Below are 228,387 nucleotides of genomic sequence, written 5' to 3' on the forward strand. Positions count from 1 at the left end.
CCTGACCCGTTACGACATCCGCAACATCGCAGCCCGTTCCTTCCGTTAATCCCCGACGGATGGCAGGCGAGACCTGCCTCGTGGAACAGAGGCCCGACGCTCACGCGTTCAAATGGACGCATGAACACGCGGAAAGTCTTGGGACATGGCATCGAGACCGCTGAAGATCGCCCGGATCTTCGCCTCGATGCCGGGACCGAACATCCAAGGATGATCAAAGGCACCTTTCGAGGTGCCTTTTTGATTCCTGTCTTCCGCAGCTCGTGATAATGACGCGCCCCATGACAGATACATCCCATTCCCCCATTCACGTTGTCGGCGGCGGCCTTGCCGGTTCCGAAGCCGCCTGGCAGATCGCCGAGGCCGGCATTCCGGTCATCCTGCACGAGATGCGCGGCGTGCGCGGTACCGACGCGCACAAGACCGACGGGCTTGCCGAGCTCGTCTGCTCCAATTCCTTCCGCTCCGACGACGCAACCGCCAATGCGGTCGGCGTCATCCATGCGGAAATGCGGCTTGCCGGATCGCTGATCATGGCCTGCGCCGACAAGAACCAGGTGCCGGCCGGCGGCGCGCTTGCCGTCGATCGCGATGGTTTCTCCGACGCCGTCACCGCGGCGATCTCCGGCCACCCGCTGATCAGCGTCGTCCGCGAAGAGATCGAAGGCCTCCCGCCGGAAGACTGGGATCTTGCCGTGGTCGCGACCGGCCCGCTCACCTCGCCTGCCCTCGCATCCTCGATCCAGCAGCAGACCGGCGAGAACCAGTTGGCCTTCTTCGATGCGATTGCGCCGATCGTGCATCGCGATTCGATCGACATGGATATCTGCTGGTACCAGTCGCGCTACGACAAAGTCGGCCCCGGCGGCACCGGCAAGGACTATATCAACTGCCCGATGGATGAGGCGCAGTACAACGCCTTTGTCGACGCGCTGATCGCCGGCGATACGGTCGGTTTCAAGGAATGGGAAGGCACGCCCTATTTCGACGGCTGCCTGCCGATCGAGGTCATGGCTGAGCGTGGTCGCGAGACGCTGCGCCACGGTCCGATGAAGCCGATGGGCCTGACCAATTCACACAATCCGACCGTCAAGGCCTATGCCGTCGTCCAGCTTCGCCAGGATAATGCGCTCGGCACTCTCTATAATATGGTAGGCTTCCAGACCAAGCTGAAATACGGCGCCCAGGCGGAAATCTTCCGCATGATTCCGGGCCTGCAGAATGCCGAATTCGCCCGCCTCGGCGGCCTGCACCGCAATACCTATATCCAGTCGCCGATCCTGCTCGACAGCTCACTGACCTTGAAGAGCCGCCCCGGCCTGCGGTTTGCTGGCCAGATCACCGGTTGCGAGGGCTATGTGGAAAGTGCTGCGATCGGGCTTCTCGCCGGGCGCTTTGCGGCGGCTGAACGCAAGGGCGAAGCTGTCGTTCCACCACCGCCGACCACGGCCTTCGGCTCGCTGCTCGGCCATATTACCGGAGGCCACCTCATCCATGACGAAGAGCCCGGCAAACGCTCCTTCCAGCCGATGAACATCAATTTCGGCCTGTTTCCGGACCTGGAGCCCGGCTCGATCGTCAAGCCGGAAGGCGTCAAGCGCTTCCGCGGCAAGGACAAGACGATCATGAAGCGGCAGCTGATGTCAGCCCGCGCGCTGAAGGATTGTGCTAATTGGCTCGGTCGGGATTGACCGGGCTGCCTTCGGCAACCGCCATCTCGGTGTCGGTTGCCGGTTTCCCGTCATGGCTCGGCTCGCCGTGCCGCTGTTCCTCTTCGTGGTCGATGACGCTCGCATAGTTGTCGAGCAGCCAGAGCGAGACCTCCGCAGCCTCCCGCTCGCTGGCGAAGACGAAATCACCGTTCTGGATCGGTGCATCGAGAAATTCGGCGGAGAATCCCTTGGCATCAGCATGCGGCACCAGCCGCACGCGGCCCGGCTGCACCAGATTACACGCATAATGGTTGTTGCGGTTGCGCATGAACCCGGTCTTGTTTTCATGCAGACGCACGAAAACCGCATTGCCGTTTGCCGTTATATGCAGACTGCGGATCGCCTCACCCGGAAAGGCACGGCCGAATTCGAGAATGGCCGTTCCCACGTCATGGCGATCCTGCTCCGCATTCTTGCGGCCGATCCGCCGGATGTAGAAAACCAGCATCAGGATCAGGCCGACAATGACGATCCATGCAATAAAGGGGCTCAAACCGATTCTCCTTCGGCATAACGGGCCATGTATTGCATTATGCCTAGTCTGCGAGGCTTGCGCGAATGTTATCTGATCTCAGAGCCGGCGCAGGAACGCAACTTTCATCATCGTCACCTGGCGGCGCCATTGTGGCTGCTGCAGCCCGCCTTCGAATGCGCCAGCGCCTATTCTATGCGCACGCACGAGCACGGCCTCGCTGAGGCTTGCCGGAAAGAAGGCCGGAGAGACGGAGGCCGCAAGCCGTCCGGCACGACGCGCCTTCTGCAGGTGTTCGAGCCCGAGCCCCGCAAATGCCTCGATCGCCGCCGAGATACGCACCTTGTCCTCACCCGCCAGAAAACTGTCGCGATCGAGGCCGGTGGCCGACAGGATATCGAGCGGCACGTAAAGCTGGCGCCTTCGCACATGGATCGGCAGAAGCATCAGGAACCCGGCGATCGACTGGGCAACCCCGGCATGGCCTGCCGCCTCCGCCGATTGCGCTGCATCTTCCGCTGAAAGAACGAGGCTCGCGAGCTGTATCAGCGCCGAAGCGGTCTCGCCGGCATATCCTTCCAGCGCGTTGCGATCCGGCAGGGGATCATCATAAAGGTCGAAGATCCGCGCCTCGGTCATGGCAATGAGCGTCTGCTTCGGCAGGCGGTACCGTTCGACCGTCTCCATCAGGGCGGCCGCCACCGGATTGCCGCTGCTTTCGCCGGACGCATTGCCGTCGATCAGGTCACGCCACCATTGCAGGCGGATCTCACCCGGCAATGCTTCGCGCACCACATCCCGCACACGGGCAATTTCGGCATTGAAGGCATAAAGCGACGCCAGCGCGCCACGTTTTTCCTCAGGGGACAGCAGGCAGGCAAGATAACGATCGCGATCCGTCTCGCGCAGCATGGAAAGGCAATGCGTGCCGTTATCGGTCTGGCCGGAAGATGCTGCCGCCATTTCAGACCGCGATCAGTGCCGCGGCGACCGCGCGGTCTTCCAACAGCATGACATTGAAGGTTCTGACTGCGGCGCCCGTGCTCATCGGGTCCGCCGAAATTCCGCTCGCCTTCAGCGCAGCCTTGAGGTCCGCAGGCAGGGGCTTGAAGCCGATACCCGTCCCGACCAGCAGCACTTCGATTCCGGATGCCTCGTTCAGCACCTGCTCGAAAGCCGCCACCGTCAGGGCGTCGCTCTCTTCCGTCTTCCAGCCGTGAATACCGGACGGAAGGCAGAGAAGCGAACCGCGATGCGACATGTCGGCAAATCGGAAGCCGCCATTGCCATAGGCGTCGATCGGCGCACGGCCGGGAAAATGAGCCTCCCTGATCTCGATGCCTCTCGCCATGACGCTATACCTTCTTCAAATAAAGCTTTGCCCGGATACGGTGCCTGCCAAGCCGGCAGGTGCGATCCGGGCAATGAGTGTTACCGGCTCACGCATGAGCCGGACGATATTGCTTACTTGGAAGGGGCCTCGGTCTTGACCGGCTCGCCCTTGACCTTCACCTCGGCAATATAGGAGCGCATGGCGCGAACCTTGACACCTTCGGCGATCTCGACTTCGAGTTCGTTGTCGTCGATGACCTTGCTCACCTTGCCCATCAGGCCGCCACCCAGCACCACCTGGTCGCCGCGACGAACTGCATTCAGCGTCTCCTGACGCTTCTTGGCATTGGCGCGCTGCGGACGGATGAGGAAGAAATACCACACCACCATCAGGGGTGCGAACAGCATCACCATCTGCAGGATCGAATCCGTGCTGGAAGTACTTGCTGCGCCACTCGCCTGGGCGAATGCATCGGTAATGAACATCGAGAACTCCTAAGACTACCGGAGACTCCCCGCCCCCGTTCAAGTCGCCGGAATATAGTTGCGATGGGTCGGATTGCAACAGAAAGCGGCACTTTGCCGTACCGAATCCACGGCTGAAAGCCTTTCTGGGCGATGACTTGCATGTTACCGCGGCGATAAGTAACGCCGATAATGGAGGAAAGGCCCGATGAGCAGCGAGATGAGCGACAATTTCAACGCACAGGTCCTGGCCGAAATCCGCCGCCTCGCCGATGCCGTCGAACGGCTGGCCGGCCCCGCTCCGGCCGTCAACGACTGGGATACAGCCGACTGTTTCGCCTGGGTTCCCGCCAATCAGCGGCTGCAGCCCGTTCCAAGACCGAACCGCATCGCACTCACACTGATCCGCGGCGTCGACCACGTCCGCGACATCCTGCACGAGAACACCCTGCGCTTTGCCGAGGGCTATCCGGCAAACAATGTTCTCCTCTGGGGCGCGCGCGGCATGGGCAAGTCCTCGCTGGTGAAGGCCGTCCATGAAGATGTGCGCAAATCCTCCGGCATCTCGCTGAAGCTGGTCGAGGTCCATCGCGAGGACATTGCTTCGCTGCCGGCCCTTCTCGATATCCTGAAAGGCTCAGGCCACCGCGCCATCCTGTTCTGCGACGACCTGTCCTTCGATCACGACGATACGGCCTACAAGTCGCTGAAGGCCGCGCTCGACGGCGGCATCGAAGGCCGTCCCGACAATGTCCTCTTCTACGCCACCTCGAACCGCCGCCACCTCCTGCCCCGCAACATGATGGAAAACGAACAGTCGACCGCCATCAATCCGTCGGAAGCGGTGGAGGAAAAGGTCTCTCTGTCGGATCGCTTCGGCCTCTGGCTCGGCTTCCACAAATGCAGCCAGGACGACTATCTGGCGATGATCGACGGCTATGCCAGCCACTTCGATCTCGGCCTCGATCAGGAAACCTTGCACGCGCAGGCTCTGGAATGGGCCACCACCCGCGGCGGCCGTTCGGGCCGCGTCGCCTGGCAATATATCCAGGACCTTGCCGGCCGCCTGCGCAAGCCGCTGGATCGGGCCTGACGAAAAAGCAGGATCAGAATACAAAAAAGCCCGGCACTGCCGGGCTTTTTCGTCGTCCCCTTGAAACGCACTACATTATTCAAGGTAGGTGATCGGGTTGACCGGAGTGGCATCCTTGCGCACTTCGAAATGAACCTGCGGGCGCTGGGCGTCGCCGCTCATGCCGGAGGATGCGAGCGTCTGGCCGCGGGTAACCTTCTGGCCACGGCTGACGTCAATCGCACCGGCATGGCCGTAGACGGTGACCTTGCCGTCGTCGTGACGCACCAGAACCGTGTTGCCGAGCTGCTTGAGGCCGTTGCCTGCATAGATGACCACGCCGTTTTCGGCCGCCTTGATCGGCGTGCCTTCCGGAACCGAAATGTCGATACCGTCATTACGGCTGCCGTTCACATTGGCACCGTAGCCGGCGATGACCGCACCGTTGACCGGCCAGCGATACTTTTCGATGCCGGTCGATTGCGGAGCCGTCGAACCGGTGTCGGACTTTTTCTGGACATCGCTGAGCGACGCCGTCTCGGTTGGCGCAGGCTTTGCCGGAGCAACAGCAGGCTCTGCCTTGGCGACAGCCGGCTGAGGAGCGGCAGCCTTCGGCGCCACAGGCGCCAACTCGGCCGGCTTCTGCGGGATGGAGGCGGTGCGAACCGGATCCGTCATGCCGTTTGCGACCTTCAGTCGCTGGCCGACGCGAACCGTGCCCTCGTTGAGCCCGTTGGCAGCCTTCAGCGCATCGACGGACGTGCCGGTTTCGCGGGCGATCTTGGTCAGCGTATCGCCGGGCTTGACCGTGTAGCTGCCGTCAAGCGGCTTGCCGCCGGGAGGCGTGATCTTTGCCGGCTCGGCAAAGGACTTGTCGCGCGTGGCCGACGGCAGCACGGCAACCTTCTGCTCCGGCTGGTTCGAAGGCTCCGGCGCGCGGTTCTGCAGATCGATATCGGCAGCAGCCGTCTTGGCGGAATTGCGGGCGGGACCGAAGGTCGGAATGATGACCGACTGGCCGGCTGCGAGCGAACCGCCGTTTGCCCTGAGAATTTCCTTTTCCGGAACGCCGTAGCGGTTGGCGAGCGTCTTGGCCGTCTCGCCCGGCTTCAGCATGACGTGCGGCGCATTGACGGTCGACCAGCCGGACATCGGCTTGACCGTGCCCGTCGTCAGATTGTCTGCCGTGTGCATTGCGGCCGGTGCAGCGGCGCGCATGCTCGACTGCTGCGACGGGAAAGGCTGCGCCATTGCCTGCTGTCGAGCCGGCGATTCGATGCTGCGCGAAGAGGCGACCGGAGGAAGATCGCTCGGCGCAGCAAGATCAGACCGCTGCACGCTTACAGGCGCGGATTCGACGCGCGCCGGAGACGCGTAGCCGCCGGAAGAACGATAAGGCTGCGAGGACGCAACATTGCCCGAACCATAGCCGTTCGAACCGTAAGAGCCCGAACCATATCCCTGTTGCGGCGGCAAAGCCTGGCCCGAACCGAGATCACCCTGCGGCACCGGCGCCTGGCCGTACGCACCGGCACCCTGGCGCTGCGGTATCGACGCAGTCGTCATCGTGTCGGTTTCGTTGAACATGCCGGAAAAACGGGTGGCATCGGAGCTGCAGCCTGTTGCGGCACCGGCCAAAAGGGCAGCCGCTGTGAACTTTACAACGGATATACCGAACTTGGGTGTACTCTTAAGACGCATTGACTCGACCTACTCAGACGCAACCATCATGCGATGTATTAAAGCCTGTTAGTCTTACCGGTCGGTTAAGGCGCCACCTCAAATATCAGTTTTTTGTCAATTCGCTAACCATGTGAGCCCTCGCTTCAGAGAGCGGCAGCGATGTGCGGAACCAGCGGAAGGAAGGGGGCTGTGAACAGATCCTCGCGCTCGAAACGGCTTCCCGTCTTGGTCAGGCGCACCATCAGGCATGTCTCGTCATCGATCACCAGAGGCGCGATCATCGACCCGCCATGGGTCAATTGTTCCGCGTAGAACCGCGGCAGAGCGGTAAAGGCAGCGGTAGACAATATGCGGTCGAACGTGCCCTCGCCCGGCAGGCCGTTGCTACCGTCGGCATGACGAATGATGACATTGCGCAGGTTGAGCGCATCCATCCGGGCGCTGGCCGCCGTTGCCAGCGTCTTGTAGCGCTCGACGGTCATCACCCGCTCGGCAATCCGGCCCATCACGGCGGCCGTGAAGCCGCTGCCGGTGCCGATCTCGAGCACCCGGTGGCCGGGCTTGACCTGCAGCCGGTGCAGAAGCCGCACGGCCATATCGGCACCTTCCATGAAGGCACCGCAATCAATCGGGATCGTCCTGCTGGAATAGGCTTCTTCGGCAAGCGGCGCCGGCACGAATTGCGAGCGCGGCGTCTGTTCGACGGCTGTCAGGAGGTCGAGACTGGAAATCCCCTCCGCCCGCAATCGAAGTACGAGCGCGGCAAACCCTTCCTTCTCGACCATTCCAGGTTTCAACCGGCCACTCCTGCTCCCAATGCCGACGCAAGCCGATCCTGAACCGAATAATCCGTCAGGTCCAGCTTCAGCGGCGTCACCGAGATTCTGTTCTGCTTGAGCGCCTGAATGTCCGTTCCGTCGCGGAAATTACCCTTACGGTCGGAGAACTTGAGCCAGTAATAGGGACGGCCGCGGCCATCTTCGCGCGCATCGATCGTCAGGCCGAAATCGAGCTTGCCCTGCGATGTCACTTCGACGCCCTGCACATCCTCCTTGGCGCAATGCGGGAAGTTGACGTTGAGCAACGTGCCCTCCGGAAGATCGACCTCAATCAGCTTGCGTAAAAGATCCGGTGCAAGCGTCTCGGCCACGTCCCATGGCGTGAAGCGGCCGTCTTCCTTGCGGGCAGCCTGGCTGAGCGCGATCGAGCGAATGCCCTGCAGCGTCCCCTCGATGGCACCGGCAACCGTACCCGAATAGGTCACGTCGTCTGCCATATTGCCACCGTCATTGACGCCAGACAGGACGAGATCGGGCTTGCCGCCCATGATCTCGGCAATCGCCATGATCACGCAATCCGTCGGCGTGCCGCGCAGCGCATAGCGCTTGTCGTCGATCTTGCGCAGCCTGAGCGGTTCCGACAGCGTCAGCGAATGCGCCAGCCCGCTCTGGTCCGTTTCCGGAGCCACGATCCACACGTCGTCGGACAAGGTCCGTGCAATCCGCTCAAGAACCGCAAGGCCCTCCGCATGGATGCCGTCGTCATTGGTAAGCAGGATGCGCATGCCGTTAATCCCTCAAGCCTTTTCGATCTTCATCAGGCCGCCCATGTAGGGCAGAAGGGCATCCGGAATTGTGACAGAACCGTCTTCGTTGAGGTAATTTTCCAGAACCGCGATCAGGCAGCGGCCGACCGCCGTGCCCGAACCGTTCAGCGTATGGACGAAGCGCAAGGCCTTCTCATCCTTCACCCGGTAGCGGGCATTCATCCGCCGACCCTGGAAATCGCCGCAGACCGAGCATGACGAGATTTCGCGATAGGTATCCTGCCCCGGCAGCCAGACCTCGATGTCATAGGTCTTGCGGGCGCCAAAGCCCATGTCGCCGGTGCACAGCGTCACGGTGCGGAAATGCAGGCCGAGACGTTTCAGCACGTTCTCGGCGCATTCGGTCATCCGCTCATGCTCGGCAATCGAACTGTCCGCATCGGTGATCGACACGAGTTCGCATTTCCAGAACTGGTGCTGGCGCAGCATGCCGCGCGTATCGCGACCGGCCGATCCGGCTTCCGAGCGGAACGATGGTGTCAGTGCCGTGAAGCGCAGCGGCAGCTTTTCCTGCTCCAGCATCTCGCCGGACACGAGATTGGTCAGCGTCACTTCCGCAGTCGGGATGAGGTAGCGGCCATCCGTAGTCTTGAACAGGTCTTCCTCGAATTTCGGCAGCTGGCCGGTGCCATACATGGTCTCGGCCTTCACCATCAGCGGCGAAGACACTTCCGTGTAGCCGTGCTCGGTCGTGTGCATGTCGAGCATGAACTGGCCGAGCGCGCGTTCCAGCCGGGCGAGCTGGCTGGTCAGCACCGTGAAGCGCGAACCGGAAATCTTCGAGGCGCGATCGAAATCCATGTAGCCGAGCGCTTCGCCGATATCGAAATGCTCCTTGGCCGGATGGTTCCAGCCCGGCTTCTGGCCGACGACACGAGTGACCACGTTGTCATGCTCGTCCTTGCCGACCGGCACGTCGTCGAGCGGAATGTTGGGAATGCGCGACAGGGCGTCGTCGAGAGCGGCAATCGCCTCGCGCTCCTCCTGCTCGGCGGCAGGCATGGTTTCCTTGATTTCGGCGACTTCGGCCTTCAGCTTTTCGGCAAGTTCAAGGTTCTTCTGACCCATCGCAGCGCCGATTTCCTTCGACGCGGCATTGCGGCGGGACTGCATGTCCTGAAGCTTCTGGATCACGGCGCGGCGGCGATCATCCATCGCCACCAGCGTTGCAGCCATCGGCTCGACGCTGCGCTTGGCAAGCGCCTCGTCGAAAGCCTGTTCGTTTTCACGGATCCACTTGATATCGAGCATCGTCCCTAAGCCTTCAATGCGAACAGCCGCACGCTTGCTGGACGAAAGACCTCAGGTCTTCTCTGTCTCCGTCTCGGCAACCTCCGACGAGGCCTGCTCATGCTCGGCGTCTTCGGCACGTTTGCGCTCGACGAGTCGTGCGGCATAGATGGAAATCTCGTAGAGAAGGATGGTTGGCAGCGCAAGGCCGATCTGGGACATCGGGTCCGGAGGCGTCAGCACCGCAGCCGCAATGAACGCCAGCACGATCGCATATTTGCGCTTTTCCTTCAGCCACTGGCTGGTCAGTAACCCGACGCGCGCCAGAAGCGTGGTGACCACCGGCAACTGGAACACCAGGCCGAAGGACAGGACCAGCGTCATGATCAGGCTGAGATATTCCGATACCCGCGGCAGGAGCGAAATGGCCACGTCACCATCGCCACCGGACTGCTGCATGGCAAGAAAGAACCACATCACCATCGGGCAGAAGAAGAAATAGACCAGCGCACCGCCCATCAGGAACAGGATTGGAGAGGCGATCAGGAACGGCAGGAAGGCCGAGCGCTCGTTCTTGTAGAGGCCGGGAGCGACGAACTTGTAGATCTGCGATGCGATGACCGGGAATGCGATCACCAGCGCGCCGAACATCGCCACCTTCACCTGGGTGAAGAAGAATTCCTGCGGCGCCGTATAGATCAGCTCCGACTTGGTCACATCGAGGCCTGCCCAAATGACAGCCCACTTGTACGGGATAACCAGCAGGTTGAAGAGGTGTTTTGCAAAGAAGAAGCAGATGATGAAGGCGATGAAAAACGCACCGATCGACCAGATCAGGCGTGTGCGCAGTTCCATCAAATGTTCGATGAGCGGCTGCGGCTTGTCCTCGTAGTCTCCGCTCATGCTTCATCCTTCGGAGTATCGGTCTTCTTGGTCGCGCGCTTGCGAACAGGAGCAGCAGTCGCGACTGTTGTCGCCTCGGCAACCTTGGGAGCAGCACGGCTGCGCTTCGGCTTGGCTGCGGCTTCGACGACAGGCTCGGCGGCCTTGACCTTGGAAACCTTCGCGGCCGTTGCCTTCGGTGCCGCAGCCTTCTTGGCGGCGGCAGGCTTCGCTGCCTTCACCTCAGTCGGGGCAACAGTGGTCTCAGCCACAACGGCCACAACCGGTTCGGACGTTTTCGCAGCCGGCTTACGCGGCGCACGCGTCTTTGCTTTCGGTGTTTCGGTTGCCGCAACGACAGCAGGCGTTACCGCAGCAGCAGCAGGCTTGCTCTCGGCAGTCACAGGACTCGCCGGCGCAGCAGGCTCGATGCTTGGCGGCACTTCCGGGGTCACCGAGGCAGGCGCCGTACCTTCAACCGTATGCTGCGCGTCCGCGTCCGTCGGGCTCAGCAGCGTGGAATTGGTCTCGACGGAGGTCGGAACCTGGGTCGCCTTCTGCAGGTCAGACTTGATATCCTGCCCCATCTGCCTCAGCGGATTGATCGCGTCGCGAAGAGCACTGGTCGGATTGAGCTTCTGCGCATCCGATATGGTCTTGCGCACATCGTCCATATCGGCTTCGCGCAGTGCCTCGTCGAATTGCGCCCGGAATTCTCCGGCCATTTTGCGAAAATTCGCAGTCATCTTGCCGAAGGCGCGTATCATCGGCGGCAGGTCCTTGGGACCGACCACGACAATAAGCACGACCGCAATGACGAGCAGTTCGGTCCAACCGATATCAAACATGCAACGAGGCTCCTGAAACCTGCGGCCCGGTCAATTAAGAGCGGGTGGTTTCCTTGACCTCATCAGCCTTGTGGTCGACGGTCTTCGCAGTGGTCGTCTCAGGAGCGTCTTCGTCGGACATGCCCTTCTTGAAGCTCTTGATGCCCTTTGCGACGTCGCCCATCAATTCCGGAATCTTGCCGCGTCCGAAGAGAACGAGGACGATCGCCAGAACGATCAGCCAATGCCACACACTGAAAGAACCCATAAGTCCAACTCCAATTCGAATTTCGTATTCGATGTAAGCTCTTTGTGGCGCTTTTTCAAACACCAATATTGCATGATACAATAGTAATCACGCCGTCGTTAGCAGCGGAAGTCTTTCCGTTTGACGAAATGGGCCCTAAGCGCCGCGCCTGCGACTATTCGTCTTCCACGCCACCGGGGCTGAGCAGGCCGAGTTCCTCCAGATCCATCTGGGTGATCGGATCCTCGTCATCCGCCGCATCATCGGAAATGCCGGGCATTGGAATATGGAAGCCCGGCGGAATGCGGCCGGAAAGCAGGCCCGCACCTTTAAGCTCTTCGAGACCCGGCAGGTCACGCAGTTCCTCGATGCCGAAATGGTCGAGGAAATCAGTCGTGGTGCCGAGCGTCACCGGGCGGCCCGGCGAACGCCGGCGTCCGCGAAAACGCACCCAGCCCGCCTCCATCAGAACATCGAGCGTTCCCTTGGACGTCTGCACGCCGCGGATATCCTCGATCTCGGCGCGGGTGACCGGCTGGTGATAGGCAATGATCGCCAGCACTTCGAGCGCCGCGCGCGACAGCTTCTTCACCTCGTTGTCATCCTTGCGGATGACGAAGGAAAGATCGGCAGCGGTTCTGAAAGCCCAACGGTCGGCCGTGCGCACGAGGTTGACCCCGCGCCCGGCATAGATTTCGGCCAGCCGCGCCATCAGTGCGCCGATATCCGTTCCCTTCGGCAACCTGTCGGCGAGAAAGCTTTCCGGCACGGGTTCTGCCGATGCAAAGACCAGAGCTTCGGCGATCCGCTCTGCTTCGAGATCGGAAAACGGCACGACATGGCCATCCTGCAAGTCTTCGGCGATCTCGTTCATCGTTTCAACGTCATCCATCATCGCGGTCATTCCGCCTCTCCGCTCGCCGTCGCAGCAGGTGCGGAACGCGGCCGTGTGCCCGCCCTCAGATAGATCGGCTGGAACGCACCATCCTGGCGGATATCGAGCTTGCCCTCACGCACCAGTTCCAGCGAGGCTGCAAAGGCACTTGCGGTCGCCGTCACTCGATCTTCCGGCGGAAGATAAGGCAGGAGATAGGTCTGCAGCGCCGTCCAGTCGGCAATCTCCCCAAGCATCCGCGTCAGCAGCTCGCGTGCATCGACCAGCGACCAGACCTTGCGCTTTTCGATCGTCACCTGGGTGATCGCCGTGCGCTGCCGCAGATTGGCATAGGCCGACAACAGGTCATAGAGGCTGGCATCATAGGCCGACTGCACCCGATGCGGGATATGCTCCGGTGCGCCGCGGGCAAACACGTCGCGGCCGAGACGATTGCGATTGACGAGCTGGTTCGCTGCCTCGCGCATGGCTTCGAGACGACGCAGGCGGAAGGCCAGCGTCGCCGCCATTTCCTCACCGCTCGGACCATCGTCACCCTTGATCTGCTGGGGAATGAGCAGTCTGGATTTCAGATAGGCGAGCCAGGCAGCCATGACGAGATAGTCGGCCGCAAGCTCGATGCGGACACGGCGCGCACTGTCGACGAACTGGAGGTATTGCTCGGCAAGCGCCAGCACCGAGATGCGCGACAGATCGACCTTCTGGCTGCGGGCAAGATGCAGCAGAAGGTCCAGCGGACCTTCGAAACCGGCCACGTCGATGACAAAAGCGGGATCGTCGGCAGCACGCTCGCTCACGTCCTGCCAGAGCTTGTCCATCGGAATGGCGCCCTGCCCCGAATTCACCGCCAATCGAAAACCTCTCTCGCCTGGCGGTGCCGTCCGTCAGGCGACCGCCGTTAACTGATGAAACTCGTCCCGCAGCGCCGTTTCACTGGAACCGTCCGGTCGCGCAAATCCACGTTCGACCGCTTCGACACGGGCAAGCGGCTTGCCCGCCAGCGGCACCACTTCCCTCACCACGGCCTTCATTTCGTCCATCAGGCCGTTGCAATGCAAGACAATATCGCAACCTCCCCCCATGATTCGTGCCGCACGCTCGCCGATCGTACCCTTCAGCGCATTCATCGATGTGTCGTCGGAGATCAAAAGCCCGTCGAAACCGATATGGCCGCGGATCACCTCGTTGATCACGATCGGCGAGATGGTCGCCGGATCGCGGTCGTCATAGGCGGTGAAGACGATATGCGCGCTCATCGCCATCAACTCGTCCTTCATCGATATGAAGGGCAGGAAATCATGCGCTTCGAGTTCGGCGCGCGAGGCAGTGACGACCGGCAGTTCGTGATGGGAATCGGCCATGCCCCGGCCGTGGCCGGGCATATGCTTCATCACCGGCAGCATGCCGCCCGCCTTCAGCCCTTCGGCCGCCGCCTTGCCCATCTGCCCGACGGTCTTCGGGTCAAAGCCATAGGCGCGATCGCCGATGACGTTGCTGGCCCCCTCGACAGGCACGTCGAGCACCGGCAGGCAGTCCGCGGTGATCCCGAGCTTCAGGAGATCGAATGCATGCAGGCGCGACATCAGCCAGGCGGCGCGAAGTCCCTTGTCGCGATCCTGCCGATAGATTTCTCCAAGCACCGCCGCCGATGGATAGCGCTCGATCATCGGCGGGCGGATACGCTGCACGCGTCCGCCTTCCTGGTCGATGAAGACCGGCGCGTCGGGGCGTCCTACTGCATCGCGCATGGCGGCGGTCAGATCGCTGATCTGGTTGAGCTCGAGGCAATTGCGGGCAAACAGGATGAAGCCCCAGGGCCGCTCGTCGCGATAGAGCGAAATCTCGTCTTCGGTCAGCGTGGCGCCGCTTGCGCCGAGGATCATGGCCTTGGATACAGTCATGTTGGATAATCCGCAAATCGGGGGATGAACGAAAAACGGGGCGCAGCGCGCCCCGTCAGTCTCAGAGATGAAGCCTGTCAGCGGGCCACGATGCAGCTGCCGCCGGCTGCGCGGAACTTTTCGCACAGCGCCACGGCCTGATCCTTGCTGCCGGCCGGAATGCGGACGCGGTAGAAGGTGCCCTTGCCGGCAATCTCGGCGGCCTTGATGTCGACGCCACGTCCACCGATGACGCTGCCGAACTTGTTCGACAGGTTCTGGTAGGACTTCTGCGCATCGGCCTGGGTCGGAAGCGATGCGACCTGGATCACATAGCCACCATCAGCGGCAGAAGCGACCTGAGTGTTCTGCGCCGCGGCCGCAGGAGCTGCAGCGGGTGCCGCTGCAGGAGTACGCACGGTGCCCTGCCCGCTTACGCTAGCCACGACATTGGCCGGCTGCTGCGAAGGACGTGCCATCGGCACGGGCGCCTTGACGGCGGCAGCAGGCGCGGTATCGGCAAGCTGATCGATGGTAGCCGGGGCCTGGGCAGACTGCGACATGGCCGAGGCAACATCGGCCGGAGCAGACGCAGGCACGACGCCTGCCGGCTGCGAACCAGCCGTCGGGAATGCCGCAGCACTCTGGCCAGATGCATTCGAGGCCGGCATGTCGGTCTTGCCGGCTGCGCCAGCAACCTTTTCTGCTGATGCCGCATCGACATCCTGCTCGACCAGCGTACCGTCGGCGCGCACGATCATCGTCTTGACCTTGCGCGGCATGACCGTCACGGCCTGCTGCTGATCCTGCGGCAACAGACGCGGATCCTGCGTATCGCCGCTATCGGCTGCGTCGTCATTGCCGCCTTCGCTGTCGACAGGCGCGGTATCAGGCATCAGCGTCTTCTGCACGACATCGACCGGCTCTTCGCTGCTCGAAATCAGCTGCTGCTGCTTCGGCGTCTCGGATGCCGTTCCACCGACGCGGTCGTAAACGGCCTTGTCCTGGTTCGGCACCGTCTTGCCGCCCGGATTTTCAGGAGCAACCTTGACCGGGTCGGTATCGGCGGCAATCACCACCGGTTCGCCACTTCCGCCAATGCCGGAAGAATGGCCGAACCAGGCATAGGCGCCTGCACCACCGAGAACCAGCATGCCGACGGCAGCCAAAGGCGCGATCCAGCGACGAGAGGACGACGTGCCCTGCTCGTCGTCGATATCCTGATCTGCCTCGTCGGCCGCCGCATAGCGATCGTCGGCAGCAAGCGGCGTTGCCAGGCTGCGGCGGAAATCTTCTTCCAGCGCCCGCTCGAAATCGTCGAGATCAGCATAGACCGACTGGGGCTGGGCTGCGGCCTGCGTTGCGGCCGGCTCGGCCTTCGTCGCAGCGCTGGCACGCGGTGCCGGTGTAACGTCTTCCGGAGCTTCCAGAAGCGAGGCAAGCTCGGCGTCGATGTCGAGATCGAAATCGTTGCGATAGACCGGTTCCGGCTTTTCCTCGACCGGCAGGGCGGGAACATCGAGTTCGGCGATCGCTTCGGGCTGCTCTTCCGAATCGGCGATCAGGGCCGGATCGAAGGGAACATCGTCATCGAGATCGACAGGCTGTTCACTCGCCCGATCCTTCGCCATCGGCGCCGAAAAAGTCGAAGCAGCGGCCAGAGCAGGAGCCGCAGCCAGAGCGGGAGCCATGACTGGGGCAGCGGCCAAGACTGGGGCAGATGCAGGTGCAGGCGCCTTGGCCGGCTGAACCGAAATCTGCGGCGCTACGGCTGCTGCATCAGGCACAACCACTTTGCTGTTTTCCGAAACCACCATGTCGGCGAGATCGAGTTCCAGATCGTCCAGCGCCAGTTCGAATTCCATGTCGGCGAACGGGTCAAGCTCGTCTGCCACTGCCGCGGGGGCAGCAACGGTAACCGGTGCAGCGACGGGCGCGACCGCAGGCTGCGGCTTGGCCGGTGCGACAGAAACGGCTGGGGCAACCGGAAGCACAGGCGCCGCAGGAGGTACCGGCGGCGCATAACGATCGACGTCGCGGAACAACGCGTCGAGTTCGGCAAAGCGGTCACTATTGTTTTTGGCAGGTGCTTCGCTGCGCGCGGCTTCGACAGTGCGCACAGGCTCTGCCGGACCGGCAAGCGGGATGTCCATCGCCGGCACCGAGGGCGCGAGCGCGTCAACGACTGGCGCCATCACCGGAGCCGGAGCGGCCACGGGCATTTCAACCTTCAGCTCGGCGACAGGCTCGACCCTGGCCTCGACCTTGGGCGCAGGCGGCTGGTGCGAGGCCACGCCGGCCCCCGACTGGAAATTCGCCAGCGGCATGCGGAAGCTCGGGGTGAATGCCGCAGGCTTCCGTTTCATCTCGGCGACAGGCTGCGCGGCAGACACCGGCGCGGCCACGATCGAGGTCTCGAGCTCGGCGGCGAGATCGAAATCGTCGAAGGACGGCTCGGGCTCGACAGGAACGGGAGCAGCGACGACCGGCGCGGCAGGCGCCATGTCCGCGACGACGACCGGAGCCGGCGCGCTGGCGACAGACGGAAGTTCGAAACGAACCTCGTCCTCGACGACCTGCTGCGAGGAGAAGACATCGAAGCCACCGTCGTCATTCGAGACGACAGGCTCACGCGGCGCTACGTCGACATCGTGGAAACGGTCCTGAGCCGGCTCAACGCGTTCGGCAACAGGGCGATCGGAGACCGGCTCGATCATCGCCCACTCGTCGGCGACCATTGGCGCAGGCTCTTGAACCGAAGAAGCGGGCTCGAAGAATTCCGGTGGCAACGGCGACAGGGCCGGAGAGGCAGGCTCTGCCGGAGCCTCGAGGGAAAAGCCAGGAAGAGAAACGGGCTCGGCACGCGAAACCGGCTGGGCCGCGACCGGCTCCGCGACAACGGGAGCCAGATCATCGACGGGATCGAGCCTCGGCGCATCATAGCGCTCGAACTCTCTCAGCAGCTCGTCTTCCAGATTGAAGACCGGGTCGTTGCGAACGGGCGCTACGGGTGCGGTGATGGCCGGCTCGGGTTTTGCAGCAACCCGTTCCTCATAACCGACAATCCGAGCGAGTTCAGCCAACGGGTCACCATCGGCAAAGAAATCCGGTACGTCATTCCGGCTACGCGCAAGGTTGTTATCAGCCATTACCTCGTCCACTCACCTACATTGCTACGCTCTGCCAGAGCAATGTGGGCAAATGAGGGCGTTTTACCGCATTTCCTCTGGTGCAGCAGTGCCCGTAATGGTGAGGCCAGACCTCAATACGGAAGCGACAGCACGCACCAGCCCAAGTCTGGCGACGCTCAATTCTCGGTTTTTATCGTTAACAAAACGTAATTCAGGTTGTTCTTTACCTTTATTCCAGTGCGCATGGAAGAAGCTGGCCAGGTCATAGAGGTAAAATGCGATGCGATGCGGCTCCTGCGAAAGCGCGGCGCTCTCGACGATCCGCGGATATTCGGCAAGCTTCGCGACAAGCTGAAGTTCGTTCGGATCGGTGATTTCGCCGACAGTCGAGGCAAGGTCGAGCGAATCGACATCGAGATCCGGGAACGCGTCCTTCGCCTGCCGGAACACCGACATGCAACGGGCATGCGCATACTGTACGTAGAAGACCGGGTTATCTTTGGACTGCTCCGTCACCTTGGCAAAGTCGAAGTCGAGCGGCTCGGAATTCTTCCGGTAAAGCATCATGAAGCGAACCGAATCGCGTCCGACCTCGTCGACGACCTCGCGCAGCGTGACGAAATCGCCGGAACGCTTCGACATCTTCACCGGCTCGCCATCGCGATAGAGCTTGACCAGCTGGCACAGCAGCACCGTCAGCTTCGCTTTGCCGTCCGAAACGGCGCGTGCGACAGCTTCAAGCCGCTTCACATAACCGCCATGGTCGGCACCAAGCACATAGATCATCTCGTCGAAGCCGCGATCATACTTCTCCTTGAAGTAGGCCACGTCGGCGGCGAAATAGGTATAGCTGCCGTCCGACTTGATCAGCGGCCGGTCGATATCGTCCCCCACTTCGGTGGAGCGGAACAGCGTCTGGTCGCGATCTTCCCAGTCTTCCGGCAACTGCCCCTTCGGCGGCGGCAGCTTGCCCTTGTAGACATGCCCCTTGAAGGTCAGATCGTTGATCGCAGCCCGGATCGCCTTGGCGCCGTCCGCATGCAGGGTGCGCTCGGAGAAGAACACGTCGTGATGGACGTTGAGCGCTTCGAGATCCTCGCGGATCATCACCATCATCGCGGCAACCGCGCGATCCTTGACGATCGGCAGCCATTCCTCTTCCGGCATGTTGTGCAGGCGCGGGCCGTATTCTGCAGCCAGCTCCTTGCCGACCGGCACGAGATAATCGCCCGGATAAAGCCCGGCCGGGATCTCACCGATATTTTCACCGAGCGCTTCGCGGTAACGCAGGAACACCGAGCGCGCCAGCACCTCGATCTGCCCGCCGGCGTCGTTGATGTAATATTCCTTCGTCACGTCGAAGCCGGCAAAGCCCAACAGGTTGGCCAAGGCATCGCCGACAACCGCGCCACGGCAATGGCCGACATGCATCGGGCCAGTAGGGTTGGCGGAAACATATTCGACATTGGTCTTCTTGCCCGACCCGACCTTCGAGCGGCCGTAATCCGTACCCTGCTCTATCACCGAAGCGAGCAGGCGCTGCCAGTAGCCGGTCGACAAACGGATATTGATGAAGCCCGGCCCGGCAACGGAAACCTCACTGACATCGGGGTCGTTGCGCAACGCCACCGAGATCAGGTCCGCCAGCGCCCGCGGATTGGTGCCGAGCGGCTTGGCCAGCACCATCGCCGCATTGGTGGCCACATCGCCATGGCTCTGGTCGCGCGGCGGCTCGACGGTCAGGCGTCCGAAATCGACCTCTCCGCGCTTTTCCTTGACGATATCAATCGTTTCCAGCGCATTCTTAATTCTCAGATCGAAGTCAGCAAAAAGGTTCATATCTCTTATCCGCGCGACATGCGTGCGGACCCTTGGAAAACGGTTGGTCTTTGACGCGAGGGCCTAGCGCAAATCGGGAGTCTGGTCAAACAACTCCCCATGCACCCGGATCGCGTAAGTGTCGGTCATGCCGGCAAGATAGTCGGAGACGTGGCGGGCCTTGGCGGCAAGCTTCAGCCCGGAAATGTGATCGACCCAGTAATGGCTGCGCATTAGCGTCGGATCGTTCATATAGGCCTCGAACAGGTCCGTGACGATTTGCGAAGCACCGGCGCGGATGCGCATGATGTCCGGATGGCGATAAATGCGCGAAAACAGAAGCTTCTTGATCTGCCTGTCGGTCTCGGCCATCGCCGGGGAGAAGGTGGCGATCACCCTGCCCGCTGCCCGCACATCGGCAGCGCTTTGCGGCTTCACGGCAGCAAGATTGGCCTGCGCCACGCCGATCACGTCCTCGACCATATGGGTGATCTGCCGGCGCGTGACCTCGTAGGCGAAACGGCTGGCCTCCAAATGCGGATATTTCTCCCGCACCTGTCGCATCAGCCCGGCAAGGAACGGAACCTCTTCCAGCATCTCGAAGGTCAAAAGCCCCGAGCGCAACCCGTCATCGATATCATGGGTATTGTAGGCGATATCGTCGGAAATCGCCGCGACCTGCGCCTCCAGGCTGGCAAAGCTTGCAAGCTCCAGGTCGTGCAGCAGGCAGTAATCGCGGATCGGCTGCGGCACGGGGCCTTTCAGCCCCTCGCCATCCGCCGTCATCAGCGGGCCGTTATGCTTGACCAACCCCTCAAGGCTCTCCCAGGTCAGGTTGATGCCGTCGAATTCCGCATAGCGCCGTTCCAGCTTGGTGACGATGCGCAGCGACTGGGCATTGTGGTCGAACCCGCCATAGGGCTTCATCACCTCGTCCAGCGCGTCCTCGCCCGTATGACCGAACGGCGTGTGGCCGAAATCGTGAACGAGAGCGACGCCTTCGGCGAGATCCTCGTCGAGTTTCAGCGCACGGGCGAGCGCTCGGGCGATCTGCGCCACCTCGATCGTATGCGTCAGCCGGGTGCGGTAATGATCGCCGTCGGGGCTGATGAACACCTGCGTCTTGTGCTTCAGCCGCCTGAATGCCGTCGTATGGACGATCCGGTCGCGGTCGCGCTGAAACTCGGAACGTGTCAGGCTGCCGTCTTCGGGAAACATGCGTCCGCGGGAGGCCCAGGGGTCGGATGCATAGACGGCACGCTCGCCGCCGCCGAAGCCAAGTGTCCGGGTATCGATTGTCATGCCTTCACCTGCATTCGCGCCGTCCTGCGGCATCAATGGCACAGAGCATTGCGTCAGAACCATTGACGTGCCCTTCACGTCTTCATACCTATAGTGCGGCCGTGCGCAACGGCGGTGACATCTATCTTCGAGTTATTTGGGCCGATGCCTGAAACTCACCGGGCCTTCACCCCGGCAGGAGACGAAATATGAGTGAAAATGTAACCCTCTCCGATTCGGCCGCCAAGCGGATTGCCGAAATTGTCGCAGCCGACGGCGTCAAGCAGGCGCTGCGCGTCTCCGTCGAAGGTGGCGGCTGTTCCGGCTTCTCCTACAAGTTCGACCTCGCGGATGCCCCCGAGGCCGACGACATCGTGGTCGAGAACGGCAGTGCCAAGGTTCTGATCGACAGCATGTCGCTGGTCTACATGGCCGGTTCCGAGATCGATTTCGTCGACAACCTGCTCGGCCAGTCGTTCCAGATCAAGAACCCCAATGCGGTTGCAAGCTGCGGCTGCGGCACGAGTTTTGCCATCTGACATCGCTTTGTTGAGGCTTTTCAGGCAATCCGGCTTTTCTCTCGCGCATGATCGGCTAAAAGAAGCGGATCGTGTACGAGGGTGAAGGCATGAAGATCGCGACCTGGAACATCAATGGCGTCAAGGCACGCATCGATAACCTGCGCCAGTGGCTGGCCGACAGCTCTCCCGACATCGTCTGCCTGCAGGAAATCAAGTCCGTCGACGAGGGATTTCCGCGGCTTGAGATCGAATCGCTCGGCTATCACGTCGAGACCCACGGCCAGAAGGGCTTCAACGGCGTCGCGATCCTGTCGAAGCAGAAGCCCGATGAAGTCATGCGCGGCCTGCCGGGTGGCGAAGCGGCCGATGGCACGGTGGACGAGCAGTCACGCTATATCGAATGCGTCTTTTCGGTCGAAGGCGGCGCGATCCGCGTCGCATCGATCTACCTGCCGAACGGCAACCCGGCCGGCGACCCGGACAAATATCCCTACAAGCTCGCCTGGATGGAACGCCTTCGCCGCCACGCCGAAACCTGCCTCGCGCTCGAAGAGCCGCTGATCCTGGCCGGCGACTACAATGTTATCCCCGAACCGCATGACTGCTTCGATCCCGCCGTCTGGGCGACCGACGCGCTGTTTCTGCCCAAGACGCGGGAAGCCTTCCGCCGTCTGGAAAACCTCGGCCTGACCGACGCCGTGCGTGCCACGACGGACGCGGCCAAGCTTTATTCTTTCTGGGATTACCAGGCCGGCGCCTGGCCGAAGAACAACGGCATCCGCATCGACCACCTGCTCCTCTCCCCGGAAGCGGCGGACCGCCTCAAGGCAACCTCGATCGAAAAGCATGTTCGCGCCTGGGAAAAGCCGTCCGACCACGTTCCGGTGGTCGGCATATTCGACTTCGCTACGCAGTAAGGGCCGACAATAAGGGCTCCAGCGGCAGGCGCCGCTAGTCTGGTGCTAGGGGCAATAGGTCCGGTTGAGACGGCCGATCAGTCTTCCGAGGCGACCATCTGATGCGATAGGGTGACAGCGCCGCGGCGATCCTTCTCGTCGGCAACGGAGAAGGCCTGTTCCTGCAGCTGTTCCATCCAGCCGCAATCCTTCGGTGCACAACGGTCAAGCGCCGCCGTCATGAAAGCCAGCCCCCGCACGCTCTGGCCTTCCTGGAACAGGATATTGCCGAACACGGCCATGGCGCCCGGATGACCGCTCTTGCGTGCCTGGTTCAGCCACTTCTTGGCCTGCTGGATATTGGCATTGCCGCCCTCGCCCGACAGCATCATCTTGGCGAGCTGATACTGCGCCTCGGCGACACCGAAAGTCGACGCCACCTGGAAATAGAGCTGGCGGGCCTGATAGAGGTCCACCTTGACCGGGCTGCCCGGAATGCCGTGGCTGTAGTAATTGGCAAGCGACAGAAGCGCGTTGACGAAGAAGCCGGTATCTTCCGATCCGGGCTCGACGCCCTGCGCTGCAATTTCGTTATAGATCTTGAAGGCGGCGTAATCGTCCTTGGTCACGCCGTCGCCATCGGCATACATGTTGGCCAGCGCCCAGCGCGAGCCCGTATGTCCTTTTTCCGCCGCGTAACGATAGGCCTCGACCGCGTCTTCCTTCTGGCCATTCTTGTAGGCCTTGAAGCCGAACTTGAACAGGTCGAACGGGCCGGACTCCTTCGTCACCCCTGCCTTGATATCGAAGGCAAAGGCAGACCCGGCGCACATGACCGCCAGTGATAGTCCAAGAAGCAATACTCTCATGGATCCGGTGTTAGACCTTGGCATGGTTCAGTTTCTTTCGACCCGCGCACAGGACGTTGCCGCGGCGTGCATTATTGGCCTTGCGGATAGAAATTCCGGACGACGTGTTCCGAAACTTCCGCTCCCTGACAGGCGAGAGAAACTGTAGGTACCATTTTCGGCAAGACTAGGACCCTGCCGAAAAGCTGCATCATGACCGGAAAGCGAAACAGAAATTCGCTCGCCCGGACAGACAACGCCCCGTTTATCTTTGGAAAACCCGCCCATCATACTCCAACATGCACAGCCAGCCCCCGCAAGCCGCGCTCTTTACTTAGCTATCGCTGCGCTCCGTTTGTGGCGGGAAATGGACAAAAGTCCTACCCCTTAAGCGCGGCGCGATCGTCACAAACAAATGTTGCTAAATCGTCACATTTTTCCGATGTCACGGAAACGTTTCGCAAGAAAAAGCCCGGTCGAAACCGGGCTTTTGTGGCGTGGTAAAAGAAATGCTCAGAAGCGAACCTTGAGCGAGGTCGACAGGGCTACGGCGAGATCGCTGTCGTACTTGTAGGTGGCGTCTTCACCGATCGTGCCACCATCGACGGTCATGGACTTGGAAGTACCGCTGGTCATAAGTCCGATCACGCCACCCAACCGGATCTCGACATTCTTGGTCGGAGAATAAGCAACACCGGTGCTGAGCAACCAGGTATCGGACTGGCTGCCATAGGCCTGAGACGTGCCACGATCCCAGGTGATGCTGGCCGCAGCACTCCATTGATCGTTGAATTTATGGCCAATACCGCCGGTGATCGTCCAGCCGTCGCGATAGCCGAGTTCGAGATCAGTGATCTTCGCGCCGCTCGCGCTATAGAAGGGAATGGTCTGCAACTGGCTCCAGTCGGTCCATTTGACCGAACCGAAAGCCAACCAGTCTGGCGCAATGCCGCTTTGCAGCTTGAGTTCCAGCGCATCCGGCATCGCGGTCGAACCGCTAACCGGGATGACCGACCCGCCCAGCGGGCTGACTGCGCTCGGCACCTGCGTCAGGTCGACGGTACCGGAGACGTCATTGAGCTTGACCTCGCTGTAATAGACGAGGCTGGCGCGAAATGCATATTCGGGGATTTCGTAGGCGGCGCCGGCGCGCCATCCCCAACCATGGCCGGAGAGATCAAGACGGCCTGTACCGTTATAGGGAAGGCCACCGAGCACTTCCGGCGCGATGACCAGGCTTTCCTTGAACCCGTCCATTTCCAGATAATTGCCGCCGCCGATGACGCGCAACTGGCCGGGTCCCATGTCGAACCGATACGAACAGGTCAACGCATAGTTGTCGCTGTTGATCTTGGTCTCGATATTCTGATAGGCGCCGGCCCAGTTGGCACCCGGCTTGGTATGCGCACCATAGGGCTGCGAATAATCGAACATGCAATCGGCATTCTCGTAGCCGATCTTGCCGCCGATACGCGGCGACCAATAGCCCTCGTCCTCTTTCCCGGAGGATGAATAGCCCAGTGCGTTCAACGAGAAAGGCGTCGTTCCGCTGGTATCCTGAACGTTTTTCAGCTTGCGATCCGGCATGACGAACGTCGCCGTCGATTCGAACGCCGCCTGCGAAGGATCGAACAGAAGGTCGATATTATAGCCGCCCCGCTCCACGCCGCCTGCGAATGCCTGTGAATGCAGCCCCCCCGCTGCCAACAAGAGCGCCGCAGACCGTGTGATGTATTTTCCTACCATGTCGTCTCCCACTCCTGGTAAGTTCTACCAAGCCCACTGTAGATGGATCACTCTAAACAACAACTTTCGGCTGCCGGGACGATTGCGGCGCACAACCGCTCAAAATTTACGTAAACCCATCAACAACAGAGTGAGAATCGACCGGAGCAGGATAAAATTACCTGCAGAATTGACGGATCGCAGCTACCGCTAGAATTTTATGTTGTGGGAACCTGCACCTGTGGCGATAGCGCAACAGATCGGCTTTCTCCCCCTGAGCAACCGCACAATTTTCGAATTCACGCCGAACGGCACAGGCATCAAAAGAAATGCCGCACCCGTTCCCGGATGCGGCATCTGATTGTCGGAATCGTTGAGGAAATTCAGCCTGCTTCGGAAATCCGCAACAGCGCGATCTTGAGATTGGCGAGCTGAACTTCGAGTTCGGCATAGCGTTCGCGGTCGGCTGCGACCACGTCCGGATCGGCATTGGCGATGAACTTCTCGTTGGAAAGCTTCTTGTTGAGGCGCTCCATCTCCTGTTCCGTCTTGACGATCGCCTTTTCGATGCGGGCCTTTTCGGCGACGAGATCGATCAGGTTGCCGAGCGGCAGGCAGACGGTCGCCTCGCCGACGACGATCTGGGCGGCCCCCTTAGGCGCAACATCCGCAGGCTCGATGCTTTCGACACGCGCCAGTCGCTTGATCGCAGCCTCGTGGCGGCGCATGCGGAATGCGGTCTGCTCATTGGCACCGACGACGATCAGAGGCGCTATCGCGGACGGCGGCACGTTCATCTCCGAACGGGCCGAACGCAGGCCTGAAACCAGATCGACCAGCCAGTTGATCTCGTCGGCCGCTTCCTCGTCGCCGAAATCGGCAGCCGGCCAGTCGCCATGCGCCAGAAGACCGTCGCGCTCGGCCGTATGCGCCCACAGTTCTTCCGTCATGAACGGCATGAACGGATGCAGCAACGCATAGGTCTTTTCCATGACATAGGCCATGCAGGCCTGGGCTTCCGCCTTCGCCTGCTCGTCCTCGCCCATGAATACCGGCTTCAGGAGTTCGACATACCAGTCGCAGACCTGGTTCCAGACGAAACGGTAGAGACCGCCGGCCGCCTCGTTGAAGCGGTAGGTCTCGATCGCCGTCGTCACCTCATCGACAGTTTTCGACAGCTCGGTCAGTATCCAGCGGTTGACCGTCAGCTTGGCGTCGTCCGGCGAGAAGGAAGCGTTGCGCGCAACACCGTTCATTTCGCCGAAGCGGGTGGCGTTCCACAGCTTGGTGCCGAAATTGCGATAACCGGCAATGCGGGCCGGATCGAGCTTCACGTCGCGGCCCTGCGCTGCCATGACGGCCAGCGTGAAGCGCAATGCGTCCGCGCCATATTCGTCGATCAGTTCGAGCGGGTCGATGACGTTGCCCTTCGACTTCGACATCTTCTGGCCGTTCTTGTCGCGAACCAGCGCGTGTACATAGACCGTGTTGAACGGCTCGACCGGATTGCCTTCCTCGTCCTTCATGAAGTGAAGGCCCATCATCATCATCCGGGCAACCCAGAAGAAGATGATGTCGAAACCGGTGACCAGCACGTTGGTCGGATAGTAGCGTGCCACTTCCGGCGTCTTGTCTGGCCAGCCGAGCGTCGAGAAGGGCCAGAGCGCCGACGAAAACCAAGTGTCGAGCACGTCTTCGTCGCGGGTCAGGATTTCGCCCGGCTCGAAGTTTTCAAGCTTCTCCTGCACCCAGGCCTTCCACGGGCCTTCATGCGCCAGATAGTGCTGGACAGCGGCTTCAAGCGCCTCTTCTTCCGTCTTTTCGACGAAGCACTGGCCGTCCGGACCATACCAGGCCGGAATCTGGTGTCCCCACCAGAGCTGGCGCGAAATGCACCAAGGCTCGATATTTTCCATCCATTCGAAATAGGTCTTGTCCCAGTTCTTCGGCACGAAGTTGGTGCGGCCTTCGCGTACAGAGGCGATTGCCGGCTCTGCCAGGGTCTTGGCATCGGCAAACCACTGGTCGGTCAGCATCGGCTCGATGACGACGCCGGAGCGGTCGCCGAACGGCTGCATGATCTTTTTCTTCTCGACGTAAGGAATGTCGTTGCCTTCGGCATCCCTGACCGTGACGGCAAGCCCCTCGGCATTGATCGCCTCGATGATCTTGGCGCGGGCAACCATGCGGTCGAGACCGCGATATTCTTCCGGAACGAGGTTGATCTCGTCGACGTCGCTCTCGCTTGGCAATTCGCCCGACCTGGTAATGGCGGCGGCCCGTGCGGCGCATTCGGCATAGCTGTCGCCATCGGCACGCATCGCAGCAACCGTATCCATCAGGCGGTAGAGCGGGATCCTGTTGCGCTTGGCGACCTGATAGTCATTGAAGTCATGCGCGCCGGTGATCTTCACCGCACCCGAACCGAAGGTCGGATCCGGATATTCGTCGGCAATGATCGGGATCAGACGCCGATGTTCCTTCGGCCCGACCGGGATTTCGCAGAGCTTGCCGACGATTGGAGCATAGCGTTCATCCGACGGATGAACGGCGACCGCACCATCGCCCAGCATGGTTTCCGGACGCGTCGTGGCGATCGAGATATAGTTGCGCTCTTCCGACAGGACGACGTTTCCGTCGGCGTCCTTCTCGACATAGGTATAGGTCTCGCCGCCGGCCAGCGGGTACTTGAAGTGCCACATATGGCCGTCGACTTCGCGGCTTTCGACCTCGAGGTCGGAAATCGCCGTCTCGAATTTCGGGTCCCAGTTGACCAGACGCTTGCCGCGATAGATCAAGCCTTCCTTGTAGAGCGAAACGAAGACTTCGAGCACGGCCTTTGACAGGCCCTCGTCCATCGTAAACCGCTCGCGCGACCAGTCGCAGGAAGCGCCGAGGCGTTTCAGCTGGTTGAAGATCAGCCCGCCGGATTCAGCCTTCCATTCCCATACCTTGTCGACAAAGGCGTCGCGCCCCATGTCGCGGCGGCCGGGCTGCTGGCGCTCGGCAAGCTGACGCTCGACGACCATCTGTGTCGCGATACCGGCATGGTCCATGCCCGGCTGCCACAGCACGTCCTTGCCGCGCATGCGCTCGAAGCGGACCATGATGTCCTGCAGCGTATTGTTGAGCGCGTGGCCCATATGCAGCGAGCCGGTAACGTTCGGCGGCGGGATCACGATGGTGAAGGTTTCCGCACCCGGCTTGGCATTGGCGCCGGCGCGGAATGCATCCGCATCGTCCCAGGCTTTTGCGATCTTCGGTTCGACGGCGGCGGAATCGTAGGTCTTCTCGAGCATTTCCTGACCCGTTTTTATTTCTGAATGAGATGCAGGGTTGTTAAAGACGTGGGGGGTGGCAAGTCAATAAAAAAGCCGCCCCGTTGCCGGAGCGGCCATATTCATTGACACATGCGGCAGAATTAGCGGCCCAATTACCTGCGGGGACCGCGGGCCACGCGCTCGATCTCTTCGCGCACGAGGCGCTCGACCAGCGTCGGCAGGTTGTCGTCCAGCCATTCCTGCAGCATCGGCCGCAGCATTTCCTGCGCCATGTCCTCGACCGAGCGGCGTTCAAGCCCGTCGAAAACCTCGGCGAGTTCGCCGAAGGACTTGGCCACCTGGGCACCAGCCGCCTCGGACAGAAGCCCGGCCATGGCGGACATCGAGGTGATCGCCGGCGCGGAAACCGGAGCAGAAGAGAGATCTGCGGAAACGGTCGGCTCAGCGACAGGCTCGGGAGATACGACGGCAGGCACAGGCGCGGAGACCGGCTCCTCTGCCGTCATCTCGACGGCAGCTGCCGGTTCCGTTGCGACAGACACCGGCTCTGGCAAGACCGCAGGCACGCTCTGCAGCGGTTCAACCAGCGCGGGGCGCAGCTCCGGCATGGGCAGCGAAACGATGGAAGCGGAGGTTTCGCGGAAAGGCGTCGGCTTTGCGAAATCCACCTCGGCAGCGCTTGGCTGCAACGGGGGTAGCCCGGCGTCCTCGTCGCGTGTCGTCGATCGTGAGGTCGCCATGTCCTGGTGTCGTGCAGAAGCGGCGCGAACGCGGGCCGCAACATCGGCAAGCGACATCGACTTCTCCGCGGGTGCGGAAACCACGGCAGTGGCAGCGACAGGCTCCGGCGCGCGCGGCAGGCCGGGATCATTGGCCACCATATCCGGTACGAAGGAGCCCTCGTCGAAATCCTCGATCTCGTCGTCGGCATAGGAGGATGACGCGTCGTGAAGCGCAGCCGCATCCGATGTCGGATCGTTGCTTTCGATGATCCTGCGGATCGATGCCAGGATCTCCTCCATGGAGGGTTCACGCGCTACATTTGGCTGAGCCATTTCGTCCTCGTAATTGGCGAGTGCCTCTGGCCCGATGATCAGGGCCGAACTCGCTTTACTGTAGGCGCTTGGCCGTCAGACACAATGAGACGCAAAGCGCGAGATGCGGCGATACACAGATTTTGCGCGCATCTGAGTCTCTCCCGCCACAGGCGAGCGGCTGAAATAGCGGGCAATAAAAAAGGAGGCGACCGGCGCCTCCCTGTTACGTCGCGTCAACCTGTCAGGCCTCAGAACACGAATTCCTTCGCCTTCACGAAGCCCGGCAAAGGCTTGATGGAGAGATTGAAACGGGAGCTTTCCGAAATCGCGCCATGCTCGCGAAGCAGCACCTTGGCCTGCGCCGCATTGCCGTAACCGACGACGGCGACAAGCCGCCCGCCTTCGGAAAGCTGCTCGAGAAGCACCGAAGGCACTTCCTCGATCGCACCGTCGACGAAGATCAGCTCGTAGGGAGAAGACGCCGCATGCCCCTGCGCCATGTCGCCAGTGACGACCGTCACATTAGGACAGTTGAACGACGCCAGATTGGCGCGTGCCTGCTCGGCAAGGCTGGCATCGACTTCAAGAGCAGTCACAGAACCGGCAAGCTGCGACAGCAGCGCCGCCACATAGCCGCTTCCGGCACCCAGAAGAAGAACACGGTCGTCCTTGGAAATCTCTGCTGCCTGCAACAGCTTTGCCAGCGGCGATGCATCCATCATGTAACGGCCCGGAGCCAGCGCGATATCCGCATCGGCATAAGCCAGTGCCTTGACCTTTTCCGGCACGAACGCCTCGCGCGGCACGGACAGGAAGGCCCGCAGAACGGAGTGCGACGTCACGTCAGTTGTCCGGATCTGGCTTTCCACCATCTTAACCCGGGCGGCCTCGAAATCTATCATGTCCTGTGCCTCGAATACGGTCTCACGACTGCTCACCACCCGTCTTACTGGCGAGCGGCGGTGGTTTCAAGACAGCGCAGGCCCGCACAGGAAAAAACCCGTCCTGCGGCCGCCGCCGGCCATGAGCCAGGCCGTCCAGATGTCGCCAAAGCCTATCCCGGCGTGACACGAAAACCTCTTCGCAAGCGCACAAGCGTCGCTGGCGGAGGTCACGATTCGACGCGAACCTGTCACGAAAGATATCAGTTGTTAACAGCAGAATAGCGATTTTTAACCGCCGATAAACCATGATGAAAACAGGAATAATACAATAAAAACAATTTCTTATCGCAAAAAAGCAAATTCGGAGACCGCCGCGGCGCTGCGTCGCAGCACAAGTTTATGCTTCCCATTTGCCACAGAAGCGACATAAACTCTGACAGTCAACGCAAGGAGGCAGACATGGGACGTACTTACCCCCTCAATCTCCTGGTAGTCGGTGCAGCCTTTGTATTCGTGGTCTCGATGCTGTTCATCTAAGACCTGGGCTACCGGTCGTATCTTGCATCCATCAACGTTCGATATGATCCAACATTTCGAAGAACGCACGTTCCCCTTGGAGCATGCGTTCTTCTCAAAATGGAAGCGTCAGGCGGCAGCCACGGCCTTGGTGGCCTGCGGCTTGTAGCCGATATTGTCGAGCACGGCGGAAACCAGCGGCGAGCGGTTCATCGTGTAGAGATGGATATGTGAGAAGCCGCGTCGGCCGAGATCCTCGATCTGCTCGGCGGCAACCTCGGCCGCCACCTTTGCACGCTCTTCCGGCTTCTCGTCCAGGCCCTCGAATCGCGCATCGAGAAAACCCGGAACGGTGGCGCCGCAACGCTTGGAAAACCGCTTGAGCTGCGTCAAGTTCTGGATCGGCATGATGCCCGGAATGACGGGCAGCGTGATGCCGGCGGCGGCGACCGCATCCATGTAGCGGGCAAATATTTCGTTATCGAAGAAGAATTGCGTCAGCGCCCGCGTGGCGCCGGCATCCGCCTTGCTCTTCAACACATCGATATCCGCCGACATGTCAGGGCTTTCCGGATGCTTTTCCGGATAGGCGGAAACCGAGATATCGAAATCGCCGTAATCCGCCAGAGCGCGGACCAGATCGGCGGTCTGGTTGAACCCTTCAGGATGCGGCGTGTAGGCGGTACCGATTCCGGCCGACGGATCGCCGCGCAATGCCACGATGCGGCGAACGCCTGCCGCTCGATATTCCTCGATCACGGCACGGACCTCGTCCTTCGAGGCATCGACGCAGGTCAGATGCGCGGCAGTCGGCATTTTCGTGCCGTCGATGATCTTTGTCACCGCAGCCAGCGTCGGCTCCTTGGTCGATCCGCCGGCGCCATAGGTCACCGTCACGAATTCCGGCTGAAAGAGCGACAGTTGCTCGACGGTTTCCCAGAGCTGCGCCTCCATCTCCTCCGACTTCGGGGGAAAGAACTCGAAGGAGATCTCGAACCGCTGGTCTTTTGTCTTGTCGTTCATGATCACCCTTCCTGGAGAACGGAAATAGCTGCTGCCGGTGGCGTATCGGCCATCAGCATGCGGCGATCCCTCGCCAGCCATATTGTCACTGTCAGCCCGTCATCCTTGTCGGGCGCGATATCGATGGTCTTGTCGAGCTCAAGCCCGATCTTCTCCAGCCAGTCGCTGATCATCTCATGCGAGAATCCGAGACGGACATGCGCATGGTCCTCACGCAGATGCTCCATCTTGTGGGGCGCGAGGTCCACGATCATCAACCGCCCGCCCGGCCGCAATATCCGCGCGGCTTCGGCAATGGCAAGCTCCGGCTGATCGAGGAAATGCAGCACCTGGTGGATCGTCACGAGATCGAAATCCTGCCCCTCGAGCGGCAGGTTGAGAATATCGGCATGCCGGACCGACGCCTTCAGGATGCCCGCCTTGTCGAGATTGGCCCGCGCCACCGACAGCATGTCGCGGCTTGCATCCACCCCGATTGCCCGCCGATAGCGCGGCGCCAGCAGTTGCAGGATCCAGCCGGTACCGGTGCCCAGATCGAGCAGGCTGTCGATCGGCGCAGTCCCCACCAGCTTCAACAGCGCCTGCTCGACGGCAGCGTCGCTTGCATGCAGCCGGCGCAGCTCATCCCATTCGGAAGCATTGCGGCTGAAATAGGCCTGCGCTCGCTCGGCCCGCTGGCGCTTGACGGCGGAAAGCCGCTCTCCGTCGCGCAGCAGAACCGGATCGTCGGCCGCAGCCGTCGAAAGCAGCGTGCGCACCAGCGTCGCCCCTGCCCCATCCTGCTGGAGGCGGAAATAAGCCCAGGCGCCCTCCTGGTAGCGATCGATCAGCGCATCCTCGGCTAGAAGCTTCAGGTGGCGGGAAATACGGGGCTGTGACTGGCCGAGAATTTCGGTAAGATCGGTCACCGTCAGGTCGCCCCGCGAAAGAAGCGCAAGCAGGCGAAAACGCGTCGGTTCTCCAACGGTCTTGAGCACGTCTACGAGCGTATCGAGCGGTAGCGACATTCAGCCATCCCTATAATCAACATATAAAGATATCTTTATGTGATTTAAGGTGCATTTGCAAGCTGTAACTCGTGGCTTATCCCTCTGAAAAACGACAAAGGGCGGCGTCGCCGCCACCCTTCGCCTGCCTGATGATCTTGAGACGCCGGATCACGGCATCCTGGAATTCAGAACTCCTGCCAGTCGTCGGTCGCAACAGCCGCAGCCGCACCACCCCTTGCGACACGAGCCGCAGGAGCGGACGAGCGCATTGCCTGCCCCTGCTGTGTAGCGACCCGACCTTGAGGTGTGCCCGCACGCATCTGGCCGGCAACCTTGCGCAAGCCGTCGGTGGGGCGGGAGCCGAGGGTGAAGCTGGAAATCAGCCCCTCGAGATTGCTGCTCTCCTGCGCAAGCCCCGCACCGGCCGCACTCATTTCTTCCACCATAGCGGCATTCTGCTGGGTAGCCTGGTCCATCTGGTTGATCGCGGTGTTGATTTCCGCCAGACCTACCGACTGCTCCTGCGCCGCCGTGGCGATCGCATCCATATGGCGATTGACCACCAGCACCAGCTCCGCGATCTGGGTCAAACCGTCGCCGGTATCGCTGACCAGCTTGACGCCCTCCCCGACAGCAACCGCGGAATTCGAGATCAACCCCTTGATCTCCTTCGCAGCCGTGGCCGAGCGCTGCGCAAGCTCGCGCACTTCCTGTGCAACCACTGCAAAGCCCTTGCCCGCTTCGCCCGCACGTGCGGCCTCGACGCCGGCGTTTAGCGCCAGAAGATTGGTCTGGAAGGCAATCTCGTCGATGACGCTGATGATCTGGCTGATCTGTTGAGAGGACTGTTCGATCCGCTCCATGGCAGCAACCGCATCGCGGACAACCTTGCCGGAGCGATCGGCCTTCGCCGTGGCATCGCGCACGACGTCGCGCGCTTCGCCGGTCCGCTTCGACGTATTGGTGACGTTGGAGGTAATCTGCTCGAGGGCGGCAGCCGTTTCTTCCAGCGATGCTGCCTGCTGTTCGGTGCGCTTGGAAAGCGTATCGGAGGCCGCGGAAATCTCGTCGCTACCGCTTGTGACGGTCGAGACCGACTGCCCCACGCTGAGCAGCGTCGAGCGCAACTGACTGACCGAAGCGTTGAAGTCCCGGCGAAGCGCTTCGAACTGCGGCGCGAATTCCGCGTTGATTTCGCAGACCATGTCGCCGGATGCGAGACGCTTCAGCCCTTCGGCCAAAGAGCCTGTCGCCTGATTGAGGCGTTCTTCTGCATCGGCCTCGGCACGGCGCTGCGCTTCGATGCGTTGCTGCTCGGCGGTCAGGCGATCCGCCTCGGCCGACGCCTCAAGTTCGCGATTGCGAATTGCCGATTGGCGGAAAACCTCGACGGAGCGGGCCATGTTGCCGATCTCGTCCTTGCGCAGAGCGAACGGGATCGCGGCATTCGTATCGCCTTCCGCAAGCATGCTCATAGACTTGGTCAGCGCGCTGATGGGGGCGATGACGCGGCGCAGGACGACGGCGAAGACAACGGCGGCCAAGATCACGACGCCGGCAAGCAGTAGGCAATAGAAGATCATGTTGCCGAACGCCGCCGAAGCCGCATCGATGGCCGTCTGGTTCAACGTATTCATGGCAAGCAGCGCGACATCCGAGATGGTGCCCTGGCTGATCGTGCTGGCAGCAATCCAGTCGTCATAGGTGAGGTTCGGCGCATTGCCGGCGACCAGGCTCTTGATGGCCGCAGTCTGCATGGCAGCGAAACTGCCGCTGAAGAAGCCGTCATCCGCCTTGGCTGCCGCTGCTTTCAGCTCACTCGACACGGACGGATGATTGATGAGCACACGGACCTGAGCCCAGGCAAAGTTCGTCTTCGTTTCGGAAGCAAGCACATCGGTGACTTCGGCCGGCGACAATGGCTTGGCCGTTGCCGTTGCCTTGTTGACAGCCGTTCCGATGCCACCGGAAGCCGCGCGGGCGGCCCACGCAGTCGCACGGATCTGAATAAGATCAACCAGTCTGTTGTCGAGCGAGCGGATTTTCGCCTCGGCGGAATTGGAGGCCTTCTCAAGCTGCGTCAGATAATCGTTGCCAAAGTTCATCCCCCGCGGGCTGACCGCCGGATCGCGCGATTCGAATGGCATGGCGAGCTGACGATCAACCTCGGCACGCAGAGCAAGATTGCCGTCGGTGGCGGTCTTAAGCTGGCTCAACATCGGCGCCAATTCGCTGTCGTTGAGGTCTGCCATGGCGGCGACCACTTCGGCCCAGCCCGCATCGACCTTGGAACGGTAGCTGTTCAGGGCCTGAATTGTGTTCTTGCCGCGCTCGATGCTCATCGACAGCGCCGTCGCAGTCTGGCCGCGTTCCTGGCGATAATTCACCAGCACATCGAACAACCCCTTATCGAGAACCGTCAGGCGCGCAACCTTGTCGAACACGACTCTGTTGTTGTAGGAATGTTGCAGCGACGTGATGGACATAAAGGCCAGCAACAGGCTGACGACAGAAAAGGCGGTTATCAGTACATTTCTTAATGAAAACATAGACTTGCCTCTAATTTTCTTCATATATAATGAAAGATAATTTTCCCTTCGCGACTGTAGCGAGGCGCGTCTAACAAGCCGTTAATTTTAAATTTTCAAGCCCATTTGCGCAGACAAATTGCCGCAGGCCGTCAATAGTAAGCTCAAACGCAAAAAGGCCCGGACGAGCCGGGCCTTTTGTAAAGCAAAGTTCCGAATTGGAGGCCTTATCGCGTCAGGCGCTTATAGGCTTGGCTGCCGGGGTTGAGAGCATCCGGGCCAAGACGACGAACCTTGTCCTGCTCGTAGTCTTCGAAGTTGCCTTCGAACCACTCCACATGGCCGTCGCCTTCGAAGGCGAGGATGTGCGTCGCCAGACGGTCGAGGAACATGCGATCGTGGCTGATGATGATCGCGCAGCCGGCGAAAGCTTCCAGCGCGCTTTCAAGCGCACCGAGCGTTTCCGTATCGAGGTCGTTGGTCGGTTCGTCGAGCAGCAGCACGTTGCCGCCGGCCTTCAGCATCTTGGCAAGGTGAACGCGATTGCGTTGGCCGCCCGAGAGATTGCCGACCTTCTGCTGCTGGTCGCCACCCTTGAAGTTGAAGGCGCCACAATAGGCACGGGAGTTCATGTCGAACTTCCCGAGCTTGATGACTTCGGCACCTCCCGAGATTTCTTCCCAGACGGTCTTGTTGCCATCCAGCGCATCGCGGCTCTGGTCGACATAACCGAGATGAACCGTGTCGCCGACGCGGATCGAGCCGGCATCTGGAGTTTCCTGGCCCGTGATCATCTTGAACAGCGTCGACTTGCCGGCGCCGTTCGGACCGATAATGCCGACGATGCCGCCAGGGGGCAGCTTCAGCGACAGGTCGTTGATCAAAGTGCGGCCGTCAAAGCCCTTCTTGATGCCTTCCAGTTCGATGACCACGTTGCCGAGGCGTTCGGAAACCGGAATGATGATCTGCGCGTCGCCGGGGCGGATGCCCTCGGCCGCGTCGACCAACTGTTCATAGGCCTTGATACGGGCCTTCGACTTGGCCTGACGTGCCTTCGGGCTGGAGGCGATCCATTCCTGTTCGCGAGACAGCGCCTTCTGGCGGCCGGCTTCTTCGCGCGCTTCCTGCTGCATGCGCTTGGCCTTCGCCTGCAGGTAGGCGGAATAGTTGCCTTCGTAAGGAATGCCACGGCCGCGATCGAGTTCGAGGATCCAGCCGGTGACGTTGTCAAGGAAGTAGCGGTCGTGGGTGATCATCATCACGGCGCCCGGATAATCGCGCAGGTGCTTTTCAAGCCAGGCGATGGTTTCGGCGTCGAGATGGTTGGTCGGTTCGTCGAGCAGCAGCAGGTCTGGCTGCGACAGCAGCAGGCGGCAAAGCGCGAGACGGCGGCGTTCACCACCCGACAGATTGTCGACGGCCGCATCCTTGGGCGGGCAGCGCAAGGCTTCCATCGCCATCTCGACCTGCTGTTCGAGGTCCCAGAGATTCTGGCTGTCGATGATGTCCTGCAGCTTGGCGCCTTCATCCGCAGTCTCGTCGGAATAGTTCATCATCAGTTCGTTGTAGCGATCGATGACGGCCTGCTTGTCGGCAACGCCTTCCATGACGTTTTCGAAGGCGGTTTTGTTGGGATCGAGCTTCGGCTCCTGCTCCAGGTAGCCGACAGTCGCGCCCTCGGCGAGCCAGGCTTCGCCGGTATATTCCTTGTCCTGTCCGGCAATGATGCGAAGGACGGTCGACTTACCGGCGCCGTTCGGGCCGAGGATACCGATCTTGGCATCGGGATAGAACGACAGGTTGACGTTCTCAAGGATCTTCTTGGCGCCATAGGACTTGTTCAATCCCGACATGTGATAGATGAACTGACGTGCCATACGTAAAAACGCTCCGGAGGGCTTGGGGGGCTTTTGTTTGCCCGCTATGTAGGCGAAGAAAGGCAAAGGGGCAATGCGAGAGCGGGCGGAGGTGCTAAAATGAGCTTGGATTTTGCGTGGGAAACCTCAAAATTGCAGAGCCCGACAGGTGCTTCGATGGCCTGCCACCATCTACCCGCCGTCGTAACGGAGATGCATCCCGCGCGCGGAATACTTTTGATCTGTCACGGCCTTGCCGAACATTCAAAACGCTATCGCGCCTTCGCCTCTGCCATGGCAGCCGCAGGTTTTCACGTCTATGCCTGGGATCACCGCGGCCACGGCGAGACGACGGCACGGGACGCGCCGATCGGCCGTTTTGCCTTGAAGGACGGAGCGCGGATCGTCATCGAGGATGTAATGGCGGTGCGGGCGCAGGCGGTCCTGGCCCATCCGGGCCTTCCCGTCATTCTCTTCGGTCACTCCATGGGCGGCCTGATCGCACTCAACGCCGCCGTCGATCACCCGGACGCCTTCGATGCCGTCGCCGTCTGGAACTCCAATTTCAATCCCGGCCTTGCCGGCCGCGCCGCACAGGTCCTGCTCAAGATCGAGCGTGCGCTGAAAGGTTCGGACACGCCGAGCGGCCTGCTGCCTCGCCTCACCTTCGGCGCCTGGGGCAACAGCATTCCCGACCATCGCACCACCTTCGACTGGCTGAGCCATGATCCGCATGAGGTCGATGCCTATATCGCCGATCCGCTCTGCGGTTTCGACGCGAGCGTTTCCCTTTGGCTCGATCTCTTCGAACTGACGTTTCGCGCCCCCCCGATGGTCGGCAGGCTTCGCAGGAACCTGCCCGTCTACCTGCTCGGCGGCGGCGAGGACCCGGCCACCAACAAGGCCGAGGAAATCCTCTGGCTGTCGGGGCATCTGCGCCGGAATGGTCTTACCAACGTCATGACCCGATTCTGGCCCAATGCCCGCCACGAGACGCTGAACGACACGATGCGTGTGGAAGCCACCGCCGAATTTGCGGCATGGGCCACGAATGCATTCCACCCGGTCGCCCAATCGGCCTCCCCGTCGGCCACCGAGTCGCCTATATCGCCCGCAGCGGCAGCGCCCGCGGAATGAGGTCATGACTTTTCTTCACGTGCGCATAATGTCGCACGCGGCTATATCCATGCCATGAGCGCAGCCCAGACCATGTCACATCCGCAAGCACAGACGACCAGCATATCTGCAGGCCTCGGCCTGATGATACTCGCCATGCTGCTCGCGCCGCTGATGGACGTGTTTTCCAAGCTCGCGACCGACACCGCGTCGCCGATGATGATCACCACCGCCCGCTTTGTGCTGCAGGGCCTGTGCATGACCCCCTTCGTTCTCGGTTCGGGCGCATGGCGCCGTTTCTCCTGGCGCATGAGCTTTTATCATGCCATTCGCGCCGCGGTCGTCGCACTGTCGATGATCTGCTTCGTCGCCACGCTCGCCGTCATGCCCGTTGCCGATGCCGTTGCGATTTTCTTCATTGAGCCGATTATTCTTACGGTTCTCTCCAGCATCTTCCTCAAGGAGACGATCGGCTGGCGGCGCTACACCGCCTGCGCCGTCGGCTTCATCGGCGCGATGATCGTCATCCGCCCGAGCTTCCAGGAAATCGGTGCAATCGCACTGCTGCCGGTCGTCACCGCCTTCTGCATCGCGATCTTCGCCATGATGACCCGTGCCTTGTCGCAGCGGGAGGATCCCTGGACGATGCAGTTTCAGATGGCGCTCTGGGGCGTACCGATCTGCGCCGTCCTTCTCATCGCAGGCCACGAGGCCGAAATCGATTTTCTCGCCCCGTCCCTGCCCGACGTCACCACCCTCACCTGGCTGCTGGGCGTCGGCATCTTCGCCACCCTCTCCGGCCTGTTCAGCGTCTATGCCTACCGCGCAGCCCCCGCCTCCGTGCTGGCGCCGATACAGTATTTCGAGATCGTCTCCGCCACCCTGTTCGGATGGCTGGTCTTCGATGATTTCCCGGATCCGATCAAATGGCTCGGCATCTCGATCATCATCGGCTCTGGCCTCTACATCATCTGGCGCGAGCGCCGTGTCGCCTCGACCAAGCCCGTCACCACAAGCGAAACCACATCGGTATCCCCCTGACCATGGACATCGCGCAGAAGAAGCCACCGCTCGCCGGCATCCGCGTCCTCGAACTCGCTCGCGTGCTGGCCGGTCCCTGGGCTGGCCAGATGCTCGCCGATATGGGGGCCGACGTCATCAAGGTCGAAAACCCCGAGGGCGGCGACGATACCCGCGCTTGGGGGCCGCCCTTCGTCGAGAGCCGCGACGGTGAAAACCTCTCCGCCGCCTATTACCACTCGACCAACCGCGGCAAGCGTTCGATCGCCGTCGATCTCAAGACCGAGGAAGGCCAGGCGATCGTACGGCGCCTCGCCGCCCGGTCCGACGTGCTGATCGAAAACTTCAAGATCGGCGGCCTGAAGAAATACGGGCTCGACTACGAGAGCCTGAAGGCGGTCAACCCGAAGCTCGTCTATTGCTCGATCACCGGATTCGGCCAGGATGGCCCCTATGCCGCGCTTGCCGGCTACGACTATATCGTCCAGGGCATGTCCGGCTTCATGTCGATCACCGGCGAACCTGAGGGCCAGCCGATGAAGGCCGGCGTGGCGATCGCCGATATCTTTACCGGCATCTATGCCGTCACCGCCATCCAGGGCGCGTTGATCCATGCGATGAAGACCGGCGAAGGCCAGCAGGTCGACATGGCGCTTCTTGACGTCATGTCGTCGGTTCTCGCCAACCAGAACATGAACTACCTGATTTCCGGCATTTCGCCGGTCAAGCTCGGCAACGCCCATCCCAACATTTCGCCCTATGAGGTGATCCCGGTCCATGACGGCCACATCATCCTTGCAGTCGGCAATGACGGCCAGTTCCGGCGGTTTTGCCGCATTCTGGGCATCGAGCAAGTGGCAGATGATGAACGCTACGCCACCAACAAGGCACGCGTCGCCCACCGCATCGAGGTGCGCAGCCTGCTGGTCGCCGAAACGACGAAATGGTCGAAGGCCGATCTTCTCGCCGCCTGCGGCGACAATGCCGTACCGGTCGGGCCGATCAACTCGATCGGCGAGATGTTCGAGGACCCGCAGGTCAAGGCCCGCGGCCTTCGCATCGATCTAGAGGCCGACGACGGCACGGTCATTGCGGGTGTGCGGAGCCCGATCATGCTGTCTGAGACACCGCTCAGCTATCATCGTCCGAGCCCGGCACTCGGACAGCATACGGACGAGATACTGGCCGAACTGAAGAAAATGGAGGAGGATTCCAAGTGACGAAGACCGGTGGCCAACTGATCGTCGAAGCCCTGAAGGCAAACGGCGTCAGGCAAGTGTCCTGCGTACCCGGCGAAAGCTATCTCGCGGTACTCGACGCACTCTATGAAAGCGGCATCGACGTCATGGTCTGCCGCCAGGAAGGCGGCGCCGCGATGATGGCCGACACCTGGGGCCGGCTATCCGGCGAACCAGGCATCTGCATGGTCACGCGCGGCCCCGGCGCCACCAATGCCTCTGCCGGTCTGCATATCGCCCGGCAGGATTCGATCCCGATGATCCTCTTCGTCGGCCAGATCGGCCGCGACATGAAGGAGCGGGAAGCCTTCCAGGAAGTCGAATATCGCCGCGCCTTCACCGAATTCGCCAAATGGGTCGGCGAGATCGACGATGCCCGTCGCATCCCCGAATTCGTTACCCGCGCCTTTGCCGTGGCCACATCCGGCCGCCCCGGCCCCGTCGTCCTGACCCTGCCCGAAGACATGCTGGTCGATGTAGTCGAAGCGCCACAGGCACGAGCTTATACACGCGTCGAAAGCCATCCCGGTCCCTCGCAGATCGCACAATTCGACAAGCTGCTGAAGGAAGCCCAGCGACCGATGATCATCCTCGGCGGCACCCGCTGGAATGAGCAGGCGGTGGCCGACATCGCGGAGTTCGCCGACCGCTTCAAGCTGCCGGTCGGCTGCTCCTTCCGCCGCCAGATGCTGTTCGACCATCTCCATCCCTCCTATGCTGGCGATATCGGCATAGGCATCAATCCGGCGCTGGCAAAGGAGGTCAGGGAGAGCGACCTTTTGATTCTCGTCGGCGCCCGCATGTCGGAAATGCCCTCGTCCAGCTACACGCTGATCGACATCCCCTATCCGGCCCAGAAGCTCGTGCATGTCTTCCCGGATCCGGAAGAACTCGGTCGTCTCTACAGACCCGATCTCGCCATCTGCGCCGGCCCGGCAGAGTTTGCCGCCGCCGTTCAGTCGCTCGAACCGCCGGCCCGGCCGATCTGGGCCGAACGCAAGTCGGCCATGCATGACGCCTATCTCAAATGGTCGACGCCGCCCGGCATCGGCCCCGGCAAGGTCCATATGGGCCCGATCATGGACTGGATCGAGGAAAACGTCGCCGAGGACACGATCTTCACCAATGGCGCCGGCAACTACGCCACATGGCTGCATCGCTTCCATCGCTTCCGCAAATTCAACACCCAGTCCGCCCCGACCTCCGGCTCGATGGGGTACGGCCTGCCGGCTGCGGTCGCGGCCAAGAAGCTGTTTCCCGAGCGCGAAGTCGTCTGCTTTGCCGGCGATGGCTGCTTCATGATGCACGGCCAGGAATTCATCACCGCCGTCCGCTATGACCTGCCGATCATCACCGTCCTCGTCAACAACGGCATCTACGGCACGATCCGCATGCATCAGGAGCGGGAATATCCCGGCCGCGTCAGCGGCACCGATCTCATCAATCCGGATTTCGTCGCCTATGCCAAGGCCTTCGGCGGACATGGCGAACTGGTCGAGCAGACCGAGGATTTCGGCCCCGCCTATCTGCGCGCAAGAGCAAGCGGCAAGCCGGCTATCATCGAGGTCAGGCTCGATCCGGAAGCGATCACGCCGGCAAAGACGCTGACCCAGATCCGCGAAAAAAGCTGACGCCCGGTGCCAGGCATTCGTCATGAAAGCTCGGAACCATCTGACCGTCATGCCGTTTGGTCTGCATGGCTAGTGAAACAAAACGAAAAGCACTTGGAGGGATGTCGACCTTCGTCGTCGTCATCTTCCTCATCGCGGTCGCCCTGGCAGCCTTCTATATGTTCGGCATGACGCCCGGCGAACCCTGATGCTCAGTCAGACGCGGAAAAAGGGGCTGGATATTCCGGCCCCTTTTTCACATCCAAAGCTTAGGGTCTCTTTCCACTTCGGGCAGAGAAGACTTCAGTCAGCGCTTGAGTTCGGTTTTGAACATCTGCGCCAGCCGATTGCAGAATGCGACGGTAAAATCCGCCGTGGCCTTGGCATAGGCACGCGTCGTGGCGGTTTGGGCCTGATTGAAGGCTTGATTCGTGACCGCCATGGGATCTGCATAGGTCTTGCTGGCGTATTTGAAGAAGAGGTTCTTTGAATCCCACACCATGGCGGGCCGCTTGTAGCGGATATCGCAGGCGCGCGCATAGACCATAGCCTGCGCCGCCACCTGCAGTTCCGATCCCGACGGGATCGCAGGCAGGTTTTCGGAACGGGCCGCGGATGCCATGAAACCGGCGGCAATTGCAATCGCCATCAGACCAGTCCTGAACATCCGCGGTCCCTCTTGATCAGATCGCCGCAGTGACGACGAATTCGACCTTGTACTTCGGCGCAGCGAGCTTGGCTTCGCTGGTGGCGCGGGCCGGCGTGTTGGCCGGATCGACCCAGGCTTCCCAGGCAGCGTTCATTTCGCCGAAATAGGACATGTCGGAGAGATAGATGATCGTCTGCAGGATCTTCGACTTGTCGGAACCGACGGCAGCCAGCAGGCGGTCGACTTCAGCCAGGGCGTCCTTGCACTGTTCGGTCACGGTTTCGCCGTCGCCAACCTGGCCGGCGAGATAGACGGTGTTGCCGTGGACGACTGCGCCGCTCATGCGTGCGCCGGGGTCGATGCGCTTGATGCTCATGGGAATGCTCCTGAATGCTGAGCTTTGGGATAACATGGCGCGAAGCGATCGCACCATGCGCGAAAAGATGTGCCGGGCCTGAAGCGGAGAGCCTGGTCGGGTCAGCCCTTGAAGCGCTGCGCCTGTTCGTAGATCGCGGTCGAGCGGGCGCCCGAACGGCAGAAGCCGAGCATCGGCGTCGGAAGATCCTCGACCGCATCGACCATCTCGGTCACACCCTCCGGCGTCAGGCCCATGCGGCCGACCGGGATATGGCGGATTTCCAGGCCAAGTTCCTTGGCGCGCGCCTCGATATCGGCGTAATGCGGCTGGCCGGGCTCTTCTTCGTCGGGACGGTTGCAGACGAGCGACTTGAAGCCGAGTGCCTTGATCTCGTCGAGCTCGTCGACGGTGATCTGTCCGGAAACCGAATACTCGTCGTTGATCTGGCGGATATCCATGGCGCAGCCTCCATTTTTCTGTCGGGCGCCAGCATTACGCGGTGGCTCGACGAGCGTCAACGGAAGAAGGACGCTTATCAGGTGAAAGCGAAACGCAGCGCATAGTCGGCGCTTTCGCCCGGCTGCAGCCACTGCAATTCGCCCGTCCCGGCAAGCTCGCTGCGGCTGGCCAGACGATGCGAAACCGGCTCGATGCCGAGCACATGGGCAGGCGCCTTCTGGTTTCGCCAGATCTGCAGATAGGGCAGTGTATCGGTCCTGAACCTCACCTTCAGCGTTGAGCCGCCGATCGCCGCAATCGGCCCGAGTGCCACCTCCGCCCATGCCTCGCCCTCCCGCGCCGCCGGCACGCAGAAGACGCTGCCGGGCTCCGGCCCGAAATTCCACGGCATCTGCCCATCCTCGAACATCGCGCCGGACAGATGCACCGCATCGTCGAACAGCCATGCGCCGATATTCATGTGATACATATGCACCCGCGCAATCGGCTTGTCCCCGGTATTCGTCACCCTGTCCTGCAGGCAGACTTCGCCCGTGGCGCTGTCGATCCGCCAATGGCGTTCGAGCAGCACCCTGCCGCCATCTGCGGTGACGACAGGCACATGCGCATGGCATTCCGCATCCTCTCCCTGCATTTCCCAGAAGGTGATCTCGGCGGGATGGGACGAAAACGAACCGTGCAGCGGATATGCCCTGCCATCGGTCTCGCCGGCGATCTGGTCGGGATGGCGGATGTGATCGGGACCGCAGGTGAACAGGAACCCCTCGAGCGAGTGATCGATTCGCGGGTCCCCGTCGTCGGGGATCGCCCTTCCCGGCGCGATATCGACATCGTTGACGAAGCAGCCGCCGATGTCGAGCACCGAGCTCTCGTCCAGCAAAATCCGCGGACCAAGCGCTGACGCGAAGGATTTCATGGGCATTTCCTCCTCAAGCTCGCCTCGTGGTTACCGAGGGTGAGCAGAATTTAATGATTCATTCATCGCAAACTGGGATTCTTCCACAGAAGCGTCAAATTTACCTTGTCAATCATCGCACTTAGCAAACGGGAACCAAGCACCCACATTCCCGATTACTTGTATGTGGCAACATTATAATCGGTGAGATCGTGAAGCGCTCCCTCTTCGTCGGCATCAGTCTTATGGTTTTTTCAGCCGCGCTGGCAGAGCCTGCGGCCGCACAGTCGCGTTATGGCTATGGCGGCGGCGCGGTCCTCGTCGCCCCGGACGGAGCCATCCTCGATTACACCCCGAACAGCCGCGACGTGATCGTCAGCCGCGACAGCGCCGGCCGCCGCGTCTATATCGATCGTTATGGCAACATCCTTGCGACCGAAGTGCGGCAGGATGGCTACCAGCAGCGTAACGACCAGTATCCGCCGGCACCGCGGGGCTATGGCAACGGCAGCCAGGCGGATGCCTATCCCTCGACCTACAGCAATCGGGGCGGCTATCGCGACTATCGCCAGTACCGGCCGGAAGAACCCGGCGCCGTGACCGGTTCGATCGGCGGCCAGGTCACCCGCGCGCCGCTTGACGACCAGCAGCAACAGGACAGCGACCAGACCTATCCTCAGGAAGCGTCGCTTGAACCGAGCGCGCCCGCCACCGAAGCCATTCACTCGGCAAAGCCAGTGATTGCCGTCACCAAGAAGCCCCAGGCTGAAATCGTGGCACTGCAGGTCTTCCTCGATCGCGAGGGCATTTCCCCAGGCGTCATCGACGGCCATCTCGGCGACAACGTCAACAAGGCGGTCGCGGCCTGGCAGGAAATGACCGGCGAGACGCTCGACCCGAACAATTCCGAAGACATCATGCAGCGGCTTTCCTATTCCGGCGGGCTGCCATTCGTCGACTATACGATCACCGCAGCCGATGCCGCCGGCCCCTACGTCGCCTCGATCCCGGAAGACTACGCCCACAAGGCGGCGCTGCCGGCCATGGCCTTCACCTCGGTTACCGAAAAGCTCGCCGAACAGTTCCACATGGACGAGGGCTATCTGAAGTCGCTGAACCCGAATGTCGACTTCACCATTCCCGGCACCATCATCAAGGTCGTCAATCCCGGCGCACCGAAGACCGGTCAGGTGACCCGCATCGTCGCCGACAAGGGCCGCAAGCAGGTCTTCGCCTATGGCGCCGATGGCAACCTGATTGCCGCCTATCCGGCCACCATTGGCTCCTCGGACACGCCCTCCCCCTCCGGCACCCACACGGTCGAACGCGTTGCGCTCAATCCGGGCTATACCTACAATCCGAAGATCAACTTCACCCAGGGCAACAACACCCAGATCCTGCAGATCCCGCCGGGTCCGAACGGCCCGGTCGGCACCGTCTGGATCGCCCTGTCCAAACCCACTTACGGCATTCACGGCACGCCGGAGCCCTCCAAGATCGGCAAGACCAGCAGCCACGGCTGCGTGCGCCTGACCAACTGGGATGCGACCGAGCTCGCCAAGATGGTGAAGCCTGGCACCACGGTCGAATTCGTCGAATAGGACCAATCGCCGACGCGATACCCCGGAACGACAATGGCCGGCTTTCGCCGGCCATTTGCTTCATGAATGCTGCTGCGGCTCAAATGCCCCGGCCGAGCCCGATCAGCCGGGAAACCGCTGATCGCGTCACCTTCACCGGCATCAGGCGCAGCACTTCCGTCGCGTAGGCGCGGGCGTTCTCCTTGGCCTTGTCGAGATTGCTGACCTTGGCCGGATCCATCATATGCAGCGACCCGCCGGTCTCGAACAGTTCCTTGAATGCGTTGCGTTCGCCGATCGGTGTCGTCATCACGTTGACGCCCTTGGCGGCCAGCAGGCCCTTGATCGCCAAAAGGGCCTTCGTCGTGACCATTGAGGTCACGCGGGTAAGGACTACGGAATGGTCGATATCGAGCTTCGCCTTGTCCTTCATCGCCGCGAGCAGATCGAGGATCTGCGCCGCCCCCTTCGCGTCCATCGCCGACCCCTGGACCGGTATGAAGACATGATCGGATACGCCGAGCGCCGTCGTCACCAGCGCGTCTCGCGCACCGGCGAGATCGATGATGAAATAATCCGTCGAAGACGCCATTTCGCGCAGATGACATTGCAGCGAGGCGATCGAGACTTCGGATATGACCTCGATATTGCGGACCCTGCCCGAAATCTCCTGCCACTGGCTGATCCAGCGCTGCGGGTCGGCGTCGATAATGGTGATGCGAAAGCCCTGATGGGCAAGCTCGGTGGCAAGCAGCAGCGCGGCGGTGGTCTTGCCGGCCCCGCCCTTGGCATTGGCGAATGAAATTACGGGCATTGTCCGTCCTTGGAGGGCAATCTTGAGCCGCATCGCTCTTGCGGCACCGGGAGCATGGTGCCTGAAGCCGCATCCTCCCCAAACATGGTTAACCGAGATTTAAAGCGGCACCCATCGCGATAGCAACTGGGTCGTGTGCGGTACAGACGTTAGAAGAAAAAGGCGGCCATCCATGGACAGCCGCCTCTCACCACAGACAGGATTTACAGACAAGGCTCAGGCGAGCGAGGCCGCCTCCTTGTGCTGCATGGCGAATTCTTCCTCTGGCGACAGGATCAGCCGATGGCGTCCGACCAGCGCGAAATAGGCGATCGCCACCGCGAACCACACGACCACCCAGACGACACCCTTGAAGAAGTTCGGGTCCTGTACCTGATAGAGCAGCGTCACAACGGCGATAATGATCGTCAGCACCGCGCCGGGAACACCGAGCGGCGAACGGAACGGCCGTTCGATATTCGGCAGTTTCTTGCGCAGGATGATGAACGAGATCGCCTGCATGATATAGGAGAACATCGCCCCGAAGACCGCCATGTTGAGCAGCACGCTACCGATGATGCTGCCGCCCTCTTCCGCTCCAAGCGCAAACCAGATCACCAGCATGACGGCAAGCCCGACGACGGCACCGGCCACCATCGCCACGTAAGGCGTCTTGTAGGTCGAGTGGGTTATCGACAGCACCGTCGGAAAATAGCCGGCCCGCGACAGCGAATAAATCTGCCGTCCCTGCGCATAGAGGATCGTGTGGAAGCTGGCGATCAGCCCCGTCAGCGCGACAAGACCGAGAAGAACCACGCCGCCATCGCCATAGACCGCCTTGAAGCCATCGAGCAGCGGCTCGAGCGCCGAACCGAGATGGAAGGCGCCGACGCCCGGCAGCGACGGGTTGAGCAGGATGATCATGAAGGCCGACAGCATCAGAGTCGCCATCCCGAGAATGATGCCCTTCGGCATGTCACGCTTCGGATCGACCGATTCTTCCGCAGCCAGCGGCAGCTGCTCGATGGCGAGGAAAAGCCAGACTGCAAAGGGCAGCGTGGCCAGGACGCCGGACATGCCGAACGGGAAGAATTCACCGTGGCCCTCCGGCAGTTCGACGGCCGCGCCATCCGGCCCGACGCCGATATTGAGCGCCCAGCGCGAAAAGTCCATGTTGGGGATGGCGCTGATCCAGAAGAAGACCAGCACCGCAAGCGAGATGACCGTGATCACCAGTGTCACCTTGAACGACAGTTCAAGCCCGAACACGTTGAGAGCCAGGAAGATCGCATAGAACACGATCCAGATGATCGGCGAATAGACGGCATCCAGTCCCAGGATGGAATTGACATAGGCCGTGATGAAGGTGACGACGACGGCGGGCGTCAGCACATATTCGACGTTCTCGCAAAGCCCGGTCAGGAACCCGCCCCACGGTCCCATCGCCGTGCGGGCAAACGAATAGGCCGCTCCCGTGTGCGGCAATGCCGGGCTCATCTCGGCGATCGAGAAGGTCAGGCCGAGATACATGATGGCGATGATGGTGCCGGCTACCAGCATGCCGCCCCAGCCGCCCGTCGCAAAACCGAAATTCCAGCCCGAAAAATGGCCGGAGATGACAGCGCCAACGCCCAGCGCCCATAGCGACCACACCCCGGCATATCGGGAGAGGCCGCGCTTGTCGAAATAGGATGCGTCAGCCTTCTTGTAGCTGACACCGGCAGATGAACTTTCCATTCCCCTTCTCCTGCTCAAAGCAAAGGGCTCCGGCCCCAGCGGCCGGATGTGCCCATCGGATAGCCGGGCCCGATATTTCGGTGCCGGTACCGCACAGCTTTGACTGTTCCCCGGGGATCTTTTGTCGCACCGTGATCGGTGCACCATGCCGGACAGCCGCGATCCCTCGATCTGTCCGTTGCATTCCAGCCGCTCTTGATTGCCTGATAAATCAGAAAGGAGGCCTGATCAGAACGTGTTCTAAAATTTGAATAAATAGCGCAGGTAGAGAATTCTTCACTTTCGACGCGTCGTCAAACGAAAGTTTCAACTTCTCGTGACGCATTTGCGCCGCGACTGTTCCACCAGCGACAGCTCCTCCGGTTTATCCACAGCGAACCGCACACACTGGCGTGATCGCAATCAAAAAACGCTTTCACATCTGCAACTTATTGACCGAAAGTCTGCGCCGGGCCTGTCACATACTGTTCATCAAACGGCACTACCAGTTGCCGCCGACACGATAAACCTCAGGAGGACATCCGTGCTCAAGAACGCTCATCGCCTGCTCTCGCTGACGACCGCCGCCGTCGTCGCCTCCACCTCGTTCGCCTTTGCCGAGCCGAGCGCCGAACTGATCGCCGCCGCCAAGAAGGAAGGCTCGCTGACCACGATCGCCCTGCCCCACGACTGGTGCGGCTACGGCGACCTGATCGCCGGCTTCAAGGCCAAGTATGGTCTCGACGTCAACGAACTGAACCCGGATGCGGGCTCCGGCGACGAAGTCGAAGCCATCAAGGCCAACAAGGGTAATTCCGGCCCGCAGGCTCCCGACGTGATCGACGTCGGCCTCTCCTTCGGCCCCAAGGCCAAGGCCGAAGGCCTGCTGATGCCCTACAAGGTCTCCACCTGGGACTCGATCCCGGATACGGCCAAGGATGCCGACGGCGCCTTCTACGGCGACTATTACGGCGTTCTGTCCTTCGTCGTGAACACCGACATCGTCAAGAACGTCCCGAAGGACTGGGACGATCTGAAGAAGTCCGAATACGCCAACTCGGTCGCCTTCGCCGGTGACCCGCGCGTGTCCAACCAGGCCGTCCAGGCCGTCTACGCTTCAGGCGTCGCCTCGGGTGAAAAGGACGCCGAGAAGATCGGTGAGGCTGGCCTCTCCTTCTTCGCCGACGTCAACAAGGCAGGCAATTTCGTGCCGGTCATCGGCAAGTCCGCTTCGCTCGCCCAGGGCTCGACCCCGATCATCGTCGCCTGGGACTATAATGGTCTCGCATGGCGCGACACGCTGAAGGGCAACCCGCCGGTCGAAGTCGTCGTGCCGCAGAAGGGCGTCGTTGCCGGCGTCTACGTCCAGGCGATCTCCGCCTTCGCACCGCACCCGAACGCTGCCAAGCTCTGGATGGAATATCTCTATTCCGACGAAGGTCAGCTCGGCTGGCTGAAGGGCTATTGCCACCCGATCCGCTTCAACGACCTCTCCGCCAAGGGCAAGATCCCGAAGGACCTGCTCGACAAGCTGCCGCCGGCTGAAGGCTATACCAAGGCCGTCTTCCCGACGCTCGAAGAGCAGGACAAGGGTTCGAAGGTCATCACCACCAAGTGGGACCAGGTCGTCGGCGCCAACGTCAAGTAATCTCTGATCCAGCCCTTCCGCCATCGGCGGGAGGGCATCCCTCCTTCCGGCGGATGCTTTCATGACCACAGCCACCATGCCTTTGATCGATCGCCGCAAAGTCGTGGACTGGCTCGGCATCGCGCCGTTCATGATCTTCGCGCTGATGTTCCTGATCGCACCGACGCTTTATCTCGTCGTCGGAGCCTTCTTCACGCCGGATGGCCAGTTCACCTTCAAGAATATCGGCGACCTGTTCACCCCCACCATCCTGTCGGCCTACTGGATCTCGATAAGGGTCTCGTTCGCGTCTTCGGTCGGCGGCGCGCTGATCGGCTTCTTCCTTGCCTGGGCCATCGTGCTCGGCGGCCTGCCCGCCTGGATCCGCTCCGGCCTCCTGACCTTTTCCGGCGTCGCCTCGAATTTTGCCGGCGTACCGCTCGCCTTCGCCTTCATCGCCACGCTTGGCCGCACCGGCCTCGTCACCGTCTTCCTGCGCGACTGGTTCGGCTTCAATCTCTACTCGACCGGCTTCAACCTCCTGTCCTTCTTCGGCCTGACCATCACCTATATGTTCTTCCAGATCCCGCTGATGGTGCTGATCCTGACACCCGCACTCGACGGGCTGAAGCGGGAATGGCGCGAGGCGTCCGAAAGCCTCGGCGCTTCGGTCTGGCAATATTGGCGCATGGTGGCGATGCCGATCCTCTGGCCGAGCCTGCTCGGCACCTCGCTCCTCCTGTTCGCCAACGCCTTCGGCGCCATCGCCACGGCCTATGCGCTCACCGGCTCCTCGCTCAACATCGTGCCGATCCTGCTCTATGCCCAGATCCGCGGCGACGTGCTGCACAACGCCAATCTCGGCTATGCGCTGGCGCTCGGCATGATCGTCATCACCGGCATTTCCAACATTCTCTATATCTGGCTGCGCATGCGCGCCGAACGCTGGCAGAAGTGAGGGCGCGCGACATGAAGCTCACCAAAGTCTTCGCCTGGCTCGCCATCGCCATCGGCGTCATCTATTTCTTCGTGCCGCTGCTCGGCACGTTCGAATTCTCTCTGCGCATGCGCCGCGGCCAATATTCCTTCGATGCCTATGGCTCGGTCTTTTCCGATGCGCAGTTCCGGGAGACCTTCGGCTTCTCGATCATGATGGCGCTGTTCACCATCATCTTCGGCATGCTGCTGGTCGTGCCGACCGCCTACTGGGTCCGCCTTCGCCTGCCGCAGATGCGGCCCGTCGTCGAATTCGTCACCCTGATGCCGCTGGTCATCCCGGCCATCGTCGTCGTCTTCGGCTATCTTCGCCTCTACAATTCCTCGTCCTATATCCCATTCACCGGCTCGACCTTCGGCACCAACGTGCTGCTCGTCATGTCCTACATCACCCTGTCGCTGCCCTATATGTACCGTTCGGTCGATACCGCCATGCGCACCATCGACGTGCGCACCCTGACGGAGGCCGCCGAAATCCTCGGCGCCAAATGGCCGACCATCCTGTTCCGCTGCATTTTCCCCAATGTCATGTCGGGCGTTCTGTCGGGCGCCTTCATCACCTTTGCCATCGTCATGGGCGAGTTCACCATGGCGGCACTTTTGAACCGCCCGGCCTTCGGCCCCTATCTGCAGCTTGTCGGCGCTAACCGGGCCTATGAACCCTCCGCACTCGCCGTCATCGCCTTTGCCATGACCTGGCTATCCATGGGCCTCATCCAGATCGTCACCCGCCTCACCAAGATGACGCCGTCGCGCGCCTGAAGCCGCCCTCAAAGGAAATTCCGTCCATGTCCTTCCTCGTCCTCGACAGCATCAAGAAGAACTTCGGCGCGACCCAGGTCGTGAAGGATTTCCACATGTCGATCGAAAAGGGAGAATTCGTCTCCTTTCTCGGCCCGTCCGGCTGCGGCAAGACGACGATCTTGAGGATGATCGCCGGCTTCGAGACCCCGAGCGACGGCACGATCACCATCAACGGCCGCAACCAGTCGGGTCTGAAAACCAGCCAGCGCAATATCGGCATGGTCTTCCAGGCCTATGCGCTGTTCCCCAACATGACAGTCTTCGACAATGTCGCCTTCGGCCTCAAGGTCGCCGGCAAGCCGAAGAACGAGATCGAGGCACGGGTGAAGGAGATGCTGAAACTCATCCATCTCGACCATCTCGCCGATCGTTACCCCTACCAGATGTCCGGCGGCCAGCAGCAGCGCGTCGCGCTCGCCCGCGCGCTGGCGCCGAAGCCGCAGGTGCTTCTGCTCGACGAGCCGCTGTCTGCCCTCGACGCCAAGATCCGCGTGTCGCTGCGTGAGGAAATCCGCCTCATCCAGAAGCAGCTCGGCATCACCACCGTCTTCGTCACCCATGACCAGGAAGAGGCCCTGTCAATCTCCGACCGCATCGTCGTCATGAACGCAGGCCGCGCCGACCAGATCGGCACGCCGTCGGAAATCTACAACCGACCCGCCACCCGTTTCGTCGCCTCCTTCGTCGGCACGCTCAACATCATCGACGCCATCGTCGCCGATCCCGCAGCCAACACGGTGAAGATCGGCGATAACGTAATCGCCCTGCGCGAGCCGATCGGCGCCCTGAAGGGCGGCGACAAGGTCTCGGTCGCCCTGCGTCCCGAGGCGGGCTCGCTATCCGAAAGTGCGACCGGCGACACCGCGCTCACCGGCAAGGTCGTCGCCACCCACTTCCTCGGCTCCGTCATCCGCACCAAGATCGATGTCGGCGGCAACCATATCTCTTTCGACATGTTCAATGCCCCCGACAGGATCCTGCCGCAGCCGGACGAGACGGTGACGCTGCGTTTCAACGCCGGGGATCTTCTGCTCGTCAAGGAGTAAGGCCGGACCGACCGCAACCTTGCCCGCACCGCTGTTGCCCATCCGCACGGATTCCGCGACAAACGCCAGGATTGCATGGCCTTTCACCTTGAAATGCCGGCCGTAATGCCGCATTGCGGAAGAGCCGTTTTTGACGGCAAGACCTCCTATTGCACAGTCAGTTGAGTTCCATGTCCACGATCGCCTCTTCAGCGCCGCCCCGCCGCCTCACCGCGCAGGATTTCCGCACTCTCGGCCTTGCCGCCCTTGGCGGCGCGCTGGAGTTTTACGACTTCATCATCTTCGTGTTCTTTGCCGCCGTCATCGGCAAGCTGTTCTTCCCGCCGGACATGCCCGACTGGCTGGTGCTGATCCAGACCTTCGGCATCTTCGCCGCCGGCTATCTGGTGCGCCCGCTCGGCGGCATCGTGCTCGCCCATTTCGGCGACATGTTCGGCCGCAAGAAGGTCTTTGCCTTCTCGATCCTCCTGATGGCCCTTTCGACGCTCGGCATGGCCTTGATGCCGACCTATGCGACGATCGGCGTCGCCGCCCCGATCCTGCTGATCGTCATGCGCATCCTCCAGGGTGCGGCGATCGGCGGTGAAGTGCCCGGCGCCTGGACTTTCGTCGCCGAACACGTGCCGTTCCGCCGCGTCGGTTTTGCCTGCGGCTTCCTCTGCTCCGGCCTGACGCTCGGCATCCTGCTCGGCTCCTTCATCGCCACGATCGTCAACACCGTGTTCACGCCGGAAACCATCCATGACTGGGCCTGGCGCATTCCCTTCCTGCTCGGCGGCATATTCGGCCTTCTGGCCGTCTGGCTGCGACGCTGGCTGAAGGAAACCCCGATCTTCACCGAGATGCAGGCCAGCCGAAAGCTTGCTCCGGAACTGCCGCTGAAGACCGTGCTGCGCGACCACACCCGCGGCGTGATCATCTCGATCCTCCTGACCTGGATCCTCTCGGCCGGCATCGTCGTCACCACGCTGATGACCGCGACCTTCCTGCAGAAGCTCTATCACTACACCGCCCAGCAATCGCTGGCCGCAACAAGCTTCGGAACGCTGTTCCTGATCGTCGGCACGGCAACGGCGGGCGCCATCGTCGACCGCATCGGCTCGGGCCGTTTCTTCACTGCCGCCGGCATCGTCTTCGGCGCCGCCACCTGGGCCTTCTATAGCTACGCCTCGGTATCGATCGAGGTCGTCTTCGTCCTCTATGCGGTGATGGGCCTCGCCGTCGGCATGGTCGGCGCCGTGCCCTATGTCATGGTACGCGCCTTCCCGGCCCGCGTCCGCTTCTCGGGCCTCTCCTTCTCCTACAACATCTCCTACGCCATCTTCGGCGGCCTGACCCCGATCGCGGTCACCACCATGCTGCCGCTCAACCCGATGGCGCATGCCTGGTACCTGCTGTTCATCGCAGCGCTCACGACCGGCCTCGGCGTCTACCTCACCTTCCGCGGTGAAACGGTCGAATCCGAAGCCGGCATCGAGGAACTGACGGCGAGAATGGCCAAGGGGTGACTGGTTCCGTCATGCTCGGGCTTGTCCCGAGCATCTGCGACCGGCGCAGCACAACCGACCGCGCTGCAGATCCTCGGGACAAGCCCGAGGATGACGGAGAAAAACTCGCATAACAGTCAAAAATAAAGGCCGGAGAGAACATCTCTCCGGCTCTTTCTATTTTCTCTGACAGAGGGCAAACCTTACGCCGCGTCGTCCACCTTCGTAGCCGCCCCGCCCGGCACATAGTTCAGAACCGGACCGAGCCAGCGCTCGACCTCCTCGATCGCCATGCCCTTGCGGCGCGAATAATCCTCGACCTGGTCGCGCTCGACCTTGGCAACGCCGAAATAATAGCTGGCGGGATGGCCGATATAGAGGCCCGAGACCGACGAGCCCGGCCACATCGCATAGCTTTCCGTCAGTTCCACCCCGGTCGCCTTGGTCGCATCGAGCAGCGAAAACAGTGTCGCCTTCTCGGTATGATCGGGCTGCGCCGGATAACCGGGTGCCGGACGGATGCCGGCATATTCCTCGTGGATCAGCTCGTCATTCGTATAGGTCTCGTCGGCCGCATAGCCCCAGAACTCCTTGCGGACCCGCTGGTGCATGCGCTCGGCAAAGGCTTCGGCAAAGCGGTCGGCCAGCGCCTTGACGAGGATCGACGAATAATCGTCATTCGCACGCTCAAAACGCTCGGCAATCGCCACTTCCTCGATCCCGGCCGTGACGACGAAGCCCCCGACATAATCGCCCTTGCCGCTGTCGACCGGTGCCACAAAATCCGACAGCGCCACGTTGGGCCGCCCGTCACGCTTCGACAGCTGCTGACGCAGCGTATAGAAGGTTTCGAGCTCCTTCGACCGGCTTTCGTCGGTATAGAGCTTGATATCGTCACCGATGGCATTGGCCGGCCAGAAGCCGATCACCGCCCGCGGCCGGAACCATTTCTCCGCAATGATCTTTGCAAGCATCGCCTGCGCATCGGCCCAGAGCTGGCGTGCCGCCTCGCCCTGCTTCTCGTCTTCGAGGATGGCCGGATAGCGACCCTTCAATTCCCAGGTCTGGAAGAACGGCGTCCAGTCGATATACTGTGCCAGCTCTTCGAGATCATAGGTTTCGAACACCTTGGTGCCGATAAACTGCGGCTTGACCGGCGCGTAAGCGGCCCAGTCCACCTTTTCCGCATTGGCGCGGGCACGCGCGATCGGCAGGCGCTGCTTCTCGGCCTCGGCCTTGGCGTGGGCTGCCGCCACCTTGGCATATTCGCCCCGAACACCATCGACATAACCGCCCTTCTGCTCTTTCGACAGAAGCTGCGACACGACACCGACGGCGCGCGACGCATCCGTCACATAGACCGCCTGTCCCTTTTCGTAGCGCGGATGGATTTTCACCGCCGTATGGACACGGCTCGTCGTCGCACCACCGATCAGAAGCGGGATATCAAAACCCTGCCGCTCCATTTCGGATGCCACATGCACCATCTCGTCCAGCGACGGGGTGATCAGGCCGGAAAGCCCGATGATATCGACATTTTCCGCCACAGCCGTCTCGAGGATCTTCGTTGCCGGCACCATCACGCCGAGATCGATGATCTCGTAATTGTTGCAGGCGAGCACGACGCCGACGATGTTCTTGCCGATATCGTGGACATCGCCCTTCACCGTCGCCATCAGCACCTTGCCGGCCGACTTGCGCTCGTCGCCGCCATTGAGGCGCTTTTCTTCCTCCATATAAGGCAGAAGCACGGCGACCGCCTGCTTCATCACGCGGGCGGATTTCACCACCTGCGGCAGGAACATCTTGCCGGACCCGAAGAGGTCGCCGACCACGTTCATGCCGGCCATCAGCGGGCCTTCGATGACATGCAGCGGACGCTCCGCTTTCTGCCGGGCCTCTTCCGTATCGGCCTCGATATAGTCGGTAATGCCGTTCACCAGCGCATGCGACAGCCGCTCCTCGACCGGCCTTTCACGCCAGGCGAGATCCTGCACCTTGGCTTCCCTACCCGGTCCACCGCGGAATTTCTCCGCCACTTCAAGCAGCCGCTCGGTGCCGTCCGCACGGCGGTTCAGCACCACGTCCTCGCAGGCCTCGCGCAGTTCCGGATCGATCTGGTCGTAGACCGCAAGCTGCCCGGCATTGACGATGCCCATGTCCATCCCCGCCTGGATGGCGTGGTAGAGGAACACGGCATGCATTGCCTCACGCACCGGCTCGTTGCCGCGGAAGGAGAAGGACAGGTTGGAGACGCCGCCGGAAATATGCACGAGCGGCATCGTCTTGCGGATCGTCCGCGTCGCCTCGATGAAGTCGACACCGTAATTGTTGTGCTCCTCGATGCCGGTCGCCACAGCAAACACGTTCGGGTCGAAGATAATGTCTTCCGGCGGGAAACCAACCTGCTCGGTCAGGATCTTGTAGGCGCGCGCGCAGATCTCGACCTTGCGCTCATAGCTGTCCGCCTGGCCCTTCTCGTCGAAGGCCATGACGACGACAGCCGCGCCGTAATTGCGCACCGTCCTCGCATGATCGAGAAACTTCTCCTCGCCTTCCTTCAGCGAGATCGAGTTGACGATCGCCTTGCCCTGCACGCATTTCAGGCCCGCCTCGATGATCTCGAACTTCGAGCTATCGATCATGACCGGCACGCGGGCGATATCCGGCTCGGCGGCGATCAGGTTCAAAAACTCGACCATCGCCTTTTCCGAATCGATCAGGCCCTCGTCCATATTGATGTCGATCACCTGCGCACCGTTTTCCACCTGGTCGCGGGCAACGGCGAGTGCAGCCGTATAATCGGCATTGGTGATCAGCTTGCGGAACCTCGCCGAACCGGTGACGTTGGTGCGCTCGCCCACGTTGACGAAGGGAATATCCTTGGTCAGCACGAAGGGTTCGAGGCCGGACAGCGACATGAACGGCACATGCTCGGGAAGCGCGCGCGGCTTGTATTTCGATACGGCCTCGGCGATCGCGCGGATATGATCCGGCGTCGAGCCGCAGCAGCCGCCGACCACGTTGACGAGGCCTTCGCGGGCAAAGCCCTCGACCTGCCGCGCCATGATCTCCGGCGTTTCGTCATACTGGCCGAATTCATTGGGCAGGCCGGCATTCGGATAGGCGCAGATGAACGTGTCGGACACCGCCGACAGTTCCTGCAGATGCGGCCGCATCGCGTCGGCGCCGAGCGCACAGTTGAGGCCGATGGTGAACGGATGGGCGTGCGACACCGAGTTCCAGAAGGCGGACGGCGTCTGGCCCGACAGCGTGCGGCCGGAAAGGTCGGTGATCGTGCCGGAGATCATCACCGGCAGGGTGACGCCCTTTGCCGCAAAACGTTCCTCGCAGGCAAAGATCGCGGCCTTGGCGTTCAGCGTATCGAAAATCGTCTCGATCAGGATGATGTCGGCGCCGCCATCGATCAACCCGTCGATCTGTTCGCTATAGGCGATCTTCAGGTCGTCGAAGGAGACGGCGCGGTAACCGGGGTTGTTGACGTCCGGCGAAATCGAGGCCGTCCGGTTGGTCGGGCCGATGGCACCGGCAACGAAGCGGCGGCGACCGTCTTCCTTCTCGGCACGGATCGCCGCACGGCGGGCAAGCCGCGCACCGTCGCGGTTCAGGTCGTAGACCGCGCCTTCCATCTCGTAGTCGGCCTGCGCGATGCGCGTCGATGAAAACGTGTTGGTTTCGAGAATATCGGCACCGGCCATCGCATAGCGATAGTGGATATCCTCGATCGCCTGGGGCTGGGTGAGGATCAGAAGGTCGTTATTGCCCTGCTGGTGACAGGCGCAGCCGATGAAGCGCTCGCCGCGAAAATGGTCCTCGTTGAAACCGAGGCCCTGGATCTGGGTTCCCATCGCGCCGTCGATGACGAGAATGCGCTCGCTGGCAGCTTTCTTGAGGGCGTCAAGAATTTCCGCGCCGTCGCGGCGAGCACCTTCGGGACCGAACAGTTCATCGAACAAGGCAAACACTCCTGATAGAGATCAAGGCAACATTTCATAATCATATAAAGATGCCTTTATGTGAAGTCCAGCGCAGACGGCGCAATTACTCTCGGATTTGTCGCAGCGATTCGCCTGTTGAATTATTCATGACAGCTATGGCCGCCATCACTATAGCCTCTAAGTAAAGCACTGACTCACAAGGGAGAAGAGAATGAGCGAAGCCGGTCAGCCATCGAAATTCTGGAGCGAGCTTCCCTATCATCGGCGCTGGCTTCTTGGCCAGGCGGAAGGCCTGATGGATTTCTTCCAGTATCGCGCCATCAATCCCAAGGGCGGCTTCTACGATCTGGATGACGAGGGCCGCCCGCTGCCCGGCAACAACCCGGTGCGCGGCATCCATGCCTCCGCCCGCATGGTCCACTGCTTCTCGATCGCCTACATGCTGGGTCGTCCGGGCGCAGGCGATCTCATCGACCACGGCATGAATTTCCTCTGGAATGGCCATCGTGACGAAAAGCACGGCGGTTACGTCTGGTCGATGAACGACGACGGCCCGGCCGATACCAACAAGCAGGGTTATGGCCACGCCTTCGTGCTGCTCGCCGCCTCTTCCGCCAAGGTGATCGGCCATCCGCTCGCCGACAGGATGCTCGCCGATATCACCGAGGTCCTCGAAACCCGCTTCTGGGAGAAACAACACGGCGCCATCGCCGAGGAATTCACCGCGGACTGGGGCCCGATCGACGGCGGCAGCTATCGCGGCCAGAATTCCAACATGCACCTCACCGAAGCGCTGATGGCAGCCTTCGAGGCGACCGGCGAACAGCATTATCTCGACAAGGCGGAATCGATCGCCGACCTCCTCATCCGCCGCCTTGCCGGTTCGACAGGCTTCCGCGTCGGCGAGCATTTCGACGTCAACTGGATCCTCAACAAGGATTATTACCACCCCGACGAGATGTTCCGCCCCGCCGGCACCACGCCCGGCCATGCGCTGGAATGGGCCCGCCTGACGCTGCAGCTCTGGGTACTTGGCGGCAAAAAGCATGCCTGGATGCCGGATGCGGCGAAGAACCTGTTCATCCAGGCCATGTCACTGGGTTGGGACAAGGAGAAGGGCGGCTTCTTCTACACGCTCGACTGGGATGACAAGCCCGCCAAGACCAACAAGCTCTGGTGGCCGATGTGCGAGGCGGCGGGCGCTGCCCACTATATCAACCAGCACCTGCCCCGCGATCCGTTCTTCGAGGACAGCTACCGGCTGATCTGGAGCACCATCGCCAACCGCTTCATCGACCACAGACATGGCGGCTGGCACGAGGAACTGACGGAGGACCTCGCCCCCGCCCACACGCTCTTCCCCGGCAAGGGCGATATCTACCACGCCTTCCAGGCCTGCCTCATCCCGCTCTATCCGGCAGACGGCAGCCTGACCAAGATGATTGGCGAGGCGGAAGGCAATATCTGACTGGAGAACGAAGCACGCCTTGCTCTCTCCCTCATTCCTGTGCTTGTCACAGGAATCCAGCCAGCCCAAGTCCTTGGGCTGGAAAGACTTCGGTTTCAGAAGCCCTGTTCCGAAAAAGGTAAATAGCGACGCTACCGATGCCCGGCCACCAATTCCGCAAGCGCGGCACGCATCTCGGCCACCACGACGGAACTGGTCCGGTGCTGCTGCCGGGCCGCAAAGCCGAAGCCGACAAGCGCCTCGTCGACAAAAGTCACCGGCAGGCGACAGGAGGCATGAACCTCGCTGACGCCGGTTGCAGCAGCGATATGGGCGACGTTGCCCGGCGTGATCCCGCTGCCCGCCATGGTCGAAAGCCGCCCGTCTGCCCGCTCGACAAGGTGATGAAGCATCGCCATGCCATCCGGCGCCTTTACAGCCAGCCCCGATGTCAGGATGCGCTCGAAACCGAGAGCGATGGCCTGCTCCAGAGCCTCGTCCGCATCTGGAACCAGATCGAAGGCCCGATGCAGGGTCCGGCCCATCCCCTCGGCGCGTTCAGCAAGCGAGGCAAGCAGATCGACATTCAGCCGACCATTACCGAGACTTGCACCGAGAACCACGCCGGCAAGCCCGCTTTGCCGCGCCGCATCGATATCGGCCAGCATCACATCCCGCGAGGCGGCATCGAAGACGAAATCGCCTGCCCGCGGCCGGATCATCGCATAGGCCGGCACCGGCATCCTGGCGGCCAGTGCCATCAACCCTCTGGATGGCGTCAGCCCGCCGAGATCGAGCGCCGAACAAAGCTCGATCCTCTCAGCCCCGCCCTCGATTGCGGCGGCAAGCCCTTCGGCGCTGTCGACACAGACCTCAAGCAGAACCGGCATCGGCCACTCCCTGTCGCGCCAGTACGGCGGCACCCATCAGTCCGCCATCCTCGCGCCGAACTGCAGGCACGAGCAATGAGCGCTCGAAACGGTTCAATATGCGCGCCCTCACCGCCTCGTCGAGCGCCGCGATCAGCGCCCCGGCAGACGCGAGCCCTCCGCCGACCGGCACGATCGACGGACCGACCGTGTTGATCGCCACGGCCAGAGGATCGGCCACCAGCTGCAGATAGGCCTCGATCGTCTCGCCAGCCTTGACGTCCCCCGCCTGCCAGCCGTCGACGACCTGATGGCTGCTGCGCTCCTCGCCATGAAACAGCGTGTGCAGCCGCTCGATCCCGCGCGCCCCGCCGATCGCGTCGACGCAGCCCGATTGTCCGCAGCCGCAGGAAAAGCGCGGTACATGGCGAAGCTTTCCGCCGATCTCGACGCTCGTATTCGTCGCCGGGCCATGGCCCCACTCGCCGGTCACCCCACCGGCACCCCGCAGGATATGTCCGTCAACCGCAATCCCGCCGCCGATCCCGGTACCGATGATGATGCAGAACACCACCGCATGGCCGCGCCCAACGCCGTCATTGGCTTCCGCAAGCGTCAGGCAGTCGGCATCGTTTGCGGCAAACACCGGACGCCCTGTGACCGACGCCATCGATGTCGCGACCGGCAGCCCGGTCAGGCAGGGAACATTGGCAGAGAGGCCGGCACCCGTCACTGGATCGACGAGCCCCGTCACCGAAAGCCCGATCGGCATCTTCCCGGCGGGATCCGCCTCGTCGGCCAGCATGCGGAGTGCGTCAGCGAGAGCCCGCCAATCCGACCTCGGCGTCGGCACCCGGTCGATCTCCTCCACCTCGCCCGCTGCCCGCGACAGGCCGAACTTGATGAAGGATCCGCCGATATCGGCACAGAGGACCGAAGTACCAGCCGTCACGCCATCCGCTCCTTCAGCCAGTCTCGGGCAATCGCCTCGTCCTCTGGCCCGATGCCGTGATTGGTATCGAGCACCCTGGTCGTCAGCTCTGCCCCCGCCGAGCGCAGCCGGTCTTCCAGCTCGCCCGCCAACGGACCATAGAAATCGTCGGTCGCGCTCAGCGACAGAACCTGCACGCCGGAAAAATCGACTGTCGGCCGTGCCTCCAGCACGTTCATCGAGCGCAACAGCACCGCCCTGGCGATCACCTCCGGCCGAAGCTGCATCACGGCACCCAGCATATTGCCGCCATTCGAATAGCCGACGAATGCGATACGGGCGAGATCGGCCCCATAGGCCGGTCCGATATCCTCGATGAAGGCGACGAAGGCCTCGACCTCCGAGGCAATCTCCTTCTGGTCGAATGTCGTCTGGCTAAAGCGGCGGAAGAAGCGCGGAGAGCCCTCGTCGGTGGAACGCCCCCGCAGGCCGATCAGCATCGCATTCGGTGCCGCCTTGCGCCCGAAGGGCAGCATCGCCGTCTCGTTGGCACCGCTGCCATGCAGCAGAACCAGCGTCGTCCCGTCCCAGTTTTCCGGCATATGGACGCGATGCACGAATGGTAGGTCGCGATAGATGACCCGCTCTTCGCCCGGCAGGCCGAATTGCGGCAGCATCACCTTCAGCGCCTCGTGATCGGCCTTGAAATGCTTTGGAATGAAAAGTTCAGACCCGAGCGTTTCGAGAGGCTCGTCGGCGGTAAAGCCCGGCGCATCGGTCGCCACCTCGATCAGCGTCCCGCCCGGCTCGCGCACATAGAGCGAATAGAAATAATGCCGGTCATGGACATTGATGTCGCCGGCATTCTCGGCTTGAAGCGCCTTGTGGAGATCATCGACCGCCTCGCGGCTTACCGCACGCACCGCCACATGGTCGATCGTCCCGGTCCCCGGTGCCGCCGTCCAGAACCCGCCGGCATTCCTCACATCGATGATCTGGCCGCTCTCCGACGTGAGCCGCTGCACCGCGCCTTCGACCGAGCCGGGCACGAAACCCGTATGCCGTTCCAGGAAGGCCGCCGTCTCATCCGCCTTTTCCGAAAGGATGGTCGCGCCGCGAATGCCGCGGATCGCATCGGCCTGCCCAATGCCGCCCTCGCTCCACCACACCCAGTCGTCATAGGCATCGACACCCACCAGCTTGACGATGATCCCGTCGGGATCGGTCAGCCTCAGCACCGGCTCGCCGAATTCCTGGCTCGGCCCGGTCATCTTCACATTGCAGGCGAGCGCCCTTGTCAGCCAGAAGCCGATCGCTTCGCGGTCGACGGCAAAGCTGATCTCGCTCGGCGCCCCATGCCCGACACGCCCAAGCGACCCGTCTTCCCAGGCCAGAAACGTGACCAGCGAACCGGGTGTCGCAGCCCCGTCGCCATAAAACAGGTGCAGCTGCTGCGCATCCTCGAAACCGGCCGTCCGCTTGACCAGCCGAAGTCCCAGAAAGCCGACATAGAAATCGACATTCGCCTGGATCTTTCGCGTGATGGCCGTGATGTGGTGAATGCCGCTGGTCATGATACCTCTGCCTGCTGTTATTTCGGCCAGTCTTTTATTTGGGCTCGAGCGACATCATCAGGTTCGCCAGAAGCGCCGTGCGCGGCGCAAGGCTGCTGACGAAAATGTATTCGTCGAACGTATGGGCGCCTGCGCCATCCGCACCGAGCCCGTCCAGCGTCGGCACGCCGAGTGCTGCGGTAAAATTGCCGTCCGAGCCGCCACCGGTCGATACGCCGACAAGCGTGATCCCGAGTTCGGCGGCAATCTCCGAAGCCGCGTCGAACAGCTTCACACCCTCTTCCGACTGGGCGAAGGGCGGCCGGTTCATCTGGCCGTTGATCTCGAAGGTGATATCCGGATCGACCGGCTTCATCGCTGCGATCTTGCCCGTGATTTCCGTCGCGGCTGCGCCATCCGGCACGCGCACATCCACCAGCATCCGGCATTCCGCCGGGACGGTATTGCGGCCCGTGCCGCCATGGATCGTGCCGACCGTGACACTCACGCCGCGCTCCGCATCATTGAGCGCCTCGAGATCGAGCACCAGCCGGGCTGCCGCGCGAATGGCGCTGCGTCCATCCTGCGGCCGCGTGCCGGCATGCGAGGCGCGGCCGCGAATGACGATGTCGTACATGGCTACACCCTTGCGGGCGATGACAATCTTGCCGCCGTCGCGGGCAGGCTCGACGACCAGCGAATAGCCGGCGCTTGCCGCAAGCTTTTCCATGAAGGCGCGCGACGAAATGCTGCCGATCTCCTCATCCGGCACGAAGACCAGATCGATCGGCATCCGGCTGCCCTTGGCGACCGCGATCTTCAGAGCCTCCAGCGCCAGAAGCGCGCCGGACTTCATGTCATAGATACCCGGCCCGTACAGCCTGTCGCCATCACGCTTCAGAGGCAATTGCTTGGCGATCACCCCATTCGCATGCACGGTATCGAGATGCGCCAGAACCAGCACCGTCTTCTCGTTGCTGCCTTCCGCCCGCGGCGAGCGGACGGCGAGAATATCGCCAAGCCCGAGCGTGCCCGGCAACCGCTCGACATCGAGCGAGGCCGCCTTGGCAAGCTGTTCGACATGATCCGCCAGCCGGTTGACGGCAGCGGCGTCATGGGATGGTGTCTCGATCTCGACCCAGCGGACGAGTTCTTCCAGAATGGCCTTGTCATCGATATCTTCTGCGGAAACGGAAATGGTCATCGAAATTACCTCTGAAATGTCACGCACTTGCTGACCGGACTATAACGCCGAACGCCCGGCGGGCAACGGCCTCTTGCCCGTCACTTGCCTTCGTTCACCAGATTGAGAATGAGCTGGTGGACATTGCCGCCATCGTTCATCTCCACCTTGTCATAGTCCCGGTGCCGCTCGCGGTTGCGCCTGGAGATCTCGCCGAGCTTCGCCGTCAATTCCTGCCTTATCTTCTGGCATTTCGGATCGTCCGGCACCGACAGGCCGACACTGACCGCCTCGATCTCCCTGACCATCTCGACGATCATCTCGCCATGATGCCGCTCGTGCCGGCGCACGCCATCGGCGAACACCTGCCACTTCGCCTTCATACTGTCGGCAATCCTGCCCGCCTTCGGCAGGATATAGATGAGCGTCAGGCTGGGCCTTGCCGACGTGAGCACACAGGCACCATCCGGCTGAGGCTCGTATTTGCGGGACCACAGCAGCTTGAAATCGGTATAGGCAATGGTTCTCACCCCGCCGCCGATCGACGGTCCTTTTTCGCCGATCTGCGAATAAAGCTCGATGCCCGAGGAACCGTTCACTGTATAGGTCTTCACCTGCTCGACCGGCGCCCAGTCGTCCGCCGCCGCAGAAGACACGAACACCAGAAGAAACAGCCCCACCGACACAATCGTCTTCAATGTCTCTCGCACACCAGTTCCCCGCGCATTTTTCAGTTCGTCGTAAAGCCTCGGCCCATCCCTTTCAACGCAAAGATGCGGCAACCGCGTCACCACGGCTTATGTCGCAGGCAATCGCGCTGTGCCATAACACCGCCACCGACGTTTCATCGATCGGCGGGTGACAAGGAGGAGAACTTGTCATACATCTTACGGAAATGTGCGAACCACCTCGCCAGCTCCGAAGATTTGGGCGATAAGTTGGAGGAAGGAAACAGACCCATGAACGAGGAGCTCAAGCTGGATACGATCGGCTTCCCAAAGACCCGCGCCACGCAATTGAGCGATACGCTGCGCCAGGCAATCGCCGATGGCCAGTTTCCGCCCGGATCCCGTCTTCCCAGCGAAGCGCAGCTGACCCAGACGCATGGCGTCAGCCGGACCGTGGTGCGCGAAGCGATCGCCGCATTGCGCTCCGACAGGCTGGTGGAAGCCCGCCAGGGTGCCGGCGTCTTCGTGCTGCAGGCAACGCCATCCCCTCCACCTTTCAACCTGTCGCTCGGCCATATCGATCTCGCCCGCGTATCCTCGATGATCGAACTGCTCGAATTGCGGACCGCCGTGGAGGTCGAATCAGCCGGACTTGCGGCGCTTCGGCGCTCTCCGGCACAGGAAGAGGTCATTATCGACCGCCATTATGCGGTGAGAGCCAGCCTCGATGCCAACCAGCCGACCAGCGAGGCGGATTTCGCCCTTCACCTCGCTATCGCCGATGCCACCAACAATCCGCGCTTTCGCGAATTCCTGACGATGATCGGCCGCAATGTCATTCCCCGTGCGGCCTTGCGCGGCGACCACGATGACGCCGACCAGTCCGCCTATATCAATCTGCTGGTCGAAGAGCATCAGGCCATCGTCGATGCCATTTCGGATGGCGACGAGGAAGGCGCCCGCGAGGCCATGCGCAAGCACCTCAGGGGAAGCCAGTTGCGATACAGAAATCTGCTGCGCGCGATACGAGAAGATAACAGATAACTTATTGACATATGTCGGGCCAACTTGTACGACAATTCCGTCTGGAGGAGACATCTAGAGGAATTTTCAATCATGACGCCTGAAGAAATCAAGGCAGCGCTCGGCGCTGGCCTTCTGTCCTTTCCTGTTACCCATTTCGACGCCGAAGGCGAGTTCAAGCAAGACAGCTATCAGCAGCATATCGAATGGCTGTCCGGCTTCGAAGCGCCCGTTCTTTTTGCCGCCGGCGGTACCGGCGAGTTCTTTTCACTCTCCCCTGATGAAGTGCCCACCATCGTGCGTGCAGCCAAGGAAGCATCCGGCAATACCGCCATTGTTTCGGGCTGCGGCTTCGGCACGAAAGTCGGCGTGGAAATGGCAAAGGCCGTGGAAAAGGCCGGCGCCGATGGCGTTCTTCTCCTGCCGCATTACCTGATCGATGCGCCGCAGGAAGGTCTCTACCAGCACGTCAAGAAGATCTGCCAGTCGGTCGGCATCGGCGTCATGGTCTACAACCGTGACAACTCGATTCTGCATGTCGATACGCTGCAGCGCCTGTGTGACGAGTGCCCTAACCTGATTGGCTTCAAGGACGGCACTGGTGAGATAGGACTTGTGCGACAAATCACCGCCACGATCGGTGACAGGTTGATGTATCTGGGTGGCATGCCTACGGCAGAACTGTTCGCCGAAGCCTATCTCGGAGCCGGTTTCACCACCTATTCGTCGGCCGTCTTCAACTTCGTGCCGGGCCTTGCCGTAGAGTTCTACAAGGCCTTGCGCGCAGGCAATCGCACCCGTTGCGAGGAAATCCTGAAGGACTTTTTCTACCCCTTCATGACGCTGCGCGCCCGTCGCAAGGGCTATGCCGTTTCCGCCATCAAGGCCGGTGTTCGCCTGCAGGGCTTCGATGCCGGCAAGGTTCGCCCCCCACTTGACGACCTGACGCGAGAGGAGGAAGAAATCCTCCATAAGCTGATAGGTACTCACGTAAGACATTTCTGATGAAGATCGTTGCGGTTCGCACCCACTTGCTGGAGCACAGGCTCGACGTCGCGTTCGAAAGCGCTTCCATGCGCTTCGACCGGCGCGCGCATGTGCTCGTCGAGATCGAGTGCGACGACGGGACGATCGGCTGGGGCGAATGCCTCGGCCCCGCCAGGCCCAATGCCGCCGTCGTCGCCACCTATGCCAACTGGCTCATCGGCGAAAACCCGCTGGAAACCGAAAAGATTTGGGCAAGGCTGTATAACGCCTTGCGCGATCAGGGCCAGCGCGGCCTGACTGTCACTGCCCTTTCGGGCATCGACATCGCGCTCTGGGACATCAAGGGCAAGCATTTCGGCGTCCCGGTCTCGATCCTGCTCGGCGGCCGTTTCCGCGAAGAAATTCGCGCCTACGCCACCGGCAGCTTCAAGCGCGACGGCGTCGATCGTGTCGAGGACAATGCGGCGGACGTTGCCCGTTATCGCACTGAGGGCTTTCACGCCACCAAGATCAAGATCGGCTTCGGTGTCGAGGAAGACCTTCGCGTCATCCGCGCCGTACGCGATGCCGCAGGTCCCGACATGCGGCTGATGATCGACGCCAATCACGGCTACGACGCGATCGAGGCGATTAGGCTCGGCAATGCCGCAGCCGACTACGGGATCGACTGGTTCGAGGAACCCGTCGTGCCCGAGCAGCTCGCCGCCTATCGCGAAGTTCGTGCAAAGCAGCCCATACCGGTTGCCGGCGGGGAAACCTGGCACAGCCGCTGGGGCATGCGCGAGCCGATCGAAACCCGCGCGGTCGACATCGTCCAGCCGGATCTCGCAGGCGTCGGTGGCTTCACCGAAGCCAAGCGCGTCGCCGATCTTGCGGCTCTGCACGGCGTCCGTGTCGTGCCGCATGTCTGGGGTACGGCAGTCCATATCGCCGCCGCCCTGCAATTCATGGCGGCCATGGTCCCGAGCCCGGTCCGCACCAATCCGGTCGAACCGATCCTCGAATTCGACCGTACCCACAACCCCTTCCGTCAGGCGATCGTCAAGACACCGCTCGAACATCAGCGCGGTGTCCTGCAGATCCCGAACGGCCCCGGCCTTGGTATCGAGATCAATCGCGATGCGCTGAAGGAATTCCGGATGCCCGATGAAAAGGGGATCGCCTGATGCTCGTCCGCACCCTCTCCGGTCCCGCTCCGAAAACGAAGCTGCCTGAAGGTGCGGTCGACACCCAGATGCACATGTATCTGCCCGGCTATCCGGCCCTGCCCGGCGGGCCGGGCCTGCCGGCTGGCGCCCTGCCCGATCCCGATCAGTACCGCCAGCTGATGGGCTGGCTCGGTATCAACCGGGTAATCATCACCCAGGGCAATGCGCAGCAGAAGGACAATGGCAATCTGGTCGCCTGCCTCTCGGAGATGGGCGATGTCGCCCGCGGCGTCTGCGTCATCGACGCTACGACGTCCGATGCCGAGATGGAACGGCTTTCGGCGGCTGGCGTGGTCGGCGCCAGGATCATGGATCTGCCGGGCGGCGCCGTCGGCCTTTCCGAACTCGAGATCATCGATGCCAAGGCCGCAGAGCACGGCTGGATGCTCGCCATCCAGTTCGATGGCAGCAACATTCTCGACCACGAACCACGCCTTGCCGCGCTCAAATCCCGCTGGTGCCTTGACCATCACGGCAAATTCTTCTGCGGCGTAACGCCCGATAGCGATGAGGTCGCTGCGGTAATGCGCCTCATGGACGCCGGCAACTTATGGTTTAAGTTCGCGGGTGTCTACGAGTCCTCAAAGTCCGGCGGCCCTGATTACGCCGACGTTGCAGCCGTGGCACGGGCGCTTGGCGCCTATGCGCCGGAACGCATCATCTGGGGGACGAATTGGCCACACAATCTGGCTCGCGAACAGACGGATTATCCGGATGACGCGGCGCTAACCGACACAGTACTCGGCTGGCTCGAGGACGATGCGTCCCGAAGGCTGGCTCTTGTGGATAATCCACGACAACTCTTCGGCCTGAGGCCTGGGGAGCTGTGACAGATATTCGACCGGGTTGAGGAAGGCCCGGTCTTCAAGGGGAGGAGGATTTATTTGACGACCGATTTTACCGAGCGCAGCCCCAGTGTGCCAAGCTCCCGGCTGGCTCGCTGACGGCAGGCCGCCGGTAACGAGGTCGCTTACCGATTAAGCAATCCACATTCGCATTTCATGCCATCTGCCGGAAATAGCCGGCCGAAACATTGTGTTTCTTTTGGGAAGGAGAAAAAATGTTCCACAAAAGTCTTTTGGGTACCACGCTCGCCGGCCTTCTGGCCATCGGTGCATTTTCCACGGCGGAAGCCCGCGTCCTGCGTTCCGCAGACGTTCAGCCGCCGGATTACCCGACGGTCACCGCCGTCAAGTACATGAGCGAAGAACTCGCCAAGGCAACCGACAACAAATATACCATCAAGGTCTATCCGAACTCGGAACTCGGCAGCGAGAAAGACACGATCGAGCAGGTCAAGCTCGGCGCGCTCGACTTCATCCGCGTCAACGCCGGAACACTGAACACGATTTGCCCGGCCATGAACGTGCCGGTCCTGCCGTTCATGTTCCACGATCAGGCGCAGATGCGCTCCGTCCTCGACGGACCGATCGGTGACCAGATCCTCAGCGATTGCGATGCACACGGCCTGATCGGCCTCGCCTTCTACGATTCGGGTTCGCGCTCCTTCTACACCACCAAGCCGGTCCATAGCATGGCCGACTTGAAGGGCATGAAGATCCGCGTCCAGCAGTCCGACGTCTGGGTTGCCATGATGAAGGCACTCGGCGCCAACGCCACCCCGATGGCAACCGGCGAAGTCTTCACCGGCCTCAAGACCGGCCTGATCGACGGCGCTGAAAACAACTGGTCCAGCTTCTACAACTTCCATCACTACGAAATCGCCAAGTATTACGAGCTCAGCGAGCATTCGATGGCACCCGACGTGCTGCTGATGTCGAAGAGGACCTATGACGGCATGAGCCCGGACGAGCAGAAGCTGGTCCGCCAGCTGGCCAAGAAGTCGGTGCCCTTCATGCGCGAGCAGTGGGATGCGATGGAAGCCAAGTCCAAGCAGAAGGTCCTCGAAGCCGGCGTCCAGGTCATCACGCTCGACAAGGCTCCCTTCGAGGAAGCCATGAAGCCGATCTATGACCAGTTCGTCACCGATCCCAAGCTGAAGGACCTGATCGCTCAGATCAAGGCCTCGAAGTAACCACCAGGCCGGGGCGGCAGCCCCGCTCCGGCCGTCGCTTTCCCTATAAGCTATTGGGAGTAACGCTGTCATGTCGCACGCGCCAGTCAGCCATGAGACATCGGGCCCAGAACCCGACAATCTCCGCACCACAGTCAACACGCCGGGCGCTCTCGGCCTCTATTTTTCCGTCAACGCCTTCCTGTCGCGTATTTGCCTGCAGGTGGCGGTTATCGGAACCCTGCTTATCGTGGCCGCCGTCCTGTACCAGATCTTCGGCCGCTACATCCTGAACGACTCGCCGGCCTGGACGGAGATTTTCGCGCTCGTCGTGATGCTCTACACGACGTGTTTTGCAGCCGCCGTCGGCGTTCGCGACGGACGCCATATCGGCATGGATTCGCTGCTCAATCTCGCACCGCCGGTTTTCCACCTTCTGGCCGATATCATCGTCTATCTCGGCATGATCATCTTCGGGCTCGCCATGGCCTGGAGCGGTAGCGAACTTGCCGTCGAGATGGCCCCGTATATCAATCCCGGCCTGCCGATCTCGCAAGCCTGGAGCTACGTACCTCTGGCCGTTGGCGGTCTGTTGATCGCTCTCTTTGCCGTCGAGCGGATTGTCGCCGCCGTGCTGCATATTAAGGTTATTCCGTCATGGCACTAATCATACTTTGCGTCATATTCGTGGTGGGCCTGCTGCTCGGCATGCCTGTCATTTTCGCCATCGGTCTCTCCTCGATCGCCACCGTGTTCTATGAAGGGCTGCCGCTCGCAGTCGTCTTCCAGCGCATGGCGTCGGGCATGGCCACGTTTTCATTCCTCACCATTCCCTTCTTCATCTTCACCGGCGAACTGATGATGTACGGCGGCATTGCCGACCGGCTCATCCGCTGCTCCAAGGCAATGGTCGGCCATGTTCGCGGCGGTCTCGGCATGACCAACGTGTTGGCCTGCACCATGTTCGGCGGCGTCTCCGGCTCTCCGGTTGCCGACGTCTCGGCCATGGGCTCGGCCCTCATCCCGCTGATGAAGCGCGAGGGCATCGACGCCGACTACGCCGTCAACGTAACGACCTATTCGTCGCTCGTCGGCGCGCTGATGCCGACCAGCCATAACATGATCATCTATTCGCTCGCCGCAGGTGGCGTGGTCTCGATGAACGCGCTGATCATGGCCGGCGCGATCCCCGCACTGATCCTGACGATTGCCAACGTCACCACCGCCTATGTCGTCGCCCGCCGCCGCGGTTATGCGCGCGGAGAGTTTCCGGGCTGGGGCGAAGTCGCCCGCAGCCTTGCATCGGCACTGCCCGGCCTGTTCATCGTCTTCATCATCGTCGGCGGCATTCTGTCAGGCGTCTTCACCGCGGCTGAAGCCGGCGCCGTCGCCGTTTTCTACGCGCTGCTCTTGACCGTCTTCGTCTATCGCAGCCTGTCTTTCGACAACTTCATGCGTGCGGTCGCCAAGGCAACCAAGACGACCGGCGTGGTGTTGCTGCTGATCGGCATTTCCACGATGTTCGGCTACCTGATGAGCATTTATGGCGTTGCCGACATGGTGGGTGACATGCTGAGCGACATCAGCGACAAGCCCTGGGTGATCTTCATCCTGGTCAACATCGCCCTGTTCATCTTCGGCATCTTCCTCGACATGGCAGCCCACATCCTGGTCTGCACGCCGATCTTCCTGCCGATCGTGACCCATTACGGCATGGACCCGGTACAGTTCGGCATCATCGTGCTGCTGAACTCGACCATCGGCCTCAACACGCCGCCCGTCGGCGCCGCCTTCTACCTCGGCTGCGCCATCGGTGAAGTGCCGGTCGGCAAGGTCGTGCGGTCGATCTGGCCGTTCATGGTCGCGCTGTGGACCACGCTGATGATCGTCACGCTCATCCCCGAAGTATCGATGTTCGTGCAGAGCGTCCTCTAACGGGCATGACATGATGTGCAACCTGGGTCCCGCCTTGTGCGGGACCTTTGCTTTTTGCGGGTTTCGCCATCCCCTGCGGACGGTTACAGTCCAGCTTTCAGACCGCCAGCGTTCAGATTGAATGCAATGTTTGCCAGGACCGATACAATGACCGATACCGTGACCAGCCGTTTTCTCCGCTATGTCGTGCTCGATACCCAGTCCGACGCCTCCTCCCCCTCCCAGCCATCGACCGCCAAGCAGCTCGATCTCGGCCGGCTTCTGCTGCAGGAACTGCGTGACCTCGGCGTCAAGGATGCCGAACTGGATGAGCACGGCTATGTCTACGCGACGATCCCGGCCAATACCGGCAAGAACAACGTGCCCGTCATCTGCTTCTGCGCCCATATGGACACCGCTCCGGACTTCTCCGGCACCAATGTCAGGCCGCAGGTGATCCACGGCTACAAGGGCGGTGACATCTCGCTTCCCGGCGACACGAGCCGCATCATCCGCGAGGCCGAGCATCCCGAACTGAAGAAGCAGATCGGCAACGACATCATTACGTCCGACGGCACGACCCTGCTCGGCGCCGACGACAAGGCCGGTCTCGCGGAGATCATGACCGCCGCCGAATTCCTTCTCAACAACCCCGATATCAAGCATGGCGCGATCCGCATCCTCTTCACCCCTGACGAGGAAATCGCCCGCGGCGTCGAAAAGGTCGACCTGAAGAAGCTCGGCGCCGATTTCGGCTATACGCTGGACGGTGAGACGGCCGGGACGATCGAGGACGAGACCTTTTCCGCCGATGCTGCCGAGATCGCCATCAAGGGCGTCGCCATCCATCCGGGCTTTGCCTATGGCAAGATGGAAAACGCCATCCGCATCGCCGGCGACATCATCGCAAAACTGCCGCGCGACATGGCGCCTGAAACGACAAAGGGCCGCGACGGCTTCATCCATCCGACTTCCGTCACCGGCACGATGGAAGGCGCAAGGATCAGTCTCATCCTGCGCGACTTCACCACGGAAGGCCTGCAGGCCAAGGCCGCCCTGCTGCAATCCGTCGTGGATGCGGTCATGGCTACCTATCCCGGCTCGTCGAGCAGCGTGAAGATCACCGAACAGTATCGCAACATGAAGGAAGTTCTCGACCGCCATCCCGAGATCGTCGACAACGCCATCGAGGCGATCAGTCGGGCCGGCATGAAGCCGGTGCGCGGCAGCATCCGCGGCGGCACCGATGGATCACGATTGTCCTTCATGGGTCTGCCCTGCCCCAATATCTTCGCCGGCGGCCATGCCTTCCACTCGCCGCTCGAATGGGTGAGCAGCCAGGACATGGACCGCGCCGTCCAGACCATCGTCGAACTGGCAAAGCTCTGGGAAGAGCGCGCCTGACGGGCACTCGCCTGCCCTTTCACTCCTTGCGTCAATGCACGGTGAGGCTTCCCAGCTCGTCGACCAGGCTTTTGCGCGCCCGGTTGACGCGGCTTTTCACCGTGCCGACCTCGCAGCGGCAGATCCGCGCCGTCTCGTCATAGCTGCTACCGAATGAAATCAGGAGCAGCGCCTGACGCACCCCGCCGGGCATCCTATCGAGCGCCTCCTCCATCTCGATCCTGCGGATCGCCCAGTCCTGCGACGGAGGCACTCCGAGTACCGCGACAAGCGCATCCGGCAGGCCCACCTGTTCGCGCTGCCGCACCCTGTAGGCGGTGCAGAACGTGTTGCGCATGATGGTGAAAAGCCATGACTTGAGTGCCGTGCCTGGACGGAACTGCCCGGAGGCCGAAAGCGCCTTCAACAGCGTGTCCTGAACCAGATCCTCGACATCGCCGCGCGGCCCGACAAGACGTCGGGCAAAGCGCGTCAATGCCGGTATCTGTGCAGCAATATTCCGCTCGACCTCGGCTCGTGTGCCATCGCCGAGCGGTGCTGCATCACGTCGCTGCATACCCATCCTCACTCCTCCATTTGTCGGAAAACGAAGGACACCCCCATGCGTTGCCGTACGGAACCGTACGGAACGGCCGTCAGGACAGCCAGGTCGGGAACACTTGGGCGACTTGTCGGTAGGGTAGCGATGAATGAAACGACGAAAGCCATGCCCAGATATTATTTTCACGTTCGCCTCGCCGGAAAGCGCTACGACGATCTGGAGGGAAGCGAAATGAGGGATGACGAGACGGCACTCGCCGAGGCAAGGATATCGGCCCGCGAACTGAGCGCCGACCGGCTGAGACGAGGCATTACGACAGACGAGGCCGCCTTCGAGGTCGAGGATGCGGACGGCACCGTGATCGGCACGATCCCGTTTCCCCGCACGATGGCGTAGCCTCAGCTGAACGGCCCAAGCAGCCGAAAATATTCCCGTTCCGCCTCGCCATAGGCATCGCGGGCGAATTCCTCCAGCGCCGGCCGGTCGCGCACGATGATCATGCCGCGTTCGGAATAGATCAGCTTGCGCCCTTCGAGCATATGCAATGCGGTCGTCACACTCGGGCGGCGGACCGCCAGCATGATCGACAGGAACTCGTGTGTCAGGCTGATCTCGTCGCCATCGGTACGGTCGTGGCACATCAGGATCCACCGTGCCAGCCGCTCATCGATATGGTGGACGGCATTGGACAGCGACGTATAGGCGCCCTGCACCGAAAGCGCCTGCACATATTTTCCAAGCAGCGCCTTCAGCCCCGGATCCTCGTCGAGAAAGCGTTTCAACACGCTTGCCGCGATCCGGTAGCCATCCCCCTGCACCTGCATGAAGATCGAGAATGGATCGCTGCCAGCATCCAGAACCACGGCGGCCGGCGTCATTCCGTCGCGACCGAAAATGCCGATCTCCGCATGCTGCCCCTGCGGCGAGCGCGCCACGATCGAGGCGATGCCGGTCTCGGGGAAATAGGCGTAATCAGCCTCCTCATGCGGCTCGGAAAGTTCGAAACCGCGAGGAAGCTCGACGAATTCGAGATTGCTGGAGAAGGCGGCGAAGCTGTCAGGCGACATGAGCCGGAGCAGATTGTTGCGGACCGCCGATTGCCGAATGTCACCCATCGCTCATCCTTGATAGGAGAACATGGCCTGTTCGGCTTCCTCTGGAACGAGAGTCTCCGCTTGATTTGAACGATTTCCATCTATGACCATAGAATGGGCGACACAACCCGGCAGGACCGCTCGGTACGGTATCAGACAAAGGGGTACGCGGGCGCAAAAACCGTTTATCTAATCAGTATCTTGATGCCGCCAGAGATTCGTTTTGCCAGATAAGCTCATACTGCTCCTCGAAGACCAGCCGCTGATCTCCCTCGATATCGAGGAAGCGCTCGTGGAAAAGGGCATGCGCAATCTCGTCACGCTGCGCAGCCGCAAGGAAGCGCTCGACTGGCTTTCGCAATCCTCGCCGGATTTCGTGCTTCTCGATCTCTATCTGGATGATGGCGATAGCCAGCCGGTCCTCGAGCGTTTGCAGCAGGCCGGCATTCCCTTCATGATCTATACCGGAAGCGAAAGACCATCCGAATGGGATGCCAGCCTGTTTGAGGGCAGCGAATGGATGAGCAAGCCCGGAGATCCGGATGCGCTCGCAGACCGGATCAAGACCAGGCTTGCACCATCATCTAGGCCGAGCGTCGGGTAATATCCTCGACGCTGCCGAACAGCCGCTCGTACTCGCGCTCCGCACCACCGTATGAATCGGCGGCGAAGCGCTCCAGCGCCTTGCGGTCGCGCACGATGATTGTGCCGCGATGCGAATAGATCAGCTGCTTTCCCTCCAGTACATGCAATGCCACCGTCACGCTCGGGCGACGCACGGACAGCATGATCGCCAGGAACTCGTGCGTCAGGTCGATCGCATCGCCGTCCACCCGGTCGTGGCACATCAATATCCACCGCGCCAGACGCTCGTCGACGGGATGAATGGCATTCGACAGCGCGGTAAAGGCCGCCTGGCTCAGCGCCACATGCGCCCATCGGCTCAACAGGCTTTTGACCTCCGGACGCGCCTCGATGATGTTGCGCATGATCGCGATCGGCACGCGCACGCCGCGTCCCGGCACCTGCATGACGACGAGATAGGGCGTATCGGCAGCGCCGAGCGCGATCGAGGCCGGGCTCACGCCCTCGCGGCCGAGAAGGCCGATCTCGGTGCGCTTGCCGGACGGCGACGTCACGACAGTCGAGATCACCCCCGAAAGCGGGAAATAGCAGTATTCGAGCGGTTCGCCCGGCGCCGAGAGCACGAAGCCTTGGGGAAGATTGATCGGCTGCAGGACAGGTTCCAGCGCCGTGTAATCCTCATGAGAAAGAAGTGCCAAGAGTTTGTTCTGGTCTCGCATGTCAGTCCTTTCCTTTTCCTATCCTCTTTGGTTCATCCTCTGGAGCCCCTGCATCCCGTTTGATGCACAACGGAGGCTCCAGGCCTTTGAATTCACGCATCGCCGATGCCGAAAATCGGATCCGGCTCCCGGCCGATGCGCCAGTCTTCGTCGCCCATCCCGATGTGCGACGGCCCGCTCCGCTATAACTCCGTGAGCTGCATGTTTTGCTGCGCTCTCCCGAGCCGGCGGGCGCATTGGTAACGGCGACGGCCACTTGAAGTTCCCAATTGTAGACACCACCTCATATTCGTCGGTTGCCTGATAGGGACCGGCAAGACGACTTCAGCAGCGTCTACCGACCATGTTGCTCGATGAGGATATGGTGCGACGAAGGCTCATCCCTTGTAGTGCCCGCCGGATAAGGCGGCGCGCCGTCCATCATGCTTGTCCAACACCGAACCGGGCCGCTGCAAAGTCGGCTGAATTCGCCTGCGCCAACAGCCTTCCTGATGCGGCCGCATGCGGGGCGAAACAAGTTCGAGTGTTGCGTCTGGAGAGAGCGATGAGACAGGATCCTTATGAAATCTTGGGCGTGAAGCAGGATGCGTCGCAAAAGGACATCCAGAGCGCCTTCCGCAAGCTTGCCAAGAAGTACCACCCCGACCTTAATCCGGGAGATCGCAAGGCCGAGGAGATCTTCAAGGAGATTTCCGCCGCCAACGAGATCCTTGGCGACGGGGACAAGCGCGCCCGCTTCGACCGCGGCGAGATCGACATCAACGGCGTCGAACGCGCCCCCTCCCAGAATTACCGCGAATATGCCGGCGCCGGACAACACGGCGCACCGGGTGCAGAGGATGCCTTCTTCGATGAGGGCGGCTTCTCCCAGTTCGGCGGTTTCGAAGACATATTCGCAAGCTTCATGTCGCGCCGCGGCGGCGGCAACGCCTCGCAATTCGGTGGCGGCCCGTTCGGTGGCGCGCACTTCCGCGCTGCTGGCGCCGACGCCCATTACACGATGGAGGTCGCCTTCCTCGATGCGATCAACGGCACGACGGCCTCGGTCTCGCTCGGCCCCGGCTCGTCGCTCGACGTCAAGATCCCCGCCGGCACCCGCGACGGCCAGACGCTTCGCCTGCGCGGCAAGGGCGGCAAGGGTCCTGCCAAGGGCCAAGACGGCGACGCCATGATCGAGATCAGGGTCAAGCCGCATGCCTTCTTCAGGCGTGACGGCGACGATATCCGTGTCGAAGTGCCGATCACCATCCGCGAGGCTGTGCTGGGCGGCAAGGTCAAGGTGCCGACCCCCGGCGGCTATGTGAACATGAACCTCAAGCCGAATACCAATAGCGGAACCGTGCTGCGCCTGAAGGGCAAGGGTGCCCCGAAAGCCGGCGGTCACGGCGACGTTCTGGTAACGCTGAAGATCGTCCTGCCCGAAAAGCCGGATGCCGAACTGACCCGGATGATGGAAAGCTGGCCGGAAGACGCGGCAGGCAATCCCCGCCGCACGCTCACCCTCTGACACCTCCCCGCAGGACCGCGATGCAGTCCTGCGCAGGTGCTGAAAATCCCGTCGAGGACGCCGCCCGGATAAGACCCGGCTAAGCAACACAGACACATCTTTCCCATCTTAACCTTTAGGAAAGACGGAACTTTGTAGTCCTTGATGCGTCTTGTAATACGAAAGCAACGGTTGAAATATCCGGTCAGGGCGCCATCTTGCCCCGGCCCATGAATGCTTCTGTTAGGGTAAGATGACTGAACTCGAATATCTCAACGACTGTCCCAATATCCTTCTTCTCGAAGATGACCTTCTGCTTGCGATGGATATGGAAGACCATCTCTTGCAGACAGGCCACAAGATCGTCGGCCCCTTCGGCCGCATAGCCGATGCGCTCGATGCAATACCGCGCAACGATCTTGCCGGTGCGATCGTCGACCTCAATCTCCATGGCGAACTGTCATTCCCGGTCATCGAGGCGCTGCAGAAACTCTCCGTGCCGGTGATCATCTGCAGCGGCTATGCCGAACTGCCGGAACTGAAGAGCCGCCTCGCCGGCCTGCCGCTCCTGCCCAAGCCTTGGAACGTCCAGAAGCTCGACCGCCTGATGCAGGAAACCTTCGGCGTCGGCACCAACGCCTGACACCTGATGGGCGATATCAGCCCACGGCTGATATCGGAAAGCGGATCGTGCAGGTAAGGCCGGTCTCGGCATAATCCATCTCGACTTCGCCCTGCAGTTCGTAATTGATGCTGCGCTGGATCAGCGTCGTGCCGAAACCTTCCTCCTCGGGCGGCACCACCGCCGGACCGTCGACCTCCGTCCATTCGAGCGTCACCACGCCGTCGACGACCGTCCAGCCGACTTTCACATAGCCGGCATCATGCGCCAGCGCGCCATATTTGACCGCATTCGTCGTCAGCTCGTTGATCACCATGCTGAAAGCGAGGGCAGCCTTGGGGTTGAGCATCACAAGCGGCCCCGGCGTTGTCCTGAAACGCTCTCCCTTGCCTTGAACATAAGGCGCAAGCGTGCGCCGAACGACCTCCACCAGTTCCGCCTGGCTCCAGTTCGTCTCGAACAGCAGCGCATGGGCATCCGCCATCGCCCTCAGCCGGCCGAGCAGGTTCTGGGAGTAATTCTCTACCGTCGTGCTGTTCTTCGCCGTCCGCCTGACCAGCGACATCACCATCGCCATCGTGTTCTTCACCCGATGGCTGAGTTCGCGGACCAAGAGTTCCTTCTGCTGCTGAACCCGGCGATATTCCGCCTTTTCGCGCGCCTCCTTGAGCGCCCGCTCCACCGCCGCCGGCAGACGGATGAGGCGCTGCTTCAGCACATAATCGGTAGCGCCGCGACGGAAGGATTCGATCGCCACCTCTTCGCCGAGAACACCGGATACGAAGATAAACGGAATATCCGGCGCATCCCGATGCGCCATCTCGAGCGCCGACATGCCGTCGAAATCCGGCAGCGAGAAATCGGCCAGGATCAGGTCGAAACGACCGGCTTCGAGTGCCGAGACGAAACCGCTGCGGTTTTCCGCCCGCAGGATTTCCGGCTGCGGATCCATCCGCTCAAGATGTTCGCGGATCAGCTCCGCATCGAGCGGGCTGTCTTCCAGCATGAGGATTGTCGGACGGTCCACGGTTACCTCGGCACCTGTCATGATTTCTTGTATCCCGGCGGCGGCTCGTTGAGGATCGCCCAGAACACCCCGAGATCCTGAATGGCCTTGAAGAACTCGTTGAATTCCACCGGCTTCACCACGAAGGCATTGACCCCGAGCTCGTAGCTTCTCACCAGATCCTGCTCCTCGCGCGACGAGGTCAGCATGACGATCGGGATATGGCGCAGCTTGTCGTGCTTCTTGACCTTTTCCAGCACCTCCAGCCCATCGACCTTGGGAAGCTTCAGATCGAGCAGCACCACGGTTGGATCGCCGTCCGGCCGCCCTTCATGCATGCCGGTGCCGAACAGGTAGTCGATCGCTTCCGCACCGTCGCGGGCAATGACGATGTCGTTGGCAAGCTGGCATTTTTCGAGCGCTGCAAGTGTCAGTTCGAGATCCCGCGGACTGTCTTCCACGAGCAATATGGGACGTAGTTCAGGCAATGGCGCGCCCTTTCCTTTCAGGCGTGGGCAGGGCGAAGACGAAGGTGGCCCCCTTGTCGACTTCCCCACTGGCAGTAATGCTTCCGTTATGGCGCTCGACGATTCGGCGCACCAGCGCGAGGCCTATCCCGGTTCCCTCGAAATCCTCCGCCCTCTGCAGCCGCTGGAAGACGCCGAACAGCTTGCCGGCATAGGTCATGTCGAAACCGACACCATTATCCGAGACGCTGAACTTGACGATGTCACCATCCAGCGACCCGTCGATCATAATCTTCGCCGGCGCACGTGGCCTTGTATATTTCACCGCATTGTCGATGAGATTGAACCACACCTGGCGAAGCAGCGTCGCGTCACCTTGAGCCGATGGCAGCCTTGCGATCGACCATTCGATATCGCGCCCCTCGGCATTGATCATCACCGACTTCACCACTTCAGCAACGAGCTTGTTCATGTCGACCTCCTTGATGGCGATCGACGTGCGGCCAAGCTGCGAGAAGTTGAGAAGGTCGTCCACCAGACGCCCCGCCGCCAGCGCGGAATCGGAAATGTTGTGCAGGTAATGCCTGGATTTTTCGTCGAGCGCCTGCTCGCGCTCGCGCAGCAGCTGGGCAAAACCGACGATGTGGCGGAACGGTGCTCTGAGATCATGGGAAACGGAATAGGAAAAGGCTTCGAGTTCCTTGTTGGAACGCTGCAACTCGCCGGAGAGTTCCGCCAGTTCCTCCGCCTTTCTGAGTACGATGCCGACGATTGCGCCGCGAAGGTCGCGCGCCGCCGAAAGTTCGGCCTCGCTCCATTCGGGTGCCGTCAGATGAACCTGCTCGCGCCAGGCATCGAATGAGCGGCGCGGATGGATGCGTCCCTCCTCCCGCACCACCTTGTGCGGATCGCCACCCCAGTTGACGGTGGTGATCACTTCCGGCCGGAACCAGATCAGCCAGCTCGGATAGAGTTCGGAAATGCGGATGGCCACCATGCCGCTGGCCTCGGCGGCGAATGCCTCGCCAGCACGAAAATCACGGGCAAGCGATGACGTCTGGTAGATATCCTCGCTGACATTCTCCTTCAGCCAATCCACCAGCGAACGCACATGCGCCTCGTCCGGCACCATGCCGACAGCAAGATAATCGTCCTCCGTCACGATCACCGCACCTCTGGCACGCACCTGCGCCAGGAGATCGTCCTCTACCTGAATGAGCCCGCGCGGCCAGCTGGCGCCGGCACTCATCGACGCCAAAAGCCGGCTCGAAATACGCCCGAGAGCGACCCTGCTTTCCGCATCGACCGCATGGAGAAGCGCCGAAACCCGCATGGCAAGCGATTGCACGACGAAATCGCAGATATCGCGCAGCGTGTTCGACACCACCTTCGCCGCCGCGCTATGGCAGGACACAAGCCCCCAGAGCCGCCCGTCGATGATGATGGAAACCGACATCGACGATGCCGTTCCCATATTGCGCATATATTCCAGATGCACCGGCGAGACGCTGCGCAATTGCGAAAGACTGAGATCGAGCGGCTCTCCCGTGACCGGATTGAGCGCCGGCTCGATCGGCACCGGCCGATAATTCGCATCGGGAATGAGCCGCACCCGGCTCGAGGCATAGAGCGCCCTCGCCTGCGCCGGGATATCGGATGCCGGAAAACGCAGGTCGAGATAGGATGGCAGCGCCCCGTTTGCCGCTTCCGCCACGACATGACCGTTCCAGTTCCTGTCGAAACGATAGACAAGCACCCGGTCGAAGCCCGTCAGGTTCTCGATGAAGGTCGCAGCCGCCGTCAGCGACCCTTCGACGTCTGACTGTCCGGACAGGATCTGGGCGAAGTCGCGCAGGCGGGACAGCAGGCCATCCGTATCGTCGGCCGCGTTGCGCTCGACCTCGACGACGATCAGACCGCCGGAGCGATGCGCCGTCACCTGCAGATCACTCGCCGCGACACGCATCTGCAGTGTCGGTTCGGATGTTGCCTGCCACGCCGCGAGCCGATCCGACAAGGGCTGGAGAAGAGCCGGCAGCCTCTCGCCGGGGCGGACGACCTCGCCGATGAAACCGGCCAGATTGGCGCTCGCCTGCGCCACGCTCAGATCCTCGGGGTGGAGGCTCAAAAGCGCGCCATACGGCTGGATCGCACCGGGAATATGGATCGGCTCCCGCGCACAGGCTTCCAGATCTGAGACGGTAAGGCTCAAGGCTGGTCCTCGACATAGGCAGCTAGTGATGCGGATTGCCGAGATGAACTGTGATCGGCGGCGGATCACCCGAACATAGGCAAGTGAAGACTAAAGTAAACCCGCCCGCAGCAGGTCACCAGTCAGGGACACACTCAGAAGCCGACGGAAAATTTTCGCGCGACCCAGTAGCCGACGCTTGCGGCAAAACCCGTCAGGACAGTCCCCCAGGCCATGTCGACGGCGCTGACGGCGGGCGACCAGTTTTTCAGCGTCGCGAGATTGGTCATGTCATAGGTGCCATAGGCGATAAGGCCGAGAATGCCACCCGCGACGGCCGCTGTCGTCCAGCTGCCCGAGACGAGCGCCGGCTGCACCGCGAAATAGACAATGCCCGCCACATAGACGAGGTAGAACAGTCCGGCGGCAATGAAATTCGGCTGGGCAAGCAGAAGCTCGCCGATCCGGCTCTTGTAGAACCCCGTCGCCACTGTGCCGAGCCAGAGAAAATCGAGACAGAGAAAAGCGATGGCCGTGCCGATATAGGCCAGGATATAGGTCATCGCTCGTCCTTTCGTTCAGATCTTCAGGATCGGCTGCATCAGTCTGACGATCCAGCTCGAGAACTTCAGCGGTGCTTCGGTCACCGCCAGGCAGATGCAGTCCTCGCCTTCCGTCGCATGCGGCGTGTGCAGGAGATCGCCATCGGCCTCCTCGATATCGCCACGTGCAAACAGATCGTCGCGATCGCGAAAACTGCCCGAAAGCACCAGCGTCAACTCGCGGCCTTCATGCGTATGCTCCGGCACCGGCTTTCCGGCCGGGATGCGCAACAGCCGAACCTGCGTTTCGCGATCCCCGGTATCGATCAGGATCTGGTAGGCCCCACGTCCGAGCGCGCGCCATTTGAGATCGGCAAGATCGCCGCCGACATAGGATCGCAGCGGTTCGGGAATGACTGTCGGCGCCGATGCCCGCTGAACGCGCGGCGCAATTTCCTCGACCTTGATATCGAGCGCTTTCGCCCTGAACCGCGCCCAAGCATCATCCTCGCTGCCGGCCTCGGCATCGAGTTGGGGAGAAAGCTTGTCCAGAAGTACGCCGGCAGCGCCCTCCATCGCGGCAAGCCGGCCTCGGCATTCAGGGCAGAGCGCCAAATGGCTCGCAACCGCAAGGCTCCATCCTTCGCTGAGTCTGCCTGACGCGTAGTCGATCAGGAAATCGTCGCCGATATGGTGTTTGACGCTCATAGCCGACCGTCCAATGCTGAACGCAGCTTTTCGAAGGCAAGGCGGATGCGCGATTTGACGGTGCCGAGCGGAACGCCGAGATCATGGGCGATCGTCGCATGCGACGCCTCGTCGAAAAATGCGCGGCGCAGCACATCGAGCTGTTCCGCCGGCAGCGTCGCCATCGCGCCACGCAGCAGATTGGCTTCCTGAAGCTGCTGGAATTCGAGATCGGCCGGCGCCACATCGTCCGCGACGAAGGCAGGATCGTCCATGTCGAATTCCGGGCGCTTGCGCCGATAGGCATCGATCCTGATGTTGCGGGCAATCGTGTAGATCCAGGCCGAGACATTGCCGCGCGCAGGGTCGAACTGCGCAGCCTTTGTCCAGACCGAAGCCATGGTCTCCTGCATCAGTTCCTCGGCCGCCTGCCGATCCTTTGTCTTCGCCGCCATGAAGGTGCGGATACGCGGCGCGTAGAAGCGGAAGATGGTCTCGAAGGCATCGACGCTGCGCTCGCGCCCGACGATGGAAAGCAACCGCACCATCTCGCGCTGCGCGAGATCGTCGGCCGACAAGCCATCGGAGTTTTGTGTGTTCATCCCGAGCCCATGCACTGCCCGCCCGCCGGGCCTTGATGCCGCGGACCGCCTCTTGTGCCATCTATAAGCCGAGATAGGAATGCTCAGGTTCATGGCAAGCACTACGGCGGGCCAAACGGACCGGATCACGCCAGATTCGGAAATTTTCCACAGATCCATTTAGAACTTCATTACGTAGTCATGTTTTGAGGAACGTGACGATGCACGCGAGGATGGTGGAATGACAGTGTCGACCGGCAGGACGCAGCGTCAGACGGCAAGGATTGCCGTCATCGGCTCCGGCATCAGCGGCCTGTCCGCAGCATGGCTTCTGTCGAAGACGTGCGATGTCACGCTCTACGAAAGCGCCGGCCGGCTTGGCGGCCATGCCCAAACGGTGAATGTCAGGATCGACGGCAGCGATGTCCCGATCGATACAGGCTTCATCGTCTATAACGAGGTCAACTACCCCAATCTCGTCGCCCTCTTCGATCATCTCGACGTGCCGACCACAGCCTCCGACATGTCCTTTGCCGCCTCGATGGATGGTGGCCGCTTCGAATATAGCGGCACCGGCCTGAAGGGCCTGCTCGGCCAGAAGAAAAACGCGCTGCGCCCCCGCTTCTGGCACATGCTGCGCGACGTGATGAAATTCTACAGGCACGCCCCTGCCCTGCTCGCCCGGCCCGACACCGAAGACCTTACCCTCGGCGACTATCTCCAGCGGGAAGCATATTCCTCCGCATTCATCCATGACCACCTGATGCCGATGGGCGCGGCCATCTGGTCGATGACGGCGCGCGACATGGCAAACTATCCGCTGCACGCCTTCCTGCGCTTCTTCGTCAATCACGGTCTCCTGCTTCTGTCGGGACGCCCGCAATGGCGAACGGTCGAAGGCGGCAGCCGCGAATACGTCCGGCGCGTCGCCGCTGATTTCAGCGGTACGGTGAGGCTCAATGCCAGGATCGCTTCCATCCGCCGCAACCCCGCTTCGGTGACTGTCACCGATACAGGCGGCCATTCCGACACATTCGACGAGGTGGTGATCGCCGCCCATGCCGACGAGGCGCTCTCCATGCTCTCCGATGCGGATGGCGAGGAACGCGACACCCTCGGCGCCTTTTCCTACACGCCGAACCGGGCCGTGCTGCACAGCGATCCGAACCTGATGCCGAAGACCCGCGCTGTCTGGTCGAGCTGGAATTATCTCAGTGCCCGCAACGGCAATGAACCCAAAGGCAATCACGCCAACGGTAACGAGGCCCTGTGCGTCACCTACTGGATGAACCGCCTGCAGAGGCTCAAGACGAGCCGAGATCTGTTCGTCACCCTCAATCCGCATCGCGCGCCACAGGCCGAGCTCGTCCACGGCATCTATGACTACACCCACCCGCTTTTCGATGGCCGTGCGCTTGCGGCGCAGGGCAGGCTCTGGCAGCTCCAGGGCCGCAACCGCACCTGGTTCTGCGGCGCCTATTTCGGCAGCGGCTTCCATGAGGACGGGTTGCAGTCGGGGCTTGCCGTGGCCGAGGCCCTGGCGGGCAACCGCCGCCCCTGGACGGTCGAAAACGAGTCCGGCAGGATCAGCATCGCCCGGCCTGCCCCGGCGCTTCGGGAAGCCGCCGAATGAGCGTTCCCTCCAGCCTCTATACCGGAGACGTCGTCCACACGCGCCAGCGACCGAAGGCGCACAGCCTGCGCTACAGCGTCTTCTCACTGCTGATCGATCTAGACGAACTCGCCGATCTGGACCGCTCGCTGAAACTCTTTTCGGTCGACCGGCGCGGTCTGTTCAGCTTCTGGCAGAAGGATCACGGCTCAGGCAGCGGCACCGGCCTCAAGGCCTGGGTCGCTGGGCAGCTCGCCGATGCCGCCATCGAAACGGATGGGCTGCGGGTCAGAATGCTCTGCTATCCGCGCATCTTCGGCTATGTCTTCAATCCGCTGACGGTCTATTTCTGCTATGGCCGCGACGACGTGCTGCGGGCCATCATCTACGAGGTCTGCAACACCTTCCACGAGCGCCATTCCTACATCATTCCGGTCACCGGAAGCGGCACTGCCAAGGATGAGCCGGTCAGCCATTCCTGCGGCAAGGATCTCTACGTCTCGCCCTTCGTGCCGATGGACTGCCGCTACGATTTCTCGATCCGCCCGCCATCCGACCGGGTGCGCATCGCCATCCGCGAATCCGATGATAACGGCATGCTGCTCTACGCCATGTTCCAGGGGGAGCGAAAACCGCTCACCGACCGCACTCTGGCACTCGCCTTCTTCCGCTATCCGCTGATGACCGTGAAGGTCACCGCAGCCATCCATTGGGAGGCGCTGAGACTGTGGCTGAAGCGGGTTCCCGTCTACAGGCACACGCGTGCCGCAGAGCCGCGCTCGGCCACGATCGTCACCCGAACAGAAACGACGGAGACACGCTGATGACAGATATCGACCAGAAAATCGAACTGCCGATCCCGTCCTTCTCGCTGTCGGAACGCATGCTGTGCCGCTGGGCGGCAAGGCTTGCCGCGGGCCAGTTGACCTTGCGCTTCCCGAGCGGACGCGAGGCGCGCTTTGCCGGCGATCAGGCCGGACCTTCGGCAACGATCGCCCTCAACGACATGAAGACCGTGCGCCGACTGCTTTCCGGTGGCAGCCTCGGCTTTGCGACATCCTATCTGCGCGGCGAGTGGGAAACGCCCGATCTCGCCGACGTTCTCGACCTGGCACTGGCCAACGAAGCCCGCTGGTCGAGCGTCATGGCCGCAAGTCCGCTCGCCTCGGCGATCGCTCGCCTGCGTCACCGCCTCAACCGCAATTCCAGGGCCGGCAGCCGCCGCAACATCGCCTTCCACTACGATCTCGGCAACGCCTTTTATCGGCTCTGGCTGGACGAGACGATGACCTATTCGTCGGCACTCTTTTCCGATCCGCGCCAGAGCCTCGCCGAGGCCCAGACGGCAAAATACCAGCGCATCATCGACACCCTGCAGATCACCGGGGATGACCATGTACTCGAAATCGGCTGCGGCTGGGGCGGCTTTGCCGAACAGGCGATCCGCGCCACCGGCTGCCGCGTCACCGGCCTCACCCTGTCGAAGGAACAGGCCGCCTTTGCAAAAAACCGCCTGCGCGATGCCGGTCTTGCGGATCGCGCCGATATCCGCCTCGAAGACTATCGCGATTGCCAAGGCACCTTTACGAAAATCGTCTCGATCGAAATGTTCGAGGCCGTCGGCGAGGAAAACTGGCCCCTCTATTTCGATCGCGTCCGCTCCCTTCTCGCAGAAGGCGGAAAGGCGCTCGTCCAGTCGATCACCATTGCCGAGGATCGTTTCGACCACTATCGCAGCCATGCGGATTTCATCCAGGCCTATATCTTTCCCGGCGGCATGCTGCCGAGTGTCGACGCCTTCGAGGCGCAGGCCGGCAAGGCAGCCCTCACCGTCGACGACCGTTTCCGTTTCGGCCGCGATTACGAGCGCACGCTGATCCTCTGGGACAAGGCCTTCCGCGACGCCTGGCAGCGCATCGCCCCGCTCGGCTTCGACGACCATTTCCACCGCATGTGGCACTATTACCTGCAATATTGCGCAGCAGGCTTCCGCTCCGGCCGCCTCGACGTGGTGCAGTTCACCCTGTCTCGCTAACCCTTGCGTACCATGCGACGGGTAATCGCAAGGCTTGCCCGATAGGGCAAAGCCGCAAGCAGCTTGGCCGCCACCGCCATCCTCCACGGAAAGACGATCTCGAAGCGCGAACCGGAAAGCCCCTTGACGATGGCATGCGCAGCCTCGTCTTCGCTGATCAGGAACGGCATCGGAAAGTCGTTCTTCTTCGTCAGCGGCGTGTCGACAAACCCCGGATTGATCACCTGCAGCTTCACGCCCTGTGAGCCGAGCTGTGGCTGAAGTGCCTCGCAGAGATTGATCAGCGCCGCCTTCGTCGCCCCATAGATACCGCCGCCGGGAAGGCCGAGATAACCGGCAACCGATGCGACAACGGCGATATGGCCCGACCGCCTGGCAATCATCGGCCCCATCACCGCCTCCAGCGCATTGCCGGTTCCGACCACATTGAGGCCGACGAGATCGGCCAGCGCCCCGGCATCGAACTCGCCTGCGCTCTCGCGGATATAATTGCCGGCGCAAAACAGCGCGAGGTCGATCGGCCCGAGCATCTGCTCTATGCCGCGTACGGCATCCTTGAGTGCCTGACGATCGGTGACATCGAGCGGATAGGCATGGATGGCGCCCGGTCGCTCCGCCACCAGCGCGTCGAGCTTGTCGGCCGAACGGGCACTGACCGCTACGATGAAGCCCTCATCCGCAAGCCGCAGAGCCACCGCCCGGCCGATCCCTGAACTCGCGCCCGTGACCCAGGCAATCTTTCCAGTCCTGCTTCTGACCATCATGCAGACCTCCGTCGATCAATCCTTTCTACGCAGGCAAGCGGCGAACGGATCTTTCTCGAAGGCAGCCATGTCACCCGACGGGGACGGCACCCTTCGGTTCGCGGGCGATGAACCGTCGCGCCACCAGCCAGCAGCCGGCGGCCCAGACCGCGCCGGCGCACCAGCCACCCAGCACGTCGGTCGGATAGTGGACGCCGAGATAAAGCCGCGACAGGCCGATGATCAGGGTCAGGAATATGCCGGCCGCCATCAGGAAAATCCGGGTGGCGCGATATTGCTCTGCCCGCGACAGGAGTGCTGCAAGCGTCAGATAGGTGACCGCCGACAGCATCGCATGGCCGCTCGGGAAGCTCAGGTCATGCACTTCGACCAGATGCGGCACGATATCCGGCCGCGGGCGCGCCACGCCGAGTTTCAAAGCACTCGAAACCAGCCAGCCGCCAATGATCGACAGGGCCATGAAGATGGCGATCGCTCTCTGTCGCGCCAGAAACAGATAGACGACGGAGAGAACCGTCATCAGCGACAGCACGGTGACGCCACCGAGTGCCGTGATGTCGCCCATCGCATGCGTCACCCAGGACGGCGCGATCGGCAGCGCGAGGTCGGCCGTCTGGCGCAGCGACAGCAGGATCTCTTCGTCGAAAGCGTGCGTGTCGCCCTCGATCACCTCCCCCGTCAGCGCCAGAAAGGCCAGCACGCCGCCGGCTACGGCCGCAAACGTGATCAGCCCGATCGGCTCGAAGGTCATGAACCGGTCGATGAGGCTTTGGCGGATGCGCTGATGAAGGGGCATGCTCTCTCGTTGCTCGTTGAATGATCCCGTCTAGATAGGATCGAGGCGCGATCACGCAAGAATTGAAGATGAGACCGATGGGCGACTGCGGCCAATTCGCAGGTGCAGCATAACGCTTGGAACCTTGGACACCCGTCCCGCGTTGCTCGCCAGATCTTTCCTGCCAAATCGAGAGGCCTATCGTGGCTCAAGCTCAGCGCGCGCAAAAAAATCAATCCATTCAGACAGAAGCCCCGAACGCCGAGACGGCCGATACGACGCCCAAGGTCGATGAGGCAAGGACGGCAGAGCCCGACAGGACCGATGATCAGCCTGCAGCCGGCACCAAGGATGAGAAAAAACCGTCGATTTTCAAGCGCCACCCATGGTGGATCGCCATTATCCTGATCGTCGTTATCGCGCTCGCCGTGGCAACCTATTTCGTCTGGCTGATCTTCTTCCACCCTTATGAATCCACCGACGACGCCTTCGTCGATGCACGCAGCTTCTCGGTTGCCGCAAAGGTCTCCGGTTATCTCGCCGATATTCCCGCGACCGACAACCAACATGTCGATGCCGGCGCCGTCATTGCGAAGATCGATCCGCGCGATTACCAGATCGCCCTCGACCAGGCCGATGCCCAGGTCCAGTCGGCGCAGGCTTCGATCCGCAATGCCGAGGCACAGATCGAAGTCTCCGCCGCATCCGTCGATGAAGCCCGCGCCCAGCAGGCCTCCTCGGCCGCAGCACTGCAATATGCCAAGGACGAGGCGACCCGCCAGCAGCAGCTCGTCAAGGGTGGGGCCGGCAGCCTGCAGGCCTCGCAGCAGGCAGAGTCCAACCTGCGCCAGGCGCAGGCGACCTACAATCAGTCCGGCGCCAGCGTCACCTCGGCCATGAAGAACCAGAATGCTGCCGAGGCCCAGAAGGCAAGCGCTCAAGCGAGCCTGAAACAGGCACAGGCGCAGCGCGAGACAGCCGCCCAGAACATCAGCTACACGACGATCACCGCCGCCCAGCCCGGCCGCGTCGTCAAGCTTTCCGGCTCCAAGGGCCAGTTCGTCGATGCCGGCCAGGCGATCGCCATGTTTGTGCCCGACGATATCTGGGTCACCGCCAATTTCAAGGAAACCCAGCTCGCCGACATGCGCCCCGGCCAGCCGGTCGATCTCGTCATCGACGCCTATCCCGGCTACGAGCTCCACGGCAAGGTCGTCTCCGTCCAGCCGGGCTCCGGCACCGCCTTCTCGCTTCTGCCGGCCGAAAACGCCACCGGCAACTATGTCAAGGTGACCCAGCGCGTGCCGGTCAAGATCGCCGTCGATCAATGGCCGAAGGATGTCTCGATCGGCCCCGGCATGTCCGTCGTCCCGACCGTCACCGTAAGGCCGAGGGATTAGTCATGGCCATTGCCGATGCAAGCGGCGGCGCGGGGAGGACCGGCGCCGCAAGAGCGACGAACCCGTGGCTCGTGGCGGTCGTCGTCGCCGTTGCCGTGTTCATGGAAGTGCTCGACACGACGATTGCCAATGTCGCGCTGCGCTACATATCCGGCGGCCTTGCCATCAGCTCCGACGAGGCCTCATGGGTGGTAACCACCTATCTCGTCTCCAATGCGATTGCGCTGATTGCCTCAAGCTTCATCGCCCAGCGCTATGGTCGCAAGCGCTTCTACCTCATCTGCCTTGCCACCTTCACCATAGCGTCGGTCATGTGCGGCCTTGCCTGGGACCTGCCCTCGCTGTTGATCTTCCGCATGATCCAGGGCTTTGCCGGCGGTGGCATGGTGCCTGTCTCGCAATCGATCCTCACCGATGCCTTTCCACCGCAAAAGCGCGGCCAGGCCTTCGCCATCTTCGGCGTCGCCGTCGTCGTCGCCCCGGTCATCGGCCCGACGCTCGGCGGCTGGCTTTCCGACAACCTGTCCTGGCACTGGTGTTTTCTGATCAACGGCCCCGTCGGCGTCTTCGCCTTCGCGCTCGTCTATTTCCTCGTGCAGGAATCCGACGAGGCGCGAAAGAAGCGAGAGGATCTGCGCAAGCAGGGGATCCGTTTCGACATTGTCGGCTTCGCGCTGATCGCCACCTTCCTAGGCGCGCTGGAACTCGTGCTCGACCGCGGCCAGACGGAGGACTGGTTCGGCTCCACCTTCATCATCGTCACGACGGCGATCTGCGTTGCCGCGCTGCTGATCTCCATTCCCTGGCTGCTGATCAAGAAGAACCCCGTCATCGACGTCACCCTGCTTGCCCGTCGCCAGTTCGTCTCCTGCATGATCGTCATGCTGGCGACCGGCGCGATCCTGATCGCCACCACCCAGTTCGTGCCGCAGGTGCTGCAGGAAAACTACGGCTATACGGCCACCTGGGCAGGCATGGCGCTCTCGCCGGGCGGGCTCGTGACGATGACGATGATGTTCATCGTCGGGCAGCTCACCTCGATCTTCCAGCCGAAATACCTGATCGCCATCGGTGCCGGTATCATCGCCTTTGCCATGTATGACATGACGCGGCTGAGCCCGGACCTGAATTTCGGCTTCTTCGTCACCTCGCGCCTCTATCTCGGCCTCGGCCTGCCGCTGATCTTCATCCCGATCACCGCGGCATCCTATTACGGACTGAAGCCGAGCCAGACGGACCAGGCGTCGGCGCTGATCAACGCCGCCCGCAATACCGGCGGTTCTATCGGCGTTTCGATCGCCTCCAACGTGCTGGCCCATCGCGAGCAATGGCACCAGAGCCGGCTGGTCGAACATGTCGTTCCCTCCGATCCGGCCTATGTGTCGACCCTCCACAACCTGCAGAGCTTCTTCGTCGGACATGGTTCGAGCACGGCCGATGCACAAAGCCAGGCGGTCGGCTATATCGGACAGATGGTCCAGCAACAGGCAAGCTACCTCGCCTATATCGATGTCTTCCATGTGCTGGCGATCATTTCCGCCTGCGCCATACCGCTTGCGCTGATCTTGAAAAAGATCGATCTGAAGGCAGGCGGAGGCCCGGCCCACTGATCCCCGACACCCGGTTGATCGAGCCGTTGCGCGATTTCACCCCGGCGCGACGCTTGAGGGCCAGAACGCAATCAGGAGGACGTTTCGATGCCGCAGACGGTGCTTTCCATCTCCACCCGTGGTCAGGGCCTCTATGAATTCACCAGCGAGGCGGAAGCCTTCGTCCGCAATCACCATGTCGGCCAGGGCCTGCTCACCGTCTTCGTGCGCCACACATCCTGCTCGCTGCTGATCCAGGAAAATGCCGATCCCGACGTGCAGCGCGACCTGAAGACCTTTTTCAGCCGGCTCGTGCCGCCGACGATCCATCCCGACATGGCCTGGGTCGTCCATACCGCCGAAGGTCCCGACGACATGCCGGCCCATATCAAGTCGGCGCTGACCGCCGTCACCCTCGGCATTCCAGTCAGCGGCGGCCGCCTGATGCTCGGCACATGGCAGGGCATCTACCTGTTCGAACATCGCGACCTCGCCCATCGCCGCGAGATCGTGCTGCATCTTTCGGCCTGAAAAGCCCGTCATTGTTTCGATGAACTTCCCCTGAACACCGGCTTGGGCCTGCGTTCAGGCCGCCGCGGCTAGTCTTCGATCATCGCCTGCGGGCCAAGCCCCGGCGAAGGAAAAAGACCAGAGCAACCGGAGGATCATCCATGACCAGCGTGTTCAAGAGGATCGGACTTGCCGCCCTCGTCACCCTTGGCGGCCTCACCGCCACCATATCCTATTCTTCCGCCGCGGAACCCGGCTACGGCCCAGCCCGAGATTTCGCCAATAATCCGGCCAGCATCGTACAGGTTCAGTACCGCGACCATCACGGCGACCGCGACTGGCGCCGAGATCGTCACCATGGTCGTCCGGGCTGCTCGCCTGGCTGGGCAACGGAAAAGGCATCCCGCATGGGCCTGCGCCGCGCCCGCGTCGTCGACGTCTCGCACCGTGTCGTCGTGGTGGCCGGTCGCGGCTGGCACGGCCCCGACCGGATCGTCTTCGCCAACGAGCGCGGCTGCCCGGTCATCCGCCGCTGACCTGCGCTAGATCGCCGTGCATCCGCATGGGTGCACGAAGACGATCTATCTTATTGAATCTACGCATCAGGCTTTCCGAAAATCGATTCCGATTTTCGGGCCGATGCTGTAGACCGCAACAAAACCTCAAGAGAAAAGCCCGGCCGCCAAAATGGCCGGGCTTTTCTGCAAAATACATCATAAGCGCCAGGTGCCCATATGGGCGCTGTGGCCAGGTGCAGCCCTACTGCTCGAGCGCAAACGTCACGTTGACGGTGACGCTATAGGTATTTTCGCCCGAGGAGATCGGCACGCTGTCGCCCGGTTCCTTGGCCATCGCCATGCGCATCATCGGCTGCGCCATCGGCCTCACCGAGTTTTCGTTCATCTCGATGATCCGGCCGAGCTTGATGCCGGCGGCATCGGTGAGCGTCTTGGCCTTGGCAAGCGCCTGCGCCACGGCCTTCTTGCGCGCTTCCATCAGCGCCGCATCGGGATTGTCATTGGTGAAGGTGATCTGCCCACCCTCGTTGACGCCGAGCTTGACCGACTGGTCGAGCAGCGCGCCGAGCTTGGAAAGATCCCTCACCCGAACTGTCAGCCCGTTGCTGACCTGGTAGCCGATGATCTTACCCGGCTCGGCATTGGGGTCCTTGGGATCAGTCGCCTCGTGGCGCGGAAAGATCTGGAACTGGCTGGTCTGGATGTCGCGCTCCTCGACGCCGCGCTCGTGCAACGCGCCGACGACATTGCGCATCGCCGCATTATTGGCCGTCAACGCCGCCTCGGCCGTATCGGCCTGCTGCAGCACCGTCAAGGACAGGATCGCCATATTAGGCGCAACCGCCATCTCGCCCTCGCCCGACACGGTGATCTGCGCCTCGCGCTGCTGCTGGCTATCCTGGGCAAAGGCCTGTGCAGACAAGGGCACCGCCAGAAGCACAGGCATGAGCAGGGCGGCAGTGGCAAAACGGGTGACAGGGTTCATCGACGCATCCTTGCTGGTCTCTTCTTTCTTCAAGCCGCAGGCTGGCAGGACCAGAACCCGGGGCAACAGGCGACACGCGCCCTCATTGCGATCGGCACATGATGACACTCCTGCAGGTCTATTGTGAAGCTAATGCGGCAACGGCTTGTGACCAGCAAAGATTTGCGTTAGAGCGGGCGACGGTCGAAGCGAACCATTGCGCCCGACCGCTGCCTTTAGAAGGCAGGGGCCTGTAGCTCAATGGTTAGAGCCGGCGGCTCATAACCGCTTGGTTGGGGGTTCGAGTCCCTCCGGGCCCACCAACCATTTCTAGTTCGTCAGACTCGATGATTTTTTCGTCAATTCGATTGTTCTGGCGATCGTTGTTTCCATTGAGGAAATTGAATATTTAGGGGTTTTCAGTTTCGAAATGGCTGATCACACCAAAGGACGTTCTACATCCAGAGGCAACACACTCGAATCTCGTCGGAGTCATCAGTTTTTCCGACACTGGTTGGAATCGCTCAAAAGGTTTGTCCCTGCGGGCGCTGATATGTCCCTGACGCCTTAATAGGTTTGTCCCTGAGATCAATTCGCCTATTTTCCTCAGTTTCACCTGTGGTCGGCAGACCTGATAGCAACAAACAAACTTCCTGGAGTTTCGAGTTATAGCAGCAGCCTTAGCCGACGGCCACTCCGTGGCGTGCGGTGCATTCAATTTGATATCGAATTCACCTCACCCCAGACTAAGTCAGCGTCTCGGCCTTCCGCGGAGCGGACACAGCTTTCCGCCGGATGGAGGCTACTTCGTCTCGCCTCTTTTTAAGCTCTGCGAAATAAGTCCTGACCGTCTCAACTTCACGCTTCATATCCTCAATGGTGGGAGTGTAAGGCAACCTGCCTTTTGACCAGTCGTGACCGGATAGCTCTGAGGTCTTACGCATGCCGAAATGTATTGTAGTGAAGTCACTGTCCCTGACCTCAACGCCGCTCAGAGACTGTGTCATTACTCCGGGCTGGAAACGGCCGACAACCCCGTTCAGAAGCATCTCCTCGACCAAGCGCTCCCAAGTCTCTCTCAGCCCAGTGAAGAAGTCGGTAACTTCACGTTCATAGGCCTCAGTATCTTTTGACGCTTGGCTGGCCATGGATGTCAGCTTGAAGTCCAGCGCCCCCAAACGGTCCTTGGTGGACTTGACTTGCCATGGCGCATCGCCGTTTCGAACTGTACCAAATCCATGTTCTTCGGTTTTCACGATCCAATGGCGCAAGACATCGACGTGAGCCTCAATGGCTTGATGCCAGAGTTCATAATAGAAGCTCAATTCATGGGTGAATACGATCACCTGACGGTGCCTGGCTTCAGCCAGGATACGAGTGGCCACCTGCCGCACATGCTTATGGTCGAGTGAGGAAACGGGATCATCTAGGATCACGCCGTCATGGCCGTCGATGGAGCCGATTTCGGCGAAGAAGCACGCTAGTGACAAAGCGCGGAATTCGCCTTCGCTCAAGATATTCGAAGTCTTGGCGGAAATCGACTTCGATAGGTCGGGCCCAACATAACTGACACCCCTATCGGTCCGTCCAGTCACGACGACAGGGAGATACGCAATGCCCAAATCGGCAATCTCTTTCTGTAGCTTCCTGCGGAAGTCTTCGGTCAGGTACTTCTCGCATAGTTCAGTATTCTTGGACGAGATCGGAGCGCTATGCCGAGAAGCGATGCATCCTGAAAGCTTCAACAAGGTGATGAGTTGGCTCCTACGCTGGAGAACTGCTGGTAGGTTGTCATGTAACTGCTTGCGTGCGCGAAGATCGCGAAGTTCGGCCCTGAGCCGGTTCAAACGCTCCGGATCAGTTGCGGCAGCTTGATCTGCCGCCGCGGACACCGCAAGCGCGCTGGCCCAGATTTCAATCTCGCTGGACTTACCTGGCTCCATCACTCCGAGGGCTGACACATCTACGAGTGCATCCGCCAACTGCGTAAGCGCAGACCGAAATTGATCAGCGGATACCAACCACTTGAGCAACTCGTTCAAGACGCTTGCTTCCGCACTGCCCTCCACGATGAAAGGCGTTAAAGCGCTGACGATTTGATCGGCCGTCGGCAGCGTCAACTGTCGTAGAGCCGATACATCCGAGGTCAGAGACGCTACTGCCAACTCGGCCTGCTTTGCAGCTTCGTTCGCAATGAGCGCCCGAAACTTAACGAGTCTGTCGAACGCCCCATGAGATAGCTTCTGTGCGCATAGAGGACAAACTTCGTTGTCACCATGGGTTGGCAGTTCCGCGCCATGAAACGCATCAGCGTATACCGTGATCGCGTATCCGAACATCTGCCTCCATGGTTCGGAACCGATCACCGTCGAAAGCGGGTCATCACGGAATTCGAGGCTAGCGGCAAGCGCCGCGGCTTCCCGCGTTGCTATACATTTCCCGATTTTAGAGTTCAGATTGGTGATCGCGTCGGCGGACAATAGGTTTTCGGCATTCACAAGCTGCTCATGTAGCGTTTTCAGAATTCCGACACCGCGTGTTTTCTCTTTGGCAAGCGCCGCCCGATCACTACGTATATCACCCTGAATCAGCTCGGTCCTCGCGTCGTCATCTAACGACCAAAGCGCGAGATTCTGAAAGGCCACCTCGCTCGGAATTGATTTCAAAGCGGTATTCTCGTTGAGCTTTCCTACTGCTTCGGCCTGAAGAGTATCTCGTTCAATGTCAGGCAGAGGACTGGCCACAATTGTCCTCAACGGCTCCATTTCGTCGTTCAGGCGTCGGCTGAGTTCCGTGCAAGCCTTGACGACCCGCGGCAGGACATCCAACCCAGCTGGAAGAAATTCGATTTTGTCTTGCTTATCAGCATACAAGGGTGCCAAGCGGCTGTCGAAGACGCTCACGCGGGACAAGGCTGGCGGAGGCGGAGCGCCCGTTTCCCATCGATGATCCTGAGCTTCGGCTTGCCCTACTTTGAAGCGTACCGTGAGGGATGGCTTGGAACGCCTGTCCGTAGAGTAGGCGTTCTCCAGTACAACTTCGTCATTGCGTTCTCGCCGAGCGCGGCAAATTTGCTTTAAAAGCTTGCAGTAACCGCTCTTACCACTTCCGTTTTCGCCGTAGACGATCGTCAATCCATTGACCGCGAAAGACAGCGTCTGTCCGGAGGCCAACTGCATCGCACTGCGAATATCGTGGATCGAGCCGAGCACCACAGGATCAGCTCCATCAGGCCGATGTAAAACATGATCGGCAGCGAGCGGTGCAGGATCATTCGCGACTGTGTCGAACTCGATTCCATTTGCAGCCTTGATCATTGCCATGACCTCAATGTAGTCACTTTCAACCAGATCAGGTTGTGTATAGATGCGCCGGAACAAGTCCTGCTCCCAGGCCGGCCTCGTCTTCGCAAATGCGAGCAGATCATCGGTAATGGTGACCTGAGACCCATCGTCCCTCCAATTTTCGGGAGAGTCTTGGGTTTTAAATCTGGCCTTATGCGGCCTGTTTTTCCATAGCCATTTTCATTGCGAATTCGCTGGGTGTGATGTTGCCCAGTGAAGAATGCGGTCTGTTCCGATTGTAGTCCTCCTTCCATGCTGCGATTTCGCTCCTCGCCTGTGTCAGAGACGAGAACAGTGTTTCGTTGAGGCATTCGTCACGAAAGCTCCCGTTGAAGCTTTCTACGAAGCCATTCTGCATCGGCTTGCCCGGTGCGATATAATGCCATTCGACACGAGTGCTTTGGCACCATTCCAGAACGGCCATGCTGGTCATCTCCGTGCCATTGTCGGAGACAATCGTTCGCGGCGGCTTGCCTCGTCGGGCAATGACAACATCGAGTTCCCGCGCAAGCCGCCGGCCTGAGAGCGATGTGTCGGCGACCAGCGCCAGGCATTCGCGGGTGAAGTCGTCGACGACGGCCAGAACCCGAAAGCGACGACCATCTGTGAAGGCGTCGCTGACGAAATCCAAGCTCCAGCGTTCGTTGGCACGCGAGGGCAGCGCCAGGGGGCGTCTCGTCCCCAAAGCCCGTTTGCGTCCACCACGTTTGCGCACGGTCAGCTTCTCTTCGCGATAGAGACGCCGCAGTTTCTTCAGGTTCATGATGATGCCCTGCCGACCCAGCATGACGTGAATGCGGCGATAACCGAAACGACGGCGCTCGGACGCCACCAGCCTCATCGCCTCACGGATATCAGCGTCATCCGGTCGAATGCTACGATAGCGCACACTCGACCGATCAACGGACAAAACCTTACACGCCCGACGCTGGCTCACCCCGTGTCGTTTGCAAACATGAGCCACAGCGTCTCGCTTCACATCGGGCGTCACCACTTTTTTGAAGCGACATCTTTCAGAATGGCGTTGTCCAGCATGGTCTCGGCCAGCAGCTTCTTCAGCTTGGCGTTCTCGTCTTCCAAAGCCTTCAGCTTGCGAGCATCGGATAACTCCATGCCGCCGAACTTCGCCTTGTATTTGTAGAAGGTCGCCTCGGATATCCCGTGCTTGCGGCAGACATCGGCCGTCCGCATGCCGCTTTCCTGCTCTTTCAATATCCCGATGATCTGCTCGTCCGTGAACCGTGAATGCTTCATTCCGTCCGTCTCCTTGATGCGACGGACTCTACCAAAATCTGGAGGAAGTTCAGGGGCTCAGGTCAGCACCAAAAAACGATACGATGGCCGTTGACGCCTATCTCGGTGCCCGGTAAGTCTTAGCTCTGATCTGCGGATCAGCACCCATCTCGAATGCGCGATGAAGTCTCTTTTCTGGCCTGAGGGCCAGCACCAAAGGCAGGGGAAACCCTGCCTTTTTAGATTTTCTTGCGACCTCATTTGCCCGAATCTAGAATAGCTTCATAGGCACTACGAAGCATTGCTTCTGTCGCTTCTCCAAAAACGGCCAGATTGGCCGCATGTTGGTCGGTTCCAGCGAATTCTTCGTGCCACGACGACCGATCCGAGACGAAAACCGGGTCATCGAAATCCTCGAACTGATCGGCGGTAATATCGACAATCACCGATCCGGACTGAAGCCATGCGTGAGACCTCCCGTCACGCCATCCTAGATAGTAGCGGAAATCACCGTGCCCCAGTTCTGCGAGATGGTGTCCTAGAAGCAGGGTCGTATCCCCGCAGGCACCCTTTGGGAAATCCTGCAACGTAATCGGGAGGCTGCTTTTCTGTGTCCTCATGATGAGATCGCGGAACTGCGTGGCCGTGTCGTTGAGTTCGTCCATCATGTTTTCCCCGAAAGCGAAGCCGGCTACTTGGCCTTTTGAACAGGAAGGCTTGTTGTCCCTGCGCTCATCTGTGAAAACTGCGTCTTTGTGGCCGAGGATGCCGAGCTCGTCGACAATTCCTTCTACCCTCATTGTTCTTTGTGTGTGAAGAACATGATTGCCTTGCTGCTGTTCTCGACTCGCTTGCAGCTTCAGAGATGCTCAGCTGCTTCTCCAGATTGCGTTCAGCGAGATGTTCTTAGCGAGCTTCATCCCGGCAAATGTCTTGTCCTTGAAACCCGCCCTTCCCCAGTGCGGAACCGTTCGAATTTTTAAAGCATCGGATTTTCCGTCCAATTTGAAGTTCGTTAAGGCCTGAGCGTCCCGTCCATTATCGCATGGGATATTATTTATCATCGTTGGAACTTGTCACTTTACGTCTCACTTTACATAGTTATATCGTAGGCCTGCCAACCACGGATGAAACATGACCGCCGAAATCGTCAATCCGCTATTTTCGAACGAGTTGCCCGAAGTGCCACTGACCAACGCTCCTTTGGCGCGCGTTGTGGCGCAGGTGCGCTTCCCTGCTATCCAGTCAATTCAGGATCAGGTGTTCGTTGGCAAGTTCCAGGAAGCGATTAGAAGTTTGTATCCGCGTCCCCGCAAGGATGTGATGAACGGGTTCGTGCTCGGTACCCCCACAATGGTTTCGTCAATCATCTGGCGCTACCTGGATCAGGAAGCGCAATGGATCGTATCGCTTTCGGATAATTTCTTATCATTCGAAACGGTCAAGTACACGTCCCGCAAGGATTTTACCGACCGCTTCGGATTTCTTCTCGAAAAGCTCGCGGAGACGATCGGTCCGACACATTCGGACCGGATCGGGATACGGTACGTGGACCAGGTATCGCTTTCAGAAGACGAAAGCATGGCCGGCATGCTTCGAACGGAGATGATCGGCGTGAAGGAAGTTTTCGGCAAGACGCACCATATGATCTCAGAACTCGAAGGCCCCTCGCAAGAGGGCGGAGTCCTGGTGCGTTGGGGGCATATGCCCGAGAACGCCTCGCACGACCCAGACATCATGACACCTGTCAGCACGCCGTCGTGGTTTCTGGATGTGGACTCGTACAAGTCCTACGAATCTGAGAGCATGGCCTTCAATCCAGCGGCGCTGTCGGCGTTGACCTATCAGCTTGCCACGCGGGCATATACTATTTTCAGGTGGTCGGTGACGGATAAATTCCTTGACCGCTACGGGAGAAAATAAATGACGACTCATCGCAAGTTCTCTTCATCAGGGACGAGCCACTCTGGATTCGGCGACCGTCTCGACTTCATGTACTTGCGTCGCCATCAGGGCTTCAGAGCCTCGTCGCCGACGACGTCCACATTGCTCGACATGCAGCGCACCGAGACCGACGAGGAGCGCTTGGAGTTAGCTGCCCAGTCGGCAACCTTCATCACCCAGATTGGCCAGCTCAAGATGATGACCGGGTATACCTGGGATCGTCTGGCAGAGCTCCTCAGTTGCTCGCGACAGTCACTGTACAACTGGCGCGACGGATTGACGGTCACGGACGCGAACATCCGCGCCGTCCAGCGCATGCACGAGGCACTCGCGTTTATTGACCGGGGTGACCCCACTGAGACGAGGGCAGTGCTTGAGGCAAACGGCGCGCTGGTATTCAAGACGCTCAAGGGCGGCGACCTAGAGGAGGGTAAGCGGCTGGCCGGGAAGGGAAGCGGTTCAACTCACGGTCGGCCGCCACCTCTTGTCAACGGCGCTCGCCAGCTACAAGATCATTGGACTGACCGCATCGCGGCGTCGTCCGATGATCCCCTCGAGAATGGAGGGTTCAAGCCTCGGAAGACTTCGCGACGCGGACCTCCCCGCACCAAGTAGAAGACTTCATGGCCGAAAACAACGAACCGAACGCCGAACTTGAGGAACTGAGAGCGGCGCTCGCACCTTGGAGGCAAGGTGACTTCACGATCTCCACGGGTGAGTTTCCCGTCGCGTTCCTCAATGAGAACGATGTCATTGAGACTGGATGGGATTCGGTGCAAGGTTTGGTAGTGGTGAGCCAGACCTGTGACATAGTCAATGCGATGGACCTCGATGATGTCGTTGTCGTCGCACCGATCGTGGAGGTGACCGAGGGTCTGCTCGAGTCCATCAAATTCGGAACTACAACCGTCGGCGCGGTCATCGAGAACTCGCTCCTGCCAACCGATGTCGCAGACCTGAGGTTTCTAGCGACCATCCGCAAGACCTCGCTGGTCAAGATGGAGCGCAAGGAAGGCTTTAGCTCTGAGCAGACGAGAGATGTGTTCGTCAACGCTCTTGAGCGTCGATACGGACGCTTCGCGTTTCCTGATGCGCTTAGCAACGGTCCAGTGATAACGATCAGGAACAGGGCGAAGAGTCTGAGGAAGAAGGACTCTCCTAATGCCAAGGTTTACAAGTCGCTACGCTCTGTTCGGCTCGCAGCAGACCCTGATTTCGATACCCCTGGGGCAAGAATCCAGTTCCTTCTAGTCCTGAACGATCCGCCTCACGTCTTTGCCCAACCTCAGGACATCATCGCAGAACTCAAAAGCCAGGAGATCGCTGAACGCTTCAACTGGCCACCGGTTTTCGAGAAGGAAACCCCTTTGTTCCGCGTTGTTACCATGGATAGCCTGTCGGCACGGGAATGGGACGGCAGCCGCCATGTCGACCTCGACTTCATCTCATGGCGGAGTGAGACGTAGCGGTCCCGCCAGTCGTCTCCATCGTTGATGGGGGCATCCTCCCAAGCCTGCATCAGCCGAATAACGAATTCGAGCATTGGCAGCCGAAAGCTATTCGGGAAGCTCTTTCCATTCTCCCCCGGCTCGTTTCTCAATGATCTGGCCGATCTCCTTGAGGCTTTCCTCGGCCCGATAACCGAGGTCTTCGTCGACAAGGAAATTCGGAACACCCATACAGTGTCGGTCCGAATACTGCTGTAGCCTTTCGTCAAATTCCGGTCGCGTCTCTTCGCTCTTCGAAGGCGCGGCTGACCGTTGTTACGTATTCATCTACAATCGTCGGGCCGTATTTCATCGGCCGTAACTCGCGTTGGGAGTGCGTAAAGTCGCGCTCAACGGCCAGGATTATCGAATGTGAGAAAAGGGGGCTTCGGGAGCAACGAATGTGACGACAGCGGCAACCGATGGTGACGACAGATCATCGAAAAATCAATGTTTTCAGAAGCACGAAAATCGTCGAATGTGACGAGCTATACCATTTCAAATAGTTGCTGAAGAATTTGCGGTTCTCGCAACCATCGAAGCAATATGGGCTCTTTCGGCGCCGTTGCTTAAGATTGGTTGCAAGATCTATCCGGAGCCGAATCTTGAAACGCTCTCCTTATCGCAACCGGAGCGGAGGTCGGGTCCGTCAGGCCACTCTGCGCCACTTTACTCCAGTATCATTTTATCGGGCATTCGCCGAAGGTCGCGACCGGAAGTGTCCGCGACCTCAATCCGGCTTCACGGCTGCCGGCCATTGACTTCCATCCGCCGCATGTCACCCTCGCACTAAGGTGAAACCCAGGCGGAGAAATCGTAATGGCGGCAGGGGAGACAGCGGCGGAATTGAGCAGCGACATCGTTGCCAAGCTTTCGGATGCGATCGAAAATCTGGATGCGGTCCCCTCGGACGACATGCTCGTCCTCCTCAACGAAGCCCTCGATGTGATCCGCGAACTGGTTGAGATGAACGATGCCGTGAGCCTCGAATAGCGACCGGCCCTGCCCGTCGACAGAGCGTGGCGCTCACAAGTCCGGCAGTCGTCTGCTCTTCCACTGGCTGTGGGGAATGGCGTCGCCAACCTTGATGGCGAAGGAGACGATCTTGGTCGCATCCGGATCGACCTCGCAGCGGTAGCCGACATCAAACCATCCGCCCTGCGCGCCGTCGTGAAAAGCGGCCGACGGGACGTCCAGCACATTGCCCTCCTTCAGGCCCGGACTGGGCAGGAGATCCGGCCAGTGGCGGGCATGGCGCAACTGCATCTTCAGTTCGCTCGCACAGAGCTGCGCCACGCGCGAACTGCGCGGCACGCCATCCATCGCAACGACAGCTTCGGCGTCATGGCCGTCATTGTTGGAAAACAGCGTCTTTGCCTCCTTCAGCCCACCGGCCGCGGCAGTACCCGGCTTTGACGCCGGCTTGCCATTCGGCCTTGCCGTTGGCAGGGTCGGCACGATCTCGGCATTTCCACCGACAGCGCCTCGGTCAAGCGTCGCCGGCAATCCGGTCTTTTCCGAACCGTTGGCGGCAAAATCGACACCGGGCAGCGTGATTTGCGGCGGCAGGGGAGCGCCCCCCGGTCCGTGCAGCGGCGCGTCGAGACCGTTTGGCTGGCCAGTCGCTCCATTCTGCTGCCCCTGCGCTGCGTCCGCCGCCTGAGCCTCGCTGCCAGCTTGCTGACCATCAGCCTGCTCATCAGAGGCCTGCTGGCCGCCGGGTTGCTGGTTGGCGGCCTCGGCATCCTTGCTGCTATCTTCTGCCGCATCGCCATCCGGCGACTTGCGCGGATCCGTCTGCTTTTCTCCGAACCGGGTCACATCGCCCAGTGCCTTGATTGCCCTCGCCTCGGTCTGTTTCTCCTCCGCGGATGCCCCTTGCGGCGGCTCGGCCTTTTTCTCGGCCGGCGGCGGCGGTTGCTGCTTATCGGCTGCAGGCGGGGGTGGCGCCTGTTTCTCTGCCTGTTTCTCCGCAGCCGGCGGCGGAGGCGGCGAAGCCTTCGCCTCCTCCTTCGGTTTCTCCTCCGGCTTCGGCTTTTCCTCAGGCTTCGGCGCCGGTGGCTTGGCTGCCGGTGGCGGTTCCTGCTTCGCGGCCTCCTGCTCTTTCGCCTGCTTTTCCTTCTCGGCCGCAGCCTCTTCGGCAGCCTTTTCCTTGGCATCTTCGGCGGTCTTTGCCGCAGCCTTCTCCGCTCCCGCCTTCTCGGCCTCCTGTTTCGGTGGCTCCGGCGGCGGCACGGGCTTCTTTTCCTCCTCCGGCTTCTGCTCGGGCATTTTCAGATTGAGCGCCTGCTGCTGCGGTTTCGGCTTGGGCTTTTCGGGCGTCTTCTCGTCCGCCTTATTCTCTTCGGGTGGCGGCACGATCTCGACCGAGACCGTCTCTTCCTTCGGTGCCGTCTGGTCATGGACGGGCAACCGGGCAAACAGCGCCACCGCAATGATCACATGCAGTGCAATGGAGGCGGCAATGCCTCCGTAGAGCTTGTGATTTGGCTTTCGCGACGCGTCCTGCATGGCTTCCGATGTAGGATGAAAGAGAGGCGGGATGAAGTCCCGCCGCCACAAGGCGAACAAGAAAAACCCAGCGGATTTTCATCCGCCGGGCCCGATGTCGTAAAGTTGACCGGTGAGCCCCGGTCTTAGCTGTCGAGGAACGACCTGAGCTTGCGCGAGCGGCTCGGATGCTTGAGCTTGCGGAGCGCCTTCGCCTCGATCTGGCGGATACGTTCGCGCGTCACCGAAAACTGCTGGCCGACTTCTTCCAGCGTGTGGTCGGTGTTCATGCCGATGCCGAAGCGCATGCGCAGCACGCGCTCTTCGCGCGGGGTGAGCGATGCGAGAACACGGGTCGTCGTCTCGCGCAGGTTCGCCTGGATGGCGGCGTCGATCGGCAGAAGCGCGTTCTTGTCCTCGATGAAATCGCCGAGGTGGCTGTCTTCTTCGTCACCCACCGGGGTTTCGAGCGAGATCGGCTCCTTGGCGATCTTCAGCACCTTGCGGACCTTTTCGAGCGGCATGGCGAGCTTTTCGGCCAGTTCTTCAGGCGTCGGCTCGCGACCGATTTCGTGCAGCATCTGGCGCGAGGTACGAACGATCTTGTTGATCGTTTCGATCATATGCACCGGAATACGGATCGTGCGCGCCTGGTCGGCGATCGAACGGGTGATCGCCTGCCGGATCCACCATGTCGCATAGGTGGAGAACTTGTAGCCGCGGCGATACTCGAACTTGTCGACCGCCTTCATCAGGCCGATATTGCCTTCCTGAATGAGGTCGAGGAACTGCAGGCCGCGGTTCGTATACTTCTTGGCGATCGAGATGACGAGACGAAGGTTCGCCTCGACCATTTCCTTCTTGGCGATGCGGGCTTCGCGTTCGCCCTTCTGCACCATCGACACGATACGACGGAATTCGGCGATCGAGATGCCGGTTTCAGTCGCCAGATTCTGGATCTCCAGGCGGATATCCCGGATCATCGTGTTCTCTGCCTTGGCAAATTCCTTCCAGCCCTTGGCTGCAAGGTTGGCGATCGACTTCATCCAGTTCGGATCGAGTTCCGCACCCTGATACTGCTCGAGGAACGAGTCGCGCTTGACGCCGTAGGATTCGGCAAGACGCAACAGACGGCCTTCGTTCTGCATCAGTCGCTTGGAAATGTCGTAGAGCTGCTCGACAAGGCTGTCGACGCGGTTCTGGTTAAGCGACAGCGACTTGACCGCCGTCACCAGCTCGTCCTTCAGTTCCTTGTAGCGACGCTCCTGCGCCGAAGACAAAGTGCCGGTGGCAGCCAGGCGCTGTTCCACCTGCTGGTCCTGCAGCTTCCTGAGCTTCTTGTAGGTATCGGCGATCAGGTCGAGGGTTTCCATGACCTGCGGACGCAGCTCGGCTTCCATCGCGGCGAGAGACAGGCTCGACTCGTCGTCGTCCTCTTCCTCTTCCTCGATCGGCAGGTCGCCGCCGACGGCCGTGATGTCGTCGTCATTGGCGGCCGACATGCGGGCCTTGCGGCTCTTTTCCTTTTCCTCGGCAGCCTTGCGGTCGGCCTCGATCTTTTCCGGGCTCTGGAACTGCGGAGCAGCCTTGGCTTCGGGACCCGAATAGGTCGTTTCGAGATCGATGATCTCGCGAAGCAATGTCGTCCCCTCATTCAGTTCGTCGCGCCAGATGATCAGCGCCTGGAACGTGAGGGGGCTCTCACAGAGACCACCGATCATCGTTTCGCGGCCGGCCTCGATACGCTTGGCGATGGCGATTTCGCCCTCACGCGACAGAAGCTCGACGGAACCCATTTCGCGCAGATACATGCGCACCGGGTCGTCGGTACGGTCGGTCGGTTCTTTCTTCTTGGCGGTCGCGACAGCGGTGCCGGCAGACGTCGTCAGTTCGCCGCTTTCGCTCTCATTGTCGTCGCTGTCGCCGCTGTCGTCGTCTTCGCTGCTGCCGCCGGCCGCTTCTTCCGCGTCCTCGTCCTCGATCACGTTGATGCCCATGTCGGACAGCATCGCCATCGTGTCTTCGATCTGTTCCGAGGTCACCTCCTCGGAAGGCAGAACCGAATTCAGCTCGTCCATGGTCACATAGCCGCGCTTTTTCGCGGCCTTGATCATCTTCTTGACCGCGTCATCAGAAAGGTCGAGAAGCGGACCGTCATGCGAAGCTTCGCGCTCGTTCTCTGCTTCTTCGTTTTCTTTGACTTTTGTTGCCATGTATTTCGTCACTTTCCCTGAACGCCACTGCGCCACAACAGATTGACCGCGCTCGTGGCCGGCGATCTAAGGCCTCATGCCCTAGCCGCGAATCACTTGCCCACTCGTAACGGAATGACCTTTAATTCCGAATTACCACAGGATGCTGTCCTGAGCAGTCCATACCTGAAGCAATGCCAGTCGCACTGGCCCGCCTGACCCAATCCGCCTATCTTGCCTTGAAATGGTGATTCCCACAATTTAACGTTCCGTCAAGCTTTTCCCCGGCGTTTGCACCAGAAAAGTGGAAAAAGACGCGTTACACCCGTTTCACACAGGCCTGTTCACCAGTTTCGACGCTTATTTAGGCGATCCTTCGGATTAGACAAGGGTTAACGAAAACACAAATTGTCGCCGTCAGCTCGCGGCAGGAGATTCGCAGCCCGAAACCGGCAGTCTATCTCCTCAATGGCTGACCGCCGCCCCCTTCACCCGGCCCGAAAGCACGCCGAACCCGTCGATGATCGCCTCCTGCGCCTCGAGCCTGGTAATCTCGTTCTGGATTTCCAGAAGCGCCCGCAGCAATATTTCTCCGCGATCGGCCTCTTCCTCGGAAAGCTCGGCGATCTCCCGCTCCAGCTCGATCTTCTGCCAGCGCAGTTCCTTGTTGCGCGAATGCAGCGCCCTGGTCTGCCGATAGGCCTGAAGCGCATCCTGCGGATCGGCCTCCTCGGTCGCGGTCCAAAGCCGCGCATTCTTCACCTGCTGGGTCATCGACGCCACGATGTCCCCGAACCCGTCAGCCGCGAGCCCTTCCCGCACGGCCTCGACGGAAAGCTTCACCCCGAGACGGCCGACGATCGACAGGAGCGACGACCAGAAGCGCTGCAGGTCCCTGTTTTCGAAATCGACGGAAGAAATCTCGTCATATTCGTCGAGAAGCAGTTGCGGATGGTTGGCAATGGTCAGCGCCAGAACCGTTTCGCGAAGCGCAGGTTTGGATTGCGGCGAAAGCTTCAGCATCTGGTTGAGCCTGGCACTGCCCGCCGTGCCGCTTTCGATCATCGCGCCGGCAACCGTCGAGCCGCCCTGCTGAGGTCCGCCGCGGCCACCCCTGCCCCTTGTGGCACCGCCTGCATTGTTGCGCTGGAACCCCTGGCGACGATCACCGCCGCCATTGCCCTGCGCATAGCCATTGCCCTGCGAGAAAAACGCGCCGAGCCGGCTGCGGATATCCTGCTGGTAGTGATAGCGCACGCTTTCGTCGGCGATCACCGAAACGATCTGCTTCAGCCGCGCATCGAGCTCCGCCCGCCTTTCCGGCGTATCGAAGACAGAACCCGCGGTTTCCCGCTGCCAGATCATGTCGACCAGCGGCTTTGCCTCCGACAGAACCCGGTCGAACGGCGCCCTGCCGTCGTTCTTCACCAGATCGTCGGGATCCTTGCCATCCGGCAGAAGCGCGAAACTGACCGACTTGCCGGGCTTGATCGCCGGCAGCGCCAGATCGGCGGCTCGGTTGGCCGCACGAATGCCGGCGCCATCGCCATCGAAGCAGAGCACCGGCTGCGGCGTCACTTTCCACAAGAGGTCGAGCTGGTTTTCCGTCAAGGCCGTGCCGAGCGGTGCGACCGCATTCTCCACGCCCGCCTGATAGAGCGCGATCACGTCCATATAGCCTTCGACCGCAATCAACGTGCCGCTCTGGCGCCGGTCTCCGGCCGCCTGCGCCGCTTTTCTGGCGCGCGAGAAATTGTAGAGAACCTGTCCCTTGTGGAAGAGTTCGGTATCCGGCGAGTTCATGTATTTCGCCATCGCATCCGCCGCCATCGCCCGGCCGCCAAAGGCGATCACCTTGTCGCGCGACGACAGAATCGGGAACATGATCCGGTCGCGGAAATAATCGTAGGAAACCGGAATATCCGGCCCGAAGCGTACCAGCCCGCAGGCCTCGATCTGCTCCTTCGGCACGCCCTTGCCCGCCAGATATTCTTTGAGCGCATTGCGGCTTTCCGGCGCATAGCCCAGCCGGAACGTCTCGATCGTGCGCCCCGTCAGTCCGCGGTCGCGCAGATAGGCGCGTGCCTTGGCGCCATTGGCGCTCTGCAACTGATCCTGGAAATAGGCGGTCGCCATTTCCATCACGTCCTGCAGCGAGGTGCGCTCCTTCTCGCGCTTTTCCATCTGCGGATCGGGCTGCGGCATGGCAACACCGGCCAGATCGGCGATCTGCTGCACCGCTTCGGGAAAGTTCAGCCCTTCGAGATCGGTGAGAAAGCGAAAATGATCGCCGGACACGCCGCAGCCGAAGCAATGGTAGCGACCCTTGCGATCCTCGCAATGGAAGCTCGGGCTCTTCTCGCCATGGAACGGGCAGCAGGCCCAGTAATCGCCGCGCGACACATTCGTCTTGCGGCGATCCCACGTCACCCGCCTGCCGATCACGGTGGAGATCAGCACGCGGTCGCGTATCTCGTCGAGGAACGTGTTGGAAAAGCGCATGTCTACTCATATAGGCGTAAGTCGAAGGCAGCGCCACGGGCAAGGCATCTCCTTCCCGCTATCCACAGCCCCCAAAACCGAATACGGCGCCCAAGGGCGCCGCATCGTCTTGATCCGGCATCTAGGCCGGCAGATCTAACAACTCAGCTCAGCTTCGCCTTGATGACGCCGGAAGCCTTGGCGAAATCCATCTGGCCGGCATAGCGCTCGCGCAGTACCGCCATCACCTTGCCCATATCCTTCATGCCGGCGGCGCCCGTCTCGGCAACCACGGCGGCAACGATCTCGTCGACCTTTTCGTCGGAAAGCTGTTCCGGCATGAAGGCCTTGAGCACGGCGATCTCGCCGCGTTCCTGAGCGGCAAGCTCGGCGCGTCCGGCATCCTCGTAGATCTTGGCCGACTCTTCGCGCTGCTTCACCATCTTTTGCAGGATCTGCAGGATCTCGTCGTCGGTGGCCGCATCCTTGCCGGTACCGCGATTGGCGATGTCGCGATCCTTGACCGCGCTCTGGATCAGGCGGACGGTGGAAAGCCGCAGGGTGTCCTTGGCCTTCATCGCTTCCTTCATGGATTCGGTCAGCTTCTCGCGCATCATCTCAGTGTCTCCGTCATGGCGGGGCAGAACCTCCCGCAGCGCCCGAAACCGGGCTGTTGACGGCGGTGATAGATCAGCCGGCGGGGTCGATCAATCTTTTCCCGCCTGCAAGGCCCAAATGAGGGTGATTCTTTAACGGATGCGATTGACCGCGCGTTAGCCTTTGTTTATTTTCCCGCACCTGCACGACATTTGGATTTGAAGAGCCGCCTGCGACAACGCTTGGCGCTTTTTCTGCGACAACAAGAAACCCCTGCAGCCTGTCTTTAGCTTAAAGACCGGAACGATGGGTCAGAAGGATAGCCATGACCGGTACAGCACCCTGGACGCCCAAGAAGCCCACCGCCCTCCTCGTTCTTGCGGACGGCACCGTCATCGAAGGCACCGGCATCGGCGCGACCGGCAAGGTTCCGGCCGAAGTCGTGTTCAACACGGCACTGACCGGCTACGAGGAAATCCTCACCGACCCGTCCTATCTCGGCCAGATCGTCACCTTCACCTTCCCCCATATCGGCAATATCGGCACCAATGACGAGGATATCGAAGACCTGACACCGGCCGCACGCCGCGGCGCCGTCGGCGTCATCTTCAAGGCCGACATCACCGACCCGTCCAACTACCGCGCCGCAAAGCATCTCGACGAGTGGCTGAAGAGCCGCGGCATCATCGGCCTGTCGGGCGTCGACACCCGTGCGCTGACCGCCTGGATCCGCGAGCATGGCGCCCCGAACGCCGTCATCGCCCATGACCCGAACGGCGTCTTCGACATCGACACGCTGAAGGCGGAAGCCAAGGCCTGGAGCGGTCTGGAAGGCCTTGACCTCGCCAAGGAAGCGACCTCCGGCCAGTCCTCGCAGTGGACCGAGAAGCCCTGGGTGTGGAACGAAGGCTATAGCGAACTCAAGGCCGAAGACGCCAAATATCACGTCGTCTGCATCGATTATGGCGTCAAGCGCAACATCCTGCGCCTGTTCACCGGCCTCGACTGCAAGGTGACGATCGTCCCGGCACAGACCGCCGCCGAAGATATCCTGGCGCTGAAGCCGGACGGCATCTTCCTGTCGAACGGCCCGGGCGACCCGGCCGCCACCGGCGAATATGCCGTTCCGGTGATCCAGGAAATCATCAAGACCGACATCCCGACCTTCGGCATCTGCCTCGGTCACCAGATGCTGGGTCTGGCACTCGGTGCCAAGACCGAGAAGATGCATCAGGGCCATCACGGCGCCAACCACCCGGTCAAGGATCACACGACCGGCAAGGTGGAGATCGTCTCGATGAACCACGGCTTCGCAGTCGACTCCAAGTCGCTGCCGCAAGGCGTTGAAGAGACTCACATCTCGCTGTTCGACGGCACCAATTGCGGCCTGCGCCTTTCCGGCAAGCCGGTCTTCTCCGTCCAGCACCACCCGGAAGCCTCTCCCGGCCCACAGGACAGCCACTACCTGTTCCGCCGCTTCATCAATCTGGTGCGCGCAAAGAAGGGCGAACCGGCTCTCGCCGAGCGCTGAAAGCAGATCCCCTCACCAACAAAATCTAAGACTTAGCTGAAGCTAAGATCTTGATTTTGTATCCTCTCCCACAAGGGGAGAGGTAGGGCGCCGAGACTGCCTTGATCTCCGGCATCTCTCCCCTTGTGGGAGAGAAAGCGATTTCAACATCTTAGCCGAAGGCTAAGTGTTAGAAATCGCAAGTGAGGGGAACGACCCGACCACCATCGCCTATCAGGCGGCCTGCGCAATCGCGTCGGCCGCCTTTTCTTTGCCGATGACGATCAGCCAGAACCGGCCGCAGAGCAGAATGGCCGCCGCGGCAAGGCCGAGAACGAAACCGTACCAGACCCCCTCGCCCTGCATTCCCAGCGGAAAGGCGAACAGATAGGCGCAGGCAAACCCGATCGGCCAATAGGCGATCAGCGCCAGGATCATCGGCACCCGCGTATCCTTCAAGCCCCGCAACAACCCGGCACCGACCGCCTGCAATCCGTCGACAAGCTGGAAAATCCCGGCAATCACGATCAGCGGCGCGGCAAAATCAAGTACAGCCTGCGCGTCCGGCTGGTGCGTATCGAGGAACAACGCCCCGAGCTCGCGCGGAAACGTGGCGAAGATCGCCCCGCCGACCAGCGTGAAGCAGATGCCGACGACGAGCACCGCGATCGCCGCCCGCCTGACGCCGACAAGATCGTTGCGGCCAAGCGAAAGCCCCACCCTGACGGTTGCCACCTGCGCAAGGCCGAGCGGGATCATGAATGCGATCGAGGCGAATTGCAGCGCAATCCCATGGGCGGCAAGCTGCTGGGTGCCGAGCGTGCCCATCAGAAGCGAGGCTGCGGCAAACAGGCTGGTTTCCGCCAGGATGGTAAAGCTGATCGGCAGGCCGAGCAGTGCAATCTCCTTCAGCATGCCCCAGTCCGGTCGCCAGAACCGCACGAAAAGCTCGTAGTCGCGCATCTCCTTCTGGCTCTCGATATAGACGAGCATCAGCACGAAGCCGGTCAGGTTGGCACAGACGGAGGCGATCGCGGCCCCGATCAGCCCGAGTTGCGGCGCACCGAAACGGCCGAAGATCAGCACATAGGCGACGATGGCATTGAGGATGAACATGCCGATCGTGACGTAGAGCACGACCCCGCCCTTCTCCAGCCCGGTAACGAAGCTTCGAAGTGCCATAAGTCCGAGTGCCGGAAATATGCCCCATTGCATGACCCGCAGGTAATGCTGCGCCAGCGCCGCCACATCCGGCTGCTGTCCGAGCTTCAGCAGGATCGGCTCGCAGAACCACAGAAGCGGCGCCGTCAACGCACCATAGAACAGCACGATCCACAGTCCCATGCGCACCGACCGGCGCACGGAGACCGTATCCTTGCGACCAAGCGCGTGAGCCACCACCGGCACGACGGCAGCACTGAAACCGGTCCCGAAAATGAAAATGATGAAGAAGATCTGGTTTGCCAGCACAACGGCCGCAAGCTCCGTCGTACCGAGCCAGCCGACGAGAATGATATCCGTCGTGTTGATCGCCATCTGCGCCAGCTGCGCGCCGACCAGCGGAATGCCGAGCGCAAAGGTGGCGCGCAAATGCATCTTCCAGGAATTTTCCGTCCGTCGGGTGGCGTTCGTATCCGGCGAGCGCTGCATGCGGCACCTCGATAAAAGAAAAAGCCGCTTCCAGAATTGGTCAGCGGCAATGCATCCTGCCTATAAAGAAGGCACGCCCGGTCGGCAACCCTGAAGCGCAATCCAGCAGTTTTTGTGGGCGTTACGTCAACGAACTTGATGGACCGCGCCGCTTGCCGGCGCCTCCCCGCCAGCTGGACGTAAAACCCGCCTTGCTCAAGGTTTTTTAATGCGAACGGCCGGGGAATCGCGGCTATATCATCCGACAGTCTTGGGGATGATTTTGATGATCGCACTTTTGTGGAATGGCATACTGGTCGGCATTGGCGCCACCGTTCTCATGGATATCTGGGCCTTTGCGCTGCACTACCTGTTCGGCCAGGCGCGACCGAACTGGGCTCCCGGCGGCCGCTGGTTCCGCCACCTGGCCAACGGCAAGGTGTTTCACGACAGCATCGGCACGGCAGAGCCTTACGAACATGAACTCGCGCTCGGCTGGACCGGCCATTATGTCGTCGGCATCATCTATGGCGTGGTTCTCGTCCTCGCCATGGGTCCCGGCTGGCTGGCATCGCCGACCTTCCTGCCCGCTTTCGTCTGGGGCATCGTCACCATTGCCGCCGGCTGGTTCCTGATGCAGCCCGGCATGGGGCTTGGCTGGGCAGCCTCGAAAACCCCCAATCCGACCAAGGTCCGTATCATCGGCCTCCTCACCCACACCGTCTTTGCCATCGGCATGTGGGGCACCGCGATGCTGATCCGCTAGGCCCCGCCCTGCCGACACGGATCATTCGAACGCAGGGAGCCGACGTCATTTGACCCGTCATAGACGTTGACTTCCCGTTCATCGGAACAAACTAAAATAAGCGCGCAGTGACCTTTGATCCGGCGGCCGGCAATCATGCCGTCGTCGGCGAACGGATGGTGTCTCGCATGCGGCTTAGTACGATCACACATCTCGCCTATGCGGTCACGCTGGTCCTGACTGCCGTGTCGGCCTCGACCTTCATCCTGTCGGCACGCAGCGCCTCGCAGGAACGCGTAGCGATCGAGCGGCATCTCGAAATCGATGATCTGGCTGAAGAACTCGCCATCACGGCCGAAAACCGAACGGAAGAAGCCCGTCTCTACGTCATGCGGGCAGACGAGCAGCATCTGGCCAAATTCTATGTCGACGACGATCAGGAAGGTCGCCTCGAAGGCACAATCGCAAAGATGACGCTGCTTGGCCTCTCGCCGCAGGAAAAGGCGATGTTCGATGCCATCAGGGCCGATGCCGACGCGATTGACGCAATCGAGAAGAAAGCCATCGCCGCCTATCGCGACGGCCGGCAGATCGAGGCACAGCAGACCCTGTTCGGCGACGAGCATTACCGCCTCCAGACCGGCCTGGTAAAGTCGGTGGCGGATCTGCGCGAAAGCGTCACGACCCGCTCGCAACAGACCGTCGATGCCGCCAAGGCCAGAAGCGATTTCTTCGGCAATATCGCCAAGTCGATGCTGGTTCTGACCGCACTGATGTTCCTCGCCGTCCTCTATTTCGTGCTGAGCCGGCGGGTGGCCATGCCGCTCATCCGCATGAGCAATGTCGTGACAAGGCTCGCCCGACAGGATTACGACGTCGAGGTGCTGGATGACGGGCGGCGCGACGAAATCGGCGAGATGAACCACGCCATCCAGATCTTTCGCGACAATGGCCGCGAGCGCGAGCGGCTGGATGCCGAGCGCCGCAAGGATCAGCGCATGAAGGACCTGATCCTGCAGATGATGCATCGGGTCCAGGCCTGCCAGAACCAGGAGGAACTGTCGGATGTCGTCTCCCGCTTCATGCCGCAGATATTCCCGCAGGCTGCAGGCCACCTGTTCGTCATGAAGGAACAGGGCTCGACCCTGCAATCACTCGGCCAGTGGCTGGATCCGAAGGCATCCGAAACGCATTTCTCGATCGATGATTGCTGGGGCCTTCGGCGCGGCCGGCCGCATCTGAGCGAGTCGGAAGGCGAGGATGTCAGTTGTCATCACATCCACGTCGGCACTAGCAGCAATCTCTGTTTCCCTCTGACGGCGCTCGGCGACATTGTCGGTCTTCTTTACCTTGAAAGTGCGCCGGGCAATCATCCGTCACAGACCGATCGCCTCTATCTCGAACTCCTGGCGGAAAATGTCGGGCTCGCCGTCGCCAACCTGCAGCTTCGCCAGCGGCTCGTCGGCATGGCCAAGCGCGATGCGCTCACCGGCCTGATGAACCGCCGCTCTCTCGACGAGACGCTTAACCGGCTGATCGAGGAACCGGCCAATCCGCTTGCCTGCCTGATGATCGACATCGACTATTTCAAGCGGTTCAACGATCAGTTCGGCCATGATGCAGGCGATGCCGTCATGCAATATGTGGCGCGCCTGCTGTCGGAAGTGGTCAACGGCCGCGGCGACGTATTTCGCTTCGGCGGCGAGGAGTTCACCGTTCTGCTTGCCGGATCGACGGCGGCGGATGGCGAACATGTTGCCGAGCAATTGAGGCAATCCGTCGAACGCGCGCCCCTGTCCTATCGCGGCCGCCTGCTCGATCCCGTCACCATTTCGCTCGGCATTTCCACCTCGCCGCAGACGGGCCCGGTCACCAGCATACTGGAACGGGCCGACCGCGCCCTGCTTGCGGCAAAGCGCAACGGCCGCAACCGATGGATCCTGGAAAGCGTAGAGGAGCAGGCCTGAGCCCTGTCGCAGCCCGAAAAAAGCCGAAGAGTCTAAACCCGTTGCATACCCTCGGGGACGATGTCGGCACCGGCGAAAAAACTTGCCCGCAGTTTCAATATCTTCATCGAAGCCTCGGGCGGTTTTCATCCCCGCTCCGCCGGGCTGCGCAACAATCATCGCGTCATCGGGCGGGAAACCGGGTTCGCGAACCGGCCTCCTCATCCAGGTTCAGAAACCCGGTTTCCGATGATGGCCGCGAATGCCGCAAGGACGGGAATTGACAAGTCCCGGATCAAAGGCAGGAAACGGTCGGGGCAGGCAAAAGCCTACCACCAAACCACCGATACAAGACGCCTGCCCCGCTCCCGCATTTCATCCACCATGCCGGTTCCCCGGCCTGGCGGCATCTGCTGCGCGCAGTGTTTCAAATATCGCCGGAGAATGTATCGCAAGCGCTCATATTGCCGCTGTCGAAGCCGCGCTTGAACCAGCGCACGCGCTGAGCCGAGGTGCCGTGGTTGAAGCTTTCGGGCACCACATAGCCCTGGCTGCGCTTCTGCAGCGTGTCGTCGCCGATCTGCTGGGCGGCATTCAGCGCCTCCTCCAGATCGCCCTGGCTGAGCAGACCTTTCTGGTCGGTATGCTTGCCCCAGACGCCGGCAAAGCAATCGGCCTGAAGCTCGACCCTGACCGACATCTGGTTGGCTTGCGCCTCGCTCATCCGCTGGCGGGCCTGATTGAACTTCGGCAGGATTCCGAGAAGGTTCTGCACGTGATGGCCAACCTCATGCGCGATCACATAGGCCTCGGCGAAATCGCCCGATGCGCCGAAACGCTGCGAGAGTTCGTCGAAAAAGCTGGTGTCGAGATAAAGCTTGCGATCTCCGGGGCAATAGAACGGGCCGGATGCCGCCGACGCGTAGCCGCAGGCCGAATTCACCCGACCCGAAAACAGAACGAGCGTGGGATCCTGATAGGTCTGGCCATTGCCCTTGAAGATCTCCGTCCAGGTATCCTCTGTATCGGCAAGCACGGTCCGCACGAAGGCGGTCATGTCGTCATTGGCCGGACCGCTGGGGCGCGACTGCTGGGTCGTCGTGCCGCCGCCGCCAAGATCGATATCGCCGCCGGAAAGCAGGGTGAGCGGGTTGATGCCGGTGATCCAGCAGATGATCAGCACGACGACGATGCCGCCGATGCTCAGGCCGCCGCCGCCCCGGCCGCCGCCGCCGATCGGGATGCGAAAACCACCGCCACCCATCGGGCTTCCGCCCATCGACGACCCGCGCTGGTCCTCGACATTGTCAGACTGACGGCGTCCTTTCCATTCCATCGTGCCCACTCCTAGACGACAGCATCCCTAATTTAGCGTCAATATAGCGCAGACGGCGCGAAAGGCGATGCGCAATGCAACGCCTTGCACGCCCCCTTCATCAGGCCGCCTGCAATTGCTTCTTGCTCGGCAGGAACACCGTGAGCAGACCGATTGCCGGCAGGAAGGCGCAGACGCCGTAGACGAAGGTGATGCCGTAACTGTCTGCCAATACGCCGAGGATTGCCGCCGCAATGCCACCGACACCGAATGCGATGCCGAAGAAGATGCCGGCGATCATGCCGACCCGGCCCGGCACCAGTTCCTGCGCCATCACGATGATCGCCGGGAAGGACGAAGCCATGATGAAGCCGATGATCGCCGACAGCGCGATGGTGATCGGCAGGTTGGCATAGGGCATGGCGAGCGTGAACGGCAGGACGCCGAGGATCGATATCCAGATCACCACCTTGGAGCCGAACCGGTCGCCAATCTGCCCGCCGACGACGGTACCGAGCGCGACGGCGCCGAGGAAGACGAACAGCATGATCTGCGACATCTGCACGGAGACGCCGAACCGCTCGATCGCAAAGAACGTGTAATAGCTGCTGATCGAAGCCATGTAGGCGTTCTTCGAGAAGGTCAGGATGGTCAGCACGGTGAGCGCGATCACCACGGTCCGCTTCGGCAGGTTATGGACATTGACCACCTTCTTCTTGCCCTTGTTGGCGGCCATATGCGCCTTGTACCAGCGCGCCACCCAGGAAAGCACGATGATTCCGAGAAGCGCCATGCCGGAGAACCAGGCGACACTGCCCTGCCCGTTCGGCACGATGATGAAGGCGGCAAGCAGCGGCCCGATCGACTGGCCGAAATTGCCGCCGACCTGGAAAGTCGCCTGGGCAAACCCGTAGCGCCCGCCGGCGGCAAGCCGCGCCACGCGCGATGCTTCCGGGTGGAACACCGCCGAGCCGATGCCGACCAGCGCCGCGGCAAAGACCAGCATCGCATAGGTATGCGACCCCGCCAGCATGAACAGGCCGATGAAGGTGGACCCCATGCCGACCGGCAGCGAATAGGGATAGGGCTTCTTGTCGGTAATGATGCCGATCACCGGCTGCAAGAGCGAGGCCGTGCACTGGAAGGCTAGCGTCAGGATGCCGATCTGCCAGAAATCGAGATTGTAGTCGGATTTCAGCATCGGATAGATCGCCGAAATCATCGACTGCATGATGTCATTGAGCATGTGGCAGAAGCTCGCCGCCAAAATGATCGGCAAAACGGTCTTTTCCGCCGCAACGGTTGCCGCGGACTTTGATGTGGCATCGGCCATGGAATGTCCCTCCGCGCAGCGCTGGTTAGAAACGGCTGCGTCATTTCGCAGCAACCTCTAATGCTCGCCATGGAGGCTGTCTATGGCGGGATGCTCCATTGCAGTACGCCATCATGAATTTGGTTGTCGGCCCACCCGCAGAAGATGTCGAATTCCTGTCAATTTCCTTATTTATGGGGTTCCGTTCACGGCAAGATTTGCCTATAAGCCGCGTCTAGCCAGAAAAACGATACCCACGCGACCCGACCGGAGCTCCACGCCCCGAGCCGGCTTTTCGCGCAGAAAACAGCGGATAGAGCCCATGCCAAAGCGCCAAGACCTGAAATCGATCCTCATCATCGGCGCGGGTCCGATCGTCATCGGCCAGGCATGCGAGTTCGACTATTCCGGCACCCAGGCCTGCAAGGCGCTGCGCGAGGAAGGTTACCGGGTCATCCTGGTCAATTCCAACCCGGCGACGATCATGACCGATCCGGGCCTTGCCGACGCAACCTATGTCGAGCCGATCACGCCGGAAGTCGTCGCCAAGATCATTGCCAAGGAACGCCCGGACGCGCTTCTGCCCACCATGGGCGGCCAGACGGCGCTCAACACGGCACTCTCCTTGAAGCGCATGGGCGTGCTCGACCGCTACAATGTCGAGATGATCGGCGCCAAGCCCGAAGCGATCGACAAGGCCGAGGACCGCGCCCTGTTCCGCGAGGCGATGGCCAAGATCGGTCTTGAGACGCCGAAGTCGATGCTGGCCAACGCCACCGAGATCAAGGATGCCGACCGCAAGAAGCACGAAGCATCCCGCGCCGAGCTGAAGGGCAAACTGTCCGGTGCCGAACTCGACAAGGCGCTCGATGCACTCGAAAACCAGTGGAACCTCGGCGAAAGCGACCGCAAGCAGCGTTACATGGCCCATGCCATGGCGATCGGCGCCCAGGCGCTTGACGTCGTCGGCCTGCCCGCAATCATCCGCCCGTCGTTTACGCTTGGCGGCACCGGCGGCGGCATTGCCTATAACCGCTCGGAATTCTTCGAGATCGTCGGCTCCGGCCTCGACGCCTCGCCCACCACCGAAGTGCTGATCGAAGAGTCGGTCCTTGGCTGGAAAGAGTATGAAATGGAAGTCATCCGCGACAAGGCGGATAACTGCATCATCATCTGCTCGATCGAAAACATCGATCCGATGGGCGTCCATACCGGCGATTCTATCACCGTCGCGCCGGCCCTGACGCTGACCGACAAGGAATACCAGATCATGCGCAACGCCTCGATCGCGGTCCTGCGCGAGATCGGCGTCGAAACCGGCGGCTCGAACGTGCAGTTCGCCGTCAACCCGGCCGATGGCCGCCTCGTCGTCATCGAAATGAACCCGCGTGTCTCGCGCTCGTCCGCTCTCGCATCGAAGGCCACCGGCTTCCCGATCGCCAAGGTCGCGGCCAAGCTCGCCATCGGCTACACGCTCGACGAACTCGACAACGACATTACCGGCGGCGCAACGCCCGCCTCCTTCGAGCCGTCGATCGATTATGTCGTCACCAAGATCCCGCGTTTTGCTTTCGAAAAGTTCCCCGGCGCCTCGCCGGTTCTGACCACTGCGATGAAGTCGGTCGGCGAAGTCATGGCGATCGGCCGCACCTTTGCAGAATCGCTGCAGAAGGCGCTGCGCGGCATGGAAACCGGCCTGACCGGTCTCGATGAAATCGAGATCCCCGGCTATGACGACGGCGAGGACAAGCACAATGCCATCCGCGCCGCGATCGGCACGCCCACCCCGAACCGCCTGCGCCAGGTTGCCCAGGCGCTTCGTCTCGGCATGTCGGAGGCAGACGTTCACGAAAGCTGCAAGATCGATCCGTGGTTCATCGCCCAGCTGAAGGCGATCGTCGACATGGAAGCCCGCATCCGCGAACACGGCCTGCCGGCGGATGCCGAAAACATGCGCATGCTGAAGGCCATGGGCTTCTCCGACGCGCGCCTCGCCTCGCTCACCCACAAGCGCCCGAAGGAAGTCGCCGAACACCGCAATGCGCTGAATGTGCGTCCGGTCTTCAAGCGCATCGATACCTGCGCGGCCGAATTCGCCTCGCCGACCGCCTACATGTACTCGACCTACGAGACGCCCTTCGTCGGTGAACTGCGCTCGGAAGCCGAAGTCTCGACGGCCAAGAAGGTCGTCATCCTCGGCGGTGGCCCGAACCGTATCGGCCAGGGCATCGAGTTCGACTATTGCTGCTGCCACGCCGCCTTCGCCCTGAAGGATGCAGGCTTCGAAGCGATCATGATCAACTGCAACCCGGAAACGGTTTCTACCGATTATGACACCTCCGATCGCCTCTATTTCGAGCCGCTGACGGCTGAAGACGTGATCGAGATCCTCCGTGCGGAGCAGGAAAAGGGTGAAGTCGTCGGCGTCATCGTCCAGTTCGGCGGCCAGACGCCGCTGAAGCTTGCCGAAGCGCTCGAAAAGAACGGCATCCCGATCCTCGGCACCGCGCCCGACATGATCGACCTTGCTGAAGACCGCGACCGTTTCCAGAAGCTTCTGATGAAGCTCGACCTGACGCAGCCGAACAACGGCATCGCCTATTCGGTCGAGCAGGCCCGCCTCGTGGCCCAGGAAATCGGCTTCCCGCTCGTCGTGCGCCCCTCCTATGTTCTCGGCGGCCGCGCGATGCAGATCATCCACCAGGAAAGCCAGCTGCAGACCTACCTGCTCGACACCGTGCCGGAACTCGTGCCGGAAGACATCAAGCAGCGCTACCCGAGCGACAAGACCGGCCAGATCAACACGCTTCTGTCTAAGAACCCGCTCCTGTTCGACAGCTACCTGACCAACGCGATCGAAGTCGATGTCGACTGCCTCTGCGACGGCAAGGATGTCTTCGTCGCCGGCATCATGGAACATATCGAGGAAGCCGGCATCCATTCGGGTGACAGCGCCTGCTCGCTGCCGCCGCGCACCCTGTCGAACGAGACGATCGACGAGCTGGAACGCCAGGCCAAGGCCATGGCCAAGGCACTCAACGTCGTCGGCCTGATGAACGTCCAGTTCGCCATCAAGGACGGCACGGTCTACGTGCTCGAAGTCAACCCGCGCGCCTCGCGTACGGTGCCCTTCGTCGCCAAGACGATCGGAGCGCCGATCGCCAAGATCGCCGCCCGCGCCATGGCCGGCGAAAAGCTCGATCCGCTGTTCTCCGCCTATGGCGAAAAGCCCGATCCGCGCAACCTCAAGCACATCGCCGTCAAGGAAGCCGTCTTCCCGTTCGCCCGCTTCCCCGGCGTCGATACGCTGCTCGGGCCCGAAATGCGCTCGACCGGCGAAGTCATCGGCCTCGACACCGATTTTGCGCTGGCCTTCGCCAAGAGCCAGCTCGGCGCCGGCGTCGAACTGCCGCGTGGCGGCACCGTGTTCGTCTCGGTGCGCGACGAGGACAAGACCCGCGTCCTGCCGGCAATCAAGATCCTGACCGAGATCGGCTTCAAGGTTCTCGCCACCGGCGGCACCCAGCGCTTCCTCGCCGACAACGGCATCGAGGCGGTGAAGATCAACAAGGTGCTGGAAGGCCGCCCGCATATCGAGGACGCGATCCGCAACCGCCAGGTCCAGCTCGTCATCAACACGACCGACGGCAACAAGGCGATCTCGGATAGTAAATCGCTGCGCCGCGCCACGCTCATGCAGAAGGTGCCCTATTACACCACCATGGCCGGCGCTGAGGCTGCGGCGCTCGCGATCAAGGCGCTCAAGGCCGGCAATCTCGAGGTCCAGCCGCTGCAGAGTTACTTCTGAGGCTTGCCGCGACAGCGCAAAGCGCTGGATCAGATCGGAGCCGGTCAGCAGCACTGCTGGCCGGCTCTTTTCGTTTGCCAATCGGATTGAAGATGGAGGAACGACATGAAGGATGATGTGAACCGCGATCTTGTGATCGTCAGCGAACGCGTATTCGAAACCGACCGTGCCACGCTGTTCGGCGCCTTCGCCGATGCCACCCTGCTGGCGCGCTGGTGGGGACCCCATGATTTCACCAACCGGATCGACGAGTTCGATTTTCAAACCGGCGGCACATGGCGCATCACCATGACGTCATCGGCCGGCATGGATTTTGCCAATCGCTGGACCTTCGAGGATATCAGGCCGGGCGAACGGATCCGCGCCTTTCACCACGAACCGATGCATGCCTTCGGCCTCGACATGCACTATGCCGATTGCGATGGCGGCACGCGTCTGACCTGGCACATGTCTTTCGAGGATACGGAACAGAACCGCGACATCGAGAAATTTCTCGCCGCTGCCAATCAGCAGAATTTCGACAGGCTGGAAGACTTGCTGGCGGAGATCGAAGCCCTTCGCTGATCGCATTCAATGCGGCTCCAGAGGGAGCCAGCCGAAGCGCATCCCATGCTTTTGCTTGCACGCCAACGACCGGAATCAATCTGCGAGCTCACGACCGTAAGAGGCTGGTTTCATGCGCGTTTGGATGGACTGACGCCTGCATGACATCTGGCTTGCCGATATTGGCACAAACAGGCCGGCGATTGGCCGCCTCCACTCGCGCAAAGGCGGCCTGGCCCATCATGGACCACATTCATCCGGAAACATCCCGAATGAATTTCCACATCAGAAGAGACGCAAAGCCCAGCGCGGCCCACATCGCCAATGCGAAGCAGACAGACGTGATCAGGCCTGTGACCTGCCTCGTCATGGGCGGCACCTCCGGGGGTTGGTCCGGCAACAAAGCTAGGTTGGAATTTTTTCCCTGTCCCGGCAGATGCCTGCCGACGGTTAAGCGAAAGGTGCAAGGACGAAAGGGGCGCCCGGCCGATGTCCCGCCTTGCACCATCGACGGCTCGAAACGATACCGCAGCGCAGCATGTCCCTGTGAATAACCCCGCCGCCGCTCACATCAGACGCCGCACCGCCGCCATATCCTCGCGGAATCGGTTGAGTTCCGCCTGTCTCTGCCCCTGGTCGGGAATGCGCAGCAGGTAGGACGGATGTACTGTGACGAACAGTATCCTGCCGCCTTCCATGGTGATCGGCTCGCTTCTTATGTCATCGAGCTTCTGCCGCATGTCGGTCAGCGCAAACAGCGCAGACGCCCCCATCGCCACGATCAGCTTCGGCTTGACGAGTTCGATCTCCTTCGTCAGCCACCAGCGGCATTGGCGGATCTCGCCCATATTGGGCTTCTGGTGGATGCGCCGCTTGTCGCGCGGGTGATATTTGAAATGCTTGACCGCATTGGTGATGTAGAGCCGGTCGCGGCCGATGCCGACGGCCTTCAGCGTATCGTTGAACACCTGCCCCGCCGGCCCGACGAAAGGCCGCCCCGCCAGATCCTCCTGATCACCCGGCTGCTCGCCGATCACCATCACCTCTGCATCGGCAGGCCCCTCGCCGAACACCGTCTGGGTGGCAAGACAGTGGATATCGCAGCGGGTGCAATGGCGCGCCTCCTCGCGGAGCGCCGCAAGCGTCCCCTCGACCGGGCGCGGCGCCGCCGGCACCCTTGCTGCCGCATCCTGGATTCGGTGATGATAGGCAAGCGGCTCGCTCGCTTGCCGCGCCGCCATCTCCATGACGCTTGCCTCGGCCTTGGCGATCATGCCGGGAATGAGCTCCGCCTCAGGCAGGTTCTTCCAGTATTTCTTCGGCATTTCCGTCGTCATCATCTTCACCTTCAGCCGCGCCGGGTTGAAGATCGATGCGTAATAGGTGCGCCAGAGATCGTTGGTCTCGTCGCGCAGATTGGGTTTTGGCGCGGGGTCGTCTGAGGTCTTCAGCGTCTCGCCGTCCCAGGAGGCCGAGCCCTTCGGCGTGGCGATCACCCAGTCCATGTCGGTAAACCGGCGCTGGAAGAAGGGGGCCACGCGCGCGACGATGAAATGATCCGGCTCGAACCAGGCGACGAAGCGCCGCCGCCCGGCCACGCCGTCCGGCAGCGGCAGCTCCTTGAAGCGCACGAAGGCCGTCATCTTGTGATAGTCGCGCCCGACCGATTTCGCCAGCCGCTGCGCCGTATGGACATCCGGATCGATCGCCATGTTGAGGAGGCCATGCGAATGAAAGAGCCGGAACAGCAGCCGATAAAGAAGCGTGAACCGCGTCGGATCGGTATGGCAGAGCACCGCCTCCGCCAGCCGGATGAAGGACGGCTTCACGCTGAGTTTCGGCACCGGATGGCCGGGCTCGGGAAACCGGTTGTCGTCGAAGCCGAACAGCCCGTCGGCATCGTCCATCGTCCGCCATTCGATGAATTGTGGCGCAATGCCGGCCATCATGAAGCCGCGGGCGGCATCGCGCCACTCGTTGAGATCGCCCCGCCCCCGCAAGGAATAGCGAAACATCATAACAGCGACAATTGCTCCGGCTTCGGTTGAAACATGGCTCTCAGATCCGACCGGTCGACCAGCCGGTGCGGCGTCCAGCCGTCACAGACGATGAAGGGCTGCACCTTTTTAAGCGACACGCCGAGCCGCTTCAGGTCGTCGAGCCGCAATGTGCGGAACCGCCGCGACGACAGGATGGCGCCGACCGTCTTGGTGCCGAAACCCGGCACCCGCAAAAGCATCTCCCGCTCCGCCCGGTTCACATCCACCGGAAACCGCTCGCGATGGGCAAGCGCCCAGGCGAGTTTCGGATCGAGATCGAGGTCGAGCATCCCCCCCTCGCGCCCCGCGGTGATTTCGCCGATCTCGAACCCGTAGAAGCGATAGAGCCAGTCGGCCTGATAGAGCCGGTGTTCGCGGATCAGCGGCGGCTTGATCAAAGGCAGGGTCTTCGACGAATCCGGGATCGGGCTGAAGGCCGAATAATAGACGCGCTTCAGCCCATAGCTGCCGTAAAGCCTGGCACTGGTGCCGAGAATGGTCGTGTCATCGGCACCATCCGCGCCGACGATCATCTGCGTGCTCTGGCCCGCCGGGGCAAACCTCTTGCGCCGCTTCGTCTTGAGTGTCGGCTCCGCCATTTCCTCGATCTTGAGCCGCAGATTGCCCATCGACCGGCGAATGTTATCCGGCTGCTTTTCCGGCGCGAATTTGCCGATCCCCGCATCGGTCGGCAGTTCGATATTGATCGACAGCCGGTCGGCATAAAGCCCCGCCTCCTCGATCAGATGCGCCGACGCTTCGGGGATGGATTTCAGATGGATATAGCCTCGGAAATTATGGATCGTGCGAAGCTCGCGGGCGATCCGCACCATCTCCTCCATCGTATGGTCGGACGAGCGGATGATGCCGGAGGATAGAAACAGGCCCTCGATATAGTTGCGGCGATAAAATTCCAGCGTCAGCCAGATCACCTCTTCGGGCGTGAACCGTGCCCGCTCCACGTTGCTGGACGAGCGGTTGATGCAATAGGCGCAGTCATAGATGCAGAAATTGGTGAGCAGGATTTTGAGAAGCGAAATGCACCGTCCGTCCGGCGCATAGGCATGACAGATCCCCGACCCCTCGGTCGAGCCGAGCCCGCCGCTTTTCGACGAATCCCGCTTCACCGTCCCGCTCGAGGCGCAGGAGGCGTCATATTTCGCGGCATCCGAAAGGATCGCCAATCGTTGTTTCAGCGACTTCTTCATGGCTTTGTTCACTATATGTTCCGACAAGCCCAGTCAAGAACCGGAGTGAACATGTACGCTGGCGTACAAAAGCGGATCGCGACGGCGATGGCCGCGATCCGCAACAACACAGGCGTGTCAGTGCGTTGCCGGCATGTCGACGGCAAACAGTGTGAACTTGGTCGCCTGTTCCGGACTGAAATTGTTGTCGGAGGCAAGCAGCATCGTCTGGCGCCCATCGACGACGGGGCCGAAGGCGATCGATTCGATATTGTCGATCTTCAGGCCGTCATCGCCATCGACAAGCGAGAACCACAAGGACTTCGCCATCGGCTTGACGTCGTCGATCGAGATCGCATCGCGGCCGTTGACGTCGGTCGCACCGGCCGGATCGACCAGATAGAAGCGGATATTGAAGCCGTGGCCTTCGGTGAAATTGCGCTCGATGACGACGAAACGCCCGTCCTTCAGCGCCATCAGCGCCGAGGCGCCATTGTCGGCCCAGCCGCCGGCCTTGACCGGTGCCGCCGGGATCTTGTCGGTCAGGTAGACATATTGCGCCTTGGGCGTCAGCGTCTTCGTGTCGAGTACGAGAAGGCGCGAGGCACTGCCCTTGTCGAGCGTCGCCTTGCCGCCGTCCTGCGCCAGCGCGTTCTCGTCCAGCGCATAGAGCGTCGAGCCGTCGGGGCCGAGGTCGAGGCCTTCGAAACCGAGGTTTTCGATGACGCCATGGGTCTTTTCCGCGTTCACGGCAAAGGCTTCCGGCAGCTCGATGGATTTCGTGTTCGTGCCGTCGAGATCGGAGACATAAAGCGACGGCCTGCTCTTCTCGTCACGCTCGGATGTCCAGAAGATCCGCTGATTGGCGCTGTCGAGCGCAATGCCTTCCGGATCGGCGCCCTTGAGGCCGAAATGCCGGCCGCCGGGCGCCATCAACTCCTTCATCTGGCCGATATCGAGCTTGGCGATCCTGTTCTTCTGGACGGTCATGCCGATGCGATAGAAGCGCACCGGGCCGAATTCGGCGCGGTCGTCCGAGATCGCCAGGAAATTGCCGGCGGAAGCATCATAGGAAAGGTCGGAAAGGCCGCCGACCTGCACACCGTCGATGGAAAGCGCGGTGGGAAACGTCACCTCGTCGAGAAAGACCGGCTTGGGAAGCCCGTTAGAAAGATCGTCGGCAAGTGCAGGAGCGGCAGAAAGAAGCAGGATCGAAACAAGTTTGACGGAAAGGCGCATCGGGAAATCCTCGTTTGCGAAAACGTTCCCTGCCCTATCGTCGGCCTTTGACAGTCTGATGAAACACGCCGCCGAACGCCATCCGGTCACGGATCTGACATCTCTTCACATTGGGGTGCATTGACAAACGGCTTGTCGTCAATTCATCATAAATTGCGTGGAGGAACGTTGCGATTTCGATTTTCTTGGCTTTAGCCGTCGAAATTCTGCTATGTTGACCTACATTTTGACGCTGCGATGGTTCCGAAGTTCACGCTCCGGAACCTGTTTCTTTTTGTGTCCGCGGTAACCGCGGACACACCCCTGAAGGACAAGGAAATGGTTGATAAGGTACCGATGACGCAAAAGGGCTTTGCCCAGCTGCAGGAAGAACTGCGCTGGAGGCAGCAGGAAGAGCGTCCCCGTATCATCGAAGCGATTGCGGAAGCGCGCGCCCATGGCGACCTTTCGGAAAACGCCGAATATCACGCCGCCAAGGAGGCGCAGAGCCATAACGAAGGCCGAATCACCGAGCTGGAAGACCTGACCGCCCGCGCGGAAGTTATCGATCTGTCCAAGATGTCCGGCTCGACGGTGAAGTTCGGCGCCACGGTCAAGCTCGTCGATGAAGATACCGACGAGGAAAAGACCTATCAGATCGTCGGCGACCAGGAAGCCGACGTGAAGGCAGGCCGCATCTCGATCTCCTCGCCGATCGCCCGTGCGCTGATCGGCAAGGAAGCCGGTGATTCGATCGAAGTCGTCGCACCCGGCGGCTCCAAGGGCTACGAGATCCTCTCCATTTCCTGGGGCTGATTGCCGTGGCCCAAGGCCCGAAAAGCACTGAAGACAGCAGCGAGAGCGCCGTCGTCGACATCGCCGATGTCGACGTCATCGCACCGAACTTCAAGCGGCGGCTGTCGGGTGTCACCTCGACGATCATCCAGCTCGTTCCGGTCCAGCGCGCCCTGGGTTACAGGGTGGCGGCACTTGGGCCGGGACTGCCGGAAGAGATCCCGCATATCCGCTTTCGCGATCTTTTCCGCCTGTGGCGAGCACCGCGCGGCAGGAAGAACCGTGTCTGGCATGCCCGCCGCAATGTCGAGATGCTGCCGGCGATCCTGATGCGCGACGTCCTGCGCATGCCGCTGAAGATCGTCTTCACCTCGGCCTCGCAGCGCAGGCATACCGGCTGGACGAAATGGCTGATCTCGAAGATGGACGCGGTCATCGCCACCAGCGGCCGCACCGCCACCTATCTGACGGTCAAGAACACCGTCGTCATGCACGGCATCGACACGCGGCGTTTTTCGCCGCCTGAAGACAAGGCTGTCGCACGCCTCGCGCTCGGCCTTGATCCGGCACCGAAATTCGTCGGCTGCTTCGGCCGCGTGCGCCACCAGAAGGGCACCGACCTCTTCGTCGATGCGATGATCGCGCTTCTCGCCACAAGGCCGGGCTGGAACGCCATCGTCGCCGGCCGCGCCACCGGTCCGCATATCGAATTCGAAAAACAGCTGATCGAGAAAGTGAAAAAGTCCGGCCTTGCCGACCGCATCCTGTTCGTCGGCGAACACACCAATATCAACGACTGGTACCGTACGCTCGATCTCTTCGTCGCTCCGCAGCGCTGGGAAGGGTTTGGCCTGACCCCGCTCGAGGCCATGGCGACCGCCGTTCCCGTCGTTGCCACCGATGTCGGCGCCTTTCCCGAACTGGTCGTCACCGGCGAGGACGAAACCGGCAGCGTCATTCCGGCCAACCTCGACGCAATGATCGCTGCCACGGCGGAGTTCATGGACGACGACGCCCGCCGCAATGAGGCCGGCGCCTGTGCCCTCCGCCACGCGTCGATGAATTTCAGCATTGAAGGCGAAGTGCGCCGCCTCGGCGCCGTCTACGACAGGCTTTGACGCCTATTCGCCGGAAAGCCTGATCCCGGTGCGATCGAGGAACTGCACCATCGACAAGTCCTCGATCTGGTCGCATTCGATGTTGCGGACCGCCGTCATCACCCGCTCCTCATACTGGCGCCGCGTGGCGGGCGAGACGGGACCGCGGGAGAGCTTCGCCTTCAGCTCTTCCTCCGACTTGCTGTAATAATGATTGAGCTGCAGATTTTCAGCTGAGTAGAACGAGGGCATTCTGCGCTTCTTGCGCGTCGCCCTTGTTCCTGCGTCATTGGCTGAGATCTCGCCAAAGCGCGCCGTGCCGAACAGGTGGACGCTCACCTGGTTGACCGCGCAGGGATCGACCACGCATTTGAAATTCGTCGTCGCCTTTTTGGAGCAGATCGGCTCGCGCCCCCGCAGCGTGAAATTGCGCAGGATCGATCCCGATGGCTTGGTCTTGTGGCCGCTGGTGGCAAACATGTGCCAGGGCAGCGAGATGTTCGGGAACCCCTCGACGCTGGCAAGCGCCTCCTCGACCGTATTGCCCGTCTTCGGCAGCAGGAATTCGTCGACATCGATGAACGCCATCCAGCGATAATCGGCGCCGTAATTCAGGATCGCATGGGCGTAGCCAAGCACCTGCGCATTGATCGGCTTTTCCATCGCCACGTCGGTCATGCCGATCACCCAGGGGGCGATCGTGAGTTCTTCCGGCGGCAGAATGGAGCGCAGGATGGCGATACTGTCATCCACCGAGCCGTTGTCATAGATGTAGAAATGCCGGACGCCGACGGCCCGATGGAAGATCGCCCAGTCGGCGATATAGTCCGCCTCGTCCTTCACCATGGCAACGATCGCCACCCCATGCCGGTCGGGCTTTGCCTCAGGCGGAGTGATCATCAGATGTTTGGAAAACGGCGGCGGCTTCTTGCCGAAAAGATGCATTCTCTGCTCCATCACCGGCAGGCTGTAGCCGCCGGTTCAGGCGGTCTGGAGCGTCATCCGGGGATCGTATTTCAAGTCGAGCTTCGCTAAAGCCGATACCGGCGAGAAATTCAAGAACTCGATGCCCTTTTGTCGGCCGGCCGCCAGCGCGACCTCCACGTGGTCGAGGATACGCCGCTCGGCACCTGCCACGCCCGAAAAGGCGGTCGTGCCGGATTTCTCGTAAAACCGCGGCTCGGCCGCATTGGAAATATCGATGCCGAGAAAGCCGATCCGCCTTGGATTGCAGGCAATTGCAAATTGCAGCGCCGAGATTGCAACCGATCCGGCCTCGAACACGCCCCTGTCCGGATCAAGCGATATGCCAGCCGACTTTGCGGCGTTCAGCACGACGTGATCGCGGCCGGCGACACCTGCGTAGGATTGTCGCACCGCCCCATAGGGCTTCAGGATATTGTCGATCAGGACAATCCTCTTGTCCTTCAGGAAGTCCGCGTTCCGCTCGCAGATCGCCCGCAGTACCGGCACGGAAAACAGGCAGATCGTACCGGCCTTGATCCTTGCCGCCATCCCGTCGAAATGGCGAAAGACGAAGCGCTCATCCTCGACGGCAATCGCCAGCGGCTCTGCAATCGGATTGTCGATGAGATTGAATGCCCCGTTGAGAAGGATGGCGCTGCGCAATGGCAGGCGCGCTAGATCCATCTGCCGGATCGATGGCCCCGAGCCGACGACATGGACCTCCTCACCGGAGTTCTGACAAATCGCCTCTGCGCCCTGCAGATCGACGACGAACCGGCCTTTGTAGAAGAGCTTTCCTGCGCCGCCCTGCCCGTCCACCGGGCGGATGGAAAGCCCCGGAAACCAGTCCTGCACATGAGCGCGGTCGCGCCCAAGGAAAAGCCGCGCGCCGATCTTGATCAATTTACGCGATAGCGGCCGGTCTCCAGAAGGGGTCATGAGAAACCGTTCTCCGTTTCCGAATTACTCGACATCTGCAATCAGCTCCATAGGGGCTGCATGAAACCCAGTTCGATCATCTGGTCCGGCCCGCGATAGTGTTCGGATACGTCACTGTGAAAGTCGAGCGGGCCACCAGCACCAAGTGCCTCGGCAAGCACCTTGTATTCCTTCGCATTATCGTAGTGCTGATCGTCGGTGATCGCATCCGCAATTTCCTTTCGGAAATCGGCAAAGAACTTGAAATGCAGAAGCACGCCCGAGATCGGGAAGAAATTGCGCGTATAGGGCAACGGCTTGTGAATGCCCCGTTTCAACGAACTGGAGCCGTCCCAGAATGTCAGCGGCGACTTGATCAACTGGTTGGCAAGCCCGAACTTGCGCTGGCGCGGGCCGCCCTGCATCAGAATGTTCTGCGCTCGCAGCCGGATCCTGTACCCGCTTCTGTCGAAATGCGTGGCGACGTCCCAGGGCATCTTCCCCGTCCCCGAAAAACCCGCGGCATCGACAGGCCCGGCCGGATACATGTCGATCATCGGCGTCGAAAGACGAAGGCAATTCTTCTGCTCAAGCAACTTGATCAACTCGCCAAGCGGCCTGTCCTCGCAGCGATCATAGATGAGATATTCGTCGGCATCGAGATTGAGATACCATCTGCCCGCATCATAATGCGCAAACAGCGCCTCACGCCAGGCCATGCCGCCGGCCGCCGCCGCAAAGCGAACCGATGATTCCCACAGATCCACGTCGGGCTGGCTCAGAAGATAGGCGCGCGACCCGTCATCCGACCTGTCATCGAGGACGATGAAGCGCGATACGCCCAGCCGGCGGTAATGCAGAAGGAAGGATGGCAGCATGGCCATCTCGTTTCGCGCAACGATGACGGCAGCAAGATCCGTCGCGGCGAGTGGCCTTGCGGCGGAAACCGGATTGATATGCGCGGCCGCTTCATCCCCCCGCTTAAGCCCGTCGACGAACGAGCGCCAGGCAGAACCGCACCGCTGCATGGCGGACCGGCGATAAAGCCTGTCGCCCTCGAGCCTGTCGGGATAGTGACGCCAATCCGTCATGAGGCAATCAATCTTTTCGAGGAGATTCTAAGAACATATTGAAAACTCAATACTTCATCGGCCGGTGCCGGTTCTTGAACTTCGAGAAAAAGCCGGGCTTCTCGTTCAGCCTGTGCCAATGGAATATCCGCGGCTTGAGCAGGGTCTCGTTACCCGGCTCCTTGGCCTTGTCAAAAAGGCTGAGGCGCAGACGTTCGTTTCGAATATTGAACTCGGCGGGAAGCGTGTGCAGCTTGAGGTCGCTGTTCCAGAGGGAAATGCGGAAGGAAGCCTGGTCCTGGCCGTTGGTATTTTCCCTGTTTTCATAGAAGCAGCGGCGCCACTCGTCGAGGAAGGCCGAAAGGGCCGGTCCCTTCCTGTAGAGGATGACACCACCGTTATATTCCGGAAAAGCGTAGGGCACGGCCGCATAGGCGGGTATCTTCAAGGACCAGCGCGACGTCTTCCGGCAATGATCCTGCGCCGCGGCTATATCGAAGCGATCGAGGATATCGAAGACATCGGTTATATCGGATTTGATCTCGGTATCACTGTCGAGATAGAGCGTCCGCTCATACGGGGAACGCGACAGGAAATCCACCTTCGCCCGCTTGTGTTCCGGCGAGATGATGATCTCCTCGTCGAAACAGTCCTCACCGGTCTTGATATCGCTGAAAATGCAGATCGGCAGGGATGTGAACGCCTTGGCGCTGCGTGCCGAAAAAATCGCCTCGTCCACATATCGCTTGCCGAAGGCTATATAAATGATGCCGTTCAATGGCGAATTCCTATCGCATCTGGGCAGGTCATGGCCGAAGGCATAGTCGCCGCGCGGGCCGCTGCCGCCTCACTTGTCGTCATGTGATGGACGGTAAGATGGCAGGAGCAGCGGCTCCTAGATCTCGATCAATCCCAACTGCTTGACTTGCCGGATCGTCAGCATCGTCCGAACGGTGTCGACATGCTCGTCGGCCGTCAGTACCTCGATCACGAAATCCTGAAACTGCGTCAGGTTCTCGGCAACGCAATGCAGCAGGAAATCGCTGTCGCCATTGACCATCCACGCTTCCCGCACGGTCGGCCATTGCTGCATCTTCGACGCAAAGCCCTTCAGATCCGAATCGGACTGGCGCTTCAGGCCGACCATGCAGAAGGCGACCAGATCGAACCCGAGTTTCTGCCCGTTGAGAAGTGCATGATATCCTTCGATGATACCGGCGTCTTCAAGCTTGCGCACACGCCGCAGACAGGGTGGCGCCGAAATGCCGACACGCTCAGCCAGCTCCACATTCGTGATGCGACCATCTCGCTGGAGCTCTTTGAGAATCTTTATATCAATGGCATCGAGATCGGCGCGAAGCACTTTGTTCCCCTCGTGAGTGGGATGTCTTGTATTCGAACCAGCCTTTAACGCAAGATCTAAGCGAATACAGCCCTTCGCGACCAACTGTCCTGTTGTTAATGCAAGCCTGCCCTTGCACGACCGCATGGATCGACATTAGATGTCAGTCAAAAAGCGGCAGAGCGGCAAACACCTTCCTATATGCGGAAAAACCGTTCTGACCCGTTCGCGAAAGGAAGTCTCAATGTCTGCCCGTCACACGGAAGTGTTGATCATCGGTTCAGGCCCCGCCGGCTATACGGCAGCCATCTATGCAGCCCGCGCCATGCTGAAACCGGTCTTGATCGCCGGCATGGAACAGGGTGGCCAGCTGATGATCACCACCGATGTCGAAAACTATCCGGGCTTCGCCGATCCGATCCAGGGCCCCTGGCTGATGGGCGAGATGCTCAAGCAGGCGACCCATGTCGGCGCCGAGATCGTCAACGACCTCGTCACCGAAGTCGACACGACGAGCCGCCCCTTCACCGTGCGCACCGATAGTGGCACCGTCTGGACCGCCGACACGATCATCATCTCGACCGGCGCCAAGGCAAAATGGCTCGGCATCGAGAGCGAGCAGCATTTCCAGGGCTTTGGCGTTTCGGCCTGCGCCACCTGCGACGGCTTCTTCTATCGCAATCGTGACGTCATCGTCGTCGGTGGCGGCAATTCCGCCGTTGAGGAAGCGCTCTATCTGTCGAACATCGCCAAGTCGGTGACGGTTGTGCATCGCCGCGATGCCTTCCGTTCGGAAAAGATCCTGGCCGAACGCCTCGCCCAGCGTCCGAATGTCAGCGTGCTGTGGAACACCGAGATCCACGAGATCACCGGCAAGCCGGCCAAGCCGCCGATGCCGCCATCGGTCGAAGGCGTGAAGCTGAAGAACACCAAGACCGGCGCGATTACCGAACAGCCGATCCACGGCGTCTTCGTGGCGATCGGCCACGCGCCGGCCACCGAACTGCTCAAGGGCAAGCTGAAGATGAAGGAAGGCGGCTATCTGTGGACCGCGCCTGATTCGACAGCGACAGACGTTCCCGGCATCTTTGCCGCCGGTGACGTGACCGACGATACCTTCCGGCAGGCGATCACCGCTGCCGGCATGGGCTGCATGGCCGCACTGGAAGCCGAGCGTTATCTCGCAGGCATCCAGCCGGTCGCAATCGCTGCGGAGTAAGCATGGGCGTTCCTTTAGACTGGGATAAACTACGCATCTTTCATGCGGCGGCCGAAGCCGGCTCGTTCACGCATGCCGCCGACAAGCTGCATTTGTCCCAGTCGGCGATCAGCCGCCAGGTCAGCGCGCTGGAGCAGGATGTCGGCGTCAAGCTGTTCCACCGCCACGCGCGCGGCTTGATCCTGACCGAACAGGGCGAGCTTCTCTATCGCACCGCCCATGACGTGCTTCTGCGGCTGGAAACGGTCAAGGTCCAGCTGACCGAGACCACCGACAAGCCCTCCGGCAAACTGCGCGTGACGACGACCGTCGGCCTCGGCCAGGGCTGGCTCACCGACAAGGTGCAGGAATTCCTCCAGCTTTACCCGGAAATGTCGGTCCAGCTGATCCTCGACAACGAGGAAGTCGACGTCAACATGCGTCATGCCGACTGCGCCATAAGGCTTCGCCAGCCGCAGCAGTCCGATCTGATCCAGCGCAAGCTGTTTACCGTGCACATGCACGTTTATGCCGCACCGTCCTATATCAACCGCTTCGGCGAGCCGCAGACGATCGAGGATCTCGACAATCACCGCATCATCACCTTCGGCGAACCTGCGCCGAACTGGCTGATGGACGTCAACTGGCTGGAATCGGCCGGCCGCTCGTCGGACAATACGCGGTCTCCGCACCTGCAGATCAACAGCCAGACCTCGATCAAGCGCGCCTGCCTTCTCGGCATCGGCATCGCCGTCCTGCCGGACTATATCGTCGGGCGCGACCCTGGCCTCATACAGCTCGGCATCAATGCCGACATCCCCTCTTTCGACACATATTTCTGCTATCCGGACGAAATGAAGAACGCGGCCAAGTTGAAGGTTTTCCGCGACTTCATCGTCTCCAAGGCCCGGAACTGGAACTTCTAGGCGCGGGTTTTCTGCCCGCATCAAGCCGATCGGCGATTCGCCCCCGCATTTGTGCAGGTTTCATGACGTCAGCCTTGCGCACATCGCATGGCTGTCTTGCACAAAATATGATTGCTTGATGCACAAAAAACCATCATACCGCACCCAGCTGATGCACATGGTGGCTTTCCTCCCAGTTCCACCGCAGCAGCTGTTCCCCTCTGGAGGTTGATTTTTGACCTTCACACTTAAAAGGGCCCTGGAGCGATCCGGCGGCCCTCTTTTTTTGCCTGCATGCCGCCACTGTCGCGGCCGGCAAAAGGGGATGCGGCAACATGTGCAACCTTTCCGGCAAATTTCGTCAAATATCTTCACCGCCCCCCTTGTCGATTTAAACTCGACAACACATATAGAGTTTAGTCGATGCGCCTTATGGCTTCCCCGCCACGCGCGTCGGCTGTTCCCCTCTGGAGGTTGTTGACCTTCACACCTGATGGGCCGCGGAGAAATCCGGCGGCCCTTTTTTTTGCCTCTTTAAATCGAGACAGAACGATCTATATATCGTCTGGAGGCGATGTATGATGATGACGACAGATAAGACGGAAATTCTGAAAGCGCTTGCACATCCGGTGAGGATCTCGTTCCTCGAATGGATGCGCGAGCCTGAGCAGCATTTTTGCGATCAGGCTCATCCACTGGAAATGGGCATCTGCTCCAGCCAGTTTGGCAAACGTTGCGGCCTGTCGCAATCCACCGTCTCCGCGCATCTTGCCGTCCTCGAAAAGGCAGGCCTGTTGACGACCAGGCGCGTCGGCCAATGGGCTTTCTACAGCCGCAATGAGGAGACGATCGCCTCTTTCCTGAACGAGCTGAAATCAACGCTTTGATGAAGCTTCCTCCCATGCCCCACACATCAACGGCAAAAGGAAATCCGCAATGCCCACAATCTTCGACCCGGTGAAATTTGGCGACATCGAACTGAAAAACAGGATCGTCATGGCGCCGCTCACCCGCAACCGCTCTCCCAAGGCGATCCCGAATGACCTCAATGCCGCCTATTACGAACAGCGCGCCACAGCCGGCTTGCTGATCACCGAGGGCACGCCGATTTCCCAGCAGGGCCAAGGCTATGCCGACGTTCCCGGCCTTTATCTTCCCGAAGCCATCGCAGGCTGGAAGAAGGTGACCGACGCCGTGCACAAGAAGGGCGGCAAGATCGTCACCCAGATCTGGCATGTCGGCCGCGTGTCGCATGTCTCGTTGCAGCCGAATGGCGGCGCCCCGGTTGCCCCCTCTGCTATTTCGGCCGGCGGCAAGACCTATATCATCAATCCTGACGGCACCGGCGCCTTTGCCGAAACCTCCATGCCGCGCGCGCTGGAAACGAGCGAGATCGCCGCCATCCTCGAAGATTACCGCAAGGGCGCCCGCGCCGCGATCGATGCCGGCTTCGACGGCGTCGAGATCCACGCCGCCAACGGTTACCTCATCGAGCAGTTCCTCAAGGAAAATGCCAATCAGCGCACCGACCAGTATGGTGGCTCGATCGAGAACCGTGCCCGTTTCGCGCTCGAAGTCGTCGATACCGTCGTCAAGGAAATCGGCGCCGGCCGCACCGGCATCCGCCTCTCGCCGACCACGCCGGCAAACGGCATCAGCGAAACCAAGCCGCAGGACGTCTATAACTATCTCGTCGAGGAACTCGGCAAGCGTGGCGGCCTTTCCTTCGTCCACGTCGTCGAAGGCGCAACCGGTGGCGACCGCGACTTCACCCAGGGCGACAAGCCGTTCGACTACCACGAACTGAAGAATATCTACCGCAAGGCCGGCGGCACCGGCGCATGGCTGGCCAACAACGGCTATACCAAGGACATGGCGGAAGCCGCCGTTGCCTCGGGCTATGCCGATGCGGTCGCCTTCGGCAAGCCCTTCATCGCCAACCCCGATCTGGTCGAACGCTTCAAGAAGGGCTCGGCCCTCAACGAGCCCGACAAGAACACCTTCTATGGCGGTGGCGCCAAGGGCTATACCGACTACCCGCTGATCGAAGCCGTCGCGTAAGGTGCATCGCGACAGTGAAGACCATGGCGGGGCCGCATCATGCGGCCCCGTCCACACCAGCCGGCAGCCCCGGCTCACGCCTTTCCGGCAAGGCGGCATCGGCAGACAGGCAGCCGAGATCCGCAAGCGTTGCCCTGACCGCCACATCGATCGGCGTCGAAGGCTCCTCCCCCAGAAATGCCACCAGACGCGCGTTGGACATGCGCACCGGCTGCTGCCAGAGATAGCGCATCTCCAAAAGCTCCCGGAAGATCGGCACGAAGGGCGAACCGAGCCTCACCATCCACCAGGGAAAGGCCTTGACCTTCGGCATGCGTCCGACGACCCGGCCGATCGCTGCGATCATCTCCCCGCCATCCTCATCGAAGAAGCCGCGCATGTGGAAGCGCGCGAAACAGGGCAATTCGTGCTGCCGGTCGATCAGCCGCAGCATGGTTTCGGCGACATCCGGCAGATAGGCCCATTGATGCCCCGTCCCGACAGTGTTCGGGCGGGAGACCGAAACGACCGGCTTGCCTGGCACAACCAGCCCCTGGCCGAACCAGTTATTGGCGCTGCCCGGCCCGAAATAATCCCCGGCCCTGACAATCAGCACCGGAATCCCCTCTCCGGCCGCGTCCTGCAGCCGCCGTTCCATCGCCACCCGGATCGCACCCTTTCGGGTGACGGGGTTCTGCGCACTGCCTTCGTGGATCAGCGGAAGCACGTCCGGCCCGTAATTATAGACCGTTCCCGGCAGCAGAATGCGCGCACCCGATTTGCGCGCCGCAGCTATAGTGTTTTCCAGCATCGGCAGGACAAGCTGCTGCCAGTTCCGGTATCCGGGCGGATTGACCGCATGGACGATCAACTCCACGCCGGCCGCAGCCGCCATCACATCATCGGCGTTCATCGCGTCGCCGGCAATCCAGTCGAAACCGGGCTCTGCACGCCGCGCCTTGTCGACGGAACGCCCCAGCGCCCGAACCACCCATCCCCGCGCGGCAAGCCCGCGTGCCACATGCCCTCCGATCCCGCCCGTAGCACCCAGCACAAGCGCCACACTGCGCTCTTTCGAACTCGACATCATCTCCGTCTCCTGTCCATCCGTTTCGATGGCTGGAGAATGACGCAGAGATGCATTATACGAAATTGGCGAAATCATAATGGATACTATACGATTATGAATGATATCAGCTGGGATCTCTACCGCTCCTTTCTCGCCGTCCTGCGCTGCGGATCCCTGTCTGCGGCAGCGCGCGATCTCGGCCTGACGCAGCCGACCATGGGCCGCCATGTCGAGGCGCTGGAGGCGACACTCGGTTACCCCCTGTTCACCCGCAGCCAGCAGGGCCTCATCGCCAACGAGGCGGCCGAGGCCCTGAGACCCTACGCCGAAACGCTCGCCTCGACCGTCGCGGCCCTCGAGCGTCATGCATCAGGCGAGCTTGGCGCCGTCAAGGGAACCGTGAGGATCACCGCAAGCGACGTCATCGGCGTCGAGGTCCTGCCCCCGATCCTCGCCAGACTGCAGCACGAGCATCCGGGCCTTGCCATCGAACTCTCGCTATCGGATGTCGTCGAGGATGTGCTGCGCCGCGAGGCCGATATCGCCGTCAGGATGACCGGCCCGAAACAGGATGCGCTGCTTGCCCGCCATATCGGCGAGATCCCTGTCGGCCTCTTCGCCCACCAGACCTATATCGAACGCTACGGAGAACCACAGTCTCTCGCGGATCTCACCCGCCACCGGTTCATCGGCTATGATCGCCAGACCGCCTATATCCGCGCAGCCGGCGATCTGATCCGCGCAAGGACCCCGGATTTCCCCGATTTCGCCGCGCTCGACATGGGCTACCGCACCGACAGCAATATCGCCCAGCTGGCCGCCATCCGCGCCGGCGCGGGTATCGGCTTCTGCCAGACCGGCATCGCCAGACGCGACCCCGATCTCATCCACATCCTGAAACACGCCTTCCGCATGCCGCTCGACACCTGGGTCGTCATGCACGAGGACCTGAAACTCCTGCCGAGACAGAAAGCGGTTTTCGATGCCCTGGCGAAGGGCCTCCTAGACTATGCCGCGACGACCTGAAGCGGAACCGCCGCCCATCGCATAGCATCATGCCGGCCCGTCAGCCGCTTGTATGGCGCTGACAAACACCACCACCCGCGCCTGACCTGCCGCGGCAAGGTAGGGTCAGCGGGCAGCCGCCTGCTCTCCCTCGGCATCGTCGACCTCCGCCTCGGGCCGGTCGCCGCCGTCGCTATATTCCGTATGCCAAACGCCCTTGTCGTCCTGCCAGCTGATTTCCTCGGGCTCTCCGCCGATCTGCTGTTCGGCCGCGACGATGCGCGCCGCCTGGATCGCGTCCGAATGGCTTGGAAAGGTTTCAGAGAAAACGTCGCCGAGACGGTAGGCCCAGCCGCCGTCATGCGGCACGATCTTGTATACGACCTTGGTCATAGTTCCTCCTTACGCGTGGCCACATCGAACTCACATCATCTGCGGCATCGAGATGGAGATGCGAAAGGCCGCAGCAAGGTTCCAGGTCACGGAGGAAATAATGGCATTATCCCCCCGATAGCGCAAATCGGCACCGACGGGACGAAATCCGCTTGATGCTGCCGGTCATCACGTTAAATCGAAATCACGCAACAGGAGAACAGGCCTTTGAGATTGATGTCGCTGGTAAAGCAGGAGAGCTTCCTTCTCATCGCGCTGGTCGTCGCCATCCTCGCCTATTTCTTCGAACACGCGCTGATCGAACACGGCCAGGCCGTCTCCCTGATTGCCGCCATCGCCCTCATCGCCGTGATCATCATGGCATCGACACGCGTCGCGCATCATGCCGAAGTGCTCGCCCACAAGGTCGGCGATCCCTATGGCACGATGATCCTGACGCTCTCGGCCGTCGCCGTCGAAGTGCTGATCCTGGCGATCATGATGGGAAGCAGTTCCTCCCCGACACTGGTGCGCGATACGATCTATTCAGCCGTCATGCTGGATATAAACGGCATCATCGGGCTTGCCGCCCTGCTCGGCGGCCTGAGACACGGCGAACAGCCCTATAACGATGATTCAAGCCGCACCTACAGCGTCATGATTTTGACCGCCATGGGCATATCGATGATCGTGCCGGAATTCATCCCGGATGCGAAGTGGCACTATTATTCGGCCTTCACCATCTTCGCCATGATTGCGCTCTACGCCCTGTTCCTCAAGATGCAGGTCGGCACCCATAGCTATTTCTTCAGCTACAGCTATCGCAGCAACCCGGCCGCCGCGACAGCCGGATCGTCGACTGCATCCTCGGGCGGCCCATCGGATGGCCCATCGGGTGGCCCATCGGCTGGATCGTCAGCGAGTGCAGCGGCTGCATCGTCGGCCAGCCAGCAGGCAAAGTCGAAACCGCCGGCCGAGGTCGAGGCCGAAGAAGAATCCGCAACCGCATCGATCGCCATCATCCTCATCGGCGTGCTGATCATCGGCTTCCTCGCCGAATTCATGTCAGCCTTCCTCAACGAGGGGCTGGAAGGAACCGGCGCCCCGCCCGCCCTGATGGCCGTCATCGTCGCCGCGATCTCGGCTGCACCGGAAATCCTCACCGCACTGCGCTCGGCCCTGCGCAATCGCATGCAGTCGGTGGTCAACATCGCCATGGGCGCCTCGCTGTCGACCGTCATCCTGACGGTGCCGGTCATGGAGGCAATCGCGCTCTACACCGGCCAGCCCTTCATCATGGCCATGACGCCGGTGCAGACGGTGATGGTCGCCATCACGCTGGTGGTGGCCGCGATCAATCTCAACGACGGGCAGACCAATGCGATCGAGGGCATGACGCATTTCGTCCTCTTCGCCACCTTCGTCATGCTGACCTTCCTCGGACTATAGAAAAGATTCCCGTTTCAACACATTACGGCCGTTTGCGGATTCAAATCCTGAGGCCCCTCACACAACCTTGTGTCGGCATTTTCATAAACTAATGTTGATCGACCCGTGTTAGGCAATCTCAAGGTTGCACCCTATCTGCCAGACGATGTCTGTTGAAAGGGAGATCGAATGACACGCATCAGCCTCCTTCTGGCCTGCACGGCCGTCTCGTCCGCGCTGATCGCCGGCCCCGTCCTGGCGCAGGCAGCGCCTGCGGAAAACGGCCGCGCCAATGCGCCGAACCAGAAACCCGCCTTTGCCAATCAGACGCGCGCGCCGCAGCCCGCCACGACGGCGAAAATCGCCACTGAGGTGGTAGCGGAAGACCTGCCGCATCTCTGGGCGATGGAATTCCTGCCCGATGGCCGCATGCTGGTCACGGCCAAGCAGGGCGCCATGCATATCATCTCGGAGGAAGGCGACGCCGGCCCCGCGATCGAAGGCGTGCCGAAGGTGGCTTCCGGCGGCCAAGGCGGCCTGCTCGATGTCGCGCTGGCGCCCGACTATGCGACGTCGGGCATGATCTTCTTCTCTTTCTCCGAACCCCGCGACGGCGGCAACGGCACCTCCGTCGCCTCCGCCAAACTCGTGCCGGATGACAGAGGCGGCGGCAGGCTGGAAAATGTCAGCACCATCTTCCGACAGATGCCGACCTATGACGGCAACAAGCATTTTGGCTCGCGCCTCGTCTTCGGACCGAATGACGAACTTTACGTCACCGTCGGCGAACGATCTGACAGCAAGCCGCGGGTTCAGGCGCAGGACCTCGGCAGCGGTCTCGGTAAGGTCTTCCGCATCGACAGGACAGGCAAGCCGCTGGCCGACAATCCCTTCGCCGGGACCAAGGGCGCGCGGCCTGAAATCTGGAGCCTCGGCCACCGCAACATGCAGGCAGCAACCCTCGACGGCCAGGGGCGCCTGTGGACGGTCGAACACGGACCGAAGGGCGGCGACGAATTGAACAGGCCGCAGGCCGGCAAGAATTACGGCTGGCCGCAAGTCACCTATGGTGTCGAATATAGCGGCAAGGCCGTCGGCGACGGCATCACTCAAAAGGCAGAAACCGAACAGCCGGTCTATTACTGGGACCCGGTGATCGGCCCGTCCGGCATGGCGTTCTACGGCAGTGACGCGATCCCGGAATGGAAGGGCGCATTCCTCGTCGGCGGCCTCGTCAGCCGCGGCGTGGTCGTCCTCCACATGGATGGCGACAAGGTTGCGCATGAAGAGCGCGTGTCGCTCGATGCCCGTGTCCGTGACGTCAAGGTCGGCCCGGACGGTGCCGTCTACGCTGTCACCGAAACCCGCGGCGGCGCTTCGACGATCATCAGACTGACCAAGGCCTGATCGAAACCGGCTCTGGGCGGCGCCTGCCGCCCAGGCTCACCGGTCAGGTTCGCCGGGCAGACTCACTTGGCAGGCGCAGCACAACAGGCTGGTTTTCCTCTCACGATAAAACATGATTAAAAAGATCATATTTTGTTGCATTCCGGTTGCACGGCAATTAAGACACGCGCATTCCGCCATTCCGGCCCGGTGCACCCGGGACTGCTTCATCCGGGACTGCCATGACCGCGCATTTCAGCGTTTCCACCGCAACCGAACTGCCCTCGACGCCCGGCGACAGCCCGTTGCTGGATCGAGCGATCGTTGCCTATTACGACGAACTGTGCGGCAATATCCGTCACCGGGGCCATAGTCCGGCAGGATCTCGCGAAATCGTCCATGACGTCTATCTGCGCCTGCGCGACAGGCACACGGTTCTTGACGGCAAGGTATCGCTCAAGGCCTTTCTGCTGCGCTCCTGCATCAATCTCGGCATCGATCGCTTTCGCCGCCAGCGTTTCGAGGCCCGCCTCTTCTCAGGCACCGAAGCGGAGGCGCTGGCCGTCAGCGCGCCCTTCGCCTCACCGGATCAGGCAATGGATACCGAATATCGCATCGGCATTCTCAAGGCTGCGATTATGGAAATGTCGCTGCAGCGGCGCCGCGTCTTCATCGCCAGCAGGGTCGGAAAACTCTCGGCCGACGAGATTTCGAGCCGCATGAAGATCAGCCGCAACATGGTGGACCGCCATCTGCGCAAGGCCTATCTCCATTGCCTCGACCGGCTGGAAGACGCGCTCTGACAGCCATGGCCCGCAGAAGCAGCACAGGCGCACGAATGAGCGGCGATACCAAGGACAGGAAACTGCGTGCCCAGGCGGTCGACTGGCTGCTGCGGCTGCAGGACGCCGCCGGTGACGATGCGCTCGAGGCGCAGTTTCAGGCCTGGCTTTCAGAGAACCCGGCACATGGCGCAGTCTTCGACCGCGTGCAGCGCGCCATGGGCGACGCAAGCAGGCTTCTGACGAGCGATATCGACTTCGCCCGCAATGCAGCTCACAACAATGACCACGGGCCGCTGACCCGGCCGCGCAACATCGTCGCCGCACTCATTCTCTGTCTCGCCGGCTCGACCGCCTTCTATCTCGCCGATGGCCCGATGCGCCTGCGCGCCGATGTCATGACGGGCACCGGCGAGAGACAGACGTTGACACTGGCCGATGGCTCGACGCTCGATCTCAACGCCGAAACGGCCATCGCCATCCATCTGGAACCGCATGAACGGCGCATTACGCTGTTGCGCGGCGAGGCCTATGTCCATGTCGCTGCCGATCCGGCGCGGCCGTTCATCGTCGAGGCCGGCCGGGGCACGACGACGGCGCTCGGCACCGCCTTCGACGTCAACCTGACCGACGAGAACACCACCGTCGTCGTCACCGAACATGCGGTCACGGTCGCCTCCGCTGCCAGCGGTGGCGCTGAGCGCCTGCCCGAGAACCAGCAGATCTCCTATGATCCCGACGGCAGGCTCGGCAGTCCGCAACCGGCCGACGGCAACCAGGCGACGGCCTGGCGGCAGGGGCGGATCGTCTTCGAGGACCGCCCTCTGCTGTCCGTCGTCGAGGAGATCGACCGCTATATTCCGGGCCGGATCGTCATTGCGCAATCGGCACTCGCCGGCCGGCGGATTTCCGGCAGCCTGGACCTCTCCGAGCCGCAAAAGGCGCTCGATGCCTTTGCCGGCGCGATCGGCATCAAGGTCACGAGGCTGAGCCCCTACCTGACAATCCTGCGCCAGTAATTTTTTTCGATCCGCCTGTCCCAAACACAGAACCTCGTCCGTCAACCCGGCAGACACACATCGCAGAGACTGGTCCGGGGGCCCATGACACATTCGACGAGACACCGCAGCACGCATGCCACGCATCGCCTGATCGCAGCGCTTATGGCCGGCGCCGCATTGTTTACAACACTCGACAGCGCAACAGCCCAGCAGGCTGCGGCCGTCGCCGTCAACCTGCCTGCAGGCACCTTGACCAGAGCCCTCAACGCCCTGGCCGCACAGGCAAAACTGCAGATCGTCTTTGACGCGTCACTGACGAAGGGCCTCAGCACGGCCGGCATTTCTGGCGACCTGACGGTCGATGCCGCCCTCGCCCGCCTTCTGGCCGGCACCGGCATCTCATACCGCTATTCCGGCGCCTCCATGGTGACGCTGGCACGATCCGGCAGCGCCGATACCGGTGCCGAGAACCCGTCGGACCTCGAGCCGATCGTGCTCAAGACCGGCCGCCATTACGGCGACACCAGCCCGAGCACATCCGTCATCGACAAGGAGGAGATCGAACGCGCCCAGGCGGCAAGCGTGCCTGAACTCGTCAAGCGCACGCCGGGCGTTTCCATGGGCGGCGGCGTCCGTCTTCAGGGACAGACCATTTCGATCCGCGGCTTTTCCCGCCAGTCCGATACCCGCATCCTGCTCGACGGGGCACCGAAGAATTTCGAGAAATACGATCAGGGCACCATCTTCGTCGAACCGGAACTGCTGAAGCGGGTCGAGATCGACAAGGGCGCGACCTCGGTCCGCTACGGCAATGGCGGTTTCGGCGGTACGATCCGCATGGAAAGCAAGGATGCCGCCGACATGCTGAAGCCCGGCCAGACCTGGGGCTTCTACGGCAAGACCGCCTATCAGTCCGCCAACCGGGAGTTTCTCGAAACCGGCGCACTCTACGGCCGCTCGGATTTCGGCACGCCCATCACCTATGACGGCCTCCTGTCGCTGACATGGCGCAAGAGCGGCGACATGCGCGTCGGCGGCGGCGAACATTACCTCTTCTCCGACGAGAAGCTCGCCTCGGGCATGGCCAAGCTCGGCGCCGAGGTCGACGGCAACGAATTCAAGGCCTCGGTGCTCTACGGCGAAAGCAACAACTGGGGACCGGTTGCCGCCATCCGCGGCCAGCTCGACGTGATTGCCAGCGACATCCCGAAATACGGCTATGAGGAAGCCATGAGGCGCCGCCTCTCCTGGCGCGAGCTGAAGGATTTCACCTCGACCTTCGAACACAAATACAGCGGCGACAGCGATCTGGTGAACACCCGCTTCATGATGAGCAATTCGTCCACCGAGCAGCATGCGACCCGTCACGGCGACCAGTCGCCATCCGCCTCGCTCGGCGGCTACGAGAACGAGGCCACCTATTCGGATTTCCATGCGGAACTGGAAAACACCTCGAATTTCAACCTCGCCGGTATGGAACACAGCCTCAATTACGGCCTGCAGTTCAATGCCCACAAGCGCGACGTCTGGATGTACGACATCGCCAACCGGACCAAGCCGGAATATAACTACGGCTATTACGCCCCCTGGATCATGCCGCAGGGCACGCAGGACACGACCTCGGCCTTCATCCGCGACACGATCAAGCTCGACGATGCCTGGACGCTGACACCCGGCCTGCGCTTCGATTATATCCGCTCGGAAGGCGAGCCGAATGCCGCTCCTCGCTACAACGATCCGGCAGCCGGCCATGATTTCTCCGCCGTCACCCATACCGGCGTTACTCCGGCGGTCAGCCTCGCATGGCAGGCGACGCCGAACCTGCGCTTCTTCACCGACTGGGCCTATGCCATACGGGCGCCCAATATCGACGAGCTCTATTCCAACCAGAGTGCGCTGACGACCGCCTCCGGCACCAGCCGCGACCTGAAAGCGGAGCGCAACAACAACATCAATATCGGCGTCGAGACCAATTTCGACGACCTTTTGACCGATGGCGACACATTGGCGGCCCGCACCTCGGTCTTCTACAACCACGTCAGCAATCCGGTCACCCGCCGCTTCGGCTCGCGCAATCTCGGCGGCCTCGGCGTCGATGAAGGCCCGGTTCCCTTCTACTGGAACACCCCTTCCTACTACACGACGGGGCTGGAACTGCAGGCGCATTACGAGACCGAGCGGATGTTCGCCGATGTCGGCCTGACCTGGATGACCGGCACCCGCAAGGGCGCGGTCAACGACATCCTCGGCCCCCACACCTATGTCAACGACCTGGCACCCTTCACCGCGCAGACGACACTGGGGATGAAATTCCCCGATCTCGATCTCGCCATAGGCTGGACCGGCACCTTCGTCGACGCCCAGGAGAAGACGCCCTATTACCAGTATCTCGGCCTCACCTATGCCCGCCCGCCGAGCAACGGCTACGCCGTTCACGGCATCTTCCTCGACTGGACGCCGAAGCAGGGCATGATGAAGGATACCGAGCTTCACGCCGCAATCGACAACATCTTCGACAAGCAATACGAGCCCTATCTCAGCGATGGCATCACCGCCATGCCGGGCCGCAGCTTCAAGATCTCGTTGAGCCGCCGCTTCTGAGCATCCCGCAACCAGTCACGAAAAAGCCCGCCGTTTCCGGCGGGCTTGTTTTTTTGGGAAAGACGTTTTCCGCAGATCTTACTTGCAGGAAGCGCAGAAGCGCTGGATGCGCTTGCAGGCCTCTTCGAGCAGCTCTTCCGAGGTCGCATAGGAAATGCGGAAGTTGGGGCCGAGGCCGAAGGCCGAGCCGTGAACGACGGCAACGCCTTCCGCTTCCAGGAGCTCGGAAACGAAATCCTCGTCCGTCTCGATGACCTTGCCGGTCGGCGTGGTCTTGCCGATCATGCCGGCGCAGGACGGATAGACGTAGAAGGCGCCTTCCGGCTTCGGGCATACGATGCCGGTTGCCTGGTTCAGCATGGAGACGACGAGATCGCGACGGCCTTCGAAGATCGCCTTGTTCTTGGCAACGAAATCCTGCGGACCGTTGAGCGCCTCGACAGCCGCCCACTGGGCGATCGACGATGCGCCGGACGTCTGCTGGCCCTGGATCATGTCCATTGCCTTGATCAGCGCGATCGGACCGGCCGCATAGCCGATACGCCAGCCGGTCATCGCATAGGCCTTCGAGACGCCGTTCATCGTCAGCGTACGGTCATAGAGCTTCGGCTCGACCTCGACCGGAGTGGCGAACTTGAAATCGCCGAAGGTCAGGTGCTCGTACATGTCGTCGGTGAGGATCCACACATGCGGATGCTTCAGCAGCACGTCGGTCAGGGTCTTCAGTTCGGCAGCGCTGTAGGCGGCGCCCGTCGGGTTGGACGGCGAGTTGAAGATGAACCACTTGGTCTTCGGCGTGATGACGCTTTCCAGCTCTTCCGCCGTCAGCTTGAAGTTATTCTCCTGCTTGGTCGCGACCGAAACCGGCGTACCGCCGCAGATCGCCACCATTTCCGGATAGGAAACCCAGTAGGGCGCCGGGATGATGACTTCGTCGCCCGGATTAAGCGTCGCCATGAAGGCGTTGAAAAGAATCTGCTTTCCGCCGGTACCGACGATCGTCTGCTGCCAGTCGTAGTCGAGACCGTTCTCGCGCTTGAACTTGGCGGCAATCGCCTTGCGCAGTTCCGGAATACCCGAAACCGGCGTGTACTTCGTTTCGCCGCGCTTGATCGCCTCGATCGCGGCCTGCTTGACATTGTCCGGCGTGTCGAAATCCGGCTCGCCTGCACCGAGACCGATGACGTCCCGGCCTTTCGCTTTCAGGTCCCGCGCTTTCTGCGAGACGGCGATGGTGGCGGACGGCTTTACGCGGGAAAGGGCATCGGCAAGAAAGGCCATGGGTCTTGGTCCTGAGATCTGTTTGAACGCAGCGAAGGTCAAAATTCGCCCAAAGCTGTATGTCGAATGAGGCCCTCCGTTTCAAGCGGAAAGCTTGAATGGCATCCATCAAACTGAGTGATCGCTCGTGACGTTCGGTCGCAGCGCTCTTTTTCACCGGTTACAGGCTCGATTTCCGGCCGCCGGCGACCCTGCCCGGCCGGTTATCGACACGCCGCGCAGGTTGTCCCACAGCAGAAAATGGCAAAAATAAGCCCGTGGCCGCCCAGCCGAAGATACATTCAGGTTGTATCGGCAACCAACTCACAACAGGGAGCCGAATATGCACCGGATAGCATCTGCTTTTGTTCCGGAACGATACATTGTTCAATACAATCAATGATGGTCGGCTATATATTGTAGCGCGAAAGCTGTCGCGAGCGCGAAAAGCCCTGCGTTCCAACGGCTTTCGGAGATTCTTATTTTCAACTCAACGGCGCAGATTCGCAAAACTTTTTCTTGCCAATTCCCTATAAACACAGCACTCTGTTGAAGTTCGGGCAATTTACGAGCATGGGAAGACCTATAATGATGCGATCCGAAGGCGCCAAAACTTCGGGCGGTGGAACTGGGGGCAATTTGAATAAAGCTATTCCTGCCAATTCGCCGCGGTAACACAGGGACCCTTTCTTAAAACTGCCTGCCGCCGCCCTTTTGGGGCATACTGTTGTGCTGTCCGGCGCTGAACACGGACAGAGAGAAAAGGACCTGCTGCATGGCCGAAACTGGCACTGTAAAATTCTTCAATACCGACAAGGGCTTCGGCTTCATCAAGCCAGATAATGGCGGCGCCGATATCTTCGTCCACATCTCTGCCGTACAGGCGTCTGGCCTGTCCGGTCTTTCGGAAAACCAGAAAGTTAGCTTCGACACGGAGCCGGATCGTCGCGGTAAAGGCCCCAAGGCCGTTAACCTGCAGATTTCAGGCTGAGCCTTCGAGGCTTTCACCAAAGTTGAGGCCCGGCAGGACTGCCGGGTTTTTTTATGCCAGAGTTTTCCGCCTGACGCTCCACAATCGTTGTGACACGCATTAATGCGTTCGTGATGGTGGCTCATATTCCGTCTGAAAACGATGGAGTCGAAAACTCAAAGACCGCGGAGATAGGGATTGCTGCGACGCTCCTCGCCGATCCGCCCGCCCGGCCCGTGGCCGCAGAGAAAACCGACCTCGTCGCCGAGCGGCAGGACCTTGTCGCGGATCGAAGCGATGAGCGTCTCGTGGTCTCCACCCGGCAGATCGGTGCGGCCGACGGAGCCGTTGAACAACACGTCGCCGAGATGGGCGAAACTTTGCGCCCGGTTGAAGAAGATCACATGTCCCGGCGAATGACCCGGGCAGTGATAGACCTCGAATTCATGCGCGCCGAAGGACACCCGGTCGCCATCCTCAAGCCAGCGGTCCGGCACCAGGTTGCGCGCCTCCATCGTCACGCCGAAGGATTTCGCCTGGGTCTCCAGGCGCTCCAGCAGCGGCAGGTCGTCGCGATGCGGTCCGATGACGGGAACGCCGAGCAATTCGCGCAGTTCGTCTGCGCCGCCGGCATGATCGATATGGCCATGGGTGATCCAAATCTCGCGGATGGTCAGCCGGTTCTGGCGGATCGTCTCGTCGATCAGCGATACGTCGCCGCCCGGATCGACCACTACGCCCTCGCGCGTCTCGTCGTCGAAGAAGATCGTGCAGTTCTGCTGGAACGGCGTGACGGGAATGATCCCCGCCTGAAGTTTTCCCATGATCCCGGCCTCTTGTCTGTCGTGATGCCGGATATAGCGACGATCGCCGGAGAAATCAGCCTCAAAAGATCATTCGGACGCAGCGACGCTGTAATGCGAACCGGCCGCAACCGGAGGAGCGAGAGAAGCGGTGGCGATCAGAAGCGCGCATACGACAAGCTTGACCGAGATGACGGTGACGAACACCGCGCGCAGCGGATGCGGCTCGCTCTTTGCGGACGTCTGCGGCATCGTGATCGGTGGCAGGGCGGAATAGGTCTGCATGGGTCTTACCTCCAGTCTTTCTGGCCAGATCAATGGCCGGCGGGCCGGAAAGTTCCCTCAGGTGCCCCGCGAGGCCATGCAACGAAAGGGTTAAGCGTGCCGCGAATGGCCGGCAGCAGCCGCACAAATGCCGGGGTTGCGACAACCTCGCCGGGCGCAAGCTTTCGCCATCTCGCGAAAAAATGACAAAATCTGTTGATTGTTCAACCCGATCGCGCTTTATCGGGCGTGACGCAACGAGGATGCAATAGAATTGCAGCGGTAGGGAGCCCGAAAGCGTGCTCCATGCCTTAGAAAGGATCGGCACGTGTCTCGCGCAATGGCGGCCAAACCCGTCAGAAAAGCCCAACCGGCCCTGCCCCCAGCCATGCCCACGGTTGACGAAAGCCGCATCGACTTCGAGACGATCGAGCAGTTTTTCTTTGCCTATCGCGACTTCATCTCCGACCCCGACGCCATCCTCGCCCGCTTGGGCATGGGACGTGCCCATCACCGGGTCGTCTATTTCGTCAGCCGCCAGCCGGGCCTGATGGTCAGCGACCTTCTGGAGACGCTGCAGATCACCAAGCAGAGCCTGTCGCGCGTGCTCAAGCACCTGATCGAAGCCGGCTATGTCCGCCAGATGGCCGGCGCCAAGGATCGCCGCGAACGGCGCCTCTACCCGACACTTGCCGGCCGTGAACTGGCGCTTGCCCTATCCGAGCCGCAATCCTTGCGCATTGCCCGGGCGATGGAAGGACTGTCGCCGGAAAAGCGCGAGGCGGTGAAGGAATTCATGAAAAAGATGCGTGGCCGCGACAAGAACCTGCCGCCCGCAGACGACGAAGCGTAGGATGCCGAGCCATGACCAGAACGCTGCCTTCGGACGACGCCCCTCATCTTCTGATCGTTGATGACGACAAGCGTATCCGCGACCTGCTCAACCGCTACCTCAACGAACAGGGTTTTCGCGTTACCGTCGCGGGAGACGCGGCCGAAGCGCGCCGCAAGCTCGAAGGCCTGCATTTCGATCTGATAATCCTCGATGTCATGATGCCGGGCGAATCCGGCCTGTCGCTGACCAAGTCGCTCTACGAGAAGAAGACGATCCCGGTCATCCTGCTGACGGCCCGTGTCGAGGCCGATGCCCGCATCGAGGGACTGGAAGCCGGCGCCGACGATTATCTCGCCAAACCCTTCGATCCGCGCGAACTGGTGCTGCGCATCAACAACATCCTGCGCCGCAGCGCTTCCGAACAGCCGAAGATCGAGCAGGTCATCTTCGGCCCCTTCACATTCTCCATCTCGCGCAAGGAACTGCGCCGCGCGGCCGAGACGATCCGCCTCACCGACCGCGAGCAGGAAATCATGCTTCTCTTCGCGCTGCGCGCCGGCGACACGATCCCGCGCCACGAACTGATCGGCGACGATTCGGATGTCGGCGAGCGCACCATCGATGTCCAGATCAACCGCCTGCGGAGAAAGATTGAGGACGATCCGGCCAATCCGGTCTATCTTCAGACCGTTCGCGGCATCGGCTACCGGTTGAGCATCGACTAGGCTGTATCGCGCAAAAGTGTCTGGCGCTTTTGCGAAAGCGACACGAGATAAAATAGGGATTTGCAGTGCAAGCCGCGAACCCTGAGGATCGCGCCACATTTTGGCGGGCGGGCCGGCTTATGGAGCGTCAATGGCATTTTTCGATACGCTGAGGCAGAACGTGGCAGGACTAAGCCTTCCCGGCTGGCGCCCGTTCACGCGCTGGCTGCGCCGCCACCTGCCGACCGGCCTCTATACCCGCTCGCTGCTGATCGTCATCCTGCCCATGCTGCTCTTGCAGACCGTCGTCGCGGCGGTGTTCATGGAGCGCCACTGGCGCCTCGTCACCGAGCGCCTGTCGGAAGGCACGGTGCGCGATATCGCCGCCATCATCGAAGTCATCCGCGCCTATCCGCAGGACAGCAATTACGATGCGATCACCAAGATCGCCGACGACGCGCTGGGCCTGACGATCGCGGTGGAAGAAAACGGCCAGCTGCCGCCGCCGCGCCCGCGCCCCTTCTTTGCCATCCTCGACGACATTCTGTCCGACCAGATCACCCAGCAGATCAAGATGCCCTTCTGGCTCGACACGGTGGGTGACAGCAAGCTGGTCGAGATCCGCATCAAGCTCGACCAGCGGGTTCTGCGCGTCTTCGTCCGGCGCGGTTCGACCTATGCCTCGAACACCCACATCTTCCTCGTCTGGATGGTCGGCACCGCCTTCGTTCTGGTGATCATTTCGATCCTGTTCCTGCGCGGTCAGATCCGCCCCATCCTGTCGCTTGCAACAGCCGCCGAAAGCTTCGGCAAGGGCCAGAAGACGGAAGGCTTTTCGCCGCGCGGCGCCGACGAGATCCGCCGCGCCGGCATCGCCTTCATCCAGATGCGCGAGCGCATCGAGCGGCAGCTCGAACAGCGAACGGCCATGCTCGCCGGTATCAGCCACGACCTGCGCACCATCCTCACCCGCTTCAAGCTGCAACTGGCGCTTGCCGGCGACAAGCCCGAACTTTCCGGCATGAGCGAGGACGTGGACGACATGCAGTCCATGCTGGAAGGCTATCTCGCCTTCGCCAAGGGCGAAGCGGAAGAGGATTTCGGCACCCTCAAGCTCTCCGACCTGCTCGAGCGCTTCCGCAACGATTTCCAGCTGCGCGGGCGCGAGCTCACCTACGAGATCGAGGGCAGCGACGAGATCGCCGTCCGCCCCAACGCGTTCACGAGGCTCGTCGCCAATCTCGTGTCGAACAGCGAGCGCTATGCCAAGTCGCTGCATATCCATGCGCGCCACAGCGCCAAATGGCTGACGCTGACGCTCGACGACGACGGCCCCGGCATTCCGGCGGAAAGCCGTGACGACGTGTTCAAGCCCTTCTTCCGGCTGGACGAGGCGCGCAATCTCGATTCGTCAGGCACCGGCCTCGGCCTCGCCATCGCCCGCGATATCGCTCGCGCCCATGGCGGCAATGTCATGCTGTCCGACAGCCCCTCGGGCGGCCTGCGCGCCATCATCCGCATTCCGGCGTGATATCGGCAGCCGCCGGCACAATCCAGGCGGCCCGGACGGCCGCTACCGCGGAGGCGTTACCCCCTTCTGGATCGCATGAAAGATCCGGGTGACCTTGCCGAAGTCGGCCTTGGTCGAGGCGCAGGTCACAGTCGTGCCGCCCCGCGGCGTCTGGACCAGCGACATGATCAGCCTGACATTCTTTCGATCCGACCCGGATTTCGGAATACCGGTGAAAATCACACCGACAATGCCGTCTGCATGAAGGGGTTCCTCCGTCTCCAGATCGATAGTGGCGGAGATCGACCGGCGCGCCACCATGTTCCATGCCTCGGAACTGGTCATCTGATTGATCTGCTCCTGGGTAAACCGCGCATTCTCCGGCGCAGCGCGAAAACTGACGCCGCAGAGATGCCTGGGCGTTCCGACAGGCCGCGGCTTTCCGGATGAAGGATCGACGTCGAAAAGCACATCATAGGAGGCGTCCTGCGTGGCATCCCGCTTGACGACGAAATCGCTGCCAAGCTCGACCTTGAGACCGGTCTTGGAATCTTCCAAAGCGTAGGCGGGCAGCGAAAACCCGATGGCCACGGCAAGGCCGGCAGTCAGAACCATGCTCTTCATCAATGTCTCCAGGCAATGGCTGCGACCGTGCCACCACGGCATGGCCGCCGCAACAACGCTCAGCCGTCAGTCATGCTCTCCGGCAGAACCGTCTTCCGATGCCGGGATGATGTTGAGCTGGCCATGGCGCACGCCCCTCTGCGAGATGACCGCGTCGGCAAAGGCCTGCACCTCGCTCGTCTTTCCCTTCAGCACCGTGACCTCGAGGCAGTCGGCATCGGACAGATGCACATGCAGCGTCGAGATGGAAAGATCGTGATGGTGATGCTGGGTCGCCGTCAGCCGCTTCGACAGTTCCCGCGTCTCGTGTTCATAGACATAGGAGAGTGCGGCGACGCAGGACATGTCCTCACCCTTCGGTCCCGCCTCCTGCACCAGCCGTTCGCGCACGATATCGCGCACCGCCTCCGAACGGCTCGAATAACCCCGCAACTCGCTCAGCGCATCAATGCCGGCCAACAGGTCATCGTCGATGGTGATGGAAATGCGCTGCATGCTGTCTCCCCGGCATGCGCATGGTGGGCGCATACGTCATTTAACGGTCGCGGCGTAAGCAGTTTTGTGAAATTGTGCTTACTACAGCGATTTTCAGGACATGTTAGATGCTAAGCCTTTTCGATGACCAGCCGTTTCGCGTCAAAGCAAAAATTGCCGCTACCTACCTATTTCTCATTCTCGCCAATATCGTCGCCTGGATCTGGGCCTGGGCTGCGTTCTCAGACCGCCCAGCTTTGCTTGGAACCGCCTTCGTCGCCTATATGTTCGGCCTCCGCCACGCCTTCGATGCCGATCATATCGCGGCGATCGACAATGTCGTGCGCAAGCTGATGCAGGAAGGCAAGCAGCCCTTTTCGGTTGGCTTCTTCTTCTCGCTGGGCCACTCCACCATCGTCGTCCTCGCATCGCTCGCGATTGCCGCCACCGCCGCGGCCATGCAATCCCGCCTCGACAACTTCCACGATATCGGCGGCGTCATCGGTACGGCGGTTTCCGCCCTCTTCCTGCTCGTCATCGGGCTCGCCAATCTCTTCATCCTCAAGGGCATCTGGGCCGCCTTCAGCCGCGCCCGCCGCGGCGAAAAGATCGTCGACGAGGACCTCGACGCGCTTCTCGCAGGCCGAGGCTTCATGGCCCGCATCTTCAGCAGAACATTCCGGGTCGTCTCGCACTCATGGCACATGTATCCGATCGGTTTTCTCTTCGGTCTCGGCTTCGATACGGCAACCGAAATCGGCCTGCTCGGCATTTCCGCGACCCAGGCGGCGCAAGGCATGTCGTTCTGGACGATCCTCGTCTTCCCTGTCCTGTTCACTGCCGGCATGTCGCTGATGGATACGACCGACAGTATGCTGATGACCCGCGCCTATGGCTGGGCCTTCGTCAATCCGATCCGCAAGCTCTGGTATAACCTGACGATCACCGCAGCCTCGGTCGTCGTAGCGATCTTCATCGGCGGCCTGGAAGCGCTCGGGCTGATCTCCGACAAGCTCGAACTGCAGGGCGGCATCTGGGATATCGTCGGCGCATTCAACGACAATCTCGGCAATTTCGGCTTTGCCGTCGTCGGTATCTTCATCGCCAGCTGGATCATCTCGACGGTCATCTATCGCGCCAAGGGCTATGACCGGCTCCAGCCAAACCTCTGATGCTTTAAAGGGCTTCTCCGGCAACGAAACCGGAGCCGCCGATCACATCATCTTGCGGCCATTGGGCACGCCCTGCTCGACGGCAGCCAGTACGATCGCCCCGTTCTCGTCCTCGAAACCGAGGGTGAGAACCTCCGAACGCACCGGACCGATCTGGCGCGGCGGGAAATTGACCACGCCGAGCACCTGGCGCCCGACGAGTGATTCCAGCGTATAGTGCACGGTGATCTGGGCGGACGATTTCTTGACGCCGATCTCGGGGCCGAAATCGATCTTCAGCTTGAAGGCCGGCTTGCGGGCTTCCGGAAACGGTTCCGCCTCGATGATCGTGCCGACGCGGATATCGACCTTCTCGAAGTCGCCGTAACTGATTTCGTCTGCCATTTTTGTTCAGCTTCCCAGTTCTTCCGCCCGTCGGCGGGCTGCCGCAATCGCCTTGTCGAAGACCGGCTGGATGCCGTCCTCGGCCATCAGCACCGAGAGTGCCGCAGCCGTCGTCCCGTTCGGCGACGTCACGTTCTTGCGAAGCTGGGCGGCGTCCTCGGCGGAGCGGTTCAACAGCTCGCCGGCCCCCGACACGGTTTCCCGCGCAAGCCGCATGGCAAGGTCCGCCGGCAGGCCGAGCTTACGCCCCGCCTCTGCCATGCATTCCACGAGATAGAAGACATAGGCCGGGCCGCTGCCGGAAACTGCCGTGACGGCGTCGATATCGGATTCCGTCGCGACCCACTCGACCGGGCCGCTGGCACGCAGAAGCTGATCAACAGCCTCGCGCTGCGCATCGGTGACGCGTGGGTTGGCGAATGCGCCGGTCACGCCGCGGCCGATCATGGAAGGTGTGTTCGGCATCGCCCGCACCATCGCGCGATCGCCGAGCTGGCTGGCGAAATAGGCGAGCGTCTTGCCGGCGGCGACCGAGACAATCACCGTATTGTCGCCGACAAGCGATGTCAGCGGCGGCAGCGCCACATCCATCATCTGCGGCTTGACAGCAAGAAACAGAATGTCGGCGACAAGCCCTTCCGGCGGCGCATTGACGTGACGTCCGCCGGCAGCGGAAAGCTTCGCCGCGATCGTCTCCGAAAGCGACGTTCGCGTCAGCACAGTCACACTCTCACCGGAAACGCCCTTGTCCAGCCAGCCGGACAGCATGGCGCCGCCCATATTGCCGGCACCGACGAGAACGATGGAACCACCTGCAGATGTCACGCTCAGCACTCACCAACCGTTTCGAACAGCACGGCTTCCATGGCAGCCTTCGCTTCCATGCCGGACCAGACGACGAACTGGAACGCCTGGTAATAGCTTTCGCAGGCATCGAGCGCGCTCGACAGCAGCACTTCCACCTGCTGGTTGGTCGGTTCCGCACCGCCGGCAAGCAGCAGCGACTGGCGGAAGATGATCACGTCTTCCTGGCGCCAGAGGTCGAAATGCCCCATCAGCGTCTGGCCGTTCACATGCGACAGAAGCCGGATGACCTCATTGACGCGGGTATCGGGGATCTTCAGGTCGAAGGCGCAGGCCAGATGCAGCGCCTCGAACTCCTCCATCCATGAAAACGATACATGGTAGTCGGTCCAGCGACCTTCGACCGTCATGGCGATTTCGTCTTCACCGGACCGTTCGAAAGTCCAGTCGTTGGATGCTGCCACGAACTCGATCATGTCGACCGGGTTCGATTGACGTTCAATTTCCAATTCCATCAGGCTCATGCGGCACCTTCTTGACCGGAATGAATGCGGATCTGCGAATTACGCCAACACGCGAACACTTAACCGGAAACAACACTCCCGATGATCTTGCGGCGCCGCCAGATTAACGCTGTAACCCTGCCTGGAGCTGACCAGTCCGTTTCGAATCATCATTTAAAATCAGTGTATCTAGACAGGTCCGGGCTACCAGCCCCTACCCCCATTATTTCGGTGGGTTATGGCTTGAACCTGTTCGTACCGGGGATCAGCGGGAAGTCTTAACTGACTCTGTCGCTTACCTTTTTCGCCTATGTCCACAGGCCTGACTTTTTTGACACCGGCAACCTTGTCCCTGACAGGGGACAGGCCATCGATTTGGATCGATCAAAAAAGAATCGGCCTCCTGCGCCGCGCGCAAGAGGCCGATTTGATTCTCAACGATAATTTGTCGCTCGTGCCTTACTTTTCGGCGAGCTTCGCCTCGAGCGCCTCGATCCGCGCCTTCAACGCATCGTTCTCGTCGCGGGCTCGTGCGGCCATCTCGCGCACGGCCTCGAATTCCTCGCGCTTGACCACGTCCATGCTGTTGAGGAAACGGTCGGCCTGCGCATGGAAGGCGGTTTCCATTTCCTTGCGCACGCTCTGTGCCGCGCCGGCTGCATCCGTCATCAGCTTGGCGAAGTCGTCGAAAATGCGGTTCGTTCCGGTCGACATGTCGTCATCTCCTTGAGGCCGGCAGAATAGGCACGGCATATGTCATGAATAAGGAAGTAGGGCCAGCGACGATCCGTTGCAAGCGCCATCCACATCTGCAGGCCAGCTCTGCGCTCCCGCGCAAGCGATTCCACCTTGACCGCCACATTTGCTGACGGCATGTTCCGCCGACCGCGGTGACACCGAGAACAAACATTGTACGAAGCTCTTCATCTTCTTGCCATTCTGCCGTTTCCCCAAATCGATCCGGTGGCCTTTTCCATCGGGCCTCTTTCCGTGCACTGGTACGGCCTCGCCTATGTCGCGGGGATCATGATCGGGTGGTTTTACGCCCGCAAGCTGATCGAGCGCCCGCACCTCTGGAAGGGCGATGCCGCGCCGATGACCAACGCCCATCTCGACGACTTCCTCGTCTGGATCGCCGTCGGCATCGTGGTCGGTGGCCGCACCGGCTATGTCCTCTTCTATGATCTTCAGCCTATGCTGGAGGATCCGATCCGCATCATCCAGATCTGGAATGGCGGCATGTCCTTCCATGGCGGGCTGATGGGCTCGATCATCGCCATGTTCCTGTTTGCCCGCCGGAATGCGATTCCGGTCTGGAGCATGTTCGACATCATAGCCGCCGTCGTGCCGCTCGGCCTGTTCTTCGGCCGCATCGCCAATTTCATCAATGGCGAACTCTGGGGCCGCTTGAGCTCCATGCCCTGGGCAATGGTCTTCCCGACCGGCGGTCCCTTTGCCCGTCATCCGAGCCAGCTCTATGAAGCCGGCCTCGAAGGCATCGTGCTGCTTTCGCTGCTCGCCATCATGATCTTCCGCTTCAAGGCACTGCGCATACCGGGCCTTATTTCGGGCATCTTCGTCATGGGATATGGTTTCTCGCGCATCTTCGTCGAGTTCTTCCGGGAACCGGACGCGCAGCTCGGTTATCTGCTCGGCACCAACTGGCTGACCATGGGCATGGTTTTATCCTCGCCCATGCTGCTGATCGGTCTCTGGGCGATCCTGCGTGCGCTTGCCGCCAACCGGACGGCGAAGGCCTGAGGGAAAGCCCGCCATGACGACCTCCGCCAATACGCCCCTAGCCCGCAAGATAAAGACCATCATCCGCACCAACGGACCGATCAGCGTCACCGATTATTTCGCGCTCTGCCTCGCCGATCCGGAATTCGGCTATTACCGCACCCGCGAACCCTTCGGCAGTTTCGGCGATTTCATCACCGCCCCCGAAATCAGCCAGTTGTTCGGCGAGATGGTCGGCATATTCATGGTGCATGCCTGGCAGCAGCACGGCACACCGAAGGATGTGCGCCTCGTCGAGATCGGCCCCGGCCGAGGCACGATGATGGCCGATATGCTGCGTGTCATCAAGCGCATCGCCCCCGACCTGTTCGAAAACCTCGCCGTCCATCTGGTGGAAACCAGCGAACGGCTGCGCGGCGTGCAGCGCATCACGCTCGAAGCCTATTCGACCAAGATCGCCTGGCATGACAGCTTTGAGGATGTGCCGGAAGGCTTTTGCCTGATCGCCGCCAACGAACTGTTCGACGCCATACCGATCCGCCAGTTCATCAAGACGCCGACCGGTTTTCGCGAACGCCTGATCGTGCTCGATGCCGATGACGAACTCTCCTTTGCAGCGGGCGTGGCAACGGTCGATCCGGCACTTCTGCCGGCGCCGGCTGGCTCCATTCCCGATGGCACCATCTTCGAGGTTGCGCCTGCCCGCCAGGCGGTGATGCAGACGCTCTGCGAGCATCTACTGAAACATGGCGGCACCGCGCTGATCATCGACTACGGCTCCATGGTCACCGGCTTCGGCGATACGCTGCAGGCCGTGCTGCACCATGATTACGATCCGCCCTTTGCCCATCCGGGCGAGGCCGATCTGACCAGCCATGTCGATTTCGAGGATCTGGCAAAGGTGGCGCTGGCAACCGGCACAGCACTCAGCGGCGGCCTGCGTCAGGGCGAGTTTCTCTTTGGCCTTGGCCTTTCCGAACGTGCCGCAGCCCTCGCCCGCGACAAGGAACCATCAGAACAGCGCCTCATCGCCTCGGCCGTCGACCGGCTGGCCGGTGCCGGCGCCGGCAAGATGGGCGAACTCTTCAAGGTCATCGCCGTATCGAGCCCCGACGTGAAGCTGATGCCGTTCCGCTCGGTGGCGTGACAGCGGAGGAAGCAGATCCCCTCACTTGCGATTTCTAACACTTAGCTGAAGCTAAGATGTTGAAATCGCTTTCTCTCCCGCAAGGGGAGATATGGCGGGGAGGCTTGCTCGACACTCCACCTCTCCCCTTGCGGGAGAGGTTACAAAATCAAGATCTTAGCAAAGCTAGGTCTTGGATTTTGTTGGTGAGGGGAATGCCTTGTGGTTTCACCTGACGGCACACTCCCCTCCACACCCCGATTGACATCACCCCACGGCCTGCGCCAATCTCGCCTCGACCAGAACCGAAGCATTCGCGGGCTTTGCCTTTTAAAATCAACAGGATGGACGCAAATGTCGGGACATGGACTTCCGCTGCCGATCAAAAGCTCGCTGCTCTTGGAAAACACCGGGGCACGCATCCGGCATGGCTTTTTCACCCGTGAAGGCGGTGTTTCCGAAGGCATCTATGCCGGGCTGAATGTCGGCATCGGCTCGGACGACGAGCGCGAGAAGGTGACCGAAAACCGCAACCGCGTCGCCGCATGGTTCGACCTGCCGCTGGAGCGCCTCGCCACCGTCCATCAGGTCCATTCCCCCGATGTCGTGGTGATCGACGAGATCGCCGCTGCCGGCGATCGCCCCAAGGCCGACGCTATGGTAACGAAAATCCCCGGCGTGGTGATCGGCGTGCTGTCGGCCGATTGCGGCCCGGTCCTGTTTGCCGATGCGGCAAACGGCGTAATCGGCGCTGCCCATGCTGGCTGGAAGGGCGCGCTTCACGGCGTATTGGAAAACACCATCGACAAGATGGTCTCGCTCGGCGCCGAGCGCGACAGGATCGTGGCCGTGCTCGGCCCGTCGATCGGACCGAAAAGCTATGAGGTCGGACCGGAATTCGTCGCCAATTTCAAGGCGACCGACCCGGCTTACGAGATTTTCTTCAAGCCCTCGGAAAAGCCCGGCCATGCGATGTTCGATCTTCCCTCGCTCACCATCAGGCGCCTGACCGACGCCGGCGTGCGGGCCGAAAACCTGAATATCGACACCTATTCCGATCCTGAGCGCTTTTATTCCTATCGCCGCACCACCCATGCCAAAGAGCCGGATTACGGCCGCCAGATTTCAGCAATCGCAATCCGGGAGGACTGACATGGCCCTGCATTTCGAGCGTGAGGAATATGCCGCCCGCCTGAACCGGCTTCTGGCAGCCATGCAGGAACAGAAGCTCGATGCGCTTCTCTTGTTTGCCCAGGAGAGCATGTATTGGCTCACCGGCTACGACACGTTCGGCTATTGTTTCTTCCAGACGCTGATCGTCAGGGCCGATGGCTCCATGACGCTTCTCACCCGCTCGGCAGACCTGCGGCAGGCACGCCAGACCTCGGTCCTTGAAAACATCACCGTCTGGGTCGACCGCGTGAATGCCGATCCGACGCTGGACCTCAAGAACCTCCTGAGCGACATGGATCTGCTCGGCGCGAAAATCGGCGTCGAATACGACACCCACGGCATGACCGGTCGCGTCGCGCGGCTGTTCGACCACCAGCTCTCCACCTTCGGCCAGCTGATCGACGCATCCTACCTGGTCAGCAATCTCCGCCTGATCAAGAGCCCTGCCGAGATCGCCTATGCCCGGCATGCTGCCGAACTCGCCGACGATGCCCTCGATGCCGCCCTGCCGCTGATCATGGCCGGCGCCAGCGAGGCCGGCATCCTTGCCGCCATGCAGGGCACCATCCTTGCCAGGGGTGGAGACTATCCCGCCAACGAATTCATCATCGGCTCCGGCGAGGATGCGCTTCTCTGCCGCTACAAGTCCGGACGCCGGACGCTCGAGACAAATGACCAGCTGACGCTCGAATGGGCCGGCGCCTCCGCCCACTATCATGCCGCGATGATGCGCACGGTGATTATCGGCGAACCGTCGCTGCGTCACCGCGAACTCTACAAGGCCTGCCTCGAAACCGTCCAGGCGATCGAGGAAGTGCTACGGCCCGGCCACGTCTTCGGCGATGTCTTCGACACCCATGCGCGCATTCTCGACGAACGCGGCCTGTCCCGCCATCGGCTGAATGCCTGCGGTTATTCGCTCGGCGCCCGCTTCTCGCCGTCCTGGATGGAGCACCAGATGTTCCATGTCGGCAATCCGCAGGAAATCACGGCCGACATGACGCTCTTCGTCCACATGATCATCATGGATTCCGACACCGGCACGGCAATGACGCTCGGCCATACCTACCTGACGACGGAAGGCGCCCCTCAGCCGCTGTCGCGCCGGGGACTTGACCTGATTGTGTCCTGAGCGGATCGCAGCAATGATTGACACCCCCGAAAGCGCGACCCTAAGTTCGCGCAACAAGGCAATAGTCAGGAGATGAATGCGTGCGGCGATCGAAACCATGGTACCTCGTCGCGACATTCGCTCTCTGCCTCGGACTTTCCGCCTGCAACACCACGGACGCCCTGACGCCGCAGGTGGATGTCGGCGGCGGCAGCTACCCGTCCTCATCACCGGTCACCCAGGACGATACCGCCCGCATGGCGGCCCGCAGCGAGGATATCGAAACCGTCCAGTCCGCACCGCTTGCCGCACCCGGCGGCTCTCCGACCGAAACATCCGGTTTCCAGGGCCCATCCGGCCTGCCGACGCAATCGGGACCGTCCGGCTCATCGGGCATGTCTGTTCAATCGGCAATGTCGGCCCCTTCAGGAGCACCCGACAACAATGGCCAGCCCGGCGCCAGCGACACGCTTGGCGGGCAGGCACAGGCGCTCGCCGACGGCGCCTCCGTTTCGCCCGCCTCCTCCGGCCCGCCACCGCAATGGCAGGGCAACGATCCCGGTGGCCGTCAGGTCCAGGACGACCAGCAGGCGCCGGACGGGCAACAGGCAGGCCAGATGCCCGGCTCCTCCCCGCCGCCATCGGGCCAGCAAGCCGCCAATGGCGCGCAAACGATCCGCTTCCTGCCGATCATCGGCGCCCCGGTTCAGGCCGTCACGCCGCTGTCGCGCCAGCTGGCGGCTTCAGCCCGCGCAGCCGGCCTGACGATCCGGCCCTCGGGTGACGCCACCGCCGACCAGATCCTCAAGGGCTATTTCTCCGCCAAGCTCGACGGCGACAAGGTGACCATGGCCTATGTCTGGGACGTGCTCGACAATGCCGGCGGCAGGCTGAACCGTTTTCAGGGGCAGGAAACCATGCCCTCGGCCGGTTCCGACCCCTGGGACGCAGTGTCGCCGGAGCTGATGCAGTCGATCGCCAAAAAGACGATAACGGAGTACGCAAACTGGCGCCGCGGGCACTGAATGAGGTGATTTTGCAGCCTGCGCGGGCGGTCAAGGTCACAGTTCATTCATAAAAACCGTGTGCATATCGAAAACGGGCTTGCAATCGGGGGCAGCGGCGGTAAAAGGCCGCCATCCAGCTTAAAAACGGGCGGACCGAAATGAAGGTTTTCGCAGGCAATTCGAACCGGCATCTGGCCGACGCGATCTGCAGCTATCTCAATGTTCCTGTCGGAAAAGCCAGCGTAAGGCGATTTGCAGACCAGGAAATCTTCGTTGAAATTCAGGAAAACGTGCGCGGGGAAGACATTTTCGTCATCCAGTCCACCTCTTTCCCGACCAACGACCATCTCATGGAACTGTTGATCATGATCGATGCGTTCAGACGCGCATCGGCCAGACGCATCACCGCGGTTCTTCCCTATTTCGGCTATGCAAGGCAGGACCGCAAGGCAGGCCCGCGTACGCCGATCTCGGCCAAGCTCGTTGCCAACCTGATCACCGAGGCCGGCGCCAACCGCGTCATGACGCTCGACCTGCATGCCGACCAGATCCAGGGCTTCTTCGATATCCCGACCGACAACCTCTACGCCGTGCCGATCCTCGCCCGCGACGTAAAGGAACATTACGACCTGAAGAACGTCATGGTCGTCTCTCCCGACGTCGGCGGCGTGGTTCGCGCCCGCTCGCTCGCCAAGCGCCTCGGCAGCCAGCTTGCGATCGTCGACAAGCGCCGCGAACGCGCCGGTGAATCGGAAGTGATGAACGTCATCGGCGACGTGACCGGCAAGGACTGTCTGCTGATCGACGATATCGTCGATTCGGGCGGCACGCTCTGCAATGCAGCAGAAGCCCTGCTGAAGAACGGCGCCACCAGCGTCACCGCCTATATCACCCACGGCGTCCTCTCCGGTGGCGCGGTGACCCGCATCACCTCTTCGATGCTGAAGGAACTGGTGATCACCGACAGCATCCAGCCGACGACGGCAGTCCAGTCGGCGCACAATATCCGCGTCATCACCACGGCGAGCCTGCTCGGCGAGGCGATCAACCGCACGGCTATGGAATCCTCCGTCTCCAGCCTGTTCGACTAAACCGATAGCGCATCACTGCAATCTCTGATCGGGCCGAAAGTCGTTTTCGATTTTCGGCCCGATGCTTTAGGTTCTGCTGAAAGACAGGGAGGATTCGCGATGTCTTTCATTTCCAGCCATTTCAACAAGCTGCCGCTTCTCATTCTTTTGCCGGTTCTTTCGGCCTGCGTCGAGGATGGCCCGCCCTCGGGACCGGGTGGCTACCGGCCGCCGCCGAGACCGCAGCCGCAGATGTGTACGATGGATTACCGCCCGGTCTGCGGCGAGCGCGGCGGCCGCTTCGAAACCTTCGGCAATGCCTGCCAGGCCGACGCCCGCGGCTTCCGCATCGTCAGCTCCGGCGAATGCCGCGGCCCCGGCATCACTCCGCCACCCGGCCGCCCGGATCGGCCGGATCGACCGGGCAGACCAGACAGGCCCGACTGGGATCGCCCCGGCAGGCCGGACAGACCTGATATGGGTGGCGCCTGCACCCGCGAATATCGCCCCGTCTGCGCACGCGCCGGACGCGGCATGCAGACCTTCCCGAATGCCTGCGAGGCAGAGAGGGCGGGCGCCGGCATCATCGCGTCGGGACAATGCCCCCGAGGATAGGTGCCTCGCGGATAGGGCCCCTAGGATAGGACCCAGCCCGATGGCCTCCGGTTTCGGTGGATAACGCATTGGCTGAGCGCCGGGATAACCTCCCGGCGTTTTGCATTCGGCTGAACCCTTGCCTATGTAGGTTGGATATCGTCCAAGGAGTTCCGCATGGCCGCTCGCGACCGCTATTCACGAAAGCTCGAATGTTCGCAATGCGGCAATACCGGTTTTGCCGAGGTCTCGGAGAACGACGACAAGCGCGCCGCCAGCCGCGATTTCCGTATCGACGAATTGCCGAAGAGCTTCCGCACCGAATTCGCCTCGACCGATCCGAAGAAGTACATGGTCCGTTGCGGCGATTGCGGCTTCAAGTTCCGTTTCGAGCAGAAGACGGTCTATGCGCCCGGCGGCGAAGCCCGCCGCTGAGCGAGCGATCGTCCACGGCAGGCCGAACGCGGTTCAGGCTGCGTTTGTGATCTTCACACCGTCGATCTGCTGGCCCATCGGCATCGGGCGGCCGAGGAAATAGCCCTGCGCCTCGTGGCAGCCTTCCTGCTGCAGGATATGCAGCTGATCCAGCGTCTCCACGCCTTCGGCAAGCACGGGAATGCGAAGCCCCTGTCCGAGCGCCAGGATGGCCCGCACCATCGCCTTGGCCTCCTCGCTCTGCTCGACATCGGCAAGGAAGCTGCGGTCGAGCTTGATCTTGTCGAACGGGAAGGACTGCAGCGTCTCCAGCGACGAATAGCCGGTGCCGAAGTCGTCGATCGCGATCGACACGCCAAGCGCCTTGATCGCCCTCAAGGCATGCAGCGCGCGCTGCTTGTCGCTGAAGATGGAAGTTTCGGTGATCTCCAGTTCCAGCCGAGACGGCTTCATCCCGGTCTCGACAAGCACGGAGTGAACGAGCGTCGGCATGTCGACATGGGCGATCTGCACCGGCGACAGATTGACCGCAACCTTGTGGTCTACCGGCCAGGCGGCAGCCTCGCGGCAGGCTTCCCGCAGCACCCATTCGCCGATCGGCAAAATGGCCCCGCATTCCTCGGCAATCGGAATGAAGTCGGCGGGGGACACCTCGCCCCGTTCCGGATGGCGCCAGCGCAACAGCACCTCGTAACCGGTGATCTCTCCCGTCGAGACGGATTTCTGCACCTGGTAATGCAGGTGGAACTGCTTGGCTTCCACCGCTGCCCACAATTCCTTGGCCATCTTCGACCGATCGCGCGCAGCCTCGTCCATCTGCATGTCGTAGAAGCAAACCTGGTGCGAGAGCGACCCCTTGGCGCGATACATGGCAAGGTCTGCATTGGCGATCAGCGCTTCCGGCGTCTGCCCGTCATGCGGATAGAGCGCCACACCCATGCTGGCGCCGGGAATGACCCGGTTGCCCTCGATATCGATCGGGCGGTTGAGCTCCGCCATCATCCGGTCGATGAAGGCCTGCACATCGTTGATGTCGCCATATCGCTTCGCCGCCACGAACTCGTCGCCGCCAAAGCGGGCGAAAATTTCGTTCGGCCCCAGCATCTCCATCATGCGCCGGGCGATTTCCTTCAGCACCTGATCGCCGACCGCATGTCCCAGCTGATCGTTGATCTGCTTGAACTTGTTGAGGTCGATACCGATAACGGCCAGCTGGTCGTGGCTGCGCTCGGCGCGCTGGACCTCGGATTCCAGATGGCTCATGAAGGCGGAGCGATTGGGAAGCTGGGTCAGGCCGTCGTGCCGCGCCATGAAAGCGATCCGCTCCTCGGAACGGACCTGGTCGCTGATATCCTCGAACGTGGCAACCCATCCACCCTCGGCCAGAAGGCTGATGGCCGTGCGGATCATCCGCCCGTCCTGCATGCGATGCAGAAGGCTGCGCTGACCCGACTTCATCGCCTTGATGTAACGCTGGTAACTCTGCTCGGCCAGGGACGCCGCGTCCGGATCGCCGTTGCAGGCAATCTCGAATCCCTTATGCGTCAATTCCCGGCAGGAAAGACCGGGCACGATGAAGCCTTCGGGAAAGCCGAACATGTCCCGGTAACGCTGGTTGCACAGCATCAGCTTTTCGTCGCGATCGAAAAGGCACAATCCCTGGCTCATGTTCTCGAGCGCAAGATCGAGAGTACGGCTGACGGCGGCGATACGTTCGCTGTCTTCCTTCTGGCGCGTGATGTCACGGGTGATCTTGGCGTAACCGACCAGCAGACCGTTGTCGTCGCGCACAGGCTGGATAACCACATGGGCCCAGAACCAGCTGCCGTCCTTGCGGTAGCGCTTGCCCTCAGCCTCGAAGCGACCGGTCTCGTAGGCGGTCCTCAGTGCCTTTTCGGGCGCTCCACGTTCCTGCTCTTCGCGCGGATAGAAGCGGGCGAAATTCTGCCCGACGATGTCCTTGGCGGTATAGCCCTTGGCGCGTTCGGCACCGGCATTCCAGTTCGTCACGATGCCGGTCGGGTCAAGCATGTAGATGGCGTAATCGGTCACGCCGCGGACCAGAAGCTGGAAATCCCGCTCGCTCGCCCGCGACTTGCGGGCCGCGCGCGTGGACATCAAAGCCGCAGCAATGCCCGATCCGAGAAGAGAAAGCGAGACGGCAATGATCGTCGACAACATCAGCGGCTTCGACAGAGAGCCGACATCGATGGACGACGAGAGATCAGGTACCAGCGTGGCAGCCCCCATGGCGATGAAATGCATGGAGACGATCGCAAGGGCCAGAGTGGTTGCAGCAAGCAGCATGGCGCCATTGCCCTTGCGCAGCACCAGCATGAACGCGCCAGGCGACATCACCATAGCCGCGGAGATCGCCACGATCACCAGCGGGCGTGACCAGACGATGCTGCCGCCGACCTCGATCGCCGACATGCCGGTGAAATGCATGCAGGACACGCCGGCACCGAAGACAAGGCCGGCAGCGAGAGCACCGCCGCGGTTCGGCATGGCAACCATGAGGCTGACCGCCGAAAAGGTCGTCACGAAGGCAAGGCCGAGCGAGACCAGCGTCAGGGAGGGATCGAAACGAAAGGCAAAGCCTGGATCATAGGCAAGCATCGCCACGAAATGCGTGGCCCATATGCCGAATCCACCGGCGCCCCCGGCCACCATCGCCCAGACAGGCCGGGCAAGGCCTGTCGCCTCCCTCGAACGCCCGATGAACGCGACGGTAGCCAGGTTCGCAAGCAGGCAGAGTATCCCGGCCACCAGAACGAGCGGGAGGTTATGTTCATAAACCAGGCAGGTGACGACGCGATGCATTCAAACTAGTTTCCCTGAAGCAGTACTTGCTAGTGACGGCCCCGCGTTAACAATGTCTGCATACCTGCCTGAGCTGTCGCTTTCTTAGACGATAAGCAGATAGCGTGATTAACGGGAATGAAATCCTTGCCTACCCAGAGTATTTCAGGGGATTGGCAACGCACCATCAGGCTGTAGAAGACAGACACGGAACAGTTGACGGCGCAGCCGATGCCGCACTTGCCTGAGGCCGCGCCTTGTATTATAGGGTCCGCGTCCGCGTAGACACCCTTGGAGGCAACGCGGATGGAGCCATTCAAAAGATGCCTCCAGTTCCGACTGACCCAGGTGGATCGGCAGGAACTCTCCAAATAACCTCGAAAGGAAATGCCATGAGCGAAAGCTACGTGCTCAAGGCCGAGGCGCGCGAACGGGTTGGTAAGGGGTCCGCCCGTGAACTTCGCCGCAACGGTTCTATCCCTGCAGTCATCTATGGTGACAAGCAGCCCCCGATTTCTATCGTCCTCAACACCAATGAGGTCACCAAGCGTATTCACGCTGGCGGTTTCATGACGACGATTGCGACCATCGAAGTCGATGGCAAGAAGATCAAGGTCCTGCCGAAAGACTACCAGCTGGATCCGGTACGTGACTTCACGTTGCACGTCGACTTCCTGCGCGTCTCCGGCAACACCGAAGTCAACGTTGACGTTCCGGTTCACTTCGTCAACGAAGACAAGTCGGCCATCAAGCAGGGTGGCGTTCTCAACGTCGTCCGCCACACGGTTGAACTGCATTGCCCGGCTGATGCCATTCCGGAATTCATCACCGTCGATCTCGACGGCGCCAAGATCGGCGACAGCCTGCACATTTCTGCAGTCAAGCTGCCGAAGGGCGTTCGCCCGGTCATCACCGATCGCGATTTCACCATCGCCACCGTCGTTGCTCCGGCAGCCGGCGTTGCCGAAGAAGAAATTGCCCCGGCCGCTGCTGCGACCGAAGAATAAGAGCGTCTTCATCGACACTCGGAAAAGCCCGGCACCGCCGGGCTTTTCTATTTGGATCTTTCAGCTGAGCCGATAAGCTTCGGCCCTGCCCGTCCAGAGGGCGGCCCGTCACAACAATGGCTGTCGCCATCAACACGAACATTTCCGGTTCCTCCATGACAAAGACACCAGACCTCGCCGCCGCCATCCGCTCCATCCCGGATTACCCGAAGCCTGGCATCATCTTTCGCGACATCACCACACTGCTCGGCGATCCGGTTGCCTTCCGCCAGGCCGTCGATGAACTGGTAGAGCCCTACAAGGGGCTCGGCATCGACAAGATTGCCGGCATGGAAGCGCGCGGCTTCATTCTGGGCGGCGCGATGGCGCACCAGCTTTCCGCCGGTTTCGTACCGATCCGCAAGAAGGGGAAGCTGCCCTACCGCACCGTCAGCATGTCCTATTCCCTGGAATACGGCACCGACGAGATGGAAATCCATGTCGACGCGGTGAAGCCGGGCGAGGAGGTTATCCTCTGCGACGACCTGATTGCCACCGGTGGCACGGCCGTGGGTGCAGTGCAGCTTCTGCGCCAGATCGGCGCGAAAGTGGTTTCCGCCTGCTTCGTCATTGACCTGCCGGATCTCGGCGGCCGCAGGAAGCTGGAGGCGCTCGGCGTCGACGTGCGCACCCTGGTCGAATTCTCCGGCCACTGAGCCTGTTCCAATCGGGGCCATGGCCCCGATTTCAGTCGAATTCCAGCACGCTGCCCTCGAAGCTGAGAACGGCCTCGCCTCTCTGGTTGACGCCCTCATTGGCGATCACATGCAGCATCGTGCCCGGCCGTGACGCCAGCGGTCGGCTTTCGACAAGCGTCACCGAATAGGTGACGGTGTCGCCGGCATAGACCGGTCTCAGCCACTGCAGCTTCTTGAAACCCGGCGACGGCCCGAGCTTCGGAGGCACGAGGCTGCCGGCAAGAAGCCGGGCCTGTTCCTTGCCCCAATAGGTGACAAAGGTCTTCATCCAGCCGGCGCAGGTATGCCAGCCGGAGGCACGAGCCCGCCGAAGACATAGTTCTTCGCCGCCTCGGCATCCGTGTGGAACGGCTGCGGATCGAATTTCGTCGCAAAAGCAATGATCTCTTCGGCGGTGAACAGAAGCGAGCCGGTGACGACCCTGATGCCCGGCGGTGAAAGTTCCTGGAGCTTCATGCCGCGGCTCCCTCGATCTGGCGGGTGCGGAACATGATCGGGTTCTCCCCCCGCATCACCACCTCGCCGCGCTGGTTCTCCACCTCGTGCAGAAACTTGACGAGCCCTATTCCGGGCCGCGAGCGCAGCGCCCTCGCCTCGGCGACCGTCGACCGGCCGGACAGCGTGTCGCCGGCAAAGACCGGCCTCTTCCAATCCATGAAATCGATGCCCGGGGAGCCTTCCGACGAGGAATTTGCCAGCCACCCGTCATACATCATTCGCATGAACAGGCTCGCCGTCAGCCATCCGGATGCGGCAAGCCCGCCGAGTATGCTCGCCTTGCCCGCCTTCTCGTCGAGATGCATCGGCTGCGGATCGAACTCCGCCGCGAATTCGACCATCTCCTCGACAGTCATGTGATGCGATGCAAGCGGCAGGACGCGGCCCGGCGCAAAATCCTCAAAATACAGCATGCGACGCCTCCCCGCGTTCGAATGCACCCACGGCGAAATCGGCAGGCCGATCTCGCCGTGGCTCAGCTTATGGACTTACGTATTGAAACGGAAGTGGATGACGTCGCCGTCATGCACGACATATTCCTTGCCTTCGTCGCGGCCCTTGCCGGCTTCCTTGGCCCCGACTTCGCCCTTGTAGGCGATATAGTCGTCGAAGCCGATGGTGAAGGCGCGGATGAAGCCACGCTCGAAATCCGTATGGATGACACCGGCCGCCTGCGGCGCCTTGGTGCCCCGCCGGATGGTCCAGGCACGCGTTTCCTTCGGGCCGACGGTGAAATAGGTAATCAGGTCGAGCAGGTGATAGCCGGCGCGGATCAGGCGGTCGAGACCGGCCTCTTCAAGGCCCAGCGCACCGAGGAATTCCTTGGCTTCCTCTTCCGGAAGCTGCGCGACTTCGGCCTCGATGGCGGCCGAGATGATGACGCATTCGGCGCCCTGCTCCTTGGCCATGGCGGCAACCGCCTTGGTATGCTCGTTGCCGTCGACCGCGTCGCCCTCGGCGACGTTGCAGACGTAAAGCACCGGATGCGAGGTCAGGAGATTGAGCCCCTTTAGGATCTCGATATCTTCCGGCGACAGCGTCTTGAGCAGCAGGCGGGCCGGCTTGCCGTTGTTCAAAAGCTTGATCACCTCTTCCATGACCGGAAGCTGGGCGATCGAATCCTTGTCCTTGCCGGTGGCGCGCTTGCGGGTCTGCTCGACGCGGCGCTCCAGGCTTTCGAGATCGGCGAGCATCAGCTCGGTCTCGATCGTCTCGGCATCGCCGACCGGGTTGATGCGACCCTCGACATGGGTGATGTCGTCATCCTCGAAGCAGCGCAGCACATGCACGACGGCATCGACTTCGCGGATATTGGCGAGGAACTTGTTGCCGAGGCCTTCGCCCTTCGATGCGCCGCGCACCAGGCCGGCAATGTCGACGAAGGAGATGCGGGTCGGAATGATTTCCTTCGAGCCGGCAATCGTGGCGAGCTGCTGCATGCGCGGATCCGGAACCGCGACTTCACCGGTATTCGGCTCGATCGTGCAGAACGGATAGTTCGCAGCCTGTGCGGCAGCCGTCTTGGTCAGCGCGTTGAAGAGAGTGGACTTGCCGACATTGGGCAGTCCGACGATACCGCATTTGAAGCCCATCGGGGATGAAACCTATCGTTTAACCGAGTTTGCAGTCGCTATGGGCGAAACTGCCCTTCGGGTCAAGGCTTGGGCCCCCGACCACTCGGATGCACTCGCTTGAAGGTAAGGCAGATCTGCCTTACTTTAACGATGAAGGAGTTCATCATGGTGAGACTGAAGGTAACGGCAAAAGGCCAGATCACCTTGAAAAAGGAGGTCCTCGATCACCTTGGGATAAAGCCCGGCGACGAGATCGACGTCGATCTTCTACCCCGGAAAGGGGCAGGTCTTCGCAGCGTCCCGAAAGGCAGTATCGAAGATTTTTTCCGCGCAGGCTCCAATCCTTACAATATCCGCGCCACTCTGGGCGATATCCAGGAGGCGATAGAAGCAGGATGGGCAGGAAAGGTGAGCTTGGACGATGATCCCTGATACGAATATCCTCGTGCGCGCTTTCATCAGAGATAACGAAGCCCAGACGGAGGCCGCACAGGAACTCCTTCGGCGAGCCGAGCATATCCATATCTCAACGGTAGCCCTGTGCGAATTCGTCTGGGCGCTGCGCCAGGTCTACAAGAAAACCCGATTGGACGTGGTCAATGCGATCGGCCTGCTCGTTGCCGATGAACGCGTCATCACGGACCGGGCTGCACTGGAGGCAGGCCTTGCGTTTCTCAGCGCCGGCTGCGACTTTGCCGATGGCGTGATAGAATTTCAGGGCCGGCGACTCGGCGGCGAAGTCTTTGTGACCTTTGATCGAAAAGCGGCGGCGGCAGCCTCGTCCCAGGGTCGGCGGAGCATCTTTCTCGATACTCAATGACTGGCGCCTTTTCACCCGCGCCTTGAAAACCCGCAATTATGATGCAACTTGATAATATCGATCGCCCTGCACGGGGCCCATCAGGAGGTCAAGCTGATGGCCGAAAACACGGTTCTCACCCCAAAGACCAAAACCAAGCCCAAGCTGGAGCGGCCGAAGCTCTACAAGGTCATCCTGCTCAATGACGACTATACCCCGCGGGAATTCGTCACCATGGTGCTGCGCGCTGTCTTCCGCATGAGCGAGGACGCGGGATTGCGGATCATGATGACCGCACACCGGCTCGGCTCCTGCGTCGTGGTCGTCTGTACAAAGGACATTGCCGAAACGAAGGCCAAGGAAGCCGTCGATCTTGCCAAGGAGGCGGGCTTCCCGCTGATGTTCACCACTGAACCGGAAGAGTGACGGGCCTCCGTCGGTCCGGGCCGTCCCGCGGCCCGTATCGCATCATGCAGCGGCAGCCTATTCCTTGTTGCCGAACATCTTCTTCAGCATCTCCGCCATCGGCCCGGACGTCGGCAAGTTCGGCTTGGCACCGCTGCGCGCCTGATGGATATGCGACTTGCCGGCCGGTTTCGGCGCAGATGCCGCCTTCTCGGGCTTAGCTGCCTTCTCCGCCTCCGGCTTCGCACCCACGGCAAGCGTCAGCTTGTTCATCAGCTGCGAATCCTCGGCCTTCACCAGCATGTCGGCATTGTCGGCGATCGCATCCATCAGCGGATCGAGCCAGACGCGATCGCTCTTGGCGAAATCGCCCAGCACATGGCCATGGACCTGTTCCTTGGAACCCGGATGGCCGATGCCGATGCGCAGCCGGCGATAGTCCTTGCCGCAATGGGCATCGAGCGACTTGATACCGTTATGTCCGCCATGGCCGCCGCCGGTCTTGATCCGCGTGCGGCCCGGCGCCAGATCGAGCTCGTCATAGATGGCGATGACGGAAGCGGGTGTCAGCTTGTAAAAGCGCATCGCCTCGCCAACCGCCTCTCCCGAAAGGTTCATGAAGGTCTGCGGCTTCATCAGCAGCACCTTCTCGCCGGCGATTTCGCCTTCCGATATCTCCGCCTTGAATTTCTTCGACCACGGCGAAAAGCCCGGCCTGCGCTGGATGGCATCGACCGCCATGAAGCCGACATTATGCCGGTTACCGGCATATTTCGCTCCGGGGTTACCGAGACCGGCAATGATCAGCATGGGAAATCTCCGTCTTTTTGCGCTTGTTCACCACCGCGAAATGACGGCCCTGTCAATCCTTATTGTGGCAGCTTCTCCCACAAACGCAGCGGCTGCAGCCCGTATCTCTCCAGGATCGCGTCCTGGCCCTTCTCCCTGATCAGCGCATCGAGGCCGTCCTGCATCTGTGCGATCATCTGGTCCGGCACCTCCTTGTTGCAGGCGATACCGAAACTGTTCTCGGCGAAGAGAACGACTATCTCCAGCGGTTTGCCCTCCGTCTTCAACTGATTGTAGACGTTTTCCGACATCGGCATCATGTCGATGCGTTTCTCCAGCAGTTTGTTGAGCGTCAGCTCGAATGTCGAACTCAGGTCGATCGAGGGAAAGCCCCGCTGGCGCAACAGCGCTTCCGTATAGTCGTCCCGATGGGTGCCGATCGTATAATGCTTGGCCTCCTCCATCGTCGTGGCATTCACCGTCGATTGCGCGTTACGGACCAGAAAATTTCGGCTGACACTGAGCGGCGTCACCCATTTGAACCGCCCTTCCCTGCTCGGGATCCGAGCCGCCGAAAAGACGCAACTCATCGGCTGGGTCTCGGCCAGCGCCAGCGCCCGCGCCCAGGGCATGATCTCCATGGTGAAGGCAATGCCCGCCTTGCGCATCACCGCCTCCACCTGCTCGACACTCGAACCGCGATAGGTCCCATCGGGATCACGGTAGATATAGGGCGGATACTGCTCGGTTGTCAGGCTGATCGTCGCCTGCGCGAATGCCGTCGATGCCACGGATGTGGCCAGCAAAAGTCCGGCGAGGATGCTAACAGTCTTCATCGCGTGCCTCCCGAGGGGGTTGGTAGCGTGTTGTCGACATGCGGCAGTATATAATATTCAGCTTGCTATAGAATTCATCCCCGCAGATCCCGAAAGATCTGCCAGAAGGTCGTTGATTTCCCGTGGGCGGGAGAAATGATAGCCCTGTGCGAAGTCGATGCCGATCTGCATCAACTGTCGCCGCTGCTGTTCCGTTTCCACGCCTTCCGCCACCACCTTGCACTTCATCTTGTGCGAAATGGTGGTGATCCCTTCGATCAGCATCCGGCTCTTGCGCTCCACATCCGTATCGCCGCCGATCAGTGACTGCACGAAGGACTGGTCGATCTTGACGATGTCGACGGGGAACCGGTTCAGATAGCTGAGCGAAGAATAGCCCGTGCCGAAGTCATCAAGTGCGATCCGGCAGCCAAAATCATGCAATTCGTTGAGCACCCGACGGATTTGCGGATCGTCATGCATCAGCACGGCTTCGGTGATTTCGACGACGAGGCGGTCTGGGGTGATGCCGTTATGGGCAAGCATGGCAGCGAGCCGCGTGGGCAGACCGGGCTCGAACTGCAGCGGCGAGAAATTCACGGCCAGATAGGCATTGCCAAGGCTTGGCAGCCGCTGGACACGGTTGAGATTGGCCAGCGCGTCTTCCAGAATGAGATTGCCGATCTCGCCGATCGTACCGTTCTCCTCGGCCACGCTGACCAGCGGGCCCGGCGGCAACAGGCCCTTGCGCGGGTGACGCAGACGCATCAGCGCCTCGAACCCGACCGGCATGCCGCTCTCGATGCTGACGATCGGCTGGAAATGCGCTTCGAACCAGTTGGCCGCTATCCCGACTTCGATATCGCTTTCGATCTCCGCCTTTTCCCGCGTTCTGGTCAGGATGGCAGGATCATAGACCTTTGCTCCATTCTTGCCGTCGCGCTTGCGGGCATACATGGCGAGGTCCGACTTCTGCAGCAGTTCCGCCGCACTCGATGCATGTTCGGGATAGAAGGCCACGCCGACGCTGGCGCTCAGCCGCACGCTCGTCCCCTCTATCCGGAACGGCGCCTCGAACATGTCCATGATCTGCTGGCAAAGCTCGCCGCTCCGCTGCTCGGTATCCTCGCCGACAATGACGATGGCAAATTCGTCGCCGCCGAGGCGGGCAACCGTATCTGCATTGCGCAACATCGGCTGGACCCGCGTGACGAATTCCTGCAGCACGAGATCGCCCGCCGCATGGCCGTGATTGTCGTTGATTGCCTTGAACCGGTCCAGATCGACGAACAGGCAGGCCATCCGCGTTCCCAGCCGGTCCGCATCGATGATGTGGCGGTCGAGAGCCGCTTCGAAACCCTGCCGGTTCAACAGGCCGGTCAGGTGATCGGAAATCGCCTGCTGGTGATTGCGCAATTCCGACTGCTTGAGTTCGGTCACGTCCGTCATCACGCTCAGCGACCCGGCGGGATGCCCGGTCGCTGCACCGAGATCGGCTTCCGCGATAAGCGCACTCATCTGCCGGCCATCCTTGCACAGGAAGCGGACGGTAATTTCGATCGGCATGCCCTCGCCTGCCGTCGCCTGCCTGCGCTTATCAAACAGCGGCCTGTCGGCCGGGTAGACGAGATCGGGAAAATGCCGGCCGATAATGTCTTCGCGTCGGTAGCCTGTCGCCTGCAGCCAGTAGTCGCTGACGGCCGCAATCGTGTCGCCGGTCGTCAGCGAGAAAAGCATGGCCGGCGTCATGTTGTAGATTTCGATCGTCTGCTGGTGAGCCCGCTTCAGCTCCCGCTCTTCGCGCTCAAGCAGCGCCTGCATTTCATTGAAGCTTTTCGCCAGTCGCCCCATCTCGTCATTGGAGCGCCAGTCGACATGGTGTCGAGAACCGAGCCGGCGGGTCGCCTCGATCGCAGCGGTCAGCCGCATCAGCGGCCTCACCACCATCATCCGGTTGCCGAAAACGGCGGCGCCGAAGACCGTGAGAATGGCGACGATGAAAATCGAGATGAAGGCGAGTTCGGATTGATGCAGGCCGGAAAACCAGCTTGCGACCGGAATGTAGACCGTCAGCGTTCCGACTTCGCGCAGGCCCTGCACCGACTTGTAGACAATCGCCTGGCTGCGTGCCTCATTGCCGGAAAGATCCGCCGTCAGGCCCGGATCGCTCTCGAAAATGTTGAGCTTGCCGGTCGTATCGGAGATCTGCACCGCATGGATCATTGGATCGGCAACCAGCATCTGCGCCACCTGGCGAATGCTGTCGCTGTCGAGATCCCAGAGCGGCTTGCCGAGCGCCTGGGTATTGCTGCTGATCACCACATCGACATGCTCGCTGATTCCCTGGGCAGCCTGCTGCGATGAAAGAGCAAGAAAGAGTGTGAAAAGCGGAGCCACGACGACAAGAAGCGCGCCAGAAATTATGGCAATGAAACGACTCTCTACAGAATGAGTCATTTGTCTTCCCCGGCCCAATATTGCTCTTTTAAAATAGCACCCCGTTGCTACGAACTATCCTTCCATCGAAACCTTTAAACTTTCCTGACTCAATAACGGAAATTGCGACCGGTTTGTCTCAATTCCATCTCCGTTAACCTGGATTAAATCTAGATCAATGCTCCGCACAGCCCGCAATCCTGCGATGAAGATCTAGGCTCTGCTGCTCCGGGCAGGGATCACCTTAATCGCAACACTTCATTCCCGGTCAGCCTGCGGCGGATAGAGGAGATCGCTCTCGGCGCAATGTCGGGAAGGCGGCCTCCGCCGCCCTCCTGCCGCTGCCCTCAATGCTCCTTGTTGGCATAGACCGACTTCTTCGTCAGGTAGATCAGGCCGCTGAATATGACCAGAAACACCATCACCATGAAGCCGGTACGCTTGCGCTCCTCCAGATGCGGCTCGGCGGTCCACATCAGGAACGCCGCCACGTCCTTCGCATATTGATCCACCGTCTGCGGCGAGCCATCCTCGTAGGTCACCTGGTCGTCGGCGATCGGCGGCGCCATGGCAAGCGAGGCGGCATTGGCGAAGTAAGGGTTGTAATGGCCGCCTTCCGGCACTTCGACACCCGCCGGCGGATCCTGATAGCCGGTGATCAGTGAGTAGATATAATCCGGCCCGCCTTCCTGATACTGGGTGAAGATGTCGAAGATGAACCGTGGAAAACCACGCTCCACACCGCGTGCCTTGGCCAGAAGCGACATGTCGGGGGGTGCCGCCCCGTTATTGGCTGCAGCCGCCGCCTGTGCGTTAGGGAAAGGCGGCGGGAAATAGTCGGACGGAGTTGCCGCACGTTCGAACATCTCGCCATCGTCGTTCGGCCCGTCCTGCACCTTGTAATTGGCCGCATAGGCTTTCACCTGTGCTTCCGAATATCCAAGATCCTCGAGCGTGCGGAACGACACGAGCCGCATCGAGTGACAGGCGGAACAGACTTCCGTGTAGACTTTCAGGCCACGCTGGAGCTGTTGCTTGTCGTAATGGCCGAACGGGCCGGCAAAGCTCCATTCCTCATTCTTGGGATGCTTGATCGGAAAATGCGGCGTGCCGCCTTCCGCATGCGCCTCTTCGCCGGCAGCCGGCTCCTTGTTCTCCTGGGCATTCGCCAGCACGACGCCCATACCTGCAAGAAGCGCCAGCGACAGGATGCTTGTAACAAGCTTTTTCATGATCTTGCCCCTCTCCGCCCCGCGCTCACACCATAGCCTTTGAAGGCTCGGCAGGCTCCGCATTCGTCTTCCGCTTCTGCTTTTCCAGCACCGCTTCGGTGATCGAGTTGGGTATGCGCCGCGGCGTCTCGAACTTGCCGAGAAGCGGCATGATCACCAGGAAGAATGCGAAATAGTAGAGCGTTCCGAGCTGCGACAGCGTCGTGAAGACGCCCTCCGCCGGCTGCGAGCCGAGCCAGCCGAGCAGGATGGCGTTGGCAACGAAGATCCAGAAGAACAGCTTGAACCAGGGACGATAGACGGCCGACCTGACCTTCGACGTATCGAGCCAGGGCAGGAAGAACAGGATGATGATCGAGCCGAACATCACGAGCACGCCGCCGAGCTTTGAATCGATCGGCCCGACATTGAAGGTGATTGCCCTCAACATCGCGTAGAATGGCAGGTAATACCATTCCGGCACGATATGCGCCGGCGTCTTCAAGGCATCTGCCGGGATGTAATTATCCGGATGGCCGAGGAAATTGGGCATGTAGAAGATGAACCAGGCATAGGCGATCAGGAAGATCGACACGCCGAACGCATCCTTCAGCGTCGCATAGGGCGTGAACGGAACCGTATCCGTCTTGCTCTTGATCTCGACGCCGGTCGGGTTCGTCTGGCCGGTGACGTGCAGCGCCCAGATATGCAGGATGACGACGCCGACGATCATGAACGGCAACAGGTAATGCAACGCGAAGAACCGGTTCAGCGTCGGCTGGTCGACGGCAAAGCCACCGAGCAGGAACTGCTGGATCCACTCGCCAATCAGCGGAAAGGCGGTGAAGAACCCGGTGATGACGGTTGCACCCCAGAAGGACATCTGCCCCCAGGGCAGAACATAGCCCATGAAGCCGGTTGCCATCATCAACAGATAGATGACGACGCCGAGGATCCAGAGGATTTCGCGCGGCGCCTTGTAGGAACCGTAATAGAGACCGCGGGCGATATGCAGATAGACCGCGATAAAGAAGAACGATGCACCGTTGGAATGCATGTAGCGCAGAAGCCAGCCATGATTGACGTCGCGCATGATCTTCTCGACGCTATCGAAGGCAACGCCGGTCGAGGCGGCGTAATGCATGGCAAGCACGACGCCGGTCAGTATCTGCACCACCAGCATCACCGACAGCATGGCGCCGAACGTATAGGCGTAGTTGAGATTTCTCGGCACCGGAAAGGCGACGAAACTGTCATAGACCAGCCGTGGCAAAGGCAGCCGCTGGTCGATCCACCGTTCGATCCCCGTCGACGGTTGATAAGACGAATGTCCACTCATGTCTTGGCCCCTCACCCGATCCTGAGCACGGTGTCGCTTGCGAACGCGAATGTCGGAATTGCAAGGTTCTGCGGCGCAGGACCTTTTCGGATACGGCCCGCTGTATCGTAATGCGAGCCATGACAGGGACAGAACCATCCGCCGAAATCGCCGGACTGTCCGAGCGGAACACAGCCGAGATGGGTGCAGGAGCCGATCATCACGATCCAGTTCTCCTTGCCCGCTCCCGCCGAACGATCGACCCCACTCGCTTCCGCATCGGCTGCCAGATTGGCGTTGCGGGCAACCGGATCCTTGAGATCGGAAAGAGGAACGGCATTCGCCTCCTCCACTTCCTTCGGCGTGCGGTTGCGGATGAAGACAGGCTTGCCGCGCCATTTGACCGTCAGCGACATGCCGGGCTGCAGGGCGGCGACATTGACCTCGATCGAGGCCATTGCCAGCGTCGACGCATCCGGACGCATCTGGTCGATAAAGGGCCAGGCAACGGCTGCGGCACCCACCACACCGGCCATGCCGGTGGTCAGATAGAGGAAATCGCGGCGCGTGGGTTCGCTCAGCGTTCCTTCGTTTGGATTGTGCTCACTCACGGTTCAACCACCTCTCATGCAATGTCCCAGTCATTCGCATGCCTCCTCCATGGCCATGGTTAAGCCTTTGCCAACATAAATCGAACACCGATTCCCCAGCAAGCCAGCACGACCAATGACTTGATCGCAGATAAACTCCGGCCTTGGCAAGATCTGCGGCCGCTTCCAGACAGCAGTTTTCTATTTTTGCATGCATTTTGCTCGATGCTGCAACGCAATATTGCGACACTATGCAGCGGAGGTGATTTATCCTGCAAAATCAACGGGACGCTTGACATGGATCAAGCGTCCCATCCATGAAAAAATCGAAAAAACGCTGCGTTGCCAGCGACATGTGCACATGCTAAGGCATCTCCCGACGAAAAGCTTCGGACCCGATCATGACCCTAAGACAGATCCTATCCGTCGCCATATGCGTCATCGTGTCACTTGTGCTTCTGGCCATCGCGACCCGCTATTTCCATCCGCACTGGTCGCTTGCCATTCTCCACAGCCTGCAGCTGCATGCAGCCGTGGGCTGCATCCTCGCCCTGCTCCTTGCCTTTTTCCTGCATCGCAGCCGCATCGTGGCCTTGCTGCTGGTGGCGGCTGCTGCACTTGCCGCACATGCGGTGGCGATGAACATGCAATCGACGGCCATGGCGGGGCCGGACGATGCCGACGCGCCGGGCTTCCGCCTTCTGTCCTTCAACATCCTCATGTCCAATGATACGAACGGCCAGGCCATCGCCGAGATGATCGCTGCGTCGGGCGCCGATGTGGTCAACATCATGGAAGCCGAACCGCTGCAGCCGCATATCGGCGATCTTATGCGCACCTATCCCTACCGGATCGGCTGCGGCGTGCAGGTCGCCGATTGCGACCAGCTCATGCTGTCTAAGACGCCCCTGCATGGCGCAGCAAGGTCGCTCTCACCGCTCTTTGCCGACCGTTTCATCCTTGCCGAGACCGAGATCAGGGGCCACAAGATCAATGTCGCCGGCATCCACACATCGAAACCCTATTTCGATGAGTTCCAGACCTCCGAACTGGTCAAGGCGACGCTCGCCATCACCGCCACGACCGGCCCGCTGGTTCTTTCGGGCGATTTCAACGCTTCCTCGCTACAGCCCAATATTCGTGCTTTCCTCTCCTGGAGCGGACTTGAAAAGGCCTCCTGGGAGCCACCCACATGGCCGGTGGAACTCGGCGCCCTTGGCCTGCCGATCGATCACGTCTTTGTCCATGCGCCCTTGAAGATCAGGTCGATCGAAAACCTTCCCAGCGCCTACGGCTCCAACCATGCAGGCCTGATTGCCGATATTGCCATCACCGGACAATGACGCGTCTCATTGCGCCGCGTCGGCCGCAAGAAAGCCGCCGGTCTGCCGCGACCAGAGTTCGGAATAGAGAACGCCGCGGGCAATAAGCTCGCTATGCGTCCCCTCCTCGACGATCTGCCCCTTGTCCATCACGATCAGCCGGTCGAGCATGGCAATCGTCGACAGCCGATGGGCAATCGCAAGCACCGTCTTGCCCTGCATCAGTTCGTCGAGGCTCGACTGGATCGCCGCTTCCACCTCGGAGTCCAAAGCCGATGTCGCCTCGTCGAGGATCAGGATCGGCGCATCCTTGAGCATCACGCGGGCGATCGCGATCCGCTGTCGCTGGCCACCGGAAAGCTTGACGCCACGCTCGCCCACATGGGCATCGAAGCCCCTGCGGCCGCGCTGGTCGACAAGCGTGTCGATAAAGCCATCCGCCTGCGCCTTGCGCGCCGCATCGGCGAGCTGCATGTCGGAGGCATCCGGCCTGCCGAACAGGATATTATCGCGGATCGAGCGATGCAGCAGCGACGTATCCTGCGTGACCATGCCGATCCGCGCACGCAGCGATTCCTGTGTCACCTTGGAAATGTCCTGCCCGTCGATCTCGATCCGGCCGCCTTCGAGGTCGTAGAAGCGCAGAAGCAAATTGACCAGCGTCGACTTGCCCGCCCCCGACCGGCCGATAATGCCGACCTTCTCCCCTGCCCGGATCGTCAGGTCGAGATGATCGATCACTCCCGACTTGCGGCCGTAATGGAAACTCACGTCGTCGAACCGGATACGCGGCTTTTCGACATTGAGCGCCGGAGCCTCAGGCGCATCCGTCAGCTGGATCGGCTGCGAGATCAGCTCGGCGGCATTCTGCACCGTACCGTAATTGCGCATGATGCCGTTGAACTGCGTCATCAGCCGTCCGAGCAGGAAGTTCAGCCGCAGCACCAGCGCGAGCGTGAAGGCGACCGCGCCGGAACTGATCTTGCCCTGCAGCCACAGATGGATGCAGAGCGCCGCCATCGAGGTGATCATGATGCCCGACAGAAGCGCCATCGAGGCCCGCACCCCGGCGATGAAGCGGGTGAACATGATCGTCGTCTGCTGGAAGATGTCGAAGCCTTCCCGCATGTAGCGGTCATTGGCTTCGTCCCGTCCGAACAGGCGCAGCGTCTGGATATTGCTATAGGCATCGACCATGCGGCCGGAAAGCATCGAGGCAGCCTCGGCCGTCTCGCGCGAATGGTAGCGGATACGCGGCACGAAATAGCGTGCGAGTGCGGCAAACACGACGATCCACAACACCACAAGCGTCGCCAGCCGCCAGTCGAGCCCGCCGATCAGCGTCAGCATCGACACCGAATAGATCACCACGAACCAGACGCTTTCCATCAGCGACGTCACGAGGTCGCCCGCCGCCTGCCCGCCGGACCAGACCTTGGTAACGATCCGTCCGGCAAAATCGTTCTGGAAGAAGGACAGCGATTGCCGTGCCACATGCTGGTAGGACTGCCAGCGCACCAGATTGTAGAAACCGGGCGTGATGATCTGCTGGTCGACGACGGCGGTCGCGAGCGTCACCAGGAAGCGCACGATGGCGATCAGCACCAGCATGCCGGCGAGCTCGTAGCCATGCGCGGCCATCAACCCCGCCCAGCCTTGCGCCCGGTCGATACTCGCCAGAATGTCGACGAGCCGCCCGACGAACCAGAACAGCGCGGCCTCGATCGCAGCTGTCATGCCGCCCAGGACCAGCATGGCGAAGAACGGTGCCTTCGCCTGCCGGATATAGAACCAGATGAATGCGATCGTGCCCTCGGGCGGCCGCAGGTCACCCTTCTCGGCATAGGGTTTGATACGTGTCTCGAAGAAATGGAAGAACTGGGTGATGATGGCCATGCCGACCGATATAGCGGCCGGGGCGGGCACGGCAAAGGGCATCCGCATTACAATTCGGCAAGGCAGCCCGAGCCCTGGAACAACCGTCCGCAAAACGCCGACGGCGGCCGAAGCCGCCGTCGGTCACCAACGCTTGCAAACCGGGATCAGAATTCCGACCATTCCGGCTTGACCGCAGCAGCCGCCGCGCCGCCGCCGAAGGCCGAGGCGATGCGGTTGCCGAGCGCACGGGCCGGCGAGGCCGCCGGACGCGAGGACGGCGTGGCCACCCGTGGCGCCTGGCCCGCAACGCGCGATCCCTCACCCAGATTGAACTGCGAAAGAAGCTCGATCAATGCGGCCGCCTGCGTTGCAAGGCTGTGGCTTGCAGCGGTCGTCTGTTCCACCATGGCGGCGTTCTGCTGGGTGCCTTGGTCCATCTGGTGAACCGAGGTGCTGATTTCGCTCAGGCCCGTCGACTGTTCGCGCGACGACACGACGATCGAGCCGACATTGGTGTTGATCCGCTGGACGTCGGAGACGATCGTCTGCAGCGCCTTGCCGGTCTCGTCGACGAGGTTGACGCCGTCGCGCACCTGAACGCCCGATTTGGTGATCAGCGCCTTGATCTCGCGGGCGGCATTGGCGGAACGCTGTGCGAGCTCGCGCACCTCCTGCGCCACGACCGCAAAGCCCTTGCCCGCTTCACCCGCACGCGCGGCCTCGACACCGGCATTGAGTGCCAGAAGGTTGGTCTGGAAGGCGATATCGTCGATCACGCCGATAATATTGCCGATCTCGCCGGAGGATTGCTCGATCGCCTCCATCGCGGCAACGGCCTTGCGCACCACATCGCCCGAGCGCTCGGCACCGACACGGGTCTGGTCGACCAATGTGCCGGCCTCGCCGGCGCGCACCGCCGAATCCTTGACTGCTGTCGTCACCTGTTCGAGTGCGGCAGCCGTCTCCTCGACGGCGGCGGCCTGCTGCTCGGTCCGCTTCGACAGGTCGTCGGCCGCAGAACGGATCTCGTTGGCACCGGCATCGATCATCCGGGCATTGTCGCCGACCGAGCGCAGCACGGACTGCAGCTTGGCGACGGATTCGTTGAAGTTGACGCGTAGCTGGTCGAGCTGCCCGGCAAACTGCTGCTCGAGGCGCATGGTCATGTTGCCGTCGGAAAGACCCTTCAGGCCCTTCGCCAGTGCGTCGACGGCAAACGATACGTCGGCTGCCTCGCGGGCCTTCTGTTCCTCGCGGGCGATCCGCTCGCGCTCGCTCATCGACCGGTTGGCTTCGGTCTCTTCTTCAAGACGGACCCGCTCCAGCGCGTTGTCGCGGAATACGGCAACCGCGGCCGCCATCTCGCCGATTTCGTCGTGCCGGCCCGCAAAGGGAATTTCCGCATGGTTGTCGCCGGCGGCCAGCGCATTCATCGAATGCGTGATGGCGCCGATCGGACGGGTGACGCGAAACAGGCTGAGTACCGCCGCACCGATCGCGAGAAGCACCGCGACGGCAACACCTGCGACTGTCGACCATGTGATGAATGCGGTCGCAGCCGAAGCGGCATCCTTATCGGCAATGGCGGCCTGCTGGTTGTCGCCGATCATGCTCTGCAGGATTTTGCCGGCCTCTGCGCCCTTGGGAACCATATCGGCAATGACAGCCTTGGCGTCATAGACCTGCGACTTGTTGATCAGGCTGACGAACTGTTCGCCGAGCTTGTCATAGTCGGCAATGATCTGTTTCAGCTGTTCGAAACGCGGGCGCACCGCAGGCCCCTGCGCATCGGAAAACACCTTGAAGGCCTCGACGCGCTGGGCATTGGCCTGCTGAAGCAGCGAAAGCGCGTTCTTCTTCTCATCCGAATCGCTGGCCAGCGAGACCATCAGGTAAAGCCGGCGCACATTGGAGAAATCGCGATCCATGTCCGCGATCAGCAGCGTCTTGTCCATCCGGTTGCTGATACTGGCGGCCTGATCGTTGAGCTGCCACACCGAGCGCATGCCCATCGCGCCCTGTATCATCAGCATGAGAACGATCATTCCAAACAGGGCGGGGAGGAGGATTTTGATTTTTATCATATCTATCGTCTTAAACCGTCAACAATACGCAATGGTGCCATGCACTATACGCATCCCTGACAGCTTCGGATAAACAAAGACTTACCAGTCTATGCTAATTGATAGCATCGAAAAATCTGCGACAAACCGTACACCCCTGCAATTTTAAGGGGCATCGACTCAACCGGAGCAGAAAAACGGACGAGACCGTCTTCTCCAGTCAAAAATGACGGCAGCGGATTACTCCGCCGCCGCCTCTTCAAGCGCGTGATCACCGAGAAAACCACCGGACTGGCGCTGCCACAGATCAGCATAGATGCCGCCGGCCGCGGCAAGTTCCTCATGCGTGCCGGTCTCGACGATGCGGCCCTTGTCCAGCACGATCAGCCGGTCCATTTCCGTCAGCGTCGACAGGCGGTGGGCGATCGCGATCACCGTCTTGCCCTCCATCAGCGAGAACAGGTTTTCCTGGATCGCCGCCTCGACTTCGGAATCGAGCGCCGATGTCGCCTCGTCCAGCACCAGGATCGGAGCATCCTTGAGGAACACGCGGGCAATCGCGATCCGCTGCCGCTGGCCGCCGGAAAGCTTGACGCCGCGCTCGCCGACATGCGCATCGAGCCCGGTGCGCCCCTGCATGTCGGAAAGCCCCTCGACGAAGTCCCAGGCATTGGCCCGCAGTGCCGCCTCGATGATCTCAGCATCGCTGGCATCCGGGCGCCCGTAGGCGATATTGTCCCGGATCGAGCGATGCAGCAGCGACGTATCCTGCGTCACCACCCCGATCATGCCGCGCAAGCTGTCCTGCGTGACCTTGGAAATGTCCTGTCCGTCGATGGTGATGCGGCCCGCCTCCAGATCGTAGAAGCGCAGAAGCAGGTTCATCAGCGTCGTCTTGCCCGCACCCGAACGCCCGACCAGCCCGATCTTCTGGCCGGCCGGAATATCGAGCGTCAGCCCGTCGATCACACCCTTCGCCTTGCCGTAGTGGAAGCGGACATTGTCATAGACGATATGTCCCTTCTCGTTGGCGATCGGCCGCGCATCGTTGGTGTCGATCACATCATGCGGCTTGGTCATCATGTTCATGCCGTCATAGACGGTGCCGATCGCCTCGAACAGCGCGGTGACCTCCCACATGATCCATTGCGACATGCCGTTGATGCGCATCGCAAGGCCGATCGCGACCGCGATCGAACCGACGGTGACGCCCTCGTTAAGCCACAGCCAGATGCCGAGACCCGCCACCCCGAACACGGTCAGCGCATTGTTGAGATCGACGCAGATATTGAGGAGGCTGATCTGGCGCATCTGCCGGTGCACGGTGCCGAGGAATTCGTGCATGCCTTCCTTGGCATAGCTTTCCTCCCGCCCCGCATGGGAGAAAAGCTTGACGGTGCCGATATTGGTATAGCTGTCGACGATGCGGCCGGTCATCATCGAGCGCGCATCCGCTTGTTCGCTGGAAAGCTTGCGCAGCCTCGGGATGAAGTAGCGCAGGATCAGCACATAGAGGACGAACCACGAGATCAGCGGCAGCACCAGCCGCCACTCGACGGCAACGACCAGCGCCAGCATCGAGACGAAGAAGCCGATCGCATAGACGAACACGTCGATGATCTTCATCACTGCCTCGCGCACCGCGAGCGAGGTCTGCATCACCTTGGTCGAAACGCGCCCGGCAAATTCGTTGGCGAAGAATGCCATCGAATGGCGAAGCAGGAACCGGTGCATCTGCCAGCGGGCGATCATCGGATAGTTGCCGGCCAAAACCTGATGCATCGTCAGCGTATGGATGGCGCCGACCACCGGCAACCCGACCAGAACAAGCGCCGCCATCCAGAACAGCCTGGAGCCTTCATCGGCAAGGAAGGTCGCGCGGTTGGCGCCGGCCAGCCAGTCGACGATATTGCCGAGGAACTGATAGAGCGCCACTTCGGCCACAGCGATCGCAAGCGAGCAGCTGCCGAGCAGCAGAAGCCACGGCCAGGCGGGTTTCGTATAATGCCAGCAGAAGGCGAAAAGCCCTTTTGGCGGCAGGCCCGGCGGATCGTCGGGATAGGGATTGAGGCGGTTTTCAAACCACGAAAACATCGATGCACTCCGAAAGACGGACGCCGCTCGAACGATCCGGGGGCGAAAGCATCAGCCCGGCAAGGCTCGAGGGGTGGAAACAGGCATGACCATCACCGGCCACGAACGGTTCTATGGAAAGCGGATCAGTGAAGAAGACTTTGCGTGAACCGCGAACGCCTCAGGCCAGACGAAGATCCGACGGGCGGAGGCGCGTGAGCACGGTCATATCCATGTAGGCCTCCAGAATGGGCGTTGAACAGGCGTTTCTTCTACACGCTGGCGGCAAAATTGAAAAGACCCAATCGGCCGCATCCGCCCGTTGCAGATAGGCTGCAATCTTGAAAACACTTGAGCCCGTCGTCCCCTCTCCGCTAATCAGGGCGCATAATTGTCAACGTGACCGACATCATGACCGACCTGCGCATCGCCCTTTACCAGCCCGATATTCCCGGCAATACCGGTACGATATTGAGGCTCGCCGCCTGCCTCGGCCTCGGCGTCGACATCATCGAGCCGGCCGGCTTCGACATATCCGACCGCAACCTGAAACGCGCCGGCATGGATTATCTTTCCGCCGTCTCGCTCACCCGCCACGTCAACTGGCAACAATTCGACGACTGGCGCCGCGCGGCCGGCCGCAGGCTTGTGCTCGCCACCACCAAGTCGCCCGAGCCCTATACCGAATTCGCCTACAGGCCAGACGATATCCTGCTCTTCGGCCGAGAAAGTGCCGGCGTGCCCGACCATGTCCATGACGCCGTGGAAGGCCGCATTTTGATCCCCATGGTCGAGGGCCAGCGCTCGATCAACGTCGCCATGTCGGCGGCCATGATCGCCGGCGAAGCGATGCGCCAGACCGTCTGGTCGCTTTAGAATAGCCGCCGACCAAGCCGAAATACGTCGCAGACAGCACCTTGCACTGCAGTGCAAAAGGTCTATCATTCGTTAGCCGGCAACAAAATCGGCCTCCCGATTCACCTGATCCGAGGGCAGATAAAAAGTGCAATCGACGCTTGTCGTCATCAATATTCTCGGCGCCGTGGCGCTGCTTCTCTTTGGCCTGTCTCAGGTGAAGGACGGCGTGACCCGCGCCTTCGGTGCGCGCCTGCGCACAGCCCTCGCCAACAGCACGAAAAGCGGAATTCGCTCGCTCCTTTCCGGCCTCGTGGCAACGATTGCCCTCCAGAGTTCCACCGCCACCGCCTTGATGACGGCGTCCTTTGCCGAGCGCAGCCTGATCAATCCGCGCATGGCGCAGATCGTGCTTCTCGGCGCCAATGTCGGCACCGCCGTCACCGCATGGCTGGTGGCCGCCGGCACCGAAGTCTTCGCGCCGCTCCTGCTGCTCTCCGGCGTCATGCTGATGCGCAACGGTTCCGCCGCCCGCAAGGGCATCGGAACGGCACTGATCGGCATCGGCCTGATGCTTCTCTCGCTCCAGCTTCTCGGCCTCGCCACCGAACCGATGCGCCAGTCGACGGCGCTCGCAGCCTTCCTCGGCCTGCTCGATTCCAGCTGGCTCGTCGCCCTGCTGTTTTCGGCAGCCCTCGCCTTCGTCTCCTCGTCGAGCCTTGCCGTCGTCATCCTCATCCTGTCGCTCGCGTCGAGCGGAGCCGCCTCGCCCGGACTGGTCGTCGTCCTCATTCTCGGAGCCAATCTCGGCGGCGCGATCCCGCCGGTCGTCGCAACGCTCGCAAGCCCGCCCGAAGCCCGCCGCATCACCCGCGGCAATCTTCTCGTGCGCGCCATCGGCTGCGCCCTTGCCCTGCCTCTAGCCGGCATGGCTGCGGACCTGTTGCAGATGCTGCCGGTCTCGCCGACAAAACTGCCGGTCGATGCCCATCTGGCCTTCAACCTTGTGCTGGCGCTCGTCGCCTGGCCCTTCGGCGGCTTCGTCTCCGATCTGATGAAGCGGATGATCCCCGACGAAGCAGAGAAGGAAAGCGGACCGCTTTTCCTCGATGCCGACGAGTTGCAGGACCCCGTCCGCGCGCTCGCCAATGCCACCCGCGAGGTGCTGGGCGTCGGCGACCAGATCGAACGGATGCTGATCCGCGCCGAAAACGCCTTCAAGCACAATGATCTGGCCCCCTTGCGCGAGATCGCTGCACTCGAAGGCCGGGTCGACAGGCTGCAGCAGGAGGTGAAGATCTACCTGTCCAAACTCGGCCAGCTCGGCTTGGACGACGAAAACTCGAGGCGCTCGATCGCCATTATCGACTATGCGATCAACCTCGAACATATGGGGGACATCATCGAGAAAGGCCTCTGCGACCAGCTTGCCAAGAAGATCGCCAAGGGCCTCAAATTCTCCGACGACGGCTACCGCGAGCTCGCCGACCTGTTCGACCTGACGATCGACAACCTGCGTACCGCGCAGACCCTCTTCGTCACTGGCGACTTCAATCTCGCGAGACGGCTGATGGAAGTGAAGGTGGATGTCAGACGGCTGGAAAAGCGCTCGGCCGAACGCCACCTCGAACGTCTCAGGGACGGCAAGCTCGAAAGCCTGCAGACAAGCTCGGTACATCTCGACATGCTGCGCGACCTCAAGCGCATCAACGCCCATATCGTCTCGGTCGCCCATCCGATCCTCGACGACAGCGGCCTGCTGATCGAAAGCCGCCTGCGCCAGGGCGACCAGCGCTCCTGACCTATCGCGTCCCGCCCGGCGCGCATGCCTGGAACTCGTTGCGATTCGAAAATCAACCGGTTAGGTCAGGCGCTTAATCTGCCGTCGGAAGACGCCGCATGGTGAATTCGATCTGATCGCCTTCGAGCTGCCGCCAACTCTCCACTTCGGTCCAGTAGGCGGCCTTGGGGAATTCCTCGAACCATTCCCGTGCTTTTTCCCGTGCAGCCTCCCGAGACATCAGAAACGTCTCGCGCACGAACATGCCCGAACGCTGACCGGCCAGTTGCCGGTGGCGGTCGATGCGCCGCTTCAAGCCATCAAGCGGCGGTGGTGTGAATTTCGCCATGAAAGCCTCTCATCCGCACCTTGCTAATGAAAGAAGATAGGCGCGGTTTGCGCGTTTTGCGAGTCGGATTTTCGCATGCCAATCCGCCGTTGAACGGTCCACGGAATGGCCCGCGAAAGCCAATGCTGTTATGCCGACCGGCAGGATACGAATCGACAGACTGACGAGAGGACCCGCCATGGAGCGCCCTAACCTGCCGAAAGGCTTGCCGGATGATATCGAGGACAAGAAAGAGGCGGCCCGCACCTGGTTCGAAAGCCTGCGCGATACGATCTGTGCCTCGTTCGAAGCCCTCGAGCAGGAACTGACCGGCGTCCTTTCCGATCAGCCGGCCGGCACTTTCGTGGCCAAGGACTGGCAGCGCGACGGCGGCCAGGGCGGCGGCGGTAAAATGTCGATGATGGAAGGCCGCGTCTTCGAAAAAGTCGGTGTCCACACATCAACGGTACATGGCGAATTCTCCCCCGACTTCCGCAGCCAGATCCCCGGCGCGGACGAAGACCCGCGCTTCTGGGCTTCCGGCATTTCGCTGATCGCCCATCCGGTCAATCCCAACGTCCCGACCGTTCACATGAACACCCGCATGGTGGTGACCTCGAGCAACTGGTTCGGCGGCGGCGCCGACCTCACCCCAATGTTGAACGACCGCCGCACCCAGGAAGACCCCGACACCCAGCTGTTCCACCGGGTCATGGAGATCACCTGCCATCGCCACGAGACGATCGCCGATTACGCCCGCTACAAGGCATGGTGCGACGAGTATTTCTTCCTCAAGCACCGCAACGAGCCGCGCGGCATCGGCGGCATCTTCTTCGACTGGCTGCAGTCGCCTGAGGACAAGGGCGGCTGGAACGCCGATTTCGCCTTCGCCCAGGATGTCGGCCGCGCCTTCAATCTCGTCTATCCGAAGATCGTCAGGGCCAATTTCAACAAACCCTGGAGGGAAGACCAGCGCGACGAGCAATTGGTGCGCCGCGGCCGCTATGTCGAGTTCAACCTGCTCTATGATCGCGGCACGATTTTCGGTTTGAAGACCGGCGGCAACGTCGAATCGATCCTCTCGTCGCTACCGCCTGTCGTACGCTGGCCATAAAACAGGAACTGCGCACGAAAGTTTGATGCGGAAAAGCCACGGTCAATTGATAAATGTCATACGCGAATCGGGTCTTCGGGTGTTAATCTGCTAATATTCACTGGGAGGAGTATCCGATGACCGCATCGAACAGCATGCCCTCACCCGCCGCGTCTCAATCTCCAGACGCCGATTCCAGGATCCTTCAACAGTCCGAGCTGATCGAGCGCCTGGCGACGGAAATGCGCGTGGCAAGCGGCGGAGAACTGCCGCAGTCCTTCTGCATTTCCCAGGTCAAGCGCCAGCTTGAAGGAAAGCCGGCGGAAAAATCGCCGGCCAACGACCGCACGGCGGCGTTTCATCAAAAGACCGCCGAGCCTGACAGAAATTCGGTCTTCCATGCCTGGGCACTCGGCGACTAGGGCGCTGGGCGGCTAGGGCATAAGTCCGTCGCACCATCCCCAAGCCGCAATCGAGCCACCGGGCAGCTGCATGCTGCCCGGTCGCGACGATTCGACAAATGAACCGACGACCGGTTCTCCATCTCCCTGCCACGTAAGGGAGCAGCGGGCTCTATCGTGTCTTCAACTCCGCTCGGGTGCGAAACCGGAATACGGGCACTGCGCAAAAATAATCTAATTACGCGAAAACACGCCTTCCCAAGAAAACTGACAACGGTCAAATTGACGCAGCCGTGAAAGGCGCGCGGCGACCTTGCTACCGCCCAGTTTCCGTATCGGCTTAACGCTTCATCCGACAGGCAATAAGGAGGTAAAAGAACGAGGTTCAATACCCGTCATAAGATACTGTTAAAAAACAAATAAATACGAAACAAAAACTGAAATTCCTTCAGAAAAAAAGGCCATCGTGCTGGAATGCCCGTGCGCGGAAAGCGCTTTCACCTCTGGCCTTCGCCAACGTCCAGAACAGCTCGCCATCGGCATTCGGATTGCGTCAAATCTGCGACAAATGTCGGACCGAAAGGTGGTCTCATTAGATTTTTTTGCTACAAATGTCGCGGGTACGCTGTTTGCGACGCCGTTTTTGAAACAATCCGAAAGCGTCATCGCATCGCAAAGGGGGACGGAATACCGGGAGGACAAACACGCGACCAAAGGACCCGTTCGACGGGAAAAGGAATATTGGCTTCATCAAAGACACCGACATCGAAATCCACTCACCCACGCGACACAGTCATTGATCGCATCGGCATTCCCCGGCCGCTACTATGGGGCTTTATCGGCCTGCTGATCCTGATGATCGGCGATGGCGTCGAGCTTGGCTATCTCGCTCCCTATCTGGAGGGCAAGGGCATCGGCAGCGCCGACGTGGCGCTCCTCTTCACCGTCTATGGCGTCGCTGTCGCCATTGCCTCCTGGATGTCTGGCGCGCTCTCCAGCATCTACGGCGCCCGCAAGGTCATGTGGGCCGGGATCGCCATCTGGGCGATCTTCCAGGTCGCCTTCCTCGTCTTCGGTCTTGGGACCATGAACTATACTGTGATGATGATCACCTATGGATTGCGCGGCTTCGGCTACCCACTTTTCGCCTACAGTTTCCTCGTCTGGATTGCCGCTGCCACGCCCTCCAGGAAGCTCGGCATGGCTGTCGGCTGGTTCTGGTTTGCCTATGCGGCAGGCCTGCCGACACTTGGTTCTCTTGTGGCAAGTATCGCCATCCCGCTGATCGGCACGATGCCGACACTGTGGCTGGCGCTGGCGCTGGTCGTCATCGGCGCCGTGCTCGGCCTCATCGGTCTGACAGGCGTAAAGGGCGGCGAACGGCTGGCTCCGAAAGGCGAGAAGCCGATGGCCTCGCTGCTGTCGAGCATCACCATCATGTGGGAAGAGCCGCTATCGACCATCGGCGGGCTGGTGCGCACCGTCAACACCTCGTCTCAATACGCTTTCTTCATCGTCCTGCCGGGCTTCTTCATGGACCGTATAGGCTTCAGCCTGTCAGCATGGCTGCAGCTTCTGACGCTCATCTTCTGCGGCAATCTTATCGGCAACCTGGCCTCCGGAGCACTCGGCAACCGTATCGGCTATCGCACCACCGTCATTTGGATGGGCGCGATCGGCACGGCTGCAACGATCCTGCTGCTTTACTACGTGCCGCTGCTCTATCCCGGCAATTTCCTCGTCGCCTCTCTGGTCGGCCTGGCCTATGGCATAACGCTGGGTGGCTTCGTCCCGCTTTCGGCGCTGATGCCGACGGTAATCCCGCACAATAAGGCAGGCGCGCTTTCGGTCCTCAGCCTCGGGGCCGGCGCCTCGACATGGGTTGGCCCGGCTATCGTCGCGGTCTTCCTCGGTTCCGTCGGCCTGGAAGGCATCATGTGGATCTTTGCCGGCCTCTATGTGGCGAGCGCTATCCTCGCCATGATGATTCCCGAGGCCAACCCGCAGCAACAGCAGGGCAAGCTGGCGGTCAGCCACTGATTTGTCTGGCGGCAGCCTCCTATGGGAAGCTGCCGCGAGCTTCTTGCCGTCGGATCGCCAAGCCCATACGGAACGATCCTCCCTCTCCTCCGTTCGGAAGGTACGGCACCGCGCCGTGAAAGGGAGGAAAACATCATGCGACTATTCGAATGCGGCAGTCTCGTACCCGGCTGCCAATGGCACACACGTGCCGAAGACGATGCCGAAGTCACGCGCCGTGCCGTCGAGCATATGCGCCGCGATCACGGTGAGCAGATCATTCGCGAAAATATGGTCGAAAACATCAAGGCGCGCATCCGCAACGAGGAGAATGCTGCGGCCTGATGGCCGGCTATTCCCCGCTGCCGACCATATCGGCCAGCCGGGCGGCCAGTTCGGGCCGCTCGGGCAGGAAATTGCGACCGATCCAGAATTCTTCGAGCTGCTTGAGAATGTCGCCGACCCGTTTTCCCGCCGGCACGCCGGCCGAGATCACGTCCTGGCCAGAGAGCGGAAAGACCGGCTTCTGATATTTGTCCGCAGCCGCCAGCAATTGGAAAAGCCGCGCGCTGCGGCGCATGGCCAGCGGATCGCCCTCAGCCGCAGCCCGCGCCGAAGACAAAGCGAGCTTCAGGCGAAAGACCATCCCCTCGCGGCCATGCCGATAGAGCAACCGCGCAAACCCGACATCGGTCACCTCGTCCGGCGGCACCGGCGTTGCAGCCGATTGCGCAAGTCTCAGCGCATCGGCATTCGATAGTCTCAGTCGCTTCGACAGCGCCTCCAGTCGCTCGACATCCGGTGGCACGATGGCCGCAAGTCTCAAAAGCGGATCGGCCTTCCAGCCGAGTGCCGCCTCGGCCGCGACAAGCCCGTGAATGGCGTCGATGCCCCATTTCTCCGTTTCCGGCAGGATCGCGGCAAGCACACCCGCCTGCCGCATCCACAAAAGCGCCCGCGACGGGTCAGGCGCGGAGAAGAGCTTCTTCGTCTCCGACCAGACGCGCTCGGCCGAAAGGCTGGAAAGCCTGTCCTTGGCCCTCGCACAGGCTCTCAACCCATCCGCATCCGGCCGACCGGAGCCGTAATAGGCAAAGAAGCGAAAGAAGCGCAGGATGCGCAGGTGATCCTCGGCAATCCGCTGGCTCGCATCGCCGATGAACCGCACGGTGTGCGTCTCGATATCCTTCAGGCCCTCGATGAGATCGATCACCTCGCCCGCCGCATCGGCATAGAGCGCGTTGATCGTCAGGTCGCGGCGCTCCGCATCCGCCTTCCAGTCGGTGCCGAACTCCACCACCGCATGCCGCCCGTTGGTCTCGATATCGCGGCGAAGCGTCGTCACCTCGAAGCCCCGGCCATCGACGACCAGCGTCACCGTTCCGTGCTCGATGCCGGTCGGCACCGCCTTGATGCCGGAAGCCTTGGCCCGCTCGACGACGATATCCGGCCGAAGCGTCGTGGCAATATCGACATCGGCGACGGCAAGCCCCATCAGCGCGTTGCGCACGGCACCGCCCGCCACGCGCCCCTCGCCGCCATCGGCATTGAGAAGCGCCATCACGCGCTTGAGGGCCTTGTCCTGAAACCAGGTCTCGCCGGCGACGGAAGTCATGCATAAAGCCTTTCATAGAGGGTGCGCAGAATGCCCGCGGTAATCCCCCAGATATTGCGATTCTCGTAGGGCATCAGGTAGAAATGCCGTTGCGTGCCGTTGAAGTCACGGCTGCCCCGCTGATGGTTTGCTTCGTTCATCAGGAACGACAGCGGCACCTCGAACACGTCATCCACTTCGCTCGGATTGAGCGTCAGGTCGAAGCCGCGCTTGACCACCGAAAGCACCGGCGTGATGCGAAACCCCGTCATCGCATAGTATTGCGGCAACCGGGCCAGCGGCTCGACAAAGCGCGGATCGAGCCCGATTTCCTCGCGCGCCTCGCGCAGGGCCGCCTGTTCCGGCGAACCGTCTTCCGCGTCGACGGCACCGCCCGGGAAGGCGATCTGGCCGGAATGTTTCCGAAGCGTCGCGGTGCGCTGGGTGAGGATGATCTTCGCCTCGTCGCCATCGTCGACCACCGGCACCAGAACAGCCGCATCCCTGAGTTTGAGGTCGCGCGCCACATCGACGAATTGCGGATTGAGCAGATGATCGCCATGGTCGCGCCAGGCGGTTTCCAGCGGCCCGCCGCTCTGGTTGAGCGCACGAAGCCGAAATCCGTCGGCCGAAAAGGGGAGAGGTTCATTCACCGCAGCATCGCTCATGATGAAAGCCGCTCCAACTCGTCTGCCGGCATGATCGGAAAGATCTGGGACCCGGAGCGCACCGCAAACATGTCGACGCCGTCGATCTCGACCGTCTCGCCGCGTTCGACGAGATCATACATGACAGGCCGCGACACCAGCGCCTCGAGCCGGCCACGCACCAGAAGATAGGGCTTCAACTGCCCCTCCTCTCCCTTGGTCTCGAACCGCAGCGGATGGTCATGGTCGATCTCCACCACGTCGCCGACATTGGTGCGGAAGGTAAGGACCGGATGCGCGCCACGCTCGACCACCTGCATTTCGACGGCCAGGAATGGCGCGTCGGCGACGCGGATGCCGACTTTTTCCACAGGCGTGACGAGATAGGTCTTCCCGTCCTCGTCGCGGCGCAGAACGGTGGAAAACAACCGCACCAGCGGCGCCCGCCCGATCGGCGTTCCCATGTAGAACCAAGTACCGTCGGCAGCGATTTCCATGTCGAGATCGCCGCAGAAGGGCGGATTCCAGCGTTCGACGGGCGGCAACCCACGGTTTGCACCGCCCGACTGCTCGGCGGCGCGCGAAATCATCGCGGCAAGGCCGGCGGCGTCGGGCGCCGAATTTATCGTCTCTGCTGCCATCTTTCAGTCCCGGTTCGAAATTAATCGTTGACCGTCGCGATCTTTCCTCACGAGATAGTCATTCGAGACGAGCTTGTCAGCCTCATTTCGGGTAATAGTTTCTGGGGCTAATGTACTTGCTGCACTGCAACGAGTCGTGACAAGGCATGATGCCGTAAGGCTTGTCGCCTATCGACCTTGATCATGGAGAACGACATGGGCGTGATGAATCCAACCGAGGCCGTTCTTGACGAGAAGGCAATCGTCGCCGCCGCCGAAAAGGCGCTGAGCGACATCGCGGCAATCCGCGAAGAAGTTGCAAAAGTCATCTTCGGCCAGGAAAAGGTCGTCGAGAACACCCTTCTCGCCGTACTGTCGGGCGGTCATGCGCTGCTGGTCGGGGTTCCCGGCCTTGCCAAGACCAAGCTCGTCACCACGCTCGGCACCGTGCTTGGCCTCGATTCCAACCGTATCCAGTTCACCCCCGACCTGATGCCGTCCGACATTCTCGGCACCGAGGTCATGGATACCGACGAGACGGGCCGCCGCTCCTTCCGCTTCGTCAAGGGACCGATCTTCGCGCAGCTTCTGATGGCCGACGAAATCAACCGCGCCTCGCCGCGAACCCAGTCGGCGCTGCTGCAATCCATGCAGGAATATCACATCACGGTCGCCGGCCAGCGCTATGACCTGCCGGCCCCTTTCCATGTTCTCGCCACCCAGAACCCGCTGGAACAGGAAGGCACCTATCCGCTTCCCGAAGCCCAGCTCGACCGCTTCCTGCTGCAGGTCGATGTTCTTTACCCCGATCTCGCCGCCGAACGGCAGATCCTGCTCGGCACGACGGGTCTGGCGGAAGCAAAGCCGCGCGGCGTCATCGACAGCGCCCGGCTGCAGGAAATCCAGATGCTGATCCGCCAGATGCCGGTCTCCGACAAGGTGGTCGATGCCATCCTGTCGCTCGTCCGCTCCGCCCGTCCCGGCCATGGCAATGCCGATACCGACCGGCATGTCGCCTGGGGTCCGGGCCCGCGCGCCGGCCAGTCGCTGATGCTGACGGCCCGTGCCCGCGCGCTCTACGAAGGCCGGCTCGCACCGTCGCTCGACGACGTCTATGCGCTGGCCGAGCCGGTGCTCGAACACCGCATGGCGCTCAATTTCGCCGCCCGCGCCGAAGGCATGTCGGTGCGCGACGTGATCGCCGGACTGGTAAAGCAGGCCCGCGGATAATCATCGCGGCAGGAATGGCCTCAGAAAGGACAATGCGTGGCATCAATCGGCCAGATCGTCGAGCAGACACCCGGCAGCGAAGTCCTCTCCCGCGCCCAGGCGCGTGCTGCCCTCGTGCCCGACTGCATGGTAGAAGCCAGGCGCATCGCCAATACCGTGATTGCCGGCTGGCATGGCCGGCGCAAGCGCGGCATGGGCGAGAATTTCTGGCAGTTCCGCCCCTATGCCGAAGGTGAAAGCCTGTCGCGCATCGACTGGCGCCGCTCCGCCCGCGACGACCATACCTATGTCCGCGACCGCGAATGGGAAGCGGCCCACACGATCTGGCTCTGGGCCGACATGTCTCCGTCGATGATGTACAAGTCGACCTTCGCCATGGTGTCGAAGGAAAGCCGCGCGCTCGTCATCATGCTGGCGCTGGCCGAAATCCTTGCCCGCTCCGGTGAGCGCATCGGCTGCCCCGGCATCATGGAGCCGGTCTCGGCCCGCAATGCCGCCGAACGGCTGGCAACCGCCATCATGCACGCGCCGGCCACCACCGGCCTGCCGGACACGGCGATGATCCGCGGCCAGAGCGACATCGTGCTGATCGGCGATTTTCTCGATGATGCCGACAGCGTCATGGCCCGCATCTCGCCGCTCGGTCGTCGTGGCCTGCGCGGCCATGTGGTCGAGGTCGCAGATCCCGCCGAAGAGACCTTTCCCTATACCGGCCGCACCGAATTCATCGATCCCGAGACCGGCGAGAAGCTAACATCCGGACGCGCCGAGACGATCCGCGACGATTATCAGCGCGCCTACCTCGCCCGCCGCGAGGCGCTCGGCGAGGGCCTGCGCCGTCTCGGCTGGAGCTTCGTCTTCCACCGCACCGACCATCTGGCATCCGAAGCGCTGGTTGCCGTCCATAGCCATCTCTCGGGCATGCCCACCGCCATCCCTGCCGCCGTTCCGGGGGGCCGCCTATGAGCGCCCTCGCCTTCGCCAATCCCTTCATTCTCGTCGGACTTATGTCGCTGCCGGTCATCTGGTGGCTGCTGCGCCTCACTCCGCCACGCCCAAAGGCCGAGGTCTTTCCGCCGCTGCGGATCCTGGCAACGGTACTGAAGCGCGAAGAGACGCCCGCGCAGAGCCCCTGGTGGCTGACGCTGCTGCGCATGTTGCTTGCCGCAGCCGTCATTCTCGCGATCGCCGATCCCGTCCTCAATCCGCGCGCCAGTTCGCTCGGCTCGGGCGGGCCGCTAGCCCTGATCATCGACAACGGCTGGTCGAGCGCCACCGACTGGGACCGCCGCGTCCAGACCGCCGACATGCTGATCGACGAGGCCGAGAGCGCCGACATTCCCGTCTCGCTGACCTTCACCGCCGATGCCGACAACGAACCGTCCTCGGGCACGGCCGCCGCCGCCCGCGACAAGCTCAAGGCCACAGCACCGAAGCCGCTCGTACCCGACCGCCTGCGCGCCATCCGCGCACTTGGCGAAGCGCTGAACGGCAACAGGCCCGGCACGGTCGCGATGATCTCGGACGGCGTTGCCGCCCCCGGCGACGCGAACGCCATGGCGGCACTTGCAGCCCTGTCACCCGCCGATATCCGCCTCTATCAGGGTGACGGCCATGGCGCGATCGCGGTCACCGGCGCCACCAACAATTCCACCTCGATGTCAGTGACGGCAACCCGACTCGACACGACCTCGCCGCTGCGGCTGACGGTCAATGCACTCGACCAGCAGGGCCGCTCGCTCGCCTCCGGCACCGCCGATTTTGCCGCGGGCGCCGGCACTGCCACGGCCGAGATCACCGCCCCGTTCGAGCTGCGCAACGATTTTGCAAGACTGAGCGTCGATGGCCTCGCCACCGCCGGCACCACCCACCTGCTTGACGACGGCTTCAAGCGCCGTCGCGTCGCATTGATCTCAGGCGACAGCGGCAGCGATTTCCAGCCGCTCCTGCAGCCGCTCTATTATATCGACCGGGCGCTGTCGCCTTATGCCGACGTCATCCAGCCGAATACCGCAAACCTTGCCGTGTCGATCCCGCAGATCCTGGAGAACAATCCCTCGGCGATCATCATGGCCGATGTCGGCCGCCTGCCGGCCGAAACCTATGAGCCGCTGCAAAAATGGATCGATCGCGGCGGCATGCTGATCCGCTTTGCCGGACCGCGACTGGCGGCAGCCCCCGCCGACGATCCGCTGGTGCCGGTGAGATTGCGCCAGGGCGAACGCGCGCTCGGTGGCGCCATGTCCTGGTCGGAACCGCAACAGCTCGCCGATTTCCCCAAATTCGGCCCCTTTGCCGGCATGCCACGCGCCACCGACATCACCGTGACCCGCCAGGTCTTGGCCGAACCGACGCCGGATCTCGCCGAACGCACCTGGGCAAGCCTTGCCGACGGAACGCCGATCGTCACGACGCGGGAGATGGGGGCCGGCCGGCTCGTCCTCTTCCACACCAGCGCCGAGGCCACCTGGTCCAACCTGCCTTTGTCCGGCACCTTCGTCGAGATGCTGCGCCGGGTCGTCCAGCTCGCCCGCGCCGGTGGTGCGACAACTGCGTCGTCTGGATCCGAAAACGCCGCCGCGACCCTTCCCGCCTACCGCCTGCTGACGGCCGATGGGCAGCTTTCGACCCAGACCGGCGGCGTCCGGCCGGTCATGATCCGCGCCGGCGAAACGCCTTCGGCCAATTTCGATCACCCGCCGGGCCTCTACGGCACCGAGGACGGCTTTACCGCGATCAACCTCCTGCCGAAGGGGAGCGTCCTGTCGGCCTTCGATCCGTCTGCTTCAGGCAGGCCCGTCACCCGTGAAGGCCTTGCGGGTGGCGAGGCCGTGTCCCTGCGCCCCGCCCTCTTCGCAGCCGCCTTTGCCATGCTCGTCCTCGACAGCCTGATCATGCTGTTCATGAACGGTGCCTTCTCGCGTGGGCCGAAAGGCACCGGCGGCTCGAAACGCCGCTCGGGTGCAGCCGCCGCGGCGATCGCAGCCTTGGCTCTCGGCCTCCTCGCCACCCATCCGAACCCGCTTTCCGCCCAGGAAATGCCGGAGGGCGCCGGTGCCAAGCCCGGCGACGAGCAGATCCTCGAACATCTCGACACGACCCATCTCGCCTATGTTGTCACCGGCGAGCCCGATGTCGACCGCCTGTCCGAACAGGGCCTGCAGGGCCTCGGCGAATTCTTGACCTACCGCACGACGCTCGAACCCGGCGCCCCGGTCGGCGTCGATATCAGCAAGGACGAACTCTCCTTCTACCCGATCATCTACTGGCCGGTCTCCGCCACCGCCCCCATGCCATCGGACGCGGCAATCTCGCGGATCGATGCCTATATGCGCAATGGCGGCACCGTGCTGTTCGATACGCGCGATCAGTATTCCGCGCTTGGCGGCGGCGGCACCTCGCCGAACGGCCAGCGGTTGCAGCAAATCCTCGCCAATATCGACATTCCGCCGCTGGAGCCGGTGCCGCAGAACCATGTTCTGGCCCGCTCCTTCTATCTGCTGACAAACTTTCCCGGCCGCTATACCGGCAGCCCGCTCTGGGTGGAGGCAAGGCAGGACACGCGCAACAGCAATGCCAACCAGGTTTCGTCCGGCGGCGACGGCGTCTCGCCGATCATGATCACCGGCAATGATTTTGCCGGCGCCTGGGCGGTCGACGACCAGGGCAATCCGGTCCTGCCGACAGTGCCGCCGGACGACATGCAGCGCGAATATGCCTACCGCGCCGGCGTCAACATCATGATGTATATGCTGACCGGCAACTACAAGGCCGATCAGGTGCATGTCCCTGCCCTTCTCGAACGGCTCGGCCAGTAGGAAAGAGCATCGATGACGCTTGAATTCGCGCCCTTCTTCTCCTGGCCCGTCATCATCGCACTGGCGGTGCTGGCGCTCGTTCTCTGCGCGCTCGCCTTCTGGCGGCGCATGCGCGGTGCAAGCCTGCGCACGCTGGCGCTTGCCTTCCTGCTTCTGGCGCTTACCAATCCGACGCTGATGCAGGAAGACCGCCAGCCGCTGTCGACCATCGTGCCGATCGTGATCGACCGCTCGCAGAGCCAGCAGACGGCGGAACGCAGGAAGCAGACGGACGAGGCGCTTGCCGAGCTCAAAGACCGCTTTTCCCGCTATCCGAATATCGAGACCCGCATCGTCGAAGTTGCCGATGATCCCGACAGCGACACGCCCGCAACGAGGCTCTACACGGCACTTCGCTCGGCCGTCTCGGATGTGCCGCCGGCGCGCCTCGGCGCTGCGATCTTCGTCACCGACGGCCAGATCCACGACCTGCCGGGCACCAATCAGGATATCGGCTTCGACGCACCGATCCATGGCCTGATCACCGGCCATGCCGACGAATTCGATCGCCGCGTCGAGATCGTCCGTGCGCCGCGCTTCGGCATCGTCAACGAGGAGCAGGAGCTGACGCTGCGCGTCGTCGATGACGGCCGCGCGAAAAACGCCCAGGCATCGGCGCAGGTCACCGTGAAGATGAATGGCGAGCAGATCGCCACCTTCCGCGCCCGCCCCGGCACCGACACGCCCTTCTCCTTCACCGTGCCCCGCGCCGGCAACAACATCATGGAATTCTCCGTCGATGAACTGCCCGGCGAGGTGACTACCGCCAACAACCGTGCCGTCCATGTGATCGACGGCATCCGCCAGAACCTGCGCGTGCTGCTCGTCTCCGGAGAGCCGCATGCCGGCGAACGCGCATGGCGCAACCTGTTGAAATCCGACGCTTCCGTCGATCTCGTCCACTTCACCATCTTGCGCCCGCCGGAAAAGCAGGACGGCACGCCGATAAACGAACTGTCGCTGATCGCCTTCCCCACCCGCGAACTCTTCGTCGAGAAGATCAAGGATTTCGACCTGATCATCTTCGACCGCTACAAGCATCGCGGCGTGCTGCCGATCCTCTATTACGACTACATTTCCCAATATGTCGAAAATGGCGGCGCCCTGTTGATCGCCGCCGGCCCCGAACATGCCGGCGAGGATTCGATTGCCTCGACGCCGCTCGAACAGGTCCTGCCGGCAGAACCGACCGGCACGATCCACAATGCCGGTTTCTACCCGCATCTTTCGCCGATCGGCGAAAAGCATCCCGTCACCAGAGGGCTTGCCGGCTCCAACCAGACCCCGCCTGCCTGGGGCCGCTGGTTCCGCACCATCGATGTCGATCCGCCGAAGGGCGAGACCGTCATGGAAGGCGATGGCACCCGCCCGCTTCTCGTGTTGAACCGCGTCGGCCAGGGCCGTGTCGCCATGCTCCTTTCCGACCAGGGCTGGCTCTGGGCGCGCGGCTTCGAAGGCGGCGGCCCGCATGTGGATCTCTATCGCCGCATCGCCCACTGGCTGATGAAGGAACCCGAGCTTGAGGAAGAGGCGCTGACCGCCCGCGCTTCCGGCCGCACACTGGAGGCGACCCGCCAGACGATCGGCGACGATCCGGGCCCGGCAACCGTCCACTTCCCTTCCGGCAAGACCGAGACCATCCCGATGACGCCTGCCGGTCCCGGACAGTATCGCTTCGAAAAGCGCATGGACGAAGTCGGCCTGTTCCAGGTGTCGAACGGCAATTTCTCCACGCTTGTCCATGTCGGTGCCGTCGACGCGCCGGAATTCAAGGCGATGATCTCGACCGAGGAGACGCTGAAACCCTATGCCGAAAAGACCCGCGGCCTCGTTGCCCGGCTCGCCTCCGGCAGCGGTATCACGCTGCCCGACATCCTGCCGGTGCGTGGCGAGGTGCGGGTCAGCAATCCGAACCGGATGACGATCCGCATGACCGACGAGAGCGTCCTGCGCGGCGTCAACAGCCTGCCGCTGTTTGCCGGCTTCGCCGGTCTCTCGGCACTGCTCTTTGCCATCGCCGCCATGTGGTGGCGCGAGGGCCGCTGATGGATTTCTCCACCGAACTGGCCGCAGCACCGTCCAACGACGACCTCGACACCATCCTCAAGGGCCTGAGTGCCTATAACGAGAGCGAGGTCGGCCCGGCCGATCGGCTGCCGCTCTGCGTGCTGATCCGTGATGCGGACGGCAAAGTGGTCGGTGGACTGTCTGGCTATACGTCATGGGGCTGGCTGTTCACCCAGCTGCTGTTTATCCCGCAAGCGCTGCGCGGACAGGGCCTTGCCGCAAGCCTGCTCGATCAGGCGGAAACGGAAGCACGGGCCCGCGGCTGCAAGGGCGCCTGGATCGACACGTTCAATCCGCAGGCATTGAAAGCCTATCGGCGGCAGGGCTACGAGATCTTCGGCGAACTTCCCGCCTTCGTCGGCGAGCGCACCCGCACCTTTCTTAAAAAGACGCTTTAGTTTATCCGTGCAACCTCTTGGAGAGGGGAAGCAGGATGGCTGTCGAGCTGAAGATCACCGAAGGTATAGCGCCGCAGGAGGAAGACCTGATCCTACACAAGCTGCGCGCCTTCAATATCGCAGCCTTCGGCGCCAGCGATCGCCGCGAACTAGCCATCCCGCTTTATGATGAAAACGGCAAGATAAGCGGCGGGCTTGTCGGTTATACCGGTCGCGGCTGGCTCTATATTTCCATGCTCTACATCCCGGCCGATCTGCGTGGCCAGGGGCTGGCAACCCACATGATGGGCATGGCCGAGGAGGAAGCGCGAAGACGGGGCTGCATCGGTGCCTATATCGACACGATGAGCCCGCAGGCGCTGAAGCTCTACCAAAGGCTGGGTTACGCCGAAATTGGCCGCCTGGATGCACTGGCCGGCGGCCATGTCGTCACCTGGCTCGCCCGGAAATTCTGAAGGCCCGCGTGGTTGGCTGAAGTGCAGCCGTTACGGCCGCCAGGCGATCACGCCCTTCAACCCCTCATGCACACCTTCGACAAGCGGCACGACCAGAACCCGGCCCGGATCGACCGGTCCCGGAAAATCCAGCGCATTGTAGGACACCTTCTCGAAGCCGAGCGGCATGTAGTAAGGCGGATCGCCTACCAGGATGACGGCCTCCGAACCCTTCCGCTTCGCTGCCTCGATGGCGATCCGCACCAGTTCCCGGCCGATGCCCATGTTCTTGTGGGTCGGGCGCACCGCAAGCGGGCCGAGCATATGTCCCTTGACCGTGCCGGCCATCACCGGCGTCATCCTGACCGAGGCGATCGTCTCCCCGTCATCGGCGCAGATGAACGACAGCGACCGGTCATGCGGCCCCTGCTCCCGGATACGGGCTGCAGCGCGCGTATGGCGACCGGGACCGAAGGCCTCCTCGTTGATCAGCTCGACAGCGACATCATGCGATGCGTCCTCGGTCAGATAGACGAGTTCGTGCTTTGCGAAGGATTTCGAGGCGACAAGATGCAGGGATGCGGATGAGGACATGGGAAACCGAAGCCGTAGAAAAAGAGCGGACAGGACATGCGAAGTCGATGACGCCTCATGTGGCGTCTTGGTCGATCTTCAGCGTCGTCGCAGTGCCCGGACTTCGGTCATGTCGGAGGTCATCCTCGGAAAAATGTGAAAAGCCAACTAGCAGGATTTTTTTCACCCGTCCAATGCAAAAACACAGCGTTCGAAAATTTGGCCTCGCAATCGCGCGGGCGTGCCGTATCTAAGGCGAAAGCTTCAAAGGAGATCACCATGGGAAGGCTCGTCGAGGGCAAGTGGCAGGATGTCTGGTACGACACCGCAGCGACCAAGGGCCATTTCAAGCGGTCCGAATCGCAGTTCCGCAACTTCGTCACCGCCGATGGCGCGGCTGGGCCGTCGGGCAAGTCCGGCTTTGCGGCAGAAGCCGGTCGCTATCACCTCTATGTGTCCTATGCCTGCCCCTGGGCGCATCGCACGTTGATCTTCCGCAAGCTGAAGAAGCTCGAGGACCTGATCTCGGTGTCGGTCGTCGACTTCCTGATGCTGGAAAACGGCTGGGAGTTCAAAAAGCCTGAAGGCGCCACCGGCGACATGCTGTTCGGCCTCGACTATCTCTATCAGGTCTATCTCAGGGCGGACCCCGCCTATTCCGGCCGCGTCACCGTGCCGGTCCTCTGGGACAAGCAGGAGAACACCATCGTCTCCAATGAAAGCGCCGAGATCATCCGCATGATGAACAGCGCCTTTGATGGACTGACCGGCTCCACCCTCGACTTCTATCCGCAGGACCTGCGCCAGGAAATCGACGCCCTCAACGCCATCGTCTACGACCGGGTCAACAACGGCGTCTACAAGGCCGGCTTCGCCACCACGCAGGAAGCCTATGAGGAAGCCGTCGCCGCCCTATTCGAAACGCTCGACATGCTGGATGCCCGGCTGGAGAAAAGCCGCTATCTCTTCGGCGACCGGCTGACCGAGGCGGACTGGCGGCTGTTCACCACGCTTCTGCGCTTCGATCCCGTCTATGTCGGCCATTTCAAGTGCAATATCCGCCGCATCGCCGATTATCCGAACCTTTCGGGTTATCTGCGCGACCTCTACCAGCATCCAGGCATCGCCGAGACCTGCAACCTCACCCATATCAAGGGTCACTATTACCGCAGCCACAAGACCATCAACCCGACCGGCATCGTGCCCGTCGGCCCCGCGCTCGATCTCGACGCGGCGCATGGGCGTGAAGGATTGGGCGCGTGAAGGACAGCATGGCGGATGCTCAACCCGTCACAAAAGTTGCATGTTTTCGCTACTTTAGGGCATTATTGACAAGCGAGATGGGCGGTCCGATAGTCGCATCTGCAATTCCGCAAATTGGGAGGCCCCAATGAAAAACCGCACAGCAATCTTTGCTTCTCTCGCCCTTCTCGCAACTGCCGCCTACGTGACCCCTGCATCGGCGCTCACGATGAAGGAATGCAGCGTCAAGTACCAGGCCGCCAAGGCGGACGGTTCGGCCAAGGACGTCAAGTGGAACGACTACCGCGCCAAGTTCTGCGGTGCCGACGCTGCCGCTGAAGATGCCGCCGACGACAAGGCCGTTGCCGCAACGACGGACAAGGAACCGCCGAAGGCAACCACCGCAGCCCCGAAGAGCGTGGTCTTCCCGAAGGCCGTCGACAAGAAATATTCCAGCGAAACCGCCGGCAAGGCGCGCCTGAAGACCTGCGTCGACAGCTACCACCAGAACAAGGACAACGGCACGCTCGGCGACCTGAAATGGATCCAGAAGGGCGGCGGTTTCTGGAGCCTGTGCAACACCGCTCTGAAGAGCTGAGATCGCTAGACCGATCCTGAAATTGCGACCCGCCGCTGACGGTTTATGACCGGCGGCGGGTTGTTTGTCTCTCAATCCGTCCGGCCGCCATCCTTGCCCGCGGAAATCCCGTCGGCCCTGTGCCGCAGCCGGTCGGCATGTTTGCGCAGGCTTTCGCTTAAGTCCTTCAGCTCGTGCTCGTCCATATCCTCGATGCCGATGAAATTATTGGCGGCATGACTGGAGAGGATCAGCTCATCGAGCTTGGCCTGCATCGCCTCACCGCTGCGATTTTGGGAATTCTGCAGCACGAACACCATCAGGAACGTAATGATGGTCGTGCCGGTATTCACCACCAGTTGCCAGGTCTCGGAAAATCCGAAGAGCGGGCCTGTGACCGCCCAGACGACGATGAAGATCACCGCCGCTATGAATGTCGCCGGCTTGCCCGCCCATGCCGATACCGCCGATGAAAATTGTTCGAATATGCTTTTCGTCTTAGCTTTCGCTGCCATCGCAGTCACCTCCAGCAAGGTGACGACATAAACAGAATTGCCGCAAAGACGTTCCGCTGGGGCGACCGCTCCCTTACCAGTAATCCGACCGCTCCACCTCGCCGCGCAGTTCCGCAAGCCGTCTCAGCGTCGCATCGGTCACCTTGTCCGGCAGCGCATCGAATGCGAAGAAGCCGTTTTCGGCGATCTCGCGATCCGGCGGACGTGGCGCGGTCTGCTTCACGCTGACGCGGTAAAACAGCACATGATCGCGCTTGCTGGCGCGCCGGTTGAAATAGACATGGAAGAGTTCGGGCGCTTCGGTCATGACGAGATTGCCTTCCTCGCGCAGTTCCTTGGCAAGCGCCTGCAGGGCCGTCTCGCCCCGCTCCATGCCGCCGCCCGGCAGGTACCAGCCCGGAACATAGGTATGGCGCACCATGAAGACCCGCCCCTCGGCGTCGAAACAGGCAGCCCGCACCCCCATCGTCATGCCGCGGGAGAGAAAGAAGAACCGGTGCAGCAGCCACACGACCAAGCGCGTCCGCCATGTGCCGATTTCAGCTATGCCCGTGCCGCTCATCAGCCCTCCGCTCCGCTCGCGTAAATTTCATAACGAATTTCCATTTCGTGCGTTATGTCTTTGCCATGTATAAATTCGCCCATATCTCCGACATCCATCTCGGTCCGCTGCCAAACCTTAGCATCCGCGAGCTGATGTCCAAACGTATCACCGGCTTCATCAACTGGCATCGCAACCGCAGCAAGCATCTTTTCGTCAACACACTCGATCTTCTGCTGAGCGACCTCAAGAGCCATGATCCCGATCAACTGCTGATTACCGGCGATCTGGTCAATCTTGCGACGAAGATCGAAACCCGGCTGGCGCGGGAATGGCTGGATACGATCGGAAACCCCGTCGACACCACCGTCGTGCCGGGCAATCACGACGCCTATGTGCCGGGCGCCCACGACAAGTCCGTCGCCGCCTGGTATCCCTTCATCCGCAGCGACGATGCACCCGATGCATGGCCCGAAGACGATCATGTCTTCCCGACCTTTCGCCGCCGCGGGCCGATCGCCATTATCGGCTGCTCGACTTCGAATGCCACTCCGCCCTTCTCGGCTTCCGGCTTCTACAGCCCGCGACAGGCACGCGAAACGGTCAACCTTCTGAAGAAAGCGGGTGAAGAAGGCCTGTTTCGGGTCGTCCTCATCCACCATCCGCCGATCCAGGGAGCCGCCGCCTCCCACAAGAGGATGATCGGCATAAGGCGCTTCGCAGCGGCCATATCGCTCGGCGGCGCCGAACTCGTCCTGCATGGCCACACCCACCTCAACACCGTCTATTCGCTGAAGACCCATGGCGGCACGGTGCCCGTCGTCGGCATCGCCTCTGCCTCGCAGGGGCCGGGCGGCCACAAGCCGCGCGCGGCCTACAACCTCTTCAGTCTTTCGGGAGAACAGGGGGCCTGGAACCTGACCTGCGAACGCCACGGCCTCACCCAGACAGGCGACCACGTGGTGATCGACGAGACGCGACAGTTCTACGGCAAGCCACAGCCGCAAATCCCGGTGGAAGATGCCGCCAGATTTCTAGAGGCCTAGCAGAAGCTTGTTGCATAATCGCCACAATCGATTCATACCTGTTAACGTGAGGAATCTCCTCGTCGGAAAGCAAAAGGCACCCTGCGCTTAATGAACTCGACAACAGCAACAAACGATATACGTCGCGATCTTGTGACACTGTTGCCGCGCCTGCGCAGATTTGCCTTGACCTTGACCGGCGACGCAAGGACAGCCGACGCGCTCGTTGAAGAGGTCTGCGCCCGGGCCATCCAGAAACACCATATGTGGAAAGGCGACGGCCGGCTGGAAAGCTGGATCTTCAGTCTGATCCATAGCGGCTGGAGCGAGGAGCCGCGCCGACGCGGTCGCCAGGAAACCCAGCAGAAGGACAGTTCAGGCACCGCCGCAACCACAAAAGGTGCCGCGTCGTCGAAAGCCCTGCTCTGTTTGCCCGCCGGCCTGGCAACGGCCCTGCTTCTCGTCGATGTCGAAGGTTTCGATTATCCGGAAGCCGCATCGATCCTCGGCATAGCACCGGAGATGCTATCGTCGCGCCTTTGCGCCGCAAGGCTTTCACTGGCCACGCTGCCGCCCGATATCGCCGAGAAAAGGGCCTGACCGATGTCGAGCAACGACCCTTCCCTGCTTGAAAAGCGCCTGTCCGCCTTCGTCGACAGCGAGGTCAGCGATGCCGAGCGACAGGATGTCGAGGCCTTGCTCGCAAGCGATCCCAAGGCCCGCAGCCTGCATGAGGATATCAAGCGCGGCAGCCAGACCGGCAAGCGCATTTTGGACGAGATGCTGAAGGAACCCGTGCCGCTCAATCTCGTCCGTGGCATCCGCAACGCTCCCCTGCCGCGCAAGGCCGTCCGCCTTCCCGGCCCCGAGCGTTCGATGTCCGCCTTCCGTCCCTCTCTGCTGCAGACCATGTCGGTCAGCCTCATCATGCTCGTTCTCGGCGGCACTGCCGGATACATGATCGGCGCCCGCCCTCACATGTCTTCGCCGGACCTTCTGGCAAGCCCCGCATCGCAGCAGCGCGACTGGCTGGACGACATCGTCTCGCATTACCGCCTCTACAGTCGCCAGCAGAACCGCCTGACCGAGATCGGTGCAGACCATCCGGCCGATATTCTCGAATGGCTGACCACCGGCACCGGAGTGACCTTTCGCATCCCCGATCTCAGCCAGAGCCAGTTGACCTTCATCGGTGCCCGCATGATCGCGGCCGATAACACGCCGACCGGCCTGCTCTTCTATCGCCGCACGTCCGGCGACAATGACGGTGACATCATTGCGCTGAGCTTCTCCCGCGGACGCCCGGAACACGCCAAGCCCGTCGAGGACATCCGCCTCGATACTGGCCTCGTCACCTGGAGCACGCCGATTGCGACCTATGTCCTTGTCGGCCCGTCCTCGGCTGCCGATCTCGACGATATCGCGGCCAAGGCTGCCGGCCTCATCTGAGATAGCGACCTTATGACCGTTGACGACGCAAAGCATCGCGTGATCGCCGATATCGCCGAAGTCGGCGCGATGACGCGTGAAACCGCACGCCGCTACGAAAATGTCTTTTCCGGCTTCCGCAACGAACTCGACGCGGTGATCGGCGAGACGCAAACCATGGCCGAAGCCGCCCTCGCGACGATGGCCATGGTCGAGGCTGCGGCATCCGCCGTGCGCGTGAGTTACCCGCACCAGCCGAAGCTCGGCTGCCACGACGGTTGCGCCTCCTGCTGCCATCTGTTCGTCGCCATCCCGCCCGGTATCTCGACCGCGATTGCCGGGCATATCCGCGAGACCTTCGAGCCTGAGCGGCAGGATGCCCTGATTGCAAAACTGTCTGCGGCGGCTTCCGCCATTGCAGAGGTCGAAAATCCGCTCTGGGCAAGGGTCCGATGTCCCCTGCTGGATGATGCGGATCGATGCACGATCTACAGCGTCCGCCCCCTTACCTGCCGGGCCTTCACCTCCCGCAGCGAGGCAGTCTGCCGCAAGCTCGTCTTCGAAACGGATCCGAAGTCGGAGGCCGGCGTTGACCAGAACCCGGCGCATTACCGCCTGCATGTCGAGGCAACCCATGCCTTGATCGACGCCGCACGCAATCGCGGCCTTCCGAGCGGCCAGACCGGCTTTGTCGCTGCCCTGCTCGCCGAACTCTGTCCCACCGCCAACCCGGTCGAAAAAGATGGGCCGGTCGAAACAGATGGGCAAGCCCCCCCTTCTTGAGACATCAGATCCCGACGGTGAACATGAAAAGGCCCCGCACGCGATAACGCACGAGGCCTTTGTCATTTGATGCTGCAGTCGGAAAGCCCGGACACCGCAGAGATTGTCCGGGCCTTTAGCCCTTGTGGCGCCCTTGTCAGCGGCCCATTTCTTCCAGCACCCGGTTGGCGGCGGACACGATCGCATCGAGCGATGCCGTCACAATGTTGGTGTTGATGCCGGCACCGAACAGCTTGCCGCCCGGATACTGCATCTCCACATAGGCGATGGCCGAAGCGTTCGAGCCGTGCTGCAGCGAATGTTCCGAATAGTCGGCAACCGACAGTTCGATGCCGAGATAGGTGGACAAGGCGTTGATGAACCCGTCGATCGGGCCGGTTCCCTTGCCCTCGATGCGCTTGACCTCGCCGCCATCGGTAATCTCGGCGGCGACGACGCGGATCCCCTTGTGCTCGGTGCCGGCGGGATAGGTATGCTGGTCGACGAATTTCAGCCGCGCACCGGACTGCTCGACATAGCGCTCCATGAACGTCTCATGGATGCGTTTCGACGATAATTCCTTGCCTTCTTCGTCGGTGATCTTCTGGATCGCCTCGCGGAATTCCACCTGCAGGTTGCGCGGCAGGTTCAGGCCGTAATCCTGCTGCAGGATATAGGCGATGCCACCCTTGCCCGACTGCGAGTTGATGCGGATGATCGCCTCGTAGGAACGTCCCACATCCTGCGGGTCGATCGGCAGGTAAGGCACTTCCCAGACCGGATGGTTGGCAACCTTGATTGCCTTCATCCCCTTGTTGATCGCATCCTGGTGCGAGCCGGAAAACGCGGTATAGACCAGTTCGCCGACGTAAGGATGGCGCTCGGGAATGACCATCTCGTTGGAATATTCGTAGACGTCCTTGATACGCTCGATATCCGAACAATCCAGTTCAGGGTCGATGCCCTGCGTATACATGTTGAGCGCCAGGGTGACGACGTCGACATTGCCGGTGCGCTCGCCATTGCCGAACAGCGTGCCCTCGACGCGGTCCGCACCGGCCATCAGCGCCAGTTCGGTGGCGGCAATGCCCGTGCCGCGGTCGTTATGCGGATGCAGCGAGATGATGATGTTTTCGCGGTTGTCGATATTGCGGCACATCCATTCGATCTGGTCGGCATAGATGTTCGGCGTCGCCATCTCGACGGTCGACGGCAGGTTGATGATCAGCTTGTTATCCGGCGTCGGCTTCACTTCGGCGATCACCGCGTTGCAGATTTCCAGCGCCACTTCCAGCTCGGTGCCGGTAAAGCTTTCCGGAGAATACTGGAAGCGGTAGCCGCCACCGGCCTTTGCCGCCATGTCGGTGATCATCTTGGCCGCATCGACGGCGATCTGCTTGATTCCGCTGACATCCTTGCCGAACACGACACGGCGCTGCAGTTCCGAGGTGGAATTGTAGAAATGGATGATCGGCTTGTGGGCACCCTGCAGCGATTCGAAGGTGCGGGTGATCAGCTCCGGCCGGCACTGCACCAGAACCTGCAGCGACACGTCTTCCGGCACGCCACCCTCTTCCACGCACCAGCGGGCAAAGTCGAAATCGGTTTGCGAGGCCGACGGGAAGCCGATCTCGATTTCCTTGAAGCCCATGTCGAGCAGCAGCTTGAACATCCGCGCCTTGCGATCATGCCCCATCGGGTTGACCAGCGACTGGTTGCCGTCGCGCAGATCGACCGAACACCAGATCGGTGCCTTTTCGATGACCTTCGACGGCCATGTACGGTCGGGAATATTGATGGCCGGATAGGCGCGGTACTTCACGCCTGCCGACTGCATGCCCTTGGTGCTGGAGTTCTCGGCGCGGGAGTTCTTGGTGTCCATGTCTTCGTCCTTCGCTTGCCCTCCGCAGGAGCCATCTGGCTCAAGACCGTTCATCAACGGCGGTGCGACTGCGGATGCTGGACCTTGTTATGGTCCGGTTTCATGTCAGGGATTTTTTGCGAGGAGCACTTACGCCGGCGGGCTTTATCGGCCGCCGGGCGCTCCTCAACGGACCCGGCAACCGAGTGTAAGGTCGAGGCTAAGAAGCGAGAGAGGCGCGAAAACCGTCGCCCCGGCAGCGGTGCTGCGGGCGGCAAAACGGTCAAACATGATCGCGCCTGTCATGGTCATGAGCCGGTGTATAACGGCAAGAAGAAGATCGCGCAAGAACCGCTTGGCGACTTCCGGTACGCAATCGCTCACGCGCTGCGCTTCATCACCTTGGACAGGCCCATCATCACGCCACCGGCCACCAGCCCCCAGAAGGCCCCGGAAATGCCGCCGAACGTGGCGCCGGATGCCGTGACGAGAAAGGTGATCGCGGCAGCCTCGCGCGTTTCCGGCTCGCGCCACGCGGCAAACGCGGCATTGGAAAAGGCGCCGATCAGGCCGAGCCCCGCCACCGCCTGCAACAGGATCGGCGGCGCCATCGACACGAAGGCGATGATCCCGCCGGCAATCAGGCCGAGGACAGTATAGGCGGCACCGCCGACGACAGCGGCCCAGTAACGGCGCGCCGGATCGGGATGCGCATCCTCGCTGGCGCACATCGCCGCGGTAATCGCCGCAAGATTGACGGGAACGCTACCGAAAAACGCGCAGATGGCCGAAAAAATGCCCGTCGATGCGAAAAGCGGCCCCGGCGCCGGCTCATAATGATGCGCCTTGAGAATGGCGATGCCCGGAATGTTCTGGGACGCCATGGTGACGATGAACAGCGGCAGCGCCACCGACACGAAACCGTGCCAGGTGAAGGACGGCGACACCCAGATCAGACCGGGATGGATCGCTGCGCCGATTTTGCCGAACACATCATCCGGCAGATCGACGCCGAAGATCAGTACGAGGATGAAAGCGCCGAGTGCAGCGGGAACGGCCCAAAGCCGCCAGCGGGATACGACAACCATCCATGTCAGCACGATCGGCAGACCGAGCGCGGCATTGAAGGCGACCGCCTTGACCGGCGCGAGACAAAGGCCGAGCAGGATGCCCGCAAGCATGGCATTGGCGAGCGGTGCCGGGATCTTGCGGATCAACTGGCCGAGCGGCTTGAACAGTCCCGTCAGCGCAATCATCACCCCGCACAACACGAAAGCACCGACAGCGGCCGGAAAGCCGCCCTGGATAGCCCCGGTCGCGGCCAGAAGCGCGCCACCCGGTGTCGACCATGCCATCATGATGGGCATCCGGTAATAGAGCGAAAAAACCACTGCGAGGATGCTTTGCGCCAGACATACGGCAAGCAAGGCCGAGGCAATTTCCTCGGGAGCCGCCCCCATGACCTGCAGCCCCTGCATGATGACGGCAAACGAACTGATAAAACCGACGAAAGCCGTCAGCAGACCCATTGTCAGGGCTGAGGGGGAAAAATCCTTGAGCATGGGCGACCGATGAGCTTGGGGAAAAACCGAGCTCTCTCAAGATCAAAATCCACCGGCGCTTGCAAGTCCGCCGGCGCCAAAAGCGTTCGCCCGAACGTCAAGTTTGGCGCCCGTCCCCTCCGCATGCGATGCCGCCGAAAAACGGCGGCATCCCCGCATCGAAAACCTGCCCTCAGACCAGCAGATCGCCAGTATGGGTGGTGGTCGTCGAAGCGGTAGCGCTGGCAGTCTGAACGTCGTCCAGCGAATAGGCCCGGATATAGTCGATATTCATCTCCGATCCGTCTGCGACGCTGGCGCCGGGCGTCCCGGCCATGCCGCCGACGGCAAGGTCGACGATCATATACATCGGGTCATGCATGTCCGATGGCGTATCGGTCTGGGCAACCGCCACGTCGTCGAAATACCAGGTGATATGGTCCTCGTCCCATAACAGCCCGTAGGTATGGTACCCCGAAGTATCGGCCACCGAAACATTGTTGATGACCGAGGTCTGCTCGCCGGTCTCGTCGGAATGGGCCGACATGATCAGCGTGTTCGGATCCTGCCCCTTCATCTCGATCACGTCGAGTTCCGGCGGCCAGGAACCGTCCTCGGGCAATAGCCAGAAGGCCGGCCACACACCCTGGTCCTCCGGCATGTCGGCACGGATTTCGAAATAGCCGTAAGTCTGCGCAAACGATGCATGGGTGGTCAGCATGCCCGACGTATAGTCGTACCCGTTGACAGCACTCGATATCGCTTCCGGCGTCTGCTCGGCGGTGATCGTCAATATGCCGTTATTGATCGAAAACGGATTGGCCGAGGCGGTCGGGGCATATTCCGGATTGACGTACCATTGCTGCTCGCCATTGGTATCGAGCGACGCGCCCTGATCCGGCGCCCACCAGTATTTGGCCTCCCACGTACCGCTGTCACCATCGTAGAGCGACAGCGAATTGAAGTCATCGTTGAAGGTCATCGTCAGGTTGGAGCGATCGAGACTGAGTTCGAACTGGCTGGCGCTGAGATCGTCGGCCGTCGTGTTCGCCAGCACGATGCTTTCGTCATTGCCGAGATGAAGCCAGAGATTGGCGCCTTCCTGCGTCGACTGGCTGACCAGTTGATCGAAGGAGGTGACGTCATATCCGTCGAGCCGGATCTTGTCGTCGGCGCCGAAATCGGTGATCAGGTCGGTGCCATTGCCGCTGGTAAACGAGAATGTGTCTGCGCCGCCGCCGCCGATCAGCACGTCGTCCCCTGCCCCGCCATCGATCGTCTGGCTGCCGGTGCCGCCTGTGATGATATTGTCGAGCGAATTGCCGAAGGCATAGCTGCCGTCTCCGGTCACCGTCAGGTTCTCGAAATTGTCCGGCAGCGTATAGCTCATCCACGTATTGATCGTGTCGATACCGCCATCCGCATTCTCCGCGGCATGGTTGATGGACGAATAGAGGTAATAGATGTCGTCGCCGGTGCCGCCGGTCATGGTCACGTTGACCGAGCTGTCGCCCCACATGGAATCATTGCCCGACGTGCCATATTGTATCGGTCCGGACCCGGTGGCGGAAAACCAGGCCGTCGAATTGCCGCTGTAATAAAGTGCGATGCCAAGCGCATTCGAAATGGAATTCGTCATGGAAACTGCTCCTGTTAGAGTGGCTCTCCTTTAAATTCCTCCCGGCCATACCCTACAGCTCGAATCGGACAGAATTCCAATAATGCGTCGGATTTTCCCGACAACCGTCATCGACGGTTAAGCTCGCGCTAAAGCACTGGCCGCGAAACGAAAGCCGATTTTATTTGAAAACAAGGCGATAAGAGCAGTTTCGCGTTTTAAAGAGAGGCGGAGATGCTCCACAAAGGCACAGGCGGCGTCCCATATCGGAACGGCCACCCTCCGGGCGCAGTAGCGGAACAGGAAGACCCGGCCGCGGTGGGCCGGATCTCCCTTTCGCCGGGTGCCGCCGCACCGCCGGCTTCAGCCGATCACCTCAAAGCTTCCTGACGACCACTTCGAGATAGTCGCTCGGAACGACCATGGTTCCATCGTCCGCCCGGTTGAAACGGCCGATCAGCTGCTCCAGATCGCGCTCGAGATGCACCTGTCCATCCGTCGGCAAGGCGGCAAACGCCTTGTGGACCGGACCGTACCAGGTGCGGAACACTTCGATCCAGTGAGCGGCCGAGCGGTAGCGGAAAACGAAGTTCCGTTTTGTCGCCTCCACCTTGCCCTCTGCGCCGAACATCTCCTCCAGCCGCTCCGAAGTGCCCCAGAGAGACGGAGGCCGCAGACCTGCCGGTGGCGGCACATGCTGCCCGATCACCTTGAACAATTGCCCGATGAAGCCATCCGGCGTCCAGTTGGCCAGACCGATCCGTCCGCCCGGACGGCATACCCGCGCCAGTTCTGCCGCTGCCCTGTCCTGGTCCGGCGTGAACATCACCCCGAATGTCGACAGCACGACATCGAAACTGTCGGCGTCGAACGGCAGCGCCTCGGCATCGGCGGTCTGGAAGTTGACGCTGAGCCCTTCGGCATCCGCCCGGCGCCTGCCCTGTTCCAGCAGGGCCGGAACATAATCGGTCGAGGTCACCCGGCACCAGCGCCGGGCCGCCGCCAGTGTCGCATTGCCGTTGCCGGCCGCGACATCCAGAACCGTCTCGCCGGCCCTGAGATCAAGCGCCTCGCAAAGCCGCTCGCCGACGATCTGCAGGGTCGTGCCGACAACGGCATAGTTTCCCGATGCCCAGGCGCCCTGCTGGCGGGCCTTCGCCGCGGCAAGGTCGGGACCGGGCGAAAGGCCGCCCTGCGGGCCTGTGCCAGTGACCAGCTTGGTGGCCGGATTGGCAGCCGGGTTATGATGTACATTCTGCATGGTCTTTCCTCCACGTGGTGAAACGCCGGTGATCCCCTCAGATCAAGACCCTCCGAACGGCGATCCCCGGCTACGGCGCTACCATGGCCGATCGTCACCCGACCGCTCCAGTGCAGAAAATGGAGCGCTCCCGCTACAGAATATGGACCGGCTTCAGCACGTCGCGAACGAGCTGCGAACCATCCATTCGTCTATGCGGCCGGCGATCTCGCTGTCTCCCACCAGCTGGATCGCGCCGCGTTCTATCTCCGTCCTCAGACCGGAAAAACCGATCCATGCGGATGTCATGGCCTTCAGTTCGGCCGTGATGTAAAGGTCGACATCGTGTCCGGGATCGATCAGGCATAGGCTAAAACATGACCATCAAAGTAAAGCCAATTTTAGGTCATCGACCGGCGAAAAAAAGAACCAAAACCCACCATTTCCGGGCCTTCTCGCTTATCAAGCCGATGACCAAAGGGCTAAACCAAGCGTTCCGCACAGTCATTCTGCTAATAACTTATACCATGAAAGGGGGCAGATTCGTAAGTATTAAATGGCCTAAGAAAATTTGTAATGATTATGAATTCCAGAAACCTGCCACAACGGCTGATATTTGTTTCGGCAAAACGCGATATAGCTTGACGCATGAAGCTTTGACGCCTATTAGCCCGCACATATCCTTAAATTTTTACTTGTGAGCCGGGAGCGAAAGCACCCGCCGAAAACCCTTTGTGAGAAGCTATGAATATGAATATCGCGACCAAGGCGAAGCCGCCCAAATACGTGTTTCTTCGGGGAACGACGTACTATTACATCCGGAACATCGCTCCCCAACACCGCCACCGGTTTTCTGGAAAGAAGCAAATCTGGCAGACGCTAAAGACATCAGACTATGGCGATGCGATCCGTCGTGCTGATGCGATCACCCGCGAACATGACGCGGTGATGGCTGGCATCAAGCCATTCACGGCAATCTCATTCACAGAGGAAATCGCCGAAGCCGACCGACTCCAAATCACTCATATCACCGCGTCCGAACTTCGCCTTCAGTCGATCGAACGAAGCATCCAGTTGATTGCTGAACGCCTTCCTTTCACTCATCTTATGGGGGCACCTGCACCTATCACCGTGGCGGCGATTTTAGGTGAAAGCGAGAGGGACAATGACGCTCTCTCTATTGATCAGGCGTTCGAAAAATTCATGGAAATCACGCCCGACTTCCTGACCGATTTGAACGAGTATCACGGCGGGCAAAAGATCAAGAGTTGGAAGCGGACAATGGCGGACTTCAAGGCTCGCGTCGGCGACATCAACTTGACGGCGATTACCGAGACCATTGCTGATGATTACTTCCTGTCAGTCTGGAAGGACGTGCTCGATAAAGAAAAAGATTTTGGCTCTTCGCACGCCAACCGGCAAATCTCACGCGTCCGGCAAGTGATCAAGGCGGTTCTGAAGAAATTCTATCATATCAACTTCCCCTTCCTCGACGGCAAGCGCGTAAAGTTGAAGAACGATGACGCAGGTAAACGGGATGCTTTCACCGAAGCAGATGTGAAGGCGATACAAACTGCACTCGCTACGTCAGGCGTCAACGAAGAAGCAAAGGCAATCGTTCAGCTTTCGCTAATCACCGGATGCGGTCCTCAAGAACTTTGCTGGCTGACCGCCGATGATATATTCCCAGATGCTAAAATACCGTACATCAAAATTGGACCGAACGCTCTGCGGTCAGTGGTCAAGAAGGGCGGCGACAGACATCGCGATCTGCCAATAGTCACGCCAGAAGGCATCGCCATTCTGAAAAAGTTTCCAAACGGGTTTCCCCGTTTCCAAGTGGAGCGCGGTCAGGCGAAGCTGAACAAGCAACTCAGTCCATTCTTTACGAAAGTAACGCCCGGTCGTGCCCTCTATTCAGCGCGTCACCGATTTGACGATCTTGTGAAAATTGCTGGTGTCGATCTTGGGATCAAGGCAGCGCTATCCGGTCACTCCCTTGGCGGGCACCTCCATTACTACGGAAAATCCGGGAATGGCTACACCCTCAAACAGAAGAAGGAGGCGATCGAAAAGGCTCTTGCCGCTGCACCGCTTAAAGAAGAACGAGAAAATGAAATGAACTAACCAACCTCAACCGAAACTGATGACCAACGTGAGGCTCTAGCAGCCACCTTTATATTATGAAGCGTCAGAGTTTCCTTATCCAAGGAACGAACGATGACTTCTTACTCTGTTGAAACACTCATTTACGATCTGAAAGCCCGTCAGGAGTTTTTTGATGGCTATGACAAAATGATCAAGTGGGGCAAAGATAACGGGTTCGTTAAATCTGCCCTTGAACACCAGAGGAACCGCAAGCGCATTTGGGACGAAATCACGATGCTTGATTGATTGGGAGCGATTGAGAATGGATGCTGGTTCAGAATTTACCAATGGCATGGTCTTCAATGTCGATACAGCCAAAGGCTTGATCGGGAAAGCCGAAGACATCGCCAAGAAGGCGGAACAGTATGGGGATAAAGAAGCCAAAAGGCTTGTGGAATCGGCTTTGATTGACGCGCTGGAAGCGAAGGCTTCATTCAAAAGTGCTGTTGCTATCCTAACCAAACCCGACCAAGCACAAGCTTTTTATGCCCATGGACGCCAGTTGTGCCATGACGCTGAATCGAAACTCCAAAGCGCTGAAAATCGCTTCGAAAGTCAGTCAGCTAAATAGGACGTATGTTTTCTCCTGACGTGCAGGGTTCGGCGGCTTCGGCTTCCGGACCCTTTTTGGTCTCAGACGGAACCAAATCCCCGATCGGCGGTTATCAGGGCGTCTGAAAACTTCCCCAAGCACTCGGACACACCTCAACCCTGCCGCGCCCCCTCTCGCTCGGCAGGGTTTTCTTTTTTCTGGAACAAATGTGAGTGACGTTCGGTTTCTCAGTCGAAGGAGACACCATGCCTTATCTTGCCAGCCGCCAGTCCAAAATCCCCAAAAGCTCGTCCTCGAAGCCAAAGAACCGGCTGTTCATCACGCTCGTATCGCTAATGGTAGCCTTCGCGATCCTGTTTTACATCGGCTCCACGATCATCGGCTGGTTTGTGACGTAAGCACCCTCACCCGGTTGCCATCCATCAATTCAATCCGTTTCATCGACTGCAGATAGAAGAGCGCATTCACCAATTGCTCTTGGCTGTATCCAGCACCTACCAGTGTGGGACCGATCTCATACAGGTTTATCGGCTTTTCGACCGCGCTGTGCTGATGAAGCTGAGCCATGATCGCATCGATCGGATCAAGCGCGGGATTTGGAATGGGTTCGATCTTCTCGGCGGCAGACATGTGGACCTCCTTCAATAGGATTAATTTCCTCATGTTCTTGTTGTGTTCTCATTTGGCGACTGAGTCAATCGGCAATTTTACCCGTTAGTTTTAGCACTCGCTCATATGCGGAGAATCTGTGTAGAAAACGCCATCCATCAGGCGACTGACCCGGCTCTTGCAGTCGGGTTCTTTTTTTGTCCCGCTTTTGTCGCGGTTAGTCGAATTGTCTGTTTATTCTCCCTTCCACAGCACATTCGCACGACATACAGCGAACATCCCCCGAACATCATGTAGCATCGACGGGATAAATATGCGTTTGAGGTTCAAACGCATTGTGGCTCTATGAAAACAAGCCGTTCACATCCGACGATATCAGCGACTACGTCGGGTTCGTCTACATCCTGACAGATCGGGAAAATCAGCGCCGTTACGTCGGCAAAAAGCTGTTCCACTTCACCAAGACACTACCGCCGCTCAAAGGCAGCAAGCGTAAACGCAAGAAGACCCTGGAATCCGACTGGCTGACATACTGTTCGTCATCGCCAGTCATCAAAGCCATCGTCGCCGAACACGGCATCGACCGATTTCATCGTGAGATCGTCCATCTGTGCCGGTCGAAATCCGAGATGAGCTACCACGAGACGCGGCTTCAGTTCGAACACGACGTCTTGCTGAGCGACGAATGGTATAATGACATGATAATGTGTCGCATCGCTTCGAAGCATGTTAGAGGCCTTCAGCCACTGCTAGACCATGCGTAGAACGCGTCTTCGTTGTCGTAGATGAATTGTCGAAGAAACTCAGCCAACTCCATCAACATTTCCACGTTGATGCCATCGACCCCGTTGCCGTCTTCGAATGGATACCGCGATTTCTGAAACACTCCATCGAGCTTCGATAACATCACTTTTAAACTCCACGGCAGCATCGAAAATTGGGCAGCTTCGTTAAACGCCGAATACAGTTTGTCTCGCACGTCATGGTTCAGAACAGCATATTGTTCGGCGAGATCATGCCCACTCGTCAGCGCTCGCGAATGAAGTTGCCGGAAGCCTAACGGATCACCGATCTTCGACCATTCAGACTTGGCATTCAGGGACTTGAGGTAGAGTTCGATACCAACTGTCGCAAGATTAATCAGGGGAAGTCTGACGATTTCCTGTCGATCGGCTCGACGCAATGCCCTCGCGGCAAACAAGTATTGATCCGCAACTGCCACAATTAGCATGTCAGGTATTATGCCAGATATCCTTTTACCCACGGTGTCCCCCACATACATAAGGCATGCTCGCGCAATTCAACCTATACGCAATCATCGCCCTAATCATCGTCGTCATCGCCCTTGGCGGCGGCTGGTATGTGTCGAATCGCCTGAAAGCGGCTGAGATCGACACTCTCACCCAACGAAACGCCGTCCTGACTTCGGCAGTCGAGACGAACGAAAAGACCATCGCCCAAATGGTTGCCGATGCTCAGACGCTTGCCGCCGCCAATCAAAAGCTGACCCACTCCATCATGGCGAGCGAGATGGAACAGGCCCAAAGCTGGAATGCGATCGACGCCCTTGATCTCGCGACGGACACAGATGCGACCGGGCTAGAAGCGCGTGCGAATGATGCGTTTGCTCAGTCGATCCAAGCCCTTCGATTGACTACCGCCAAATAATTTCACCGCCTCCGGGAACATAAACAAAGCACAACGGTTTGTTCATCGTGCATTCATGTTCGAGGACAAGCAAATGTTTCTGAGCACCCTTCAGCCTTCCGCAACTTTCGAATTCGCTCGCGACCACGGTATCTCGATGGAGAAAACTGCCATCGAGACAGAACTGAGCTATCTGCATAACTTTGACGGCAAAGACCTGTCCGTTGATGTCACCGGCGATTACATCGTGCTCGAAGGCGCTGTCCGGACAACTGGCGATCAGGCCCGTGCTCTCCGCGTAGCTCGCGAGATCGTCGGCTTTGACCGCGTTCTGTCCCGCATCATCGTCTGCGCGCCGTCCGTCTAAGACACGCTGCATTCAAATACACGAAAGCCCGCTTGATGATCTCAGCGGGCTTTTTTCGTTTCAGTCTATGGCTCGATGATCAGCCGATATGTGTCTCAATGATGTATTTCGCGATATCGGTGCGAATAGCGTGAGGAACATACTCATCGGTCATTAGATCGTGCAGCGTCTTTAGCGCGGCGGTTCGGACGGTATCGGCGGTGATGGCTTCTTCAGCATTCACAGCGTCAAGAAAAATGGCGGAAATAGCGGTGTGGTTCATATGGGTAAAATTCTCCTGAGATAATATGATTTTGTTTGGAATTGGGCGGCAGACAGGCGGCTTATGCGCCTGTTCTCGTGCCGTGATCGTATTTATGGATTTGGGGATTGGGCGGCGGCAGCTTTCTTTTTGATTTCTCTCTCGTGCCTTCTTTCGCGGAGATAATCACGCCTTTCCTCATCACTCATATGCTTCAACCTTGGACGTCGAGGCTCCGGACGCCCTTCCGCAATCCGCTTCTTCTCATTATGCTTGCGCACTCTCTCCCGTGTCTCAGCACGTATTTGGTCCTGCGATTTGGGAACACGCTTCGATTTTTCGGCTTGGGCTGTTTCCCATGCTTTCTCGCGTATCGTCCGTGTTTTCCGCGTTTATCGTTCAAGACGTAATCGCCGGTTTGGATGTATTCTTCCTCGATGTCGTCCAATTCTTCGAGCGAACAAGATTGGATCAAAGTGGCAGTGAATGCCGAATTTCCGGTTATTGAGGCGTCATAAAGCTCTTGAGCTTTCTTGCTGTGATGTTTGCTCTTTGACAGGTCTCGAAAATGCTGGGCTATTCGGGATCGAACGTCGATCGATGATCCAACGTATGCCATCCCAGTTTCGATATGGCGGAACTCGTAAATCCCGCAATTGATTGGGTTCAGTTCGATTGTGATATTGGTCTTCATTTCCTTTCTCTGTTTGGGTTAAACGGCAAGCTGAGCGGCGGCTTCAGCCTTCTTCTTGGCTCGGTGGAGAGCAACACGCTGGCGTGTCTCTTCCTTCTTCTGTTCGGCAGTCTTTTCGACACGGGGACGACCAGCCTTTCGCGCCTCAATGCCAAAATCGATGTCTAGAGGTATGGGTTCGCCGCATCCGATTAGAGCGCAAATATTGGCAGCAGCACCAGCGTCAGGAACAATGAGAATGACTTCGTTTTCGCTCTTGAAGTCCCGCAAGGAGGTGCGACCTAAGAACTGGTAGACAAGCTCGTAGCAAAGCGCCTCTTTCGCCGCCTTGTTGTCGATCTCATAGAAGTCCCAAAGACGCTGGATGGTCTCCGGATCATAGTTGATCGCAGCCATGAACACCGCCATGTCGTAGTCTTGGAGATCGTTCCAACCATTCGGGTTGGTGATAACGCGCTTGCCGCCCTTCCCTTCAAGCTTCCAGCCATATTCCTTGTCAGAATGCTTGTGCTTGTTCGTGCAGAATATGTGAGGCTGTTCGCCGAACCTGTCCGCAATCCCATCAGAGACGATGTCTAGGAACGTCTGCTGCCCAAGCTCTTCATTGGTGTTGCCAAGGCGCTTGAGAAAAGTCTTCGACAAGTTCGGAAGGGGCGGATGATAGACCTTGGCAAGCTGAGCCTTGTGGTGCAGGTCTGAATAATCAAGCCGATCCTCCATCGACTTATTCGCCTCAAAGACAACGCCGTCCTTGGTCCACATCTTATAAAGCAGTGTTGTATTCCGGTTTGCACCGATCATCAGGACATCTTTGAAACCTTGGACGATGGAAGGCAGCATGAAGATCGTGAACTGAAGGAAAACGCGTGGCGTTTTGCCGTTGGCGTCAGGTTGGAATGCCTCACCTGATACCGCCTTGTCGAAGCTTTCCTTATCGATCACGACAAGGTAATGTTCGTTCAGGGTAAACTCTGCAAGCTCACGAGCTTTCTTGCCGTACTTCCGGTATTTGACACCGTCTTCATCCTTGACGTCCACGCCCAAACGGACAGCGTGTTCGCCACCGATCAGTTCGTAATAACCGGGCTTATGGGCATCAGTGACGACAAAGTCCGCGACGTCTTCCGGCTTCTCAAATTCGATGAAGATCGTGCTCATAGGGACGAAGTATTCATCCACGACCAAAAGCCGGTTCTCCTTGCCGGTCTTTGTTTCTAGAGCCACCGAGTGATTGACCAGCAGGACGCTTTCGTCACCCTCTTCGACACGGCGCAAATACTCTTCGGATGCGCTGCGATAGCCCTCTTCCTGAGAGATCACCGCCGAAGCAATGCCTTCATTCTGGAAGTAGCCATGGTGCTGAAGGGAAAGGCGATTGGTGGGTGTGGCGACAGTGGTTGGGATCGGCTTGCCGCCATTTTCTTGGACAAGTTCGCCAAACCAATGATGGAAAGAACGCGACTTACCGGCGCCGATGTGACCGCTTACGGTTTGAATTGTGAATGTCAAAAATACGTACCTCTGAAAAATCTGAAAATGAAAAAGGTCTCAGTGCGTCGGGCAAGAACACTGAGACCTTCAAAAGACTATTCATTCTTCAGGAGAGGTATCGTTGTGCGAAGCCTTTAAGCGTGACCTGATGGAAACAAGTCATGCCCGACTTCGCATCCAACGTTGTATATAGGGAATTTAGTGTTTGGGAGTTTGGTCGGGTAAAAGCGGCAAACAGCGGCTATCGACCGTCAATACAGTAGCAGAATATCGGTGTTTAATCAAGTATTGATGCGCATTTTCGGGGATCGATGTAACGTTGCGCCACTCAATCTCGTCAACTACTGTAACGTTTTATCTCTATAGAAAGAGTGTTTATAAGGGATATTCTGTTACATCTCATTTGATTCAATGAATCAGTAATGGAAATGCAAATTATAAAAAACATAGGTACGTGAGCGAAGCGAACTGCGCGAAGCGCATCATAAGGTTCAATGGAATTCCATGAGATTCAGGAAGGAACCTGTTCGAACAATCCAATCCCATAAGATTCGGTGTTGGTCATGGATTCCCATGGGATAACAATCCAACATCAACCAGTTCAAAATGATCCCTACCAGACCTTAATCGGATCGCTTCGCGATCATGTCTCGCTTCGCGAGCCATTTCGCTTGGTTTTAAACAATGGGATAGGAAGAAGGACCAAACCTTTACCCAATAGACGAACTGTTGGATTCCTGTCGTTACCTGAAGGAAGCTGCTGAACCTCACCAATCGCCAATGGGGTTCAACTGTTACCCTCTGCTTTTCCTGTTCGTCTCTGGAATAGCTGTGGGTGTCCAACCTGTACCGAATGGCTGTCGGCTGCACCGAACGGTTCAATCCCATGATTGAGTGGCGCAAGGTTACATGCACCGCCATTCGCTCAAACCGAACCCCAGGAATTTCCTTAAAGTTGGGGTCTCAAAAACCCTTATTTTGCAGGGGTTTCCGGCTGCTATAAATGCATGTTTTTGTCGAAATGCGATAATCCCACATCCCGCTCAATATAAAACTGGCTTTATCTCAAAGAAAATAAAAGGAGAGGCAAACGAGAGTGGGTCTGCGGTTTGCCTCTCCATCGTCCGGTGCAATAGGGGTAACATCCGACGATGTATCACATCTAGCGATCATGTGAGACGAGATCAAGGAGGAAGACGACTGAAGCCGCAAAAGAGCCGCCTTCCTCGATTGTCGTCGGAATATCTCCCACACCAGCAACGATGGAAATATAGGGCGGACTGCATCCTTGGGAAGAGTGAGTGATGGAGGTTACTGCTACTGCCCTACAAAAAGCAGGAATAACCTCCACTCACATGCGCCCGACGTTGCGGCGGCGTGTCGGACACATTGGGCTTATACTCATCGAGTGAGTAAATGCGCAACATAGTACAGGTTGAAAAGAAAAAGACCTGATGACATCGCGAGCATCAGGCCTTTCTTGTCGGAACAGTGCAAATGAACACGACGCTGAGACAGTCGTTTGAATCTATCGGCAAGTAAAGCGGTAACACTGTACGATAACGTACTGACCGATATGTTCTAATGGATACCACGTTTCGGGCGCCCGCGCTGTAGACCGCCGCTGGAACTCGCAAAAAGTTGCATATATATCACACATCAACAAAGTCTGAACTTAGTGTTGCATATTTACAACAAGTTAAATTCCCCACTTCGCCAAAGCTGCCTCTGAAGCTGCCTGATCGTCGCGAATGCGCAAGATCGTCTGCCGTGTCAGCCCTGTTGCCTTGGATATGGCTGATGCGCCCTGCCCTGCACCGATCATATCGACCACTGTGTTGAACTGATCCCGGCTGTATGACGGCTTCTTACCGCGATACTTGTCTGCATTGCCCTTGTTCGCCTCTATACCGGCTCTCTGAGCTTCCTTGGTGGCTTCGGCTTGCGCTTGGGCTGTCGCTGCCATGAATGCGATTAGGGCGTCACGAACAGCCATCTGTGTCGGATCGGTGGTAGAGCCATCGAAGGTCATGTTGTTGATGACAGTCCGGATGATCACACCCTTCTTCATGAACAGGCGGATGGTCTCGGTTACATCTTCATAGTTTCTGCCAAGGCGATCGACCCAACGAACGACCAGAGTATCGCCGCGTCGAAGCATATCGAACAGCCGCTTGCCTTCGGTTCGTTCAGCCAGACGAGTGCTGACACCGGACACACCATGATCGGCTACGACTTCATCGATATGGAAGCCAGCCTTCTCAGCGTGGGTGCGTTGGTGGGTTAGGTCTTGGTCTAGTGTGGAGACGCGGGCGTATAGGATTGTCTGTGTCATCGATCATTGTCCGTTTAGGTTCTGTCCGATAATACATCTGTCCGATGACTGAAATCAACCCTTACGTACATACTTTTTCGCTTGCATTTAGATGTACGTTGGACTATACCTTTACGGACACAAGGCAAGCACGGAACCACCGCCTGCCCATCGCGTTCATAGCAGCGGACGGCGGCGAGCTACCGGCGCCACAGGTCGCTAGGCCTCAAAGCCGTCCACCGATTTCCCGGCAAATCACACCCCCGCCTCACCCCTTTGGGGGCGAAGAAACACGATTAGGGCGTCCGACTTCTGTGAGTCAA

Annotated in this window: 213 protein-coding genes, 1 tRNA gene and 1 pseudogene (1 of these 215 cut by a window edge); 103 read left to right on the top strand and 112 right to left on the bottom strand. The window is 60.8% G+C overall.

Annotation, left to right across the window (positions count from 1 at the left end):
• On the top strand, window positions 1-49 hold the 3' end of the coding sequence (locus tag NCHU2750_RS10765) for a DUF1127 domain-containing protein (RefSeq protein ID WP_119940433.1). Its footprint begins 95 nt before the window's first position; 49 of the gene's 144 nt are visible here — the last part of the coding sequence; its start codon lies beyond the left edge, outside the window; the stop codon is at window positions 47-49.
• A gap of 59 nt (window positions 50-108) precedes the next feature.
• On the opposite strand, the gene NCHU2750_RS30475 is transcribed toward NCHU2750_RS10765, so the two are convergent.
• Complete coding sequence (locus NCHU2750_RS30475) at window positions 109-294, bottom strand: hypothetical protein (protein WP_162939584.1); 186 nt, start codon at window positions 292-294, stop codon at window positions 109-111.
• Here NCHU2750_RS30475 and trmFO point away from each other — a divergent pair.
• A complete protein-coding gene (trmFO, locus tag NCHU2750_RS10770) occupies window positions 282-1,691 on the top strand; it encodes a methylenetetrahydrofolate--tRNA-(uracil(54)-C(5))-methyltransferase (FADH(2)-oxidizing) TrmFO (protein WP_119940434.1) in 1,410 nt (469 codons plus the stop codon). The two genes, NCHU2750_RS30475 and trmFO, sit on opposite strands and share 13 nt — an antisense overlap.
• Here trmFO and NCHU2750_RS10775 read toward each other — a convergent pair.
• From NCHU2750_RS10775 to yajC, 4 genes are all read right to left on the bottom strand, one after another.
• Window positions 1,669-2,160 (bottom strand): hypothetical protein, encoded by a 492-nt coding sequence (locus NCHU2750_RS10775; protein WP_245480399.1) that lies wholly within the window; start codon window positions 2,158-2,160, stop codon window positions 1,669-1,671. The genes trmFO and NCHU2750_RS10775 overlap by 23 nt on opposite strands.
• Window positions 2,161-2,283: 123 nt before the next feature.
• Window positions 2,284-3,147: a phytoene/squalene synthase family protein gene (locus tag NCHU2750_RS10780; protein WP_119940435.1), complete on the bottom strand. Its 864-nt coding sequence runs from the start codon at window positions 3,145-3,147 to the stop codon at window positions 2,284-2,286.
• A 1-nt stretch (window position 3,148) separates the two neighbouring features.
• Window positions 3,149-3,535: an Mth938-like domain-containing protein gene (locus tag NCHU2750_RS10785; RefSeq protein ID WP_119940436.1), complete on the bottom strand. Its 387-nt coding sequence runs from the start codon at window positions 3,533-3,535 to the stop codon at window positions 3,149-3,151.
• Window positions 3,536-3,648: 113 nt separating this feature from the next.
• The gene (yajC, locus tag NCHU2750_RS10790; RefSeq protein WP_119940437.1) at window positions 3,649-4,002 is read right to left on the bottom strand and encodes a preprotein translocase subunit YajC; all 354 of its coding nucleotides are present in this window, start codon (window positions 4,000-4,002) and stop codon (window positions 3,649-3,651) included.
• Between the two features lie 199 nt (window positions 4,003-4,201).
• Here yajC and NCHU2750_RS10795 point away from each other — a divergent pair, with 199 nt between their 5' ends.
• Window positions 4,202-5,074, top strand: a complete 873-nt coding sequence (locus NCHU2750_RS10795; protein WP_119943211.1) for an ATP-binding protein — start codon at window positions 4,202-4,204, stop codon at window positions 5,072-5,074.
• Between the two features lie 75 nt (window positions 5,075-5,149).
• Here the strand turns inward: NCHU2750_RS10795 and NCHU2750_RS10800 are convergent, their stop codons facing one another.
• From NCHU2750_RS10800 to NCHU2750_RS10860, 13 genes are all read right to left on the bottom strand, one after another.
• Window positions 5,150-6,754, bottom strand: coding sequence for a LysM peptidoglycan-binding domain-containing M23 family metallopeptidase (locus NCHU2750_RS10800; protein WP_119940438.1), 1,605 nt, complete (start codon window positions 6,752-6,754; stop codon window positions 5,150-5,152).
• Window positions 6,755-6,879: 125 nt separating this feature from the next.
• Window positions 6,880-7,521, bottom strand: coding sequence for a protein-L-isoaspartate(D-aspartate) O-methyltransferase (locus tag NCHU2750_RS10805; RefSeq protein WP_502703845.1), 642 nt, complete (start codon window positions 7,519-7,521; stop codon window positions 6,880-6,882).
• 8 nt (window positions 7,522-7,529) lie between these two features.
• The gene (surE, locus tag NCHU2750_RS10810) at window positions 7,530-8,300 is read right to left on the bottom strand and encodes a 5'/3'-nucleotidase SurE (RefSeq protein ID WP_119940440.1); all 771 of its coding nucleotides are present in this window, start codon (window positions 8,298-8,300) and stop codon (window positions 7,530-7,532) included.
• 12 nt (window positions 8,301-8,312) lie between these two features.
• Window positions 8,313-9,593, bottom strand: a complete 1,281-nt coding sequence (serS, locus tag NCHU2750_RS10815) for a serine--tRNA ligase (RefSeq protein ID WP_119940441.1) — start codon at window positions 9,591-9,593, stop codon at window positions 8,313-8,315.
• Between the two features lie 51 nt (window positions 9,594-9,644).
• Entirely contained in the window at window positions 9,645-10,475 is an 831-nt protein-coding gene (gene tatC, locus NCHU2750_RS10820) for a twin-arginine translocase subunit TatC (protein WP_119940442.1), read from the bottom strand.
• Complete coding sequence (gene tatB / locus NCHU2750_RS10825; RefSeq protein WP_119940444.1) at window positions 10,472-11,302, bottom strand: Sec-independent protein translocase protein TatB; 831 nt, start codon at window positions 11,300-11,302, stop codon at window positions 10,472-10,474. Before tatB ends, tatC begins: the two co-directional genes overlap by 4 nt.
• 34 nt (window positions 11,303-11,336) lie before the next feature.
• Window positions 11,337-11,549: a twin-arginine translocase TatA/TatE family subunit gene (locus tag NCHU2750_RS10830; RefSeq protein WP_119940445.1), complete on the bottom strand. Its 213-nt coding sequence runs from the start codon at window positions 11,547-11,549 to the stop codon at window positions 11,337-11,339.
• Window positions 11,550-11,703: 154 nt separating this feature from the next.
• On the bottom strand, window positions 11,704-12,402 hold the full coding sequence (gene scpB, locus NCHU2750_RS10835) for an SMC-Scp complex subunit ScpB (RefSeq protein ID WP_245480400.1): 699 nt from the start codon (window positions 12,400-12,402) through the stop codon (window positions 11,704-11,706).
• Window positions 12,403-12,428: 26 nt separating this feature from the next.
• Entirely contained in the window at window positions 12,429-13,241 is an 813-nt protein-coding gene (locus NCHU2750_RS10840; RefSeq protein WP_119943215.1) for a segregation and condensation protein A, read from the bottom strand.
• A 66-nt stretch (window positions 13,242-13,307) separates the two neighbouring features.
• The gene (gene nagZ / locus NCHU2750_RS10845; RefSeq protein WP_119940446.1) at window positions 13,308-14,324 is read right to left on the bottom strand and encodes a beta-N-acetylhexosaminidase; all 1,017 of its coding nucleotides are present in this window, start codon (window positions 14,322-14,324) and stop codon (window positions 13,308-13,310) included.
• 77 nt (window positions 14,325-14,401) lie between these two features.
• Window positions 14,402-17,452, bottom strand: coding sequence for an SPOR domain-containing protein (locus tag NCHU2750_RS10850; protein ID WP_119940447.1), 3,051 nt, complete (start codon window positions 17,450-17,452; stop codon window positions 14,402-14,404).
• 63 nt (window positions 17,453-17,515) lie between these two features.
• Entirely contained in the window at window positions 17,516-19,273 is a 1,758-nt protein-coding gene (gene argS, locus NCHU2750_RS10855) for an arginine--tRNA ligase (RefSeq protein ID WP_119940448.1), read from the bottom strand.
• A gap of 63 nt (window positions 19,274-19,336) precedes the next feature.
• On the bottom strand, window positions 19,337-20,554 hold the full coding sequence (locus tag NCHU2750_RS10860; RefSeq protein WP_119943217.1) for a deoxyguanosinetriphosphate triphosphohydrolase: 1,218 nt from the start codon (window positions 20,552-20,554) through the stop codon (window positions 19,337-19,339).
• Window positions 20,555-20,742: 188 nt separating this feature from the next.
• On the opposite strand from NCHU2750_RS10860, the gene erpA reads away from it, so the two are divergent.
• A complete protein-coding gene (gene erpA, locus NCHU2750_RS10865) occupies window positions 20,743-21,072 on the top strand; it encodes an iron-sulfur cluster insertion protein ErpA (protein ID WP_119940450.1) in 330 nt (109 codons plus the stop codon).
• Window positions 21,073-21,161: 89 nt separating this feature from the next.
• The gene (gene xth, locus NCHU2750_RS10870) at window positions 21,162-21,971 is read left to right on the top strand and encodes an exodeoxyribonuclease III (RefSeq protein WP_119940451.1); all 810 of its coding nucleotides are present in this window, start codon (window positions 21,162-21,164) and stop codon (window positions 21,969-21,971) included.
• A 77-nt stretch (window positions 21,972-22,048) separates the two neighbouring features.
• Here xth and exoR read toward each other — a convergent pair whose 3' ends face one another.
• From exoR to ettA, 9 genes are all read right to left on the bottom strand, one after another.
• The gene (exoR, locus tag NCHU2750_RS10875) at window positions 22,049-22,819 is read right to left on the bottom strand and encodes an exopolysaccharide production regulator ExoR (RefSeq protein WP_502703786.1); all 771 of its coding nucleotides are present in this window, start codon (window positions 22,817-22,819) and stop codon (window positions 22,049-22,051) included.
• Between the two features lie 492 nt (window positions 22,820-23,311).
• Window positions 23,312-24,544 (bottom strand): OmpP1/FadL family transporter, encoded by a 1,233-nt coding sequence (locus NCHU2750_RS10880; protein WP_119940455.1) that lies wholly within the window; start codon window positions 24,542-24,544, stop codon window positions 23,312-23,314.
• A gap of 362 nt (window positions 24,545-24,906) precedes the next feature.
• A complete protein-coding gene (locus NCHU2750_RS10885; RefSeq protein ID WP_119940456.1) occupies window positions 24,907-27,822 on the bottom strand; it encodes a valine--tRNA ligase in 2,916 nt (971 codons plus the stop codon).
• Between the two features lie 134 nt (window positions 27,823-27,956).
• Window positions 27,957-28,859: a DUF2497 domain-containing protein gene (locus NCHU2750_RS10890; RefSeq protein ID WP_119940458.1), complete on the bottom strand. Its 903-nt coding sequence runs from the start codon at window positions 28,857-28,859 to the stop codon at window positions 27,957-27,959.
• Window positions 28,860-29,089: 230 nt separating this feature from the next.
• A complete protein-coding gene (locus NCHU2750_RS10895; protein ID WP_119940460.1) occupies window positions 29,090-29,743 on the bottom strand; it encodes a protein-L-isoaspartate O-methyltransferase family protein in 654 nt (217 codons plus the stop codon).
• A gap of 627 nt (window positions 29,744-30,370) precedes the next feature.
• Window positions 30,371-31,270 carry a methylenetetrahydrofolate reductase [NAD(P)H] gene (gene metF / locus NCHU2750_RS10900; protein ID WP_502703787.1) on the bottom strand — a complete coding sequence of 300 codons (900 nt, stop codon included), beginning with the start codon at window positions 31,268-31,270 and terminating at the stop codon, window positions 30,371-30,373.
• Complete coding sequence (locus tag NCHU2750_RS10905; RefSeq protein ID WP_119940464.1) at window positions 31,267-32,271, bottom strand: ArsR/SmtB family transcription factor; 1,005 nt, start codon at window positions 32,269-32,271, stop codon at window positions 31,267-31,269. The genes metF and NCHU2750_RS10905 overlap by 4 nt, the downstream gene beginning before the upstream one ends.
• A gap of 167 nt (window positions 32,272-32,438) precedes the next feature.
• Window positions 32,439-34,802, bottom strand: coding sequence for a methyl-accepting chemotaxis protein (locus NCHU2750_RS10910; protein ID WP_119940465.1), 2,364 nt, complete (start codon window positions 34,800-34,802; stop codon window positions 32,439-32,441).
• 206 nt (window positions 34,803-35,008) lie between these two features.
• Entirely contained in the window at window positions 35,009-36,658 is a 1,650-nt protein-coding gene (ettA, locus tag NCHU2750_RS10915; RefSeq protein ID WP_119940466.1) for an energy-dependent translational throttle protein EttA, read from the bottom strand.
• Window positions 36,659-36,757: 99 nt separating this feature from the next.
• On the opposite strand from ettA, the gene NCHU2750_RS10920 reads away from it, so the two are divergent.
• The 5 genes from NCHU2750_RS10920 (at window position 36,758) to NCHU2750_RS31150 (ending at window position 41,830) form a co-directional block, all read left to right on the top strand.
• Complete coding sequence (locus tag NCHU2750_RS10920; protein ID WP_119940467.1) at window positions 36,758-37,774, top strand: alpha/beta fold hydrolase; 1,017 nt, start codon at window positions 36,758-36,760, stop codon at window positions 37,772-37,774.
• A gap of 54 nt (window positions 37,775-37,828) precedes the next feature.
• A complete protein-coding gene (locus tag NCHU2750_RS10925) occupies window positions 37,829-38,794 on the top strand; it encodes a DMT family transporter (protein WP_245480226.1) in 966 nt (321 codons plus the stop codon).
• A 2-nt stretch (window positions 38,795-38,796) separates the two neighbouring features.
• Window positions 38,797-39,993 carry a succinate--glutarate CoA-transferase gene (caiB, locus tag NCHU2750_RS10930; RefSeq protein ID WP_119940468.1) on the top strand — a complete coding sequence of 399 codons (1,197 nt, stop codon included), beginning with the start codon at window positions 38,797-38,799 and terminating at the stop codon, window positions 39,991-39,993.
• Window positions 39,990-41,642 (top strand): thiamine pyrophosphate-binding protein, encoded by a 1,653-nt coding sequence (locus NCHU2750_RS10935; protein ID WP_119940469.1) that lies wholly within the window; start codon window positions 39,990-39,992, stop codon window positions 41,640-41,642. Before caiB ends, NCHU2750_RS10935 begins: the two co-directional genes overlap by 4 nt.
• Before the next feature lie 65 nt (window positions 41,643-41,707).
• Window positions 41,708-41,830, top strand: coding sequence for a hypothetical protein (locus tag NCHU2750_RS31150; protein WP_256377683.1), 123 nt, complete (start codon window positions 41,708-41,710; stop codon window positions 41,828-41,830).
• Window positions 41,831-41,928: 98 nt separating this feature from the next.
• Here NCHU2750_RS31150 and NCHU2750_RS10940 read toward each other — a convergent pair whose 3' ends face one another.
• The 4 genes from NCHU2750_RS10940 to NCHU2750_RS10955 form a co-directional block, all read right to left on the bottom strand.
• Window positions 41,929-42,270, bottom strand: a complete 342-nt coding sequence (locus NCHU2750_RS10940) for a hypothetical protein (RefSeq protein ID WP_119940470.1) — start codon at window positions 42,268-42,270, stop codon at window positions 41,929-41,931.
• A 34-nt stretch (window positions 42,271-42,304) separates the two neighbouring features.
• Window positions 42,305-42,646: a RidA family protein gene (locus NCHU2750_RS10945; protein ID WP_119940471.1), complete on the bottom strand. Its 342-nt coding sequence runs from the start codon at window positions 42,644-42,646 to the stop codon at window positions 42,305-42,307.
• Window positions 42,647-42,747: 101 nt separating this feature from the next.
• Entirely contained in the window at window positions 42,748-43,086 is a 339-nt protein-coding gene (locus NCHU2750_RS10950) for a protein tyrosine phosphatase family protein (protein ID WP_119940473.1), read from the bottom strand.
• Between the two features lie 77 nt (window positions 43,087-43,163).
• Complete coding sequence (locus NCHU2750_RS10955) at window positions 43,164-44,003, bottom strand: DUF4432 family protein (protein ID WP_119940475.1); 840 nt, start codon at window positions 44,001-44,003, stop codon at window positions 43,164-43,166.
• A gap of 191 nt (window positions 44,004-44,194) precedes the next feature.
• On the opposite strand from NCHU2750_RS10955, the gene NCHU2750_RS10960 reads away from it, so the two are divergent.
• Complete coding sequence (locus tag NCHU2750_RS10960) at window positions 44,195-45,583, top strand: L,D-transpeptidase (protein ID WP_502703788.1); 1,389 nt, start codon at window positions 44,195-44,197, stop codon at window positions 45,581-45,583.
• A 79-nt stretch (window positions 45,584-45,662) separates the two neighbouring features.
• On the opposite strand, the gene NCHU2750_RS10965 is transcribed toward NCHU2750_RS10960, so the two are convergent.
• Together NCHU2750_RS10965 and NCHU2750_RS10970 are read right to left on the bottom strand one after the other, a co-directional pair.
• Window positions 45,663-46,376, bottom strand: coding sequence for an AAA family ATPase (locus NCHU2750_RS10965; protein ID WP_119943223.1), 714 nt, complete (start codon window positions 46,374-46,376; stop codon window positions 45,663-45,665).
• A 216-nt stretch (window positions 46,377-46,592) separates the two neighbouring features.
• On the bottom strand, window positions 46,593-48,092 hold the full coding sequence (locus NCHU2750_RS10970; protein WP_119940477.1) for an amino acid permease: 1,500 nt from the start codon (window positions 48,090-48,092) through the stop codon (window positions 46,593-46,595).
• A 523-nt stretch (window positions 48,093-48,615) separates the two neighbouring features.
• Between NCHU2750_RS10970 and NCHU2750_RS10975 the strand changes: the two genes are divergently transcribed.
• The 5 genes from NCHU2750_RS10975 (at window position 48,616) to NCHU2750_RS10995 (ending at window position 54,052) form a co-directional block, all read left to right on the top strand.
• Window positions 48,616-49,719, top strand: a complete 1,104-nt coding sequence (locus NCHU2750_RS10975) for an ABC transporter substrate-binding protein (protein ID WP_119940478.1) — start codon at window positions 48,616-48,618, stop codon at window positions 49,717-49,719.
• Window positions 49,720-49,780: 61 nt separating this feature from the next.
• Window positions 49,781-50,656: an ABC transporter permease gene (locus NCHU2750_RS10980; RefSeq protein ID WP_119940480.1), complete on the top strand. Its 876-nt coding sequence runs from the start codon at window positions 49,781-49,783 to the stop codon at window positions 50,654-50,656.
• Between the two features lie 11 nt (window positions 50,657-50,667).
• Complete coding sequence (locus tag NCHU2750_RS10985; protein ID WP_119940482.1) at window positions 50,668-51,456, top strand: ABC transporter permease; 789 nt, start codon at window positions 50,668-50,670, stop codon at window positions 51,454-51,456.
• Between the two features lie 26 nt (window positions 51,457-51,482).
• Window positions 51,483-52,544: an ABC transporter ATP-binding protein gene (locus NCHU2750_RS10990; RefSeq protein ID WP_119940484.1), complete on the top strand. Its 1,062-nt coding sequence runs from the start codon at window positions 51,483-51,485 to the stop codon at window positions 52,542-52,544.
• 170 nt (window positions 52,545-52,714) lie between these two features.
• Window positions 52,715-54,052: an MFS transporter gene (locus NCHU2750_RS10995; protein WP_119940485.1), complete on the top strand. Its 1,338-nt coding sequence runs from the start codon at window positions 52,715-52,717 to the stop codon at window positions 54,050-54,052.
• A 182-nt stretch (window positions 54,053-54,234) separates the two neighbouring features.
• On the opposite strand, the gene metH is transcribed toward NCHU2750_RS10995, so the two are convergent.
• On the bottom strand, window positions 54,235-58,008 hold the full coding sequence (gene metH / locus NCHU2750_RS11000; protein ID WP_119943225.1) for a methionine synthase: 3,774 nt from the start codon (window positions 58,006-58,008) through the stop codon (window positions 54,235-54,237).
• Window positions 58,009-58,201: 193 nt separating this feature from the next.
• On the opposite strand from metH, the gene NCHU2750_RS11005 reads away from it, so the two are divergent.
• Window positions 58,202-59,458, top strand: a complete 1,257-nt coding sequence (locus tag NCHU2750_RS11005) for an AGE family epimerase/isomerase (protein ID WP_119940487.1) — start codon at window positions 58,202-58,204, stop codon at window positions 59,456-59,458.
• A 131-nt stretch (window positions 59,459-59,589) separates the two neighbouring features.
• On the opposite strand, the gene NCHU2750_RS11010 is transcribed toward NCHU2750_RS11005, so the two are convergent.
• The 5 genes from NCHU2750_RS11010 to NCHU2750_RS11030 form a co-directional block, all read right to left on the bottom strand.
• Window positions 59,590-60,327, bottom strand: a complete 738-nt coding sequence (locus NCHU2750_RS11010; RefSeq protein ID WP_119940489.1) for a copper homeostasis protein CutC — start codon at window positions 60,325-60,327, stop codon at window positions 59,590-59,592.
• Window positions 60,311-61,258 (bottom strand): ROK family protein, encoded by a 948-nt coding sequence (locus tag NCHU2750_RS11015; protein WP_119940491.1) that lies wholly within the window; start codon window positions 61,256-61,258, stop codon window positions 60,311-60,313. Before NCHU2750_RS11015 ends, NCHU2750_RS11010 begins: the two co-directional genes overlap by 17 nt.
• Window positions 61,255-62,811: a VOC family protein gene (locus NCHU2750_RS11020; protein WP_119940493.1), complete on the bottom strand. Its 1,557-nt coding sequence runs from the start codon at window positions 62,809-62,811 to the stop codon at window positions 61,255-61,257. Before NCHU2750_RS11020 ends, NCHU2750_RS11015 begins: the two co-directional genes overlap by 4 nt.
• 34 nt (window positions 62,812-62,845) lie before the next feature.
• Window positions 62,846-63,994, bottom strand: coding sequence for a M20 family metallopeptidase (locus NCHU2750_RS11025; protein ID WP_119940494.1), 1,149 nt, complete (start codon window positions 63,992-63,994; stop codon window positions 62,846-62,848).
• Window positions 63,995-64,074: 80 nt separating this feature from the next.
• Window positions 64,075-64,671, bottom strand: coding sequence for a DUF922 domain-containing Zn-dependent protease (locus tag NCHU2750_RS11030; protein WP_349509016.1), 597 nt, complete (start codon window positions 64,669-64,671; stop codon window positions 64,075-64,077).
• 261 nt (window positions 64,672-64,932) lie between these two features.
• Here NCHU2750_RS11030 and NCHU2750_RS11035 point away from each other — a divergent pair, with 261 nt between their 5' ends.
• The 8 genes from NCHU2750_RS11035 to pepT all read left to right on the top strand — a co-directional run bounded on the left by NCHU2750_RS11035 (window position 64,933) and on the right by pepT (window position 73,191).
• A complete protein-coding gene (locus NCHU2750_RS11035) occupies window positions 64,933-65,685 on the top strand; it encodes a FadR/GntR family transcriptional regulator (protein WP_119940498.1) in 753 nt (250 codons plus the stop codon).
• Window positions 65,686-65,757: 72 nt separating this feature from the next.
• On the top strand, window positions 65,758-66,669 hold the full coding sequence (gene kdgD, locus NCHU2750_RS11040; RefSeq protein WP_119940500.1) for a 5-dehydro-4-deoxyglucarate dehydratase: 912 nt from the start codon (window positions 65,758-65,760) through the stop codon (window positions 66,667-66,669).
• A complete protein-coding gene (locus NCHU2750_RS11045; protein ID WP_119940502.1) occupies window positions 66,669-67,817 on the top strand; it encodes a mandelate racemase/muconate lactonizing enzyme family protein in 1,149 nt (382 codons plus the stop codon). The genes kdgD and NCHU2750_RS11045 overlap by 1 nt, the downstream gene beginning before the upstream one ends.
• Window positions 67,817-68,689, top strand: coding sequence for an amidohydrolase family protein (locus tag NCHU2750_RS11050; RefSeq protein ID WP_119940504.1), 873 nt, complete (start codon window positions 67,817-67,819; stop codon window positions 68,687-68,689). The genes NCHU2750_RS11045 and NCHU2750_RS11050 overlap by 1 nt, the downstream gene beginning before the upstream one ends.
• A gap of 230 nt (window positions 68,690-68,919) precedes the next feature.
• Window positions 68,920-69,894: a TRAP transporter substrate-binding protein gene (locus NCHU2750_RS11055; protein WP_119940506.1), complete on the top strand. Its 975-nt coding sequence runs from the start codon at window positions 68,920-68,922 to the stop codon at window positions 69,892-69,894.
• Between the two features lie 70 nt (window positions 69,895-69,964).
• Entirely contained in the window at window positions 69,965-70,540 is a 576-nt protein-coding gene (locus NCHU2750_RS11060; RefSeq protein WP_119940508.1) for a TRAP transporter small permease, read from the top strand.
• A complete protein-coding gene (locus NCHU2750_RS11065; protein ID WP_119940510.1) occupies window positions 70,531-71,808 on the top strand; it encodes a TRAP transporter large permease in 1,278 nt (425 codons plus the stop codon). The genes NCHU2750_RS11060 and NCHU2750_RS11065 overlap by 10 nt, the downstream gene beginning before the upstream one ends.
• Window positions 71,809-71,955: 147 nt before the next feature.
• The gene (gene pepT, locus NCHU2750_RS11070) at window positions 71,956-73,191 is read left to right on the top strand and encodes a peptidase T (protein WP_119943227.1); all 1,236 of its coding nucleotides are present in this window, start codon (window positions 71,956-71,958) and stop codon (window positions 73,189-73,191) included.
• Window positions 73,192-73,222: 31 nt separating this feature from the next.
• On the opposite strand, the gene NCHU2750_RS11075 is transcribed toward pepT, so the two are convergent.
• Complete coding sequence (locus tag NCHU2750_RS11075) at window positions 73,223-73,753, bottom strand: sigma-70 family RNA polymerase sigma factor (protein ID WP_119940512.1); 531 nt, start codon at window positions 73,751-73,753, stop codon at window positions 73,223-73,225.
• Between the two features lie 144 nt (window positions 73,754-73,897).
• On the opposite strand from NCHU2750_RS11075, the gene NCHU2750_RS11080 reads away from it, so the two are divergent.
• Complete coding sequence (locus tag NCHU2750_RS11080; RefSeq protein ID WP_162939585.1) at window positions 73,898-74,128, top strand: DUF6894 family protein; 231 nt, start codon at window positions 73,898-73,900, stop codon at window positions 74,126-74,128.
• 2 nt (window positions 74,129-74,130) lie between these two features.
• Here the strand turns inward: NCHU2750_RS11080 and NCHU2750_RS11085 are convergent, their stop codons facing one another.
• Entirely contained in the window at window positions 74,131-74,847 is a 717-nt protein-coding gene (locus NCHU2750_RS11085) for a Crp/Fnr family transcriptional regulator (RefSeq protein WP_119940516.1), read from the bottom strand.
• A 202-nt stretch (window positions 74,848-75,049) separates the two neighbouring features.
• Here NCHU2750_RS11085 and NCHU2750_RS11090 point away from each other — a divergent pair, with 202 nt between their 5' ends.
• Window positions 75,050-75,430, top strand: coding sequence for a response regulator (locus tag NCHU2750_RS11090; protein ID WP_119940518.1), 381 nt, complete (start codon window positions 75,050-75,052; stop codon window positions 75,428-75,430).
• Here the strand turns inward: NCHU2750_RS11090 and NCHU2750_RS11095 are convergent.
• Window positions 75,411-76,130 (bottom strand): Crp/Fnr family transcriptional regulator, encoded by a 720-nt coding sequence (locus tag NCHU2750_RS11095; RefSeq protein ID WP_119940520.1) that lies wholly within the window; start codon window positions 76,128-76,130, stop codon window positions 75,411-75,413. The two genes, NCHU2750_RS11090 and NCHU2750_RS11095, sit on opposite strands and share 20 nt — an antisense overlap.
• Window positions 76,131-76,674: 544 nt before the next feature.
• Here NCHU2750_RS11095 and NCHU2750_RS11100 point away from each other — a divergent pair.
• Window positions 76,675-77,637: a DnaJ C-terminal domain-containing protein gene (locus NCHU2750_RS11100; protein WP_119940522.1), complete on the top strand. Its 963-nt coding sequence runs from the start codon at window positions 76,675-76,677 to the stop codon at window positions 77,635-77,637.
• 232 nt (window positions 77,638-77,869) lie between these two features.
• Window positions 77,870-78,259, top strand: a complete 390-nt coding sequence (locus tag NCHU2750_RS11105) for a response regulator (RefSeq protein ID WP_119940524.1) — start codon at window positions 77,870-77,872, stop codon at window positions 78,257-78,259.
• A 16-nt stretch (window positions 78,260-78,275) separates the two neighbouring features.
• Here NCHU2750_RS11105 and NCHU2750_RS11110 read toward each other — a convergent pair whose 3' ends face one another.
• From NCHU2750_RS11110 to NCHU2750_RS11135, 6 genes are all read right to left on the bottom strand, one after another.
• Window positions 78,276-79,286: a sensor histidine kinase gene (locus NCHU2750_RS11110; RefSeq protein ID WP_245480227.1), complete on the bottom strand. Its 1,011-nt coding sequence runs from the start codon at window positions 79,284-79,286 to the stop codon at window positions 78,276-78,278.
• The gene (locus NCHU2750_RS11115; protein WP_119940526.1) at window positions 79,283-79,732 is read right to left on the bottom strand and encodes a response regulator; all 450 of its coding nucleotides are present in this window, start codon (window positions 79,730-79,732) and stop codon (window positions 79,283-79,285) included. The genes NCHU2750_RS11110 and NCHU2750_RS11115 overlap by 4 nt, the downstream gene beginning before the upstream one ends.
• Window positions 79,725-81,923: an ATP-binding protein gene (locus NCHU2750_RS11120; protein WP_119940528.1), complete on the bottom strand. Its 2,199-nt coding sequence runs from the start codon at window positions 81,921-81,923 to the stop codon at window positions 79,725-79,727. Before NCHU2750_RS11120 ends, NCHU2750_RS11115 begins: the two co-directional genes overlap by 8 nt.
• Before the next feature lie 134 nt (window positions 81,924-82,057).
• A complete protein-coding gene (locus NCHU2750_RS11125) occupies window positions 82,058-82,465 on the bottom strand; it encodes a DUF2177 family protein (protein WP_119940530.1) in 408 nt (135 codons plus the stop codon).
• 15 nt (window positions 82,466-82,480) lie between these two features.
• Window positions 82,481-83,152 carry a ChrR family anti-sigma-E factor gene (locus tag NCHU2750_RS11130; protein WP_119940532.1) on the bottom strand — a complete coding sequence of 224 codons (672 nt, stop codon included), beginning with the start codon at window positions 83,150-83,152 and terminating at the stop codon, window positions 82,481-82,483.
• Window positions 83,149-83,733, bottom strand: coding sequence for a sigma-70 family RNA polymerase sigma factor (locus NCHU2750_RS11135; protein WP_205583844.1), 585 nt, complete (start codon window positions 83,731-83,733; stop codon window positions 83,149-83,151). The genes NCHU2750_RS11130 and NCHU2750_RS11135 overlap by 4 nt, the downstream gene beginning before the upstream one ends.
• A 220-nt stretch (window positions 83,734-83,953) precedes the next feature.
• Between NCHU2750_RS11135 and NCHU2750_RS11140 the strand changes: the two genes are divergently transcribed.
• Genes NCHU2750_RS11140 through NCHU2750_RS11150 form a run of 3 tightly spaced genes read left to right on the top strand, consistent with a single transcriptional unit; the run spans window position 83,954 to window position 87,359 of the window.
• Entirely contained in the window at window positions 83,954-85,345 is a 1,392-nt protein-coding gene (locus NCHU2750_RS11140) for an NAD(P)/FAD-dependent oxidoreductase (protein WP_119940533.1), read from the top strand.
• Window positions 85,342-86,148 (top strand): DUF1365 domain-containing protein, encoded by an 807-nt coding sequence (locus NCHU2750_RS11145; RefSeq protein ID WP_119940535.1) that lies wholly within the window; start codon window positions 85,342-85,344, stop codon window positions 86,146-86,148. Before NCHU2750_RS11140 ends, NCHU2750_RS11145 begins: the two co-directional genes overlap by 4 nt.
• Complete coding sequence (locus NCHU2750_RS11150) at window positions 86,148-87,359, top strand: SAM-dependent methyltransferase (protein WP_119940536.1); 1,212 nt, start codon at window positions 86,148-86,150, stop codon at window positions 87,357-87,359. Before NCHU2750_RS11145 ends, NCHU2750_RS11150 begins: the two co-directional genes overlap by 1 nt.
• Here the strand turns inward: NCHU2750_RS11150 and NCHU2750_RS11155 are convergent.
• Together NCHU2750_RS11155 and NCHU2750_RS11160 are read right to left on the bottom strand one after the other, a co-directional pair.
• Window positions 87,356-88,123 carry an SDR family NAD(P)-dependent oxidoreductase gene (locus NCHU2750_RS11155; RefSeq protein ID WP_349509017.1) on the bottom strand — a complete coding sequence of 256 codons (768 nt, stop codon included), beginning with the start codon at window positions 88,121-88,123 and terminating at the stop codon, window positions 87,356-87,358. The genes NCHU2750_RS11150 and NCHU2750_RS11155 overlap by 4 nt on opposite strands.
• A 70-nt stretch (window positions 88,124-88,193) precedes the next feature.
• The gene (locus NCHU2750_RS11160; RefSeq protein WP_119940537.1) at window positions 88,194-88,919 is read right to left on the bottom strand and encodes a phosphatase PAP2 family protein; all 726 of its coding nucleotides are present in this window, start codon (window positions 88,917-88,919) and stop codon (window positions 88,194-88,196) included.
• A gap of 182 nt (window positions 88,920-89,101) precedes the next feature.
• Here NCHU2750_RS11160 and NCHU2750_RS11165 point away from each other — a divergent pair, with 182 nt between their 5' ends.
• The 4 genes from NCHU2750_RS11165 to NCHU2750_RS11180 all read left to right on the top strand — a co-directional run bounded on the left by NCHU2750_RS11165 (window position 89,102) and on the right by NCHU2750_RS11180 (window position 92,933).
• Entirely contained in the window at window positions 89,102-90,298 is a 1,197-nt protein-coding gene (locus tag NCHU2750_RS11165) for an HlyD family secretion protein (protein WP_245480228.1), read from the top strand.
• A 2-nt stretch (window positions 90,299-90,300) separates the two neighbouring features.
• Window positions 90,301-91,908 carry a DHA2 family efflux MFS transporter permease subunit gene (locus tag NCHU2750_RS11170; RefSeq protein WP_119940539.1) on the top strand — a complete coding sequence of 536 codons (1,608 nt, stop codon included), beginning with the start codon at window positions 90,301-90,303 and terminating at the stop codon, window positions 91,906-91,908.
• Between the two features lie 87 nt (window positions 91,909-91,995).
• Window positions 91,996-92,418, top strand: a complete 423-nt coding sequence (locus tag NCHU2750_RS11175) for a secondary thiamine-phosphate synthase enzyme YjbQ (RefSeq protein ID WP_119940541.1) — start codon at window positions 91,996-91,998, stop codon at window positions 92,416-92,418.
• Window positions 92,419-92,558: 140 nt separating this feature from the next.
• Window positions 92,559-92,933: a hypothetical protein gene (locus tag NCHU2750_RS11180; RefSeq protein ID WP_119940543.1), complete on the top strand. Its 375-nt coding sequence runs from the start codon at window positions 92,559-92,561 to the stop codon at window positions 92,931-92,933.
• Window positions 92,934-93,156: 223 nt separating this feature from the next.
• On the opposite strand, the gene NCHU2750_RS11185 is transcribed toward NCHU2750_RS11180, so the two are convergent.
• Window positions 93,157-93,900 (bottom strand): SIMPL domain-containing protein, encoded by a 744-nt coding sequence (locus tag NCHU2750_RS11185; protein WP_119943236.1) that lies wholly within the window; start codon window positions 93,898-93,900, stop codon window positions 93,157-93,159.
• 226 nt (window positions 93,901-94,126) lie between these two features.
• Between NCHU2750_RS11185 and NCHU2750_RS11190 the strand changes: the two genes are divergently transcribed.
• A tRNA-Ile gene (locus tag NCHU2750_RS11190) sits at window positions 94,127-94,202 on the top strand.
• A 423-nt stretch (window positions 94,203-94,625) separates the two neighbouring features.
• Here the strand turns inward: NCHU2750_RS11190 and NCHU2750_RS11195 are convergent.
• From NCHU2750_RS11195 to NCHU2750_RS11205, 3 genes are all read right to left on the bottom strand, one after another.
• Window positions 94,626-97,259 carry an AAA family ATPase gene (locus NCHU2750_RS11195; RefSeq protein WP_119940545.1) on the bottom strand — a complete coding sequence of 878 codons (2,634 nt, stop codon included), beginning with the start codon at window positions 97,257-97,259 and terminating at the stop codon, window positions 94,626-94,628.
• 115 nt (window positions 97,260-97,374) lie between these two features.
• A protein-coding gene (locus tag NCHU2750_RS11200) for an IS3 family transposase (protein WP_119939616.1) occupies window positions 97,375-98,477 on the bottom strand; the annotation gives its coding sequence in 2 pieces (ribosomal slippage) (window positions 97,375-98,225 and window positions 98,225-98,477; 1,104 coding nt in all).
• Between the two features lie 236 nt (window positions 98,478-98,713).
• Complete coding sequence (locus NCHU2750_RS11205) at window positions 98,714-99,124, bottom strand: hypothetical protein (RefSeq protein ID WP_162939586.1); 411 nt, start codon at window positions 99,122-99,124, stop codon at window positions 98,714-98,716.
• A 466-nt stretch (window positions 99,125-99,590) separates the two neighbouring features.
• On the opposite strand from NCHU2750_RS11205, the gene NCHU2750_RS11215 reads away from it, so the two are divergent.
• Genes NCHU2750_RS11215 through NCHU2750_RS11225 form a run of 3 tightly spaced genes read left to right on the top strand, consistent with a single transcriptional unit; the run spans window position 99,591 to window position 101,866 of the window.
• Window positions 99,591-100,379: a TIGR04255 family protein gene (locus NCHU2750_RS11215; RefSeq protein ID WP_119940550.1), complete on the top strand. Its 789-nt coding sequence runs from the start codon at window positions 99,591-99,593 to the stop codon at window positions 100,377-100,379.
• On the top strand, window positions 100,380-101,015 hold the full coding sequence (locus tag NCHU2750_RS11220) for a hypothetical protein (RefSeq protein WP_119940551.1): 636 nt from the start codon (window positions 100,380-100,382) through the stop codon (window positions 101,013-101,015).
• An 8-nt stretch (window positions 101,016-101,023) separates the two neighbouring features.
• Entirely contained in the window at window positions 101,024-101,866 is an 843-nt protein-coding gene (locus NCHU2750_RS11225) for a hypothetical protein (protein WP_119940553.1), read from the top strand.
• A gap of 90 nt (window positions 101,867-101,956) precedes the next feature.
• Here NCHU2750_RS11225 and NCHU2750_RS31155 read toward each other — a convergent pair whose 3' ends face one another.
• Window positions 101,957-102,079 (bottom strand): hypothetical protein, encoded by a 123-nt coding sequence (locus tag NCHU2750_RS31155; protein WP_256377684.1) that lies wholly within the window; start codon window positions 102,077-102,079, stop codon window positions 101,957-101,959.
• 627 nt (window positions 102,080-102,706) lie between these two features.
• Between NCHU2750_RS31155 and NCHU2750_RS30480 the strand changes: the two genes are divergently transcribed.
• A complete protein-coding gene (locus tag NCHU2750_RS30480) occupies window positions 102,707-102,880 on the top strand; it encodes a hypothetical protein (RefSeq protein ID WP_162939587.1) in 174 nt (57 codons plus the stop codon).
• A gap of 33 nt (window positions 102,881-102,913) precedes the next feature.
• Here NCHU2750_RS30480 and NCHU2750_RS11230 read toward each other — a convergent pair whose 3' ends face one another.
• The 4 genes from NCHU2750_RS11230 to NCHU2750_RS11245 all read right to left on the bottom strand — a co-directional run bounded on the left by NCHU2750_RS11230 (window position 102,914) and on the right by NCHU2750_RS11245 (window position 109,667).
• Window positions 102,914-104,398, bottom strand: a complete 1,485-nt coding sequence (locus NCHU2750_RS11230; protein WP_119940555.1) for a DUF930 domain-containing protein — start codon at window positions 104,396-104,398, stop codon at window positions 102,914-102,916.
• A gap of 125 nt (window positions 104,399-104,523) precedes the next feature.
• Complete coding sequence (gene rpoD, locus NCHU2750_RS11235; RefSeq protein WP_119940556.1) at window positions 104,524-106,590, bottom strand: RNA polymerase sigma factor RpoD; 2,067 nt, start codon at window positions 106,588-106,590, stop codon at window positions 104,524-104,526.
• 444 nt (window positions 106,591-107,034) lie between these two features.
• Window positions 107,035-109,071 (bottom strand): DNA primase, encoded by a 2,037-nt coding sequence (gene dnaG, locus NCHU2750_RS11240; protein ID WP_119940558.1) that lies wholly within the window; start codon window positions 109,069-109,071, stop codon window positions 107,035-107,037.
• A 143-nt stretch (window positions 109,072-109,214) separates the two neighbouring features.
• Window positions 109,215-109,667, bottom strand: coding sequence for a GatB/YqeY domain-containing protein (locus NCHU2750_RS11245; protein ID WP_119940560.1), 453 nt, complete (start codon window positions 109,665-109,667; stop codon window positions 109,215-109,217).
• A 305-nt stretch (window positions 109,668-109,972) separates the two neighbouring features.
• Between NCHU2750_RS11245 and carA the strand changes: the two genes are divergently transcribed.
• On the top strand, window positions 109,973-111,178 hold the full coding sequence (carA, locus tag NCHU2750_RS11250; protein WP_119940561.1) for a glutamine-hydrolyzing carbamoyl-phosphate synthase small subunit: 1,206 nt from the start codon (window positions 109,973-109,975) through the stop codon (window positions 111,176-111,178).
• Between the two features lie 213 nt (window positions 111,179-111,391).
• On the opposite strand, the gene NCHU2750_RS11255 is transcribed toward carA, so the two are convergent.
• On the bottom strand, window positions 111,392-112,807 hold the full coding sequence (locus NCHU2750_RS11255; RefSeq protein ID WP_119940563.1) for an MATE family efflux transporter: 1,416 nt from the start codon (window positions 112,805-112,807) through the stop codon (window positions 111,392-111,394).
• Between the two features lie 265 nt (window positions 112,808-113,072).
• On the opposite strand from NCHU2750_RS11255, the gene NCHU2750_RS11260 reads away from it, so the two are divergent.
• Together NCHU2750_RS11260 and NCHU2750_RS11265 are read left to right on the top strand one after the other, a co-directional pair.
• Window positions 113,073-113,552 (top strand): DUF2938 domain-containing protein, encoded by a 480-nt coding sequence (locus NCHU2750_RS11260; protein ID WP_119940565.1) that lies wholly within the window; start codon window positions 113,073-113,075, stop codon window positions 113,550-113,552.
• A 167-nt stretch (window positions 113,553-113,719) separates the two neighbouring features.
• The gene (locus NCHU2750_RS11265) at window positions 113,720-115,498 is read left to right on the top strand and encodes a diguanylate cyclase (protein ID WP_119943238.1); all 1,779 of its coding nucleotides are present in this window, start codon (window positions 113,720-113,722) and stop codon (window positions 115,496-115,498) included.
• A 406-nt stretch (window positions 115,499-115,904) separates the two neighbouring features.
• Here the strand turns inward: NCHU2750_RS11265 and ypfJ are convergent, their stop codons facing one another.
• Together ypfJ and NCHU2750_RS11275 are read right to left on the bottom strand one after the other, a co-directional pair.
• Complete coding sequence (gene ypfJ, locus NCHU2750_RS11270; protein ID WP_119940567.1) at window positions 115,905-116,813, bottom strand: KPN_02809 family neutral zinc metallopeptidase; 909 nt, start codon at window positions 116,811-116,813, stop codon at window positions 115,905-115,907.
• 100 nt (window positions 116,814-116,913) lie between these two features.
• Window positions 116,914-118,125 carry an MFS transporter gene (locus NCHU2750_RS11275; protein ID WP_119940568.1) on the bottom strand — a complete coding sequence of 404 codons (1,212 nt, stop codon included), beginning with the start codon at window positions 118,123-118,125 and terminating at the stop codon, window positions 116,914-116,916.
• 301 nt (window positions 118,126-118,426) lie between these two features.
• On the opposite strand from NCHU2750_RS11275, the gene carB reads away from it, so the two are divergent.
• Window positions 118,427-121,912, top strand: a complete 3,486-nt coding sequence (carB, locus tag NCHU2750_RS11280; RefSeq protein WP_119940570.1) for a carbamoyl-phosphate synthase large subunit — start codon at window positions 118,427-118,429, stop codon at window positions 121,910-121,912.
• Between the two features lie 105 nt (window positions 121,913-122,017).
• Window positions 122,018-122,476: an SRPBCC domain-containing protein gene (locus NCHU2750_RS11285; RefSeq protein WP_119940572.1), complete on the top strand. Its 459-nt coding sequence runs from the start codon at window positions 122,018-122,020 to the stop codon at window positions 122,474-122,476.
• A 545-nt stretch (window positions 122,477-123,021) separates the two neighbouring features.
• On the opposite strand, the gene NCHU2750_RS11290 is transcribed toward NCHU2750_RS11285, so the two are convergent.
• The 3 genes from NCHU2750_RS11290 to NCHU2750_RS11300 all read right to left on the bottom strand — a co-directional run bounded on the left by NCHU2750_RS11290 (window position 123,022) and on the right by NCHU2750_RS11300 (window position 126,920).
• Window positions 123,022-124,470, bottom strand: coding sequence for a UdgX family uracil-DNA binding protein (locus tag NCHU2750_RS11290; RefSeq protein ID WP_119943240.1), 1,449 nt, complete (start codon window positions 124,468-124,470; stop codon window positions 123,022-123,024).
• Window positions 124,470-125,702 (bottom strand): putative DNA modification/repair radical SAM protein, encoded by a 1,233-nt coding sequence (locus NCHU2750_RS11295; RefSeq protein WP_119940574.1) that lies wholly within the window; start codon window positions 125,700-125,702, stop codon window positions 124,470-124,472. The genes NCHU2750_RS11290 and NCHU2750_RS11295 overlap by 1 nt, the downstream gene beginning before the upstream one ends.
• Window positions 125,703-125,819: 117 nt before the next feature.
• Window positions 125,820-126,920, bottom strand: a complete 1,101-nt coding sequence (locus NCHU2750_RS11300; protein ID WP_119940576.1) for an esterase-like activity of phytase family protein — start codon at window positions 126,918-126,920, stop codon at window positions 125,820-125,822.
• A 318-nt stretch (window positions 126,921-127,238) separates the two neighbouring features.
• On the opposite strand from NCHU2750_RS11300, the gene greA reads away from it, so the two are divergent.
• Window positions 127,239-127,715: a transcription elongation factor GreA gene (gene greA / locus NCHU2750_RS11305; RefSeq protein WP_119943242.1), complete on the top strand. Its 477-nt coding sequence runs from the start codon at window positions 127,239-127,241 to the stop codon at window positions 127,713-127,715.
• Between the two features lie 5 nt (window positions 127,716-127,720).
• Complete coding sequence (locus NCHU2750_RS11310) at window positions 127,721-128,812, top strand: glycosyltransferase family 4 protein (protein WP_119940577.1); 1,092 nt, start codon at window positions 127,721-127,723, stop codon at window positions 128,810-128,812.
• Window positions 128,813-128,815: 3 nt separating this feature from the next.
• On the opposite strand, the gene NCHU2750_RS11315 is transcribed toward NCHU2750_RS11310, so the two are convergent.
• From NCHU2750_RS11315 to NCHU2750_RS11335, 5 genes are all read right to left on the bottom strand, one after another.
• On the bottom strand, window positions 128,816-129,736 hold the full coding sequence (locus NCHU2750_RS11315) for a glycosyltransferase family 92 protein (protein WP_119940578.1): 921 nt from the start codon (window positions 129,734-129,736) through the stop codon (window positions 128,816-128,818).
• 36 nt (window positions 129,737-129,772) lie between these two features.
• A complete protein-coding gene (locus tag NCHU2750_RS11320) occupies window positions 129,773-130,696 on the bottom strand; it encodes a glycosyl transferase (protein WP_119940580.1) in 924 nt (307 codons plus the stop codon).
• Between the two features lie 41 nt (window positions 130,697-130,737).
• Window positions 130,738-131,766: a glycosyltransferase family 2 protein gene (locus NCHU2750_RS11325; protein ID WP_119940582.1), complete on the bottom strand. Its 1,029-nt coding sequence runs from the start codon at window positions 131,764-131,766 to the stop codon at window positions 130,738-130,740.
• Window positions 131,767-131,812: 46 nt separating this feature from the next.
• Complete coding sequence (locus NCHU2750_RS11330) at window positions 131,813-132,523, bottom strand: glycosyltransferase family protein (protein WP_119940584.1); 711 nt, start codon at window positions 132,521-132,523, stop codon at window positions 131,813-131,815.
• Window positions 132,524-132,640: 117 nt separating this feature from the next.
• On the bottom strand, window positions 132,641-133,108 hold the full coding sequence (locus tag NCHU2750_RS11335) for an Lrp/AsnC family transcriptional regulator (RefSeq protein ID WP_119940586.1): 468 nt from the start codon (window positions 133,106-133,108) through the stop codon (window positions 132,641-132,643).
• Between the two features lie 223 nt (window positions 133,109-133,331).
• Here NCHU2750_RS11335 and trxB point away from each other — a divergent pair, with 223 nt between their 5' ends.
• From trxB to NCHU2750_RS11355, 4 genes are all read left to right on the top strand, one after another.
• Entirely contained in the window at window positions 133,332-134,306 is a 975-nt protein-coding gene (gene trxB / locus NCHU2750_RS11340) for a thioredoxin-disulfide reductase (RefSeq protein ID WP_119940587.1), read from the top strand.
• A gap of 2 nt (window positions 134,307-134,308) precedes the next feature.
• Window positions 134,309-135,211 carry a LysR family transcriptional regulator VtlR gene (locus NCHU2750_RS11345; protein WP_119940589.1) on the top strand — a complete coding sequence of 301 codons (903 nt, stop codon included), beginning with the start codon at window positions 134,309-134,311 and terminating at the stop codon, window positions 135,209-135,211.
• Window positions 135,212-135,774: 563 nt separating this feature from the next.
• Window positions 135,775-136,077 carry an ArsR/SmtB family transcription factor gene (locus NCHU2750_RS11350; RefSeq protein ID WP_119943244.1) on the top strand — a complete coding sequence of 101 codons (303 nt, stop codon included), beginning with the start codon at window positions 135,775-135,777 and terminating at the stop codon, window positions 136,075-136,077.
• A 49-nt stretch (window positions 136,078-136,126) separates the two neighbouring features.
• Entirely contained in the window at window positions 136,127-137,251 is a 1,125-nt protein-coding gene (locus tag NCHU2750_RS11355; protein ID WP_119940591.1) for an alkene reductase, read from the top strand.
• Window positions 137,252-137,288: 37 nt separating this feature from the next.
• Here NCHU2750_RS11355 and NCHU2750_RS11360 read toward each other — a convergent pair whose 3' ends face one another.
• Window positions 137,289-138,317 carry an NAD-dependent epimerase/dehydratase family protein gene (locus NCHU2750_RS11360; protein ID WP_119943246.1) on the bottom strand — a complete coding sequence of 343 codons (1,029 nt, stop codon included), beginning with the start codon at window positions 138,315-138,317 and terminating at the stop codon, window positions 137,289-137,291.
• Window positions 138,318-138,413: 96 nt separating this feature from the next.
• On the opposite strand from NCHU2750_RS11360, the gene NCHU2750_RS11365 reads away from it, so the two are divergent.
• Window positions 138,414-139,325 (top strand): LysR family transcriptional regulator, encoded by a 912-nt coding sequence (locus NCHU2750_RS11365; RefSeq protein WP_205583845.1) that lies wholly within the window; start codon window positions 138,414-138,416, stop codon window positions 139,323-139,325.
• A 105-nt stretch (window positions 139,326-139,430) separates the two neighbouring features.
• Here the strand turns inward: NCHU2750_RS11365 and NCHU2750_RS11370 are convergent, their stop codons facing one another.
• Window positions 139,431-139,697 carry a DUF2188 domain-containing protein gene (locus NCHU2750_RS11370; RefSeq protein ID WP_119940593.1) on the bottom strand — a complete coding sequence of 89 codons (267 nt, stop codon included), beginning with the start codon at window positions 139,695-139,697 and terminating at the stop codon, window positions 139,431-139,433.
• 216 nt (window positions 139,698-139,913) lie between these two features.
• Between NCHU2750_RS11370 and NCHU2750_RS11375 the strand changes: the two genes are divergently transcribed.
• From NCHU2750_RS11375 to NCHU2750_RS11395, 5 genes are all read left to right on the top strand, one after another.
• A complete protein-coding gene (locus NCHU2750_RS11375) occupies window positions 139,914-141,125 on the top strand; it encodes a calcium:cation antiporter (RefSeq protein ID WP_119940595.1) in 1,212 nt (403 codons plus the stop codon).
• A 168-nt stretch (window positions 141,126-141,293) separates the two neighbouring features.
• On the top strand, window positions 141,294-142,511 hold the full coding sequence (locus NCHU2750_RS11380; protein ID WP_119940597.1) for a PQQ-dependent sugar dehydrogenase: 1,218 nt from the start codon (window positions 141,294-141,296) through the stop codon (window positions 142,509-142,511).
• A 221-nt stretch (window positions 142,512-142,732) separates the two neighbouring features.
• Entirely contained in the window at window positions 142,733-143,293 is a 561-nt protein-coding gene (locus NCHU2750_RS11385) for an RNA polymerase sigma factor (RefSeq protein WP_119940598.1), read from the top strand.
• Window positions 143,294-143,328: 35 nt separating this feature from the next.
• Window positions 143,329-144,291, top strand: a complete 963-nt coding sequence (locus NCHU2750_RS11390; protein ID WP_162939588.1) for a FecR family protein — start codon at window positions 143,329-143,331, stop codon at window positions 144,289-144,291.
• Window positions 144,292-144,375: 84 nt separating this feature from the next.
• Window positions 144,376-146,874: a TonB-dependent receptor gene (locus NCHU2750_RS11395; protein ID WP_119940602.1), complete on the top strand. Its 2,499-nt coding sequence runs from the start codon at window positions 144,376-144,378 to the stop codon at window positions 146,872-146,874.
• A 78-nt stretch (window positions 146,875-146,952) separates the two neighbouring features.
• Here the strand turns inward: NCHU2750_RS11395 and NCHU2750_RS11400 are convergent, their stop codons facing one another.
• A complete protein-coding gene (locus NCHU2750_RS11400) occupies window positions 146,953-148,155 on the bottom strand; it encodes a pyridoxal phosphate-dependent aminotransferase (protein ID WP_119940604.1) in 1,203 nt (400 codons plus the stop codon).
• A gap of 754 nt (window positions 148,156-148,909) precedes the next feature.
• Between NCHU2750_RS11400 and NCHU2750_RS11405 the strand changes: the two genes are divergently transcribed.
• A complete protein-coding gene (locus tag NCHU2750_RS11405; protein ID WP_046633016.1) occupies window positions 148,910-149,125 on the top strand; it encodes a cold-shock protein in 216 nt (71 codons plus the stop codon).
• Window positions 149,126-149,280: 155 nt separating this feature from the next.
• Here NCHU2750_RS11405 and NCHU2750_RS11410 read toward each other — a convergent pair whose 3' ends face one another.
• Together NCHU2750_RS11410 and NCHU2750_RS11415 are read right to left on the bottom strand one after the other, a co-directional pair.
• Window positions 149,281-149,928 carry an MBL fold metallo-hydrolase gene (locus NCHU2750_RS11410; RefSeq protein WP_119940605.1) on the bottom strand — a complete coding sequence of 216 codons (648 nt, stop codon included), beginning with the start codon at window positions 149,926-149,928 and terminating at the stop codon, window positions 149,281-149,283.
• A gap of 69 nt (window positions 149,929-149,997) precedes the next feature.
• Window positions 149,998-150,192 (bottom strand): hypothetical protein, encoded by a 195-nt coding sequence (locus tag NCHU2750_RS11415; RefSeq protein WP_119940607.1) that lies wholly within the window; start codon window positions 150,190-150,192, stop codon window positions 149,998-150,000.
• Window positions 150,193-150,511: 319 nt separating this feature from the next.
• Here NCHU2750_RS11415 and NCHU2750_RS11420 point away from each other — a divergent pair, with 319 nt between their 5' ends.
• The 3 genes from NCHU2750_RS11420 (at window position 150,512) to NCHU2750_RS11430 (ending at window position 153,241) form a co-directional block, all read left to right on the top strand.
• Window positions 150,512-151,024 carry a MarR family winged helix-turn-helix transcriptional regulator gene (locus NCHU2750_RS11420; RefSeq protein WP_245480402.1) on the top strand — a complete coding sequence of 171 codons (513 nt, stop codon included), beginning with the start codon at window positions 150,512-150,514 and terminating at the stop codon, window positions 151,022-151,024.
• A gap of 11 nt (window positions 151,025-151,035) precedes the next feature.
• Complete coding sequence (locus NCHU2750_RS11425; RefSeq protein ID WP_119940610.1) at window positions 151,036-151,731, top strand: response regulator; 696 nt, start codon at window positions 151,036-151,038, stop codon at window positions 151,729-151,731.
• Between the two features lie 130 nt (window positions 151,732-151,861).
• Entirely contained in the window at window positions 151,862-153,241 is a 1,380-nt protein-coding gene (locus tag NCHU2750_RS11430; protein WP_119940611.1) for an ATP-binding protein, read from the top strand.
• Between the two features lie 42 nt (window positions 153,242-153,283).
• Here the strand turns inward: NCHU2750_RS11430 and NCHU2750_RS11435 are convergent, their stop codons facing one another.
• On the bottom strand, window positions 153,284-153,844 hold the full coding sequence (locus tag NCHU2750_RS11435; RefSeq protein WP_119940612.1) for a hypothetical protein: 561 nt from the start codon (window positions 153,842-153,844) through the stop codon (window positions 153,284-153,286).
• Window positions 153,845-153,910: 66 nt separating this feature from the next.
• Window positions 153,911-154,339 (bottom strand): nickel-responsive transcriptional regulator NikR, encoded by a 429-nt coding sequence (gene nikR / locus NCHU2750_RS11440; RefSeq protein WP_119940613.1) that lies wholly within the window; start codon window positions 154,337-154,339, stop codon window positions 153,911-153,913.
• Between the two features lie 107 nt (window positions 154,340-154,446).
• On the opposite strand from nikR, the gene NCHU2750_RS11445 reads away from it, so the two are divergent.
• Window positions 154,447-155,490 carry a HoxN/HupN/NixA family nickel/cobalt transporter gene (locus NCHU2750_RS11445; RefSeq protein ID WP_119940614.1) on the top strand — a complete coding sequence of 348 codons (1,044 nt, stop codon included), beginning with the start codon at window positions 154,447-154,449 and terminating at the stop codon, window positions 155,488-155,490.
• A gap of 42 nt (window positions 155,491-155,532) precedes the next feature.
• On the opposite strand, the gene NCHU2750_RS11450 is transcribed toward NCHU2750_RS11445, so the two are convergent.
• The 4 genes from NCHU2750_RS11450 to NCHU2750_RS11465 form a co-directional block, all read right to left on the bottom strand.
• The gene (locus tag NCHU2750_RS11450; RefSeq protein WP_119940615.1) at window positions 155,533-155,874 is read right to left on the bottom strand and encodes a tRNA-binding protein; all 342 of its coding nucleotides are present in this window, start codon (window positions 155,872-155,874) and stop codon (window positions 155,533-155,535) included.
• Window positions 155,875-155,880: 6 nt separating this feature from the next.
• Window positions 155,881-156,654 carry a pyrroline-5-carboxylate reductase gene (gene proC / locus NCHU2750_RS11455; RefSeq protein ID WP_502703846.1) on the bottom strand — a complete coding sequence of 258 codons (774 nt, stop codon included), beginning with the start codon at window positions 156,652-156,654 and terminating at the stop codon, window positions 155,881-155,883.
• 47 nt (window positions 156,655-156,701) lie between these two features.
• Window positions 156,702-157,202, bottom strand: coding sequence for a type III secretion system chaperone family protein (locus NCHU2750_RS11460; protein WP_119940616.1), 501 nt, complete (start codon window positions 157,200-157,202; stop codon window positions 156,702-156,704).
• A 438-nt stretch (window positions 157,203-157,640) separates the two neighbouring features.
• The gene (locus NCHU2750_RS11465; RefSeq protein ID WP_119940617.1) at window positions 157,641-157,895 is read right to left on the bottom strand and encodes an accessory factor UbiK family protein; all 255 of its coding nucleotides are present in this window, start codon (window positions 157,893-157,895) and stop codon (window positions 157,641-157,643) included.
• Window positions 157,896-158,090: 195 nt separating this feature from the next.
• On the opposite strand from NCHU2750_RS11465, the gene lgt reads away from it, so the two are divergent.
• The 8 genes from lgt (at window position 158,091) to NCHU2750_RS11505 (ending at window position 165,437) form a co-directional block, all read left to right on the top strand.
• Window positions 158,091-158,942 carry a prolipoprotein diacylglyceryl transferase gene (gene lgt / locus NCHU2750_RS11470; protein ID WP_162939589.1) on the top strand — a complete coding sequence of 284 codons (852 nt, stop codon included), beginning with the start codon at window positions 158,091-158,093 and terminating at the stop codon, window positions 158,940-158,942.
• A 13-nt stretch (window positions 158,943-158,955) separates the two neighbouring features.
• Window positions 158,956-160,068, top strand: coding sequence for a class I SAM-dependent methyltransferase (locus NCHU2750_RS11475; RefSeq protein ID WP_119940618.1), 1,113 nt, complete (start codon window positions 158,956-158,958; stop codon window positions 160,066-160,068).
• A gap of 333 nt (window positions 160,069-160,401) precedes the next feature.
• Window positions 160,402-161,199, top strand: coding sequence for a peptidoglycan editing factor PgeF (gene pgeF, locus NCHU2750_RS11480; RefSeq protein WP_119940619.1), 798 nt, complete (start codon window positions 160,402-160,404; stop codon window positions 161,197-161,199).
• A 1-nt stretch (window position 161,200) separates the two neighbouring features.
• The gene (locus tag NCHU2750_RS11485; RefSeq protein WP_119940620.1) at window positions 161,201-162,352 is read left to right on the top strand and encodes a M24 family metallopeptidase; all 1,152 of its coding nucleotides are present in this window, start codon (window positions 161,201-161,203) and stop codon (window positions 162,350-162,352) included.
• A gap of 80 nt (window positions 162,353-162,432) precedes the next feature.
• A complete protein-coding gene (locus NCHU2750_RS11490; protein ID WP_119940621.1) occupies window positions 162,433-163,356 on the top strand; it encodes a hypothetical protein in 924 nt (307 codons plus the stop codon).
• Window positions 163,357-163,496: 140 nt separating this feature from the next.
• Window positions 163,497-164,429: a ribose-phosphate pyrophosphokinase gene (locus NCHU2750_RS11495; RefSeq protein WP_119940622.1), complete on the top strand. Its 933-nt coding sequence runs from the start codon at window positions 163,497-163,499 to the stop codon at window positions 164,427-164,429.
• Between the two features lie 99 nt (window positions 164,430-164,528).
• Entirely contained in the window at window positions 164,529-165,023 is a 495-nt protein-coding gene (locus NCHU2750_RS11500; RefSeq protein ID WP_162939590.1) for a Kazal-type serine protease inhibitor domain-containing protein, read from the top strand.
• A gap of 156 nt (window positions 165,024-165,179) precedes the next feature.
• On the top strand, window positions 165,180-165,437 hold the full coding sequence (locus NCHU2750_RS11505; protein ID WP_119940623.1) for a hypothetical protein: 258 nt from the start codon (window positions 165,180-165,182) through the stop codon (window positions 165,435-165,437).
• 33 nt (window positions 165,438-165,470) lie between these two features.
• Here the strand turns inward: NCHU2750_RS11505 and NCHU2750_RS11510 are convergent, their stop codons facing one another.
• Entirely contained in the window at window positions 165,471-168,260 is a 2,790-nt protein-coding gene (locus tag NCHU2750_RS11510; protein ID WP_119940624.1) for a bifunctional diguanylate cyclase/phosphodiesterase, read from the bottom strand.
• Between the two features lie 371 nt (window positions 168,261-168,631).
• Between NCHU2750_RS11510 and NCHU2750_RS11515 the strand changes: the two genes are divergently transcribed.
• On the top strand, window positions 168,632-169,246 hold the full coding sequence (locus tag NCHU2750_RS11515) for a 50S ribosomal protein L25/general stress protein Ctc (RefSeq protein ID WP_119940625.1): 615 nt from the start codon (window positions 168,632-168,634) through the stop codon (window positions 169,244-169,246).
• A 155-nt stretch (window positions 169,247-169,401) separates the two neighbouring features.
• A complete protein-coding gene (locus tag NCHU2750_RS11520) occupies window positions 169,402-169,941 on the top strand; it encodes an adenine phosphoribosyltransferase (RefSeq protein WP_119943255.1) in 540 nt (179 codons plus the stop codon).
• A gap of 31 nt (window positions 169,942-169,972) precedes the next feature.
• On the opposite strand, the pseudogene NCHU2750_RS11525 reads toward NCHU2750_RS11520, so the two are convergent.
• The 3 genes and pseudogenes from NCHU2750_RS11525 to ychF all read right to left on the bottom strand — a co-directional run bounded on the left by NCHU2750_RS11525 (window position 169,973) and on the right by ychF (window position 172,073).
• A pseudogene (locus NCHU2750_RS11525) lies at window positions 169,973-170,439 on the bottom strand (MaoC family dehydratase).
• Window positions 170,436-170,894 carry a MaoC family dehydratase gene (locus NCHU2750_RS11530; protein ID WP_119940626.1) on the bottom strand — a complete coding sequence of 153 codons (459 nt, stop codon included), beginning with the start codon at window positions 170,892-170,894 and terminating at the stop codon, window positions 170,436-170,438. The pseudogene NCHU2750_RS11525 and the gene NCHU2750_RS11530 overlap by 4 nt, the downstream one beginning before the upstream one ends.
• A 75-nt stretch (window positions 170,895-170,969) precedes the next feature.
• Complete coding sequence (gene ychF, locus NCHU2750_RS11535) at window positions 170,970-172,073, bottom strand: redox-regulated ATPase YchF (protein WP_119940627.1); 1,104 nt, start codon at window positions 172,071-172,073, stop codon at window positions 170,970-170,972.
• Window positions 172,074-172,220: 147 nt separating this feature from the next.
• Between ychF and NCHU2750_RS11540 the strand changes: the two genes are divergently transcribed.
• The 3 genes from NCHU2750_RS11540 (at window position 172,221) to clpS (ending at window position 173,280) form a co-directional block, all read left to right on the top strand.
• Window positions 172,221-172,487, top strand: a complete 267-nt coding sequence (locus tag NCHU2750_RS11540; RefSeq protein WP_119943257.1) for an AbrB/MazE/SpoVT family DNA-binding domain-containing protein — start codon at window positions 172,221-172,223, stop codon at window positions 172,485-172,487.
• On the top strand, window positions 172,477-172,875 hold the full coding sequence (locus NCHU2750_RS11545) for a type II toxin-antitoxin system VapC family toxin (RefSeq protein WP_119940628.1): 399 nt from the start codon (window positions 172,477-172,479) through the stop codon (window positions 172,873-172,875). The genes NCHU2750_RS11540 and NCHU2750_RS11545 overlap by 11 nt, the downstream gene beginning before the upstream one ends.
• Before the next feature lie 96 nt (window positions 172,876-172,971).
• Window positions 172,972-173,280, top strand: a complete 309-nt coding sequence (gene clpS / locus NCHU2750_RS11550; RefSeq protein ID WP_119943259.1) for an ATP-dependent Clp protease adapter ClpS — start codon at window positions 172,972-172,974, stop codon at window positions 173,278-173,280.
• A gap of 57 nt (window positions 173,281-173,337) precedes the next feature.
• Here the strand turns inward: clpS and pth are convergent, their stop codons facing one another.
• The 6 genes from pth to petA form a co-directional block, all read right to left on the bottom strand.
• A complete protein-coding gene (gene pth, locus NCHU2750_RS11555; protein WP_119940629.1) occupies window positions 173,338-174,069 on the bottom strand; it encodes an aminoacyl-tRNA hydrolase in 732 nt (243 codons plus the stop codon).
• Window positions 174,070-174,128: 59 nt separating this feature from the next.
• Window positions 174,129-174,884 (bottom strand): substrate-binding periplasmic protein, encoded by a 756-nt coding sequence (locus NCHU2750_RS11560; RefSeq protein WP_119940630.1) that lies wholly within the window; start codon window positions 174,882-174,884, stop codon window positions 174,129-174,131.
• A gap of 57 nt (window positions 174,885-174,941) precedes the next feature.
• The gene (locus NCHU2750_RS11565) at window positions 174,942-177,320 is read right to left on the bottom strand and encodes a putative bifunctional diguanylate cyclase/phosphodiesterase (protein ID WP_119940631.1); all 2,379 of its coding nucleotides are present in this window, start codon (window positions 177,318-177,320) and stop codon (window positions 174,942-174,944) included.
• Between the two features lie 326 nt (window positions 177,321-177,646).
• Window positions 177,647-178,531, bottom strand: a complete 885-nt coding sequence (locus tag NCHU2750_RS11570; protein WP_119940632.1) for a cytochrome c1 — start codon at window positions 178,529-178,531, stop codon at window positions 177,647-177,649.
• Window positions 178,532-178,556: 25 nt separating this feature from the next.
• Window positions 178,557-179,849 carry a cytochrome b gene (locus NCHU2750_RS11575; RefSeq protein WP_119940633.1) on the bottom strand — a complete coding sequence of 431 codons (1,293 nt, stop codon included), beginning with the start codon at window positions 179,847-179,849 and terminating at the stop codon, window positions 178,557-178,559.
• Between the two features lie 11 nt (window positions 179,850-179,860).
• Window positions 179,861-180,364 carry a ubiquinol-cytochrome c reductase iron-sulfur subunit gene (gene petA, locus NCHU2750_RS11580; protein ID WP_502703847.1) on the bottom strand — a complete coding sequence of 168 codons (504 nt, stop codon included), beginning with the start codon at window positions 180,362-180,364 and terminating at the stop codon, window positions 179,861-179,863.
• A gap of 455 nt (window positions 180,365-180,819) precedes the next feature.
• Between petA and NCHU2750_RS11585 the strand changes: the two genes are divergently transcribed.
• Window positions 180,820-181,761: an endonuclease/exonuclease/phosphatase family protein gene (locus NCHU2750_RS11585; protein ID WP_119940635.1), complete on the top strand. Its 942-nt coding sequence runs from the start codon at window positions 180,820-180,822 to the stop codon at window positions 181,759-181,761.
• 6 nt (window positions 181,762-181,767) lie between these two features.
• Here NCHU2750_RS11585 and NCHU2750_RS11590 read toward each other — a convergent pair whose 3' ends face one another.
• The 3 genes from NCHU2750_RS11590 to NCHU2750_RS11600 form a co-directional block, all read right to left on the bottom strand.
• The gene (locus tag NCHU2750_RS11590; RefSeq protein WP_119943261.1) at window positions 181,768-183,636 is read right to left on the bottom strand and encodes an ABC transporter ATP-binding protein; all 1,869 of its coding nucleotides are present in this window, start codon (window positions 183,634-183,636) and stop codon (window positions 181,768-181,770) included.
• Between the two features lie 146 nt (window positions 183,637-183,782).
• A complete protein-coding gene (locus NCHU2750_RS11595) occupies window positions 183,783-185,702 on the bottom strand; it encodes a HAMP domain-containing methyl-accepting chemotaxis protein (protein ID WP_119940636.1) in 1,920 nt (639 codons plus the stop codon).
• Between the two features lie 219 nt (window positions 185,703-185,921).
• Entirely contained in the window at window positions 185,922-187,775 is a 1,854-nt protein-coding gene (locus NCHU2750_RS11600; RefSeq protein WP_119940637.1) for an ABC transporter ATP-binding protein, read from the bottom strand.
• Between the two features lie 390 nt (window positions 187,776-188,165).
• Between NCHU2750_RS11600 and NCHU2750_RS11605 the strand changes: the two genes are divergently transcribed.
• Window positions 188,166-188,630, top strand: a complete 465-nt coding sequence (locus NCHU2750_RS11605) for a tRNA (cytidine(34)-2'-O)-methyltransferase (protein WP_119943263.1) — start codon at window positions 188,166-188,168, stop codon at window positions 188,628-188,630.
• Window positions 188,631-188,757: 127 nt separating this feature from the next.
• Entirely contained in the window at window positions 188,758-190,410 is a 1,653-nt protein-coding gene (locus NCHU2750_RS11610) for a Na/Pi cotransporter family protein (protein WP_119940638.1), read from the top strand.
• Between the two features lie 73 nt (window positions 190,411-190,483).
• Here NCHU2750_RS11610 and NCHU2750_RS11615 read toward each other — a convergent pair whose 3' ends face one another.
• Entirely contained in the window at window positions 190,484-190,738 is a 255-nt protein-coding gene (locus NCHU2750_RS11615) for a hypothetical protein (RefSeq protein ID WP_119940639.1), read from the bottom strand.
• Between the two features lie 178 nt (window positions 190,739-190,916).
• Between NCHU2750_RS11615 and hemF the strand changes: the two genes are divergently transcribed.
• The 4 genes from hemF (at window position 190,917) to NCHU2750_RS11635 (ending at window position 194,575) form a co-directional block, all read left to right on the top strand.
• The gene (gene hemF / locus NCHU2750_RS11620) at window positions 190,917-191,831 is read left to right on the top strand and encodes an oxygen-dependent coproporphyrinogen oxidase (protein WP_119940640.1); all 915 of its coding nucleotides are present in this window, start codon (window positions 190,917-190,919) and stop codon (window positions 191,829-191,831) included.
• A 116-nt stretch (window positions 191,832-191,947) separates the two neighbouring features.
• Window positions 191,948-192,232 carry a hypothetical protein gene (locus NCHU2750_RS11625; protein ID WP_119940641.1) on the top strand — a complete coding sequence of 95 codons (285 nt, stop codon included), beginning with the start codon at window positions 191,948-191,950 and terminating at the stop codon, window positions 192,230-192,232.
• 720 nt (window positions 192,233-192,952) lie between these two features.
• Complete coding sequence (locus tag NCHU2750_RS11630; RefSeq protein ID WP_205583847.1) at window positions 192,953-194,251, top strand: MFS transporter; 1,299 nt, start codon at window positions 192,953-192,955, stop codon at window positions 194,249-194,251.
• A 135-nt stretch (window positions 194,252-194,386) separates the two neighbouring features.
• Window positions 194,387-194,575, top strand: coding sequence for a DUF1059 domain-containing protein (locus NCHU2750_RS11635; RefSeq protein ID WP_119943265.1), 189 nt, complete (start codon window positions 194,387-194,389; stop codon window positions 194,573-194,575).
• Window positions 194,576-194,582: 7 nt separating this feature from the next.
• On the opposite strand, the gene NCHU2750_RS11640 is transcribed toward NCHU2750_RS11635, so the two are convergent.
• The 3 genes from NCHU2750_RS11640 to NCHU2750_RS11650 are packed head-to-tail and all read right to left on the bottom strand — an operon-like array spanning window position 194,583 to window position 197,112.
• A complete protein-coding gene (locus NCHU2750_RS11640) occupies window positions 194,583-195,845 on the bottom strand; it encodes a CCA tRNA nucleotidyltransferase (RefSeq protein WP_119940643.1) in 1,263 nt (420 codons plus the stop codon).
• Window positions 195,842-196,492 (bottom strand): CoA pyrophosphatase, encoded by a 651-nt coding sequence (locus tag NCHU2750_RS11645; RefSeq protein ID WP_119940644.1) that lies wholly within the window; start codon window positions 196,490-196,492, stop codon window positions 195,842-195,844. The genes NCHU2750_RS11640 and NCHU2750_RS11645 overlap by 4 nt, the downstream gene beginning before the upstream one ends.
• Window positions 196,489-197,112, bottom strand: coding sequence for a DUF1285 domain-containing protein (locus NCHU2750_RS11650; protein WP_119940645.1), 624 nt, complete (start codon window positions 197,110-197,112; stop codon window positions 196,489-196,491). Before NCHU2750_RS11650 ends, NCHU2750_RS11645 begins: the two co-directional genes overlap by 4 nt.
• A gap of 195 nt (window positions 197,113-197,307) precedes the next feature.
• Here NCHU2750_RS11650 and NCHU2750_RS11655 point away from each other — a divergent pair, with 195 nt between their 5' ends.
• Genes NCHU2750_RS11655 through NCHU2750_RS11680 form a run of 6 tightly spaced genes read left to right on the top strand, consistent with a single transcriptional unit; the run spans window position 197,308 to window position 205,098 of the window.
• Window positions 197,308-198,321 (top strand): AAA family ATPase, encoded by a 1,014-nt coding sequence (locus NCHU2750_RS11655; RefSeq protein WP_119940646.1) that lies wholly within the window; start codon window positions 197,308-197,310, stop codon window positions 198,319-198,321.
• Between the two features lie 36 nt (window positions 198,322-198,357).
• Complete coding sequence (locus tag NCHU2750_RS11660; protein WP_119940647.1) at window positions 198,358-199,287, top strand: DUF58 domain-containing protein; 930 nt, start codon at window positions 198,358-198,360, stop codon at window positions 199,285-199,287.
• Window positions 199,284-202,139, top strand: a complete 2,856-nt coding sequence (locus tag NCHU2750_RS11665) for a DUF4159 domain-containing protein (protein ID WP_119940648.1) — start codon at window positions 199,284-199,286, stop codon at window positions 202,137-202,139. The genes NCHU2750_RS11660 and NCHU2750_RS11665 overlap by 4 nt, the downstream gene beginning before the upstream one ends.
• A 12-nt stretch (window positions 202,140-202,151) precedes the next feature.
• Window positions 202,152-204,224 carry a hypothetical protein gene (locus NCHU2750_RS11670; protein ID WP_119940649.1) on the top strand — a complete coding sequence of 691 codons (2,073 nt, stop codon included), beginning with the start codon at window positions 202,152-202,154 and terminating at the stop codon, window positions 204,222-204,224.
• A complete protein-coding gene (locus tag NCHU2750_RS11675; RefSeq protein WP_162939591.1) occupies window positions 204,224-204,643 on the top strand; it encodes a GNAT family N-acetyltransferase in 420 nt (139 codons plus the stop codon). Before NCHU2750_RS11670 ends, NCHU2750_RS11675 begins: the two co-directional genes overlap by 1 nt.
• Before the next feature lie 35 nt (window positions 204,644-204,678).
• Window positions 204,679-205,098 carry a GNAT family N-acetyltransferase gene (locus NCHU2750_RS11680; protein ID WP_119940650.1) on the top strand — a complete coding sequence of 140 codons (420 nt, stop codon included), beginning with the start codon at window positions 204,679-204,681 and terminating at the stop codon, window positions 205,096-205,098.
• A gap of 30 nt (window positions 205,099-205,128) precedes the next feature.
• Here the strand turns inward: NCHU2750_RS11680 and NCHU2750_RS11685 are convergent, their stop codons facing one another.
• Entirely contained in the window at window positions 205,129-205,671 is a 543-nt protein-coding gene (locus NCHU2750_RS11685) for a GNAT family N-acetyltransferase (RefSeq protein ID WP_119940651.1), read from the bottom strand.
• A 258-nt stretch (window positions 205,672-205,929) separates the two neighbouring features.
• Between NCHU2750_RS11685 and NCHU2750_RS11690 the strand changes: the two genes are divergently transcribed.
• A complete protein-coding gene (locus NCHU2750_RS11690; RefSeq protein ID WP_119940652.1) occupies window positions 205,930-206,913 on the top strand; it encodes a glutathione S-transferase family protein in 984 nt (327 codons plus the stop codon).
• Between the two features lie 127 nt (window positions 206,914-207,040).
• Entirely contained in the window at window positions 207,041-207,490 is a 450-nt protein-coding gene (locus NCHU2750_RS11695) for a hypothetical protein (protein ID WP_119940653.1), read from the top strand.
• Window positions 207,491-207,561: 71 nt separating this feature from the next.
• On the opposite strand, the gene NCHU2750_RS11700 is transcribed toward NCHU2750_RS11695, so the two are convergent.
• Window positions 207,562-207,984: a low affinity iron permease family protein gene (locus NCHU2750_RS11700; protein WP_119940654.1), complete on the bottom strand. Its 423-nt coding sequence runs from the start codon at window positions 207,982-207,984 to the stop codon at window positions 207,562-207,564.
• 73 nt (window positions 207,985-208,057) lie between these two features.
• On the bottom strand, window positions 208,058-208,546 hold the full coding sequence (locus NCHU2750_RS11705; RefSeq protein ID WP_119940655.1) for an NUDIX domain-containing protein: 489 nt from the start codon (window positions 208,544-208,546) through the stop codon (window positions 208,058-208,060).
• A gap of 65 nt (window positions 208,547-208,611) precedes the next feature.
• Between NCHU2750_RS11705 and NCHU2750_RS11710 the strand changes: the two genes are divergently transcribed.
• From NCHU2750_RS11710 to NCHU2750_RS11725, 4 genes are all read left to right on the top strand, one after another.
• On the top strand, window positions 208,612-209,571 hold the full coding sequence (locus NCHU2750_RS11710; protein ID WP_119940656.1) for a metallophosphoesterase family protein: 960 nt from the start codon (window positions 208,612-208,614) through the stop codon (window positions 209,569-209,571).
• Window positions 209,572-209,736: 165 nt separating this feature from the next.
• Complete coding sequence (locus NCHU2750_RS11715) at window positions 209,737-210,150, top strand: sigma factor-like helix-turn-helix DNA-binding protein (protein WP_162939592.1); 414 nt, start codon at window positions 209,737-209,739, stop codon at window positions 210,148-210,150.
• Between the two features lie 3 nt (window positions 210,151-210,153).
• Complete coding sequence (locus tag NCHU2750_RS11720; protein WP_119940658.1) at window positions 210,154-210,999, top strand: anti-sigma factor family protein; 846 nt, start codon at window positions 210,154-210,156, stop codon at window positions 210,997-210,999.
• 12 nt (window positions 211,000-211,011) lie between these two features.
• On the top strand, window positions 211,012-211,761 hold the full coding sequence (locus NCHU2750_RS11725; protein WP_119940659.1) for a YkgJ family cysteine cluster protein: 750 nt from the start codon (window positions 211,012-211,014) through the stop codon (window positions 211,759-211,761).
• A 136-nt stretch (window positions 211,762-211,897) separates the two neighbouring features.
• Here the strand turns inward: NCHU2750_RS11725 and leuA are convergent, their stop codons facing one another.
• The 5 genes from leuA to NCHU2750_RS31160 all read right to left on the bottom strand — a co-directional run bounded on the left by leuA (window position 211,898) and on the right by NCHU2750_RS31160 (window position 218,309).
• On the bottom strand, window positions 211,898-213,622 hold the full coding sequence (gene leuA, locus NCHU2750_RS11730) for a 2-isopropylmalate synthase (RefSeq protein WP_119940660.1): 1,725 nt from the start codon (window positions 213,620-213,622) through the stop codon (window positions 211,898-211,900).
• Window positions 213,623-213,981: 359 nt separating this feature from the next.
• On the bottom strand, window positions 213,982-215,163 hold the full coding sequence (locus tag NCHU2750_RS11740; protein WP_119940662.1) for a benzoate/H(+) symporter BenE family transporter: 1,182 nt from the start codon (window positions 215,161-215,163) through the stop codon (window positions 213,982-213,984).
• Between the two features lie 172 nt (window positions 215,164-215,335).
• Window positions 215,336-216,781, bottom strand: coding sequence for an endo-1,3-1,4-beta-glycanase EglC (gene eglC, locus NCHU2750_RS11745; RefSeq protein WP_119940663.1), 1,446 nt, complete (start codon window positions 216,779-216,781; stop codon window positions 215,336-215,338).
• 355 nt (window positions 216,782-217,136) lie between these two features.
• Entirely contained in the window at window positions 217,137-218,021 is an 885-nt protein-coding gene (locus NCHU2750_RS11750; protein ID WP_119940664.1) for a class I SAM-dependent methyltransferase, read from the bottom strand.
• 153 nt (window positions 218,022-218,174) lie between these two features.
• The gene (locus NCHU2750_RS31160) at window positions 218,175-218,309 is read right to left on the bottom strand and encodes a hypothetical protein (protein ID WP_256377685.1); all 135 of its coding nucleotides are present in this window, start codon (window positions 218,307-218,309) and stop codon (window positions 218,175-218,177) included.
• Between the two features lie 68 nt (window positions 218,310-218,377).
• Here NCHU2750_RS31160 and NCHU2750_RS30485 point away from each other — a divergent pair, with 68 nt between their 5' ends.
• The 5 genes from NCHU2750_RS30485 (at window position 218,378) to NCHU2750_RS30495 (ending at window position 221,099) form a co-directional block, all read left to right on the top strand.
• Window positions 218,378-218,701 (top strand): hypothetical protein, encoded by a 324-nt coding sequence (locus NCHU2750_RS30485; protein WP_162939593.1) that lies wholly within the window; start codon window positions 218,378-218,380, stop codon window positions 218,699-218,701.
• 49 nt (window positions 218,702-218,750) lie between these two features.
• The gene (locus NCHU2750_RS11755; RefSeq protein WP_162939594.1) at window positions 218,751-220,127 is read left to right on the top strand and encodes a DUF6538 domain-containing protein; all 1,377 of its coding nucleotides are present in this window, start codon (window positions 218,751-218,753) and stop codon (window positions 220,125-220,127) included.
• A 93-nt stretch (window positions 220,128-220,220) separates the two neighbouring features.
• Window positions 220,221-220,394, top strand: coding sequence for a hypothetical protein (locus NCHU2750_RS30490; RefSeq protein WP_162939595.1), 174 nt, complete (start codon window positions 220,221-220,223; stop codon window positions 220,392-220,394).
• 16 nt (window positions 220,395-220,410) lie between these two features.
• Window positions 220,411-220,719, top strand: coding sequence for a hypothetical protein (locus tag NCHU2750_RS11760; RefSeq protein WP_162939596.1), 309 nt, complete (start codon window positions 220,411-220,413; stop codon window positions 220,717-220,719).
• 227 nt (window positions 220,720-220,946) lie between these two features.
• Window positions 220,947-221,099 carry a hypothetical protein gene (locus tag NCHU2750_RS30495; RefSeq protein WP_162939597.1) on the top strand — a complete coding sequence of 51 codons (153 nt, stop codon included), beginning with the start codon at window positions 220,947-220,949 and terminating at the stop codon, window positions 221,097-221,099.
• Here the strand turns inward: NCHU2750_RS30495 and NCHU2750_RS11765 are convergent.
• Window positions 221,077-221,331 (bottom strand): hypothetical protein, encoded by a 255-nt coding sequence (locus NCHU2750_RS11765; RefSeq protein WP_162939426.1) that lies wholly within the window; start codon window positions 221,329-221,331, stop codon window positions 221,077-221,079. The two genes, NCHU2750_RS30495 and NCHU2750_RS11765, sit on opposite strands and share 23 nt — an antisense overlap.
• Before the next feature lie 314 nt (window positions 221,332-221,645).
• Here NCHU2750_RS11765 and NCHU2750_RS11770 point away from each other — a divergent pair, with 314 nt between their 5' ends.
• Window positions 221,646-222,074: a hypothetical protein gene (locus tag NCHU2750_RS11770; RefSeq protein WP_119940668.1), complete on the top strand. Its 429-nt coding sequence runs from the start codon at window positions 221,646-221,648 to the stop codon at window positions 222,072-222,074.
• On the opposite strand, the gene NCHU2750_RS11775 is transcribed toward NCHU2750_RS11770, so the two are convergent.
• Window positions 222,050-222,541, bottom strand: a complete 492-nt coding sequence (locus NCHU2750_RS11775) for a hypothetical protein (RefSeq protein WP_162939598.1) — start codon at window positions 222,539-222,541, stop codon at window positions 222,050-222,052. The two genes, NCHU2750_RS11770 and NCHU2750_RS11775, sit on opposite strands and share 25 nt — an antisense overlap.
• 56 nt (window positions 222,542-222,597) lie before the next feature.
• Between NCHU2750_RS11775 and NCHU2750_RS11780 the strand changes: the two genes are divergently transcribed.
• Window positions 222,598-222,978 carry a hypothetical protein gene (locus NCHU2750_RS11780; protein WP_119940670.1) on the top strand — a complete coding sequence of 127 codons (381 nt, stop codon included), beginning with the start codon at window positions 222,598-222,600 and terminating at the stop codon, window positions 222,976-222,978.
• Window positions 222,979-223,051: 73 nt separating this feature from the next.
• On the top strand, window positions 223,052-223,324 hold the full coding sequence (locus NCHU2750_RS11785) for a BON domain-containing protein (protein WP_119940671.1): 273 nt from the start codon (window positions 223,052-223,054) through the stop codon (window positions 223,322-223,324).
• A gap of 79 nt (window positions 223,325-223,403) precedes the next feature.
• Here the strand turns inward: NCHU2750_RS11785 and NCHU2750_RS11790 are convergent, their stop codons facing one another.
• The 4 genes from NCHU2750_RS11790 to NCHU2750_RS11805 form a co-directional block, all read right to left on the bottom strand.
• The gene (locus tag NCHU2750_RS11790) at window positions 223,404-223,586 is read right to left on the bottom strand and encodes a hypothetical protein (protein ID WP_119940672.1); all 183 of its coding nucleotides are present in this window, start codon (window positions 223,584-223,586) and stop codon (window positions 223,404-223,406) included.
• 193 nt (window positions 223,587-223,779) lie between these two features.
• Window positions 223,780-224,259, bottom strand: coding sequence for a GIY-YIG nuclease family protein (locus NCHU2750_RS11795; protein ID WP_119940673.1), 480 nt, complete (start codon window positions 224,257-224,259; stop codon window positions 223,780-223,782).
• 18 nt (window positions 224,260-224,277) lie between these two features.
• Window positions 224,278-225,768, bottom strand: a complete 1,491-nt coding sequence (locus tag NCHU2750_RS11800) for a hypothetical protein (RefSeq protein WP_119940674.1) — start codon at window positions 225,766-225,768, stop codon at window positions 224,278-224,280.
• Between the two features lie 1,681 nt (window positions 225,769-227,449).
• A complete protein-coding gene (locus NCHU2750_RS11805; RefSeq protein ID WP_119940675.1) occupies window positions 227,450-228,085 on the bottom strand; it encodes a recombinase family protein in 636 nt (211 codons plus the stop codon).
• Window positions 228,086-228,387: the final 302 nt, after the last annotated feature.

It is taken from the genome of Neorhizobium sp. NCHU2750, from assembly GCF_003597675.1.
Classification (GTDB): Bacteria; Pseudomonadota; Alphaproteobacteria; order Rhizobiales; family Rhizobiaceae; genus Neorhizobium.

Bases quoted from the DNA above. Each gene is read 5' to 3' on its own strand.
- trmFO (WP_119940434.1), top strand. From the start codon at position 282: ATGACAGATACATCCCATTCCCCCATTCACGTTGTCGGCGGCGGCCTT.
- NCHU2750_RS30475 (WP_162939584.1), bottom strand. From the start codon at position 294: ATGTATCTGTCATGGGGCGCGTCATTATCACGAGCTGCGGAAGACAGG.
- NCHU2750_RS10775 (WP_245480399.1), bottom strand. From the start codon at position 2,160: ATGCTGGTTTTCTACATCCGGCGGATCGGCCGCAAGAATGCGGAGCAG.
- NCHU2750_RS10780 (WP_119940435.1), bottom strand. From the start codon at position 3,147: ATGGCGGCAGCATCTTCCGGCCAGACCGATAACGGCACGCATTGCCTT.
- NCHU2750_RS10785 (WP_119940436.1), bottom strand. From the start codon at position 3,535: ATGGCGAGAGGCATCGAGATCAGGGAGGCTCATTTTCCCGGCCGTGCG.
- yajC (WP_119940437.1), bottom strand. From the start codon at position 4,002: ATGTTCATTACCGATGCATTCGCCCAGGCGAGTGGCGCAGCAAGTACT.
- NCHU2750_RS10795 (WP_119943211.1), top strand. From the start codon at position 4,202: ATGAGCGACAATTTCAACGCACAGGTCCTGGCCGAAATCCGCCGCCTC.
- NCHU2750_RS10800 (WP_119940438.1), bottom strand. From the start codon at position 6,754: ATGCGTCTTAAGAGTACACCCAAGTTCGGTATATCCGTTGTAAAGTTC.
- NCHU2750_RS10805 (WP_502703845.1), bottom strand. From the start codon at position 7,521: ATGGTCGAGAAGGAAGGGTTTGCCGCGCTCGTACTTCGATTGCGGGCG.
- surE (WP_119940440.1), bottom strand. From the start codon at position 8,300: ATGCGCATCCTGCTTACCAATGACGACGGCATCCATGCGGAGGGCCTT.
- serS (WP_119940441.1), bottom strand. From the start codon at position 9,593: ATGCTCGATATCAAGTGGATCCGTGAAAACGAACAGGCTTTCGACGAG.
- tatC (WP_119940442.1), bottom strand. From the start codon at position 10,475: ATGAGCGGAGACTACGAGGACAAGCCGCAGCCGCTCATCGAACATTTG.
- tatB (WP_119940444.1), bottom strand. From the start codon at position 11,302: ATGTTTGATATCGGTTGGACCGAACTGCTCGTCATTGCGGTCGTGCTT.
- NCHU2750_RS10830 (WP_119940445.1), bottom strand. From the start codon at position 11,549: ATGGGTTCTTTCAGTGTGTGGCATTGGCTGATCGTTCTGGCGATCGTC.
- scpB (WP_245480400.1), bottom strand. From the start codon at position 12,402: ATGAACGAGATCGCCGAAGACTTGCAGGATGGCCATGTCGTGCCGTTT.
- NCHU2750_RS10840 (WP_119943215.1), bottom strand. From the start codon at position 13,241: ATGGACAAGCTCTGGCAGGACGTGAGCGAGCGTGCTGCCGACGATCCC.
- nagZ (WP_119940446.1), bottom strand. From the start codon at position 14,324: ATGACTGTATCCAAGGCCATGATCCTCGGCGCAAGCGGCGCCACGCTG.
- NCHU2750_RS10850 (WP_119940447.1), bottom strand. From the start codon at position 17,452: ATGGCTGATAACAACCTTGCGCGTAGCCGGAATGACGTACCGGATTTC.
- argS (WP_119940448.1), bottom strand. From the start codon at position 19,273: ATGAACCTTTTTGCTGACTTCGATCTGAGAATTAAGAATGCGCTGGAA.
- NCHU2750_RS10860 (WP_119943217.1), bottom strand. From the start codon at position 20,554: ATGACAATCGATACCCGGACACTTGGCTTCGGCGGCGGCGAGCGTGCC.
- erpA (WP_119940450.1), top strand. From the start codon at position 20,743: ATGAGTGAAAATGTAACCCTCTCCGATTCGGCCGCCAAGCGGATTGCC.
- xth (WP_119940451.1), top strand. From the start codon at position 21,162: ATGAAGATCGCGACCTGGAACATCAATGGCGTCAAGGCACGCATCGAT.
- exoR (WP_502703786.1), bottom strand. From the start codon at position 22,819: ATGAGAGTATTGCTTCTTGGACTATCACTGGCGGTCATGTGCGCCGGG.
- NCHU2750_RS10880 (WP_119940455.1), bottom strand. From the start codon at position 24,544: ATGGTAGGAAAATACATCACACGGTCTGCGGCGCTCTTGTTGGCAGCG.
- NCHU2750_RS10885 (WP_119940456.1), bottom strand. From the start codon at position 27,822: ATGCTCGAGAAGACCTACGATTCCGCCGCCGTCGAACCGAAGATCGCA.
- NCHU2750_RS10890 (WP_119940458.1), bottom strand. From the start codon at position 28,859: ATGGCTCAGCCAAATGTAGCGCGTGAACCCTCCATGGAGGAGATCCTG.
- NCHU2750_RS10895 (WP_119940460.1), bottom strand. From the start codon at position 29,743: ATGATAGATTTCGAGGCCGCCCGGGTTAAGATGGTGGAAAGCCAGATC.
- NCHU2750_RS10905 (WP_119940464.1), bottom strand. From the start codon at position 32,271: ATGTCGCTACCGCTCGATACGCTCGTAGACGTGCTCAAGACCGTTGGA.
- NCHU2750_RS10910 (WP_119940465.1), bottom strand. From the start codon at position 34,802: ATGTTTTCATTAAGAAATGTACTGATAACCGCCTTTTCTGTCGTCAGC.
- ettA (WP_119940466.1), bottom strand. From the start codon at position 36,658: ATGGCACGTCAGTTCATCTATCACATGTCGGGATTGAACAAGTCCTAT.
- NCHU2750_RS10920 (WP_119940467.1), top strand. From the start codon at position 36,758: ATGAGCTTGGATTTTGCGTGGGAAACCTCAAAATTGCAGAGCCCGACA.
- NCHU2750_RS10925 (WP_245480226.1), top strand. From the start codon at position 37,829: ATGAGCGCAGCCCAGACCATGTCACATCCGCAAGCACAGACGACCAGC.
- caiB (WP_119940468.1), top strand. From the start codon at position 38,797: ATGGACATCGCGCAGAAGAAGCCACCGCTCGCCGGCATCCGCGTCCTC.
- NCHU2750_RS31150 (WP_256377683.1), top strand. From the start codon at position 41,708: ATGGCTAGTGAAACAAAACGAAAAGCACTTGGAGGGATGTCGACCTTC.
- NCHU2750_RS10940 (WP_119940470.1), bottom strand. From the start codon at position 42,270: ATGGCGATTGCAATTGCCGCCGGTTTCATGGCATCCGCGGCCCGTTCC.
- NCHU2750_RS10945 (WP_119940471.1), bottom strand. From the start codon at position 42,646: ATGAGCATCAAGCGCATCGACCCCGGCGCACGCATGAGCGGCGCAGTC.
- NCHU2750_RS10950 (WP_119940473.1), bottom strand. From the start codon at position 43,086: ATGGATATCCGCCAGATCAACGACGAGTATTCGGTTTCCGGACAGATC.
- NCHU2750_RS10955 (WP_119940475.1), bottom strand. From the start codon at position 44,003: ATGAAATCCTTCGCGTCAGCGCTTGGTCCGCGGATTTTGCTGGACGAG.
- NCHU2750_RS10965 (WP_119943223.1), bottom strand. From the start codon at position 46,376: ATGCCCGTAATTTCATTCGCCAATGCCAAGGGCGGGGCCGGCAAGACC.
- NCHU2750_RS10970 (WP_119940477.1), bottom strand. From the start codon at position 48,092: ATGGAAAGTTCATCTGCCGGTGTCAGCTACAAGAAGGCTGACGCATCC.
- NCHU2750_RS10980 (WP_119940480.1), top strand. From the start codon at position 49,781: ATGACCACAGCCACCATGCCTTTGATCGATCGCCGCAAAGTCGTGGAC.
- NCHU2750_RS10985 (WP_119940482.1), top strand. From the start codon at position 50,668: ATGAAGCTCACCAAAGTCTTCGCCTGGCTCGCCATCGCCATCGGCGTC.
- NCHU2750_RS10990 (WP_119940484.1), top strand. From the start codon at position 51,483: ATGTCCTTCCTCGTCCTCGACAGCATCAAGAAGAACTTCGGCGCGACC.
- NCHU2750_RS10995 (WP_119940485.1), top strand. From the start codon at position 52,715: ATGTCCACGATCGCCTCTTCAGCGCCGCCCCGCCGCCTCACCGCGCAG.
- NCHU2750_RS11005 (WP_119940487.1), top strand. From the start codon at position 58,202: ATGAGCGAAGCCGGTCAGCCATCGAAATTCTGGAGCGAGCTTCCCTAT.
- NCHU2750_RS11010 (WP_119940489.1), bottom strand. From the start codon at position 60,327: ATGCCGGTTCTGCTTGAGGTCTGTGTCGACAGCGCCGAAGGGCTTGCC.
- NCHU2750_RS11020 (WP_119940493.1), bottom strand. From the start codon at position 62,811: ATGACCAGCGGCATTCACCACATCACGGCCATCACGCGAAAGATCCAG.
- NCHU2750_RS11025 (WP_119940494.1), bottom strand. From the start codon at position 63,994: ATGACCATTTCCGTTTCCGCAGAAGATATCGATGACAAGGCCATTCTG.
- NCHU2750_RS11035 (WP_119940498.1), top strand. From the start codon at position 64,933: ATGAACGAGGAGCTCAAGCTGGATACGATCGGCTTCCCAAAGACCCGC.
- kdgD (WP_119940500.1), top strand. From the start codon at position 65,758: ATGACGCCTGAAGAAATCAAGGCAGCGCTCGGCGCTGGCCTTCTGTCC.
- NCHU2750_RS11045 (WP_119940502.1), top strand. From the start codon at position 66,669: ATGAAGATCGTTGCGGTTCGCACCCACTTGCTGGAGCACAGGCTCGAC.
- NCHU2750_RS11050 (WP_119940504.1), top strand. From the start codon at position 67,817: ATGCTCGTCCGCACCCTCTCCGGTCCCGCTCCGAAAACGAAGCTGCCT.
- NCHU2750_RS11055 (WP_119940506.1), top strand. From the start codon at position 68,920: ATGTTCCACAAAAGTCTTTTGGGTACCACGCTCGCCGGCCTTCTGGCC.
- NCHU2750_RS11060 (WP_119940508.1), top strand. From the start codon at position 69,965: ATGTCGCACGCGCCAGTCAGCCATGAGACATCGGGCCCAGAACCCGAC.
- NCHU2750_RS11065 (WP_119940510.1), top strand. From the start codon at position 70,531: ATGGCACTAATCATACTTTGCGTCATATTCGTGGTGGGCCTGCTGCTC.
- pepT (WP_119943227.1), top strand. From the start codon at position 71,956: ATGACCGATACCGTGACCAGCCGTTTTCTCCGCTATGTCGTGCTCGAT.
- NCHU2750_RS11075 (WP_119940512.1), bottom strand. From the start codon at position 73,753: ATGGGTATGCAGCGACGTGATGCAGCACCGCTCGGCGATGGCACACGA.
- NCHU2750_RS11080 (WP_162939585.1), top strand. From the start codon at position 73,898: ATGCCCAGATATTATTTTCACGTTCGCCTCGCCGGAAAGCGCTACGAC.
- NCHU2750_RS11085 (WP_119940516.1), bottom strand. From the start codon at position 74,847: ATGGGTGACATTCGGCAATCGGCGGTCCGCAACAATCTGCTCCGGCTC.
- NCHU2750_RS11095 (WP_119940520.1), bottom strand. From the start codon at position 76,130: ATGCGAGACCAGAACAAACTCTTGGCACTTCTTTCTCATGAGGATTAC.
- NCHU2750_RS11100 (WP_119940522.1), top strand. From the start codon at position 76,675: ATGAGACAGGATCCTTATGAAATCTTGGGCGTGAAGCAGGATGCGTCG.
- NCHU2750_RS11105 (WP_119940524.1), top strand. From the start codon at position 77,870: ATGACTGAACTCGAATATCTCAACGACTGTCCCAATATCCTTCTTCTC.
- NCHU2750_RS11110 (WP_245480227.1), bottom strand. From the start codon at position 79,286: ATGACAGGTGCCGAGGTAACCGTGGACCGTCCGACAATCCTCATGCTG.
- NCHU2750_RS11125 (WP_119940530.1), bottom strand. From the start codon at position 82,465: ATGACCTATATCCTGGCCTATATCGGCACGGCCATCGCTTTTCTCTGT.
- NCHU2750_RS11130 (WP_119940532.1), bottom strand. From the start codon at position 83,152: ATGAGCGTCAAACACCATATCGGCGACGATTTCCTGATCGACTACGCG.
- NCHU2750_RS11135 (WP_205583844.1), bottom strand. From the start codon at position 83,733: ATGAACACACAAAACTCCGATGGCTTGTCGGCCGACGATCTCGCGCAG.
- NCHU2750_RS11140 (WP_119940533.1), top strand. From the start codon at position 83,954: ATGACAGTGTCGACCGGCAGGACGCAGCGTCAGACGGCAAGGATTGCC.
- NCHU2750_RS11145 (WP_119940535.1), top strand. From the start codon at position 85,342: ATGAGCGTTCCCTCCAGCCTCTATACCGGAGACGTCGTCCACACGCGC.
- NCHU2750_RS11150 (WP_119940536.1), top strand. From the start codon at position 86,148: ATGACAGATATCGACCAGAAAATCGAACTGCCGATCCCGTCCTTCTCG.
- NCHU2750_RS11155 (WP_349509017.1), bottom strand. From the start codon at position 88,123: ATGATGGTCAGAAGCAGGACTGGAAAGATTGCCTGGGTCACGGGCGCG.
- NCHU2750_RS11160 (WP_119940537.1), bottom strand. From the start codon at position 88,919: ATGCCCCTTCATCAGCGCATCCGCCAAAGCCTCATCGACCGGTTCATG.
- NCHU2750_RS11170 (WP_119940539.1), top strand. From the start codon at position 90,301: ATGGCCATTGCCGATGCAAGCGGCGGCGCGGGGAGGACCGGCGCCGCA.
- NCHU2750_RS11175 (WP_119940541.1), top strand. From the start codon at position 91,996: ATGCCGCAGACGGTGCTTTCCATCTCCACCCGTGGTCAGGGCCTCTAT.
- NCHU2750_RS11180 (WP_119940543.1), top strand. From the start codon at position 92,559: ATGACCAGCGTGTTCAAGAGGATCGGACTTGCCGCCCTCGTCACCCTT.
- NCHU2750_RS11185 (WP_119943236.1), bottom strand. From the start codon at position 93,900: ATGAACCCTGTCACCCGTTTTGCCACTGCCGCCCTGCTCATGCCTGTG.
- NCHU2750_RS11205 (WP_162939586.1), bottom strand. From the start codon at position 99,124: ATGATGGACGAACTCAACGACACGGCCACGCAGTTCCGCGATCTCATC.
- NCHU2750_RS11215 (WP_119940550.1), top strand. From the start codon at position 99,591: ATGACCGCCGAAATCGTCAATCCGCTATTTTCGAACGAGTTGCCCGAA.
- NCHU2750_RS11220 (WP_119940551.1), top strand. From the start codon at position 100,380: ATGACGACTCATCGCAAGTTCTCTTCATCAGGGACGAGCCACTCTGGA.
- NCHU2750_RS11225 (WP_119940553.1), top strand. From the start codon at position 101,024: ATGGCCGAAAACAACGAACCGAACGCCGAACTTGAGGAACTGAGAGCG.
- NCHU2750_RS31155 (WP_256377684.1), bottom strand. From the start codon at position 102,079: ATGGGTGTTCCGAATTTCCTTGTCGACGAAGACCTCGGTTATCGGGCC.
- NCHU2750_RS30480 (WP_162939587.1), top strand. From the start codon at position 102,707: ATGGCGGCAGGGGAGACAGCGGCGGAATTGAGCAGCGACATCGTTGCC.
- NCHU2750_RS11230 (WP_119940555.1), bottom strand. From the start codon at position 104,398: ATGCAGGACGCGTCGCGAAAGCCAAATCACAAGCTCTACGGAGGCATT.
- rpoD (WP_119940556.1), bottom strand. From the start codon at position 106,590: ATGGCAACAAAAGTCAAAGAAAACGAAGAAGCAGAGAACGAGCGCGAA.
- dnaG (WP_119940558.1), bottom strand. From the start codon at position 109,071: ATGCGCTTTTCCAACACGTTCCTCGACGAGATACGCGACCGCGTGCTG.
- NCHU2750_RS11245 (WP_119940560.1), bottom strand. From the start codon at position 109,667: ATGATGCGCGAGAAGCTGACCGAATCCATGAAGGAAGCGATGAAGGCC.
- carA (WP_119940561.1), top strand. From the start codon at position 109,973: ATGACCGGTACAGCACCCTGGACGCCCAAGAAGCCCACCGCCCTCCTC.
- NCHU2750_RS11255 (WP_119940563.1), bottom strand. From the start codon at position 112,807: ATGCAGCGCTCGCCGGATACGAACGCCACCCGACGGACGGAAAATTCC.
- NCHU2750_RS11260 (WP_119940565.1), top strand. From the start codon at position 113,073: ATGATCGCACTTTTGTGGAATGGCATACTGGTCGGCATTGGCGCCACC.
- NCHU2750_RS11265 (WP_119943238.1), top strand. From the start codon at position 113,720: ATGCGGCTTAGTACGATCACACATCTCGCCTATGCGGTCACGCTGGTC.
- ypfJ (WP_119940567.1), bottom strand. From the start codon at position 116,813: ATGGAATGGAAAGGACGCCGTCAGTCTGACAATGTCGAGGACCAGCGC.
- NCHU2750_RS11275 (WP_119940568.1), bottom strand. From the start codon at position 118,125: ATGGCCGATGCCACATCAAAGTCCGCGGCAACCGTTGCGGCGGAAAAG.
- carB (WP_119940570.1), top strand. From the start codon at position 118,427: ATGCCAAAGCGCCAAGACCTGAAATCGATCCTCATCATCGGCGCGGGT.
- NCHU2750_RS11285 (WP_119940572.1), top strand. From the start codon at position 122,018: ATGAAGGATGATGTGAACCGCGATCTTGTGATCGTCAGCGAACGCGTA.
- NCHU2750_RS11290 (WP_119943240.1), bottom strand. From the start codon at position 124,470: ATGTTTCGCTATTCCTTGCGGGGGCGGGGCGATCTCAACGAGTGGCGC.
- NCHU2750_RS11295 (WP_119940574.1), bottom strand. From the start codon at position 125,702: ATGAAGAAGTCGCTGAAACAACGATTGGCGATCCTTTCGGATGCCGCG.
- NCHU2750_RS11300 (WP_119940576.1), bottom strand. From the start codon at position 126,920: ATGCGCCTTTCCGTCAAACTTGTTTCGATCCTGCTTCTTTCTGCCGCT.
- greA (WP_119943242.1), top strand. From the start codon at position 127,239: ATGGTTGATAAGGTACCGATGACGCAAAAGGGCTTTGCCCAGCTGCAG.
- NCHU2750_RS11315 (WP_119940578.1), bottom strand. From the start codon at position 129,736: ATGCATCTTTTCGGCAAGAAGCCGCCGCCGTTTTCCAAACATCTGATG.
- NCHU2750_RS11320 (WP_119940580.1), bottom strand. From the start codon at position 130,696: ATGACCCCTTCTGGAGACCGGCCGCTATCGCGTAAATTGATCAAGATC.
- NCHU2750_RS11325 (WP_119940582.1), bottom strand. From the start codon at position 131,766: ATGACGGATTGGCGTCACTATCCCGACAGGCTCGAGGGCGACAGGCTT.
- trxB (WP_119940587.1), top strand. From the start codon at position 133,332: ATGTCTGCCCGTCACACGGAAGTGTTGATCATCGGTTCAGGCCCCGCC.
- NCHU2750_RS11345 (WP_119940589.1), top strand. From the start codon at position 134,309: ATGGGCGTTCCTTTAGACTGGGATAAACTACGCATCTTTCATGCGGCG.
- NCHU2750_RS11350 (WP_119943244.1), top strand. From the start codon at position 135,775: ATGACGACAGATAAGACGGAAATTCTGAAAGCGCTTGCACATCCGGTG.
- NCHU2750_RS11355 (WP_119940591.1), top strand. From the start codon at position 136,127: ATGCCCACAATCTTCGACCCGGTGAAATTTGGCGACATCGAACTGAAA.
- NCHU2750_RS11360 (WP_119943246.1), bottom strand. From the start codon at position 138,317: ATGTCGAGTTCGAAAGAGCGCAGTGTGGCGCTTGTGCTGGGTGCTACG.
- NCHU2750_RS11365 (WP_205583845.1), top strand. From the start codon at position 138,414: ATGAATGATATCAGCTGGGATCTCTACCGCTCCTTTCTCGCCGTCCTG.
- NCHU2750_RS11370 (WP_119940593.1), bottom strand. From the start codon at position 139,697: ATGACCAAGGTCGTATACAAGATCGTGCCGCATGACGGCGGCTGGGCC.
- NCHU2750_RS11375 (WP_119940595.1), top strand. From the start codon at position 139,914: ATGTCGCTGGTAAAGCAGGAGAGCTTCCTTCTCATCGCGCTGGTCGTC.
- NCHU2750_RS11380 (WP_119940597.1), top strand. From the start codon at position 141,294: ATGACACGCATCAGCCTCCTTCTGGCCTGCACGGCCGTCTCGTCCGCG.
- NCHU2750_RS11385 (WP_119940598.1), top strand. From the start codon at position 142,733: ATGACCGCGCATTTCAGCGTTTCCACCGCAACCGAACTGCCCTCGACG.
- NCHU2750_RS11390 (WP_162939588.1), top strand. From the start codon at position 143,329: ATGAGCGGCGATACCAAGGACAGGAAACTGCGTGCCCAGGCGGTCGAC.
- NCHU2750_RS11395 (WP_119940602.1), top strand. From the start codon at position 144,376: ATGACACATTCGACGAGACACCGCAGCACGCATGCCACGCATCGCCTG.
- NCHU2750_RS11400 (WP_119940604.1), bottom strand. From the start codon at position 148,155: ATGGCCTTTCTTGCCGATGCCCTTTCCCGCGTAAAGCCGTCCGCCACC.
- NCHU2750_RS11405 (WP_046633016.1), top strand. From the start codon at position 148,910: ATGGCCGAAACTGGCACTGTAAAATTCTTCAATACCGACAAGGGCTTC.
- NCHU2750_RS11410 (WP_119940605.1), bottom strand. From the start codon at position 149,928: ATGGGAAAACTTCAGGCGGGGATCATTCCCGTCACGCCGTTCCAGCAG.
- NCHU2750_RS11415 (WP_119940607.1), bottom strand. From the start codon at position 150,192: ATGCAGACCTATTCCGCCCTGCCACCGATCACGATGCCGCAGACGTCC.
- NCHU2750_RS11420 (WP_245480402.1), top strand. From the start codon at position 150,512: ATGGCGGCCAAACCCGTCAGAAAAGCCCAACCGGCCCTGCCCCCAGCC.
- NCHU2750_RS11425 (WP_119940610.1), top strand. From the start codon at position 151,036: ATGACCAGAACGCTGCCTTCGGACGACGCCCCTCATCTTCTGATCGTT.
- NCHU2750_RS11430 (WP_119940611.1), top strand. From the start codon at position 151,862: ATGGCATTTTTCGATACGCTGAGGCAGAACGTGGCAGGACTAAGCCTT.
- NCHU2750_RS11435 (WP_119940612.1), bottom strand. From the start codon at position 153,844: ATGAAGAGCATGGTTCTGACTGCCGGCCTTGCCGTGGCCATCGGGTTT.
- nikR (WP_119940613.1), bottom strand. From the start codon at position 154,339: ATGCAGCGCATTTCCATCACCATCGACGATGACCTGTTGGCCGGCATT.
- NCHU2750_RS11445 (WP_119940614.1), top strand. From the start codon at position 154,447: ATGCTAAGCCTTTTCGATGACCAGCCGTTTCGCGTCAAAGCAAAAATT.
- NCHU2750_RS11450 (WP_119940615.1), bottom strand. From the start codon at position 155,874: ATGGCAGACGAAATCAGTTACGGCGACTTCGAGAAGGTCGATATCCGC.
- proC (WP_502703846.1), bottom strand. From the start codon at position 156,654: ATGGGCGGCGCCATGCTGTCCGGCTGGCTGGACAAGGGCGTTTCCGGT.
- NCHU2750_RS11460 (WP_119940616.1), bottom strand. From the start codon at position 157,202: ATGAGCCTGATGGAATTGGAAATTGAACGTCAATCGAACCCGGTCGAC.
- NCHU2750_RS11465 (WP_119940617.1), bottom strand. From the start codon at position 157,895: ATGTCGACCGGAACGAACCGCATTTTCGACGACTTCGCCAAGCTGATG.
- NCHU2750_RS11475 (WP_119940618.1), top strand. From the start codon at position 158,956: ATGACGACCTCCGCCAATACGCCCCTAGCCCGCAAGATAAAGACCATC.
- pgeF (WP_119940619.1), top strand. From the start codon at position 160,402: ATGTCGGGACATGGACTTCCGCTGCCGATCAAAAGCTCGCTGCTCTTG.
- NCHU2750_RS11485 (WP_119940620.1), top strand. From the start codon at position 161,201: ATGGCCCTGCATTTCGAGCGTGAGGAATATGCCGCCCGCCTGAACCGG.
- NCHU2750_RS11495 (WP_119940622.1), top strand. From the start codon at position 163,497: ATGAAGGTTTTCGCAGGCAATTCGAACCGGCATCTGGCCGACGCGATC.
- NCHU2750_RS11500 (WP_162939590.1), top strand. From the start codon at position 164,529: ATGTCTTTCATTTCCAGCCATTTCAACAAGCTGCCGCTTCTCATTCTT.
- NCHU2750_RS11505 (WP_119940623.1), top strand. From the start codon at position 165,180: ATGGCCGCTCGCGACCGCTATTCACGAAAGCTCGAATGTTCGCAATGC.
- NCHU2750_RS11510 (WP_119940624.1), bottom strand. From the start codon at position 168,260: ATGCATCGCGTCGTCACCTGCCTGGTTTATGAACATAACCTCCCGCTC.
- NCHU2750_RS11515 (WP_119940625.1), top strand. From the start codon at position 168,632: ATGAGCGAAAGCTACGTGCTCAAGGCCGAGGCGCGCGAACGGGTTGGT.
- NCHU2750_RS11520 (WP_119943255.1), top strand. From the start codon at position 169,402: ATGACAAAGACACCAGACCTCGCCGCCGCCATCCGCTCCATCCCGGAT.
- NCHU2750_RS11530 (WP_119940626.1), bottom strand. From the start codon at position 170,894: ATGCTGTATTTTGAGGATTTTGCGCCGGGCCGCGTCCTGCCGCTTGCA.
- ychF (WP_119940627.1), bottom strand. From the start codon at position 172,073: ATGGGCTTCAAATGCGGTATCGTCGGACTGCCCAATGTCGGCAAGTCC.
- NCHU2750_RS11540 (WP_119943257.1), top strand. From the start codon at position 172,221: ATGGTGAGACTGAAGGTAACGGCAAAAGGCCAGATCACCTTGAAAAAG.
- NCHU2750_RS11545 (WP_119940628.1), top strand. From the start codon at position 172,477: ATGATCCCTGATACGAATATCCTCGTGCGCGCTTTCATCAGAGATAAC.
- clpS (WP_119943259.1), top strand. From the start codon at position 172,972: ATGGCCGAAAACACGGTTCTCACCCCAAAGACCAAAACCAAGCCCAAG.
- pth (WP_119940629.1), bottom strand. From the start codon at position 174,069: ATGCTGATCATTGCCGGTCTCGGTAACCCCGGAGCGAAATATGCCGGT.
- NCHU2750_RS11560 (WP_119940630.1), bottom strand. From the start codon at position 174,884: ATGAAGACTGTTAGCATCCTCGCCGGACTTTTGCTGGCCACATCCGTG.
- NCHU2750_RS11565 (WP_119940631.1), bottom strand. From the start codon at position 177,320: ATGACTCATTCTGTAGAGAGTCGTTTCATTGCCATAATTTCTGGCGCG.
- NCHU2750_RS11570 (WP_119940632.1), bottom strand. From the start codon at position 178,531: ATGAAAAAGCTTGTTACAAGCATCCTGTCGCTGGCGCTTCTTGCAGGT.
- NCHU2750_RS11575 (WP_119940633.1), bottom strand. From the start codon at position 179,849: ATGAGTGGACATTCGTCTTATCAACCGTCGACGGGGATCGAACGGTGG.
- petA (WP_502703847.1), bottom strand. From the start codon at position 180,364: ATGGCCGGTGTGGTGGGTGCCGCAGCCGTTGCCTGGCCCTTTATCGAC.
- NCHU2750_RS11585 (WP_119940635.1), top strand. From the start codon at position 180,820: ATGACCCTAAGACAGATCCTATCCGTCGCCATATGCGTCATCGTGTCA.
- NCHU2750_RS11590 (WP_119943261.1), bottom strand. From the start codon at position 183,636: ATGGCCATCATCACCCAGTTCTTCCATTTCTTCGAGACACGTATCAAA.
- NCHU2750_RS11595 (WP_119940636.1), bottom strand. From the start codon at position 185,702: ATGATAAAAATCAAAATCCTCCTCCCCGCCCTGTTTGGAATGATCGTT.
- NCHU2750_RS11600 (WP_119940637.1), bottom strand. From the start codon at position 187,775: ATGTTTTCGTGGTTTGAAAACCGCCTCAATCCCTATCCCGACGATCCG.
- NCHU2750_RS11605 (WP_119943263.1), top strand. From the start codon at position 188,166: ATGACCGACCTGCGCATCGCCCTTTACCAGCCCGATATTCCCGGCAAT.
- NCHU2750_RS11615 (WP_119940639.1), bottom strand. From the start codon at position 190,738: ATGGCGAAATTCACACCACCGCCGCTTGATGGCTTGAAGCGGCGCATC.
- hemF (WP_119940640.1), top strand. From the start codon at position 190,917: ATGGAGCGCCCTAACCTGCCGAAAGGCTTGCCGGATGATATCGAGGAC.
- NCHU2750_RS11625 (WP_119940641.1), top strand. From the start codon at position 191,948: ATGACCGCATCGAACAGCATGCCCTCACCCGCCGCGTCTCAATCTCCA.
- NCHU2750_RS11635 (WP_119943265.1), top strand. From the start codon at position 194,387: ATGCGACTATTCGAATGCGGCAGTCTCGTACCCGGCTGCCAATGGCAC.
- NCHU2750_RS11640 (WP_119940643.1), bottom strand. From the start codon at position 195,845: ATGACTTCCGTCGCCGGCGAGACCTGGTTTCAGGACAAGGCCCTCAAG.
- NCHU2750_RS11645 (WP_119940644.1), bottom strand. From the start codon at position 196,492: ATGAGCGATGCTGCGGTGAATGAACCTCTCCCCTTTTCGGCCGACGGA.
- NCHU2750_RS11650 (WP_119940645.1), bottom strand. From the start codon at position 197,112: ATGGCAGCAGAGACGATAAATTCGGCGCCCGACGCCGCCGGCCTTGCC.
- NCHU2750_RS11655 (WP_119940646.1), top strand. From the start codon at position 197,308: ATGGGCGTGATGAATCCAACCGAGGCCGTTCTTGACGAGAAGGCAATC.
- NCHU2750_RS11665 (WP_119940648.1), top strand. From the start codon at position 199,284: ATGAGCGCCCTCGCCTTCGCCAATCCCTTCATTCTCGTCGGACTTATG.
- NCHU2750_RS11670 (WP_119940649.1), top strand. From the start codon at position 202,152: ATGACGCTTGAATTCGCGCCCTTCTTCTCCTGGCCCGTCATCATCGCA.
- NCHU2750_RS11675 (WP_162939591.1), top strand. From the start codon at position 204,224: ATGGATTTCTCCACCGAACTGGCCGCAGCACCGTCCAACGACGACCTC.
- NCHU2750_RS11680 (WP_119940650.1), top strand. From the start codon at position 204,679: ATGGCTGTCGAGCTGAAGATCACCGAAGGTATAGCGCCGCAGGAGGAA.
- NCHU2750_RS11685 (WP_119940651.1), bottom strand. From the start codon at position 205,671: ATGTCCTCATCCGCATCCCTGCATCTTGTCGCCTCGAAATCCTTCGCA.
- NCHU2750_RS11690 (WP_119940652.1), top strand. From the start codon at position 205,930: ATGGGAAGGCTCGTCGAGGGCAAGTGGCAGGATGTCTGGTACGACACC.
- NCHU2750_RS11695 (WP_119940653.1), top strand. From the start codon at position 207,041: ATGAAAAACCGCACAGCAATCTTTGCTTCTCTCGCCCTTCTCGCAACT.
- NCHU2750_RS11700 (WP_119940654.1), bottom strand. From the start codon at position 207,984: ATGGCAGCGAAAGCTAAGACGAAAAGCATATTCGAACAATTTTCATCG.
- NCHU2750_RS11705 (WP_119940655.1), bottom strand. From the start codon at position 208,546: ATGAGCGGCACGGGCATAGCTGAAATCGGCACATGGCGGACGCGCTTG.
- NCHU2750_RS11710 (WP_119940656.1), top strand. From the start codon at position 208,612: ATGTATAAATTCGCCCATATCTCCGACATCCATCTCGGTCCGCTGCCA.
- NCHU2750_RS11720 (WP_119940658.1), top strand. From the start codon at position 210,154: ATGTCGAGCAACGACCCTTCCCTGCTTGAAAAGCGCCTGTCCGCCTTC.
- NCHU2750_RS11725 (WP_119940659.1), top strand. From the start codon at position 211,012: ATGACCGTTGACGACGCAAAGCATCGCGTGATCGCCGATATCGCCGAA.
- leuA (WP_119940660.1), bottom strand. From the start codon at position 213,622: ATGGACACCAAGAACTCCCGCGCCGAGAACTCCAGCACCAAGGGCATG.
- NCHU2750_RS11740 (WP_119940662.1), bottom strand. From the start codon at position 215,163: ATGCTCAAGGATTTTTCCCCCTCAGCCCTGACAATGGGTCTGCTGACG.
- eglC (WP_119940663.1), bottom strand. From the start codon at position 216,781: ATGACGAATTCCATTTCGAATGCGCTTGGCATCGCACTTTATTACAGC.
- NCHU2750_RS11750 (WP_119940664.1), bottom strand. From the start codon at position 218,021: ATGCAGAATGTACATCATAACCCGGCTGCCAATCCGGCCACCAAGCTG.
- NCHU2750_RS31160 (WP_256377685.1), bottom strand. From the start codon at position 218,309: ATGACATCCGCATGGATCGGTTTTTCCGGTCTGAGGACGGAGATAGAA.
- NCHU2750_RS30485 (WP_162939593.1), top strand. From the start codon at position 218,378: ATGACCATCAAAGTAAAGCCAATTTTAGGTCATCGACCGGCGAAAAAA.
- NCHU2750_RS11755 (WP_162939594.1), top strand. From the start codon at position 218,751: ATGAATATCGCGACCAAGGCGAAGCCGCCCAAATACGTGTTTCTTCGG.
- NCHU2750_RS30490 (WP_162939595.1), top strand. From the start codon at position 220,221: ATGACTTCTTACTCTGTTGAAACACTCATTTACGATCTGAAAGCCCGT.
- NCHU2750_RS11760 (WP_162939596.1), top strand. From the start codon at position 220,411: ATGGATGCTGGTTCAGAATTTACCAATGGCATGGTCTTCAATGTCGAT.
- NCHU2750_RS30495 (WP_162939597.1), top strand. From the start codon at position 220,947: ATGCCTTATCTTGCCAGCCGCCAGTCCAAAATCCCCAAAAGCTCGTCC.
- NCHU2750_RS11765 (WP_162939426.1), bottom strand. From the start codon at position 221,331: ATGTCTGCCGCCGAGAAGATCGAACCCATTCCAAATCCCGCGCTTGAT.
- NCHU2750_RS11775 (WP_162939598.1), bottom strand. From the start codon at position 222,541: ATGCTAATTGTGGCAGTTGCGGATCAATACTTGTTTGCCGCGAGGGCA.
- NCHU2750_RS11780 (WP_119940670.1), top strand. From the start codon at position 222,598: ATGCTCGCGCAATTCAACCTATACGCAATCATCGCCCTAATCATCGTC.
- NCHU2750_RS11785 (WP_119940671.1), top strand. From the start codon at position 223,052: ATGTTTCTGAGCACCCTTCAGCCTTCCGCAACTTTCGAATTCGCTCGC.
- NCHU2750_RS11790 (WP_119940672.1), bottom strand. From the start codon at position 223,586: ATGAACCACACCGCTATTTCCGCCATTTTTCTTGACGCTGTGAATGCT.
- NCHU2750_RS11795 (WP_119940673.1), bottom strand. From the start codon at position 224,259: ATGAAGACCAATATCACAATCGAACTGAACCCAATCAATTGCGGGATT.
- NCHU2750_RS11805 (WP_119940675.1), bottom strand. From the start codon at position 228,085: ATGACACAGACAATCCTATACGCCCGCGTCTCCACACTAGACCAAGAC.